General features: G+C 49.7%; 177 protein-coding genes, 1 tRNA gene and 1 pseudogene (2 of these 179 running past the window's edge). 101 read left to right on the top strand and 78 right to left on the bottom strand.

Annotation, left to right across the window (positions count from 1 at the left end; all coding sequences use genetic code 11):
• From LDN30_RS10095 to LDN30_RS10075, 5 genes are all read left to right on the top strand, one after another.
• Positions 1-611, top strand: the end of a protein-coding gene (locus LDN30_RS10095; protein WP_223929381.1) for a MalY/PatB family protein. Its footprint begins 619 nt before the window's first position; the window shows 611 of its 1,230 coding nt (coding positions 620-1,230); the start codon falls outside the window, past its left edge; the stop codon is at positions 609-611.
• Positions 612-1,019: 408 nt separating this feature from the next.
• Positions 1,020-2,702, top strand: coding sequence for a S41 family peptidase (locus tag LDN30_RS10090; RefSeq protein ID WP_223926513.1), 1,683 nt, complete (start codon positions 1,020-1,022; stop codon positions 2,700-2,702).
• Between the two features lie 686 nt (positions 2,703-3,388).
• Positions 3,389-4,435, top strand: coding sequence for a pyridoxal phosphate-dependent aminotransferase (locus LDN30_RS10085; protein WP_223926512.1), 1,047 nt, complete (start codon positions 3,389-3,391; stop codon positions 4,433-4,435).
• The gene (locus LDN30_RS10080) at positions 4,432-5,160 is read left to right on the top strand and encodes a phosphocholine cytidylyltransferase family protein (RefSeq protein WP_223929380.1); all 729 of its coding nucleotides are present in this window, start codon (positions 4,432-4,434) and stop codon (positions 5,158-5,160) included. Before LDN30_RS10085 ends, LDN30_RS10080 begins: the two co-directional genes overlap by 4 nt.
• Before the next feature lie 13 nt (positions 5,161-5,173).
• Complete coding sequence (locus LDN30_RS10075) at positions 5,174-6,100, top strand: LicD family protein (RefSeq protein ID WP_223929379.1); 927 nt, start codon at positions 5,174-5,176, stop codon at positions 6,098-6,100.
• Between the two features lie 81 nt (positions 6,101-6,181).
• Here the strand turns inward: LDN30_RS10075 and LDN30_RS10070 are convergent, their stop codons facing one another.
• A complete protein-coding gene (locus LDN30_RS10070) occupies positions 6,182-7,222 on the bottom strand; it encodes a glycosyltransferase (protein ID WP_223929378.1) in 1,041 nt (346 codons plus the stop codon).
• A gap of 881 nt (positions 7,223-8,103) precedes the next feature.
• Here LDN30_RS10070 and rpsL point away from each other — a divergent pair.
• From rpsL to LDN30_RS09900, 34 genes and pseudogenes are all read left to right on the top strand, one after another.
• Positions 8,104-8,531 (top strand): annotated as a pseudogene (gene rpsL / locus LDN30_RS10065) (30S ribosomal protein S12).
• Between the two features lie 144 nt (positions 8,532-8,675).
• Entirely contained in the window at positions 8,676-9,152 is a 477-nt protein-coding gene (gene rpsG / locus LDN30_RS10060; RefSeq protein ID WP_223926507.1) for a 30S ribosomal protein S7, read from the top strand.
• A 33-nt stretch (positions 9,153-9,185) separates the two neighbouring features.
• Positions 9,186-11,303, top strand: a complete 2,118-nt coding sequence (fusA, locus tag LDN30_RS10055; protein ID WP_223929377.1) for an elongation factor G — start codon at positions 9,186-9,188, stop codon at positions 11,301-11,303.
• 111 nt (positions 11,304-11,414) lie between these two features.
• Positions 11,415-11,720 (top strand): 30S ribosomal protein S10, encoded by a 306-nt coding sequence (gene rpsJ / locus LDN30_RS10050; RefSeq protein ID WP_223926505.1) that lies wholly within the window; start codon positions 11,415-11,417, stop codon positions 11,718-11,720.
• Between the two features lie 65 nt (positions 11,721-11,785).
• Positions 11,786-12,400 carry a 50S ribosomal protein L3 gene (gene rplC / locus LDN30_RS10045; RefSeq protein ID WP_223926504.1) on the top strand — a complete coding sequence of 205 codons (615 nt, stop codon included), beginning with the start codon at positions 11,786-11,788 and terminating at the stop codon, positions 12,398-12,400.
• A complete protein-coding gene (rplD, locus tag LDN30_RS10040) occupies positions 12,400-13,029 on the top strand; it encodes a 50S ribosomal protein L4 (protein WP_223926503.1) in 630 nt (209 codons plus the stop codon). Before rplC ends, rplD begins: the two co-directional genes overlap by 1 nt.
• Positions 13,030-13,046: 17 nt before the next feature.
• Complete coding sequence (gene rplW / locus LDN30_RS10035) at positions 13,047-13,391, top strand: 50S ribosomal protein L23 (protein WP_223926502.1); 345 nt, start codon at positions 13,047-13,049, stop codon at positions 13,389-13,391.
• A gap of 7 nt (positions 13,392-13,398) precedes the next feature.
• On the top strand, positions 13,399-14,226 hold the full coding sequence (gene rplB / locus LDN30_RS10030; protein ID WP_223926501.1) for a 50S ribosomal protein L2: 828 nt from the start codon (positions 13,399-13,401) through the stop codon (positions 14,224-14,226).
• A gap of 24 nt (positions 14,227-14,250) precedes the next feature.
• The gene (rpsS, locus tag LDN30_RS10025; RefSeq protein ID WP_223926500.1) at positions 14,251-14,520 is read left to right on the top strand and encodes a 30S ribosomal protein S19; all 270 of its coding nucleotides are present in this window, start codon (positions 14,251-14,253) and stop codon (positions 14,518-14,520) included.
• A gap of 39 nt (positions 14,521-14,559) precedes the next feature.
• Positions 14,560-14,991 carry a 50S ribosomal protein L22 gene (gene rplV / locus LDN30_RS10020; protein ID WP_223926499.1) on the top strand — a complete coding sequence of 144 codons (432 nt, stop codon included), beginning with the start codon at positions 14,560-14,562 and terminating at the stop codon, positions 14,989-14,991.
• 4 nt (positions 14,992-14,995) lie between these two features.
• The gene (gene rpsC / locus LDN30_RS10015) at positions 14,996-15,724 is read left to right on the top strand and encodes a 30S ribosomal protein S3 (protein ID WP_223926498.1); all 729 of its coding nucleotides are present in this window, start codon (positions 14,996-14,998) and stop codon (positions 15,722-15,724) included.
• A gap of 14 nt (positions 15,725-15,738) precedes the next feature.
• Positions 15,739-16,167 carry a 50S ribosomal protein L16 gene (gene rplP / locus LDN30_RS10010; RefSeq protein WP_223926497.1) on the top strand — a complete coding sequence of 143 codons (429 nt, stop codon included), beginning with the start codon at positions 15,739-15,741 and terminating at the stop codon, positions 16,165-16,167.
• A gap of 5 nt (positions 16,168-16,172) precedes the next feature.
• The gene (gene rpmC, locus LDN30_RS10005; RefSeq protein ID WP_223926496.1) at positions 16,173-16,367 is read left to right on the top strand and encodes a 50S ribosomal protein L29; all 195 of its coding nucleotides are present in this window, start codon (positions 16,173-16,175) and stop codon (positions 16,365-16,367) included.
• A gap of 11 nt (positions 16,368-16,378) precedes the next feature.
• On the top strand, positions 16,379-16,636 hold the full coding sequence (rpsQ, locus tag LDN30_RS10000) for a 30S ribosomal protein S17 (RefSeq protein WP_223926495.1): 258 nt from the start codon (positions 16,379-16,381) through the stop codon (positions 16,634-16,636).
• Positions 16,637-16,638: 2 nt separating this feature from the next.
• Positions 16,639-17,004: a 50S ribosomal protein L14 gene (gene rplN / locus LDN30_RS09995; RefSeq protein ID WP_223926494.1), complete on the top strand. Its 366-nt coding sequence runs from the start codon at positions 16,639-16,641 to the stop codon at positions 17,002-17,004.
• Between the two features lie 20 nt (positions 17,005-17,024).
• Entirely contained in the window at positions 17,025-17,342 is a 318-nt protein-coding gene (gene rplX / locus LDN30_RS09990; protein WP_223926493.1) for a 50S ribosomal protein L24, read from the top strand.
• A 1-nt stretch (position 17,343) separates the two neighbouring features.
• Positions 17,344-17,898: a 50S ribosomal protein L5 gene (rplE, locus tag LDN30_RS09985; protein ID WP_223926492.1), complete on the top strand. Its 555-nt coding sequence runs from the start codon at positions 17,344-17,346 to the stop codon at positions 17,896-17,898.
• Between the two features lie 5 nt (positions 17,899-17,903).
• The gene (gene rpsN / locus LDN30_RS09980; RefSeq protein ID WP_223926491.1) at positions 17,904-18,206 is read left to right on the top strand and encodes a 30S ribosomal protein S14; all 303 of its coding nucleotides are present in this window, start codon (positions 17,904-17,906) and stop codon (positions 18,204-18,206) included.
• 156 nt (positions 18,207-18,362) lie between these two features.
• A complete protein-coding gene (gene rpsH / locus LDN30_RS09975; protein ID WP_223926490.1) occupies positions 18,363-18,758 on the top strand; it encodes a 30S ribosomal protein S8 in 396 nt (131 codons plus the stop codon).
• Positions 18,759-18,772: 14 nt separating this feature from the next.
• Complete coding sequence (rplF, locus tag LDN30_RS09970; protein ID WP_223926489.1) at positions 18,773-19,339, top strand: 50S ribosomal protein L6; 567 nt, start codon at positions 18,773-18,775, stop codon at positions 19,337-19,339.
• Positions 19,340-19,360: 21 nt separating this feature from the next.
• Positions 19,361-19,705 (top strand): 50S ribosomal protein L18, encoded by a 345-nt coding sequence (rplR, locus tag LDN30_RS09965; protein ID WP_223926488.1) that lies wholly within the window; start codon positions 19,361-19,363, stop codon positions 19,703-19,705.
• A 6-nt stretch (positions 19,706-19,711) separates the two neighbouring features.
• Positions 19,712-20,224 (top strand): 30S ribosomal protein S5, encoded by a 513-nt coding sequence (rpsE, locus tag LDN30_RS09960; RefSeq protein WP_223926487.1) that lies wholly within the window; start codon positions 19,712-19,714, stop codon positions 20,222-20,224.
• A gap of 17 nt (positions 20,225-20,241) precedes the next feature.
• Positions 20,242-20,418, top strand: a complete 177-nt coding sequence (gene rpmD / locus LDN30_RS09955) for a 50S ribosomal protein L30 (protein ID WP_223926486.1) — start codon at positions 20,242-20,244, stop codon at positions 20,416-20,418.
• Between the two features lie 25 nt (positions 20,419-20,443).
• The gene (gene rplO / locus LDN30_RS09950) at positions 20,444-20,890 is read left to right on the top strand and encodes a 50S ribosomal protein L15 (RefSeq protein WP_223926485.1); all 447 of its coding nucleotides are present in this window, start codon (positions 20,444-20,446) and stop codon (positions 20,888-20,890) included.
• 4 nt (positions 20,891-20,894) lie between these two features.
• Positions 20,895-22,235, top strand: a complete 1,341-nt coding sequence (secY, locus tag LDN30_RS09945; RefSeq protein WP_223926484.1) for a preprotein translocase subunit SecY — start codon at positions 20,895-20,897, stop codon at positions 22,233-22,235.
• Between the two features lie 14 nt (positions 22,236-22,249).
• On the top strand, positions 22,250-23,053 hold the full coding sequence (map, locus tag LDN30_RS09940) for a type I methionyl aminopeptidase (protein WP_223926483.1): 804 nt from the start codon (positions 22,250-22,252) through the stop codon (positions 23,051-23,053).
• 17 nt (positions 23,054-23,070) lie between these two features.
• Complete coding sequence (gene infA, locus LDN30_RS09935; RefSeq protein ID WP_223926482.1) at positions 23,071-23,289, top strand: translation initiation factor IF-1; 219 nt, start codon at positions 23,071-23,073, stop codon at positions 23,287-23,289.
• A 16-nt stretch (positions 23,290-23,305) separates the two neighbouring features.
• The gene (rpmJ, locus tag LDN30_RS09930; RefSeq protein WP_009160995.1) at positions 23,306-23,422 is read left to right on the top strand and encodes a 50S ribosomal protein L36; all 117 of its coding nucleotides are present in this window, start codon (positions 23,306-23,308) and stop codon (positions 23,420-23,422) included.
• A 123-nt stretch (positions 23,423-23,545) separates the two neighbouring features.
• Complete coding sequence (gene rpsM / locus LDN30_RS09925) at positions 23,546-23,926, top strand: 30S ribosomal protein S13 (RefSeq protein ID WP_223926481.1); 381 nt, start codon at positions 23,546-23,548, stop codon at positions 23,924-23,926.
• An 18-nt stretch (positions 23,927-23,944) separates the two neighbouring features.
• Complete coding sequence (gene rpsK, locus LDN30_RS09920) at positions 23,945-24,337, top strand: 30S ribosomal protein S11 (protein ID WP_223926480.1); 393 nt, start codon at positions 23,945-23,947, stop codon at positions 24,335-24,337.
• A gap of 37 nt (positions 24,338-24,374) precedes the next feature.
• Complete coding sequence (rpsD, locus tag LDN30_RS09915; RefSeq protein ID WP_223926479.1) at positions 24,375-24,983, top strand: 30S ribosomal protein S4; 609 nt, start codon at positions 24,375-24,377, stop codon at positions 24,981-24,983.
• A 14-nt stretch (positions 24,984-24,997) separates the two neighbouring features.
• Positions 24,998-25,990: a DNA-directed RNA polymerase subunit alpha gene (locus LDN30_RS09910; protein ID WP_223926478.1), complete on the top strand. Its 993-nt coding sequence runs from the start codon at positions 24,998-25,000 to the stop codon at positions 25,988-25,990.
• A 27-nt stretch (positions 25,991-26,017) separates the two neighbouring features.
• Positions 26,018-26,539, top strand: coding sequence for a 50S ribosomal protein L17 (gene rplQ / locus LDN30_RS09905; protein ID WP_223926477.1), 522 nt, complete (start codon positions 26,018-26,020; stop codon positions 26,537-26,539).
• A gap of 365 nt (positions 26,540-26,904) precedes the next feature.
• A complete protein-coding gene (locus LDN30_RS09900; protein ID WP_223926476.1) occupies positions 26,905-29,484 on the top strand; it encodes a choice-of-anchor J domain-containing protein in 2,580 nt (859 codons plus the stop codon).
• A gap of 180 nt (positions 29,485-29,664) precedes the next feature.
• Here the strand turns inward: LDN30_RS09900 and recA are convergent, their stop codons facing one another.
• The 3 genes from recA to LDN30_RS09885 all read right to left on the bottom strand — a co-directional run bounded on the left by recA (position 29,665) and on the right by LDN30_RS09885 (position 32,692).
• Positions 29,665-30,696, bottom strand: coding sequence for a recombinase RecA (gene recA, locus LDN30_RS09895; protein ID WP_223926475.1), 1,032 nt, complete (start codon positions 30,694-30,696; stop codon positions 29,665-29,667).
• Positions 30,697-30,824: 128 nt separating this feature from the next.
• On the bottom strand, positions 30,825-32,063 hold the full coding sequence (locus LDN30_RS09890) for a saccharopine dehydrogenase family protein (protein ID WP_223926474.1): 1,239 nt from the start codon (positions 32,061-32,063) through the stop codon (positions 30,825-30,827).
• A gap of 8 nt (positions 32,064-32,071) precedes the next feature.
• Positions 32,072-32,692, bottom strand: a complete 621-nt coding sequence (locus tag LDN30_RS09885; protein ID WP_373316526.1) for a DUF6621 family protein — start codon at positions 32,690-32,692, stop codon at positions 32,072-32,074.
• Positions 32,693-32,793: 101 nt separating this feature from the next.
• Here LDN30_RS09885 and LDN30_RS09880 point away from each other — a divergent pair, with 101 nt between their 5' ends.
• Complete coding sequence (locus tag LDN30_RS09880; RefSeq protein ID WP_223926472.1) at positions 32,794-34,284, top strand: oligosaccharide flippase family protein; 1,491 nt, start codon at positions 32,794-32,796, stop codon at positions 34,282-34,284.
• Entirely contained in the window at positions 34,281-35,273 is a 993-nt protein-coding gene (locus LDN30_RS09875) for a glycosyltransferase family 2 protein (RefSeq protein WP_223926471.1), read from the top strand. The genes LDN30_RS09880 and LDN30_RS09875 overlap by 4 nt, the downstream gene beginning before the upstream one ends.
• A gap of 422 nt (positions 35,274-35,695) precedes the next feature.
• On the opposite strand, the gene LDN30_RS09870 is transcribed toward LDN30_RS09875, so the two are convergent.
• The 4 genes from LDN30_RS09870 to ruvA all read right to left on the bottom strand — a co-directional run bounded on the left by LDN30_RS09870 (position 35,696) and on the right by ruvA (position 45,580).
• The gene (locus LDN30_RS09870) at positions 35,696-36,748 is read right to left on the bottom strand and encodes a transposase (protein WP_223925205.1); all 1,053 of its coding nucleotides are present in this window, start codon (positions 36,746-36,748) and stop codon (positions 35,696-35,698) included.
• Positions 36,726-37,166, bottom strand: coding sequence for an ISAon1 family transposase N-terminal region protein (locus LDN30_RS09865; protein WP_223925203.1), 441 nt, complete (start codon positions 37,164-37,166; stop codon positions 36,726-36,728). Before LDN30_RS09865 ends, LDN30_RS09870 begins: the two co-directional genes overlap by 23 nt.
• 178 nt (positions 37,167-37,344) lie before the next feature.
• The gene (sov, locus tag LDN30_RS09860) at positions 37,345-44,904 is read right to left on the bottom strand and encodes a T9SS outer membrane translocon Sov/SprA (protein ID WP_373316487.1); all 7,560 of its coding nucleotides are present in this window, start codon (positions 44,902-44,904) and stop codon (positions 37,345-37,347) included.
• A gap of 55 nt (positions 44,905-44,959) precedes the next feature.
• Positions 44,960-45,580, bottom strand: a complete 621-nt coding sequence (gene ruvA / locus LDN30_RS09855) for a Holliday junction branch migration protein RuvA (protein ID WP_223926470.1) — start codon at positions 45,578-45,580, stop codon at positions 44,960-44,962.
• A gap of 1,292 nt (positions 45,581-46,872) precedes the next feature.
• Between ruvA and LDN30_RS09850 the strand changes: the two genes are divergently transcribed.
• Complete coding sequence (locus LDN30_RS09850) at positions 46,873-47,772, top strand: diaminopimelate dehydrogenase (RefSeq protein ID WP_223926468.1); 900 nt, start codon at positions 46,873-46,875, stop codon at positions 47,770-47,772.
• Between the two features lie 94 nt (positions 47,773-47,866).
• Here the strand turns inward: LDN30_RS09850 and dacB are convergent, their stop codons facing one another.
• Positions 47,867-49,234 (bottom strand): D-alanyl-D-alanine carboxypeptidase/D-alanyl-D-alanine endopeptidase, encoded by a 1,368-nt coding sequence (gene dacB / locus LDN30_RS09845; RefSeq protein WP_223926467.1) that lies wholly within the window; start codon positions 49,232-49,234, stop codon positions 47,867-47,869.
• A gap of 131 nt (positions 49,235-49,365) precedes the next feature.
• Here dacB and nadB point away from each other — a divergent pair, with 131 nt between their 5' ends.
• The 6 genes from nadB to LDN30_RS09815 all read left to right on the top strand — a co-directional run bounded on the left by nadB (position 49,366) and on the right by LDN30_RS09815 (position 57,201).
• Positions 49,366-50,961 carry an L-aspartate oxidase gene (gene nadB, locus LDN30_RS09840; RefSeq protein ID WP_223926466.1) on the top strand — a complete coding sequence of 532 codons (1,596 nt, stop codon included), beginning with the start codon at positions 49,366-49,368 and terminating at the stop codon, positions 50,959-50,961.
• Between the two features lie 228 nt (positions 50,962-51,189).
• Positions 51,190-52,971, top strand: a complete 1,782-nt coding sequence (locus LDN30_RS09835; protein WP_223926465.1) for a hypothetical protein — start codon at positions 51,190-51,192, stop codon at positions 52,969-52,971.
• A 171-nt stretch (positions 52,972-53,142) separates the two neighbouring features.
• Positions 53,143-53,502, top strand: a complete 360-nt coding sequence (locus tag LDN30_RS09830; RefSeq protein ID WP_223926464.1) for a DUF3244 domain-containing protein — start codon at positions 53,143-53,145, stop codon at positions 53,500-53,502.
• 68 nt (positions 53,503-53,570) lie between these two features.
• Entirely contained in the window at positions 53,571-53,789 is a 219-nt protein-coding gene (locus tag LDN30_RS09825) for a hypothetical protein (RefSeq protein WP_223926463.1), read from the top strand.
• Positions 53,790-53,869: 80 nt separating this feature from the next.
• Positions 53,870-54,661: a GLPGLI family protein gene (locus LDN30_RS09820; RefSeq protein ID WP_223926462.1), complete on the top strand. Its 792-nt coding sequence runs from the start codon at positions 53,870-53,872 to the stop codon at positions 54,659-54,661.
• A complete protein-coding gene (locus tag LDN30_RS09815; RefSeq protein WP_223926461.1) occupies positions 54,658-57,201 on the top strand; it encodes a TonB-dependent receptor in 2,544 nt (847 codons plus the stop codon). Before LDN30_RS09820 ends, LDN30_RS09815 begins: the two co-directional genes overlap by 4 nt.
• Before the next feature lie 293 nt (positions 57,202-57,494).
• Here the strand turns inward: LDN30_RS09815 and LDN30_RS09810 are convergent, their stop codons facing one another.
• The 23 genes from LDN30_RS09810 to LDN30_RS09700 all read right to left on the bottom strand — a co-directional run bounded on the left by LDN30_RS09810 (position 57,495) and on the right by LDN30_RS09700 (position 83,446).
• Positions 57,495-57,752: a hypothetical protein gene (locus LDN30_RS09810; RefSeq protein WP_223926460.1), complete on the bottom strand. Its 258-nt coding sequence runs from the start codon at positions 57,750-57,752 to the stop codon at positions 57,495-57,497.
• A 34-nt stretch (positions 57,753-57,786) separates the two neighbouring features.
• The gene (locus tag LDN30_RS09805) at positions 57,787-58,833 is read right to left on the bottom strand and encodes a PDDEXK nuclease domain-containing protein (protein ID WP_223926459.1); all 1,047 of its coding nucleotides are present in this window, start codon (positions 58,831-58,833) and stop codon (positions 57,787-57,789) included.
• A gap of 95 nt (positions 58,834-58,928) precedes the next feature.
• A complete protein-coding gene (dinD, locus tag LDN30_RS09800; protein ID WP_028910806.1) occupies positions 58,929-59,771 on the bottom strand; it encodes a DNA damage-inducible protein D in 843 nt (280 codons plus the stop codon).
• A 75-nt stretch (positions 59,772-59,846) separates the two neighbouring features.
• Positions 59,847-60,128, bottom strand: a complete 282-nt coding sequence (locus tag LDN30_RS09795) for a hypothetical protein (protein ID WP_223926458.1) — start codon at positions 60,126-60,128, stop codon at positions 59,847-59,849.
• Positions 60,129-61,017: 889 nt separating this feature from the next.
• Positions 61,018-61,833 (bottom strand): nucleoside triphosphate pyrophosphohydrolase family protein, encoded by an 816-nt coding sequence (locus tag LDN30_RS09790; protein WP_223926457.1) that lies wholly within the window; start codon positions 61,831-61,833, stop codon positions 61,018-61,020.
• A gap of 19 nt (positions 61,834-61,852) precedes the next feature.
• Positions 61,853-62,428 (bottom strand): hypothetical protein, encoded by a 576-nt coding sequence (locus LDN30_RS09785; RefSeq protein WP_223926456.1) that lies wholly within the window; start codon positions 62,426-62,428, stop codon positions 61,853-61,855.
• Between the two features lie 45 nt (positions 62,429-62,473).
• Positions 62,474-63,331, bottom strand: a complete 858-nt coding sequence (locus tag LDN30_RS09780; RefSeq protein ID WP_223926455.1) for a hypothetical protein — start codon at positions 63,329-63,331, stop codon at positions 62,474-62,476.
• Between the two features lie 20 nt (positions 63,332-63,351).
• The gene (locus LDN30_RS09775) at positions 63,352-64,431 is read right to left on the bottom strand and encodes a hypothetical protein (protein ID WP_223926454.1); all 1,080 of its coding nucleotides are present in this window, start codon (positions 64,429-64,431) and stop codon (positions 63,352-63,354) included.
• A 59-nt stretch (positions 64,432-64,490) separates the two neighbouring features.
• On the bottom strand, positions 64,491-65,072 hold the full coding sequence (locus LDN30_RS09770) for a restriction endonuclease subunit S (protein WP_223926453.1): 582 nt from the start codon (positions 65,070-65,072) through the stop codon (positions 64,491-64,493).
• Positions 65,008-65,535: a restriction endonuclease subunit S gene (locus tag LDN30_RS09765; RefSeq protein WP_223926452.1), complete on the bottom strand. Its 528-nt coding sequence runs from the start codon at positions 65,533-65,535 to the stop codon at positions 65,008-65,010. The genes LDN30_RS09770 and LDN30_RS09765 overlap by 65 nt, the downstream gene beginning before the upstream one ends.
• On the bottom strand, positions 65,528-67,378 hold the full coding sequence (locus LDN30_RS09760) for an HsdM family class I SAM-dependent methyltransferase (RefSeq protein ID WP_223926451.1): 1,851 nt from the start codon (positions 67,376-67,378) through the stop codon (positions 65,528-65,530). The genes LDN30_RS09765 and LDN30_RS09760 overlap by 8 nt, the downstream gene beginning before the upstream one ends.
• An 11-nt stretch (positions 67,379-67,389) precedes the next feature.
• The gene (locus LDN30_RS09755; RefSeq protein ID WP_223926450.1) at positions 67,390-67,701 is read right to left on the bottom strand and encodes a HigA family addiction module antitoxin; all 312 of its coding nucleotides are present in this window, start codon (positions 67,699-67,701) and stop codon (positions 67,390-67,392) included.
• Between the two features lie 7 nt (positions 67,702-67,708).
• Positions 67,709-68,026, bottom strand: a complete 318-nt coding sequence (locus LDN30_RS09750) for a type II toxin-antitoxin system RelE/ParE family toxin (protein WP_223926449.1) — start codon at positions 68,024-68,026, stop codon at positions 67,709-67,711.
• 85 nt (positions 68,027-68,111) lie between these two features.
• Positions 68,112-69,890, bottom strand: coding sequence for a hypothetical protein (locus LDN30_RS09745; protein ID WP_223929376.1), 1,779 nt, complete (start codon positions 69,888-69,890; stop codon positions 68,112-68,114).
• Positions 69,891-70,425: 535 nt separating this feature from the next.
• Positions 70,426-71,475: a tyrosine-type recombinase/integrase gene (locus tag LDN30_RS09740; RefSeq protein ID WP_223925625.1), complete on the bottom strand. Its 1,050-nt coding sequence runs from the start codon at positions 71,473-71,475 to the stop codon at positions 70,426-70,428.
• On the bottom strand, positions 71,456-72,322 hold the full coding sequence (locus tag LDN30_RS09735; RefSeq protein ID WP_223926447.1) for a tyrosine-type recombinase/integrase: 867 nt from the start codon (positions 72,320-72,322) through the stop codon (positions 71,456-71,458). The genes LDN30_RS09740 and LDN30_RS09735 overlap by 20 nt, the downstream gene beginning before the upstream one ends.
• Before the next feature lie 89 nt (positions 72,323-72,411).
• Complete coding sequence (locus LDN30_RS09730; protein WP_223926446.1) at positions 72,412-73,596, bottom strand: tyrosine-type recombinase/integrase; 1,185 nt, start codon at positions 73,594-73,596, stop codon at positions 72,412-72,414.
• Positions 73,597-73,958: 362 nt separating this feature from the next.
• Positions 73,959-76,328 (bottom strand): restriction endonuclease, encoded by a 2,370-nt coding sequence (locus LDN30_RS09725; RefSeq protein ID WP_223926445.1) that lies wholly within the window; start codon positions 76,326-76,328, stop codon positions 73,959-73,961.
• A 6-nt stretch (positions 76,329-76,334) separates the two neighbouring features.
• Entirely contained in the window at positions 76,335-78,386 is a 2,052-nt protein-coding gene (locus LDN30_RS09720) for a 5-methylcytosine-specific restriction endonuclease subunit McrB (RefSeq protein WP_223929375.1), read from the bottom strand.
• A 6-nt stretch (positions 78,387-78,392) separates the two neighbouring features.
• On the bottom strand, positions 78,393-79,511 hold the full coding sequence (locus LDN30_RS09715; RefSeq protein ID WP_223926441.1) for a DNA cytosine methyltransferase: 1,119 nt from the start codon (positions 79,509-79,511) through the stop codon (positions 78,393-78,395).
• Positions 79,501-81,159 (bottom strand): Eco57I restriction-modification methylase domain-containing protein, encoded by a 1,659-nt coding sequence (locus tag LDN30_RS09710; RefSeq protein ID WP_223926440.1) that lies wholly within the window; start codon positions 81,157-81,159, stop codon positions 79,501-79,503. Before LDN30_RS09710 ends, LDN30_RS09715 begins: the two co-directional genes overlap by 11 nt.
• Before the next feature lie 5 nt (positions 81,160-81,164).
• Positions 81,165-81,383, bottom strand: a complete 219-nt coding sequence (locus tag LDN30_RS09705) for a helix-turn-helix transcriptional regulator (RefSeq protein WP_223926439.1) — start codon at positions 81,381-81,383, stop codon at positions 81,165-81,167.
• Positions 81,384-82,480: 1,097 nt separating this feature from the next.
• Complete coding sequence (locus tag LDN30_RS09700) at positions 82,481-83,446, bottom strand: bile acid:sodium symporter (protein ID WP_223926438.1); 966 nt, start codon at positions 83,444-83,446, stop codon at positions 82,481-82,483.
• Between the two features lie 259 nt (positions 83,447-83,705).
• Here LDN30_RS09700 and dxs point away from each other — a divergent pair, with 259 nt between their 5' ends.
• Genes dxs through LDN30_RS09685 form a run of 3 tightly spaced genes read left to right on the top strand, consistent with a single transcriptional unit; the run spans position 83,706 to position 88,512 of the window.
• The gene (gene dxs / locus LDN30_RS09695; RefSeq protein ID WP_223926437.1) at positions 83,706-85,718 is read left to right on the top strand and encodes a 1-deoxy-D-xylulose-5-phosphate synthase; all 2,013 of its coding nucleotides are present in this window, start codon (positions 83,706-83,708) and stop codon (positions 85,716-85,718) included.
• On the top strand, positions 85,715-87,055 hold the full coding sequence (trkA, locus tag LDN30_RS09690; protein ID WP_223926436.1) for a Trk system potassium transporter TrkA: 1,341 nt from the start codon (positions 85,715-85,717) through the stop codon (positions 87,053-87,055). The genes dxs and trkA overlap by 4 nt, the downstream gene beginning before the upstream one ends.
• Complete coding sequence (locus tag LDN30_RS09685; protein WP_223929374.1) at positions 87,055-88,512, top strand: TrkH family potassium uptake protein; 1,458 nt, start codon at positions 87,055-87,057, stop codon at positions 88,510-88,512. The genes trkA and LDN30_RS09685 overlap by 1 nt, the downstream gene beginning before the upstream one ends.
• On the opposite strand, the gene LDN30_RS09680 is transcribed toward LDN30_RS09685, so the two are convergent.
• Together LDN30_RS09680 and LDN30_RS09675 are read right to left on the bottom strand one after the other, a co-directional pair.
• Positions 88,484-89,500 carry a DUF4435 domain-containing protein gene (locus tag LDN30_RS09680; protein WP_223929373.1) on the bottom strand — a complete coding sequence of 339 codons (1,017 nt, stop codon included), beginning with the start codon at positions 89,498-89,500 and terminating at the stop codon, positions 88,484-88,486. The genes LDN30_RS09685 and LDN30_RS09680 overlap by 29 nt on opposite strands.
• Before the next feature lie 4 nt (positions 89,501-89,504).
• Entirely contained in the window at positions 89,505-90,323 is an 819-nt protein-coding gene (locus LDN30_RS09675) for an AAA family ATPase (RefSeq protein ID WP_223929372.1), read from the bottom strand.
• A gap of 275 nt (positions 90,324-90,598) precedes the next feature.
• On the opposite strand from LDN30_RS09675, the gene LDN30_RS09670 reads away from it, so the two are divergent.
• The 5 genes from LDN30_RS09670 to LDN30_RS09650 all read left to right on the top strand — a co-directional run bounded on the left by LDN30_RS09670 (position 90,599) and on the right by LDN30_RS09650 (position 95,346).
• Entirely contained in the window at positions 90,599-91,021 is a 423-nt protein-coding gene (locus tag LDN30_RS09670) for a DoxX family protein (RefSeq protein WP_223929371.1), read from the top strand.
• Positions 91,022-91,376: 355 nt separating this feature from the next.
• Positions 91,377-92,678 (top strand): O-acetylhomoserine aminocarboxypropyltransferase/cysteine synthase family protein, encoded by a 1,302-nt coding sequence (locus LDN30_RS09665; RefSeq protein ID WP_223926431.1) that lies wholly within the window; start codon positions 91,377-91,379, stop codon positions 92,676-92,678.
• Between the two features lie 118 nt (positions 92,679-92,796).
• Positions 92,797-93,744: a cysteine synthase A gene (gene cysK, locus LDN30_RS09660; protein ID WP_223929370.1), complete on the top strand. Its 948-nt coding sequence runs from the start codon at positions 92,797-92,799 to the stop codon at positions 93,742-93,744.
• Between the two features lie 281 nt (positions 93,745-94,025).
• Positions 94,026-94,331: a hypothetical protein gene (locus LDN30_RS09655; RefSeq protein ID WP_223929369.1), complete on the top strand. Its 306-nt coding sequence runs from the start codon at positions 94,026-94,028 to the stop codon at positions 94,329-94,331.
• A 91-nt stretch (positions 94,332-94,422) separates the two neighbouring features.
• Positions 94,423-95,346: a hypothetical protein gene (locus LDN30_RS09650; RefSeq protein ID WP_223929368.1), complete on the top strand. Its 924-nt coding sequence runs from the start codon at positions 94,423-94,425 to the stop codon at positions 95,344-95,346.
• A gap of 1,194 nt (positions 95,347-96,540) precedes the next feature.
• Here the strand turns inward: LDN30_RS09650 and LDN30_RS09645 are convergent.
• Positions 96,541-97,674 (bottom strand): metallophosphoesterase, encoded by a 1,134-nt coding sequence (locus tag LDN30_RS09645; RefSeq protein WP_223929367.1) that lies wholly within the window; start codon positions 97,672-97,674, stop codon positions 96,541-96,543.
• A 137-nt stretch (positions 97,675-97,811) separates the two neighbouring features.
• On the opposite strand from LDN30_RS09645, the gene LDN30_RS09640 reads away from it, so the two are divergent.
• Complete coding sequence (locus LDN30_RS09640; protein ID WP_223929366.1) at positions 97,812-100,520, top strand: SusC/RagA family TonB-linked outer membrane protein; 2,709 nt, start codon at positions 97,812-97,814, stop codon at positions 100,518-100,520.
• A gap of 86 nt (positions 100,521-100,606) precedes the next feature.
• Positions 100,607-102,259 (top strand): RagB/SusD family nutrient uptake outer membrane protein, encoded by a 1,653-nt coding sequence (locus tag LDN30_RS09635; RefSeq protein WP_223929365.1) that lies wholly within the window; start codon positions 100,607-100,609, stop codon positions 102,257-102,259.
• A gap of 521 nt (positions 102,260-102,780) precedes the next feature.
• Here LDN30_RS09635 and LDN30_RS09630 read toward each other — a convergent pair.
• From LDN30_RS09630 to LDN30_RS09605, 6 genes are all read right to left on the bottom strand, one after another.
• Complete coding sequence (locus LDN30_RS09630) at positions 102,781-104,199, bottom strand: transposase (RefSeq protein WP_223929004.1); 1,419 nt, start codon at positions 104,197-104,199, stop codon at positions 102,781-102,783.
• Between the two features lie 412 nt (positions 104,200-104,611).
• Positions 104,612-106,033, bottom strand: coding sequence for a C1 family peptidase (locus tag LDN30_RS09625; protein ID WP_223929364.1), 1,422 nt, complete (start codon positions 106,031-106,033; stop codon positions 104,612-104,614).
• Between the two features lie 474 nt (positions 106,034-106,507).
• Complete coding sequence (locus tag LDN30_RS09620; RefSeq protein ID WP_223929363.1) at positions 106,508-106,930, bottom strand: lipocalin family protein; 423 nt, start codon at positions 106,928-106,930, stop codon at positions 106,508-106,510.
• A gap of 342 nt (positions 106,931-107,272) precedes the next feature.
• Entirely contained in the window at positions 107,273-108,997 is a 1,725-nt protein-coding gene (locus LDN30_RS09615; RefSeq protein WP_223929362.1) for an acyl-CoA dehydrogenase family protein, read from the bottom strand.
• 3 nt (positions 108,998-109,000) lie between these two features.
• The gene (locus LDN30_RS09610) at positions 109,001-110,023 is read right to left on the bottom strand and encodes an electron transfer flavoprotein subunit alpha/FixB family protein (protein WP_223926421.1); all 1,023 of its coding nucleotides are present in this window, start codon (positions 110,021-110,023) and stop codon (positions 109,001-109,003) included.
• A 3-nt stretch (positions 110,024-110,026) separates the two neighbouring features.
• Positions 110,027-110,908: an electron transfer flavoprotein subunit beta/FixA family protein gene (locus tag LDN30_RS09605; protein ID WP_223926420.1), complete on the bottom strand. Its 882-nt coding sequence runs from the start codon at positions 110,906-110,908 to the stop codon at positions 110,027-110,029.
• Positions 110,909-111,114: 206 nt separating this feature from the next.
• Here LDN30_RS09605 and dnaG point away from each other — a divergent pair, with 206 nt between their 5' ends.
• Together dnaG and cls are read left to right on the top strand one after the other, a co-directional pair.
• Positions 111,115-113,079: a DNA primase gene (gene dnaG / locus LDN30_RS09600; RefSeq protein WP_223929361.1), complete on the top strand. Its 1,965-nt coding sequence runs from the start codon at positions 111,115-111,117 to the stop codon at positions 113,077-113,079.
• 44 nt (positions 113,080-113,123) lie between these two features.
• Positions 113,124-114,557, top strand: a complete 1,434-nt coding sequence (gene cls / locus LDN30_RS09595; protein ID WP_223929360.1) for a cardiolipin synthase — start codon at positions 113,124-113,126, stop codon at positions 114,555-114,557.
• Between the two features lie 1,504 nt (positions 114,558-116,061).
• Here the strand turns inward: cls and LDN30_RS09590 are convergent.
• From LDN30_RS09590 to LDN30_RS09580, 3 genes are all read right to left on the bottom strand, one after another.
• Positions 116,062-117,357, bottom strand: coding sequence for an ATP-binding protein (locus LDN30_RS09590; protein ID WP_223929359.1), 1,296 nt, complete (start codon positions 117,355-117,357; stop codon positions 116,062-116,064).
• Between the two features lie 1,189 nt (positions 117,358-118,546).
• The gene (gene rsmD, locus LDN30_RS09585; protein WP_223926416.1) at positions 118,547-119,086 is read right to left on the bottom strand and encodes a 16S rRNA (guanine(966)-N(2))-methyltransferase RsmD; all 540 of its coding nucleotides are present in this window, start codon (positions 119,084-119,086) and stop codon (positions 118,547-118,549) included.
• Positions 119,087-119,104: 18 nt separating this feature from the next.
• Positions 119,105-119,908: a DUF3822 family protein gene (locus LDN30_RS09580; RefSeq protein WP_223929358.1), complete on the bottom strand. Its 804-nt coding sequence runs from the start codon at positions 119,906-119,908 to the stop codon at positions 119,105-119,107.
• 162 nt (positions 119,909-120,070) lie between these two features.
• Between LDN30_RS09580 and LDN30_RS09575 the strand changes: the two genes are divergently transcribed.
• A complete protein-coding gene (locus LDN30_RS09575; RefSeq protein ID WP_223929357.1) occupies positions 120,071-121,501 on the top strand; it encodes an ATP-dependent DNA helicase in 1,431 nt (476 codons plus the stop codon).
• A 56-nt stretch (positions 121,502-121,557) separates the two neighbouring features.
• Complete coding sequence (locus tag LDN30_RS09570) at positions 121,558-122,244, top strand: SprT-like domain-containing protein (RefSeq protein WP_223929356.1); 687 nt, start codon at positions 121,558-121,560, stop codon at positions 122,242-122,244.
• A 1,155-nt stretch (positions 122,245-123,399) separates the two neighbouring features.
• Here LDN30_RS09570 and LDN30_RS09565 read toward each other — a convergent pair.
• The 5 genes from LDN30_RS09565 to LDN30_RS09545 form a co-directional block, all read right to left on the bottom strand.
• On the bottom strand, positions 123,400-124,017 hold the full coding sequence (locus LDN30_RS09565) for a DKNYY domain-containing protein (protein ID WP_223929355.1): 618 nt from the start codon (positions 124,015-124,017) through the stop codon (positions 123,400-123,402).
• An 83-nt stretch (positions 124,018-124,100) separates the two neighbouring features.
• Complete coding sequence (locus LDN30_RS09560; protein WP_223929354.1) at positions 124,101-124,778, bottom strand: septal ring lytic transglycosylase RlpA family protein; 678 nt, start codon at positions 124,776-124,778, stop codon at positions 124,101-124,103.
• Positions 124,779-124,783: 5 nt separating this feature from the next.
• Positions 124,784-126,124 (bottom strand): NADP-specific glutamate dehydrogenase, encoded by a 1,341-nt coding sequence (gene gdhA / locus LDN30_RS09555; RefSeq protein ID WP_223929353.1) that lies wholly within the window; start codon positions 126,122-126,124, stop codon positions 124,784-124,786.
• A 1,817-nt stretch (positions 126,125-127,941) separates the two neighbouring features.
• Positions 127,942-130,605, bottom strand: a complete 2,664-nt coding sequence (gene alaS / locus LDN30_RS09550) for an alanine--tRNA ligase (protein WP_223929352.1) — start codon at positions 130,603-130,605, stop codon at positions 127,942-127,944.
• Positions 130,606-130,675: 70 nt separating this feature from the next.
• A complete protein-coding gene (locus LDN30_RS09545) occupies positions 130,676-131,125 on the bottom strand; it encodes a hypothetical protein (RefSeq protein ID WP_223929351.1) in 450 nt (149 codons plus the stop codon).
• A 581-nt stretch (positions 131,126-131,706) separates the two neighbouring features.
• Here LDN30_RS09545 and LDN30_RS09540 point away from each other — a divergent pair.
• The 3 genes from LDN30_RS09540 to LDN30_RS09530 all read left to right on the top strand — a co-directional run bounded on the left by LDN30_RS09540 (position 131,707) and on the right by LDN30_RS09530 (position 138,870).
• A complete protein-coding gene (locus LDN30_RS09540) occupies positions 131,707-137,424 on the top strand; it encodes a hypothetical protein (RefSeq protein WP_223929350.1) in 5,718 nt (1,905 codons plus the stop codon).
• A gap of 13 nt (positions 137,425-137,437) precedes the next feature.
• Positions 137,438-137,683 carry a hypothetical protein gene (locus tag LDN30_RS09535; RefSeq protein WP_223929349.1) on the top strand — a complete coding sequence of 82 codons (246 nt, stop codon included), beginning with the start codon at positions 137,438-137,440 and terminating at the stop codon, positions 137,681-137,683.
• 878 nt (positions 137,684-138,561) lie between these two features.
• Positions 138,562-138,870 (top strand): hypothetical protein, encoded by a 309-nt coding sequence (locus LDN30_RS09530; protein WP_223929348.1) that lies wholly within the window; start codon positions 138,562-138,564, stop codon positions 138,868-138,870.
• A 162-nt stretch (positions 138,871-139,032) separates the two neighbouring features.
• Here LDN30_RS09530 and LDN30_RS09525 read toward each other — a convergent pair whose 3' ends face one another.
• The gene (locus tag LDN30_RS09525; RefSeq protein WP_223929347.1) at positions 139,033-140,778 is read right to left on the bottom strand and encodes a tetratricopeptide repeat protein; all 1,746 of its coding nucleotides are present in this window, start codon (positions 140,776-140,778) and stop codon (positions 139,033-139,035) included.
• A 281-nt stretch (positions 140,779-141,059) separates the two neighbouring features.
• Here LDN30_RS09525 and LDN30_RS09520 point away from each other — a divergent pair, with 281 nt between their 5' ends.
• Positions 141,060-141,476, top strand: a complete 417-nt coding sequence (locus LDN30_RS09520) for a hypothetical protein (protein WP_223929346.1) — start codon at positions 141,060-141,062, stop codon at positions 141,474-141,476.
• 217 nt (positions 141,477-141,693) lie between these two features.
• Here the strand turns inward: LDN30_RS09520 and LDN30_RS09515 are convergent, their stop codons facing one another.
• On the bottom strand, positions 141,694-142,839 hold the full coding sequence (locus LDN30_RS09515) for an ISAs1 family transposase (RefSeq protein ID WP_223927195.1): 1,146 nt from the start codon (positions 142,837-142,839) through the stop codon (positions 141,694-141,696).
• A gap of 52 nt (positions 142,840-142,891) precedes the next feature.
• Here LDN30_RS09515 and LDN30_RS09510 point away from each other — a divergent pair, with 52 nt between their 5' ends.
• From LDN30_RS09510 to LDN30_RS09490, 5 genes are all read left to right on the top strand, one after another.
• The gene (locus tag LDN30_RS09510; RefSeq protein ID WP_223929345.1) at positions 142,892-143,041 is read left to right on the top strand and encodes a hypothetical protein; all 150 of its coding nucleotides are present in this window, start codon (positions 142,892-142,894) and stop codon (positions 143,039-143,041) included.
• 346 nt (positions 143,042-143,387) lie between these two features.
• Positions 143,388-144,224: a hypothetical protein gene (locus tag LDN30_RS09505; protein WP_223929344.1), complete on the top strand. Its 837-nt coding sequence runs from the start codon at positions 143,388-143,390 to the stop codon at positions 144,222-144,224.
• Positions 144,221-151,147, top strand: coding sequence for an RHS repeat domain-containing protein (locus LDN30_RS09500; RefSeq protein WP_223929343.1), 6,927 nt, complete (start codon positions 144,221-144,223; stop codon positions 151,145-151,147). The genes LDN30_RS09505 and LDN30_RS09500 overlap by 4 nt, the downstream gene beginning before the upstream one ends.
• The gene (locus LDN30_RS09495) at positions 151,134-151,712 is read left to right on the top strand and encodes a hypothetical protein (RefSeq protein ID WP_223929342.1); all 579 of its coding nucleotides are present in this window, start codon (positions 151,134-151,136) and stop codon (positions 151,710-151,712) included. The genes LDN30_RS09500 and LDN30_RS09495 overlap by 14 nt, the downstream gene beginning before the upstream one ends.
• Positions 151,713-151,732: 20 nt before the next feature.
• Positions 151,733-152,425 (top strand): hypothetical protein, encoded by a 693-nt coding sequence (locus LDN30_RS09490; protein ID WP_223929341.1) that lies wholly within the window; start codon positions 151,733-151,735, stop codon positions 152,423-152,425.
• A gap of 81 nt (positions 152,426-152,506) precedes the next feature.
• Here LDN30_RS09490 and LDN30_RS09485 read toward each other — a convergent pair.
• Positions 152,507-152,577 (bottom strand) — tRNA-Gln (locus LDN30_RS09485).
• A gap of 220 nt (positions 152,578-152,797) precedes the next feature.
• On the opposite strand from LDN30_RS09485, the gene rsfS reads away from it, so the two are divergent.
• From rsfS to LDN30_RS09470, 3 genes are read left to right on the top strand one after another with little or no spacing between them, the layout of a single operon-like run.
• Positions 152,798-153,157, top strand: coding sequence for a ribosome silencing factor (gene rsfS / locus LDN30_RS09480; protein WP_223926405.1), 360 nt, complete (start codon positions 152,798-152,800; stop codon positions 153,155-153,157).
• Positions 153,158-153,168: 11 nt separating this feature from the next.
• Positions 153,169-155,187 (top strand): ATP-dependent zinc metalloprotease FtsH, encoded by a 2,019-nt coding sequence (gene ftsH, locus LDN30_RS09475; RefSeq protein WP_223929340.1) that lies wholly within the window; start codon positions 153,169-153,171, stop codon positions 155,185-155,187.
• A complete protein-coding gene (locus tag LDN30_RS09470) occupies positions 155,184-156,035 on the top strand; it encodes a phosphatidate cytidylyltransferase (RefSeq protein ID WP_223926403.1) in 852 nt (283 codons plus the stop codon). Before ftsH ends, LDN30_RS09470 begins: the two co-directional genes overlap by 4 nt.
• A gap of 21 nt (positions 156,036-156,056) precedes the next feature.
• On the opposite strand, the gene lpxB is transcribed toward LDN30_RS09470, so the two are convergent.
• Together lpxB and surE are read right to left on the bottom strand one after the other, a co-directional pair.
• Positions 156,057-157,193: a lipid-A-disaccharide synthase gene (gene lpxB / locus LDN30_RS09465; protein ID WP_223926402.1), complete on the bottom strand. Its 1,137-nt coding sequence runs from the start codon at positions 157,191-157,193 to the stop codon at positions 156,057-156,059.
• A 44-nt stretch (positions 157,194-157,237) separates the two neighbouring features.
• On the bottom strand, positions 157,238-158,011 hold the full coding sequence (gene surE, locus LDN30_RS09460) for a 5'/3'-nucleotidase SurE (protein ID WP_223926401.1): 774 nt from the start codon (positions 158,009-158,011) through the stop codon (positions 157,238-157,240).
• Between the two features lie 160 nt (positions 158,012-158,171).
• On the opposite strand from surE, the gene LDN30_RS09455 reads away from it, so the two are divergent.
• The 13 genes from LDN30_RS09455 to LDN30_RS09395 all read left to right on the top strand — a co-directional run bounded on the left by LDN30_RS09455 (position 158,172) and on the right by LDN30_RS09395 (position 180,389).
• Positions 158,172-158,936 (top strand): ParA family protein, encoded by a 765-nt coding sequence (locus LDN30_RS09455; protein ID WP_223926400.1) that lies wholly within the window; start codon positions 158,172-158,174, stop codon positions 158,934-158,936.
• Positions 158,937-158,938: 2 nt separating this feature from the next.
• Entirely contained in the window at positions 158,939-159,844 is a 906-nt protein-coding gene (locus LDN30_RS09450; protein WP_223926399.1) for a ParB/RepB/Spo0J family partition protein, read from the top strand.
• 19 nt (positions 159,845-159,863) lie between these two features.
• On the top strand, positions 159,864-160,670 hold the full coding sequence (locus LDN30_RS09445) for a DUF5683 domain-containing protein (RefSeq protein ID WP_223926398.1): 807 nt from the start codon (positions 159,864-159,866) through the stop codon (positions 160,668-160,670).
• A gap of 14 nt (positions 160,671-160,684) precedes the next feature.
• On the top strand, positions 160,685-162,964 hold the full coding sequence (locus tag LDN30_RS09440; protein ID WP_223929339.1) for a RelA/SpoT family protein: 2,280 nt from the start codon (positions 160,685-160,687) through the stop codon (positions 162,962-162,964).
• A gap of 240 nt (positions 162,965-163,204) precedes the next feature.
• Complete coding sequence (locus LDN30_RS09435; protein WP_223929338.1) at positions 163,205-164,185, top strand: pectinesterase family protein; 981 nt, start codon at positions 163,205-163,207, stop codon at positions 164,183-164,185.
• 294 nt (positions 164,186-164,479) lie between these two features.
• Positions 164,480-167,689 carry a SusC/RagA family TonB-linked outer membrane protein gene (locus LDN30_RS09430; RefSeq protein ID WP_223929337.1) on the top strand — a complete coding sequence of 1,070 codons (3,210 nt, stop codon included), beginning with the start codon at positions 164,480-164,482 and terminating at the stop codon, positions 167,687-167,689.
• An 18-nt stretch (positions 167,690-167,707) separates the two neighbouring features.
• Complete coding sequence (locus LDN30_RS09425; RefSeq protein ID WP_223929336.1) at positions 167,708-169,537, top strand: RagB/SusD family nutrient uptake outer membrane protein; 1,830 nt, start codon at positions 167,708-167,710, stop codon at positions 169,535-169,537.
• Positions 169,538-169,561: 24 nt separating this feature from the next.
• The gene (locus LDN30_RS09420; protein WP_223929335.1) at positions 169,562-170,014 is read left to right on the top strand and encodes a hypothetical protein; all 453 of its coding nucleotides are present in this window, start codon (positions 169,562-169,564) and stop codon (positions 170,012-170,014) included.
• A gap of 72 nt (positions 170,015-170,086) precedes the next feature.
• A complete protein-coding gene (locus LDN30_RS09415) occupies positions 170,087-171,124 on the top strand; it encodes a hypothetical protein (protein ID WP_223926392.1) in 1,038 nt (345 codons plus the stop codon).
• A 1,104-nt stretch (positions 171,125-172,228) separates the two neighbouring features.
• A complete protein-coding gene (locus tag LDN30_RS09410; protein WP_223926391.1) occupies positions 172,229-174,082 on the top strand; it encodes a pectate lyase in 1,854 nt (617 codons plus the stop codon).
• Between the two features lie 133 nt (positions 174,083-174,215).
• Positions 174,216-177,437, top strand: a complete 3,222-nt coding sequence (locus LDN30_RS09405) for a pectinesterase (protein WP_223929334.1) — start codon at positions 174,216-174,218, stop codon at positions 177,435-177,437.
• A gap of 1,012 nt (positions 177,438-178,449) precedes the next feature.
• Positions 178,450-179,178, top strand: coding sequence for a type II restriction enzyme NmeDI-related protein (locus LDN30_RS09400; protein ID WP_223926389.1), 729 nt, complete (start codon positions 178,450-178,452; stop codon positions 179,176-179,178).
• A gap of 164 nt (positions 179,179-179,342) precedes the next feature.
• A complete protein-coding gene (locus LDN30_RS09395; RefSeq protein WP_223929333.1) occupies positions 179,343-180,389 on the top strand; it encodes a DNA methyltransferase in 1,047 nt (348 codons plus the stop codon).
• A 288-nt stretch (positions 180,390-180,677) separates the two neighbouring features.
• Here LDN30_RS09395 and LDN30_RS09390 read toward each other — a convergent pair whose 3' ends face one another.
• From LDN30_RS09390 to bglX, 7 genes are all read right to left on the bottom strand, one after another.
• Positions 180,678-181,892: an ISL3 family transposase gene (locus LDN30_RS09390; protein WP_223926253.1), complete on the bottom strand. Its 1,215-nt coding sequence runs from the start codon at positions 181,890-181,892 to the stop codon at positions 180,678-180,680.
• A 983-nt stretch (positions 181,893-182,875) separates the two neighbouring features.
• Positions 182,876-183,223, bottom strand: coding sequence for a MerR family transcriptional regulator (locus LDN30_RS09385; RefSeq protein ID WP_223926385.1), 348 nt, complete (start codon positions 183,221-183,223; stop codon positions 182,876-182,878).
• 132 nt (positions 183,224-183,355) lie between these two features.
• Positions 183,356-184,492 carry a UDP-galactopyranose mutase gene (glf, locus tag LDN30_RS09380; protein WP_223929332.1) on the bottom strand — a complete coding sequence of 379 codons (1,137 nt, stop codon included), beginning with the start codon at positions 184,490-184,492 and terminating at the stop codon, positions 183,356-183,358.
• A gap of 182 nt (positions 184,493-184,674) precedes the next feature.
• Complete coding sequence (locus LDN30_RS09375) at positions 184,675-184,968, bottom strand: hypothetical protein (RefSeq protein ID WP_223929331.1); 294 nt, start codon at positions 184,966-184,968, stop codon at positions 184,675-184,677.
• A 662-nt stretch (positions 184,969-185,630) separates the two neighbouring features.
• Positions 185,631-186,302 (bottom strand): HAD family hydrolase, encoded by a 672-nt coding sequence (locus tag LDN30_RS09370; RefSeq protein WP_223926382.1) that lies wholly within the window; start codon positions 186,300-186,302, stop codon positions 185,631-185,633.
• 70 nt (positions 186,303-186,372) lie between these two features.
• Complete coding sequence (gene rnhB / locus LDN30_RS09365) at positions 186,373-186,987, bottom strand: ribonuclease HII (protein WP_223929330.1); 615 nt, start codon at positions 186,985-186,987, stop codon at positions 186,373-186,375.
• A gap of 9 nt (positions 186,988-186,996) precedes the next feature.
• On the bottom strand, positions 186,997-189,267 hold the full coding sequence (gene bglX / locus LDN30_RS09360; protein ID WP_223929329.1) for a beta-glucosidase BglX: 2,271 nt from the start codon (positions 189,265-189,267) through the stop codon (positions 186,997-186,999).
• 835 nt (positions 189,268-190,102) lie between these two features.
• Here bglX and LDN30_RS09355 point away from each other — a divergent pair.
• Positions 190,103-191,521 carry a transposase gene (locus tag LDN30_RS09355; RefSeq protein ID WP_223929004.1) on the top strand — a complete coding sequence of 473 codons (1,419 nt, stop codon included), beginning with the start codon at positions 190,103-190,105 and terminating at the stop codon, positions 191,519-191,521.
• A 189-nt stretch (positions 191,522-191,710) separates the two neighbouring features.
• On the opposite strand, the gene LDN30_RS09350 is transcribed toward LDN30_RS09355, so the two are convergent.
• The 8 genes from LDN30_RS09350 to rimP all read right to left on the bottom strand — a co-directional run bounded on the left by LDN30_RS09350 (position 191,711) and on the right by rimP (position 202,532).
• Positions 191,711-193,012, bottom strand: a complete 1,302-nt coding sequence (locus LDN30_RS09350) for an aminotransferase class V-fold PLP-dependent enzyme (protein ID WP_223929448.1) — start codon at positions 193,010-193,012, stop codon at positions 191,711-191,713.
• A 113-nt stretch (positions 193,013-193,125) separates the two neighbouring features.
• Entirely contained in the window at positions 193,126-194,469 is a 1,344-nt protein-coding gene (sufD, locus tag LDN30_RS09345; protein ID WP_223929447.1) for a Fe-S cluster assembly protein SufD, read from the bottom strand.
• A 234-nt stretch (positions 194,470-194,703) separates the two neighbouring features.
• Positions 194,704-195,468 carry a Fe-S cluster assembly ATPase SufC gene (gene sufC, locus LDN30_RS09340; RefSeq protein ID WP_223926379.1) on the bottom strand — a complete coding sequence of 255 codons (765 nt, stop codon included), beginning with the start codon at positions 195,466-195,468 and terminating at the stop codon, positions 194,704-194,706.
• Positions 195,469-195,484: 16 nt separating this feature from the next.
• A complete protein-coding gene (locus tag LDN30_RS09335; protein WP_223929328.1) occupies positions 195,485-195,838 on the bottom strand; it encodes a hypothetical protein in 354 nt (117 codons plus the stop codon).
• A 186-nt stretch (positions 195,839-196,024) separates the two neighbouring features.
• Entirely contained in the window at positions 196,025-197,476 is a 1,452-nt protein-coding gene (gene sufB, locus LDN30_RS09330; RefSeq protein WP_223929327.1) for a Fe-S cluster assembly protein SufB, read from the bottom strand.
• A 126-nt stretch (positions 197,477-197,602) separates the two neighbouring features.
• Positions 197,603-200,632, bottom strand: a complete 3,030-nt coding sequence (gene infB / locus LDN30_RS09325; protein ID WP_223929326.1) for a translation initiation factor IF-2 — start codon at positions 200,630-200,632, stop codon at positions 197,603-197,605.
• Between the two features lie 151 nt (positions 200,633-200,783).
• On the bottom strand, positions 200,784-202,052 hold the full coding sequence (gene nusA, locus LDN30_RS09320; protein WP_223929325.1) for a transcription termination factor NusA: 1,269 nt from the start codon (positions 202,050-202,052) through the stop codon (positions 200,784-200,786).
• 3 nt (positions 202,053-202,055) lie between these two features.
• A complete protein-coding gene (gene rimP / locus LDN30_RS09315; RefSeq protein ID WP_223929324.1) occupies positions 202,056-202,532 on the bottom strand; it encodes a ribosome assembly cofactor RimP in 477 nt (158 codons plus the stop codon).
• A gap of 743 nt (positions 202,533-203,275) precedes the next feature.
• Here rimP and LDN30_RS09310 point away from each other — a divergent pair.
• Positions 203,276-203,758, top strand: a complete 483-nt coding sequence (locus LDN30_RS09310) for an HU family DNA-binding protein (protein ID WP_223926373.1) — start codon at positions 203,276-203,278, stop codon at positions 203,756-203,758.
• Positions 203,759-203,771: 13 nt separating this feature from the next.
• On the opposite strand, the gene LDN30_RS09305 is transcribed toward LDN30_RS09310, so the two are convergent.
• The 5 genes from LDN30_RS09305 to LDN30_RS09285 form a co-directional block, all read right to left on the bottom strand.
• A complete protein-coding gene (locus LDN30_RS09305) occupies positions 203,772-205,715 on the bottom strand; it encodes a DUF349 domain-containing protein (protein ID WP_223926960.1) in 1,944 nt (647 codons plus the stop codon).
• Positions 205,716-205,869: 154 nt separating this feature from the next.
• Complete coding sequence (locus LDN30_RS09300) at positions 205,870-206,796, bottom strand: magnesium transporter CorA family protein (protein WP_223926372.1); 927 nt, start codon at positions 206,794-206,796, stop codon at positions 205,870-205,872.
• Between the two features lie 189 nt (positions 206,797-206,985).
• Positions 206,986-207,159, bottom strand: a complete 174-nt coding sequence (locus LDN30_RS09295) for a hypothetical protein (protein WP_223926371.1) — start codon at positions 207,157-207,159, stop codon at positions 206,986-206,988.
• A 3-nt stretch (positions 207,160-207,162) separates the two neighbouring features.
• Positions 207,163-208,617 (bottom strand): aminoacyl-histidine dipeptidase, encoded by a 1,455-nt coding sequence (locus LDN30_RS09290; protein ID WP_223926370.1) that lies wholly within the window; start codon positions 208,615-208,617, stop codon positions 207,163-207,165.
• Positions 208,618-208,643: 26 nt separating this feature from the next.
• On the bottom strand, positions 208,644-209,696 hold the full coding sequence (locus tag LDN30_RS09285; protein ID WP_223926369.1) for a lysylphosphatidylglycerol synthase transmembrane domain-containing protein: 1,053 nt from the start codon (positions 209,694-209,696) through the stop codon (positions 208,644-208,646).
• 144 nt (positions 209,697-209,840) lie between these two features.
• On the opposite strand from LDN30_RS09285, the gene rsmA reads away from it, so the two are divergent.
• The 10 genes from rsmA (at position 209,841) to LDN30_RS09235 (ending at position 223,394) form a co-directional block, all read left to right on the top strand.
• Positions 209,841-210,638 carry a 16S rRNA (adenine(1518)-N(6)/adenine(1519)-N(6))-dimethyltransferase RsmA gene (rsmA, locus tag LDN30_RS09280; protein WP_223926368.1) on the top strand — a complete coding sequence of 266 codons (798 nt, stop codon included), beginning with the start codon at positions 209,841-209,843 and terminating at the stop codon, positions 210,636-210,638.
• Positions 210,639-211,002: 364 nt separating this feature from the next.
• A complete protein-coding gene (aroB, locus tag LDN30_RS09275) occupies positions 211,003-212,052 on the top strand; it encodes a 3-dehydroquinate synthase (protein WP_223926367.1) in 1,050 nt (349 codons plus the stop codon).
• A 686-nt stretch (positions 212,053-212,738) separates the two neighbouring features.
• Positions 212,739-213,770: a PDDEXK nuclease domain-containing protein gene (locus LDN30_RS09270; RefSeq protein WP_223926366.1), complete on the top strand. Its 1,032-nt coding sequence runs from the start codon at positions 212,739-212,741 to the stop codon at positions 213,768-213,770.
• 133 nt (positions 213,771-213,903) lie between these two features.
• On the top strand, positions 213,904-214,047 hold the full coding sequence (locus LDN30_RS09265; RefSeq protein ID WP_223926365.1) for a DUF1016 N-terminal domain-containing protein: 144 nt from the start codon (positions 213,904-213,906) through the stop codon (positions 214,045-214,047).
• Positions 214,048-214,066: 19 nt separating this feature from the next.
• Positions 214,067-215,404, top strand: a complete 1,338-nt coding sequence (locus tag LDN30_RS09260; RefSeq protein WP_223926364.1) for a DUF2130 domain-containing protein — start codon at positions 214,067-214,069, stop codon at positions 215,402-215,404.
• A 333-nt stretch (positions 215,405-215,737) separates the two neighbouring features.
• Positions 215,738-217,483 (top strand): lysine--tRNA ligase, encoded by a 1,746-nt coding sequence (gene lysS / locus LDN30_RS09255; protein ID WP_223929323.1) that lies wholly within the window; start codon positions 215,738-215,740, stop codon positions 217,481-217,483.
• Between the two features lie 15 nt (positions 217,484-217,498).
• On the top strand, positions 217,499-218,494 hold the full coding sequence (locus tag LDN30_RS09250) for an NAD(P)H-dependent glycerol-3-phosphate dehydrogenase (protein WP_223926362.1): 996 nt from the start codon (positions 217,499-217,501) through the stop codon (positions 218,492-218,494).
• Positions 218,495-218,498: 4 nt separating this feature from the next.
• On the top strand, positions 218,499-219,857 hold the full coding sequence (locus LDN30_RS09245; protein WP_223926361.1) for a glucose-6-phosphate isomerase: 1,359 nt from the start codon (positions 218,499-218,501) through the stop codon (positions 219,855-219,857).
• A 157-nt stretch (positions 219,858-220,014) separates the two neighbouring features.
• Complete coding sequence (locus tag LDN30_RS09240; protein WP_223926360.1) at positions 220,015-220,743, top strand: inorganic diphosphatase; 729 nt, start codon at positions 220,015-220,017, stop codon at positions 220,741-220,743.
• Between the two features lie 851 nt (positions 220,744-221,594).
• On the top strand, positions 221,595-223,394 hold the full coding sequence (locus LDN30_RS09235) for a GH25 family lysozyme (RefSeq protein WP_223926359.1): 1,800 nt from the start codon (positions 221,595-221,597) through the stop codon (positions 223,392-223,394).
• Between the two features lie 36 nt (positions 223,395-223,430).
• On the opposite strand, the gene mnmA is transcribed toward LDN30_RS09235, so the two are convergent.
• Together mnmA and LDN30_RS09225 are read right to left on the bottom strand one after the other, a co-directional pair.
• Positions 223,431-224,564 carry a tRNA 2-thiouridine(34) synthase MnmA gene (mnmA, locus tag LDN30_RS09230; RefSeq protein ID WP_373316528.1) on the bottom strand — a complete coding sequence of 378 codons (1,134 nt, stop codon included), beginning with the start codon at positions 224,562-224,564 and terminating at the stop codon, positions 223,431-223,433.
• Between the two features lie 118 nt (positions 224,565-224,682).
• Positions 224,683-225,591, bottom strand: coding sequence for a YitT family protein (locus LDN30_RS09225; RefSeq protein ID WP_223926959.1), 909 nt, complete (start codon positions 225,589-225,591; stop codon positions 224,683-224,685).
• A gap of 155 nt (positions 225,592-225,746) precedes the next feature.
• Here LDN30_RS09225 and LDN30_RS09220 point away from each other — a divergent pair, with 155 nt between their 5' ends.
• Both LDN30_RS09220 and purN read left to right on the top strand, forming a co-directional pair.
• Positions 225,747-226,613 (top strand): aldose 1-epimerase family protein, encoded by an 867-nt coding sequence (locus tag LDN30_RS09220; RefSeq protein WP_223926357.1) that lies wholly within the window; start codon positions 225,747-225,749, stop codon positions 226,611-226,613.
• A 616-nt stretch (positions 226,614-227,229) separates the two neighbouring features.
• Positions 227,230-227,808 carry a phosphoribosylglycinamide formyltransferase gene (purN, locus tag LDN30_RS09215; RefSeq protein ID WP_223926356.1) on the top strand — a complete coding sequence of 193 codons (579 nt, stop codon included), beginning with the start codon at positions 227,230-227,232 and terminating at the stop codon, positions 227,806-227,808.
• 186 nt (positions 227,809-227,994) lie between these two features.
• Here the strand turns inward: purN and LDN30_RS09210 are convergent, their stop codons facing one another.
• Complete coding sequence (locus LDN30_RS09210) at positions 227,995-229,140, bottom strand: ISAs1 family transposase (protein WP_223925317.1); 1,146 nt, start codon at positions 229,138-229,140, stop codon at positions 227,995-227,997.
• Between the two features lie 419 nt (positions 229,141-229,559).
• Positions 229,560-230,686, bottom strand: partial view of a TonB-dependent receptor gene (locus tag LDN30_RS09205; RefSeq protein ID WP_223926354.1) — the end only. The gene runs 1,861 nt beyond the window's last position; 1,127 of the gene's 2,988 nt are visible here — the last part of the coding sequence; its start codon lies beyond the right edge, outside the window; the stop codon is at positions 229,560-229,562.

Genomic DNA, 230,686 nt, shown 5'->3' with positions numbered 1-230,686 from the left:
GCGAAAGGAATATTATCGTCATCAGCGACGAGATTCATTGCGATATGGCTATATTCGGACATAAGCACATCCCATTCGCTTCGGTCTCGGAAGCTGCACGCGAAAACAGTATAACTTTCCAGGCTCCGACGAAGACTTTCAACATCGCCGGACTCATAAGTAGCTATGCCATAGTGCCTAACAATCAGATTCGCGCTAAATTCTACCGCTGGCTGCAGGCCAACGAGATGGATGAGGCTACGCTGTTTGCACCGATAGCCACCATCGCCGCATTCGAAAACGGTGAGGAATGGCGCCGTCACATGCTCGAATATGTCGAGGACAACGTGCGGTTCGTTGAGGACTACTGTCGCGAAAATATCAAGGGAATCCGTCCCTGGCGCCCTCAGGCCTCGTTCCTCGTATGGCTCGACTGCCGCGAACTGAACCTTTCGCACGACGAACTCCTCGATCTGTTCATCGATAAGGCCCATCTCGCACTCAACGATGGCGAAATGTTCGGCAAAAAGGAGGGTCATGGCTTTATGCGACTGAACGTTGCGACGCCGAGAGTCATCCTCAAGAGGGGCCTCGACCAGCTCGCTGCGGCCGTAAGAGCCAATGTCCGCTAACGCCGGCAGCACACAGGCTGCGGCCGCCAAAGCCAATATCTGATTTTTTCAGTGTCTAAACGATTTTGGAAAAGGTTGCCGCGGCTTGTGAAATGAAGCTATATTGCATGTCCAACGAAGCTATGTTAATAGCCCCACGAAGATATATTAGTTGCCCCACGAAGCTATGTTAATAGCTCCACGAAGATATATTAGTTGCCTCACGAAGCTATATTAGTTGCTCCACGCAGATATATTGGATTGGCAGCGTATATATATAATATGTGGAACGGAGGCATATTAAGATGTAGAAGGAATGTAAAAATCTTAAAAAACGAGGCATTTATTTTGCATTGTATGCAGTTTGCACTACCTTTGCAAATCAATGTCTTAGCAAGATTATAATATTTCAACAGAACAATAACAACTATGAGGAAACTCCTTCTTTCGTTCGTCGTGGCCTTGGTCGGTTTTGCAACCACGGCCAAAGCGCAGACCGATGCGAGCACGAGCGAGCATAACTTTGAGGTTTCGAAGAATATCGAGACATTCAACGCTATCTACAAAACCCTCGACATGATGTATGTCGACACTCTCAACGCCAGCGACGTTATCGGCAACGGCATCAATTCGATGCTCCGGTCGCTCGATCCCTATACGGTGTACTATCCCGAAGAGAAATCGAAGGATTTCGACCTGATGCTCTCCGGCAAGTATGCTGGCATCGGAGCCCTTATCCGCTATAATTTCGTCTTGGGCAATACCGTCATCGACGAGCCCTACGAGGGAATGCCGGCCGATGAAGCCGGACTGCGCAAGGGCGACATAATCTTGGCCATCGACGACTCCACAATGGTGGGCAAGAATACGGCTTACGTCAGCAGTCACCTGCGTGGAGAGGCCGGAACGACTTTCGTCCTGACCTTCAAGCGCCCTGCCACGGGCAAGACAATGAAGCGGAAGATTACCCGCAGGGCCATTCAGATGCCGGATATTCCGTATTATGGCTTGCAGCCCAACGGCATTGGCTACCTCAACCTCAACTCGTTCACTAACGAGAACTGCGCCCGCGACCTCCGTCGCGACTTCCTCGAGATGCGCCAGAAAGGTATGAAAGCATTCGTCCTCGACCTCCGCAACAACGGTGGCGGACTGCTCAACCAGGCTGTGGCCATAGTGAATATGTTCGTGCCGAAAGGAATTTCCATCGTCAAGACAAAGGGAAAGATTAAGCAGACGAACCAGGACTACCGCACAACCGTGGAACCCATCGATACCGTCATGCCCATCGTGGTGCTCGTCAACGGCGAGTCGGCATCGGCAAGTGAGATTACCAGCGGCAGTCTGCAGGACCTCGACCGCGCCGTTATCCTCGGTACCCGCACCTACGGAAAGGGACTCGTGCAGGCCACTCTTGACATGCCGTACAACGGACAGCTCAAACTGACAACGTCGAAATATTACATTCCCAGCGGACGATGCATCCAGGCTATCAACTACAAGCATGCCAACGGCGGCTACACCGAGCATGTGGCCGACTCGCTGACCCACGTCTTCCATACTCTTGGAGGCCGGGAGGTGCGCGACGGTGGTGGCATCAAGCCCGATGTGGAGGTGAAACCCGACTCCCTGCCGAACATTGCCTTCTATCTTGCGGGTACCGGCCGCGACTCGTCGGAGGTCCTTCTCAACTGGGAACTGAAATATATCAAGGCTCATCCGACCATTGCTCCAGCCGGAGAATTCCACATCACCGATGCCGATTATGCTGATTTCAAGAAGGATGTGCTCGCAAGTAAGTTCAAATATGACGGTGAGACGGAGAAATACCTACAGCAGCTCGTCAAGCTCGCAAAGTTTGAGGGCTACTACGACGATGCAAAACCGGAGTTCGATGCCATCGAGAAGAAGCTGAAACACAACGTCGCGAAGGACCTCGACTACAATTCGAAGGTCATCCGCCAGCTTATCGAGGCCGACCTCGTGACCGTCTACTATTATCAGCGGGGTGCTATAGAGAACAGTCTCGGCAGTGATAAGCAGTATAAAGCCGCCGTCGACCTGCTCCTCAACCCAGAAAAATACAACAATATCCTTCATCCTAAGAAATAGGATGGGGTAGGGAAGTCTTCCGTACAACAGGAAATGCCCTCTGCCGTAGGCTGTTAAAGTACTCGACCGACGGCGGGAAGTGTCTCTGTCACAGCCGGTTGGAGATGCGCCCTGTACAATAAATGGCCACCACGAAGCAATAACAAGATTGCCTCGTGGTGGCCATTCGCTGTCTATTATGCCCCTTGCCCACACCTAATAAGACCACTGACGATAGCCATCTGCTATCGGCTGCCATTCCTTCTCGTTGCCCCCATAATGCGGTCAAATAAAAGTCTTGCGTAGATAATTCGCTGAAAAATAGCAGTTTTCTGTCGGTTCGTTGTCATAATTAGCTGAAAAGTATTACCTTTGCAACCTTAATGAAACATTAAAGTCGGTGTCGGATAATCTAAATCTGTTTGAACGAACCTGGGTTGTCAACTGTTTGTTCATTCGTTAGAGGGCAGGAGCAACTGCTGACAGACCCTGCTTTTTTGCGCCAATGCCGTTCTGACGAGCTCCAGACGACACCGTTAGCCACGGCTCTATCGTCAATGGGGCGACAACAGCATGTCCGAAAAATCGAACAGAGAAGTGTGCTCACGGTCCCAACGCGTGTGTCCGCACTTTCCGACAAGTAGCGTAACAGTAACAAAACCAGAGAAATAGATAACTGAGAAAAATTAATAAACAATATAAAAGAGATGAATTACCTCGACAGAAATGAGTTCAACTTTGAGCCGTCACAGCTCGTTGTTGACACGATAAAGAATTTCGACATTCGTAAATTTGCTTTCTACACACGCATCTACGACCAGGGAAAGAAGAGCATCTTCTCCGTTTACCTGTCAGAGCAGTTCCATATCGACGAGCAGCAGGTGCTGTTGGGATATGGTGCTGAGGACCTGCTGAAGAAGGCCGTTCACTACTTCCTCACCGTTAAGGGCAGCAACGGCATCATGATGATCCCGAAATTCTCCTGGTGGTACTATTCTAATATCGCCGACGAGGTTGAAGGACAGACCATCCAGTACAATGTCATTGAGACCGACGACACTTTTAAGTACGATTTCGAGGCCCTCGAGCGTCAGGTCAACGAGGTGCGGCCGAAGATTCTGCTCGTTGCTACGCCGAACAACCCTACCGGCAACGGCCTTACCCCTGCCGAACTGGAGCATCTGTGCGACATCGTGCCCGCAGAGACTGTTATCCTCGTCGATGAGGCTTACGCTTCCTACGTCACCAGCGACACCACATACATCAAGCATCTCGTCGAGACCCGCGGCAACATCATCTTCTGCCGCACGATGAGCAAGTTCTACGGACTGCCCGGTCTGCGCCTCGGCTTCGGCTTCATAGGCAAAGGCGAGGAGATGGAGCGTTTCGCCAAATACGCCAATATGTACCTCGGTTACGACCGGCTGTCGGAGGAAGTGGGCATCGCGGCCCTGAAGAGCGGCGACCACTACCGCGAGATAGCAAGGGTGATGCAGGAGGCCCGCGACATGTACAAGGCGGAGGTAGGAGCCCTCGATGGCTTCAAGGTCTACCGCAGTGTGGCCAATTTCATCCTCATCAAGTATCCTATTGCCCTCAAGGAGAAACTCCAGCAAGCCTTTGCCGATGAGGATTACAAGGTGAAATTCATGAATGAGCCCGACCTCAACACCCACATGCGCATAACCTTAGGCCGCCGCGAGCAGAACCGCACTATCTGCGACACCATCCTCAGAATAGCCAAAGAACAATGATAGCCGTCATCCTTGCCGCGGGCATGGCCAAGCGCCTGCGCCCGCTCACCGACAACAAGCCTAAGTGCCTGCTCAAGGTCGGTGAACGCACCCTCCTGCAGCGGTCAGTCGACAGTCTCGTCGCTGCCGGCATCAGCGAGTTTGTTGTCGTCACCGGCTATCTGTCGGCGATGATTACGGGCTTCCTCGAGGAGCATTATCCGCAACTGACGTTCCATTTTATTGACAATCCCGACTACGCCACTACGAATAATATCTACTCGCTGTGGCTGGCCCGCACCGTCGTCGAGGGCCGTCAGTTCATCCTTCTCGACAGCGATCTCATCTACGACGGGCGCATCATCAGTAAGGTTATGGACGAGGAGGCCTCCGTGCTCACCGTCAGCCGTCATCCCCTCGGCGAGGAGGAAATGAAGGTCGTCGTCGACAGCGAGTGCCGCATAACCGAAATCAGCAAGACTTGCGACCCCGCGGCAGCCATGGGAGAATCGGTGGGAATAGAGAAGATTAACGCCGACTACTCCACAGCGCTCTACCGCGAGCTCCGAACGATGATGACTGACGAGGGACTGACCGATGTCTTCTACGAGTTAGCGTTCCAACGGCTTATAGCCCAGGGTTTTAGCTTCAAGGTTATGGACGTCACCGACTTCTTCACTATAGAGCTTGACACTCCGGAGGACTTCGACAATGCCCGCCATCTGATACCCAAAGAACTTTATTAAGGACTCAACACTTATGGACATAGTAAACTTAAACGAGGAGACCCGCGACGGCTACACCATTGATGCCGGCATGAAAGCCGTGTGGAGCGTGCAGCTGACGATGTTCCAGCGGCTCATCGATGTCTGCAAGGCCCACGGACTCAGGGTATGGTGCGATGGTGGAACGCTTTTAGGTGCTATCCGCCATCACGGCTATATACCCTGGGACGACGACATCGACGTGTCGATGCCGCGTCCCGACTACGACCGGCTGCTCGATTATGCCGATGAACTCGGACCGCAGTTCTTCCTCCAGACCGTATACACCGACCCCTATTATATCCGCGGCCACGCCCAGCTGCGCTGCAACGGAACCACCTGCGTGCGGCCCAGTGAGTCGTACCGGAAGTTCCATCAGGGCATATTCATCGACATCTTCCCCCTCGACGGCGTACCCGAGAATGCTGACGACTACCGTGCACTGTTCAAAATCACACGCCACGAGATTCGTTGCATGAAGGCTGCCGAGCTCAATATCCTGTATTCGGGACGGTGGTTGCAGATTTTCAGGAAGATTCGTATGCGCCACCTCCTCTCGCGTATGGGCCGCGAGGCTTACATGCGCCGTATCGAGGACCGCCTTCGGGCCTATAGTACGGTCACCAGCAAGCGCTGGGCCGAGATGACTTTCGACGGCAACAAGTTCACCTTCGACCGCCACATCTTCGACGAGACACTGTGGGTGCCCTTCGAGAATACCACCGTTCCGGTGCCGGCAGGCTACGACGAGTTCCTCCGCACGCAGTACGGTCCGTCGTATATGACCCCCGTTCACCAGGCCACGAACCACGGTACGGTCGTAATCAGCACCGTCGACGACTATCGTGTGATGGCTCCGAAGATATTTGAAGAGTACAAACAATCGGCCTTGAAGCGGCTGATGAAGAAACTACATCTTTAATATAGCCGCGACGAGGCTTCGAAAGAAACTATATACGAAAAAGTGCCTGCTCCCGTTCATCCGGTGGCAGGCACTTTTTTCTTATTCTATCCGGTCGACAGCTTCCTTCAGCGCGTCCTTGAAGAAGGCTCCTGTGCTCAGACGCTGTGCCACAGAGAGCGCGTTGGCCGCCATCGTCGCGCGCTCATCGGGCGTTATGGCCGACAGTCGTGGTCCTATGTCCTCGATGCGGTCGATGAGGATTCCTACGCCCAACTCCTTCACTATCGAAGCCAGTGCCGAACAGCGCCAGACTATCAGCGGCAGTCCGGCGCGCAGATAGAACGATGCTTTGTGCGGTGAATTCCAGCGGAGGTACTCGCCGAAATGGCCCGAGCAGGTGGTGAGGCTGTCGCCGTCCCACACTAATCCGTAGTCGCCCGGTGCGTTCGCGATGAAGTCGTCGGCGGCCATGAAGTCGTGGAGGTGTACATGCTCCGAGGCTTTCAGTCCCGGCAGTCCGTCCTCGTTGCCGAAAATCTCGAGGTCATAGCCCTTTGCCACCTTCGCCATGTCGAGGAGGAAGGTGTTCTTACGTGGGCTCAGCGCACCGGCATAGACAACGCGTGGTACGGCCTCTGAGTTCCTTGCCGCTCTCTCCCTGCACGGCGATGCCGATCGGTAGTCGAAGAGCTGCAGGGCTCCGAGCCCGTTCGTGAAGCCATTCTTCGAGAGCCAGTCCTTCATCGTGGCGTTCGACGCGATGACATAGTCGGCATGCATCAGCCGCCTGATCTCCTTGGCTACCGTGAGCTTGCGCCGCCGCATCGACCCCAAGTCGTGGATGATGGCCACAACCTTTGCTCCGTGGGCGTGAGCCATATTGCAGACGAAGGCGAAATACTTCTTCACGGGATATTGCAGCACCACGATGTCGCCGCGGCTGACGGTCATCGACAGTTTCACGACACCTGCCAAGTCGAGGAAGAACGATGCCACCTTGCTGTCGTAGTATGTCGTCGGCACACCGAGGTTCACCGCGCCAATCTCGCGCAGCGTCACTTCATTGTCGTGTTTAGCCTTATTGCCCGAGCTGTTCAGCCCGCGGTAGTTGTGCGTAAGAAAACAAATCCTGTGATTCATTGAATGTAATGCAGTTCCGGTTTTTATCTTTTTGCGTTGGTCTGCGGCACCGTCATGCTCTTCGGGTGACCTCCTTGTGGCCAACGATACAAAGTTACCACATTTTTCCTGCCCCTCCAAATTTGCCCGTTCTTACCCTTGTTAAAGTCTGTTAAGCATCGCGCCAAATCGTCGTTTGCTTGTTTTCTGTGTGCTGTAAATATGCAATGACGCACTATTATCGCCGTGAATTTCCATCTGTCAGCCCATTCTGGATGTAAATATTATTCATATTCCGTTCTCGATTTATCCTGTTATGTAACCCGCTGGTATTCAATGAGTTTACAATAAGGGTCATTTGGCGTTGCGAAACGGCCTGTTTTGCAATGCGAAACGGTCCGTTTGAGCTTGCAAAACGGCCTGTTTTGCAACGCCAAATGATATGTATTGTTTTGCTGTCAAGATTTTTCGGATTTTCGTTCATGTTTCGTCTGTTATCGTATAGTGTTAAGGACGGAGTGGTATTGTCGGCCTGCGTCGGTCGGAATCGCCGCCTATACATATTATATATATAGCATAACGGCACTCCGGCCGATGCCTATACATATTATATATATAGGGCTGTGGTCCCTTTGATCGCTCTTTTTCGCCCATTGTCCGTTGGTCTCCCACTGCTTCTGACAACCCGTTTGCGACCGCTTTTGCAGTTAAAAAGCATTTAAACAGTTATATTTTGTTAATTGAAAGAGTGGCTGAGTATTTTTGTTTTCTGTATATTAGGTGAATTGCCGAAATGTTTGTACCTTTGCACCCCGAAACGCCCCAGGCATTGTGTACTTGTTCTGAAGTGGCGTAACAAGTTGAAAATAAACAAAATAATATATACATAAAAAATAAGAATCATGCCTACTATTTCACAGTTAGTAAGAAAAGGCAGAAAGGCTGTTGCCAGCAAGAGCGCCAGCCCCGCACTGGAGAATTGCCCCCAGCGTCGTGGAGTGTGCGTTCGTGTGTACACGACAACCCCTAAGAAGCCTAACTCAGCAATGCGTAAAGTCGCACGTGTACGTCTGACCAACCAGAAGGAGGTCAACTCCTACATCCCTGGTGAGGGTCACAACCTTCAGGAGCACAGCATCGTCCTCGTTCGTGGCGGTCGTGTGAAGGACCTTCCGGGTGTACGCTATCACATCGTCCGCGGTACTCTCGATACCGCCGGCGTGACAAACCGCACACAGCGCCGTTCAAAGTACGGTGCAAAGCGTCCTAAGAAGAAGTAAGGCGCAACACCCCAACAAAAGGCCGAGGGTCAACAGTCGGAGATGGCTGATGGCCCGAGGCGTAAACAGAAATACAACTAAAAACAAGTTTTGCTGGAGAATTGTTAAAAGACAAGGTTGAGTAAATGTCCGGGTGAGGACGTTGAAGTGACGAAATCAGACGACAGCCTCCGCAAAAATTTATTTTTATAAAAATGAGAAAAGCAAAACCAAAGAAGCGTGTGATCCTCCCGGATCCAAAGTTCAACGACCAGAAGGTCTCAAAGTTTGTTAATCATCTGATGTACGATGGCAAGAAGAGCATCTCTTACGAGATCTTCTACAACGCCCTCGATCTCGTAGGCCAGCGCATGAAGGATAACGAGAAGTCTCCGTTAGAGATTTGGAAGCAGGCCCTCGACAACATCACTCCGCAGGTGGAGGTTAAGAGCCGCCGTATCGGTGGTGCTACATTCCAGGTGCCTACCGAGATACGTCCTGAGCGTAAGGTCAGCGTGGCAATGAAGAACATGATTGCTTTCGCTCGCAAGCGCGGCGGAAAGAGCATGGCTGAGAAACTCGCTGCTGAGATTCAGGATGCATTCAACAATCAGGGTGGTGCTTTCAAGCGTAAGGAGGACATGCACCGTATGGCTGAGGCTAACCGCGCTTTCGCACACTTCAGATTCTAATAAGACACAACATCATAATAAGGTAAAAAGACAATGGCAAACCGCGATTTACATTTGACTCGCAACATCGGTATCATGGCGCATATCGATGCAGGTAAGACTACCACATCGGAGCGTATCCTGTTCTACACAGGTAAGACCCACAAGATTGGTGAGGTACACGATGGTGCAGCCACAATGGACTGGATGGCCCAGGAGCAGGAGCGTGGTATCACTATCACATCTGCTGCTACAACATGTAACTGGACCTACAAAGGCAAGACATACAAGATCAATCTGATCGACACTCCGGGACACGTCGACTTCACCGCTGAGGTTGAGCGTTCGCTCCGCGTCCTCGATGGTGCTATCGCAACATACTCTGCCGCTGATGGTGTGCAGCCACAGTCGGAGACCGTTTGGCGTCAGGCCGACAAGTACAACGTGCCGCGTATCGGTTACGTCAACAAGATGGACCGCTCCGGTGCTGACTTCTTCGAGACTGTTCAGCAGATGAAGGACATCCTTGGCGCACACCCAGTGCCCGTACAGATTCCTATCGGTGCTGAGGAGAACTTCAAGGGCGTTGTCGACCTTATCAAGATGAAGGCTATCCTCTGGCACGACGAGACCATGGGTGCCGAGTATGAGGTTGACGATATTCCTGCCGACCTCGTTGACGAGGCTCAGGAGTGGCACGACAAGATGGTCGAGGCTGCTGCCGACTTCGACGACGATATCATGGAGAAGTATCTCGACGGTCAGGAGATTCCTGAGGACCAGCTCATCGCTGCCCTCCGCAAGGGTACCTGCGCTATGGAGATCACCCCGATGACTCTCGGTTCTTCATATAAGAATAAGGGCGTGCAGCCGCTCCTCGACTACACCTGCGCTTTCCTGCCATCGCCTGAGGACACTGCCGCTATCCGCGGTACAAACCCTGAGACCGGCGAGGAAGAGGACCGCAAGCCTCTCGAGAGCGAGCCAACAGCCGCTCTGGCTTTCAAGATCGCTACCGACCCGTTCATGGGACGCCTCGTGTTCTTCCGCGTTTACTCCGGTAAGGTCACTGCAGGTTCTTACGTCTACAACCCACGTTCGGGCAAGCGCGAGCGCATCAGCCGTCTGTTCCAGATGAACTCTAATAAGGAGATTCCTATGGAGTCAATCGACGCTGGTGATATCGGCGCAGGAGTAGGCTTCAAGGATATCCGTACCGGTGATACACTCTGCGACGAGGATCATCCGATCGTACTGGAGTCGATGACATTCCCTGACACCGTGATCTCCGTTGCCGTTGAGCCTAAGAGCCAGGCCGATGTCGCTAAGATGGATACCGGTCTTGCAAAACTCGCCGAGGAGGACCCGACATTCAAGGTACACACCGACGAGCAGAGCGGACAGACAATTATCTCGGGTATGGGTGAGCTTCACCTCGACATCATTATCGACCGTCTGAAGCGTGAGTTCAAGGTAGAGTGCACACAGGGTAAGCCTCAGGTGAACTACAAGGAGGCTATCATGGGCACTGCTCAGAGCCGCGAGACTTATAAGAAGCAGACTGGTGGTCGTGGTAAGTTCGCTTGCATCGATGTCACTATCGGCCCGAAAGACGAGGACTACAAGGAGGGCGATCTGCAGTTCATCAACAACGTCAAGGGTGGTAACATTCCTAAGGAGTTCATCCCGTCGGTACAGAAGGGATTCCAGGACTGCCTCTCTAACGGTGTTCTCGGCGGTTACCCAATGACTGGTCTGAAGGTTACATTGAATGATGGTAGCTTCCACCCCGTCGACTCTGACCAGCTTTCGTTCGAGCTCGTCGCTCACCAGGCTTTCAAGACCCTCTGCCCGAAGGCACAGCCAGTGCTCATGGAGCCTATCATGAAGGTAGAGGTTGTTACTCCTGAGGAGAGCATGGGTGACGTCATCGGCGACCTGAACAAGCGTCGTGGTCTCGTGCAGGGTATGGACGAGGCTCGCAGCGGTGCCCGTATCGTCAAGGCAATGGTGCCGCTGGCCGAGATGTTCGGTTATGTGACCGCTCTGCGTACCATCACTTCCGGCCGTGCTACTTCTTCTATGGAGTATGACCACCACGCACCGGTAAGCAGCAACCTCGCTAAGGAAATCCTTACAGAGGTCGGAGGTCATCCGGAGCTGATCAAGTAATAATACAGACAAAAAAACAGCAGGGAGGCGTCCTTATAGCGAATGACTCTTATAAGGGCGTACCTCTCTTGCTCTGAAAATATTATTCATCAATACAACAAAACAAAAGAAATGAGTCAGAAGATTCGTATCAAGCTGAAGAGTTTCGACCATCAGCTGGTCGACAAGTCAGCCGAAAAGATCGTTAAGGCCGTTAAGGCTACAGGCGCTATCGTCAGCGGTCCTATTCCACTGCCGACACACAAGCGCATCTACACCGTAAACCGTTCGACATTCGTCAACAAGAAGAGCCGTGAGCAGTTCCAGCTCTCCGACTTCAAGCGCATCATCGACATCTACAGCGCATCGCCAAAGACTGTCGACGCACTCATGAAGCTCGAGTTGCCTTCAGGTGTCGATGTAGAAATCAAGGTCTAATAACAGATCTTCATTACGGTATTAAAAAAAATAGTTTACTATTCATATTAAAAAGTTTAATTGAAATGCCAGGATTATTAGGAAAGAAAATCGGAATGACATCCGTATTCAGCGCCGACGGTAAGAACGTACCGTGCACTGTTATCGAAGCTGGTCCTTGTGTTGTAACCCAGGTAAAGACTGTTGAGAAAGATGGTTACAAGGCTGTTCAGTTAGGTTTCGGCGAGGCTAAGGAGAAGAGAACTTCAAAGCCTATGCAGGGACACTTCAAGAAAGCCGGCACAACACCAAAGAAGCACTTGGCCGAGTTCAAGTTTGACGAGGATCACAACCTCGGTGACACTATTACTGTTGATATCTTCAGCGATGCACAGTTTGTCGACGTCGTCGGCACATCGAAGGGTAAAGGATTCCAGGGTGTCGTGAAACGTCACGGATTCGGTGGTGTAGGCCAGTCTACTCACGGTCAGGACGACCGCGCACGCAAACCGGGATCTATCGGTGCCTGCTCATACCCAGCTAAAGTGTTCAAGGGAATGAGAATGGGTGGCCAAATGGGAGGCGACAGAGTCACTACTCAGAACCTTCAGGTGTTAAAGGTTATTCCAGAGCAGAACCTTCTCGTCGTGAAAGGCTCAGTTGCTGGATGCAATGGTTCAACCGTAATAATTAATAAGTAATGGATATTAACGTATTAGATATCAAAGGTCAGGAGACCGGACGCAAGGTAACTCTTAACGAGAATATCTTCGGGATTGAGCCAAACGACCACGTCGTTTATCTTGATGTGAAACAGTATCTCGCTGACCAGCGTCAGGGAACTGCTAAGTCGAAGGAGAGAAGTGAGCACGCTGGTTCTACACGCAAGCTCGGACGCCAGAAAGGTGGCGGCGGCGCTCGTCGTGGTGACATCAACTCACCGGTGCTCGTCGGTGGTGGTCGCGTCTTCGGTCCTAAGCCACGCGATTATCGCTTCAAACTCAACAAAAAAGTAAAACTTCTTGCTCGTAAATCGGCTCTCACATACAAGGCTCAGGAGAATGCTATCGTTGTCGTCGAAGACTTCAACTTTGATGCTCCAAAGACTAAAGAGTTCGTAAACTTTGCTAAAAATCTTAAAGTTGACGGCAAGAAAGTGCTCCTTCTTTTGCCAGAAGCAAATAATAATGTATATTTGTCGGCTCGAAACCTGCAGGAGGCTGAAGTTCTGCCCGCAGCACAGCTCAATACGTATAAAGTTTTGAACGCTGATGTTGTTGTCGTGACTGAGAATTCTCTGAAGGTTATTGACTCGATCTTGAACAAATAATTTAGGAGACAAAAGTTATGACATTCATTATAAAACCTCTGGTCACTGAGAAGATGACCAAGATGACAGACAAGTCTTCTGTCGACAAGACCGTTAAGCACAAGGGCGAGGTGAGAACCATCCCGGCACAGCCGAAGTATGGTTTCATCGTAAAGCCCGAGGCTAACAAGCTCCAGATTCAGCAGGAGGTTGAAAAGCGGTACAACGTGAAGGTTGTAGACGTCAACACTATGCGCTACTCTGGCAAGCGTCAGGCTCGCTACACAAAGAAAGGCCTTGTGAAAGGTCAGCGCAACGCCTACAAGAAAGCATATGTCACCCTGAAGAATGGTGACTCAATTGATTTTTACAGCAATCTTTAAATAAAAAATGGCAGTACGTAAATTCAACCCGACTACTCCGGGTCAAAGACACAAAGTTATTGGCACACGCGAGGATATTACTGCATCCGTGCCAGAGAAGTCTCTCGTTTACGGTAAACGTTCTACCGGCGGTCGCAACAACACCGGAAAAATGACCATGCGCTACATCGGCGGCGGTCATAAGAAGAAGTATCGTCTGATCGACTTCAAGCGAGAGAAAGATGGTGTTCCAGCTGTAGTGAAGACAATCGAGTACGATCCTAACCGTTCGGCTCGTATTGCACTTCTTTTCTACGCTGATGGTGAAAAACGTTACATTATTGCTCCTAACGGTTTGAAAGTAGGCGCTACTGTAATGTCGGGTGCTGAGGCAGCACCTGAGGTTGGTAACGCTCTTCCACTTGCAAACATCCCTGTAGGTACCGTGATCCACAACATTGAGTTGCGTCCGGGACAGGGTGCTCTGCTCGTCCGTTCGGCTGGTAACTTTGCTCAGCTTACTTCTCGTGAAGGCAGTTACTGTGTGATTAAGCTCCCTTCTGGCGAAACACGCCAGATCCTCTCAGCTTGTAAAGCTACTGTCGGTAGCGTAGGCAACTCCGACCACGCTCTTGAGCAGTCTGGTAAGGCTGGTCGCTCACGCTGGCTCGGCCGTCGTCCTCACAACCGCGGTGTCGTCATGAACCCTGTTGATCACCCGATGGGTGGTGGTGAAGGCCGTCAGTCTGGTGGACATCCACGTTCACGTAAGGGTCTGTACGCTAAGGGTCTCAAGACTCGCGCACCGAAGAAGCAGTCAAACAAGTACATAATTGACCGCGCTAACAAGAAGTAAACAAGTTAACAAGAAGAGTAAATTATGAGTCGTTCATTAAAAAAAGGTCCGTACATTAACGTAAAGCTCGAGAAGAAGATTCTCGCCATGAACGAGAGCGGCAAGAAGAGTGTCGTTAAGACATGGGCCAGGGCATCAATGATTTCCCCTGATTTCGTGGGTCATACTGTTGCTGTCCACAACGGAAACAAATTTATCCCTGTTTACATCACTGAGAACATGGTAGGCCATAAGCTCGGAGAGTTCAGCCCTACACGCCGCTTCGGTGGCCACTCAGGCAACAACAAGAAGTAATCAGGCAATAATCCATTAAGAATAAAGAACAATAATATAATGGGAGCAAGAAAACATATAAAGGCTGAAGCTCGTAAGGAAGCTAAGAAAAGCCTGTATTTCGCAAAGCTCAATGATTGTCCTTCATCTCCACGCAAAATGCGCTATGTCGTCGACATGGTACGCGGTATGGAGGTCAACCGCGCACTGGGTGTGCTCAGGTTCTCGAAGAAGGCCGCTGCCCAGAACGTAGAGAAGCTCTTGCGTTCGGCCATCGCTAACTGGGAGGTTAAGAATGACCGCAAAGCCGAGGACGGAGAACTATACATCACAAAGATCTTCGTCGATGGAGGCGTAACAATGAAGCGCATGCGCCCTGCACCTCAGGGCCGCGGTTACAGAATTCGTAAACGTTCTAACCACGTCACTCTCTTCGTCGATACCAAGCCGGCTGCTGTCGAGAATGACGCTAACAATGATGTAAAAGAATAATAGAATGGGACAGAAAGTTAATCCAATCAGCAACCGTCTGGGAATCATCCGCGGTTGGGACTCAAATTGGTTCGGTGGAAAGGATTTCGGCGATAACCTCGTCGAGGACCAGAAGATCCGCGCATACCTGATGAAGCGCCTCGAGAAGGCTCAGGTTTCGCGCATCGTCATCGAGCGCACACTGAAGCTCGTCACCATCACTATTTGCACAGCCCGTCCGGGTCTCGTCATTGGTAAAGGTGGTCAGGACGTCGACAAACTCAAGGAAGAGCTGAAGAATCTGTTCAAGAAGGATATTCAGATTAACATCTCTGAAATCAAGAGACCTGAGCTCGACGCTGCTATCGTCGGTGAGAACATCGCTCGCCAGGTGGAAGGTAAGGTTGCTTACCGCCGTGCCATCAAGATGGCTGTCGCCAACACTATGCGCGCCGGTGCTGAGGGCATCAAGGTTCAGATTTCGGGTCGTCTCAATGGTGCTGAAATCGCACGTAAGGAAATGTTCAAGGAAGGACGTACTCCTCTCCACACTTTCCGCGCTGATATCGACTATTGCCAGACAGAGGCTCTCACAAAGGTTGGTCTCCTTGGTATCAAGGTATGGATCTGCCGTGGTGAAATCTACCACAAGGTAGAACTGACACCAAATTTCGCCGAGCAGAAGAATACCGGCCGTCCTAACGGTGGTGGCCGTCAGGGCAGAGGCAACCGCAGAAGAAACAATAACCGTTAAAAGTAGAAGCTATCATGTTACAGCCAAAAAGAGTAAAATATAGAAGGCCTCAGGACGGACGTGGCAACAAAGGCAACGCCCACAGAGGCACACAGCTGGCTTTCGGCTCATTCGGCATCAAGACACTTGAGGCTAAATGGCTCGACAGCCGTCAGATCGAGGCTGCTCGTGTGGCAGTGAACCGCTACATGAATCGTCAAGGTCAGGTCTGGATCCGTATCTTCCCGGACAAACCTATCACTCGCAAACCTGCCGATGTCCGAATGGGTAAAGGTAAGGGTGATCCAGCAGGATGGGTTGCACCTGTCACTCCGGGTCGTATCCTCTTTGAAGTAGAAGGCGTTTCGTTCGACATCGCAAAGGAGGCTCTCCGCCTCGCTGCGCAGAAACTGCCGGTTAAGACAAAGTTTGTTGTTCGTCGTGATTACGACAAAAACGCTTAAGAAAGATGAAAATTAAGGAAGTAAAAGAACTCGAGACCAAGGAATTGGTCGAGAAGATTGAAAACGCTGAGGAGGCTCTGGCAAAGATGAAGCTCAACCATCAGATTACTCCGCTTGAGAATCCATCTCAGATTAAGGCTGCGCGTCGTGACATCGCACGTATGAAAACGGTGCTTCGTCAGAGAGAACTTAACAAATAATAGTGGTCCAGATGGAAACAAGAAATTTAAGAAAAGTAAGACAGGGTGTTGTTATCAGCGACAAGATGGATAAGACCATCGTCATCGCATCCAAGTTCAAGGAGAAGCACCCTATATATGGTAAGTTCGTGCAGCACACGAAAAAGTACCATGCCCATGACGAGAACAACGAGGCTCACGTAGGCGACACTGTTCAGATCATGGAAACCCGTCCTCTGTCAAAAACAAAGAGATGGAGATTAGTTCAAATCGTAGAAAAAGCTAAGTAATTATGATACAGGTAGAATCAAGACTTACAGTCGCAGACAACAGCGGCGCACGCGAGGCTAAGTGCATTCGTGTACTCGGTGGAACAGGCCGCCGCTATGCAAGCGTAGGTGACGTTATCGTAGTTGCTGTACAGAACGTCATCCCATCAAGTGAATTGAAAAAGGGTGCAGTTTCGAAAGCTTTAATCGTTCGCACTAAAAAGGAAATCAGACGCGCTGATGGCTCGTACATCCGTTTCGACGACAATGCATGCGTATTGCTCAACAACGCTGGCGAGCTCCGCGGTAGCCGTATCTTCGGCCCAGTGGCTCGTGAGCTCCGCGCCGTCAATATGAAAGTCGTTTCCTTGGCACCAGAGGTTCTTTAATCTATAAAAGTAAAACAGAAATGGCAAAATTTCATATAAAGAAGGATGACCAGGTAATTGTCCTCGCCGGTGCTGACAAGGGCAAGACTGGAAAGGTGCTCAAGGTGCTGCGTGACGAAGAGCGTGTCATCGTCGAGGGCATTCACATGGTCTCGAAGAGCACAAAGCCATCTGCTGCCAATCCTCAGGGTGGCATCGTTAAGCAGGAGGCTCCTATACATATCTCTAACGTAAGTCTCATCGATCCGAAGAGCGGAAAGGCAACACGTATCCGTATCGAGCGTGACGGCAAGACCGTAAAGCGTATCGCTAAAAAGTCAGGGGAGGAAATCAAGTAATATGGATACAGCAGAGTTAAAGAAACAGTATACTGATCAGATTGCTCCGGCTCTGAAGAAGCAGTTCAACTACTCTTCTTCAATGCAGATCCCTGCCCTGGAGAAGATCGTCATCAACCAGGGTCTTGGTGATGCCACTCAGGATAAGAAGATTATCGATGTGGCTATCAACGAGCTTACTGCTATCACAGGTCAGAAGGCAGTTCCTACTTATTCTAAGAAGGATATCGCTAACTTCAAGCTCCGTAAGAAGATGCCTATCGGTGTCATGGTAACACTGCGCCGCGAGCGTATGTATGAGTTCCTTGAGAAGCTCGTGCGTATCGCCCTGCCGCGTATCCGTGACTTCAAGGGTATCAACACTAAGTTCGATGGCCGTGGTAACTACACCCTCGGTATCACTGAGCAGATCATCTTCCCGGAGATAAACATCGATCAGGTAGACCGGATTCAGGGTATGAACATCACTTTCGTTACATCTGCAAAGACTGACGAAGAGGGATTTGCTCTCCTGAAGGCTTTCGGCCTCCCATTCAAGAACGCTAATAACGATTAAGTGATATGGCAAAAGAATCAATGAAAGCCCGTGAGGTCAAGCGTGCTAAACTCGTTGCCCGTTATGCTGAGAAGCGTGCGGCTCTGAAGAAGATTATCGCTACAACTAACGACCCCGCAGAGGCTTATGAGGCTGCAAGAAAGCTGCAGGCTATCCCAAAGAATGCTAATCCTATCCGTCTGCACAACCGTTGCAAGATAACCGGACGTCCAAAGGGTTATATCCGTCAGTTCGGTCTGTCGCGTATACAGTTCCGTGAGATGGCATCACAGGGTCTCATTCCGGGTGTTAAGAAGGCAAGCTGGTAATTATCGATTCGACAATTCACGTTCTTAGGTTTTTAAGTTTGAGCAGTGGGAGCTTTGACTTAAAAACTTTTCGGACTGAAAAGCCGTGAGATTCGCATCAGAAACATTTTTTTAATATTGTCGGGGCAGTCCCGATTAATTAAACATTTATATTTTATGACAGATCCAATAGCAGATTATCTGACAAGACTTCGGAATGCTATCATGGCTCACCACCGCGTGGTTGAGATTCCGGCGTCTAACTTGAAGAAGTCTATCACTAAGATTCTCTTCGAGAAGGGTTACATCCTGAACTACAAGTTCGTAGAGGATGGACCTCAGGGTACTATCAAGGTCGCTCTCAAGTACGACCCAGTAACAAAGCAGAACGCAATTAAGAAACTTAAGCGCGTTTCTACCCCAGGTCTTCGCCAGTACACTGGCTACAAAGACATGCCGAGAGTTATTAACGGATTAGGTATTGCTATCATATCTACATCCAAAGGTGTAATGACAAACAAAGAGGCTGCTGCTGAGAAAGTCGGTGGTGAGGTTCTTTGCTACGTTTATTAATTGGAGGATTTTGTATGTCAAGAATAGGAAAATTGCCAATTAGTATCCCTGCAGGCGTTACAGTTAGCCTCAAGGACAATGTTGTTACAGTTAAAGGTCCTAAGGGCGAACTCTCGCAGAAAGTCGACCCTTCAATCATCGTCAAGGTTGAGGATAATCAGGTTACATTCGCTATCGATGAGAAGAGCCTCGTAGATGTTAAGCAGAAGCAGGCTTTCCACGGTCTGTACCGCGCTCTCGTCAACAATATGGTTGTTGGTGTCAGCGAAGGCTACAAGAAGACTATGGAGCTCGTCGGTGTCGGTTACCGTGTAAGCAACCAGGGTAACATCGTTGAGCTTTCGCTCGGTTACACACACCCAATCTACATCCAGCTCCCTGCTGAGGTTAAGGTTGAGACAAAGAGTGAGCGTAACCAGAACCCTATCATCACTCTCGAGTCGGCTGACAAGCAATTGCTCGGTCAGATCTGTGCAAAGATTCGTTCTTTCCGTATGCCTGAGCCTTATAAGGGTAAGGGTATCCTGTTCCAGGGCGAGGTTATCCGCAGAAAGTCTGGTAAGACAGCTGCAGCTAAGTAACTTTAATAATTAATTACGATTATGTCTACAAAGAAAGAACAAAGAAGACTTAAGATAAAGTTCCGCATTCGTAAGAATGTGAACGGTACTGCTGAGCGCCCTCGTCTGAGCGTTTTCCGCAGTAACAAGCAGATTTATGCACAGGTCATCAATGACTTGACAGGCACAACACTTGCTTCTGCTTCTTCTGTCGGTCTCGAGAAGATGCCGAAGATAGAGCAGGCTAAGAAGGTCGGCGCTCTCGTTGCAGAGAAGGCCAAGGCTGCCGGTGTAGAGAAGGTTGTTTTCGACCGTAACGGATACCTTTATCACGGACGTGTACAGGCTCTTGCTGACGCTGCACGTGAGGGAGGTCTTAATTTCTAAACGATTATGGCAATGAATAAAGTAAAAGTAAATAGTGACGTTGAACTGAAAGACCGTCTGGTAGCTATCAACCGCGTAACAAAGGTTACAAAGGGTGGCCGTACTTTCACATTCGCAGCCATCGTCGTTGTAGGTGACGGCAAGGGTGTTATCGGCTACGGCCTCGGCAAGGCTGGTGAGGTTACTGCCGCTATCCAGAAAGCTACTGACTCAGCAAAGAAGAATCTTGTTAAGGTGCCGGTACTCAACGGTACTGTTCCTCACGAGATGGAAGTACGCTTCGGCGGTGCTGTCGTTCTTATCAAGCCGGCTGCTGCCGGTACTGGTCTGAAGGCCGGTGGTGCTATGCGTGCCGTTCTTGAGAGCGTTGGTATTAAAGACGTGATTGCAAAGTCAAAGGGCTCTTCCAACCCTCACAACCTGGTAAAGGCTACTATCGCAGCACTGAGCCAGATGCGCGACGCTTACAGCGTTGCCGGTGAGCGTGGAATCAGCATGGACAAAGTATTTAACGGGTAATAAAGGAGAAACAAAGAATGGCAACATTTAAAGTAAAGCAGGTCAAGAGCCGTATCAACGCTCCTAAGGATCAGAAAGCAACTCTTCTCGCCCTCGGCCTCCGCAAGATTGGTCAGGTTGTCGAGATTGAGGACACTCCAAGTAACCGCGGAATGGTTCGCAAGGTGTTTCACCTCGTCGAAGAAGTAAAGTAATTAATCTTTTAAGCAACGAACAATTATGAAATTAAATAATTTGAAACCAGCTGAGGGCTCTACCCATTCACGTCGTCGTATCGGCCGTGGTCCAGGCTCTGGACTCGGCGGAACCTCTACTCGTGGTCACAAGGGTGCTAAGTCTCGTTCTGGTTACAAGAAGAAGATTGGTTTCGAGGGTGGTCAGATGCCACTGCAGCGTCGTGTTCCTAAGGCTGGATTCAAGAATATCAACCATAAGGAGTATTATCCTGTGAACCTCTCTACTCTTCAAAAGCTTGCTGAAGAGAAGAACCTTACAAAGATCGGACTCGCTGAGCTCAAGGCTAACGGTGTCGTGAAGGGCACTAAGCTTGTCAAGATTCTTGGTAATGGTGAACTCAAGGCTAAACTTGAAGTAGAGGCTAATGCCTTCTCAAAGACTGCCAAAGAGGCTATCGAGGCAGTTGGTGGTAACACAACTATAATCTAAGTTAATGGAAAAGTTTATTGAGACACTGAAGAACATATGGAAGATTGAGGATCTGCGTCAGCGGATTCTCATCACCATTCTGTTTACGGCTATTTATCGTTTCGGCTCGTTCGTCGTACTTCCGGGTATCGAACCGAGCATGTTGGACAAATTGCAGTCACAGACCGCAGGCGGACTTATGTCACTGTTGGATATGTTCTCCGGTGGTGCATTCTCCCACGCGTCTATCTTTGCGCTTGGAATAATGCCATACATCTCAGCATCCATCGTCATGCAGCTCCTCGCCGTCGCTGTGCCTTACTTCCAGAAGATGCAGCGCGAGGGCGAGAGCGGCAGGAAGAAGATAAACTGGTACACTCGTATTCTCACAGTAGCAATACTTCTGTTCCAGGCTCCGTCTTATCTCATCAACCTGAAGATGCAGGCCTCACAGGCCCTGGCTTCAGGTATCAGCTGGACGGTATTCATGATTCCTGCTACTATTATCCTTGCCGCAGGCTCAATGTTTATTCTGTGGCTCGGTGAGCGTATCACTGACAAGGGTGTTGGCAATGGTATCTCTCTCATCATTATGATCGGTATTATCGCGCGGCTGCCTCAGGCTTTCATTCAGGAGGTCTCCAGCCGTTTCACCGCCATCACCGGTGGTGGACTGGTCATGTTCATTGTCGAGATTGTCATACTTTATGCCGTTGTATGTGCATCTATACTTCTTGTGCAGGGTACCCGCAAAGTCCCCGTTCAGTATGCAAAGCGTATTGTAGGTAATAAGCAGTACGGTGGTGCTCGTCAGTATATTCCTTTGAAACTCTTCGCAGCTAATGTGATGCCTATCATCTTCGCTCAGGCCCTGATGTTCATCCCGTTGGCTATCGTCCAGTATTCAACTGATAATGCGAGCCCTGTGCTTCAGAGTCTTATGAATACCAAGAGCCTGTTGTACAATTTCGTTTACGTCGTCCTCGTGATTGCGTTTACGTATTTCTACACTGCCATTACTATCAATCCTACACAGATGGCTGAGGATATGAAACGTAACAACGGATTCATTCCTGGTGTTAAACCAGGTAAGGATACTGCCGATTATATCGACACCGTTATGTCGCGTATCACCTTCCCGGGCTCTCTGTTCATCGCTTTCATCGCAATTATGCCTGCATTGGCCGGTCTCCTGAATGTTCAGGATGCTTTCAGTCAGTTCTTCGGTGGTACTTCACTGCTCATTCTTGTTGGTGTAGTTATCGATACACTCCAGCAGATTGAGTCGCACTTGATGATGCGCCACTATGACGGACTTCTGAATTCTGGTCACACCCGTGGCGGTGGCGAAGTGGCAGCATACTAATCTTCTTCAATGAAATGCATGTATTTCTGAAGACAGAGGATGAGATTGAATTGATGCGTAAGGCCAATCTCCTCGTGGGTAAAACCCTCGCCGAGGTTGGCCGTCATATAAAGCCAGGTGTCTCTACCTTGGACCTTGACAAAATTGCTGAGGAGTTCATCCGTGACAATGGTGGCGTGCCGTCATTTAAGGGTTGTCCTAATCCTATCGGTGGTCCGTTCCCCGGGAGCATTTGTACCTCAGTCAATGCGATGGTCGTCCATGGTATTCCAAACCCAAAGTGCGTTTTAAAGGATGGTGACATTATCTCTGTCGATTGTGGCGCTGTCCTTGACGGCTTTAACGGTGACTCTTGCTACACTTTCTGTGTTGGCGAGGTTAAGCCTGAAGTTCGGGCCCTTCTTCGTACCACAAAGGAAGCTCTTTATCGGGCTATCAACGTAGCACAGGCTGGGCATCACTTAGGAGATATCGGTGAGGCGGTACAAACTTATTGTGAGGCCAAAGGATATGGCATTGTCAGGGAACTGGCAGGCCATGGCATTGGCCGGGAGATGCACGAGGACCCACCAGTGTTCAACTATGGTAAACACGGTGAAGGTCTGATGTTGAAATCCGGCATGTGCATAGCCATCGAACCGATGGTAACTCTTGGCGATCCAAAAGTTTGGATGCTCCATGACCACTGGCAGATAATTACGCGTGATATGAAGCCTGCTGCGCATTTTGAGCATACGATTGCCATTCGTGACGGCAAGGCAGATATCTTATCATCGTTTGACGAAATAGAAGAATTCGAAGAAACATCATTAAATTAATAGAAGATAAAGCAATTATGGCAAAGCAAGCTGCTATTGAGCAGGATGGAACAATAATGGAGGCTCTCTCTAACGCAATGTTCAGAGTAGAGCTTGAGAATGGAGTCGATATTACGGCCCATATCTCTGGAAAGATGAGAATGCACTACATCAAGATTCTCCCCGGTGATAAGGTGAAGGTCGAGATGAGTCCCTATGACTTGACTAAAGGCAGAATAGTTTTCAGATACAAATAATAATATTGGTTTCACAATGAAGACAAGAGCATCATTAAAGAAGCGTACACCGGATTGCAAGATCGTTCGTCGCAAAGGCCGTCTGTTCGTTATCAACAAGAAGAACCCTAAGTATAAGATGCGTCAGGGTTAACAATGATTAATCCGATAAAAAATATGCAAAAGTTTAGCGTAGTTCAAAAATTATGCTTAACTTTGCATGCTTTTTAGCGAATTTAAACGTTTAAGTGTATTATAATTTTTACAAATTCAAACAATGGCAATAAGAATTGTTGGAGTAGACTTGCCCCAGAATAAGCGTGGCGAGATCGCATTGACCTATATCTATGGTATAGGCCGAAGTAGTTCAGCAAAGATATTGGACAAGGCCGGCGTGAGCCGCGACTTGAAGGTCAGCGAGTGGTCAGATGACCAGGCTGCCAAGATCCGTGAAATTATCGGCGCTGAGTACAAAGTAGAAGGTGACCTCCGTTCAGAGGTACAGATGAACATCAAGCGTCTCATGGATATCGGTTGCTACCGTGGAATCCGTCATCGTAATGGTCTTCCTGTTCGCGGTCAGAGTACTAAGAACAATGCTCGTACCCGTAAGGGAAAGAAGAAGACTGTTGCTAACAAGAAGAAGGCTACTAAGTAATCTCGGAGGAAATTAATTATGGCAAAGAAAACAACAGCATCTAATAAGAAACGTAATGTAAGAGTTGACGCTGTAGGTCAGCTGCACGTTCACAGCTCTTTCAATAATATTATTGTATCTTTGGCTAACAGCGAGGGGCAGGTTATCTCTTGGTCGTCAGCTGGTAAGATGGGATTCCGCGGATCTAAGAAGAACACTCCGTACGCTGCCCAGATGGCAGCTGAGGATTGCGCTAAGACAGCTTTCGAGCTGGGTCTGCGTAAGGTAAAGGCTTATGTTAAGGGTCCGGGTAATGGTCGTGAGAGCGCTATCCGTGCCGTCAACGCTGCCGGCATTCAGGTTACTGAAATCGTTGACGTTACACCGCTGCCGCACAACGGTTGCCGTCCACCGAAGCGTCGTCGCGTTTAATTTCATCTTATAACAATTTAAAGGATTACATTAGATTATGGCAAGATACATAGGTCCAAAATCAAGAATTTCCCGCCGTTTCGGCGAGCCAATCTTCGGCCCTGATAAGGTTCTCTCTAAGCGTAATTTCCCTCCAGGGCAGCAGGGCAACAACCGTCGCCGCAAGCAGTCGGAGTATGGTGCTCAGCTCGCAGAGAAGCAGAAGGCAAAGTACACTTATGGTGTACTGGAGCGTCAGTTCCGCAACATGTTCGATGCAGCCGCTAAGGCCGACGGTATTACCGGTGAGGTTCTTCTCCAGAACTTGGAGAGCCGTCTCGATAACGTTGTTTATCGTCTCGGTATCGCTCCCACTCGTGCTGCTGCACGTCAGCTCGTTGGTCACAAGCACATCGTTGTCAATGGCAACGTAGTGAACATTCCTTCTTATCAGGTTAAGCCTGGTGATGTAGTAGGTGTTCGCGAGAAGGCTAAGTCTCTCGAGGTTATCGAGGCTGCTTTGGCTGGTTTCAACCACAGCAAGTACCCATGGCTGGAATGGGATGAGAACAGCAAGAGCGGTAAGTTCCTGCACAAGCCAGACCGTGCCGACATCCCTGAGAACATTAAGGAGCAGTTAATCGTTGAGTTGTACTCAAAACAATAAAAATCATTAAATTAATGGCGATATTAGCATTTCAAAAACCTGATAAAGTTGTGATGGTGGAGGCTAACGACCACTACGGAAAGTTTGAATTCCGTCCTCTCGAGCCTGGCTTCGGTGTTACCATTGGTAATGCCCTCCGTCGCATCCTTCTTTCATCGCTTGAGGGTTTCGCAATCAACACCATCCGTATAGCTGGTGTGGAGCACGAGTTCTCTTCAGTTCCCGGTGTTAAGGAAGATGTTACCAACATCATCTTGAATCTCAAACAAGTGCGGTTCAAGCAAGTAGTAGAAGAATTCGAGAATGAGAAAGTTAGTATCACCGTAGAGAACACTACTGAGTTCAAAGCAGGTGATCTTAACAAGTATTTGACTGGATTTGAAGTGTTAAACCCTGATTTGGTGATTTGTCATTTAGATTCGAAGGCAACGATGCAGATTGACCTTACTATCAATAAGGGTCGTGGTTACGTCCCTGCTGATGAGAATCGCCAGTTCTGCACCGATGTCAACGTACTTCCAATCGATTCTATCTATACCCCAATCCGTAACGTTCGTTACGCTGTTGAGCCGTATCGTGTCGAACAGAAGACCGACTACGACAAACTCGTTATAGAAGTTACAACAGATGGTTCCATCCACCCGAAGGACGCACTGAAAGAGGCTGCTAAGATACTTATCTATCACTTCATGCTGTTCTCTGATGAGAAGATTACTCTCGAGAATCCTGATCAGGATACTAATCAGGAGTTTGATGAGGAGGTTCTTCACATGCGTCAGCTTCTCAAGACAAAGCTTACCGACCTCAACCTGAGTGTCCGTGCGCTTAACTGTCTGAAAGCTGCTGATGTCGAGACACTTGGTGATCTGGTACAGTATAATAAGACTGACCTCCTGAAGTTCCGTAACTTCGGTAAGAAATCGCTTTCTGAGCTTGATGATTTGCTCGAGAGTCTGAATCTGTCGTTTGGAACCGACATTTCAAAGTATAAACTGGACGAGAAGTGATTCTCTTCCTAACTGTAAACAAAACAAATGAGACACAACAAGAAATTCAACCATCTGGGCCGTACTGCTGATCATCGTGCTGCCTTGCTTTCAAACCTGGCAAGTTCGCTGATCGAGCACAAAAGAATCACTACGACCCTCGCAAAGGCTAAGGCACTTAAGAAGTATGTCGAGCCGCTGATTACAAAGGCTAAGAACGATACGACCAATTCTCGTCGTGTTGTCTTCCGGTATCTGCAGAACAAAGAGGCCGTTAAGGAACTCTTTGGTGCTGTTATCACCAAGGTCGGTGACCGTCCCGGTGGTTACACCCGCATCATCAAGCTTGGCGTTCGTCAGGGCGATGCTGCACCTATAGCTTTCATCGAGCTCGTTGACTTCGATGAGAACATGGCTAAGGCACCGAAGGCAGAGAAGAAGACTCGTCGTAGCCGCCGTGGTGGTAAGAAGGCTGCTGCTGAAACAGCTGCTGCTCCTGCTACTGAGGCACCGGCTGCTGAGACTGCTGACGCTGATAAGCCAGCTGAGGAAGCTCCTAAGGCTGAATAATTATCTTTCTAATATAAAGGTCCCGTGCTATGTCATGGGGCCTTTTATTTTTCTCTGAACTTTTTGATTGGTTGTAAGTTCTTTTTTTTTTATCGTCTTTTGAGATTCTATTATTCGTTACTTTAGTTGTTATTTTCTCAGTTTGAGTTTTCTATTTTTTTTGAATAGTCTTATATAGTATAGTTTTTTAGCCCTTTGTCAGGGTTTATTCATTTTTTTGATTGTATCATAAGGGTTACTCAGATCTTCTCATTATTCTTATTATCTCAGCAGTTTTATTCTAATCCCTTTTTAGAAATATTTATATGAGGAATTTTACTTATTTATTGAATCTTTTGGTCTTGCTGCTTCTTCCGCAGGCGGTTATGGCTCAGGTCTCGTTGCCGTACTCTCAGGCGTTCGACAATGAGCAGGCTTTCAAAACCTTTACCGTCATTGATGGCAATGGCGACGGTACAACATGGGCCTATGACGACTTGAACTATCAGGCCGCATGCAACCGTAACTCGTCAGCTTCGGCCGATGACTGGTTGGTATCTCCCAAGTTCCACTTCGTCAAGGGCGTGAAGTATGAACTGAAATTCTCGGCAAAGACAGTCCAAGACGGTACTACCGAGCATTTTCTCGTGAAGTTGGGTACCTCTGCAACCGATACAACATCGTTCTCACAGACCCTAATTGGCGACGGCAGTGCCGACAATTCCTACTCCGCCAAGAACTATTCGGCCTCTTTCACGGTAGCTGAGGACGGCGATTACTACCTTGGTTTCCATTATCTTACCCCAAGACAGACATATTCAAGTGGTCTGGGCATCGACGATATTAACCTTACGGGTAGTGTCGAAGAGACCAAAAGTTCGCCCAAGGCTGTCAGTGGAGTTACCTTGAAGTATGATTATAGCGGTGGTCTTACAACGTTGAAGTGGAAAGCACCTACGCAGTTTGAGGACGGCACGGACATTTCTTCGCCGCTCACCTATGCCGTTCGCCGTGTCGGAAGTACCGATTACCTTGTTAACGGGTATCAGGGAACGACATTCCACGAGCAAGTCACCCTGCGCGATATGCCCGCGTCGAGCGTCAAGTTCGGGCAGGCCTTGCTGCGCTATGCCATCACGGCTACTTGCGACAGCATGACCAGTGCTGTGGCTTATTCACCTTTTAAGGTCGTTGGCACTCCTGATGAACTGCCTTATAGCGAAACTTTCAGCGATGGAACGATTCATCACTTCTGGGGCGAAAGCCACACCGGCCATGGCCGTTGGGGCGAGATGGCAGTCAGCAACAAGTACACCCACGATTCCGATGGCGGCGTTTTCAACTTCACTGCTGCCGCGAATGATGAGAGCAGCCTTGGTTTTTCCGGCCTTATCAGTCTGAAAGGGGCTTCTAATCCCGTCCTGTCATTCTGGTATGAGTATATGAACAGCAATGAAGACGAGGCTGATACACTCGAGGTTCAGGTCTCGAAAAATGGAGGCGAGTTCACTACCTTGACCCAAGTCGACGTAAACAGCGAGGATAATCTCCGCAGCTGGCAGCACGCCGAGGTTTCGCTTGCCGATTATGTCGGCAGCGATTTCATCCAGGTAGGATTCCTCATAAAGTCCCACACGGGTACGACATGCATCTATTTGGACGATGTCGACATCTATAATCAGGTGGGCAAGGACCTTGCCGTCACCGATGTCAGCCATCCCGGCCGTCTGCGTACCGACGAGAGCCGCAAATCGGTTGTCAAGGTCGAGAACGTCGGTGCAGATGCTGTAGCAGGCTCAAGTTATACTGTTGCGGTCAAAGCTAATGGCCGTACAATCGGTCAGGCTGAAGGCCGTGATCTTGCCGGTGGCTCATCGGTGGAGATAGAGATTCCGGTCACGGCTCCGGTGGTGCTGAATAGCGACAGCGTAGATTATTATGCTGAGGTTGATTTCGACGGCGATGAGAACCTGACAAACAACTCTTCGGATACTATCCGCATGGCTGTAGCCCTGCCAAGTCTGCCCCGTCCTAACAATTTCGTCGCAGTGGCGGCTACTGACGGCATCCAGCTCAACTGGCAACAGCCTGATGCTCCACGTGCTACGAGCACCGCAGTTACCGACAGCTTTGAGTCGGCTCCCGACTTTACCATCAGCGATTGGGGCGACTGGACACTCTTCGACGGTTCCAAGGTTGGTGTGTATGGAGTTAGCAGCTGCGACTTCCCGAACAACGGAGCTCCTCAGGCGTTCACCGTGTTCAATCCTACTGCCGCCGGAGCCAGCGACTCTTGGAAGGCACACACGGGCAATAAGGAGCTGGTGTCATTCAGTGCTGTAGGATTACGTTCCGACCACTGGCTCATTTCTCCGACTCTCTCAGGCGAGGCACAGACATTGAAATTCTACGCTCGTGCTTACTCGAAGAGCTACGAGGAGGATTTTGAAGTCCTGACCTCAACGTCGTCTGTCGATACCTCTGACTTCCAGTCGTTGGCATCGGCTCAGATAAAGAAGGACAACGCATGGAAAGAGTATAGCTACGACCTTCCTGCCGGAACCCGTTACTTTGCTGTACGTGTGACATCCGAGGATGCTTTTGCTCTGCTTTTCGACGATTTTACATTCGTTCCTGATTCCACTGGTGCTCAGAATGTGGTGCTTACGGGATATAATGTCTACCGTGACGGCGAGAATATTGCTGCTCTCCCGTCCACAACAGTCAACTTCACCGATGCTTCAGCAGGTGCAGGCAAGCATATATATAATGTGAGCGCGGTCTATGACAAGGGCGAATCGGTGCTGTCGGATTCCCAGACAGCCGATATAGCTGACGGAATAACCGTTGTGAATACCGAAAAAGCCGATAACGGACAGATATACGACCTGCAGGGACGCTGTGTTAGAAACGTAAATGTTCCCGGCGTGTACATTCGCAATGGAAAGAAATTCGTAGTGAAATAAACTCACGAACGTGAAATAAAAAAGGGAGAGGCATGCAGTCATGTCTCTCCCTTTTATATTATGGTGGGCGCGGAGTTGTAACTCCGCGAACTAAACAAAAGACGTCAGCGCATCCAGCCCGTCCGCCCGGAAGGACGATATTATGGAATGAAATCCTTTGAAGGCGGGGGCACAGAGCCCTTACTCCTTCTGGTCGGCTATGGCCTGCTTGATGAGACCCTCGAGTTCGTCGGCGAGCTCAGGATTATCCTTGAGCATTGTCTTTGTGGCCTCACGTCCCTGAGCCAGCTTGGTGCCGTTATAGGAGAACCAGCTGCCACTCTTCTGGATGATATTGTATTCCACTCCGAGGTCGATAATCTCACCAATCCTGTTGATTCCCTCGCCGAACGTAATCTCGAATTCGGCCTTGCGGAAAGGAGGAGCGACCTTGTTTTTCACGACTTTCACCCTTACGTTGTTGCCGAGCACCTGGTCGCCGTTCTTTATCTGCGTTGTTTTACGTATGTCGAGGCGCACGGAAGAGTAGAATTTCAGTGCGTTACCACCGGTTGTTGTCTCCGGATTACCGAACATAATGCCGATTTTCTCACGCAGCTGGTTGATGAATATGCAGCACGTGTTCGTCTTCGATATTGTCGATGTGAGCTTTCTGAGAGCCTGCGACATCAGCCGGGCCTGCAATCCCACAGCCGAGTCGCCCATCTCGCCTTCTATTTCCTTCTTTGGTGTGAGTGCGGCTACCGAGTCGACGACGAGAATGTCGATGGCACTGGAGCGGATAAGCTGGTCGGCAATCTCCAGAGCCTGCTCACCATTGTCGGGCTGCGATATCCACAGATTATCGACATCAACGCCAAGTTTCTGGGCGTAGAAGCGGTCGAAGGCATGCTCAGCATCGATGAATGCAGCTATTCCGCCCATCTTCTGTGCCTCGGCGATGGCGTGGATGGCGAGGGTCGTCTTACCCGAACTTTCCGGTCCGTAAATCTCTATTATCCTTCCACGCGGGTATCCTCCCACGCCGAGGGCGGCGTCGAGGCCGATGCTGCCTGTCGGGATGACATCAACATCCTCTACCTGCTCATCGCCCATGCGCATGATGCTTCCTTTTCCGAAGTCCTTTTCTATCTTTGACATGGCAGCCTCGAGGGCTTTCAACTTTCCCTCCTGCTGCTTTTTCATTTCTTCAGTTTCTTCTTTCTTTGCCATTGTTGCTTGTTTTTGGCCTCAATGAAGAGGCGTGTTGGTTGTGGTTGTTTATCGAAGGGGTGGGAGGGGAACGCCGCAGTGCGACGTTGTGCTCGACGAGGAGCGCGCAAAGGAGCTCCCCGACGTGTTTAGAGCTCCAGGTCGATGTCGCGCAGCTCGTGCCATGGCAGTCCCTGCTTGTTGAGCACGTCGAGGAATGGATCCGGGTCGAAGTCCTCAACATTCCATACTCCCGGCTTGCGCCACAGCCCCTTGAAGAACATCATTGCTCCTGCCATTGCCGGAACGCCGGTGGTGTAGCTCACTCCCTGCATGCCCGTCTCCTCGTATGCATCCTGATGGCGGCAGTTGTTGAAGATGTAGTATGTGTGCTCTTTGCCGTCCTTGATGCCTCTTATGCGGCATCCTATCGATGTCTCGCCGTCGTAGTTTGCACCGAGGTCCTGCGGGTTTGGCAGTACGGCTTTCAGGAACTGGAGCGGAACGATGTCCACCTTCACCGTCTTTGTCGGGTCGTCGTGGAGCGGAGCCTCGTAGGTGACGGGGTCGATGCGGCTCATTCCGAGATTCTGTATGCAGTCGAGGTAAGTCAGATACTGCTGTCCGAAAGTCATCCAGAACCGTGCCCGTTTGATGGTAGGGTAGTTCTTTACGAGCGACTCCAGCTCCTCGTGATGCATAAGGTAGCTCTCGCGCGGTCCGATGTTTGGATATGTCAGACTCTTGTGAATCTCGAGCGGTGCGGTCTCAATCCATTTCCCATTCTCATAGTACAGTCCCTTCTGCGTTATCTCCCTGATATTTATCTCTGGGTTGAAGTTTGTGGCGAAGGCGTGATGATGGTTTCCGGCGTTGCAGTCGACGATGTCGAGGTCGTGAATCTCGTCGAACTCGTGCTTGGCAGCATAGGCCGTGTAAGCCTGCGACACTCCCGGGTCGAATCCGCATCCGAGGATTGCTGTCAGACCTGCTTTCTCAAACTTGTCCTTATATGCCCACTGCCATGAATATTCGAAGTGGGCCTCGTCCTTAGGCTCATAGTTTGCCGTGTCCTCATAGTTGCATCCGCAGGCGAGACAAGCGTCCATTATCGTCAGGTCCTGATAGGGCAGGGCAAGGTTGAGCACGAGGTCGGGTTTGAACTCGTTGAAGAGCTTCTTCAGCTGTTCCACGTCGTCGGCGTCGACCTCAGCCGTCTTGATGTCCATCTTGTATCCCTTGGCGTGGATAGCGTCGACGAGCTTGTCGCATTTAGCCTTGTGGTGGCTTGCAATCATGAAGTCGGTGAAGACATCCTGGTTCTGAACTATTTTGAAAGCGGCAACGGTGGCGACGCCACCGGCACCAATCATAAGTATTCTTCCCATTTTCTTTTTTATTTAATTTTACTGTCTATTTCCTGTTGTGTTATGCCCATGGCGTTCATCAGCGAGTATCCGAGAATCTGCTGTCTGAAGTTTCCGCCTTCCATCGGCTGCATGGCGAAGAGCGTGATGTGCTTTTCGTCGTCGTCCATCCTGTTGAGAGCCGCGGCGAGTGTGTGCCAAATGTCGGTATGTTCGGCATCGGGCACGACCATTATCCTCTTCACCTCCTTGTGGTTGAGCAGCATCGTCATGATGTCGGTGATGATACTCTCCTTGTCGGCGTTGCTGTCGCCGGCATCGATGGAGTTGATGATGAACTCGCCGAGCTTCCCGTCGTTGAACGCTTTGCCGTTGAGATCAGTGGCGTACGTTGCCGGACGGAAATTCTCCAGTGCCGTCTTCCCCTTTTCGTGGATGAGGACTACCTGCGTTTCGTGCTTCCCCTCGCGCAGTCCGCCGTCGAGAGCTATGTCCATAGCCCATCGGCTGAGGTCGGCCGGTGGTATTCTTCGGCCGAGCATCCGTTCGAAGTTCACGATGAGGTTGAACGCTACGTAGTCGATGTAGTCGGCATCAGCGATGATAATATTCTCCGACCAGTGTATGTTGTCCGGATTTGGTGATTTTATTGTATTCATTGCACAAAGATAGTGTTTTTTAGTCCGACAACCAAAAAATAGATATTAAAATGTAAAATAAAAAAGTTTAATGTGCGTTTATAATTTTAACTATGTCAAAAGAAGAACGCACCGACAGCTATTCCCATATCCTTAAGTACACCGGTCTTTTCGGCGGTGTGCAGGGCCTCGGCATACTTGTAGGCATTATCCGCAACAAGCTTGTTGCCGTCCTCCTCGGTCCTCAGGGCATGGGCCTTGTCTCGCTGTTCAATTCCACCATAAAGCTTGTCAGCGACTCGACCAATTTCGGTCTGTCCATGAGTGCCGTGAAGCGCATTTCGGAGGATTTCGATTCCGGCGATGAAGAGCGTGTGTCGCATGCCGTCGACATTGTGCGCTACTGGAGTTTCGTCACCGCTCTTCTCGGCACTATCCTCTGCGTGGCCCTCAGTCCGCTTCTGAGTCGTCTCACTTTCTCGTGGAACGGCCACACCTTCCATTTCATCTGTCTTGCGCCTGTCGTCGGACTGACAGCCATCACCGGTGGCGAGTTGGCAATACTCAAAGGTGTGCGCCAGCTCCGTCATCTTGCCGCCATCAGCGTCTACAATATGCTTGCGGCCCTGTTCATCTCGGTGCCCATCTACTACTTCTTCGGCTCCAAGGGCATCGTCCCGTCGCTCGTCCTCATGGCCTTGGCGCAGACCCTCCTGACGATAGCATGCTCATATAAGCTTTATCCCCTCCGACTGAAATTCGGTCGCGGACTCTTCGCCGACGGCATCAGCATGATAAAACTCGGAACAGCCTTCGTCGTGGCAGGACTCTTCGGGTCGGGTGCCGACTTCGTCATCCGCAGTTATATCAATAATGTTGCGGGCATCGAGACCGTCGGCCTGTACAATGCCGCATTCATGATGACGATGACATACGTGGGCATGGTCTTCTCGGCTATGGAGACCGACTACTTCCCCCGTCTCTCCGGAGTGAGCCATTTCGGTGTGACGTTCACCACCACCGTGAACCGCCAGATTGAGGTTATGGTCCTCTTGGCTGCCCCGCTGCTCGTGGCTTTCATGGTGGGGTTGCCCGTTCTGCTCCCCCTTCTCTACAGCGGACGCTTTCTTCCGGCCATCGGCATGATGCAGGTGGTCGTCTTCGCAATGTATTTCCGTGTGCTGAAACTGCCCATCGAGTATATCCCGCTCGCCAAGGGCGACTCCAAGTCGTATATGCTTCTTGAGGTTGTCGACGATGTGGCCATCGTTCTTCTCGTCGTGGCCTTCTTTCATGAGGGTGGACTTGTGGGTGCCGGTTTCGGAATCCTCGCCGCGGCCTTCTTCGATTTCGTCCTCGTCGTCGGCTATGCCAAGTGGAAGTATAAGTTTGTCCTCTCCCGCAGCGTGGTCAGCTATGCGCTTGTCCAACTGCCAATAGGTTTCCTGGCTCTCCTCGCCACCCAACTTCGCGACCGGGGCTTCGTCTATTGGGGTGTGGGTGTCGTACTCTTCGTTGTCAGCAGCGCGGCAAGCATCATAATCCTTCACTCCAAGTCGAATCTGTGGCGAGCCTTGGAGAAAAAACTCTTCCGACGCAAATGACCAGGGTTACCGTTCTCGTAGCAGTCTATAATACGGAGAATTATCTCCGCCGTTGCCTCGACTCATTGCTGTCGCAGACCATGGCCGGCTGGCAGGCCGAGTGCGTCGACGATGGCTCAACCGACGGATCGGCGGCCATCCTCGACGATTATGCCGCTAAGGACAGCCGCATCCATGTCACCCACCTTACAAAAAATAGTGGTCAGGCCCACGCCCGCAACGTCGGACTAAAGCGTGCCGAGGGTGATGTGGTAGCCTTTCTCGACAGCGACGACTGGCTGTCGGACGATGCATTGGAAAGTGTTGTCGACGTGTTCGATGCCCATCCGCTAACGGGGTGCGTCCTCTTCCACTGCGTGAACCACTATCCCGACCACGACGAGCCCTATCCCATGAGCGACTTCTCGGTTATGAGCGGTAAGGAAGCCTTTCTAAAGAGCCTGACGTGGAGCATCCACGGCGTCTATGCCGTGCGCCGTTCCATCCATCAGCGCTATCCCTACGACGAGACGCTCCGTGCATATGGCGACGACAATGTGACGCGCCTTCATTATCTCTCGTCGGCAGAGGTGCGCCTCGCCACCGGTGTCTACTTCTATCGTCAGCACGCCTCGTCGGTGACACACCGTATAAGCGTCCGCCGGTTCGACTATCTCGAGGCCAATATTATCATGAAGCGCGAACTCGAAAGGATTGGGGCCGACCGCGATGTCATTGCCGTCTATGAGAATTGCCGTTGGCGGAATGTCATCGGACTGTGCATGTTCTACTATCTCCACCACCGTGAGCTCCCGAAAGACGATGCCCGCTACGGGCTCCTCGCCATTCGCCGCGCCTGGCAGTCGATAGATGTCGCGATGCTCGACGGCCGCAGTGCCTGCCACCGGTTTGGCTTCTGGCCCCTGCGTTTTTCGTGGCCGTTGTTCCGTCTTCAAGAGAGAATCTATTTCTTCCTCCGTGGTCTGGTGGGGAAGAATAAGGAGTCATAACCATTCAGGCATCCATTGGCATGTGCTGACGGAGGGTTCCCATTTGCTCATTCAACGGTCTTGAAAGTGCGAAATATCTTTACAGCATTTCCATACCTGTCGTTTTAGCTTGCGAAACGGCCTGTTTCATCGCCCGAAACGGCCCGTTTGGCAATCCCAAACGGCCTGTTTCGCAATACGAAATGGCATGAATTGCAAATCGTTGATAATCAGATAGTAACGTTGTAGCTGTCAGAATGTAATCAATCTGAAATACTTTTACATTCCGACAGTTGTCTTGTTCATTGCTTTTGCCGTTGCATTGCTCCAAATTCCCGGTATGAGTAGTAACGTGCTTTGGCGGCCGTTGTTGTTCAGTAGGAATCGCGGGAACACAAAAAAGGGCGCAGGGGGATTTTTCCGTGGATGCCCCCTGCACTCGCCTAACCAAATATCGTGAAACAGCGGAACATGAAGAAGGGAAGGTCACTGACCCCATGCACCTGAGCACGCAGTCCCTTAATCTTTGAGTTGAGCGACTCGGCTGGCGCATTCGTTGACCTGTTGTTGAAGAAGTTTAGCACATACTCCTCTTTGGCCTTGATGGTGTCACGTACTGATATGATTTCCCGAATGCGGGTTCTTCCGACATTCTTGTACCACTTATGGAGCGCTTTCTTTGCACTCTTCCTGTCCTTTTTCTTGCTGAAGATGTTGCGCAGGGCGCAGAGCAGACCGTATGCAGCCTTCATCTTTGGCTCAATCTCAAAGAGCAGGCGCATTTCCTCCTTCTGGAAGTCAGTCCAGTCATTGTGGTTTTTCGTCAGCGGGTATCTTACGTGCGTCAGCAAGTCGGCTTTGGTCTCTCCATTGCTGAGTTTCTTCGGCTCAAACTTTTCATTCTTCCGCTTGCGCGGCCTGCCGAGGCGTTTGCCGTTCTTGCTCTTCTTGACCTCATGGGTCTCGGCGTACCTGTCCCTTGCCTTGGCCCGCTTCTCTTGCTGCTTTCTGAACTCCCGCTCCTCTCTCTTGACCTCGGTCGTGTTGGTGCGCTTGAGCTTCATGCGCATCGCATCAAGTCCCCTGGTCGTATAAAGCTGGATGACATGGAAATGGTCTATAACTATCTCTGCCTGTGGGAAGGACTTCTTGACAATGCCCATCATGCTGTCGGAGAAGTCCATCGACACCTCCTTGACTTTATTTCGGCTCTCTTCTTGTATCTCGTCAAAATGCTTCGTCACGTCAGCAACGGTCGTGCCCTTGACTGCAGCTATGAGTGTTCCCTTCTTGCAGTGTCCGTCCCTGTTGGAGAGGAACGTGATCAGGTCATGGTGAAGCATCGTCTCGTCTATGCACAGTCGCTCGCCCATGTTCTTCTCTTGAAGCACCCACTCACCGGCATGCTCCTTCTGGTCCCAGTCCGTAAAGCCACTCAGATGCTCCTTGTAGGCACGCCCGAGGTACTTCCCGTCAGTCCGGAAGAAGCGCCCCACGCATTGGGCCGTCACTGGGAAGGCATCCAACCATTTTTTTTAAGAAATCCGCAAACTCTACAGAGTAGCAGGTTCCCTCTGCCACAAGAGGCAGGGTTTCAAGGACGACGTTGTGACCGTCTCCGTCCAACCAACGACGGCGACGGACATGCAGCAGAACTTTATGCTCGCGTTGTGGGAAGTCATTGAACAAGCGAGGCTCCGTGAAACCGTTGGGCTGAAGGTCATGCCAGACCTTGTCACGCAGGTCGCGCTCGTCAAGGTAGATGTGAAGAATACGGATGACGGTGCCTGTTTCGTCCTTCTCGTTAGTAACTTCTTCGTCGATCTTAGTGATCTCGAAGTAATCAAGGATGCCATCGGGCAGCATGTAACGGACTAATGTTGAGTAGTCGAATGTCGATAGTTTCTTTGCCATGCTGCAAAGGTAACATAGTTTCCCGACATCAGCAACGCTGTTTCACTATATTTTAGTTAGGCGAGTGCAGGGACATCCACGGAAAAATCCCCCTGCGCCCAAAAAAGCCTCCGTTAGCGTGTGCCAACGGAGGCTTGTTATGTCCTGACGGTGCTGTCAGTTGTGGTTATTATGTATCTTATCTTGTCAGACTTAGCTTGAAATTGAATCCAAAGTCGTGCGTCGTTGTCGGATAACTGTTGGCCGAGAGCAGCGGCGTATTGGTCTGCAAGTCGTAGAACAGGCTCATCGTGATGAGTCGGCTGAGTGTGTAGTCGGCGGTGAACGAGAGCTTGAAGGCTGAGTTTCCGCTCGATGCTGCACTCGTCATCGTGGCAATGTCGCGCGTGATGGCAGCCTGCTTGCGGTAGCTGAGGTCGAGCCTCAGGTTGAGGTCGCGGTTCAGTCCGTTGCGGTTGTTGCGGTTGTTGCTGTTGTTCTGCTGCTGGTTCTTGTTGTTCGACTTCACGTGCCGGTGGCTGGTGGGACCGAAGAGGTTGAAGTTGTTAATCTTGTATCCCATGCCGACAACCCAGTCCTTGCTTATGGCCTCATTGATTTGCACACTCGTCATGCTGAGGTTGATGACTCTTGTCTGCCGGTATTCCAGTTTCGCCGTGAGGTTGTTCTTGAATGTCATGTCGACACCGAGCAGCGGCGAGAATGCCTCGTTGATGCTCACCTGACTGATGTTGTACATAGAACTTGGTATCGGAGCTCCCGTCGACACGTCCTGGATGAATCCGAGACCGTTCATATACTCCTGCCATGTGGAGTAGCTCTGGTATGAACCGATGGCGAAGATGCTCTTGTAGGCATGGTTGATGTTGAAACTCTGGAACACATCCTGGAACCACGGCAGCTTTGCCAGTCCGCTGTAGCGCAGGGTCCAGTTGGGAAGGATACGCCTCAGGGTGGGGAAGAGCTCCAGTTTGTCGCCGGGCATGCTCGTATATGCGTTTATGAAAGCCGGAATCATCACGTCGCCACTGTACTTGTCGACTGTTCCGTTGGCGGGATTGAATACCACACCGTCGTTGCCGACCATCGACCGGGGATAGATGGCTCCGGCATACTGGTTCTCGACGCGCTGGCGATAGCCCTCGAGCGAGTTGACAAACTTATTGAACGTCTTTGAGTTGTAGCCGTTTTTGGCGTTGCCCATCGACTCGAAGGCTGTTCCGATTGATATCGTTGTCATGTTGAACATTCCCGTCTGTGTCGTAGGTGTTCCCTCGTACATATACTGAATGCTCTTCGCCTTAGTCTCCGTGCGGCTCATGCTGAGGTCTATCTTCAGGTCCTTCACCGGCTCGAGAGTAGCCCTTATCTGTATGTCCTCCGTCTTATTGGTGACGGCAGGGGTGGCTACACTGTTGTTGCTTAGGAGCCATCCGCGCTCACGCGCCTTGTCGATGTAGTCGTCGCCGGTGAGTCCGAAGGCGAAACCGAGGCCCGGTGCCATCGCACCGAGGTTACGTTTCTGTCCGAAGGCCTTGCCGATGGTGGGCATGTATCCCGGCAGCGACATCGAGTACTGGTTGCGGTAGCTGACACTGACGTTGCGGACCATCATCAGTGCACGGGCCACGACCTGTGCGGTCTTGTACCATTTCTTGTCCTCGAGAGGCTCCTTGGGCGTGACGGTGAGCTTCATCCGTATGGCACTGTCGGTCTTGTTGAAGATCTTTATCCTGTTGTCGTCGACCTTACGCCATTTGAATTTTATGGCATGACCGTCCTTGTCCTTACCCGAGACGATGATACGCTTGGTCTTCTTGTTGTGGCTGATGGTCATCGTCGTGTCGGCCTTGATGGTTATTTCGCGCTCAAAGCTTTTCTTGTTCTTGGGCAGGTCCTTCTTGTTCTTGTCGTTCTTTTTGTCCTTGCTGTCCTTCTGCTCAGCGTCATTAGGTTTCTTTCCGCCGAATCTTGCCCTCGGAATATCGTTGCGCATCGTCGGCCGGAAACTCTTGTTGAACCTGTCGTTCGTCTTTTTCAGGAACGGTACGTGGTTGTAGAGCTTCTCCAGGTTGAACGTTCCGTTGATGTTCAGATTGCGGTTCGTCGTGATGGTGTTGCCCAATGAGGTGCCGTCCTCGAGGTCGGTGCCCCTCACCCACGTGTAGGCCGAGGTGTAGTTGGCGTTGGCTGTGGCCCAGTCGAAGATTGGGATGAGGTTCAGCGGCAGCTGATACGAAGCGTTGAAGTTCTGCTGGTAGTCGAGTGGCGTACCGAAGTGGCGTATGCTGTTCTTCACCGAGTCTTTCCAGGCCTGATACTCATCGGGGTAGAGGTCCTTATTGATGACCGTATAAGGTTCCTCAATCTGTGCGTGGGTGGCACTCTGGAAGTTCATGTGCAGATTCTTCGTGAAGTCCCATCTGAGGGTGAAGTTCCTGTTCCATAGGAATTGCTCGTTGAATGTCACCGGCAGATCGGCGTTCTCCGTCGATTCCATGTCGCGTTCCTGCAGCTCATAGTAGTTGCGCGTCATCTCGGTATTGAAAGCCACGTTCTGCGGCAAGTAGTTGATGCCGAACCTCTTGAAGATGTCGAACCACTTCGACCGACCCTTAATAACCTTCTTGAACGGCTCCCATGTTTTGTACACCGGTGACCAGCTGTAGTCCAGGGCACCGCGCCAGTTGTCCTCGTTCTCGTAAACCGTCGTCTCGCCCTGCGTGTGGCTGTGGCTGTGACTGTAGGAGAACGACAGGTTGGCTGGGTCGTAGGGCATCGGATGTCCCTTTGTCTGGATTCCCACGCGGACGTTCGACAATGCGAAATTGGTTGTCGTCTTCTTCGTCACGGCAATATTTTCTATCGAGTCGCGGGCCTGCTTGTTGGCTGCGGCATCGAGGGCATCGTCGAGTTCCATGTCGGTGTCGAGGGGATTGTACTTCGGCCGGCTCTCCTCTTTCTGCACACTGTAGTAGAGCGGGGCACTCACCTTGGCCTTGTCGGGGAAGAACTTTCCGAGCTCAATATTCGTGGTGACACTGTATCGGCCTACATTATCTGTCGACCGGCTGTTGACGCCGTCCTCCAGTCCGCCGAATCCTTCGCTGCTGTACTGTCCCTGCACGTTCACCGTTCCGAGGTCAGAGAGCTGCAGGTTAAGGTTTCCCTGTGCAGCCCAGCCACCTTTGTTGTTGTAGTCGAGCAGTCGCAGTTCGTTGACCCACACCTCACCGCTCTTGGTGTCGTTGGCAAGGTTGCGCACACCGATAATCATTGTCTTCACCTCACCGATTGTAGGGTTACCCATGATGGTCACCTTGTTGTTCGGGTGGTTGCTGTCGTAGATGCTGAACTCACGGTTGTAGCTGCCGGCACCCTGCGCCACAGCTATGTTGCGCTGCTTCTTCAGCTGGGTGAAAATATTGAGCGGGATGTCGAGCATATTGTCCTCCGGCCACACCATCCGGCTTGCGTCGAGGCTGTAGCGGTCGTAGTGGCCTGGGGCGGTGAGCTTCAACGGAATCTCATACTCATAGTAGTTGTTCTTATAATCGGATCCGAGACGTACAAATACGGCTAACTGGTTGTCCTGCAGGTTCGTGGTGTTCTGCTCGAAGGCATTGGCGTGAACGAACATCTGCATGCGCTTGTACTGCCGCAGGTCGACAGTCGTATTCTTGTAGACGCATTTCGACTCCTCGTTGCCGAGGTTCGTGACGGTCATCTGCATTGCCTGCTCGTTGGCCTGGACAAGCTGAGGCTGCGTGGGGTCCTGCTCACGCGATATTCCCGGCGGAAGCACGTAGTTGACCGGCTTCTTGTCGCTGTGTTCCTCGATGCTTACGGCACTGACAACCATCTGCCCGGAGTTGTTTGCCGAGTTTGTAAGGTTCTGCTCGTAGGTGCGCCACTCACCGCGCACAAGGTCGAGGTTTCCGAAACGGAGCACTATTGGCTTTGAGAATCCGGTGAGGAACATTCTCATGAACCGGATACTTGAGAAGTCGCTGATGGAGCCAACCTTCTTCTCGAATTCCGACAATGGTATGCGGAACTCGTACCAGTCGACGCTCTCCGAGCTCTTGTTCCGGAGCTGTGGCGACGTAGTGCGCTTGTCGACGATGAAGTTCTGGCCTACGACGAGGTCCTCGGGCCGTATCGACACGTGGTACTGGTAGTACCGCTCGTACTCGTTGAGGGTGTAGTCCTGGTTGATGTCCTCCACGTCAGGCGTTGTCTTGTACGACGAGTCGAGGTTTCCGGAGCCTCCGGCATCGGGCGAGTTGCCTTGTGGCATGTTTATCCTCTTGTATCGCTCAAGGATATTGGCGCGCCGCTGGTCGAGGTCGGCCCCACGGAAGTAGTGATAGTCGTCGTTGGCGGGGTCGGCGAGGATGGAGTCGAGGGCCTCCTTGTTGGTGACGATTGACGGTATCTGCTCCACATAATTGGCGTAGAACTGCCGCTCCTCGTCGTCGTTGAGTCCGTTGAAACCCACATCCTGCAGCTCACGGCTGCCTTTCGTCGTGGCGAAAGCGTAGGTGACGACGCTCTGTGTGGGAATGCGGCCCCATTGAGTTGTCGTCCATGCCTGCGTTCCGTCGACGGGCATACCGCTCTCGTAGAACTTTTTGCCGTCGTGGAGAATATCCTCGCTGACTTCTCCGAGGTCTATATAGAAGTCGCCGCCATACTGGTCGGCAACCCCTTCGCGGCGTGTGTATATGAACGGGTCGAGCATCCAGAACTCGATGTATTCGATGTTTGCCTGCTCAAAGTCGTTGGTGTCGAGTTTTCGCATCATTCCTCCCCACGACTTCTCCGGATGGTTGAGATGTCCGTTGGCGTCGAGGTCGGTAGTGAAGTTGTACGGACCGCGCTCCTGGGGGTAGAAAGCGAGGTTGAGAATCGGTAGCGTACTCGTTACGCCGCTGTAGCTGCTCTGGTCGCGGTTAGGATAGAGTTCGTTGACATAAACCTCACGCATGTAGTGGTTTGACAGCATGTCGAGGTCGCTTTTGATGTGGGCAGGTGTCAGCGAACTGCTTCGGCGCGTGAACAGCGGGTCGATATTATACCATGCCAGCAGCGAACGGTTGAAGCCGCTCGTTAGTCCTGTCTTGTCTTTCTGCTCGGGGAAATCGGATGGCACCGACGATATGACCCAGCTTGTCGGCTCGCTGACGTCGATTGGATTCTTCGAGTTTTCGAAGTCGTCGAGATAGCTGGCGTTGTCCTGCGTGCCATGAGCCTTGCCCGCGATGAGCTGTGCGAACTCAGCATTGAACGAGATGTTCGATGGCTGAGTGAGATGCAGGAACGGCAGTTTGTCGAGCATGTTCGTCAGCCACTGGCTTTCCTGCTTCCAGTTTATGTTCAGTCCCCAGATGGTGTTGTTGAGAGGCTCCGAGCCCATGGACACCTTCGTTGTCAGCGACTGCTCGCTGAGGTGCTGGAAGGTACCGCCAATCTGGAAGTCCTTGGAAAAGTCGTATTCCCAGTTCAATCCGACCATCGTCTTTCGTTGCTGTGAATAGTCGGTATTACTCTCGAGTGAGACGTTCACCGGAGTCCCGGCGTCGATGATGCTCTGGTTGAGTATCGTCACCTCTCCGGCACTGTAGTCGACGCTGTAGTCGGAACCCTCGTTCAGGGTCACGCCTCCTGCAGTGACGACGACGGAGCCCTGTGGCACATTGTATGCCCCGAGACTGATGACGTTGGCTGATGTGCCACGGAATTGTCCTACAAATTCAAATTTGTCTTTCTCCGCAATCTGCTTTGCTACGGTCTTTGTGGAGTCGTAAAGCTCGGTGAAAGCATATTTGTTGGCTACGCTCTCCGACACGCCGTTGGCTATGAGTTTCTGGCGCAGACCCTCGCCGAAAGGTTCTGCCATAGGGAAGAACACACGGCCGTTGGCCACGGTGTAGCCCTCGACATAGTCGAAGTATCCGTTCGAGTTCGTGCGGTTGTTATTGTCGAGTCGGTCGGCACCAATGAGCTTTATTATTGGCTGACTCTTCACCTGAGGCTCAGGGATATACGAGAGGTAAACGCCGTTGGAGTCGCTCTGGTATTTGACATCGAGGCGGAACTTGTCTTTCTCGACTGATGATGCAAGATAGTAAACGTTTCTCATCATCAAATCCCAGTTGCTCTGCTTCGGGTTGTTGCTCGTGTTCTTCAGTGCTTTGACGAAGAGAACGTCGTCGGCGCCGGTGTGGTCGGTCGAGAACTCACCCACCTGGTATGTCTGTCCGCCGTAGGTATACTCGTAAGCCACGGCAAGCACTTGGTCGGTTTGCAGTCCGGACCGCAGACTTATCGTTCCGAGAGCCTGGTTGACAGTATATTCTGAGGAGTTGAGGAGCCTTGCTGACTGCACTTTCTCAAAGTCGGTACCTCCGACATATCCTTTTGCCTCGAGCGCAGCAGTCACCTGGTCGATGTCGCGTGTGCCGCCCGACACATCAGAATATACCTCGTTGGCATTGTTGCTTGGCACCACGTTGTTGCCACCCTCACCGAGGTCGGCAAGTGCGATGACGTTTCGCGTGTTGCTTGTTGTTCCCGTCTTGTTTGTTGTCCAAATCTCTACGCGGTTGATGGTCACTCCGCTGAGGATATTCGGCAGCGTACGCATGTACTGGTCGTAGTGACTGCGGAAGTATTTCGACAGGAAATAGTGACGGTTCTCCTCGTAGTCGGCAACGTCAATCTCGAACGGAGTGAGCTGAACACCACCCTTGGAGCTTACACTTTTCGACGCACTCTTCTTCTGCGAGAACACCGTCTGCAACTTCAACTTGCCGAACTGGAAGTCGGTTCGCAGACCGAAGAGGCTGGAGGCACCCCTTACAAGTGAGTTGTTTGATGGGAACGACACGTTTCCTGCCTCCACGAGTTTGATAATCTCGTCCTCCTTTCCCTCGTATTTCAGTTTCAGGTTCTGCTGGTCGAAGTCGAATGTAGCGTCGGTATTATAGTTAAGGTTCATGTTGACCTTATCTCCGACCTTACCGTTGACGTTGAGATTTATCTTCTCGTCGAAGTCCATCGTCGTTGTCTTTCTGTTGCGTATCGGCAGTGCCGGGTTGTCAATATTCTTCAGAGTGGCTCCGAATTTCAGCTCCGCCGTTCCCTGAGTGCGTATGCGCACACCGCCGGGACCGAAGATTTTCTCCGCCGGACCGAGCGAGAAATGCATATTGGTGAAATCGAATTTCTCCTTTCCCTGCGTCTTGAGAATCTCCTGATTCTTAGAGCGGTAGTAGTCGGCGAAACTCTTCTTCTCGCTCCATTTGCGGTATTCGTCGGGCGTCATCATTATCGGTGCGTTGACGTAAGTGCCGCCAATCTTGTAGCCTACGATGTACCGGTCAATGGTGTCGTTGTATTCCACCGTCTGCTTCAAGTCCTCCGGCCGTTTCAGGTCGTAGGAACCTTGGCTGAGGTCGTCGAAGGTTATCGGCGTCGTTCTCTGTACCGGCCACCGCGGATGCAGCAGCGAGTCGGGAATCTCCTCCTCGTCGATAATCACCTCCGGCATCTCGTTCTTCACCGTGTCGGCTTTCACCCCCCTGTTGGTCATCGGTCCTGGACGCTTGCCGGGCCTTGCTGCCGTCGTGGGTGCGTTGCCGCGGTTACCGGGTGTGCGCGACTGTCCCGTTGAAGGCATGGCAATGGCCGTCAGCAGGACGAGAAGTATGAATATGTATTTTGAAATTCTCAATATATCTCTTATTGAAACGGTCCTCTCCACGACTCCAGGAGGGACCTCTTTTCTATTATTTTATCTGCTTGAGAGCCAGTTTAACCACCTGTTCTACAGGTAGTTCCGGTTGCTCACTCATAATCTTCACAACAATCTTTGCACTTGGTGCCGGCGAGAAACCAAGCATCGTCAGAGCGCTGACGGCCTCGTCCTTGATGGCCGCGTCGACGGTGGGAGCACTGCCTGCGGCTGCCGAGACGTGCAGTTCGTCGGCAATACCGCTTGCCATAATCTTATCCTTGAGATCGACGATAATCCTCTGGGCCGTGCGCAGGCCTATGCCCTTAACGCTCTTGAGCATCTTCTCGTCGCCGTTGGCGATGACGTTGCACAGTTCGGCCGGTGACAGCGACGAGAGAATCATCCGCGCCGTGTTGGCACCGACACCGCTGACGCTGATGAGCATGCGGTAGAGCTCGCGCTCCTGTTTCGTGGCAAAGCCATAGAGCGTCCACGAGTCGTCGCGACCGCCCGTGACGATGGCCTCGTGAACATAAAGTTTGACGTTTTCTTTGCCTTGAATGGCGGTATATGTGTTGAGCGAGATGCTCAGAGCATAGCCTACTCCCGATGCCTCGACAACGGCCTGGGCCGGCTGGAGCTCTGTGAGCGCACCCTTGATATAATCTATCATAACGTGTTGATGATGTTTCCGAAATTCTAATTAAAGATGTATATACAATAATTAAAACGAAGACTTCCGGCTATTATTGCATTAGTGTGATGAAATTCTGAATAGTCGGCAGGATAATTAAGGTCCCGTCAGAATTAAGTCAGTTCACGTTGTTTTTTATTTCGATGCAAAGTTACAACATTTTTTCGCCAAATCCAAATTTTCACAGGGTAGAAAGGGGGGTGGAGTGGGGTATAGAAAGGGGTATAGGAAACTTGCCACCTTGAACGAAAAACGGTTGAATAGACAATCATAAATTAAGACCAAAACCAATAAAAAAAACTTTGTGGGGGTACGCATTGTCAGTGTAACCCCCTTGTACGAAGAACGGTTGAATAGACAATTATTAATTATGACCAAAACCATAAAAACCCTTTGTGGTGACGCATTGGCAATGTAACCACCTTGAACGAAGAACATTTGAATAGACAATCATAAATTAAGACCAAAACCATAAAAACCTTTGTGTCAGCGCCAAGGGCTTTCGCCCTTTGCCATTTGGGCTTTGAGGGCTTGTGAGAGGCTGGGCTCTCACCGCCCCCAAAGCCCAAATGGCAGATCCTCCTCCGTCGGATCTTGGTGCTGACACAAAGGAAAACCTTCAAAACATGCTAACGCGACAGAGATTCGGTGTGACGACCGAGCGGAGGCCCCTAACCCTGCCTAACCGCCCCTGCAAACAACCATCGTTCATGTCAGAAGATTGTGGACTGCCATAAAGGCCGTCTTTGCATGGGTATTATATCGTCAATCTGTTGATAGCCAATGTGTTGCACGCATCAGCAGTAGGGATGGGGTTTATCCCCGTCCTACCAGCAGCGGACAAGATACAAAACAAATATAACGCAGCTGCGAGGATGGGGATAAACCCCGCCCCTACGGTGGATGCGTGCTGCAAGTATCTTATAATCAGTGGCTTGCACTGGTCATTAGGCTGGGCTATGAATCTTCTGAAGAAAATGCAGAGGTTCGGTCGTCTGACCGAATCCTTGATTTCTTAGACGGCAACAAACCCTGCTGCCCGCCCTTGTGAACGACCATCATTTATTCGTTGGTTCGGTTACTTATGAATATCAATCGTATCAGCAATGCACTATAATTTTGGGTGAAGCATTTACGAAGTCAGAAGCCGAATGACTGGCATGACCGAACAATATTTCTTGCTTAAAAAAGCATAATTGCGGAGGATTCTCAACCTTTTGCTGTACTTTTGCATTCAGAATTGTATTATTGAACAACTAATAAAAGAAACTATGAAGAAAATCAGAGCAGCCGTAGTCGGTTACGGCAACATTGGAAAGTTCTCGGTTGAGGCCCTTGAGGCAGCTCCCGACTTCGAGATTGCGGGTGTGGTCCGCCGTCAGGGCGACAAGGATAAACCCTTAGAGCTCACCACTTATGCCGTTGTCGACGACATAAAGAAACTGAAGGATGTCGATGTGGCTATCCTCGCCCTTCCGACCCGTCTCTGTCCTGAGGCCGCAGCCGACATTGTGGCCCTCGGCATCAATACCGTCGACTCGTTCGATATCCATACGAGCATCCTCGACTACCGCACCAAGCAGATGGAGAACTGCAAGAAAGCCGGCCGCGTGAGTGTCATCTCAGCCGGTTGGGACCCGGGTTCCGACTCTATCGTCCGTGTTCTCCTTCAAGGTCTTGCTCCTGAGGGACTTACATACACTAACTTTGGCCCTGGCCGCTCTATGGGTCACAGCGTTGTGGCACGCTCGAAGAAGGGCGTTAAGGACGCGCTGTCGATGACCATCCCTCTCGGTGAGGGCATTCATCGCCGCATGGTCTATGTGGAATTGGAGCCCGGAGCCAGCCTCGAGGAGGTCACCAAGGAGATTAAGGCCGACGACTATTTCGCCCACGACGAGCTGCACGTCTTCGCCGTTAACAGCGTTGCCGAGATCAACGACCTCGGCCATGGCGTCCACATGACCCGCAAGGGTGTCAGCGGCAAGACCCACAACCAGCGTTTCTCCTTCGACATGAGCATTAACAACCCGGCTCTCACGGCTCAGGTCCTTGTCAATGTGGCCCGTGCCTCGATGCGTCTTGCTCCCGGATGCTATACGATGCCGGAGATTCCGGTTATCGACATGCTGCCGGGAACACGCGAGGAAATCGTCGGAACACTGGTATAGTAATCCCTCTGATAATCAGGGTTTTACTCCTGAAACGGAAGAATCGATATACATGATTATACAAATGAAGGGCGGGGACATCCCCGCCCTTTTCTTACTTCGAGCTCAGCAGCTCGCAAATTTCATCCTGAAGATGCTTGGCACTGTTGGCCGTTCCGTCACTGCCGTTAACTCCCTGATTGATAATCGAGAACGCAAGGTGATGGCCGTTGGGTGCCGTGACATATCCACACAGCGACCGCACTCCCGTCACCGTTCCCGTCTTGGCGTGGACGTTGAGTGCAGCCTTTGTGCCATGCATGCGCTTGCGCAGTGTGCCGTCGCTGGCAGCAACCGGCAGGAGAGGGTAGAGGGTCTTATATATGTTGTGATTTTTCCACGCATAACGGAGCATCATCACCTCGGCGTGTGGCGAAACATAATCGTAGAGCGACAGTCCGCTGCCGTCGACGATGTCGTAGCTTGCCGCGTTGTCGATACCGGCATCAGCCATCGTGGAGCGGATGATTCTTTCACCCAGGCGGGCTGAGGCTCCATTGCCGTATCGGTTGTGTGTCATAGCGTAGAATACGGCCTCGGCGCAGTTGTTGTTGCTGTTCTTGAGCATCGGCAGCATAATCGATTTCAGCGACCGCCGGTTCTCTGCAATCATCTTTCCGCCACCGGGATACGGCTTCGTGCCCTGACCGCCACTGACATATATTCCGGCCTGGCGGAGCTTGCTGATAAAGATGTCGGTGAACTTATCTTTGTTATTATATTTCAATGGCAGGAGCAGTGGATTGTCATCGTCGTCCCAACACCATCCGGCACCCCACTTCTTGTCGTCCTTGAAGCTCTGGTCGGCATAAATCGTTCCCGTGATACTGTCGACACCGAGCTGCCGTATGGCCTTTGCCATGCCTGCGATGTCGGACTGTCGCATTCGCGGATTCATCCCACCTATTATATATATGTCGCCGTGCCATGTGCGCACGCTGTCGGGTTCGCTGCCAGTGTAGGCTACGCGGGTCGTGAAATTGTAGTCGGCACCGAGTTCCTTCAGTGCCGTCACGGCCGTGATGACCTTCAGCGTCGATGCCGGTCGCAAGCGCTGCAGCTCATTGTGGCGGTAGAGACACTCGTCGTCGTCGAGGTCCCAGACCTCCATTGCGCACACCGACGTGGTGAGCAGCGGACTGTCGAGGAGGTCGTCGATGCCGTTACGGATGTCGCGTTTCCACGACTGTGTGGCCCTTACGAGGCGTATGCTGTCGGTGATGGTGGTATCGTTGAGGGCGCTGTCGGCGATAGTCGTCTCCGCGGTGTCGGCATCCTCGTCGGTGGCAGGCATGCTGACAACAGTATCGGCCACCAACGGCTTTGAGTCGACAACTACTGTGGGCTTCACAACGCTGCTGCGCGATGATCCGCAGGCTGCCATCACGATGGCCGTTGTGATGATAAATATTTTTCTCGTCATTTTCATAATCGGGTGCAAAGGTACGAAGAATGTGGCAAATAATGAGATAAACGTCATCTTTTACCCTTTCTCTTTTCACATTTCTACCTTTTTTAGTACTTTTGCACCGTTATATTGTAACAATAATACCAATGGTATATAAATATGATTTCCTCATCATCGGTTCGGGAATTGCCGGTATGAGTTATGCCCTTAAAGTGGCAAGAGCCCACAAGGGCAAGATTTGCATGATATGCAAGAGTAGTCTTGATGAGGCCAACACGCGCTTTGCCCAGGGCGGTGTGGCATCAGTGACAAACTTGGCTGTTGACGATTTCGACAAGCACATCCACGATACTATCGTTGCCGGCGACTATATCTCCGACCGCGCGGCAGTGGAGCAGGTGGTGCGCAACGCTCCGGCACAGATCAAGGAGCTCGTCAGCTGGGGTACAAACTTCGACAAGAAGGGCGACGGCAGCTACGACCTGCACCGTGAGGGCGGTCACTCCGAGTTCCGCATCCTCCACCATGCCGACGACACCGGTGCCGAGATCCAGCGTGCACTGATGGCTGCCGTGCGTGCCAACCCCGACATCATCGTCAAGGAGAACCACTTCGCTGTGGAGATTATCACCCAGCACCACCTCGGCGTGGAGGTCACACGGCGCACACCCGACATCGAATGTTACGGTGCTTACGTGCTGAACCCCGACGGGAAGGTCGACACCTATCTGAGCAAGGTCACGTTGATGTGTACCGGCGGCTGCGGTGCCGTCTACCAGACAACCACAAACCCGATTATCGCCACCGGCGACGGCGAGGCAATGGTCTACCGCGCCAAGGGAACGGTGAAGGACATGGAGTTCGTACAGTTCCACCCCACGAGCCTCTATCATCCCGGCGAGACCCATCCCGCCTACCTCATCACTGAGGCTATGCGCGGCTACGGTGGCGTACTGAAACTGCCTACCGGTGAGACGTTTATGGAGAACTACGACCCTCGGCTGTCGTTGGCACCACGCGATATCGTTGCCCGCGCCATCGACAAGGAGATGAAGAAGCACGGACTGACCCATGTCTGCCTCGACGTAACTCATAAGGACCCAGAGGAAACGAAGCACCACTTCCCGAATATCTACCATAAGTGCCTCTCGATAGGTATCGACATCACCAAGGAGATGATTCCCGTGCGGCCGGCAGCCCACTATATGTGTGGCGGAATAAAGGTCGACCTCAACGGCCAGTCGTCCATCCACCGGCTCTATGCCGTCGGCGAGTGCTCGTGCACCGGGCTTCATGGCGGTAACCGTCTGGCCAGCAACTCGCTCATCGAGGCTGTCGTCTATGCCGACGCTGCAGCCCGCCATTCGCTCGAGGCTGTCGACTCTTACTCGTTCAACACCGATGTGCCGGAATGGAACGACGAGGGAACTATGACCAACGAGGAGAAAGTGCTCATCACCCAGAGCGTCAAGGAGGTGGGCGAGGTAATGTCGAACTACGTCGGAATAGTGCGCAGCGACCTCCGCCTGAAGCGCGCCTGGGACCGTCTCGACCTGCTCTACGAGGAGACCGAGGCCCTCTTCAAACGTGTGAAGGCCACCCGCGACATCTGTGAGCTCCGAAACATGATTAACGTGGGATACCTCATCACGCGCCAGGCCATAGAGCGGAAGGAGAGCCGTGGACTCCATTACACCATCGACTATCCCGTTCACGCCTACGACAAGATGAAACAGAAGTAACCGTCGGCGGCTGTCGGCCGATGCCCTCGCACCGGCAGGCAATGTGATACCGTCGCTACACGAAAACAAAAAAAGTGGTAAGCCAGCGCTGATGTGCTGACTTGCCACTTTTTGTTTGCTAATCTCTTCTGCCATGCAAAGTCGTTTATGGGGGCTTCTCGCCCCTGGTCCCTTGGTGTTTTCAGGTATAGATTATTGAGGTTACACCTGTCAACCGATTGCACTTCTATGTTGAACTTGCCAATCGGTGACTTAGCAATGTCAAGCGAGCTTGCCATTGCTTTCGCCACTTGCTTACTGGCAATGAAACACAAGCAATGTGTAATCAAAATTAACAATGGTAGAATAATTTATAGAAAAATCGTAATTTTAACGCATATATTGAGTAATTGTTGTATTTTTGTAAATCAAATGAATGTAAATATGAGAATTGCTATAAAAGTATTGTGTGTAGTATTCTTTCTACCACTTATAGTTTCTTGCGGAAACAAAGTCCAGTATAAAACTTTGTCGTCCTTTATACCTATGGCCGAGAAACATCCTGATAGCGCATTGACTATTCTAAACAAGATTAATCAGGCAAAGCTTTCCAACAAAGAACTTGCAATCTACTCATTAGTTTATACTATTGCACAAGATAAATCAGGGCTTGATGTTGATAACGACTCGTTGCTACGCATTGCATACAATTGGTACAATGCCAAGCCGGATGATAGTTTATATGCAATATGTGAGTATTATATGGGAAAATACTATGCACTTAATGATAGCAGTGAAAAAGCACTAAAATGTTTTTCTAATTCCATGAAATCGGCAAAACAACAGTGTGATAGTATCACATTGAGTCTTGCTCTTCAGCGATCCTCTGCAATAATACGTACATACGATCCTAATTTAGCTATAAAATATGCCAAAGAATGTGTGTCCCTTTACAACAATGCTAAAGGAGCTACAAACGTTAATAAAGTTTATTCGATTTTAAATTTGGCAGAATGTCTTTCCTATAAAAATGGAACATTAAACGTTTGTATATCGCTTGCGAAGAAAGCTATTCATATATCAATTAATGAAAAAGACTCATCTGCAATTGCTGACTCATATCAAGACTTATGTGAATTTTACAGTTTGGAAAATTATAGTGACTCTTCCATATTAGCAGCTAAACTGGCATACCGTTATAGAAATAAATACGATGTTCCAGCCATATTATCTTACGCACAGGCTTTGTACATGACAGATTCTTTGAAACAAGCAAGTATTTTATTAAACACCATAAAGGCTGATGACTACCAACAATATGGAGATTACATATATTCGTTGAAGCGTCTAATTGCCATGAACGAACAGAAATATGATGAGGCAAATACATTTGCGGATTCATCGGAAATATACCTTACTCGCAAAAACAATACCAACTTAGCAGCAAAGGACAGATACTATAAGCTCTTAATCAATAAGGAGACAGCTAGACTTATAGCCCAAGAGAAAAGCAAGCGAATAACTATACTATCCATAGCAGCATTTGTTATAGCAATAGTTGTAGTTATCTTTATTATATTTCTATCAAAACAAAAGAGACAAGAACTGGAAGAAAAAAATAAGCAGAGTCAGAATTTACTCCGAACTGAAATAACTCACAAAAACACACAACTGACAACTATACGTAACTTTTTAGAACACAAAATTGATATAATGGGCAAACTGGAAAAAATTAAAACCAGCTCCAAGAGAAATGTAGATTTCAAAAAAGAAGATTGGGATGAAATGGAGATATTTCTCAATAACACTGACGATGAATTTGTTGAGAGGATAAAAAATCAATATCCAGCACTTACATCAAAGGATGTGCATTTTATTATGTTGGTAAGACTGAAAGTTCCAATCTCAGTCATTGCCACAATATATCATATAGAAGGAAAGTCTGTAAGACAAAAACTCTTTCTCATAAAATCTAAAATAGGCCTGAAAAATAGTAAGATTTCGGCAAAAGAGTTCATAGAAAACTTTTAGAGAATGACTAATTTCTTCATTTTTAGATATTCTAACTTAGTAATATTGATTCTAAATTATTGATTTTTAATAACTTACAAAAAATTCATTAATAACCATTTTTAGATATGTTTTGTTTGCAAAGAAACTAATAAAGGACTAACTTTGCATCGATGAACAACGAAATAGCTTATGAAAAAGTTTTTTGTGCTTATAATATTAACAACGATTATATGTACTGCTCAGGTTGCAGCTAAACCAATAGTATTGCGTAAGGAGGGATTCTTCCAACACAAAGGAATGAGAATGCCATCTTCGACATTGTTGTATGCCGATATTGAAGAAGATGTATTAACTTTGAATGTTTCTAACTACTATGGTATAGTAAATGTGATTGTCAATAATACGCAAGGGGCTAATATCTTTTCGGCAAATTCTTTTGTAGAAGGTAAGAGTACAATAGTTTTTAATCTACCAGAACTATCTAATGGAGAATATATTATTACAATAGAATTAGATAACACTGTATACAGCGGAAGATTCGTGATGTAATAAATTAATTGACGAATAACGATGTGCACAATCGCTATAACATTTATTAATTTTAAAAAGAAAAGAACATGAAGAAATTTTTGATGACACTTGGCTTAGTTCTGAGCCTTAGTCTGTTCCCTTTCGGTTCTGCGTTTGCTAATAATGGGAACATACAACAAGTTTATACTGTTGTGTTGTTTGAGGATGGAACTTATCAGCGTTTTGATGGCTGCCTTACAGACGCTCAAGTAATTGAGGTATACAGAAATTGGTATGCTGCTCATCCAGAATATGGTCCATTCTAGATACGCCAATAAAAAGAATCTTCTTGTGTCTTTAAGGATGCAAAAAGATTCTTTTACTAATTAGTGATATTTCTGAAACATTGAAAAGGTTATTATTATTTCTATCATTATTATATGCTTGTTCTGTATATAGTATCACTGTTACGTATAGGACCACCTATAAGTTGACAGAGGACGGACAGCGGCAGACGTGTGACAATATCCTTGATATTGGCGACAGTAGCTCGTGCTTCTACAATTTTAAAGGCTATCGTTCCGATGTTGTCACCGACAGCCTTTTGGCCTGTGGCTATAACCCATATGAGGCTATTGGGTTGTTGGGGAAAATGAAGCTCGTTGGACCAGGGACAAGATATGCAGTGTTCAAGAACTATCCAAAAGTGGGTGAGTTAACATATGCCGAAAATCTTATAGACGATTATGTCTATGAGGAAAATATCCCACAGTTTGACTGGAATTTGCTCGATGCTGATACGGTCATCCTCGGATATACTGCTTATAAGGCAACTACTAAGTACCGTGGACGTACTTGGACAGTCTATTATGCTCCCGATATAACGGTCAGCGACGGCCCATGGAAACTATGCGGATTGCCGGGACTTATCCTCTATGCCAGGGAATCGGAAGGAATATTCAAATTCGAAGCTGTCGTAATCGCCAACGGACTATCACGAGAGTCGCTGGTACCATGGAAGAAGAAAATGAAGCACTGCTCTGCCAAGGAACTTGCGTCACTGAAGAAACTACATGCATGGGACAGCAACCAATTCTCACAGCAGACATGGGGATTTAAATCACAGATGTATGACGCTCAAGGCAGACTGATGCCGCCGGAACATAAAAAAGCTTGCTTACTGGAGGAGACAGAATGAAGAGACTTGCAACATTACTCCTATTGCTTGTCATAGTTGTCCGTTGTCTCGGGCAGACATATCATGGCAAGATTTCCAATGCTGACGGTAAGGCATTGGAAGGTGCTACTGTGATGTTGCTCAATGACAAAGGTAATCCGGCAGGTTTCAGCCGCAGCCTTACAAATGGAGAATTCTCAATAAGTCCGCAGAGAGGCAAATCAGCACAAGCCATACAATTCTCTAAGATGGGATTTGGGACTAAGAAGATTCCATTAGAAGAGTTTAAAAATGGTGCAACATATATCTTGGAAAATAAGACCTTTGAACTCAAGGAGGTAAAGGTGACCCCCGACAAGGCTTTTCAGCGCGGCGACACTACAACATATCTTGTTTCGGCATATATGCAGAAGCAGGATCGCAGCATAGCCGATGTGCTGAAGAAAATTCCCGGTATTGAAGTACGGCAGGACGGGCAGATAAGTGTTGATGGAAAGGCTATAAACAAATTTTATATAGAAGGTATGGATTTGCTTGGCGGAAAGTATTCCTTGGCAAGTGAGAATATCGATGTCCAAAAGGTTAGCCGCGTGCAAGTGCTTCATAATCATCAGCCTGTGCGTGTGCTCCGCGATGTCAACTTCAGTGAGCAGGCTGCATTAAACATCGTTTTGAAGGATGACGCACGGAATGTTTGGCAGGGTGTTGTAGAAGCTTCTGGTGGTCACACCCTTCAAGGCGATGGTTCGTGGATTCGGGACGGTAGGTCGCTCGCCATGTTTTTTGCAAGGAAGATGCAGAGCATAAGCATGCTCAAGACTAACAATAATGGTAAGGATATTTCACGCGAAGTTTCAGACCTTGCCAATGAAAACACCGAATTTGACGATGGTGCACAGCTGTTTAATATAAGTCTTACAGATCCATTGCTTGACCAGCAACGCTACACATTTAACAACACCAATCTCTTAGCTACCAACTGGCTCTTCAAGCCTAACAAGGATACAGACCTCCGGTTCCAAGCCGATGCCCTCTTCGACAAGACCAATCAGAATATGAGCCGCTCGACGACATTCATTGATGCCGTTCCCGATGGCATCACTATTACAGAGGAGCAGAGCGCATTCAGCAAACGGAATGAATGGAAGGGTGAATTATTGTACAAGCTCAATTCCGACAAGGCCTTTGTAAGCAATTCATTTCGCGGGTATGTCGACTTTAATTATTCGCGGGGTTTATCAATACTAAACGAAAAGGAGGTCCAGCAGAATGTGGAACCACGGAAAAGGTATATCGACGATAATTTGAGGGTAATAAAGAAATTGCCGAACAACCATAGTATTTCTTTTACAACACGTCTCCATTATGGTTATCTGCCAGGGAAACTCCTTCTTCAGGACGGGAACAGTGAACGGCTTGGCATCCACAATCTGCTTTGGAATGCATCATCTTACTTCCGGCACAAGCTTGCGGGAATATACCTGACATGGCGAATCGGGGCTGAATATAATGACCAACGGCAGAACATTGACAATCCAATGACAAAAGCCACGGATCAATATCAGCGGTTCGACGTGTGGCTGGCTCCGTCGGTGTCATACAAGTCGCAGTCGTTCAGTATTATGGCTACAGGCAGGACAAGTCTTGTAAATAGAAGATTGCACGGTATGAAGCGATGGCAAACTGTGTTTCAGCCTACATTGATGATGGAGTATAAGCTTAATGGCTATGTAAGCACTAATCTCAATTACGTCAATGCATGGAGTCCGTTTGCTCTTTCTCAATCATCTGATTTACCATTGTACACTGATTATATGTCACTGACTCAAGGAGTTGGAGCGTTGATGAATTCCCGCAATCAGATGGTCATGCATTCATGGCGGTACAGCAATCCCGTGCGTGGTCTTACAGGTTCTGTTGACTTTACATATAACCACACTATCGGTATTCCTCTTTACAACAGTTCATACGCGAACGGGTTCTATGTGCGCAAGGCGAGTGGCGAAGAAAGCGATGCCGACAATTATATAATAAATGGCCGAATAAGTAGAGCTCTTGGTTGGGGACGACTTTCTATTGCCCTTTCTGGCTCGATTAATTGGTACGACTATGACCTTATGCTCAGCGATATCCGCACTCCCATTAAGCAGCGCCATTCCACTATTGGTCTGGAACTCTCATGGCATCCATTGCCATGGCTGTCTGCCGAGGAGAAAAGCGGTGTCAACTTCAACCGCCAGAGTTCGTCTTCATCGGCTATAGAAAACATATCACTGCGATATTTCCGGCACCAGCTAAATATTTTCCTAATGCCGGGTAAATGGCAGATAGAGTGCATGAATGAATATTACCATAGCAACGACAATACTATTTCAAACAACTACTTCTGCGATATTAAAGCGAGCTATAGGACAAAGACTTATGAGGTAGGGGTAACTTGCACAAATATATTCGGCACGACGGATTATGAACGCCATATAGTCAACTCATTCACTCGTGCTTTTACCATGAATATTCTTCGCCCGCGCTCGGTACTCTGCTTCTTTAGCTTCTCTATCTGATATTCCATTGTAGGCTTTCAAACTGATTAGATCTAATTGGATACAAAAAAATAATTGAGGAGGTTTTTCCCAAAGCCGTGGTTGTGCCAGTGCAGGGAAGGGCTTCATGCCCTTCCACAAACTATGTTCGACCTGTTTTCCCAAATCGGCGGTGGTGTTTCAAATCGGTGGTGTTTTTGTTTGACTGGCATGTATATCGGCTAACGGGTGTAAGTCCCTAACAGGCCCCAGTAATGGGAACTGTCCAGCCAGAGAGACAAGGGTGTCCATCGTGAGTTGGAATCTGAAAGAAGTCAGCGGCATCCATCTGCTTTGCATTGGTATGCTTTAGCAAGATAGGGCCTCAATTTTCCAAAGAGAATGTCACCTGCCTGAAAATGGTTAGCCAGACCTTCTGCCTTGATATCACTTTGCACATATTTTCCAGTAAATGACTCGATATTTTCCATCCCTACATATTGTAAGCCGTTTGGGACAATCTTTTCATTTATAAGTTGCAATTTGTATTTTAGTTTTATAGCATTCCAGTGGCTCGGTATCTCTCCGATCACTTCACTCCGCTGTCTTTGTATGAATCGTATCGTTTCATTTCTTCTCTTTCTTTTCTTCGATGTTGCTTGCCAATCTCCTCACCTGATTGATCTGTTCGATGAGCTGGTCAGAGGTAGGGAGATAGAGCTGGTACTTGCTTGCAAGGATTGTCTTGTTGTCTTCAGGCAGTGTCAGCCGCACCGCCGTATCGTTCTTGTCCGTACACAACAGTATGCCTATGGTAGGATTCTCCTCAGGCTGCTTCTCATACCGGTCGTAATAGTTGACGTAGAGTTGCAGCTGACCTAAGTCCTGATGGGTCAGCTTGTGCGTTTTCAACTCTATGACGACAAAGCACCGCAACAGCCGATTGTAGAACACAAGGTCTGCGAAATATTCGTCATCCTCTATAAGCAGCCGTTTCTGTCGGGCTACAAAGGAGAATCCTTTGCCCAGTTCAAGAAGGAAGTCGGCTATATGGGAGATCAAAGCGCTCTCCAAGTCCTTCTCATAATAGGCAGGCTTCCGCTCCAGGCCGAGAAACTCCAGAACCATGGGGCCCTTGATAATCTCCAACGGTGATTCGGGCGTGCGCTCTTTCCGTGCCACAGCCAGCACCTTTTCCTTGTCATTGCTCATCAGCAGCCGCTCATACAACATGGAGTTGATCTGCCGTTCCAGCTGACGCTTAGACCATCCCTCATTAACTGCTTCCAGTTGATAATACTCCCGCTTATCTTTATCAGGAATAGCAATTAGCAGCTTGTATTGCGACCAGTTCAATTGCGAACACAGTGTATTCGCAATTGGATAGGTACGATAAAATTTGCGGCACATCTCTAATTGTCTTACCGAAAACCCACTGCCATATACAGGTGTGAGATTCTTTGACAATGTATCTAAAAGATACGATCCGTAATCGGCACGTTCCTTTCCCTGCTGCTCCTTCTCGAATATCCGCTTACCGATGTTCCAGTACATGAGCACGCGGGTGTGGTCGATGCTTCGGGCTGCATGATGACGGGCCTGATCGATGATTGCCCGTATTTCATCCACAAACCCCTTGATGTTGCTGTTGGCTATGCTGCGATGGTCTTCCATGCTTACAATTAATTTTGATTCAACTCATCTTCCAGATTCTCTTCACTCCGCTGTCCTTGTATGTCGAGTATCTCTTCATTGGTTAAAATTTTCGATTACTTTTTCTTCTTGTCGCCTTTGTTCTCTAAAGCCTTTTTGTTCTCACTCGCAAGTCTACGCTCAACCTTCTTGACATCTTCGGCGGGCGGAAGATTCTCAGGAACAATGCCTCGTTGAATCATCATGTTTCTAACTGCGCGATTGTTGTCAATGTGCTCTTGGGATATCTGTGACTCCCCATATAAGTCTTTCTGCTGCACATTGACATTGGTCATCTCAGCAGCAAAGTCCTTAGCCTTAATGCTGATTGTAGGCAGAAAATCAGCTACTGCACGCGAAACGGGAACACCCATTTTGCGTTTCATCTGTAATGTGGACAGGCGAAAGAGTGCTTGGTCGCCTTTGGAACGAATTCTAGCGAAACTCTGCCCGTTAATTCCCCTCTCATACAAAACACCAGACAGCCGCTTCTCTGTATCCTGGAGCTTTGTGCGCGCCTTGACACGTTCTATCTCTGCGAGTCTTTTCTCAATGATTTCAGCCTTACGCGTTTGGATGGCGAAATAGGTCTGGGCAAAGGCAATCTGCTCTTTACGCGGGTCTCCATTTTGTGCAACAAGATAACAAGCATAGCGAGTAAGCATGATGTCATCAACTTCTCTTTCGGATCCACTTCCCAGCTTGACCATTTTCCTGACGTCAGGAAAATGGTCGGCAACTACATGACCAGCGTTTTCGCAAGACACCTTCGCCTTGTCAATAACTTTAGAGAAATTCTCCCACTTGCTGTAGCCTAAGAGTTGTTGGAGATCTCTTGCACTCCAACATTCAACTCCATCAATATCCATGGCAGCCGACTCAAAGTCGTTGTAGTATTGTATTATAACTTCCTTCTTCATTGATATAATGCTTATGGATTTGTAAATCAATCATTCTATCGTTTTCCTGACGTCAGGAAAACGATAGTCGATTTATTATTTCGTGACGCTGAGAATCTCCTCCAACAGTCCATCGGTCTCCTGCTCGATGCCGGTGATGTCTGCCACGATGTCAGGAGCACTGCGGAGCTGCACGGGCTTGTAGAAATACTTGGTGAACCGTGAGGTGTTGCAGAAGGGATAGCCCGTGATGGAATACAGCTGTACATCCTGTGCACTTTCGAGTATTCCGAGCTTCGACAGCACTTCCTTTCGCTTGAGCACCTGGTCGTGTGTAGGCTCAAGGAGAATATCAAGACGGCGGCAAGCCTGCCCCAAATTTTCTGAAAAATCTGTCGAAAACCGGAGGCCTGTCCTTGCAGGATGCCGCTTGCGCTAACTTTGCAAAGGAAAAATCAGAGGCGTAAGGTGTGGCGGAGTAAGGAAACCAGTAGGACAAGTGAAAATTCTGACCTCATGAGGTACACGCCAAGTATTCCACATCTGGAAGTTCGTGCGTCCTGCCGCATGGAAGCTCAGAAACCGAGATACGAATGACATCACCACGGGAGTGAGGAGTTCGCAAAAAGAGATGGCCATACATCTGTCAGGTAGTGGCCGGCGGCTGTGACGAGTGAGCGGTAGAGAGCTATCCGAAATGGCAGTGTCCGGTGAGAAGCGAGCGCCTGGCGCGCACGTCCTTGTGGGGGAGCCAACCGCAGTCCCCCGGTGGATTGCATGGAAGGTCTGACAGGAGGATGCCTCACCCCTGGTCCCGTTCAACAATATAAATTCAGAGATGGCCATGGAAGCGAATACCTATGAGTCCCATGACAGCGTGCAGGCATTGGCAGATGTCGGCCTCACCCTGGCCCTCTCCAAAGGGAGAGGGAACGCCAATACCAAGAAGGATGGACTGGAGATAGCTCGGGCTGCAGCAAGAGCACCTTCCACAAGGCGCGCTGCGCCTCCTGCCGAAGATGCCCATCGGGCATACCGCATAAGATCAATGGGCGGCTTGCCTCTGGATGGAGGTAGTCAAAAGGAGTGGTGAAGTTCGGTAAGGTGCCGGTGGCGGCTCAGCTGATGCCGAGGATGGTCGGTGATGCCCTCGCCGCCCAAGCCGAAGGTGCGTAGCACCGCTGGCAAGGTGCAGCCAGCCCACAGGGCGGCGCACGAAAAGGGGCCGGACACCGAAGCGCCCAGCCCCAACAGAAGCCAGCCTGTTTTAGCGGTTGTCGCCTTCGCCATGGATGACATCACGACGTTGGCGCGATTTAATCTTTTCGATGTTCATCTTGGCAATGTCCTCGAGCGAATAGCCTAGGTCATTGGCAATGGAAGTGAGATACCAAAGCACATCGCCGAGTTCCTTGGCGATCTCCTTGCGGTTGCTTTCATCGAAGTTGCCGCAGTGGTCGCGAATAACTTTCTTCACCTTGTCGGCGACTTCGCCGGTTTCACCGGCAAGGCCAATGGTTGGGTAGATCACTTTGATGCCCTCGTTATAGATGCGAGTGGAACTCGCTTCGGTTTCATATTGATCAAAAGTCATACTGAGTTCCTCCTCTTCAATTTCTGGTTCTATTGACTTTGGCTCGGGCTTTCGCTCCACGCGCTTCATATTGAGGAACGGACGGATGTCGTTGAAGAGCTGGGCCAGGTTGACAACTTTGTTGTCAGCCAAAGCCCTCACGTGTTGGATCAATCCGTTAGGACTGCGTCCCATCTTATCGGCCATCTCCTCGATGCTGTTTGATTGGTGGAACATGCTAAGCAGAAGTTTGTCGTCAGCTGGCGAATAAGGACGGCCGAAGTTGACATAGACGCCAGTCACTGGCAGCGTCTGGTTCTGCTGCCGTTCCTTAAAGCCCTCGGGCACTACGCCGGTATTGAGCGCAGACAGCTTGCGTGCTTGGATGAGTACGGCAACGTTCGTGCGCCTCTCAAGAGCCTTGGTGATTTCGCCGAGGCTCGCGCCAGCCTTGGCCATCGTCTTGATGGTCTCGTTCTCCTTGGTTGTCCAGAATAGTTTATAGGGCATCTTCTATCTTTATAACTTATTATAAATCGTCAGCCACTTTATCTTGGTGATCGAAGTAATTTTTTAGATCAATGTAATCTATATGTAAACTATAATAGTTAGGGTATATTAAATTGACAGCATCGCGTTGTTGATACAAATCGATTTCTCCATATTTTGTGCCAAAGTCATCAGAAGGATAAACTCTGAAGACAGGTCTATCTATACCTTCTTCGTTTGAAATTTCGCTATCCGTTTCTTCTCCGTCATACTTTTGAGACAGAGAATTTTTTATTTCATCATATAACTGATTACAATATTCTTCAGAAGTCTCTGTATAGACAGCCTTAGCTCGATAAACTATTTTTGACTTGTTGTCATAGTAGACTATAATTTCGGCTTTATGTCCGGCAAAAATACCATCAAAAGCCCTACAGCCAACTGGGAAAATCTTACTTAATTTTGGATTATAACTAACACCCTTATCAGCAATTTTTTTTTGGAAAGTAGATATAGTACCATCTAATGGAACACCCATAAATGTAAGATGTTTTTGAGCTACAGATGATAATGAAGATAGCATCATTATCATTATTGTCATTATAACCTTTTTCATGTCCTTGTCTATTTGAGCGTTATCAAATAATTGGAGTATACGTAATTAATTCTTGAAGTCGTTTAGTTTCTTGTCATCATCAGACATTTCAACAGTTTTAGACTGCGAATTGACCGACGTTTCGCTGACAAAGATGATTTGTCCTCGCATGTGTGTGTAGAACTCTGAAGTAAGTCGCTTGAAATAGCCTTTTCTGAAATGAGGTCTCTTCGTGCCCTTAGCTGTTTCCTTCACCTTGTCCGAGGTCACCAGAATGACACTATCATCTTTAACTCTATATGATGTGGCATTGTTGGTATCAGGAACACCATCTTTAACACATTCTGGGAAGCATGCCATGTAGGCCAATAGGTTTACAGCTAATCTAAAGTTTCTGACAACCCCAATAGATGACTCGTCTGTTCCTTTCTTAGCCTCTTCGTATTGAAGCTCATGAATTTGACCTACCCCATCATCGCTTACAAAGAATAGGGCTACCGTTTCATCAGGCATTAATGCGAACGAGTAAGCTAATCCAATTTCCTCAAAAGGAATATGTAGAGCTATGCTGTATTTGATGTACGGTATTTGATCGAGATCTTGAGTATGTTCCTTGTCCCCATTCTCTCTCAAATATTGCTTAATATTTGCAAGGTCTTTGAGTGGTATTTCGCCAAGGAAATCATATAGCTCTTTTTGCTCGAACCAAATATGTCGGAACTTATGTTTGAAGTCCGCATACCAGAAATTCAACGATAGAATCTCTGCTTGACGAATTAATCTGTTTGGTCGTGACAAAGCGAAGCGACGTGATTCTGTATAGAAAACGTCGCCACTCTTATCTTTGCGAGTAGCTCCCCACTTACGGTACATATCCCACATCTGTCGGAGAGGAATGCTGTATGTTACTTTATTTTTGGTCACAGGATTAAGAGTTGATTAGGTTACTTCGTAAAGCCTTCTGGCACCAATTCCAGCTTGTTGATAGATTCAAAAGCGGAACTGAGTTGGTCGTAGACATTCAGTACATCACGATAGTCCCAGTATTTAATGGCATCTTTGATCTGAGGAAGCGAAGTCACCTCCTTCTTGATTTTCTCTATCTGCTCAATATCGCTAACGGCGATAATTCCCTGGACAGCCTTGTTACTCTTAGCCTTCATGAGGTTGAGAATAAGACTGTCAATGGAGCCTGAGGTCTGAACCTCGAAAACATAGATTACTCTACCCATGTTGCCGATTGAAGCCTCCCAAACGGCATCGACGACTGCACCATCTGCTACCTTCTCTTCAGTTGATGCTTTGAAGCCGAGGAAAGTGCCGATGTCCATTATACGGTCTCTTACATCGTTGTGGATGAATTTCGACTGCTTTTTCGTCGTTTTCGGCTCTTCCTGTACTGTATTGTCTTCTGCTGGGATATCATCTTGAAGTTCCTGCCAGATGAAGTAATCGAACGAAAGGAGGTCGGTTATTTCTTCTGACTTCAGATCCTTTGCTTTATCTATCAGCTTGCGTCCTGTGTCGGAGAGATAAGCATACATCTTACCATCGAGGCTTGCATAGTATTTGGGAGTCTTGGGTATTTCTAACTTTAAGAACGATGTCTTAGCTTTGTTGTTCCACAGGATGTACTTCTCCGGATACATTTTATTCAACAACTCGCTCATGACAGCTGGGCCAATTCCTTTGACCTTACTACGGAATTCATCCCATCGCGTTTCAATAGACGCATCACCATAGAGAAGATTGGTAAACTGTTTTTGCAGAGTTTCCAATCCGTTTGAGGCAATGATGCTTTCTATGTGGTTCTGTTTATTGCCCCACATGCCCATTGCCCAGAGTGATGATAGAAGATCAATCAGACCTGCGGCATCAATCTCGGAAAGTTTCTTCTTGTCGTATGCTTGGATATGCTCCGACATCTCTTTCCGTTCCTGTATATCTTTGGCTACTTGCTCTTGGTTGCCCTTAGCCCATTTGATATATCGGCTTATAGCAGATTTGTATACTTGTTCATTCATATTATAGATTTTCTGTAATAATTCATATAACGCACATTGCGTGCTAATATTGATTGTTTCTAGCTGTTGTATTCTATATTGTCAAGATTTGAAATAGCTTTGTTATGGATGGTTTCCATATATGCCTCCATGTAATCCCAGTTGGGCTGTTTAGAGTCGTCGCATGGTAGTAAAATTTCATCTGCCATAATTTTGTCTTTAGTTACTGCATCTCCCCAAAAATACCGGTTTCCAAGCGTTGCTCTAAGGACGGCTATCAAGTAGAGATAAATGTAGCAATTGCCTTCGATATTCTTTAAGTGCATCTCAAAGTTATGACTGTCATTTGAAACGAAATCTTCCTTTTGATATGTTAGGGTGAAAGTTTTCCCACCCACTAAAATACAGTTGCCTTTAATTAGCTCGTAACGGCTTGCATTAATCATTGCTGCGACTCCATTGTTTACGCCGCTGGCAGTAACGTATGGAGTTGATCCACTTCCATCTTCTATGTCTCTGATAAGAATATTACCTGTATTGTTGGCTTCAAACATATCTTTTATTGCGAACTTTTTCCAACCGTTTACTTTTATTTTGTTAGAGATTCTGGGGGGTAATAACAGATTGTAAGCAGTCGAGGTTTTTCTTTGCCCGATTGTCAACTTTGCGCATATAGGCGTCCATATATGACCAGTCCGGTTTACCTTCCTTATCAATCGGCAGAAGTATTGTTTCTTTCTTCAGAAGGTCTGGAAATAAACCAAAACTATAAGTATATTTCTCTGCAATAACATCCAAGCAAGTTGCTAAGAATCGACATGTCCAAGAGCTCAATGAACGCGTATCTATATAGTAAATGTCGCGACCTGAGCACCATTCTTCTTCTTGATAAAAGAAAGATGCATTTTCAGATCCAAATGAAATAACTCCACTCGGGCTCGTTTCAAGACTATTAGTTTTGAGAACTCGGTATTTCATACCATTATTGAACTTGCTTCGAACAATGTATGGGATACCATCAGTCGACTCTTTAACCTCCCTCGTATGATATACATTAGGTTTATATATATCAAACAATTGGCCTATCATGAACTTTCCCCATAATGTAGTATCAACCTTACTCATGTTCTTTCTCCTTGATTTTAATGATGGTTGTTCCTTTGTCAGATGCCACGGCGCTATCATAGAGTACTCTCTGCATGACCTTGTCATTAAAGTCTTTTGCATCAATACCTCTTATGTACATCTCATAGTCCATTACCGTCTTCATGAAATCTTCTTCATAAATTTCAAAAGGCTTTTCGGGCATTTGATATGATAAATGCTCTTTAGGATTTATTATCTGTCTCGTCTTATATTTCCAGTCATTACCATCCCGTATGGCTTCTGCCCAATAGTCCTCTTTCTCCTGCCATACGTTGTGAATGTCTTGTCTGCCTTGATTCTTAACTGTTTGCAAGCCATCATCTTCAATATAGTAGCCTATTATATTTCGATGCCCTTGTGGTGTGCCTGTGACAAATATAAAAATGGATGTGGTTACACCAACACCAAAGAATAAATTCTCTGGTAATTTGACAATTGTTAGGAGCGTATGTTTCTTTAAAACTTTATTTCCATAGCGCTTGTCAGTGAGATCTTTTTCAAGTTTTTTATCTGGGAGAATAAAAGCGCACTTGGTGCCCTGTGGGACATAGTCCAGAACATTTTGAACAATCTTCATGCATCCGTACTTACGTTCATAAGGCGGGTTCATCAAAACTTTGGTGATTCCTTTCTCTGTTATCCATCGACATGCTTCATCGCTTCGAGTGTCCATCTGCTCCAGATTAGTTTTGCCATCTTTGTGTATCAACATGTTTGCGCAGGCCAAGGCAAAAATCTCTCGGTCGAATTCGATTCCAAAAAGATGGCATTTCTTAATTTCAGCAGCCTCTTTTGTGTTGACACCGCCTGCCTCCTTCATCATGTTCGACATTGCTTTTACAAGGAAGGCACCAGATCCACAAGTTGCATCGAGGACATAGTCTGATTTGTGTACATCTATCAGTCGATACATGAGAGATGTGATATGGTCGGGTGTAAAGACCTGTCCAGCCTCTGACTTTTTCTTGTATCTATTGAACTCGTTGAAGAAGATGCCCATCACATCCTCTCCGTTCCAATAATCAGAATTTACACATTCTGAAATGCGCGATACCCAAACAATGAAATTGTCTATAGCTTCTTGGTTTGATGTATAGTTCATCTTAATTTCAGAATAAACCTCAAGTAGCAAATCCAACTTCAAGTTCTGCTTCCGGTCATCTTCGATTGACTTAGCAAGCGTGCTAAGGATAGAATTCTTCAAAGTAGAGAATTCCATTCCTTTTACCAACAAGGCATCATACCGCTTGGCAACTAAAGTGCAAGCGGTGAATATCATCCTATGATATAAATTCTTGATTCCGAAATCGACATGCAATGTGTCATTGATGCGCTTGGTCAATGAATAGATTAAGGACTTGTCGATAGTATTGGTGTTGAAGAGTTTCTTGTAATACTCTTTGCCTTGGAGAGTAGGAGCGCAACCTTTGACTTCCTCAAAATCAGGGTCGTTTGATACTGTGATTAGTGACTGCTCTAATTGAACGCCGGCATGTTTGAATGTGCGCACCTCCTTTCCGTTGTACAATATGCCTACGGCATGGTTGTACTTGCGAGCAACTATGCGAACATTCTTATAGATTTCTTCAACCCATTTGGTGTTGGCGAGATCTTCTTTTTCTGATTTCGTTTCAAGAACTATAGCGACATCCTTCAAGTCGTTAGGCAGATACCATCCATCAGGCTTATCACTAACCCCTTTAAACCCTAATTGGTTAAAGGTGGTAATCTGTCCAGTCCCTTGTTGTATGCCTGGTTCTTTCTTGTCAAAGCCAAGAATGATCTTTGCTTCATCTCTGACTTCGTCCTCTGTTCTTTCCATTTACGCTTTAGTTAAAGCACAGCTGCAGTCTGTGCGATTTTCTTTAATCTGTCAGCCAATGTTGTGTTCTTGCGCGCTGTCTGCATGTCATATTTGAGTTGCAGGCGCATGAGCGCATCAGCCGGGACATTCAAAGCAGCCTCGAATATCAACGCGGATGTCGTAGTCATCGAGCGACGGCCATTGAGTATTTCGTTTAGTACGGAATAGCCCATGCCTATGCTATCAGCAAACTTACGCTGCGAGATGCCGCGTGCTTCGAGTTCATCCTTCAGCACTTCGCCGGGATGAGTTGGATAATATCCATAACCTAAACTTGCCATATCTCTATTACTTATAATGGTTCGACAATTCCAAAATATTGCAGATGGTCAATGTTCGTTCACCATGGACGACCTCAGATCTGAACTCTATGCGATATTGATCGTTCACCTTTACTGACTCTCGGTCTTTCTTGTCGCCAACGAGAGCTTCATATCCCAGAGCCTTGAAACGAAATAAATCTTCTATCCTTTCGAGAGATTCCATTAGGTTAAGTACCCTGATGTACTTGCGTACAATCTGGGGTTGGAAGCGATGTTTCTTATCGCTTGCTTTACCATCATAGTAAAGTTCCCGAAGGTAATCTTGTTCAAACCTTATTTCCATCTTGCATTACTTTGGTGCAAAGATAATAATAAGTTTTGAATCATTCGCAGTATTTGCGAACAAAATAATTAAATGAATTGATTTTTTACATCACCCCACCTGCTCCGACGGGATAAATGTCGTGCTGTGGGAACTTCTCGCAGCCGATGTAGAGGGTGTCGAAGGCGTCGGTGCCATCGGTACGGTGCTCGAGCAGGTCCTCCTCTGACTCCGGGTCTTTCTCCTTTGACTTGTTCTTGCGGAAGCCGTTGCGGCCACGCTCCACGCCTGCCGACTGGATGGCGAGGATGAGGTCGTCGTTGTTCTGCCGGTTGAAGAACGGCATGAGGCGCTGCTTGCCGGCGAAGCCCTGGTTGATGAGCAGGTACTTCTCGTCGTGGCGCATGGGGTTGCCGAGGTAGACGTCGATGACCTGCCACCCGTGTCGCTCGAACTCATGCTTCACCACCCAGTGGAAGTCCTGGTCGTTGACGGCGTAGTTGCTGCCCAGTGCGGTAGCGTCGTAGTAGAACACGACGGTGTGGTTGCCATGGGCAGCATAGTAACGGCAGAAGTCGCCGACGAGTGCTGGCAGCTTCCGCTCGTACTTCACGTAGAACGACTTCAGGACGTTCAGCCGGTTGCCGATGGGCTGGCCACAGACTATCCAGTTGATGTTGGCGTTGTAGTCCATGCCGATGCAGAGAGGGGCATCCTTTATCAAGTCGGCGTCTGCAAGGCAGCTGTCGACTGCCCCGTCGGCAATGGAATTGCCGACCACGGTGGCCTGCGAGTGGTTCGGCTGGAAGGTCTTCGGTGTGATGCCGTCGTCCTCGAAGATGGAGGCGTAGCCGAGGGAGTCGAGGTAGTTGAAATCGGACGCGTCGTACTTGTGGCGCTCCTGCATGGAGGAGTAGAAGCCGTCACGGGCGATGCCGAGTCGCTGGCAGAGGATGGACGTCTGGAACGTCTTCGGCGTGAGGTCGCGCTTCATCTCGCGGATGTATTCCTCCCCGAGGAGCTGGAGGTTCTCGAGGGTGGAATACTCCTTGTAGTAGACGGCGACCGAGCGCATCTTGTTCAGCGAGCGGTCGAGCCATTTCAGATAGTCCTTCAGATAGGGCGGTATGGGCTGGCGCTTCTGGCGGAGCTCGCTGATGCGCTGCTTCGTCTGCCAGATCTTGTAGATGGTGCCCTTAATGGTCTCGATGAGTTTCGGGTCCATCTTCTCACGGTAGTGCAGGAACCATGAGCCCTTCGTGGTCTGCGGCATATCGGAGAGGATCATCATCGAGTGGTTGAACGAGTGATGGCCGAAGAACGAGCGTATGCCGCCGTTTGCCGGCAGCGTCTCGTCCTTCAGTTTGTTGTAGTCGATGAACTTTGCCTCGTCGATGAGGAGCCAGGAGAGCGTGAGCGAGTTGCTGGAGCCCGGGCGGTCCTGCGAGATGATGATGGCGCAGGAGCCGTTGTAGAACGTGATGACGTGCTCATAGTCCGATGGCTCGGTGATGGGTTTCTTGAACGACTTCGGCGGCTTGCGGCCGATGACATAGTGGATGCCATTGATGTAGCCCCACCGCTTCCACGCGGCGAATAGCCCGGGGAGCGTGTTCGTCAAGCCGTGCTTGAACGTCGGCACGACGATGCCGCCTGTGGAGCCAGGCATGCGCTGCATGTTGCGGAGCACGAAGGGCGAGGCGATGGAGTCGGTCTTGCCGGTGCGTGTTTGACTGGCATGTATATCGGCTAACGGGTGTAAGTCCCTAACAGACCCAGTAGTGGGAACTGTCCAGCCAGAGAGACAAGGGTGTCCATCGCGAGATGGAATCTGAAAGAAGTCAGCGGCAAACATCTGCCCCGACGTACAGAAACCTAATACCAAGGCTTGCTTGCGAGGGTGAGGCGGCCGAAAGCGTCAAAGCCCTATAACTACTCGGAATCGCAAGGAGTAAATTAGGCGGGGATAAGGTGGAAAGTCGGTATACTTAACCAGTGAGGTCTCACGGACGCATGGGTGAAGATGAGTTATTCGATGCACCATGACGGAGTAAAGCTTGCCGTGAGAAGTCAGCAGAGGTCATAGTACCCAAGGCACGTGTGCCTATAGGGAAGGACTGAATCGTGCAGTGCAACAGTAAATGACTGCTACCTTGAGAGTCTTTTGTAGTCAGATGTCCGAAAAGGAACTCTCTATTCACAAGATAGGACGGAATCCGACAATAGAATAGAAGTGACGTAACTCGAAGGGATGGCTGAAAACAACTTGCCACACACCATAAGGTGTATAAGCGCGAAACCGCCGTATGCGGAACCGCACGTACGGTGGTGTGTTATGCGAACTTTTATTTAATGCGAACTTTTTGCTGTTGATGCTAATGGATATTGGCTAATGGGACGGCAAAAGTTCGCATTAAATTTTAGAAGTTGAACAGCTGCTCTATCTCATCATCGGTCCATTCCTGCTGGATATTCTTTGCCTCAGGAGTCTTCGACTGCGATGCAGCTTCGACCATCATCTCCATGGTGATGTCCAGATAGTGCATAGTCGTCTCGATGTTCTCATGACCAAGCAACTTTGATACAACAGGAAGCTGGTGGCCTTCCTTGATCCAGTTTGTTGCCCGGGTATGCCTGAGTTGATGGGAGTGAAAATCGAGTGGCACATCCGGGTTCAGCTTATGCGCCTCGGCTGCATAGGCTTTCAGTCTCTTCGAGATGGCTCTTTCCGACAACTTGGCCTTGATGCCTTTGTAAGTGGAGAAGAACAGATAGTCCTTCGGGTTGGGTGATGGCCCATGGACACGGGATATGTACAATCGGAGCTGCTCCACAACAGACTTGTCCAAGGGCATTGACCTGTATTTGTTGCCCTTGCCAAGCAGAGTAACATAGGATTCGCCTTCACCGTTCTTACATAGGCAAAGGTCTTCTATGTGTATTGACAGTGCCTCGTTGAGTCTGCCGGCAGTCGCATACAAAAGACCCATCAACACGGTGTCGCGAAGGCCTGTCTTCGTATGCACATCCGGCATGTTGATTATCAGTTCAAGAACCTGGTCAGTAAGGCTGCACGTCTTGACAGGGACCGTTTTCAGGCAATGGATATTCTTAGCCGCAGCATAATACTGCACATAGATGATGTCCTTGGTACTGATATATTCAAGGAAGGCGACAAGGTTGCTTCGCCGGATGTTGATGCTCTGTGGCTTGTTTCCACGTTCATCAGCAAGCCATTTCTCCCATTCCATAATCTGGTTTCGTGACAGCGCATTATCAAGAGTAAAAGACTCAGAGACAATGTGCTTGGCTTTTGCAAGATACTCTATGAAGAAGAGTTTCAGGCTTGCCTTATAAGATGCGATGGTGTTGGCTCCAACAATCGAGCGACACTGCTGGATCCACTCTTTGTACAGTGAAGACAGCTTTGCATAGGTCTCCCTGTTAGCTTTAGAATCGGTTTTCTTCATGGGGCAGTTGGTGTATGATGTTGTTTATATTCTCGGAACTAAGTCTGATTAGCACTTCAGAGTACTGTGCCGTAAGGGAGTAATAGTACAAGGTCTGCTTGATAGAAGCATGCCCCATACTGTTGCTCAGCGCGACGACGTACTTATACGCTTCGTCGATGTTCATGCCACTCATGGCATTGAAGTTGGCGATGGCATAGTTGTGTCTGAGGTGGTAAGCAACTGCTGGTGTAGTATTGTACTTATGCCAGAAACGAGAGAACCAAGTGTCGATATAGCCACGTCCCAACTTCCTTCCGGCACCGTTCAGGAAGAAGTTGTATCTGTGTTGCACAAGCCGGTTTACCTGCTCATCATATCTTTTGAGCAGCATCAACATGTCATCATTAACCACTACTTGGTGCTGGCGATAGCCCTTAGTTCGGCGGATGTTGATAACGCCGCTAACCAAGTCAACATCTTCTGTCTCCAATTCTCTGACCTCAACAGGACGCAAGCCATTGCTATACATCAGTTTGAAGATAACCTTGCAGGTGAGCTCATTGATTTCGTTTGGGAACACTGCTTTGTAGAAGTGATACTGGTTTATGGCCATGAAGAAGTTCTTGAGTTCCTCTTCCTTTAAGCGGACTAGTTTATGTGTTGGCTTGCTCCATTTTACTTGGACATGGACCGCGACATCAGTATAGCCACGTTCGTTGGCATAATCCAGGACACGGCGGGCATCCTGAACCCTGTTGTAAAACGAGTTGTTTGCCTCCGCATCCCGGCGTTTGCACCACTCGTCAACAACATTCTGCAGGAAGTACGGGCCATGTCTTTGACAGAAGTAGACAAACGTATACACGTTCGTCCAAAGCGGCTTTCGACCGGAGAATTTCCTATATTCTTCACACTGGGAAACGATTTCTTTGATGGTAAGCATGATAGAAGGTTTTATGCAAACTCGCTGATAGACAGCGAACATCGTTTTAATAGTTCAAGATCGGAGTTGAGATACCTAAGGGCGGAAGAAGGATCCCGATGACCCAACATGGCAGACACTATCGCTGGGTTCGCACCGGTCTCTATCAGAGATGTTGCCATGTGATGCCTAAACAAATGCAGCCCCTTCCGCTCTCCTTTGTTGGCATGAACGCCTGCTACTGACAGCACATCAAGGCTGGCCTCATACATATCTTGTCTTGCCAGGCGGCCTTTTGTCTTCTTTCTGATGAAGATATATGGTGACTGGCTTGGCGGGCGCTCCAATCTTACATAATTGACTATAAGGTTGCTGCATATAACGTCCAATGGAATAGTCAACTCCATACCCGTCTTCTGCTGCTTGATATGTATGACCTTCTTCTTGAAGTTTACGTTATTGCAGGTCAAACTGGATATGTCCGATTCTCTCAAACCAGCATAAAAGGCAAGGCTACAGATAGCTTTTGAACGATAAGAAACGGAGGCATCATCACTGATCAAGATCTTTTCCACGACTGCACTTTCATCCTTGGAAAGTCCGGGGTATATAGTGGTGCCAGAAGGACAATCGGGAAGCATGGCTACAACTCTGTCACCTATACCTTCCTCCCACAGGTCCAGACACTTCAGGATGGCATTCCGTATCCTGCGGGAGATGGTACGGCCGCGCGTCTTGCCGTCTGAGCCATTGAAGTAAGCGACAACCAGTTGTTCTGTTACATTCTTGAGAGATTGCACATTGTGCTCGCTCAGGTAAGCACAAAAAGACCAGACTGCATCCACATAGTTTTCGATTGTTCTTGGTGATAAAGTTGTACTGGCCAGACGTTTCCGCAACGTAGATATTAAAGAGGTGTATTCCGATGGCAGACTCTTCCGCTTGTGCTGAACCATGGGCAAGGAGCCTTTGCTGATATAATCGCATATCTTATCAACGAGGCTTATACGTCTGTGCGTCTGAGACCATCCACTCTTGGCCGAGGTTATCAACATCTTCTTGTATTCTTCAATGCTGAGAGTTGGATGACTTGCCGCAGTCTCTACGATGTGTTTGAACTCATAACAGTAAAGATCAGCATTGTCTTTACTGGATTGCTCCTCAATATACTCAAGCAATGGCTTGATGTCAGAGCCTGCTATGTCTTTTATCTCCATAGGCGTAGTTATGTTACGCCTGCAAAAATAAAAATTTAATGCGAACTTTTTCCGTCCGGTTAGCCAATATCCATTAGCATCAGCGGCAAAAAGTTCGCATTAAATAAAAGTTCGCATAACACACCTAATGCGAACGTTCGCATTAGGTGTGAGAGGGTGGTGAACACGAAAATAGGAGATAAGCACCTATGATTAGTGTTTACCTCCTACTCGATTTCGGTGTATCTGATGTCTTTCTCGCAGTGGTTTTATTTTTGACACCGACAGACTCGGAGATTCTGAATCATCCGTTACCTCAGAATATACGAGCGGTAGCGAGCGCAGTCTTTGAGTTGGGACGATGCGGATGGCATCGGACGTGATTATTTCCTAAACTTGATAAGGTCACGCCCCAATATATATATAGGTCTGCCATCTGCATATTCCTTTGGGAGTTTCATATTTTTCACTACTTCAGCTACGTAATTTTTTTTATCAAAATCTATTATTTCATTAACGTCAAATTCGCCGAGTGAGATTTCCTCATCAAAGAAATAGCAGAAGTACCTCTCATGATGTGGATTGGTATAGCCTGTATCTATCATCTGTTGCTTACGCAGTTCACCAGTATTTCTTACTCTGAATGCATAGCGAATTCCTTCACTTTCTTTGCCATACTCATAAAGTAAGACAAATTTAGCATGCCTGATATAATCTCGACTCTTTACAACACCACCACGCTCTTCCTTTCCTAACCGAACATTATATGCATCATTACGTTTCTTACCTCGCCTACTGAAAATCCAATTAAGTTGTTCAACACCATTAAATCCGCCAACCAAGAAGTAAGTATCTGGATAGTTCTCCAAATGATGCATGGTTAGTAACCCCTTTGGAATCTCAATATGAGGACGAGGTTCTACAATGGGCATCACATTCTTTGGCAATAATTTCGGATCCACGCCAAGAGGGCATTTTGCGACATAGAAATCCTCTTTTAGTTTATGTAAAACTGCATCATTCTCATCAGATATGCGTTGTCTAATAATAGCATCATGCTCTTTTTCAGGCTTGCGTAAGGCAAGTGAGAAGTATTGTTGACTGCTACCTTTTCGATCTTCAAACGGATGATAGACCTTGCCTAAGATGGATTGGAAGTTTTGTCGGATATAAGTTTCTGGCTCAATGTCTGAATGAGCTGTCATAGCGTAAAATTCAAAGTTGGCCTTAAGCATTTCTTGAATCTCATTTCGGAACATTTTTCGCACCTTATTTCTCCATTCTATCTTTGTAGCTTTATTTTCTCTGCCATATAATGCGATAACAAACAAGAAATTGACATCGTAGTGAGCCAGTAAAAACGTGTCTCTATCAAATAAGCGATTTTCAAACTGTCTGCTAATATGAAATGGTTTCTTATCTGTTGCAAGATGAATATCATCTTTTGGTTGAAGTTCCTCTTGGCTTGCACTTATAAAAAAGTTAGGAATCACATTATATCCTTCTGTTAGGTCATCTCTCAATTTGACATGCCCCACCTGTTCTTCCGGTTTGCCATCGTTGAAAAGATCCAAATTCCATTGTATCACGTTCCTTGCATAAGTAAATTGCTTATACACACTTTCTCTACCTAACTGATAACCTCGCTTATAGTATTTGGAATCACCGATATAATAGATATTTTCATCTCTGTCATTATTGGTGAGCTCTTGATACTGGTACATATGATCCACTCTCTTTCCATCTTCTTGATCAAGAAGTTCTTTAGGTAGTACTTGATCTCCAGCTATCAGTTCATCTATTATAGCCTCAAATACAACATGGAAACTTTTTACCAAAAGATATTCCTTAGATTCAATATTCAAATTGATCTGATAAGGATGCTCAAAAAATGCATAACACAATTCCCATAGTTCCAAAGACTTATCAGAAAAATACTTATATTTTATCTGTTTCAGCCTCGTTTTTCCGTAGCCTTTTATGTACCACTCAAATTTCTTTCCTCTTATTAGTTCGAAGTTAATATTAATATTTACAGGAAATCCATACGAATCCTTCAAATACTGAAGGATACTAAAGAATATTATGAGCAGTTCTTCATCAAAGTTAATCTGTTTTTTCTTATTAATAGGATTCAAGTAAGCAACATCTTGGTGACCTAATGACATATTAGAAGATGCCACCAAAGCCTGCGACTTTGATATTGTGCGAGTCCAATTTATTTTATTGAAACCAGAGTGAATGTTCTTTAAAGTGAACATTACAAAACTTTCATTATCCTTATTCCACTGTTGCAGAGCAAGTAAGACATCAAGGAATGTATTTGCTTTCCTTCGTTTTGAATGCCCCATTACTGGTGCTTGCATGTAGAGTACTAAAGAAGGCTCTGTCTTCTTCTTGCCCCTTCGTTCGTCATATTCATGCTCTTTAAAAACGTAGATAGCGCGATAGATCCAGACAGACAAATTATATATAAATTTGTATTCTTCAGACTTCAAATCTTTGCAGTCCTCAATATTTATTATATCGAGAGGGGATATGTGTCCAAATATTAATTCCTTACCATCGACCTTCTCCAACAGAACTTTGGGCAGTATGAACACACAATCTCGTACCTCAGGATCTGGGTTAAAGTAGTAGCCTACATAACTGAGACTTACCTTACCATTTGCATCCCGAAGTACGTCTAATCCCTTGAGTATTTTTTTTATTTTCTCATAGGGATATTGGTATTCTTCAATTAGAATATGCATCTACGTTTATTCAGCTGAAGGTGTTATCGTTTCTGGTTTTACAGCAGCTTGTCCAGCCTGACTTCCTTTCTCAGTTCGTGAAACTGACAAGGTGATGTTTTCTTCACCCATAACGTTTATGAGGAATTTTTTCACAGAATCAGAGTTAGGAATAATATCACCGGACTCAGTTTCTTTATAGAAGTCATCATATGAAGGTTCTCCACCCTGACTGGTTACATTAAATATAGAATTGTCATTATCTTTGAACACGTCATTCCACAAGTAGAAAATCACCTTTGCCACAAAGGTACTTTCATCAATATAGTTGGTGTCCTTCTTTGGTCTACAGAAGAAATAACCAAGTTTCTTATCATCAGAATTTGTTGCTGTCGCAATTTTCTTGTTTATTTCCTCAATAAATGTCCACCAATCACATGAGTAATCTGGTCCTTTTATTGTCCATCCTTTCTTTGCGTTTGTAATTTTAACGTATTTCCAAGACCATCTACGTTTGAATGCAGAATCAATAGGAAAGAGGCTTTGATCGCTTGTATTCATAGTTGCCAAGATATAAAGGTTAGGAGGCAACAGCAGAATCCTACCCTTTTGAACATCTGTTGACAATGTTGAACCATAGTTGCTTGTATAGTCATCCACGGCACCCTCTATTTCAATGTCTTTCGACAATTTGTATGGGTTTGGATAATCGCCATCTTTCTCAGAGGCAAAAGCAAGTTCTATCTCTCTCTGAAGATCAGTGTCCGCATCAATAGGATACGATGAAAAGTTATTTTCATCATTACGGTCTAACAACTGGAATAGATCGCCAAATATTTGGGCACAATTTCCACGGTTAATTTCTTCAATAATTAAGAACTGTGGTTTAATTACGCCTTCAGAATCTGCGAATTTCTTCCATGCACCAAGATAAGCCTTCAGAAATGCTTGTTTGACAAATTTATAGCTGATTCTCTTCTCCTTAAAGGTTCCTTCATTCTGTTCGAAACTGGCACCATTATTGAGTACAACAGGCACGACATGCATTTCCGATTCCTCCATTACAGGCTTATATGCACCAACGAAAGTTGAGTAATCACTATCTGGATGGAATGTTGTTCTGATAACGGATTCTCCCACTGTCAAATCTTTTATGCCGTGAGATTTTCCTGTACCAGGTGCACCATAAGTTATCTGTTGTATAGGTAACTCTTTCAAGTCTTCTTTCACACTTCGTCTGTCTATATATTCCTTTGGTGATTCATCGGTGAGGTCGATATTCAAGCCTTGCACAGTTGTCAAGACAGCCTTGTATGCATCATGATATTCGAGTATTGAACTTAACACCGCATCAATTACATTTTTCTTATTCATATAAAAATGATTATAAAAGAATTCAAGATAATTAGGATTTATGGAAACTCTTCCCTCTGACACACAAAACAGTTTGGAGTTATTGGTTATCAGAGTCCACATTCTGCATTTGCTTGCAAAAGTTTTAGTTAAAGGACTTTCTGGGGGATTGTGTAACAAGCATTCAACACAATTCTCTGCTTCTTCCTTACGAGAACATGTCATTACATACGTATACAACTGATCCAATGAAATGTCCTCAATACCACATTCATGTAGCTTATATAGCACATCAAATATAAAGAAAACTGGAAGTATTTGATGATTATTTGTGTTGTCTGCTTTATTGATTATTGCCCAAATTTTTATCTTGAGCAGTTGCTCTGACTTAATGACGTTGAACTCCCTACTTCCAATTGGATAGTTCTGTAATTCGCGAAATACCGGCGTAACAGACTCGTTAGAATATGAGCTTGAGTTCTTTGTCAACAATCCGAACAATTGCGCAGACGACAACATCCTGTGGTTGCATCTAAAGCCATCAGGTAATGAGTGTGATGCAAAGTATTGCTCCACATTCACTTCGCTTAAATCCGTAATAGAATCAAATATACAGACCGCTTTGAAAATGTTTTCAAAGTTTGTGTCTTGTTTAGCAAATGTCCAAATACTTGAATCGTTAAGTGAATCAAGTTTTGCCTTTATAATATCTTTACTTTCTTCCATACTAAACTAAATCTTGTATCGTCCGCATAATATAACATTAACTACGTGTGCCAGAAAAAAAGACAATTTTGGTGGAACCGCGTTGCCTATTTGCTTGCATACTGAGGTTTTATTACCAATAAACTCAAAACTATCAGGAAATGATTGCACACGTGCAGCCTCTCTTGGGGTTAGAGTTCTATTCTCAACAGGATGTATAAAACGTCCTCCTGCAGGAGTGTCAAACCTGGTTGTAATTGTCATTGTCGGCAAGTCCCAATCTAAACGGCCATATGCGCCGCTGTGGACTGAGTGAATTTCTTCATTTAAAGCCTGCCAATTCTGGCCTACTGCGACATGCATCATACGCTCTATCGCCAATGCATTATGTTTCGATGCTATGTGATTAGTTATCATGCCATCTGACTTGCGTAGTGTTGACTGATATGCACTATTGCATTCAAGCAGTTGTGCTTTACCATCGATAGTGGGGCTTGGGATATCGGAGATAGCATCTCTAAGAGTAACAGCGTCGAAGAAGTGCGGCTCTGACGCAAGGATTTCTTCTTTCGCCATAGAAAATACATCGTCAATGTTGTAATCATTATTCAACACGCCTATCATAACGACCCTTTCTCGTCTTTGAGGTATACCAAACTCTACAGCTTTGCAAACCTTATAATGAAGATAATATTTATCTCCGTCGAAATTGTCAGGATCTCCGAAAGCGTCTACAATTTCCCTAAATATAGCACCGCCATCTTTAGACAATATACCCTTGACATTTTCCAACATAAACACTTTAGGACGAACTATCTTGACTATCTCAACGTAATGACGGAATAGATAATTTCGTGGATCATTTATAAATGCTTTTTTTTCTCTTATTCGAGCTCCAGCCATAGAGAATCCTTGGCAAGGGGGACCTCCAATTATTATGTCTGCCTCACCATTCGTAAAATGTTCATTATCGGCAATGTTTCTTATGTCTTCCGCTAACATTTTTGTTCGCTTGTGATTATGAGAATAAGATGCAGCAATGCTCTTGTCGAATTCTACTGCTTTGGTTATTTTGTAACCTGCACGTTCGAATCCGACAGAAAATCCACCGCAACCAGCGAACAAATCTATTACATTATGCTCCATCGCCTAATCTATATTTAAGTCCGAAGTTCTTTATATAGTTAAGTTGTTTTTCTGAGAGTTTATAAACTTCGGCAAGTTGGTCATCAATTTCATCTATAATGTATTTGCACTCTTTGTGCTTATATTCATAATCAACCTGCTTAGTGCCAACATAAACTTTTGTATTCTCAAGTTCTTCTTCCAATCTATTCATCAAGTTCTGCCATGTGTGTGGCTCGCCTATATTCGTTGGAATCCTTATAAAGGACAGTTCCTTCCTGGTTATATGCCATCCATCTGAAATTATAACCCATAGTAAGAAAAACAGACTTGAGTTCACAAGGCAAAAAACAAATGGTAGAATATCTGAGGGTACAGAATATTTTGTGTAACTATCTGAATGCATGTCGTGGGTAAAAGCCTTCATCCAGAAACATGCTCTTTGATTTATGTATAAATTTGCCATTGTATTATCATCTTCAAATGACAACATATCTATGCCTCTTAATCTTTGAAATTTTTTATAAATACTCTTTTCTACATTGTTGCCAATCTTCGGCCAATAATCTGTATTATCAGTTATAGTAGGAGAGAGATGAATATTCTCAAATAAAGTTCTTCTTTCACTCTTGTACCAATAATTATAAGAAGATGAAAGTACACCTCCATGATCCGATACCTTTTGCGCAATGACGATAGAAAGTTTTTGATGGACACATGAAAACAGACTGTCAGGTCTATCTGCAAAATTCATTATAATCTGCATTCTTGACCTTTCAGCTATGTAATTTCTTATTTTTGACATTCTAATTGTAGAAATGTATGATAATGGTATGACGAATGCCATTATTCCATCTTCCGTCATAGAATTTACAGAATTATGCAATACATCGGCATAGACATTACCATATGCATATTCTGGTTTACCGTCAAATTTTCTATACTCAATATAAGGAGGGTTGCCAATAATCACATCCTTACTGCCAAACGTAATTCCGTCATAAACAATAGCATCTACATTAGAGAAGTTAGCATTCAGCCTTTGTGCGATCTCACCTACAGGCAATTCAACATCAAAAGAATCAATCAAAAAGAAAAACATTCTAATTTTAGTAATTTCAGTTGATTGAAGTTCAATGTCATTACCATAGACCGACTGAGTAAGTTCTTTGTAATTCTTTCCTCCCACTTGTTTGAACAGACGTATCTTTATAGAAAGAGCACTTAGCAAGAACTCTCCAGTTCCACATGTAGGATCTAATGTACTTGCGTTAATAATCCGAATCTTTTGATCCGAGCTTAACAAGTCTAACTTTCGCAATGCTTTTTTTAAACCATATACATTTCTTTCAGATGGCTTGGCATAATGCAAGAAGGTGTTCGCTGCTAAAAAATCTGTAACATCGCAATCCGTATAATAAACACCTTCTTTCTTACGACGAGCTTCTTTTTCATTAATCTTAGAAAGAGCATCTTGATAATCACCTTTTTCTGTCACAGGAAACAGATCGTTGATAAAGATTTTCTGAGGTAACACATATTCATCTACACTCGAGGACAAAATTATCCTAACAGAATCCAATATTTTATTTGCATAGTCCATGCTGTCACCGTAACGATTCAAAATGTGATTTACGATAACAGTTGATATATTTTCCCTAAGAGACATTATGTTTATTCTTTTATTTGTGATTCTCGATTGTCTACCAATAAGTCTTTAATACTCACATTTAATAATTTTGAAATTTTATCTAAAGTGATCAAGTCTGGTTGTACAGTGTTTTTGCACCACTTGCTTACAGTACAAGTTGACTTTCCTAATTGGTCGGCAAGCCACTTCCCTGTCTTCTCTCGCTCAACAAGGACAACTTTTAGTCGATTTAAATGTGTCATATGGGTTGAATTTATTTAATTTTGGGGTAAAGATATAAAATCTTCCCGAAATCCATCTCTATATTTTGAATTAAATGCTCAGAAAACTTGCATTTTAACTTAAAGTAAGATGTTTTATATTATATAACCCTACAATTGGGATTAAGAGGCAACCATAACTGCAGCCCATGCCATCGCCTATTCTGCTAAAAAACGAGCCCCGGTATCAGCTGTTTTCCTAGTTTGTTTTGCAGTGATGTAAGCTTGAGGAACGAAGGTTGTTTCTTTCTGGTGTCGCGGGCCGAAACTTACTTCGAAACACGACGGTACCTGGAAGATGCAGAGGGCGCAGTCCTTGAATCACGAAATGGTTTTTCGGTGTACTTGATATTTACTGTGGGTTGATATTTGTAATCTTTTCTGTTCGGATCTATAATTGGTTAGAGATGTCCATAACTCAAGGAAAATATTCATAGGCAGGCTTTAGCTCCAATGGGATCTAAAGCCAGCCAATGACGAAAAATGCGTTGGCATAAAATTGCGCCTAAGCGCATAAAATAGATTGCTCCAAGGTTCATAAATATTGTACCGCCCAACAGAACACACGCAGTATAGCAGACTCTCTATACGCTATGAACTAACTTTTCGGCTGCATGATTTTATGCCCAAGGGGCAATTTTACGCTTTAGCGATTTTCGTCATGGGCAGGCTTGACACCAAAGGTATGGGTCTAAAGCTATGGAGTAGGCGGCGAGCTTGCTCGTAAGACTACTCCATAGCTTTAGACCCATTGCTCCATGTGGGAGCATGACCATGATTTTCTTTTCCTTTTTCCGTTTGAAAGTGTCAAAGCGATAATGACAGTATAAAAGTTTATCTATTGATTTTCTTTATTGCCTCTCCGAAAATGTAATAATAATTCAAATTCAAGACTATCTCTCCCCGCCTTTGCAACGGCCTGATACTTAATGAGTTACAATAAGGGCCATTTTGCGTTCTAAAACGGACCTTTTCAGGACGCAAAACGGTCCTTTTCGCAATGCAAAACGGCCTGTTTCGCAAGCCCAAATGGCATGTATGGAAATGCTGTAATGATTTTTCGTATATCCGGTGCGGTTCTACCACTTCAGATATCCGTGCTTGTTCTTATACCACAACTGTACGGCATTGATGATATTCTGCCATACGACATAGGCGCAAGGAGCAATGACGGCGACGGGATTGAGGAAGGAGTTCATGAGCCAGATGCCCACAACATTGTTCTTCTGACCCAGAGCCTGACCGCCATTGATATTCTCGCCCCAGATGCCGCCGACGGCCTTGCCGATGCTGAAGAGGATGATGCACACCACGAGCGGAAGGAAGAGCAGCAGGAAGAGGGCCTCGCCGGTGAGCGGGGTGGAGGAGACCATGCGAACGGCCAGTCCCATGATGATCGACAGATTGAACGACCAGAGGTAGAAGGCGAGGTTGTGGCGCCGCTTGACCCACTCGACGATACGCGGCGCGAACCTCTGCGACAGCAATGCTAAGACGAGGGGAACGGCGAGGACGAGCAGCACGCGCTTCAGGACGAGCAGGAACGCGAAGCCGAAGGTGATGTGGGCACTGCGCTCCACCATAGGGAAGAACGTGGGAATGATGATTATGGAGAAGATGTTGGCAATAATCATGTAGACCGTCATCGTGGCTATGCCGCCGCCGAGTTTCTCGGTGAGCACGGGAGCGGCGGCCGCCGTGGGACAGATAACGCAGATGAACACGCCCTCGAGGATGATTTTCGTCTCGTGGTCGGCGGCGGGCACAAGGTTGATGGCTATGACGACAAGGGCCGTGAGGAGCACACGGATGCCCTGAAGGGCAAAGTGCCACTTGCGCGGACGGAAGTTATGCATGTCGATCTTGCAGAAGGTGAGGTATAGCATCGTGAAGATGACATAAGGCATGAGGTCGACAAGGCGCGGACCGACGGCGTCGCCGATGGGCTCGAGCAGCGGTATGCGCGAAAAGGTGAGATAAACGGCGCTGCCCACAATGAGCGAGCACAAGAGCGTCCAGTTCTTAATAAATTTTATTAACCACATATCTTGTTCCTGAATAGCTAAGATGCGAACGACAGAAACAGTCTGCCGCTATTGACGGTTTGCACGCAAATGGCTTGCTGCGGCTGAACCGGGAGGGTGCAAATGGGCACCGCGGCTGCCATAATGCTGCTGAATCCGCTGCAAAAGTACGGAATATTTTCGTAGCATACAAGTTTTTGAATTAAAGAAAAATAAAGTTTTTCTTTGTTATCTATCTATTTTAGAGTACCTTTGCAAAGTTAATGCGTTTTTATATCTAATGACAGACGAGAAAGAATTTAGCCTTATTGATAAAATTGATTCTCCCGCCGACTTGCGAAAACTGAGAGTCGATCAGTTGCCGGAGGTGTGCGCCGAACTGCGTCGATTCGTTGTCGACCAACTGAGTGTCAATCCGGGTCACCTTGCGTCGAGTCTCGGGGCAATGGAGATAGCGGTGGCCTGTCATTATGTTTTCAATACTCCCGAAGACCGCCTCGTGTGGGATGTGGGCCATCAGGCTTACGGCCACAAGATTCTCACCGGCCGCCGCGACCGTTTCCCGGAGAACCGGAAACTCGGCGGACTGTGCCCGTTCCCCACACCGTTGGAGAGCGAGTACGACACCTTTACGTGCGGTCACGCCAGCAACTCCATATCGGCTGCTCTCGGCATGGCCATGGCTGCAAAGCTACAGCATAAGCACCGTCACGTGGTGGCCATCATCGGCGATGGTGCCATGAGCGGCGGACTGGCCTACGAGGGACTGAACAACGTGTCGAGCAAGCCCAACGACCTCCTTATTATCCTCAACGACAACGACATGTCGATAGACAGGGCCGTCGGAGGAATGGAACAGTATCTGCTCAATCTCGACACCAACGAGACTTACAACCGGCTGCGCTTCAAGGCCGGCAGGTGGCTCCACTCACGGGGAATGCTCTCCGACGAGCGCCGGAAGGGTATCATCCGCCTCAATAATGCGCTGAAGAGTGCCATCAGCCATCAGCAGAATATCTTCGAGGGAATGAACATCCGGTACTTCGGACCCTTCGACGGCAATGATGTCGTCGACCTCGTGCGCATCCTGCGCCAGCTGATGGACATGCGCGGACCGAAACTCCTGCATCTGCATACCGTTAAGGGCAAAGGCTACAAGCCTGCCGAGCAGAGTGCCACAATATGGCACGCGCCGGGAAAATTCGACCCAAAGACGGGCGAGCGCATCACCGACGACAACGGCGAACAGCCGCCGAAGTATCAGACGGTGTTCGGTGAGACGCTCCTCGAACTGGCAAAGCAGAATCCGAAAATAGTAGGCGTGACACCAGCTATGCCCACAGGCAGCTCGATGTGCATCATGATGAAGGCCATGCCCGACCGCACCTTCGATGTGGGAATAGCCGAAGGCCACGCTGTGACCTTCTCGGCGGGAATGGCCAAGGACGGGCTGATGCCGTTCTGCAATATCTACAGCTCCTTCGCCCAGAGGGCTTACGACAATATTATCCACGATGCGGCAATACTAAACCTCCCGGTGGTGCTCTGTCTCGACAGGGCCGGACTCGTCGGTGAGGACGGAGCTACGCACCACGGAGCTTTCGACATGGCGGCCCTGCGCCCGATTCCTAATCTCACCATTGCCTCGCCGATGGATGAGCACGAGTTGCGGAGGCTGATGTACACGGCACAGCTGCCCGGAAAGGGAACTTTCGTCATACGCTATCCGCGCGGTCGGGGAGTGCTCGTCGACTGGCGGTGCCCGTTGGAGGAGATAAAGGTGGGTACCGGAAGGTGCCTTAGCCGACTGGCGCTGAAGGCCGACGGCGGGAAGATTCTGTCACGGCGGGAACAGCTTACAGCTGATGCTGATGGTGCACAGGGTGCTGATAATCAGCCGAAAACGACGGCAGTGATTACCATCGGGCCCATCGGCAATGATGTCGAGGAGGTTATGAAGGAGATGGCAGCCGACGATGCCGTGACGGTGGGGCACGATGCCGTGGTGCAGCACTACGACCTGCGGTTCCTCAAGCCGTTGGATGAGAAGATATTAAGATATGTAGGCGAAACAGCTTCGGCGGTCGTCACCGTCGAAGATGGTATAAAAGAAGGTGGAATGGGGTCGGCAGTGCTCGAATGGCTCGACGACCATGGATACAAACCGGACGTTATCCGCCTCGGACTGCCCGATAAATTTGTCGAACAAGGATCCGTGGCGCAGTTGCGCCAGCTCTGTGGTATCGACAATGAGAATATAAAACAAACGATTCTGAATACTCTTGACAGATGAAAGTGATTATAGCCGGAGCATCGGCAATAGGTAGTTATCTCGCTAAGTTGCTGTCGCGCAACGATTACGACATCACCATCCTCGACGAGGATGAGGCTGCCTTGGAGCAACTCAACCGCGACTACGACCTCCTTACGCTCGACAGGAAGTGCACAAGTCCTCGGGCCCTACGGGATGCCGGAGCCGCCAAGGCCGACTTGTTCATCGCCGTGACGGCCGACCAGACGGCTAACCTGACGGCGTGCACCATGGCCCACGCCCTCGGAGCAAAGAAAACGGTGGCTAAGGTCGACGACCCGGAATATACGGAACAGATAGACAAGGCCTTCTTCAAGGAGATGGGCATCGACAGTGTCATCTACCCCGAAATGCTGGCAGCCAAGGATATCATCAACGGACTGAAGATGTCGTGGGTGCGACAGAGGTGGGACGTGCACAACGGCGAGCTTGTCATGCTCGGCATAAAGTTGCGCGAAGGATGCGAAATTCTCAACCAGCCGCTCAAGGACATTAGCGGTCCCGACGACCCTTACCATATCGTGGCCATCAAGCGGGGTGCCGATACGATCATCCCGGGCGGTAACGACTCGCTGAAACTATACGATTTGGCCTACTTCATGACTACGCGCAACTACATACCCTATATCCGTAAGATTGTGGGAAAAGAGCATTACGCCGACGTAAAGAACGTAATGATAATGGGCGGAGGCAATACTGCCGTCAGAGCGGTGAAGATGATGCCGGAATATATGAACGTCAAGGTGCTGGAAAAAAACAAGAACCGCTGCGAGGAACTTAACGAGATTCTTGACGAGGACACGCTCGTCATCAACGGTGACGGACGCGATATGTCGCTGCTCGTGGAGGAGGGCATACGCAATACGCAGGCTTTCGTGGCCCTGACACCCAACGCCGAGACAAACATCCTGGCCTGTCTGACGGCCAAGCGCATGGGGGTGAGAAAGACTGTGGCTATGGTTGAGAATGTCGACTACGTCAGTATGGCCGAGAGTCTCGACATCGGAACGGTTATCAACAAGAAGATAACCACGGCAAGCTATATCTATCAGATGCTCCTCGACACCAATGTCTATAACATCCGTTTCCTGCCTACAGCCGATGCCGATGTTGCCGAGTTCATTCCGGCCGAGGGATCGAAGATCACCCGCAAGCCCGTCAAGGACCTCGGACTGCCTACGGGCATCACCATCGGTGGCCTTGTCCGCGATGAGAAGGGAATGCTCGTGTCGGGAAATACGCAGATCCAGGCTGGCGACTCTGTCGTCATCTTTGCGCATAAGATGGACTTAAAGAATTTGGAGAGGCTTTTTAAGTGATGCTTAACTATAAGATTATAAGCAAGATAATCGGTTCGCTGCTCTGGTTGGAGGCTACGCTGATGTTCTATTGCCTGCTCGTGGCTGTCTTCAACCACGGCCATGATGTCATGCCCTTTATCTGGAGCATACTCATCATCGTCGGTGCGGGAGGTTTGTTCCGGCTCTTCGGCCGCAAGGCCAGCACCTCTCTCGGGCGCCGCGAGGCCTATTTCGTCGTGACGGTGACATGGGTTCTCTACTCGGCTTTCGGCACACTGCCGTTCATCTTCGACAATCCGTCGATGACATTCACCGATGCTTTCTTCGAGACAATGTCGGGATTCACCACCACGGGGGCCTCGATAATCGACTATCCGGAGAAGTTGCCGCACGGAATCCTCCTTTGGCGGTCGCTGACACAATGGATTGGCGGCCTGGGCATAGTCTTCTTCACCATCGCCGTGCTGCCTTCGATGGTCGGAGGGTCGGTGAAGATCTTCGCGGCTGAGTCGACGGGACCGCTGAAATCGAAGTTGCAGCCGCGTCTGAGCACCAGTGCCAAGTGGATATGGACGGTGTATCTCATCCTCACGGTGCTCTGCGCTTTCTGTTACTGGCTCTGTGGAATGAGTGTCTTCGATGCTGTCAACTATTCCATGACATCGACGGCAACGGGAGGATTCTCCACTACGTCGGGCAGTATAGCCGCCTTCAAGAGTCCGGCAGAGGACTATGTGTGTATCATTTTCTGCTTCCTCTCGGGCGTAAACTTCACCTTATTATATATGTCGGCGGCGAAGTTGAAAATCAGGCAGATGTTCCGCAACTCGGAATTCCGGTTCTATACTTTGGTAATTCTGTTCTTCACGGCTCTCATCATGCTTGAGCTCATAGCGCGAAATCATTACACCGTGGAGCATGCTTTCCGCTCATCGGCTTTCCAGGTGGTCAGTTTCATAACGACGACGGGTCTGTTCAACGACGACGCGGCTAAGTGGCCGCATGTCACGTGGGTCATTCTTGCGGTGTGTATGTTTCTTGGAGGTTGCTCGGGAAGTACGAGCGGAGGAATAAAAAGCATCCGTGGCGTGATGATATTGAAGGTCGTCCGCAACGAGTTTAAGCAGATTCTGCATCCCAACGCGGTGCTGCCGATGAAGATTGACGGTTTCAATGTTCCTACTGCAAAGCGGGTGACGCTCCTTGCCTTCATCGGGCTCTATCTTTGTCTGGCTCTTATCTGCGCGTTCATAATGATTGCCGCGGGCATCGACAATACCAATGCTATAACGATAACTCTGAGTAGTCTGGGCAATGTTGGCCCTACCTTGGGATTGGAGATAGGTCCTACGATGTCGTGGTCGATACTGCCGGAATGGATAAAATGGATTTGTTCGTTCCTTATGCTTGTCGGTCGTCTGGAGCTGTTTACGGTGCTTGTGCTCTTCACTCCGGCCTTCTGGAAGGAGAACTAAGGGAGTCCAGCATTTTCCTGACGTCGTCCTGGAGCCTTATAAAGAACTCCGAACGGCGGTAGCCGGTGTTCCGGCGGAGCATCGGGACGATGTCCTCGACGCTGTGACTGTAGCTGGCAAGCTCGTTATAGCGTTGGGTGTTGTGGACGGCCTTGCGGTTAATTTCGCGCTCGCGGTCCCTGATGAGGGCATCGCAGACCTTCTCGAGCATCGGCACGACGACATTGTCGAAGAGATGATGGCCCTGGACGAAGAGATAAGTGGTCTGGGGCGTCACCCCGAGATCTCTCATCTCGTCCTTCAACTGTTGCCAGCTCTCCTTGGCCTCGGGATTGGCTTTCTGCAGCTGTTGCACCTTGCGGCCTACCTTGTGGCGCAGATTCCTTATCCCTCTGTACGGATCGGCGAGATTGAAGTTCCCCGTTTCGATTACCTTATTGAAGTCGCTGATGGTGAACTCGCCATAGTGGTTGCGGCGGTAGTACCATATATTCCACACGAAGAGCGGATATATGGCCTCACTATACTCCCTGAGATATTCCTCGAAGTCGAATAACGACTTGTCGTTAAGTGCCACAGCCACAGATACATCGTGCAGACTTGGCGCATAGCACTGGTAGTTCTCGATGGCATAAACATAGGTGTGGAAGACGTAGGGATTCTCGTTGATCTCTTTCGACACCGCCGTGACACCCTGGAGAAGATAGTCGTAGTCGGCATCTACGCACGCAATCATCGAGTCGCCGACCTTTGCCTTTAGCAGACTCATGAGCGCGCTCTTCTTGCCTTTGGTGAGATTGCCGCGCGAGGGGAGCATAACCTCGAAATAAACGCGGTCGTTCTCAAGGTCGCTGAGCACGGTGCGCCAGAAGAAGATGTCGTCGTAGGCCTCCACATAGGCCACAATCCGCTTCCGCGCCTTGCGTCCGTTGAGGCGGTTCGCGGCGTTGATGTAGTCCGAACTGATGTTGTCTTTGAGGTGTCGCATAGCTTTATTTATCCGTTATCTCGCTAACTTCAGTCACTTTGTCCATCCATCCGTTCATGATTACGGCCGGACTGTGAGTCGTGAGGATTATCTGTACATTGGGATTCAGTTCGAGGATGAGGTCGATGAGCTGCTTCTGCCAGTCGACATGCAGGCTCACCTCGGGCTCATCCATAAAGAGTACGTAGTTCTGCTGGTCCTCGACGAGCACCGTAAGGAGTATGGCGAGAATCTGTTTCTCACCGCTCGACAGCTGATAGGGCACGAGGGTTTCGCCAATCTGTGAGAAACGGATTTCGTTCTCCGTCCGGATAATCTTCTTGCCGGTGTAGGAGAAGAGCTTGTCCATGATATCCTGAAACTTCTTTTTAGGCTCCGAAATCTCCTGGGCTTTCTTCGCCGCGTCGGGCGAGCCGCTCTGCAGGGCCTCAATCATGCGGTTCCCGATGTTCACCTGGTAGTCGAGGTACTTCCTTTGCAGCTTATACAGTTGCCAGTCGAGCTCCGTGGCGAGCGAGATGTCGAGCTTGTTGATGGCGTCGGTGTCGAGAAGCGGACGGTCGAAAGAACGGATCATGTCGAAACGGATGCGCGTGGCATCCTCAGGAAACACCTTCAGATGAACCCCGCGCAGACCGTGGCTCGAGATGTTGTCGCTCTTTCCCAAGCTTTTCACCACCTTATTTAATATAGTGCTCTTGCCCTCGCCGTTGATGCCACTGAGGATATTAACCTTTCTGTCGAGGTCCCACTTGATGTGCTTCCTTCCGCTCCACAGCGAGTCAATCTCTATTTGTACGATGTAGTCAGCGTATTCTTGCATAGTAAGTCGTTGTTTAGATGTATGATGCAAATATACAAAATATTCAGTAAAGTCCAAATCTTTTGCCGTTTTTTCTTTTCTGCCATCATCGGGATAATCTTATAGCGGGTGATTATATGTGGAATAATTCCAAAATAATGACCTGTTCGTAAAATAAATCGTCCCCAATGTCGTTATCTTACCATTATCTTCATTCGTCGGTAAAGTCGGACTGCTGTTGGATGGAGTAGAGAATCACATTATTTTATTGTCCGGTGCAACGAAAACAAGTTATTATGACATTCGATAAAGACTTCCTTCGCGACAACGATTTAGGACTGTTGCTGCTCCGCCTTATGACCGGCGGCCTCATGCTTTTCCATGGTATCCACAAACTTCTCTATGGTGTTTCGGCCATCGAGGGTATGCTTGCAGGCATCGGCTTGCCCGGTTTCATCGCTTACTTCTCGTTGGCTGCCGAGCTCGCGGCATCGCTGCTGATTGTTGTCGGGGCCTGGACGCGTGTGGCTGCGGCGGTGATGGTCGGCAATATGGCCGTAGCCATCCTCATGGCTCACCTCGGTGACATTTTCTCCGTCGACCCGATGACGGGCGGATGGGCTATTGAGCTGCCGATGCTCTATCTCCTTGGTGCTGCAGTACTGTGCCTCACGGGAGGCGGAAAGTATGCCCTGACAAAGGGACATATCACCGATTAGACTGCAACAGGCATTCTCTCGCGGTTCGTAACGTAGCTGCCCGCGCTGAGAAAAATCCACATCTACACTTCGGCATGTGGCTTGCAATTGACCCACGGTGGCCGATTGTACATATATATAGGTCGGGCTGAGCCCGGCCTTTTTCCATTTTATGGTATCATGATTGCCGCCGTAGATGTTAGAAATCATGATAAATTAGGCCCTAAATACTGCTGAAATGGCTGATTTTGGGCCGAAAAAGCGATGAATACCACATTTGTGGTATGCGAAATGACTATAGTGTGGTATTTCGGGAATGCCGAAATCGCCGTACCTTTGCACACAGATAAACAATAACAATTAAAGGAGATTGATTATGGCAAAAGAGAATCAGAAAAAGTATCACTTCGAGACACTTCAACTTCATGTAGGACAGGAGACTGCCGACCCGGCTACCGACTCACGCGCAGTGCCTATCTATCAGACCACATCATACGTTTTTCACAATGCACAGCATGCCAGTGACCGTTTCCATCTGAAAGATGCCGGAAACATCTACGGTCGTCTGACCAATTCGACACAGGGAGTCTTCGAGGACCGTGTCGCCGCCCTGGAAGGAGGAGTGGGTGGTCTCGCCCTGGCATCAGGTGCCGCTGCTGTCACCTATGCTATAACCAATCTCGCCTATGCCGGCGACCATGTCGTAGCGACGGAGACCATCTATGGTGGTACGTACAACCTGCTGAAGCACACCCTTAGCAGATATGGCATCGACACAACGTTCGTCAACCCTGACGACTACGATGCTCTCGAGGCTGCCATCCGTCCGAATACGAAGCTCGTTTACATCGAGACCCTTGGCAACCCGAACTCGAACATCAGTGATATTGAGCGCTCTGCGGCCATAGCTCATAAGCACGGAATACCATTGGTCATCGACAACACCTTCGGAACTCCTTATCTTATCCGCCCGATAGAGCATGGAGCCGACATCGTTGTACACTCGGCAACAAAGTTCATCGGTGGTCATGGCAGCTCCTTGGGAGGCGTAATCGTCGACGGAGGCACCTTCGACTACTTCCAGAACGATAAGTTCCCCGGATTCACACAGCCCGACCCATCCTACCACGGACTCGTCTTCGGTAAGGTGCCGGCACCCTTCGCCACCCGCGTCCGGGCTCTTCTCCTTCGCGATGAGGGCGCATGTATCTCGCCGTTCAATGCATGGGTGCTCCTTCAGGGCCTTGAGACCCTCTCGCTGCGGGTAGAACGCCACGTGTTCAACACCTTGAAGGTCATCGAATATCTCAAGACACAGCCGCAGGTGAAGAAGATCAACCATCCGTCGCTGCCCGACCATCCTAACCACGAGCTCTACGAACGCTACTTCCCCAATGGCGCCGGCAGCATCTTCACCTTTGAAATCGACGGCTCGCAGCAGAAGGCATGGGACTTCATCGACCATCTGAAGATCTTCTCCGACCTCGCCAATGTCGCCGACGTGAAGTCGCTCGTCGTCCATCCTAAGAGTACCACACACTCAGAGCTCAGCGACGAGGAAGCCTCAGAGCAGGGAATCTTCGACGGCACCATCCGCCTGAGCATCGGCACGGAGCACTATCAGGACCTCATCGACGACCTCGACCAGGCTTTTGAGGCTGTGAAGAACGAAAAATAAGCCCCATCCCCGCGCCCGAGACCGAATCCTCGCGATGCGACCTCGGGCTGTAAATAACGAAAAGTAAAGTTCAACATTCATCAGTGATTCAATCACAATATAAAGAAAGGAAAGAAAAATGACAAAGATAGCAAAGAAGATTACCGATCTCATCGGTCACACTCCATTAGTAGAACTCGCGAATTATTCAGCCTCACGCGGCCTCGACACCCCTGTCATTGCCAAGGTGGAGTCGTTCAACCCCGGCGGCAGCGTCAAGGACCGTATTGCTTTAGCCATGATTGAGGCTGCCGAGAAGGCCGGAACCCTCAAGCCCGGAGCAACCATTATCGAGCCTACCAGCGGCAACACCGGTGTCGGTCTGGCCCTCGTCTCAGCGGTCAAAGGCTATAAACTCATCCTCACCATGCCTGAGACGATGAGCGTGGAGCGCCGGAACCTCGTGAAGGCCTATGGCGCACAGGTGAAACTCACCAGCGGCAAGGACGGTATGCCGGGAGCCATCAAGGCTGCCGAGGAGCTTCGCGACTCCATCCCGGGCTCGGTAATCCTCGAACAGTTTGAGAATCCGGCTAACCCGCAGAAACACTACGAGACCACCGGCCGTGAGATCTGGGAGGACACCGACGGCAAGGTCGACATCTTCGTCGCTGGCGTAGGTACCGGCGGTACCGTCAGCGGTGTGGCCAAATACCTCAAGGAGAAGAATCCTTACGTGAAGATTGTTGCCGTAGAGCCAAAGGCATCACCGGTGCTGAAGGGCGGTGCCAGCGGTCCACACAAGATTCAGGGTATCGGTGCCGGTTTCGTGCCAAAGACCTACGACCCGAAAGTCATCGATGAGGTGTTCGATGTCGAGAACGACCAGGCCATCCTCGCAGGCCGTCAGATTGCCCAGAAGGACGGTGTCCTCGTGGGAATTTCCTCCGGTGCTGCTGCCTTCGCGGCTACCGAAATTGCCAAGCGGCCTGAGAACAAGGGCAAGACCATCGTAGCCCTGCTCCCGGACACCGGTGAGCGCTACCTGTCGACAGTGCTCTACGCCTTCGACGAGTATCCTCTATAAGCGAATTTAGCCATTCAATCATAATTGTACAAAATCTTATCCTAAGGCACTGTCCTCGTGGCAGTGCCTTTTTCGTTATTGTCCGGGGGCGTCATTCCGTCTGCCGCCGCCACTTCCCGATGAGAATCCGAATCCCATAAAGGCTCTTACTTAGGAATCAAAGTGCTGATTATGGAATATATATAGGTATGCGTACCATATTATGGAGGTGAAAAGTGCGTGCCGTATTATTATCCTTGAATCAGTGGCTGAATTTCTTTTGATTATACGCTGATGCCAAAATGACTGAACAGGGATGTACAACCGTCGTAATTGTCTTGATTAAGGCTGATTGTAATTTCGGTGCAAAGGTGCAATATAATTCTCCCGAATACAAATCTCAGCAGTTTAGAAAGGAGGGTAGGGCGGGGTATAGAAAGGAGTATAGGACGATTATTATGAGTTTTGCCGGGTTCTCGCCATTCATAAACGATGGTGTTCATTCCCATCACGATCTTCTTGTGGAGCCTGAGTGTTTGTTTTGGAACATATTCTTTTCGTTATCGGCATCCGTCGGTGTTCCGTCCTGTCTTGCGGGGGTGAAATAGGGAATCCCCCACCGATTAATAGGGATTTGTCGTTGCATGTTTCACAATAATTGTATATCTTTGCAATCTTGAAAAGAATACACATGTAACTATGAAAAAGGGAATCGTTTATCTGGCAGCCGGCGCAATACTCTTGAGCGGCTGTGATACCTACACCGGAGCCGGTGCATATGCCGGCGCCACATTTGGCAGCATTATAGGGTCGGCCATTGGCGGTATCTCCAACGGACCGCGTGGCTCCGATCTCGGCTCTATCGTCGGAATGGCCGGCGGTGCGGCCGTGGGCGCTGTCATCGGGTCGGTGGCCGACAAAGCCGACCAGCAGCGTGTACACGACCACTACGACCAGGTGCAGCGCAATAAGCAGCGCGGCTACAACCCCTATGACAACGGCAGCCAGCGGCAAGCACCCTCGGGCAACTTCGCCGACAACGGTAATGACGATATCTACAGCTATAGTGGCTCCAATACCGGGGCTCCCGACGAGAGCGGCTTCGACGCCACCAACTCGGGTGACGACCGCATAACGTTCTCACCATCAGATACTACCAATCTTGTACCGTCGGCCCCGGCATCCGGCAACCCTGGCTATTCGGCATCAGAGCCAACAACGGTGGTGCCTAACGGGACGTCGCATTTCCAGATTATCCCTCAGGGCGTTACTTATACTCCGAACATCGAGATTGCCAATGCACGCTTCGTCGATGCCAACGAGGACGGTACTCTCAGCCGTAATGAGGACGCTAAGGTGACGTTCGAGATCTACAACCGCGGTCAGCAGACCCTCTTCAATGTCGTGCCGTCGGTTGTCGAGACCACCGGCAACCGCCACATATCCATCACCCCGAGCATCATTGTCGAGAGTCTCGCTCCCGGTCAGGGCATCGTCTATACCGCTTTTGTCAGAGCCGACAAGCGTCTTGCCAACGGCAATGCAAAGTTTGCCCTCGCCGTCCTGCAAGGAAAGAAGAGCATAAGCAAGGTCACCGAGTTCAATATCCCCACCCGGAAGTAACTCCTCAGCCACTGATTTCTATCCGTGACACCGCTCGCGCAACCGTTGCTCGGCCCCCTTGATTTTGGACGGCTTCTAACTCTGTCTTTCCGCACCCTGCAATGGAATCATGTTGACAATGTGTTTACGATGAAATGGTCACGTTGACAACACATTGATAATTAATGTGTTGCACGCATTCGCCGTAGGGACGGGGTTTATCCCCGTCCTTGCAACAACGGACAAGAATTGAAGTAAATATACCGCAGCAGCGAGGGCGGGGATAAACCCCACCCCTACGGAGGCCAAGTGCTGCAATCTCTTTGATAATTCATTGATGGCCAAAGTGTTGCATGCATCCGCCGTAGGGACGGGGTTTATCCCCGTCCTACCAACAGCGGACAAGATACAAAACAAATGCCCCGCAGCAGCGAGAGTGGGGATAAACCCCACCCCTACGGAGGCCAAGTGCTGCAATCACCTTGATAATCCATTGGTAGCCAAAGTGTTGCACGCATCCGCCGTAGGAACGGGGTTTATCCCCGACCTACAAACGGCGGACAAGATACAAAGCAAATGCCCCGCAGCAGCGGATAAGAATTAGGGTTGCTACCCCGCAGCTGGTAGGACAGGGATAAACCCTGTCCCTACGGCGGTTAAGTGCTGCAAATGTTTAATTATCAGTGTCTTGGATAGGATATCGGACAGAGTAGGGGCTGTCATCAATCCACGGGTGTGCGTTTATGGATTCTTTGCGGGGGCGGCTCTCATGGCCCTCCGCCGACGAATAAACCTTATTGCTGTCTGCCGTTGGTTGTCGACTGCAATTATGGGGTGTTGTATGCGTGTAGGTTGTGTGGAAATGTAAAAGTATTTCAGAAGGACTGCACTTTTGATATGCCTTTGCTATTATCTGATTATCATCATTCCGAAACATATCATTTCGGCTCGCAAAACGGTCCATTTCTGCTCACGAAATGGGCCGTTTTGCGTTCTAAACGAACCGTTTCGCAACGCTAAATGGTATGTAACCGATTAAAAACAACACAATACAAAGGCAGAGCGAGACACAGTATAATACGAATTACTTTTACATTCCATAGTCAACATTCTATTTCTGTCCCATTCTCTCTTATGTTGAAATTTAGCGCGCACAACCTGATATTGCCCACACCATCTCAATGCATACTCAATACATGAGGTGGTCTGCAGGCATCAGCCCTTGCGCTTCAGGGTTATGATATTTATCTCAGGCCAGGCCCCGAAACGGAACGGCACCGTACCGCCCACGCCCGTCGACACATACAGCATGGAATTGCCCTCGGTGTACTTGCCTCCCCACTCGTTGTAGGCCCACTTCGACGGCGAGAACTTTCCAATCTTCAACTGTCCGGCATGAGTATGACCGCTGAGCGTAAGCGCAATATCGGTCTTATGGAGCACACCACGCCGCCAGTGCGAAGGGTCATGGCTTAGGAGCACCTTGAACATTCCCTTAGGCAGCTCACCCATAGCCACGGCAAGGTTACCGTAGTCGGGGAACGGCGGCTTGGAGATATTCTCCACACCGATAATGGCTATCGACTCACTGATATTCTCACCATTGGCCTGGCGCAGACGGCCTATCGTAACATGCTCATTGTCGAGCAGCCGCCATCCCATCTTGCGCTCAAAATAGTGAAGGACATTCTGGTTGCGCTTCTTATATTCTTCGGAGTGGTCCTGACCGTATTCGCAGTAGTCGTGATTGCCCATGACACTGAGCACGCCGTCCTTCGACACCATTTTCGACAGATCACTGACGAACGGTCTCACCTCGTCGGCCCGCACGTTAACGAGATCGCCGGTGAAGACGATTAGGTCGGCATGCTGCTCGTTTACGACATTGACGAGTTTGCGTATGAACGACTTATTCTTCAGGAATGTTCCGATGTGCAGGTCGCTGAGCTGAAGGATGCGGTAACCGTCGAAGGACTGTGGCAACAGTTCCGACTCGCAGACGGCTTTCCTCACGACAATCCGCCGCCACCCGAAGAAGAACCCGTAGGCAAAAAGTGCCACGGGAACCAGTGCCGTCACGAGTGCAACTACGGGGCTGAAAACGAACTGAAGGATGACGAACAGCAGTTTCGGCAGGGCAACACAGAGCACAAGGGCGAAGAACAGGCGCATCGATGTGTTGTGCATTATCTCGCGGTTGGCAAGGACAAAGCACGTCAGCGTGAGAACCGTAGGCAGCCACCATAGCACCTTCACGATTCCTGATGCCGACGGATTGATGTACTCCGTAGCTATATAAACGTCGGGAGCGACGAGCAGTACAACGAACAATACTGCGAAAAATATCATATTCCTTGCCATAGCTGTCGTGATTTAAGATTACTACACGCAAAATTACAAAAAAAATCTTCAATTGTTAACACCGAAAGGTTTTTTTTATTATCTTCGCACCGTTATCAACAACAATTCCACAAGCCCGACCCGATATGAACAAAAACGCTATCATCACACTGACCCTTGCAGCCCTGCCGCTCTGCGCCACAGCCCAACATATTAAATATACCCCGGCAACGTCGGTACTTGCCGACACCATCGCTGGCCGCAACGGCTCCGTCGACGTCATCGGTGAGGGCCGGATGAACAAAGGACTTGTCATCAACTCGCTCGATGCCATCGCCGGTCAGGCCGCAGGTGTCGTCACCACCGGCGACAACCGCATGGCGATGATCAACAGTGTGCGTGTCCGCGGTACCACCTCACTCACCGGTGGCAACGACCCGCTCGTGATTATCGATGGTGTATACAGCGATATCGCCACCCTGTCGACCATCTATCCCGCTGATATCGAGAGCTTTGCCATACTGAAGAACGCTGCCGAGACAGCACCTTACGGCAGCCGCGGTGCATCAGGTGTCATCCAGGTCACGACAAAACGGGGCCGCGCCGGGAAGTTCAGCATCTCATACGATGGTAACATCGGCTTCGAGACTGTGTACAAAAAGATTGACATGCTCGACCGAAACGCCTATCTCGCCACGGCCGAGGCTCTCGGCCGCTACGCCACCGACGGAGGCTACAACACCGACTTCCAGGATGCCATCACGCGCACCGGATTCGTCACCAACCACCATGTGGCCTTCAGTGGAGGCACCGACGAGCAGAACTACCGTGCGTCAATAGGTGTGATGAACCACAATGCGCCACTTAGGAACGACTCCTACAACAACTTTGCCGCGAAAGTCGACCTCATGCAGATGGCCTTCGACAACCACCTGACCATCGACTTCGGAGTCTTCGGCTCGTCGCAGAGCAACAATAACGTCTTCAACCTCCAAGAACTGCTTTACTCGGCGGCAACGCTAAATCCTACCTTCCCCAACCACATGAACGCCGCCGGCGGATGGGACAAGAACGCCACCGCCTCACAGATAAACCCGCCGGGAGCCCTCCTTGGAAAGAAAAACCACAACCGGAACCAGAATTTCGGCTCCCACATACGCTTGAAAGCCGACCTCGGCCACGGCCTTACAGCACAGGCCTTCGGGGCCTATACCTACAACAGCAACGAGAACGCCAAGTCGGCACCGACATGGGTGTGGGCTCAGGGACAGGCCTGGCGAGGCGAGATGAAACAGGAGACATGGCTCGGCAACCTATCGCTCAACTACCACAAACGGTGGGCTGCGCGACACGACATCAACGTCACGGCACTCACGGAGTATGAGGCCACCAAGCAACGCGGGTTCTGGACATCAGTTAAAGGATTCACTACCAACGCCTTAGGCTACGACAACCTCACAGGCGCGGCCACTGTTCCCTACGGGCTCACGGGCTCGGGCTACGACAATCCGAAACTGCTGTCGTTCATGCTAGGTGCCGAATATTCACTGCTCAACCGCTACACCCTCAACGTCAACGCACGTGCCGACGGTTCGTCGATGGTCGGCAAGGACAACCGGTGGGGGTTCTTCCCGTCGGTGTCACTGTCGTGGGATGTGATGAAAGAGCCATTCATGAAGCGGCAGACCGTCTTCTCGCGACTCATCCTCCGCACCGGCTACGGTCTCACGGGAAACCTCGGAGCCATCTCTTCCTACAACTCCCTGAACATGCTGCTCCCCGACGGTGCCATACCATGGAACGGCTCAACGGCCGTCACCTACTCGACGAAACACAATGTCAACCCCGACCTGAAATGGGAGACGCGCGGAACATTCAATATCGGTGCCGACATGGGATTCTGGCACGACCGACTTATCGTCACAGCCGAGTACTACTACTCCCGCACCTGGGACATGCTCTACGAGTATGACGTGCCCGTACCGCCGTTCACCTACGACAAACTCCTGGCCAATCTCGGCAAGATGTCGAACAAAGGACTGGAAATCGGCGCAAGTGTCACACCCGTTCAGCAGCGCGATATGGAGCTGAATGTCAGTATGAATATGTCGTTCCAGAAGAATAAACTCATCTCGCTCAGCGGCAACTACAACGGCGAGAATCTCACCGCAGCCGACATCACGTCGATAGGCAGCCTAAACGGCGCAGGATTCCACGGCGGTAACAACAACATCGTCTACCAGATTGTAGGACAGCCCCTTGGCGTTTTCTACCTGCCCCACTGCACCGGACTGACGAAGAATGCCGACGGCACATACAGCTATGCCATTGCCGACCTCGACAATAACGGCCGTGTGAATATCGAGGACGGAGGCGACCGGTACATCGCCGGACAGGCTATGCCGAAGATGTTTCTCGGTACAAACATCAGTTTCAGGTACAAAGATTTCGATATCACCCTGCAGGTCAACGGAGCTTTCGGCCACAAGATATACAACGGGACGGCCCTAACATACATGAATATGGGTGCTTTTCCCGACTACAACGTCATGAAGGACGCACCGAAGGCACGTATCTACGACCAGACAGCCACCGACTACTGGCTCGAGAAAGGCGACTACCTCAATTTCGACTATCTCACCATCGGATGGAATGTGCCTATAAGTAAGACAGCACGATACATCTCGTCACTGCGCCTGAGTGCGTCGGTCAACAACCTCGCCACCATAACATCCTACGATGGACTCACGCCGATCATCAACAGTAGCGTCGTCGACAATACACTCGGCATCGACGACAAGCGCAGCTATCCGCCCTACCGTACCTTCAGTATCGGTGTAAGTATCGGATTCTAAGCCTCTTGGCATCTGTGACGGCACCATCAGAAATCTCTATCAGTATAGCTACCACGCCCTACAAAACCAAATAAACGAAAAAAGCGATGATAATGACAACCCACATAAAAAGAACTATCTCCCGTCTGGTTCTAATCGCCGTAACGATCTCAGCCTCAACGGTTCTCGTCGGATGCCTCAACGAGGACCCACGCGACAGAATCAGTGCAGACGAAGCCTACGGCACCGCCGACAAACTCCTCCTCAACACAGTCGGAACGCTGTACAACTACATCGGCGGAAATGCCGACAGCCAAGGGCTTCAGGGCACCGTCCGCGGTGTCTACGACTTCAACACGTTCACCACCGACGAGGCGATGATTCCCACCCGTGGCGGCGACTGGTACGACGGCGGCTTCTGGCAGTCGCTCTACAAGCACAGTTGGACAGCCAGCGACAACGCCCTCTATAATACGTGGAACTATCTCTATAAGGTGGTGATGATGTGCGACCAGTCGGAGAAGATTCTTAACGAGCGACGCGCGCTCCTCACCGATGCTCAGCTGAATGAGGCCTTGGCCGAAGTCAGGGGGCTGAGGGCGATGTACTTCTTCTATCTCATGGACATGTACGGTCGAATTCCGCTCGTGACCGATGCCACAACACCCGTCGACAGCATCCGCCAGAGCGAACGCAGCGAGACGTTCCGATACATATATAACGAGCTCGAGAGCGTGGCACCATCCCTGCCCGATGTCCACAGCAACCTCCAGAACGACTACTATGGACGCTTCACACGACCGGTAGCCTACTTCCTGCTCGCCAAACTCGCCCTGAACGCCGAAGTATATGCCGATGACGACTGGACCGACGGTGTGCGCCCCGACGGCCGGACGATAATGCTCGATGTCGACGGACAGACGATGAACGCATGGAAAGCATGCCAGGCCTGGTGCGACAAGATTACGGCTGAGGGCTATGAGCTCGAAAGCAACTACGCCGCCAACTTTGCCGTCCACAACGAGACGAGCCGTGAGAATATCTTCATCATCCCGATGGATAAGTATCTCTATGCCAACCAGTTCCTCTACCTCTTCCGCAGCCGGCACTACAACCACGGTGCAGCAATAGGCCAGGATTCCGAAAATGGCAGCTGTGCCACCATCTCCACCGTCCGCACCTACGGTTACGGCACCGACAGCGTCGACAAACGTTATGCCATCAACTTCTACAGCGATACCCTGCGCGTTGACGGAAAGATTGTGAAACTCGACGACGGCACCCCACTCGTCTACATGCCGTTGGCCGTAAAGCTCGACCTGTCGGGAGATGCCTATGAGAAGACGGCCGGAGCACGCATGTCGAAGTACGAGATTGACCGTAAGGCATATTCCGACGGCAAGCTGCAGAGCAACGATATCGTCCTCTTCAGATATGCCGACGTACTGCTGATGAAAGCCGAGGCAAAGGTCCGCAACGGCGAGGACGGCTCGGCGGAGCTCAACGCCGTGCGCTCGCGTGTCGGTATGAGCCCGCGCCCGGCCACACTGAAGACGATTCTCGACGAACGTCTACTCGAACTGATGTGGGAGGGATGGCGCCGTAACGACCTCGTACGATTCGGACTCTTCAACAAAGCCTACGACCAGCGCACGCCACTCGACAACGAGCAGACCGGCTACACGACGGTGTTCCCCATTCCCGAGGATGCCATCTACCACAACGCCAATCTTAAACAGAACAAGGGCTATTCCGACTGACCGTATGGATTCATTGGTGTCTGCAAACAACGGTGTCTTCGTCAAAATCTTTCCGTAATGCCTCATTATCAGCATTGCGGAAAGATTTCACTCTCGGCAAGCCTCTTTAGACTACCCTTACCCAACAAATTCACATCGTATTTTGCACTGAGAGCAGCGCATTAGACAATTTCTGTGAGCAAGATGAGACAAATCCAATCTCATCCGTTGTTCTTTTATATTGATTTAAGCTGATTGTTTTCCGTTGCAAAGGTACACAATATTTTTCCCGATTCCAAATTTCAGGGGGATAGAAAGGGGGATAGAAAGAGGGATAGAAAGAGGGATAGCAATGGTTGATGATGCAAAGAGAGCAACTTTCCACCCCTACTTTCCATAATAAGCAGTGCACTTAGGATAGGCTTTCTGACTTAGTCAATGCGTCACCAAAAAATATAGCACATAGCTGATGCGATTGATAATCATTAGTAAGTACGAGGGCTGGGAAACGCATTCTATTAAAGAAACCTCCATTTGAGACACTATACACCAAGCATAGCAACTAGCTCTTCTATATATTTAAGCATGGTTGCCGTACCCCATTTACCACCATCTTTGGTTCTCACCTTCTTGTATTTTGAAAGGTATCTGAATATAGCCTTGTAAGAATATTTCTTGCTTAGCCCCAGCTTGACAAACTCATTTTTAACCCTTGTCGTTATGACGACGGAGAGAAAATTAATCAGTTCGGTGGCATATACGCTGTAGTCGGAATGCACGTTTACCGTGTCACGGTCAACGATATTCTTGTATAGCCAGAACAGAGTCTCCACAGACCATCGCTGGGAATAGGCTAAATAGACGGTTAATGGGTCAAGGTCAGCTTTTGACTTGAAGACAATCAGACCGAATAAACCTTTCCTCTCGACATAGCTTTCTGCCTTGAAGTTATCTTTCTTGTTGGCATTCTGCACATATCCAATCTCCTGTTCGGAGGCTGCCTTCGGGTCGCGGAAAGAGTAGAGGAACTTGCCGTTTGACATTTTTTGCTTTTTGTATAGAATCGTTCCGTCCTTATAGTCTTTCAATGGCATTGTCGGCTCATCCATCTTGTAATTCTTTATGAACGCCGAATTCTGCTTCAACGGTATCAGGTATGCCAGTCCTTCCATCTTGTCGACTTTCTCAAAAAGCTTGTCGTTGTAGAAACCCTTGTCGAATACCATCAGACCATTCTTAATCTCATACTCCGCTACAAAGTCGTCTATCGCCGTCTGATCCAGCATGTTGCCTGCGTAAGGCTTTGCCGCTATGGGCTCACGCGTCAATGGGTTGAAAGCATACAGCAAGCTGATATCTTTGGAGCCTTTCTTCGCTCCCTTGCGCGAGAACTCCGACAGACTCCCCGTCTTGGCATTGTAGTCCTTGAGCATGCCATCGATAACCATGTCACCGCCGGTAAAGGTGTTCACCCTATTGCGCATGAACTCACAGATAAGGGAGTACGCCTTGCCTATCTTCACAAGAAACCCGGACACTGCCGTCTCAGACAAATGCACTCCCGGATACATCTCTGATGCAAATGAGCAGAGGTACTGTATCTGCAAGTCACGGTTCATGATGCCTCCATATGAAGCACGGAGCAAGGCAATGACATAGAGGCGCTTTGCATCGTCGAGATTCCAAACCTTGGCGAGTTCTTGAAGAAGTCCACTGCCGTACTTGTCACAGAGAGCCACCTCTCCATAATCTTTAATATCCACTTGATTTTTCTTGCGCATATATGAGCCCTCGACAAACTTGCCGTTTACAATTTCTCCTACCGTTCCTTGGTCTACGGGGATAGGTTTCCCGTTAATTCTTTTGCTCGTCCTTTTTATGACGACAAAACGACTGCCTCTCTGTCGGACTATCGTACTTTTGGGGCGGGCGACTGACTTTATCTCTTCTGGAATAGCCATAAATATGTATAGTATCTATATAATTAAAAGAACTATACAAAGGTACAAATAAATGGCCATATCTGCAAGAAATTACCAATAATATTGGCAAAAATAATTATGCAGAGACTAAAACAAGGGGAAGTTTAAACGGGCTTTCTACGAAAGAAAGCCCTTGCTAAGCCAGAAACGGCAAAGCAAGGGCCAAATTGTATAGTGTCTCAAATGGAGGTTTCTTTATTCTATTCTAAAAAAAACGAATAAAACCTCTTGCGCTTGCAAAATATCCGATGCTCCGCTGATACCGCAGATTTTCGCAAATTCATTAATGTTATCTGCGGAATCAGCGATATCAGCATGAGGTTAATTGTACGTAAGTCTTGCGGGCTTCACGAACCCGGTTTGACCGGGAATCATATCTTCCGCAGGAAACTTACTCGTCCTCGGCGAAGAGAGGATCCTCCGGCATCACCATGACAGGCTTTTGCTCCGAGGCCTTGAGGATATTGACCGGGACATACTTCTTGTCCACAACCAGTCTGAACATATAGTCGTTGAACCAGCGGTTAGTCATGATAAGACAGCCGCCTACACCATAGGACGGACCCCAAGAGTTTTCGACCTTCCACTTCGTAGGATTGCCGTTGTCGTCGAGGTCGACGGCGGTGAGCGTCATGGCATGAGTGGACCCGCTGTCGAAGGTGCGAATTCTGTCGGCCTTGTCCATAGGGAACGTAGTGCCGAAGAGCGATGCATAGTCGTAGTTGTCGCTGTCGAGATAGCCTCGCTTGCGGTCGAACTGCTTGCCGACATCATAGCTCGAATACATCTTCGCACTGTCCTTGAGCGATGCTATGGCCATGCGTGCGATGTCTGTCATTGGCAGATTGACATATTTCCAGTTATGACCGTCGTAGGTGTGGCGGTCATATTCCACCTCGTAAGTCTTGTAGTACTCCCGGCGCGGGTCGTTCATAGCCATGATGAACGTCCCGTTGAGCGGGTGACCGACCGTGGCATTGTAGAATTCCTTCGGTGTATAAGTGTGCGGACGGCCTATCGCCTTCCCGTTCTTGTCCTTGAAAGCATACTCGAACGACTTCACCGGCTCACCGATAGTCATGGCCAACATCTTGTATATCGTCCCGAGCATCTCCGTCTTGCGCTGCCGCAGTTTCGATGCCGATGCTTTATGGGCCACCATCGTCCTCAGTTCCAGACCATATTCGCGCAGCTTCGACGACACTAAACGTGCCATCCGCGATGTGTTCTCGGCCGAATATGTCTCGGGCATCACCTCCATCGGCACAAGCCCGTACTTCTCGCTGAGGTCGGCAACACCACAGAACGTACCACCGTCATTGATAGGATTCTTGAAGAAGAACATCACCCTCTCGTCGTCCATGGGCTTACCGGCACAGTCGATGACACCCTGGAGGAAGAGGTTCGCCTTCTCCAACTGGTCGTAGAAGAACACATAAGCCTGCGAGAACTCCACCCTCATCGAGTCCTTATGCTCACGTGCGAAATTGGCACGAAGCACGTTCAGCCCCGAGAACAGCCAGCAGCGGCCGCTCGACTTCTGGTCGTGGATGCTCTGTTTGGGAGTCTCCACGCTGAAATAAGTGTCCACCTGACCGGCATTCTTGAAGTTCTTAGCCAGGTCGTCGATGGAGTTTGAGGCAATGGCATTGGCTAAGGCACGATCGCCGGCGGCAGGAGTCCCCGCCTTCTCTATGGCACCAAGCATCTGCATATCGATGCCCCCGCCTTTCGTCTGAGCCTGCATGAAGGATGGCGCGCACAGCATCAGCCCGAGCGCGGCACCAAGTGTGATAGTCTTTCTGTAGTTCATAGTTTATCCTGTATTGTTGTTGATTCGCCAACAAAGGTAGTAAAAAACAACCTTTCCGCCACATAATTCCACAAAAATAACGCTTTTCCACCTTCCGAGCATTGTTTCTATGACTACGAAATATCTTTACACCATTCCCAAACATGCCGTTTTGCGTTGCGAAACGGTTCGTTTTAGAACGCAAAACGGCCTATTTCGTGAGCAGAAATGGACCGTTTTGCGAGCCGAAATGATATGTTTCGGAATGATGTAAATAGATTTCGATGTTTGTCTATAGCTGTGTTGTCGCTCCTTGAGACGTAGGGATAGTTGAATTTTTCTGCACCCAAGGGATTCAGCAAGCTATCTTCCTCGCCACATGAAGTTATCTTCTATGCCACATGAAGTTACCTTCTATGCCACATGAAGCTATCTTCTTTGCCACATGAAACTATCTTCTTTGGGGCTCGAAGATATGTTCCTTGCCGCAGGGAGTTATTTCCCTGCGTTGTTACTTTCGGCCTGCCGGCGTTTGTAGACAATGTCGCCACCGAGAAGGGTGATGGTGTTAGCTTTGAAATCGACGATGCCGGTGTCGTTGACAGCGGTGTCGGCGGGCATGCCCTCGGCGGTGCTGACGGCATTCATGATTATGGTGTCGTTCTTCAGGGTCCACTTCCGGTATTGATATGTCGGCATATTTATCGACTGTGCCGACCCGTCTTTTTTCAGGGTGACACCCATTGTGTCGCTCATCTCGTTGGTGGCCTCGTCGCCGGTGACAATCCAGTCGCCGGCAATGGAGTCGGCCATGTTCACTTTCTTTGGCTGGTCGTCGTCCATGGGCTTGTTGGCGTTGCTGTTTCCGCAGGCTGTTATGGCCAGGACCGAAAGAGCTAAGAGTATGTTCTTGTTCATATCAGAGAGAATAATTATTGTCTATAGTTAAAACCTCTATTCGTGATAATTATTACTTGCGTCGCGAACTTTTATTAGTGTTGCCGGCTTTTTACACGTGATTCCAGTGCTCGTCCGGATCCGTTCCTCGTGTAATAACGTTCCGCAGTGGCTGATGCCGGGCGCTCGTAATAACGTTTCCCGTCTCGGAAGGATAATCCTTGTACGAGATAAAGGGTTTGTCGGATAAAAAAAAGAACCCCAGACACAGGTAGCTCTGCTCCCTTAGTCTGAGGTTTCAATTATCGAATCCTTTTCAGGATCATTGTTTTGTAGGAAAGGGCTGTTTCCCTTATCATCAATTTATGCTTCGGTCTCCTCGGTTTCCTCGGCGCGGAAAGCATCTAAATCGCTGGCATTGAAAGCCTTGACGTAAGCTGCATGGCCTGTAACCTCTTCCTCGGCTGCACGCACATAGACGTTTGCCGACTTGGCGAAGAGCTCAGGAGCCTCGTTGGCATCCCTGATGATGAGCAGCGACATGATGATATCGGCGGTCATATCGTAGAGACGACGCGCCAGGAAGTCGTGTTCGTCCTGATTGCCGTCCTCCTTGACCTTGTTGACAGCCTCCTCGTAGAGCGGGATGAGCTTCTCGACGCGGGTCTTCAGAGCCTTCATGTCGTCGCCAACCTCCTCCTGTGCCATTTCCTTAATAATATTAAGGTATGTGCCGTTGGTGATATAGCGTACGGCAGCGACAACCTGCAGCTGTGTCGTTCCCTCATAGATAGAGAAGATGCGGGCATCGCGGTACAGGCGCTGACTCTTGTATTCCATGATGAAACCAGAGCCTCCGTGAACGGAGATGGCATCGTAGGCATTCTGATTGGCATACTCTGAGTTCATACCCTTGGCCATAGGAGTGAAGGCATCGGCCAGACGGCTGTACTTCTTCATTTCCTTACGCTCGTCGGGGGTGAGCTTACGGTCGCGTGAGATGTCCTCCAAAGCCTTGTAGATATCGACGTAACGGGCTGTCTGATAGAGCAGACTGCGACCGGCATCGAGCTTAGCCTTCATGCGCGAGAGCATATCGTAGACAGCCGGGAAAGTGATAATCTTCTTTCCGAACTGCTCACGCTCCTTGGCATAGGCCAGGGCTTCGTTGTAAGCTTCCTGCTCCACACCAACGCTCTGGGCAGCGATACCGAGGCGGGCACCGTTCATCAGGCTCATGACATACTTGATAAGTCCGAGGCGACGCTCACCGCAGAGCTCTGCCTTTGCGTTCTTGAATACGAGCTCGCAGGTTGGTGATCCGTGGATACCGAGCTTATTCTCGATGTGGCGAACCGTTACGCCGCCGTCGTTCTTGTCGTAGATGAACATCGACAGACCGCGGCCGTCGCGTGTGCCTTCCTCTGAGCGGGCAAGGACGAGATGGATGTCGGAGTCGCCGTTGGTAATAAATCTCTTCACGCCGTTCAGTCGCCATGTGCCGTCGGCATCCTGTGTGGCCTTGAGCATGACGCGCTGAAGGTCGGAACCGGCGTCGGGCTCGGTGAGGTCCATTGACATTGTCTCTCCCTTGCTGATGCGGGGAATGTACTTCTCCTGCTGTTCCTTAGAACCAAACTCATACAGTGTGTCGATACAACTCTGCAATGACCATACGTTCTGGAATCCTGCGTCGGCAGCACTGATAACCTCGGAGAGCATTGAGAATACGGTGTTTGGGACGTTCAGACCGCCGAAACGACGGGGCATCGATATTCCCCAGAGACCGGCCTTGCGCGTAGCGTCAAGGTTTTCGTATGTCTTGCTGGCGTATTGCATACGGCCGTCGACGAGGTGCGGACCCTCAAGGTCGACAGCCTCCGAGTTCGGCTCAATGATATTTGCGGCCACATCGCCGGTGATGTCGAGCAGACGCTTGTAGTTCTCGATGGCATCCTCAAAGTTGACAGGTGCATCGGCATAAGTATCCTTATCGGCGTAGTCGCGCTCCTTGAGGTCGACGATACGCTTCATCAGAGGGTTGTTCAGGTGGAACGCAATCTCTGGATGGTCTGTATAGTAATTCATGTTTTATTTGCTGTTCTGTTTGTAGTACTTGATTAACTTCGGAACGACTTCCTCAACGGTGCCGTTGATGACATAGTCGGCAATCTTGTTGATTGGCGCGTCGGGATCGCTGTTGACAGAGATGATGATTCCGGCGTCCTGCATTCCGGCGATGTGCTGTATCTGGCCTGAGATGCCGCAAGCGATATACACCTTAGGATGCACGGTGACACCTGTCTGACCAATCTGACGGTCGTGGTCGACCCATCCGGCGTCAACAGCTGCGCGGCTTGCGCCTACCTCAGCATGAAGCTCCTTGGCAAGCTGGAACAGCATGTCGAATCCTTCTTTCGAGCCCATGCCGTAGCCGCCGGCGACGACGATGGCCGCACCCTTGAGGTTGTTCTTGGCTGCCTCGACGTGACGGTCTATGACCTGGACGGCATACGATGCCGGGTCGACATATTTCTTTGGGTCGGGATATACCACCTCGCCCTTTGCTTTTCCCTCGTAGAGGGCCTTCTGCATGACGCCACTGCGAACTGTAGCCATCTGTGGACGGTGGTCGGGGTTTACGATTGTGGCCACGATGTTGCCGCCGAAGGCCGGACGAATCTGATAGAGCAGCTTGTCGTAGTGCTTGCCGCTCTTCTTATCGTCGTAGTCGCCAATCTCCAACTGTGTGCAGTCGGCGGTCAGACCACTTGTCAGCGACGACGAAACGCGCGGTCCGAGGTCACGTCCTATGACGGTAGCCCCAAGGAGTGCTATCTGCGGCTGCTCCTCCTTGAAGAGGTTCACGAGGATATCGGTGTGCGGTGCCGATGTGTAAGGGAAGAGTCCCTCACCGTCGAAGACAAACAGCTTGTCGACACCATAAGGAAGTATCTGGTCCTCAACTTTGCCCTTAATGCCTGTGCCGGCGACGACAGCATTGAGGTCGACACCTAATTCATTGGCCAGTTTGCGGCCTTTGGTCAGAAGCTCCTGTGAGACCTCTGCTACAGTGGTCTTCTCTATTTCGCAATATACAAATACGTTGTTCATATCTTAGCCAATGATTTTTTCGTCCAACAATTCTTTTACGAGACCTTCGATATCAGCATCGCTGCTTGTGAGGGTCTTGCTTTCCTTGGCCTGGAAGACAATGTTCTTCACGGCCTTCACCTTTGTAGGCGATCCTGCCAGTCCGCACTGGTCGTAGTCGGCACCGCAGTCGGCAATGCTCCACTGTCCGAGGGTGAGATAAGGTCTCGTCTCATAGAGCTCTGTCCAGGGCTCATCGCCCTTGCGCTCCATAGGACATGTGGCATACTTGTATTTCATGACGAGCTTGGCGTTGCACGGACGAGCCGGAGCGGCAGTGCCGTTAACGGTGACGAGCACCGGCAGCGGAGCCACAACAGTCTCCACACCACCGTCGATATGTCGGCGGATGGTTGCTTTTCCGTCCTCGATGTTCATCACTTCCTCAGCGTAAGTCACCTGGTTAAGGCCGAGCTTCTGGGCTACCTGCGGACCCACCTGGGCTGTATCGCCGTCGATGGCCTGCCGTCCGCCTACCACAAGGTCGATGTGACCGGTCACCTCTGCGATTTTCTCTATACCCTTCGAAAGGAAATATGATGTGGCGAGGGTGTCGGCACCGGCACTCTTGCGGTCGGTGAGCAGATAACCATAGTCAGCACCACGGTAGAGACCCTGGCGGATAATCTCTCCGGCACGGGGAGGACCCATCGTGAGCATTGTTACTGTCGAGCCTGGATTCTGGTCTTTGATGCGCAGAGCCTGCTCTAAGGCGTTTAAGTCTTCAGGATTAAAAATGGCGGGCAGGGCGGCACGGTTGACGGTGCCTTCTGCGGTCATCGCGTCCTTACCCACATTTCGTGTGTCTGGTACCTGCTTGGCAAGTACTACAATGTTTAATTTCATACGAAATATTGAATGTTGTTTTGCTATTTTCTAATTATCGGCCGCAAAGTTACAAAGTTTTTACACCTTTTCAAAATAAATGCCATTAAAAATGCACATATTCGCCAATGATGTGCACAGAGTGCCGTTTTTGTGCAATAAACTGTTGCGAAGAAAATATCGTTCCTTTTTTGCTCATGTCGTGTTTCTTTGCTATCTTTGCATCAATGATTGACAGAGCTACTATAGACCGCATTATGGACGCCACCAACATCGTTGATGTGGTGTCCGACTTCGTCACGCTTAAAAAGCGCGGAATAAACTATATAGGTCTGTGTCCGTTCCATAACGACACCCATCCTTCGTTCTCCGTGTCGCCTTCGCGCGGCATCTGTCATTGTTTCACCTGCGGAAAGGGCGGCAATGCTGTCAACTTCCTCATGGAACTGGAGAATCTTTCTTATCCTGATGCCCTCCGTTGGTTGGCCCGCAAGTATAATATCGAGATTCGTGAGCGGGAACTTTCCGACGAGGAAAAACGCCAGGAAGGCGACCGCGAGGCGATGTTCCTTGTCAATGAATGGGCATTGAAATACTTTGAAGACATCCTCCATCACGATGTCGACGGTATAGCCATCGGCCTGCAGTATTTTCGCAGCCGTGGTTTTCGCGACGATACCATTGCCAAGTTTCATCTCGGCTACGCCCCACAGAGCCGGCATGCGCTCTCCGACGCGGCCCTGAAGGCTGGCTTCAAGCGCGAATATCTCATCAAGACGGGCCTGTGCTATGAGCGCGACAACGGTGAACTCGTTGACCGTTTCTCCGGCCGTGTCATATTTCCGTGGTTCAGTCTGAGCGGCAAGGTCGTGGGATTCAACGGTCGTGTGCTCGACTCTCGCACCCATGGTGTTATGCAGAAGTATGTCAACTCGCCCGACTCCGAGATTTACCATAAGGGTAATGAGCTCTTCGGACTCAATCAGGCCAAGCAAGCCATACGAAAGGCCGACCGCGTAATCCTCGTTGAGGGTCAGGCCGACGTTATAAGCATGTCGCAGGCCTCTGCCGAGAATGTCGTGGCCGGTTCGGGCACCGCGCTCACTCTTCAGCAGATACGCAAGTTGCACCGTTTCACTGAGAATATCACTCTTATGTATGACGGCGATGATGCCGGTGTCAATGCGGCACTGCGCAACAGCGATCTCATCCATGGTGAGGGCATGAATGTCAGCGTGCTCTTCCTCCCCGACGGTCAGGACCCCGACGATTTTGCCAAGAGTCACTCTGCCGAACAGCTTCAGAAGTTCATCGCCGACAACTCCACTGACTCTGTCATCTTCCGCATCAACCGCACCTTGGCCGGTGTCACCGACCCCATAAAGCGGTCGCAGGCCATTAACGACATTGTCAACAGCGTCGCTATCATCAAGGATCCTATCCTCCGCGATACCTATATCAGGGAGTGTGCCCAGCGCACGGGAATCCCTGAGACAACCCTTATAGGCCAGATGAACCGCGTGATAAGGAAAAGCCTTGAGTCGGCGGGCTCCCGTCCTGTTGCGGCCCCGGCTCCTTCGCCGGTCCCGGCAGCCACTGCGGCTCCTCAGCCGGCAACCTCTCCTTCGGCCCCGTCACCCTCGAAGGTGATGACCACGGCCCCGAAGGTCGAGTCGATTCTTATTGAGACCGTCATACGTCATGGTAACGAAATCATCTTTCGCGACGTCACCAACGATGCCACGGGAGAGAAAATCAACCTCACTGTAGCCCAGTATGTGGCCTACGACCTCGGTCTCGACGGTCTGTCCTTCACCGTCCCCATCTACAATACTATCCTTGATGAGGCTGTGGAGCACAGTGGCGACCCCTCGTTCGTCGCCCTGACATATTTCACTCATCACCCCGACATCAACATCAGTACGATAGCCTCGCGCATGGGAGCCGACAAGTTCCAACTCTCCGAGAGTCTGCAAGTTAAGACCAGTGAGGATACGCTGCGGGCCAGCGTCACACATATTGTCCTCGACTTCCGCCTGCAGTATGTCAAGCGCCACCTTAAGGAACTAAGTCAGGAACTCCTTCATACCACCGATACCGACCGAATGATGCAGCTTATGGCTGAGATAAAGAAGATGCAGGAGGTGAGAAACATCCTCGCACAGAAGTTGGGGTCCGACATCGTCGTCTGACCACGCCAGCCGTCAGCCGCCTGACTAATAATGAAAGGAAATATATGATTTATGTTCATTGGTTGTTCCTCGTCGCTTATGCAGTCGTCGTGATTGGCACGATGATAGCTGTCATCATGGACAACCGCCAGCCTGCCAAGACGATGGCGTGGATTCTCGTCCTTTGGTTTATCCCTCTTCTTGGCATTGTACTGTATTTCTTCTTCGGACAGAATGTCCGCCGTGACCATATTGTGTCAAGCAAGAGCCTCGACCAGCTGACGAAACGGTCCATGTTGGAGTTCGTCGAACAGCGTAACCTCTCTATTCCTACTGTCTACCGCACCCTCATCGACCTCTTTGCCAACCAGCAGTTAGCCCTGCCTTTCAAGGGTAATGCGGTGGAAATCTACACCAACGGCTACGAGTTTTTCCCCGCTCTGCTCCGTGCCATCAGCCAGGCCCGTCATCATATCCACGTTGATGTGTTCATCTTTGCCGACGATGCCCTTGGTCGCCTTGTCGCCGATGCCCTTATCGCCAAGGCTCGCGAGGGTGTCGAGGTGCGCCTTATCTACGACGATGTGGCCAACTGGCAGGTGAAGAACAGCTTCTATGAGCGTATGCGTGAGGAGGGTATCGAGGTCCATCCGTTCATGCCGGTGAAGTTCCCTGTCTTCACCAGCAAGGCCAACTACCGCAACCACCGCAAGGTTATCGTCATCGACGGTCGTGTAGGCTTTATTGGCGGCATGAACATTGCCTTGCGCTACGTCCAGGGTTTCGGCAAGGGCGATAAGCACACTGCCTGGCGCGACACCCACATGAAGATTGAGGGCACTGCCGTCTACGGCCTTCAGCGCACGTTCCTTATCGACTGGTACTTCGTCGACCAGACGCTGATATCTAACCGCGTCTACTATCCTTCCGACATCTCCAAATCCGCCGACTGTCTCACGCAGATTGTCAACAGCAATCCCACCGACTCCTGGCCGACGATAGAGCAAGGATATGTCAGCATAATTCTCAACGCAAAGAAATACGTATATATCGAAACGCCATATTTCCTGCCCACCGAGCCTGTGCTCTTCGCCATGCGTACGGCGGCTCTCTCTGGCGTCGACGTTCGGCTGATGCTGCCTCTCCACAACGACTCACAGATAGTGCAGTGGGCCACAATGTCGTATGTCATGGAGACCGTCGAGGCCGGAGTGAAGGTAATATTGTATAAATCGGGATTCAACCACAGCAAGATTCTCGTCAGCGACGACAGTCTTGCGTCCTGCGGATCGCTGAATGTCGATATTCGTAGCTTTGAGCACGACTTCGAGTGTAATGCCTTTTTCTACGATAAGGACATGGCTCTGCGCCTGAAGAAAGTTTTCACCGACGATGAGCGCGACTGTGTTCCTCTTGAGGATGTCAAGGATTTGGCTAACCGCACCTTCCTGCAACGTCTGTGGGAAAGTCTCGTCCGTCTTCTCTCGCCGCTGATGTAGTCGTGGCTTTTGTCCTTTCTTCCGCTTATTACGCTAATATTTCTTGTCGGGATTTGCGTGCGGCCTTTCCTCACGCTGAATTGGTATGACGTTTTATCGAATCGCCGTCAATGTTGAATTTCGGTGCAAAGTTACTAAATATTTTTCCCGAATCCAAATTTCAGGGGTATAGAAAGGAGGGTAGAAAGGAGGGTAGAGCGTAGATTCTATAATCAATCGGATTCTACACATATTATTATAGGACGCTGTGAGTGCCGGTGATCAGCCCTTGGCGCTATCGCCGTTCCTGCATCTCGATATATGTCCAATGCGATTGATATTTATAATAAGAGGGCTGGGATGCGGACTCTCCTCTGACAAAAACCAAATAAAACCACTTGCGTTTGCAAGGGCTTCGCCCATTGTTTCTTCTCCGTCGCCGTCTTGCTCCGAAGCAAGCTTCGGCAAGCCGGCGACGGAGAAGAAACAGCTTTCGTGCCTCAGGCTTGCAACCGCAAGAAAAACCTGCAAAACCGCTGATGCCGCAAAATACAACCATGCGATTATGTTAAGTTTATGGCCGTCCCTACAAGTGATTCACGTTAGCAACATGTTGATTATCAATGTGCTGCACCTATCCACAGTAGGGGCTGGGCTTATCCCAGCCCTACCAGCGTCGGGCAAGAATTAAGGTAGCTACCCCGCAGCTGGTAGGATAGGGATAAACCCCACCCCTACGGCGGCAGAGTGCTGCAAGCGTCTTAGTATCAGTGGTTTACACAGAATATCAGGTCTGGTTGTGCGTCGGAAATAAATGCAGAGATTCGGTCGTCAGACCGAATAAACGGATTTATTATCTTATTCGAGGTAAGCGGACGACCACAAGGGCCGCCCCTGCAAAGGAATCATTAACGCACGCCCGATATGCAGAATAACGTTCAAGCAGCACAGACGGTTTAGGCGGTGGCAATACGTTTGAACTTGAAGTGAAGAAGTTAATCGCATCTCAATATTTACACATGTTCCATCTTGTCTGCCTACATCCCCAGAAGTGAAGGGTGGAAGTTAATTGCATCGCGATAGCCTGTTTTGAAGGTTTTTCTTTGTGTCAGCGCCAAGATCCGACGGAGGAGGATCTGCCATTTGGGGGTTGAGGGCGGTGAGAGGCCCAGCCTCTCACAAGCTCTCAACCCTCAAATGGCAAAGGGCAAAGCCCTTGGCGCTGACAACAGGGTTTTATTGGTTTTGATCTCAAATTCTCAATCGCAAGTTTTATTTGTTTGGCCTCAAGTCAATCGCAAGTTTTATTTTTCCTGATTCCAAATTCCAGAGGTATAGAACGGGGTATAGAGAGGACGTAGATTTTATCCTTTATCGTATTCTATACATATTATAATAGGTAGCGGTGAGTACTGGGGCTTAGCCTTTGGCGCGATAGCTGCTCCTGACTTCATCACATCTTCGGTTGGATGAATTGTCAGTATTGATTATCAATTAGTTATAAGTTTATTTCAGCAATTGATGGTTACGCATTGTTGAAGTCTGGGGTCAGCAACCACTTCCATACTGGGACAACGCCGATATGCAGACCTTCGGCCTCAATGGTCTCTTCCTCGTCGAAAGTGACGATTTGTGCTTTACGAAGAGGACGAAGTTTGTTGAGGGCCACAAGGGCGTTGACCTCACGTTTCTTCGTACTCTGATTAGCGAGCGAATACGACACCTGCACGGCATACGCCTCATCGGGCACGTAAAAGTCCACCTCCACATTATTATAATAATAGAAGAATCGCGGCTCCACCGAGTTGTCATCGATTGCGCCATACTGCCGGAATAGCTGAATGGCACAGATATTCTCCAATAACGACGTCTCCGGGTCGGTGAGAAAGATATTCAGCAAACCATTATCCGTGAAATAATGCTTTTTGTTGACAGCCCTCTCGACGAACTTCGAATCGTAATTCTCGACGGTGAACATCAGACAGGCCTCCCGCACATACCGCATATAATCAATCATCGAGGCCGTATTTGCCGATAGTCCCGTGCTCTTTACCATATTCACCAACCGGTTGTAAGCCATCGGCTGCTTCACGCTTTCGGCCATTTTCTTCACGGCGAGCCGCAGGACCTGCTCGTTTTTTATGCCGTTGCGCTGCACTACATCACCCAAGATAATCTTTTCGTAAAGATTATTCAGCCATTTTCTCTTGTTGTGATATAACAGCAGTTCGGGAAAACCACCCCAATAAAAATAATCGTTGAAGGCCTGTTGCACCTCGTTTTTCTGCCGTCCATATTCCCAGCCGTCGTCTAAGACGATGCCCTTGGCTCTGAGGTACTCGCTGAACGAATACGGCATAACTTTCTCGTCAAGATAGCGGCCGCCAAGTGTCGTGGAAATATCACGGCTGAGCATCTTCGCATTGCTGCCCGTGATATACACCTGGTATTTCTGATTGGCAAGTCGCCGTGCAAAATGCTCCCAGCCCGAAACATTCTGTATCTCATCGAAGAAGAGTATGGGCTTTTCTGACCGCACCGAATAATAAGCCTGCAAGATGCTGTCGAGATCGGAGACCCCGATTCCCAACAACCGCTCGTCGTCGAAATCGATATACACGATGTCGCGAAGGTCGGTGCCTCCCTTGAGCATCTGCCGCGCACGCTGATAGAGGAGGTATGACTTGCCCGCCTGACGGATGCCGACAAGCACGTACCTGCCATTCTCCTCGAACCGGAATGGCCGCTCGTTCAGCTCCACCTCTCCGATGAGTTCCTGCCCTTCTCTTATGAGTGTTTTAAAAACTTCCTTGCTAATCATAACTTTTCTGCAAAGATAATAATTAATTCGCTGACTGCAAAACAATTATGCCGATTTTTGAATTTCATAAAAAAAGTTTGTAGAGGATTTGTTTATTGGCAGCAAATAAAAATAGGCGGATTTATTTATTGGCAATAAATAAAAATAGGCAGATTTGTTTATTGCCAGCAAATAAAATAGGATGGATTTGTTTATCGTCAGCAAATAAGAGTGACAACAATGGCCATTTGCATTGTGCATGATTATTAGGGCGGCACAACGGACATGTGGCACGGCGCAGTTGCAAGGGTGGCATGGTGCTACGCCAATCCAATGTAGGAGTGGGTTCTATCCCCATCCTACTGCCACGTGTGCAGATTCTCCTGACTTCATCACATCTTTGGTTGAATGAATTGACAACATTGGTTATCAATTAGTTATACGCTTTTTTCAGCAATTTAGGGTTACGTATTGACGAAGTCAGGAAATGTAGCTTAGGGCATTTTATATCTCACTAAGATTAAAAATCTCTTGGTGAATACTATGGATGCAGAGATTAATCAACATCATAGTGCTTTCTCTATTATACTTGTAGCTCGGAAAGGACAACGCAACAACAAACTAATATCGAAATATCTTTACACCATTCCCAAACATATCATTTCGGCTTCCCAAACGGTCCGTTTCAGCTTGCGAAACGGTCCGTTTTGCATCCCCAAACGGACCGTTTTAGAACGCAAAATGGCATGTATTAGTAACACGTTGATAATCAGCACTGTACAAAGACGATGCAAAAGATGAAATAATATGAATTATCTTGACAACTTGTTATTGGTAATCTTTCGTTGCTCCATGACCCTACTAAATAATACAGACTAATGAGAAGAGTCATAGCATATACACCATGGTATGTAGTAAGCATCTGTCGGAGGCTATCAAGGCTACATTCATGCCATGTTGGTCAAAATTTAAATGAAAGATCCGTAATCCCACACATATTATAATTAGCCCTTGTTAGTGCCGGTGCTCAGTCCTTAGTGCGATTGTCTCTCAAGAATCTCAATATATGTCCAATGCCCGGATATGTGCGTACATATCCGGATATCACCCAAACATCTTAGTATCAGCCCGATATATGGGGTGTTACCACTATGCGTTTTCCGCCATTTTGATCTGTTCTGGTCACCAACGTGAAATGTCCGCTGCACCGTTATTCTTCTAAAGTGAAGATGGAGAAGTTGACGGAACCGTATTCGCGGTGCTCCCTGAAGTGCGGCAGGGTGGAAAATTCGTTGTGCTTGCCATGCTCGAAAACCAGTACGCCACCGGGCTTCAGCACCCCACAGTCGAAGATCAGCGATGGTATCGTCGGCAGCTCTGGCAGCGCGTAGGGCGGGTCGGCGAAGATAAAGTCGAACTGCCTGTGGCATCCTTTCAGGAATTTGAATACGTCGCCACGTACGAGGACATCGTTCTTTGCCCCTATTTTCTGCATACACTGGCTGATAAACCGTGCGTGATCGCGGTCTTTCTCCACGCTCACGACCTCCTTGCAGCCCCTCGACAGCAGTTCGAGCGAGATGCTCCCCGTTCCTGCGAAGAGGTCTAAGGCCTCGGCACCGTCGAAGTCGATGTATCCCATCAGCACATTGAAGATATTCTCCTTGGCAAAATCCGTTGTCGGTCTGGCCTTGAACGTCTTGGGAATATCGAATCTTCTTCCCTTGTATATTCCTGTAATAACCCTCATTTTTTTCTTTTTATTGGTTCAAAGATACAGCGTCTTTATGTCGTAAGGTATGTCGTCGCGCTTTGCCATGGCGTTGAGATCGAAGTCGGCAGCCTGGTTGATGATGTATGTCCGTTTGATATATTTCGCCATACTCTCCTTCAGCCAGTCGACATGAGGAATATCGCCCACGAGGTGCAATTCGTCGTTGCTGTTGTCCATGCCGAGCATTTTCCATACATATAATATAAAGTACAGCGCATCGTGGGCATGCTCACAGTCGAAAATGTTGGCATAAGCGAAGCGGGCGTGCTCAAAGCGGAAGATATTCAGCCGTTTATCGTGGAAATAGGCGAAGAGTTTCGCTCTTGCGCCGGTAAACGCCTTTCGGTACAGATGGCGCCAGACGGGCAGAATGACGGGCAGGATGTTCAGACGGCTGAAATGATCCTGCAATACCACCCTCACGTCGTGGTTCACCGCAAATACCGCCGTTACACCGAGTTCCGGTATCGCCGCCCTCGCGATATCGTCGTTGTCATGGCCTCCTACGGTATATCGGTACAGCTTCGGGGCCTGTGCCTCGTCGTATTCCTCCTGCGGTACGAGCATCACCGTACAGTCGGTGAGCAGCAGGGCGCTCTGGCTGCCTTTCCTGAGCAGTTCCGACTCGCCGAAGGCCGCACGCAGATTTGCCGACAGCGATATGCTGCCGTTGGTAGGGTAGGGCTCATAGACCAGTTTCCCGTCAATCTTCGGGTTACCGGCGGCGAAAGCCATCGTCGTTCGGCTCAGGCGCAGGGTCAGCCGCTGTCTCACGTTTTTAGTGTTCTCGGCGTCCATCAGCTGTTGGGATATATTATGCTCAGGGCGCACAGCAGCAGCAATACCACTACGCAGACGATGAGAATATAGTTAACGTTGAATTTCATTATGCCAATCGTTTTGTATTTTCTTCGATTTACATTACCTTTGCAAAGGTACAAATATTTTTCCGAAAGAATAATGATTGAAGACGAAATAACATTCCGTGTCCTCGGTGAGTTCCATTTTACTCCCACCGCCGAGCAGCGTGATGCCGTGTCGGTGTTTGCCTCGTTCCTCACCGACCGCGACCCGCACAGTGTGATGGTCCTCCGCGGTTCCGCCGGTACGGGTAAGACCGTCCTTGCCGGTGCCATCGTCAAGGCCATGACCGGCCTCGGCCGTAAGGTCATGCTCCTGGCTCCCACCGGCCGCGCCGCTAAGGTTTTTGCACTTAACAGCGGTCATGAGGCATTCACCATCCACCGTAGAATATACCGTGAGCGGACATTTTCGGGTCCCGGCGGGTCGTTCAATCTCAACGATAATCTATATGCCGACACCCTTTTTATCGTCGATGAGGCCTCGATGATTTCAAATATGGGCCACGAGAGTGCCTTTGGCAGCGGCCGGCTCCTCGACGACCTTATAAGCTATGTCTACAGCGGCCGCAACTGTCGTATGCTCCTCGTCGGCGATATGGCGCAGCTGCCGCCCATCGGCGAGACCGCAAGTCCGGCCCTCAGCGCCGATGTCCTCCGTGCCTACGGCCTTCACGTCCATGAGTGCGACCTGCGCACCGTCGTCCGACAGGGCAGCCGGTCGGGCATCCTCCATAATGCCACGGCCCTGCGCACGCTCATCGACAGCGGCGATACGGCGGTGGCGGTCGATACGTCGTTTCCCGATGTGAGGGTCGTCCCCGGCAATGAGCTTATCGAACAGATAAGTACGAGCTACGGCACCGCGGGAATGGACGACACCATCATCATCACCCGAAGCAACAAGCGTGCCAACGTCTACAACCAGGGAATCCGGAATACCATCCTCGACCGTGAGGAACCGCTGTCCACTGGCGATATCCTTATGGTGGTGCGGAACAAATATCTCGACCCAAAACTGAAGGCCCCCGTGGCCTTCATCGCCAATGGTGACCGCGGTATCGTCCGCAGGGTTAGCAACTTCCGCGATCTCTACGGCTTTCATTTTGCCGATGTGTCATTGGAATTTCCCGACTACGACAACTTTGAACTCGATACGACGGTAATCCTCGACGCGCTGACGTCGGAGTCGCCGGCCCTCACCCGTGAGCAGAACGAAAAGCTGTTTAATGCCGTCATGGACGACTATGCCGATATTCCGTTGAAGGCCGACAGGATGAAAGGGCTACGCGAGGATGCCTATTATAACGCCCTACAGGTGAAATTCGGCTATGCCGTCACCTGCCATAAGGCGCAGGGCGGACAGTGGACCGATGTGTTCGTCGACCAGGGCTACCTCACTGACGATATGATTGGCCCCGATTATATCCACTGGCTCTACACCGCCTTCACGCGGGCCACGGGTCATCTCTATCTCGTCAATTGGCCTGAGCGTCAGACACTTCACCGGTCGGAGCCTGCCGATGAATAACAATGACACCCCCTCCCGACGGGCAACTGCGCCGCTGGGAAATCAGAGTAAATCTTATGGAAATAAACAAGGAAAACTTAATAAACCTCTTCCGCGACTGTAATGTGAAGTATTTCGACGGGAAACTTCCCGAACCCGATATCCGTGTGTCGCATTCGCGCACGCGTCTCGGCTATTTCACCTGCCGTTTCTCGCGTCATGGACTTTCCGGAATCCAAGCCCTGAAAGTCCTCAGTGGCCAAATTCATATCCCAGGTAAGGTCAGGGACCAGCGCATAGGCATTACCGACTATTACCTTATGACCGACGACCAGGTGGAGGATGTGATGGTTCACGAGATGATCCACTACAGCATTGCCTACACCGGCCTAAAGGATTCAGCTCCCCATGGCATCGTTTTTCGTGGGATGATGGATGCCTTCAACCGTAAATTCGGGCGCCATATCTCCGTCATAACGCAAACCAAGAACTGGCAGCCGCGTGCCGCGCAGCGTCCATCTTCCTATCTCGTGCTCGGTCTGCGCATGAAAAACGGCACCTTCTTCCTCTCGTCGGTGAACCCGAGTTATGCCGCCGACCTCGAACGTCGCCTCAGTAGTCTGCGTAATGTCGATGCCCATTGGTGGGTGCGGACCACCGACGACTACTTCCGTTCATTCCCACGTGTGCGCTCCCTCCGTGGCCGTCTCGTCAGCGAGGCCGTTTTCAACAGCAAGATGGTCTGTCCTAACAAAAATCAATAACCCTTGCATCGCGGTGTTATATCTGTTTTCAATTTCATTTGTGGTAGTAGAATGGGGAAATTCCACGGCCGCGTGCAATACATTAATTATCAGTGGATTACCAACGTGATTGTAGCACTCGGCCAACGTAGGGGTGGGGTTTATCCCCACCCTCGCCGCTGCGGGGCATTTACTTCAATTCTTGTCCGTTGCAGTAGGACGGGGATAAACCCCGCCCCTACGGTGGATGTGTGCAACATATTGGTTATCAATGGATTATCAACGAGGTTGTAGCGCTCGTTCACAGTAGGACGGCCTTGGAATTTTTCCCATCCTACACCGCAATTGTGTTTTTCCTCTGCCATGCAAAGCCCCGACGGGGCTTAATTCTCAGTAACCCCGGACTAAGGGAGCGCAGCGACCGCAGTCTGGGGTAAAACGCGGCCGCAAGATATCCACGACCAGCCTCGAAGAGGTTGAATAGCGGTACGCGCATAATGACCGTTGCATCATGACTTTGCGCACTACGTGCTATTGTGCGTCTTCGAGGCACTGAATGTTTAGCTGTCTGCATCCTTCTTCCCCGGACTGCGCTCGCTATCGCTCGCTTAGTCCGGGGTTATTGACGATTCAGCCCCGTTGGGGCTGGTAGTGGCAGGGGAAATCCCTCGCAAAGCCGCAAAGACCGCAAAGGATACGCCAAGGAGCCTAAAAATCCTTCGCGGAATCATTGCGGGCTGGCGGCTTAGCGAGAGAGAGATTACGAACTGCACCTAACCACTTGATGGGGCGGTAGGTAGGGTTAGGTGCGGCTGCCGATAACAGATAAGTATAATGTCGTCGTAGGTAAAATTGCAGAGATTCGGTCTGACGACCGACCGGACGGCCACGAGGGTCGCCCCTGCAACCGCCCTGTACCGTTTGTCCGTTGATGGTCCCCTAAATCTGCCGAATATCTGCGCTAACCTCTGATACAAAGATGATTGCAGCACTCGGCCATCAGTTGGGGTGGGATTTATCACCACCCTCGCAGCTACGGGGTATTTACTTCAATTCTTGTCCGTTGCAGTAGGACGGGGATAAACCCCGCCCCTACAGCGGATGCGTGCAACTTATTAATTATCAATGTGTTGCCAATGTAACTAACACCTGCAAACGTACATTGCTGCATGTTTGTTAGTCGCGGTCGACGGGGAGGCCGTTGCTGTAGTAGTGGACACCGTCGTAGGCAGTTCCGTTGCCCTTATACCTGAGATAGCCCGTTCCCCAGGCATCCTTCAGTATGCGCCCTTTGTAGTAGCCGTGATGCTTGTCGGCGGCATAATCGCCGCCCACATATTTAAATGTGGCGGCATCGGCACCTTTAACCGTCTTTCCGTTGTAGGTAACCGTCTGTCCGTCAATGACATATCTGTTACCGGGTTCGTCGGTACCAAGGATATGGTCGAGAAGAGTATTGCCGTCGTTGCTGTCGGATGAAACAGCTTTCTGCTGCTTGTCAGCAGTAGCCGCTTTATCTTTCTTGGGCTTCTCTGCTGCTACCGCACCGTCCTTTACGGCGAATGTGGCGGGGTCGACAAACGACAAGATGCCACCGTCCTTGTAGACGTGGCTCTTGTCTTTGGCATAGCCGTGTCCGAGGTCGACGAACGTCGCCGCGTCGGCACCGTTCATCAGCGAGTCGCAGTAAGATACGTAATTTTTCCCGACGAAATATCCGCCGTGGGTCTGCGCACCTGCCGCTATGGTCATAGCGAGAGCCGCCATCCCGGTCATTATCCTTTTCTTCTTCATTTCGGTTTTTATCTTTTTTGTCCTGTCTTGGCGAAGAAAAGCACCTTCGTTATAGACTACGGGACTCTTTGATTATAAATGTATTAGTCGAAGAGTCCGGCCACACCGTTCTTCACCTTGTCGAAGAAACTCCTCCATGCACTTCCGCTTTGCTTCTTTGCCGGCTGCTGGTTCTGCTGCTGGCGGCTGCCCTGCTGTCGCTGTTGGGCTACTGCCTTTGACTTTGTGTGTCCCTGCCGGTGCCTTGGCTGTGTGCTGACCTTCCGCGGCAACCGTTTCGGATTAGGGTTGGTATTCACCTTCTCCCATTCGGGAATGAACTCATAGCAAACTCCCGCACCACCATATTCAACCTTCGGAAGTTCCTGAACGTCAGGACTATCGTAGGGTACGGGCTTGTCGTCAGGCAGAATTTCTATCTGCACCATCGCCACCCCCGACCGCAAGGTGCCCAATCGGCGTGCGGCGGCATACGACAGGTCGATGACACGGCCACGGACATACGGTCCGCGGTCGGTGACCTTCACTATCACCTGCTCGCCGTTCATGGGGTTTGTCACTCTCAGCCGCGTGCCGAAAGGCAGCGAGCGGTGGGCACACGTCATGCTGTCGCGGTTGTAGCGCTGGCCGTTGGCCATCTTCCTACCGTGAAGACTGTTGTGATAATACGATGCCCTACCGTCCATGTAAGTATTTTGTGCACAGACGGTAAGGCTGATAATTGTCAGTATCGCTACTGTCAGGAATAATAATTTTCTCATTTATGTTACACTATGCCCTGGGCGAGCATAGCCTTTGCCACCTTCATGAATCCGGCGACATTGGCACCGCGGACGTAGTCGATGTATCCGTCGGGCTGTTTGCCGTATTTGACACACTGCTCGTGTATCGATTTCATGATGTAGTGCAGGCGCTCGTCGACCTCGTCGGCGCTCCAGTGCAGTCGCATGATATTCTGCGACATCTCCAGACCGCTCGTTGCCACGCCACCGGCGTTGACGGCCTTGCCCGGAGCGAAGAGCTGATGGGCTTTGATAAATTTCTCCACAGCCTCTGCCGTGCATCCCATATTGCTGACCTCAGCCACGCACACTGGGTGGTAGGCGAGAATCTTCTCGGCATCGTCGCCGTTGAGCTCGTTCTGGGTAGCACAGGTGAGGTAGATGTCTGCCTTCTGCTCCCACGGTTTCTTACCCTCGTAGAAGGTTGCTCCGGGGAATTCGTCGGCATACGGCTGGCAGACGTCGTTGCCGCTGGCGCGCAACTCAAGCAGATAGTCGATCTTCTCGCCCGACACGCCGTCGGGATCGTAGATGTATCCGTCTGGGCCACTGATCGTTATGACCTTTGCACCGAGTTGTGTGGCTTTCTTTATAGCACCCCACGCCACGTTGCCGAAACCGCTGACAGCGATGGTCTTACCGCTGATGTCGATGCCGCGGGTGTCGAGCATGTGGTGAACGAAGTAGAGGGCACCATAGCCGGTAGCCTCCGGACGGAGGATGCTGCCGCCATATTCGAGACCCTTTCCGGTGATGGTAGCGCCCTGGAACATGCTCGTCAGCCGCTTGTACTCACCGAAGAGATAGCCTATCTCACGGCCGCCAACACCGATGTCGCCGGCGGGGATATCCATCTCCGGTCCCACATATTTATATAGTTCCTGCATGAAACTCTGGCAGAACCGCATGATCTCGGCGTCGCTCTTGCCGCGAGGCGAGAAGTCGGAACCGCCCTTGCCGCCGCCCATAGGCAGTGTAGTGAGGGCATTCTTGAAGGTCTGCTCGAATCCGAGGAACTTCAGTATCGACAGGTTGACCGACGCGTGGAAGCGCAGGCCGCCTTTATACGGGCCAATGGCCGAGTTGAACTGTACACGGTAACCGAGGTTCACCTGCACTTCGCCTTTATCGTCGACCCATGGCACACGGAAGGTTATGATTCTCTCCGGCTCTACGAGGCGCTCCATAATCTTCGCCTTCTCGAACTCCGGATGCTGGTTGTAAACGTCTTGAACAGAGAGCAGTACTTCCTTCACGGCCTGGAGATATTCCGACTCGCCAGGATGTTTCCGCTCCAAATTGGTCATAAGTTTCTCGACTTCCATAGTAATGTTGGTTTAAAGTTTATTTGGTTCTTGTTCTGCAAATTTATTTCCTTTTCCTGAGACATCCAAAAAAACATAGTTGAAATTTGTTAAATCTCGGTTCCGGAAAGGGTGATGGCGCGTGTTTGAGGGGCATAGACGGTAAGTATCAATGGATTGACTGTCGTAGATATATGTTGACGCTTCATAAACATCTTCCTGACTTCATCACTTTTTAATAAGAATCGGATTTCTATTCTGATTATCAGCATACTCTGATTTATCCACGATGATTATGGGTGACGCAATGGCAGTTCCAAGCCCTCCTTAAACGCAGATTCCATTCTACGGATAATCAACGTCTAAATAAACAATCATAACTTGAGACCAAAACCAATAAAACCCTGTTGCCAGTGCCAAGGGTCTTGCCCTTTGCCATTTGGGTTTCGAGGGCTTGTGAGAGGTCGGACCTCTCACCGCCCTCGAAACCCAAATGGCAGATCCTCCTCCGTCGGATCTTGGCTCTGACACAAAGGAAAACCTTCAAAACAGGCTAACGCGATTAGAGTCTTTTCCAGATCTTGTTTGTCGTGATTTTGCTTGTTCTTTCATCTTCCATGCCTGAAAAAGTTGTCATTAGACACCGAACTCTTCACTTCAGAGCCAAACGCATTGCCACCGTGATCCCTTTCCAGGAGCGGGTAGGCAAGGGTTAGGGGCCGTCCGGTCGGTCTGAAAGACCGAATAAACGTATCTATTTGCCTCTACGAGGCAAGCGGACGGCCCCTAACCCTGCCTACCCGCCCCTGTAAAGGGATCATTAACTCACATCCGTAGCCCTATAAATCTGTGGTTCTTCTCTGCCACGCAAAGCCCCGTCGGGGCTTAATTCTCAGTAACCCCAGACTAAGGGAGCCCAGCGACCGCAGTCTGGGGTATAACGTGGCCGCAAGAAATCCACTACCAGCCTCGAAGAGGTTGAAAAGCGGTACGCGCGTAATGACCACTGCATCATGACTTTGCGCACTACGTGCTATTGTGCGTCTTCGAGGCACTGAATTTAAATCCTGCTTTATCCATTATCCCCGGACTGCGCTCGTTATCACTCGCTTAGTCCGGGGTTATTGACGATTCAGCCCCATCGGGGCTGGTATTGGCAGGGAGAAGAACACCCTCGCAAAGCCGCAAAGACCGCAAAGGATAGGCCAAGGAACATAAAAAATCCTTCGTGGAATCTTTGCGGCCTTTGCGGCTTAGAGAGAGATTACGAACTGCACTTAACCACTTGCAGGGGCGGCTTTATGGCCGTCCGGTCGTTCGTTAGACCGAAAATGTTATCATTTGCCTCTTCGAGGCAAGCGGACGGCCACGAGGGCCGTCCCTGCAACCGCACTGTGCCGCTTGTCCGTTGTTCGCCTATGGTCCCCTAAATCTGCTGAATATCGGTGCTAACCTCTGATACAAAGATGATTGCAACAGTCGGCCATCAGTTGGGGTGGGGCTTATCCCCACCCTCGTAGCTGCTGGGTATTTACTTCAATTCTTGCCCGTCGCAGGTAGGACGGGATAAGCCCCTCCCCTGCGGCGGATGTGTGCAACGTATTGGCTATCAGTGTATTACTAACGTGATTGTAGCACTCGGCCCACTCCTGTCGATGGGTTCGTGCAACGCATTAGCTATCAACGAATTGCTAACCTCATTCTCTGGCGTCTCTCCTACATCTTATATATACAACCAACGGGAACAACTGAATTCTGCGTAGCATACCTATGGGTATGTCTACCGCGGAATTCTGTTGTTCCCGTTGCGTTATGATATTCTGACTGTGGTCAGAGAATTACTTACAGAGTTCGATGACCTTGTCGACAGCGGCGGCAATGCCGTCCTTGTCCTTACCACCGGCCTGGGCGTAGTGGGGCTGACCGCCACCGCCACCCTTGATGAGCTTGGCGGCCTCGCGGACAATCTTTCCGGCGTTCAGACCATGGTCCTTAACCATATCCTCCGACAGCATCACGCTGAGCAACGGCTTGTCGTTGGCGATGGATCCGATGACGCAGACGAGATTCTCGGGGATAGCCTCACGAACCTTGAATACAAGGTCCTTAGCCGAGTTGGCGGCGATGGGGAGGATGGCGCTGACAACCTTTATGCCGTTGACATCGCGGGCCTCGTTGACGAGGCGTGTCTTCAGCTCCTCGACACGCTGCTGGCGGAAACTCTCCACCTCTTTCTTCAAGTTGCTGTTCTCGTTGATCGACTTTTCGATGGTTGCACGCAGGTCCTTAGCGTTGTTGAAGAGCGCACGGATGTCGTTGAACGTATCCTCGATGGTGTAGACAGCCTCCTCAGCGGCCTTGCCGGTGAGGGCCTCCACACGGCGGATGCCGGCGGCGACGCTGCTCTCAGAGATAATCTTGAAGAATCCAATGTGGCCTGTGCTCTTGACGTGGATACCGCCGCAGAACTCTACCGACGGTCCGAAGCGAACCACGCGCACCTTGTCGCCGTATTTCTCGCCGAAGAGGGCGATAGCACCGAGCTTGCGGGCCTCGTCGATAGGAGTGTCGCGGTGCTCGTCGAGGGGCAGGTCCTCACGGATCATCTTATTGACGATGCGCTCCACCTGACGGATTTTCTCGTCGTCGACCTTCTCGAAGTAGTTGAAGTCGAAACGCAGGATATTCTCGTCGACATACGATCCCTTCTGCTCCACCTGCTCGCCGAGGACCTGTTTCAGGGCGTAGTCGAGGAGGTGGGTGGCGGTGTGGTTGCATGCGCTGCCCTCACGCTTGTCGGTGTCGACACATGCCATGAAGTCGGCCTGCGGGTTCTCGGGGAGCTTCTTTATAATATGTATGCTCTGGTTGTTCTCGCGCTTGGTGTCGACGACGTGTACGGTTTCTGTCTCCGATACGAGATCGCCCCTGTCGCCGACCTGTCCTCCCATCTCGCCGTAGAACGGTGTGTGGTCGAGGACCACCTCGTAGAAGGTGTTCTTCTTCTGCACCACCTTACGGTAGCGGAGGATATGGCACTCATATTCGGTGTAGTCGTAGCCGACAAACTCCTGCTCACCGTCGCGGAGCACCACCCAGTCGCCGTTCTCCACGGCAGCGGCGTTGCGGGCGCGGGCCTTCTGCTGGGCCATCTCGGCGTCGAACTGCTTCTCGTCGACGGTAAAGCCGTTCTCGCCGAGGATAAGCTCGGTGAGGTCGAGAGGGAATCCGTAGGTATCGAAAAGGCGGAAGGCCTTGCTGCCGTCGAGCTCCTTCTTGCCGGCAGCTCTCATCTCATCCATATCCTCGGTGAGCAGCTGGATACCGTTCTCCAAGGTGCGCAGGAAGCTCTCCTCCTCCTGCTTCATCACACGGCCGATGAGCTCCTGCTGTGCTTTCAGCTCAGGATAGGCCTCGCCCATCTCACGTACGAGAACGGGCAGGAGCTTGTACATGAATGCCTGCTTCTGGCCGAGGAACGTGTAGGAATAGCGGACGGCACGGCGGAGGATACGCCGTATGACGTAACCGGCCTTGGCGTTCGACGGCAGCTGGCCATCGGCGATGGCGAAGGCTACGGCACGCAGGTGGTCGGCGACGACACGGATGGCGATGTCGACCTTCTCCTCCTCGTTGACACCCTCACCATTGGGACCCTCGGGGAATGTGTGGTTGTATTTCTTGCCCGACAGCCGCTCGATCTCAGCGATAATCGGTGTGAAGATGTCGGTGTCGTAGTTAGAGTTCTTGCCCTGGAGCAGACGCACGAGACGCTCGAAGCCTAAACCGGTATCGATAACGTGCATCTTCAGAGGCTCGAGGCTGCCGTCGGCCTTGCGGTTGAACTGCATGAAGACAATGTTCCATATCTCGATGACCTGCGGGTGGTCCTTGTTGACAAGCTGCTCGCCGGGCACCTTCGCTTTCTCCTCGTCAGAGCGGAAGTCGATATGTATCTCCGAGCAGGGACCGCAAGGTCCTGTGTCGCCCATCTCCCAGAAGTTGTCGTGCTTGTTGCCGTTGACGATATGGTTCTCGGGGAAGTGCTTTGCCCAGTAGCCGGCAGCCTCGTCGTCGCGGGTGATACCCTCAGCGGGGTCGCCCTCGAAGACCGTGACGTAGAGGTCCTTAGGGTCGAGGTGCAGGACGTCGACGAGATACTCGTAGGCGTAGTCGATGGCTCCCTCCTTGAAATAGTCGCCGAAACTCCAGTTGCCGAGCATCTCGAACATCGTGTGGTGGCTCAGCGCCGAGTCGCGGCCCACCTCTTCGAGATCGTTGTGCTTGCCGCTGACACGGAGACATTTCTGCGAGTCGGTGCGGCGGCGTGGCTCCGGCTCCTTGGTGCCGAGGATAATGTCCTTCCACTGGTTCATGCCGGCGTTGGTGAACATCAGCGTGGGGTCGTCCTTGACGACGATCGGCGCCGATGGTACTATGACGTGTCCTTTCGACTCGAAGAATTTAAGGTACGAGTCGCGGATTTCGTTTGCTGTCATCATCTTATACATTATTTAATTAGCTAATTTTCGTGCAAAGGTACTGCAAACGAGTGGAATAGCAAAAGAAAGATCAAACTTTCTTTTCTACGGCGGCTGAGTGCTGCAATGCGGCATACATCCAAGTAGGGGTGGGGTTTATCCCCACCCTCAAGAAATGACACAACCGCTGAAAAATATCAAGAATTAGAGAATTATTACTCATGTAAGTTGGTAGGACGGGGATAAACCCCGTCCTGGCGGATGTGTGCAACACTTTGGTTATCAATGGATTATCAAAGTGGTTGCAGCACTCGGCCACCGTAGGGGTGGGGTTTATCCCCACCCTCGCTGCTGCGGTGTATTTGCTTCGTATCTTGCTCGTTGTCGGTAGGACGGGGATAAACCCCATCCCTACGGCGGATGTGTGCAACACTTTGGCTATAAATGGATTATCAAAGTGATCCCTTATTCTACCCTCCTTTCTACCCTGTGAAAATTTGGAATCGGAAAAATTATGTTGTACCTTTGCATCAAAATTCATCTTAGACTACGTTTCACTAAAATATAATTTAAATTTGTGCGAGGATGATCTCATGCGGGATTCGCAGAATTCGCAGATTTAACAACGGACATATACTATAGTCGTTTACAGGGGTGGTAGGCTGGGGTATGGACTGTCTGAAGACAACGGCGTATATAATGATGTGCCCGTGGCTTGATAAGAGCACGTGAAGATTACTTGTAAAATTATGGGTATTAATGTTAAAATATTTGACTTATATCCCGATTTTTGGAAGAAAATTCTTAATTGTTCGTTCTCGTTGTTGTTCACATGATTTATTTTTTGTGGCATAACGAATTATACGGTGATTCAGAACGCATTGTACATCGATATTAATAAAATGTGCCCAAAAACACTTTTTCTCCCAAAATATTTCAGTTTCTCCACCATTTTTTCTAAAAAATATCTATATTTGCACAAACAAACGACTGAGTATGTTAACAATACTGTCTCGGATATAAAGTTTTTTCATCGTGCAAGAGTGACGCGATGCTTTCGAACCTGTTCAGCTACACAAAAACGAATCAATTAAATAACATAAATATAAGCATTTTGTGCCTATGAGCCAATATTCTATTAAGAAATGTTGGGTGCTGCTTTTGCTTCAGCTCTTCGTGTTCGTACAAGGAGTCATGGCTGAGGACACCAAGCAGACCCCAACAATTACGTTTACGCCTTCTGCTCCTACTGCCACGGTGGGGCAGGAGACCTTTGTCACACCTACGGTACAGATAACCGTGGGGGGGGCACGTGCCCGCAAGTTCTTCCGCGTTAGTTATAAGATTGAAGGCGGTTCCTATCTCAAAGCCGAGGATGGGAAAACCGATGTCGTCGACAACCTGAATCATAAGTATTGGGTTGACGATAAGACCGGTACGACCGTAAACGAATTTACCGGTATCGTAAAGATTGGCAGTAAGGGAACCGGTAACGTGAAAGTTACTGCCACTGCAACACCTTCTGACCTTTATAAAGATAAGTATAACATCGGTACGGGCTTTTATACCCTTACTGTTAATGCTCCTACCAACTTCGTCGTCCATGCTTCGGCTGAGGGCGATGCACTGACGGATGGAGGGCTGCTGAAGGTCATCGTTGCCAAAGTAATACAAAATCAATGGGCTCCACAGAATACTAAAGTTGTCTGCGATCCTATCGACATTGACCCTCTGACGGTCACCTATGCCATTGGCGATAAGACTATTGATGCAACATCATACTTCGACATCAATAATCCGACTTTCTCCATTACTGGCGACAATGCCGGTAAGATAAAAATAACACCGGTGTGGGTTGACAAGGATGGTAAAGAGACGACGGATAAAGACGAAAATAAGGTCAAGGTCGCCAGATTTTCTATATCCTCGGAAAGTACGGATAACATCGACGAAATACCCGTCACCATGACGGTAAAGACGAACAATGCCGGAAACACGGTCTTTGGCGGAGAGAAGAGTGTAACCTTGTCGTTTAAGGTCATGGTGAAATACTATGATACGACCAATAACAAAGAGAAGATTAAGACATATCTCGTGTTCCCTACGAGGATGATTGAAAAATATAAATTCCCGTATCATACCGATCCTCTGCCACAACAGCCTAAAGTCTATGATGCTGATGGCAATGATGTGACGAAATACTATACATTCTCCGCTTGGCAGACTTTCGAGGCCAAGAAGTCTTATAGATACAGTAATAATCCTTTGGATAAGGGTAATAACCTCAAAAATGCTGACGGTTATACACTTCCAGGTGATGGCTTCCCTGATTATACGAAAGATTATATCGGCGATGTCAAGTATGGTATGAATTTGTATGATGGAAATCCTACGAATAAGGCAAATGAGGCATCCTGGCCTGATGATTATGTTGTTACGGTTACAGCAGCGAAGAAGCGGTCTTATGACGACTATAATATTGCCAATATCTATGAAGATAAACCGGAGATAACCGCTCGCCCTGGTGGCATGGAAGCTGAGGACGTGCATGGAGTGTTCTATGATGTTAACCCTAAAGACTGTTATACTGTTCAGCCCGGCGAGTATGTTGTCAGGGTTCATAAGCGTGCTCCGCAGATAAAGATTATACCAGACCCGTCTACGGTGAAGGTCGCTCAGAATTATGTCATGACGAACCTGAATCGCTTTGAAGTTAAAGCACCTTTCGTTCCACAAGACGGCATTGCAGGTGAGGAGGACTCCCTCAGTTATGAGGGTAATGGCGCTGATACATACTGGTATGGGTTCTTCGTACCGGATAAATATAAATATACTAAAGGCGAGACCCTTAAAGATAAACAGGTAAAGATTGATGTACAGGAAGTCGGTTCGATGAAGGATAAAATATTGTCAAACCTTAAGATTCAGATTCCTGTCTATGATGAAAATGGCAAACAGAAGGTAACCGATGGCCGTCCGGAGTATGAGCTTGCTAATGGAACTATGTATATTAGTACAAAAGGCTATGGTAACGATTATTGGAAAGTCGTTTTCCGGGGTACTGGTCACATTCCTGTGTTCTACTATGTTTTCCCATGGAATCATGTGAAGTGGGACCGCAGCTCGTACAGCGTCAGCATGTTCAATTTAGTAGAAAGTGAGCCTGTAACGCTGAAGGTCGACCCTGCATCGTATACCATCCGCAAAGGCGATACCTCGCCAAAACCGCATGTGTGGGTTGAGGATCAGTTCGGTAAGGACATCAGCCGGTTCTATGATTTTAAGTGGGACGTCACAAAAAATGGTGACAGCGGCAATCCTATTATCAAGTTTAATGAAGATACTCACACCAGCTTAGGAGAAAATCTCGGAACGGCAACAATCTCGATATCTGCAAAGAGAAAGGCAGAGGACGATGATGTGTGGAAGAATGATACTATCTCCTATGGCGTGTTCGAGGATCCTTCTGAATCGGTTACGCATCAGGTTGTTGTCACCGACGGCAGAAAGCTCTATGAAGTTATCTACGACGACAGCTACTATCTGAAGAAGGATGGCAATATCGTCTACGATAATGCTGTTAACGATGACGGCAGCGACGACAAGCATCCTATCCCGTACCGTAAACATGCTTGGACAAGTAAGATGGGTAAGTTGCACTTTATCAACGATGGTGATGACTATGCTACGAAGGAGGTCGAGTTCGCTACTGGACAGTTTGAGGATGAGCAGACCCCTGGTCTTAATATCACCTTTGGTAATGGCGCAGATACCCCTTGGAAGATAATGCTTTCACCGTATGCGAAGGATCAGGCAGCCGCCTATGACGGCATTTTCGACCCTCACGGTGGTATTGTGGTGAAAGCCAATGCGGCAATGTTCGGCAAATCGGAAACCGAAACCAAAACCGAAAATCTCGTTGAGATGCCGGATGTAGACCATAGAGTGCTCGTCAGCGGCGGATGCCTGCAACTCAATCCTACCACCAACGGATTCCTGCAGATTGACGGTAATTATGGAACCAAGGAAGACCCTGTAACCTACTATCTTGCTGATGTTACCGACGGTGTGACATCGGAAGATGGAGGCCTTCTTATCGACCAGGTTACGCGCCCGAGCGACGTCGGCACAGACCCCGTGGCTGATGGAACGTATTCCTCGACAGATGCGGCGATAGACAAACCGAAGCTCATGGAGTCGGACGGTATCATGTACGGCGATCTGAGGTTCCGTTATGCCCTTATGCAGGGACATACCTACTATCTTTTCTCCAGTGCAAACACGTTTATTCTCCACGGACTGACATTCCAACCGGCTTATGTCGTTATGCGTGAGGATAATAACTCCGCGCACAAGGCATCACTTTTTGCCGATAACGGGTTCTCTGGCGACCTGCCGATGGTGACCAAGAAAAAAGAGGATAAGGTAACCTTCTCTCGCACGTGGGATGACGATGAATGGAAGAATTCTTATACACCTGAAGGCGGTTCGGCTGCTAAGGCCAATAATGCGCTGATAGTCAAGAACGGTTATCAGTTTATCGGTAAGACATATACAACGTCGAAACGTGTACGTGTGCGTGCTTCAGTGAAGGGTATCAACCGCACAAATGAGACTGAAACAGACGGTACGCCGAAGCAACTCGGTCAGGTGGAGCGCGCTCCATATATTGATGTGGCTATCGTCGGAATACCAGTGTTCAAGGTTGGTGCCGACTTTACCGGTGAGGATCCTGGTACAAGGGTCTCGACGACGAACTTCGTTACCCGGATGTGGATGACGTTCGGCGGATGGGAACCCACCGACCAGACTACGTATCCATACTATAACAAGATGGACCCGACCAAAGAAAAGCTTAGTGACGCTTGGCGAGCCGTTGGCGAAATCGACTCGGTGGGTATGAACAACGCCACTATCGACGGATTCAAATATAACACCAACGCCACCAACAACCCTGTTGATGAAAACGGATATGCATGGAAGTATAACCTTGCAAGTGGCAATACTCCAAACACTTTCAACCTGCCTGTCCGCGGTGGATATGTGAAGTTTGAGCCTGAGGAGAGCGGAACGCTGATGGTGTATGTCCTGCAGAACGGACTGACCGATATCGTGCAGAACTCGGGAAGAAAAATGGAAAACCAGCCTAACGAGTTGCGTCGACGCGCAATGTATATCGTTGATGAGACCGGTAAACCTGTAGACTTCGTTTCTGGAAAGGGTGAGAACACTATCTGGGGTAGCAGCGCCGGCAAGGATATGTCGGATGCATTCTCGGATAATGAAAACGCCAGTTCGCCGGACTGGGACTATATGACTGAAGGACTCCTACGCTGCAATTACGAAAATAATCCGTCAGGCAAGGACTTCAACTTCGATAAGCGTTGGAAGGGCAGTTATGCCAAGGGCGTTGATGACCCAGATTTCATAGCCGATAAGAAAACTGTGGAAGATGCATGGAAAAAGATAAAGGTTGGTGATGTAGAGCCTGTCATTCGCCTGAAAGACGGTTCGTTCGTTGTTCCGACAAAGGCATTTGTCAGATACACCTTCAAGGTTAAAGCCGGAAAGACCTATTACGTGTGGGCATCGGGCTCGAAGCTGAATTTCTGCGGTTATGCCTTTGAGCCGGTAGGATTCATGAAGAGGACGGCCGACAACCACTGGCCTGCCATCGATCAGGAGAATCAAACGGCTAATAGTAAGTCGCTTGAGGCGGCTCGAGCCGAGTTGCCAAAGCCTAATGATGATATCTATAACCATGGCGGCAGCGGCAATGGTGCCGGTTTTGCCGACCAAACCATCTATGAGGGTGGAAAAGGCAAGGATACAGAGAACACGAATATGATTTCGGACAGTAATGCTGATAATTATAAAAAAGCAGTAGCTGATGCCGAGGTTAACTTCGTCGATGTCACCCTCAACCGTTCTTTCAAGAATGATGAGTGGACAAGTATCTGTCTGCCGTTCTCGGTGAGCCAGACACAGGTGAAGAAAGTCTTTGGTGAAAATGCGCAAGTGATAACATTCGACTCGGTGATGACGAAACATACGGAAGTCACCAACTTCGATGGCACTGAAACGGCTGAGGTTGAGGCACGCACGGCCCATTTCACCCGTCATGTCAATCAACTCATTGAGGCCGGTCGACCATATTTTATCAGACCGGAGTTCAGTGACAACAATGAGCATGAATCTGTCACATTTAATAATGTATCGTTTGAGGCTGTGCAACCTATGGATATCGTCTGTACAAACGAGCAGGCCGTCAAGGACTCGCTTGCCGCAGCAGCCAAGCTCAATAGCAGTACTCTGACGGAGTCGGATAAGGCATACTATGAGAATCTGAAGAAGGAGAAGGCTATCTTCACCTTTGCGTTCAAGGGTATCTATGACCGTACACAGATTCCATGGTTCAGCTATGTGATGGGAACGAAGAAAGATGCGAATACGCCGGAGGATAATGGCAATGGCCTATGGAGAGTGGTGCCGGAATCGCTTACCGGTGGTGACATCAGTAAGACGGAAAAGCCTTATCTCAAAGGCTTCCGCGCTTATCTCTATCCCTATTCCGACTACAACGGTACGCTGCTGCAAACCACATCGGCAAAGGAGGACCTCTCGTCCTATTGGCTGACAGGAGCAGAGGTGTGCGGCGACTCCTATGGCGGCGGTACGACCGGCATAGAACAGCTTGTGGAGGCTGTGAACACCATGATGACTGCTGGACATAAGGGCGTTTACAACCTTCAGGGGCAGATGGTCAGAAGCAGTAATGACCTTAGCGGTCTGCCTGCCGGAACGTATATTATGAATGGTGAAAAGTATCTGATAAAATAAGGAGGAAAGTGATATGAAAAAGAAATATGTAAAACCGACCTCAGAGTTGATTCAGGTACACCATGAGGGTAACCTTCTCAATTTTACACTCCAAGGGAAAGCGAACAACTGGCTGAAAAACGAGGATATGAAGACACAAAGGCCCAGTAGTGACTGGAATTATGGTGCTCCGGCCACAAAAGGTGAAATCTTTGTTAAGCCTGGGGATGATATCGATATCGGCTCAAAGGTTAATCCTTGGGCTTCATGGGATGAATGACCGTTCGTTGAGAATCGTTCTTGTTTTAGCTTAGTCCGAAGAACGACCAAATAAACCTTTCCGTCCCTGCCTTGGCGAAAATCCAAGACAGGGACGGTGTTATTGAATGGCTGTACCATCACCCGGTGCTCACGAGCACCTAAGTTTATGCCCGATAAGGTTAAACTGCGGTTCTACACCCCTTTCTATCCCTCTTTCTACCCTCCTTTCTACCCTGTGAAAATTTGGAATCGGGTGGAATATGTTGTACCTTTGCAGACAGCGATTCAGTAAATCATCATACTAACCAGAGGAAGGATAATCCACGCAGAAATTGTAGATTTTAGAGGGCTGGGATGCGAACTCTCTTCTGACAAAAACTAAATAAAACCACTTGCGCTTGCAAGGGCTGTGCCCATTGTTTCTTCTCCGTTGCCGGCTTGTTCCGAAGCAAGCTTCGGCAAGCCGGCAACGGAGAAGAAACAGCCTTCGTGCCTCAGGCTTGCAACCGCAAGAAAAACCTGCAAAACCGCTGATGCCGCAAAATATAACCATGAGATTAGGTTAAGTTTGTGGCCGTCCGAACCTACGAATAAACGATAGTCGGTCGTGGCGGATAGCAGGGTAAATTGCCGTCCAAGAAATAAGGAATTCGGTCTGGCGACCGACCGGACGGTCATAAAGCCGCCCCTGCAAAGGGATCATTAACGCACATCCACGGCCCAACGAATCTGTGTGATCTGTAAGCGATGTAATGCACGAATAAATCAGCGGGAGGGTAATCTCTCGCAGATAGTGCAGACTCCGCCGATAAATTGGTTCAATGGATAGAGGCAAATGGACGCCTGCGTGGATGCGGATTGGTGGGGTGGGGTGCTAAAGAATATGGCACAACGAATATGTGCACAAAAGTAAAGCCCCAGCCTGTCAATTCTGTTCCCAAAGTATCATCTGATGGCAGAAACAAGGCAGTCAAATCTTATGACGGAAATAGAGCACTAAAGCAGAATACGGTAAAGACAGTCTTGCCTAACGATGCATTCATGACTGCTGCAGACATTTTATGGCGGACTGCCGCTGCTTCCAAGGCAAAGAAGCCAAAGGAGACTCAGGTCTGGCTTGATAACGACCTCTACCGTAAGATAGAGATGCTCAACATCAAGCATGGCAAGCCAGTGCCGACAAGCACGTTATCAATGCAATCTTGAAATTATTCATTGAAAGCAATAAGGTATAGACTAAATCAGTGCTTACGGCGTAAATCTAATTGAAAGACCAGTCCCAATTATGCGACTGGTCTTTCCATGCGCCTTAAAAACAAATTAACTCTTCTTTTTTGGGGAAAGTTCAAGGGATATGACGGCTGTCCATTATTGTTCACTCGCCCAGCTGAACTTCTTGCTCCATCGCCAAACCGTAACGTGAGGGATATTGGTTATGTTCTGAATCTGCGGTTTGGTGAGTCCTATGCGCATGAGATAGCACAATTGTATTTGCTGCTCGGTAAAATTACCAAGTTTCTGCACTATTAATTTCTTGAAGTCCGGATACAGTTCGTCTACAGCATGGTAAAGTTGCCGCCATTCCGATGCGGACAGTTTCTTTGAGCCGTCGGCAGATTGGCGTACGGCATAGATTACATCATCGGCATTTACCTCGAACTCCGTCTTATGAAGCAGTCTGATAATAGCCTCATGCTGGTCGAGCTTTTCTGAAAGTGCTACCTCGCTTTCCTTTAATCTGACTTTGGATTCTGCCAACTCTTCATTTACTTCTGCAAGCTTTTCTTTTACGCTGTCTAGCTCCGAGCTTGCATCATGAAGAGACAGCCGTGAATGTTCCAATTCACGAACCTTTATGTCAATCTCGCTTTGCAATGAGTTCCTGTCATTTTTTAAAGAATCCAGTTCCCTAGTTAGTGCCATCGTCTTTTTGAGATTCTTGTTTCTCAAGAAGATATGTATAGCTATTGCAGTTACGACTATTAGTAAGATTGCAATAAGCAAGATTACAAGCAGGTAATGATACTTTGTCACCTTTTCCCTGGCAAGTTCTTCCTTGTGCTTATCATAGTGGTACATGAACTGGTTGTTGACAGTTGCCGCCATTTCCTGGCGCTTGCCCAAATCTAGGGAATCGCTTGCGTTTACATACACCCTCGCGTATTTAATAGCCTCTTGTGTGTTTTTCAGGCTGTCATAAATTTCGAAAAGAAACTTTGAAGCATCGTAAATATTATCTTCCTTCATCGGCATTGATATGACATGCCTATAGCAGGAGATAGCAGAATCCTCTTCTCCCTTCATTTGAAAATATTCACCAAGGGAAAGATAGTCTGATGCATTCAATTCGGATGGTTTTACATGTTCTTTCATGAGATTATAACAAGATGTAGCACCCGCCTTCTCTCCAAGATGTGAGAGACATAACAAAAGGGAAGGCATCCAGTCCTTGTCATAATCATTATGAAGACGTATGAATTTTTCTGCTTCTACAAATTCATATATGGCCTGACTAGTACTGTCCATGTATGAATACGACAGTCCCAGGTGCATAATCGCATCAAGGCTCATATTATTTATCTTATGGGACAACTCGTATTCCTTTTTTGCATATGCCAGTCCGTTTGTGTAATCTTGAACGGAGAAGAACAGAGAATGAAGGTTAGAGTATGCATTCCTCAACATAAGCGAGTCGCATTTGTCAGAGAATGTCGCAATTTCTACCGACTTAAGGAAGTTCTCTATTGCGCGCGGGGCATCCCGAAGGTCTCTATACACGCTGCCATTGTAGTAGTACGCCTCCTGCTTCTCTGCTTCTGACCCATGTTTTGCGAAGTATGCAGTTACCTGTCTTGACATTATATCTGAAGTCGGGACAACGTATGCCTTGTCATTTATCCGTAGTAGTAGGAGGTCATATTTCATCCTTGTGTGTTCATCTGCTTTTTCTACTTCTACCCTTATTGAATCCATCATGGCAAATGCCAGCGTTTGGTTTGTATCGCCGACTTTCTTTATCTGTTCCATCTTATAGGTGAGGTGATTATCCATATTACAGGAGAAGAAGGCTTGCATGACAAGTGCTATAATAATTATGGCTAGGATTTTCTTCATATTTATAGATTAATATTCGTGGCAAAGATACAATATTTTATTCTATTATTTCATAGTTAATCGTTCCAACTCGTTTCACTCACAAAAAAAATCACAAAATAGACTATAATCTTTTACGATTTCTCTATCACTCTGATTATCAATTGTTAATATACTATTTACAAAACATAAATTGAATAAAACGCATAAGTGGAACGACTTGGAACGACTTTTACTTGGATTTTCATATTGAAAGATTTAACTTTGCGGCAGTCAATACTAACTTTAATTGATTTTCTCCAATGACAAAGAACTTAAAACTTATCGCACTTTTAATGCTGATGTTATTGCCGTTATCCTTACATGCCGGTATATCAGAGAAACCTTCTTTTGATAATTTAGTCAAGATTCAATTGACTTGTATTTCTTCCCCAGGTCCAAGTCTTCCCATCAGCATCACCAATAAACCGTCAAGGATGCCCTCACTAAACAGTTGTCCTGTCAATCTATACTGTAATCTGTCGGGGAACACTCTTGTCTTTTCAAGTGAAGGGGTTGCGTTTACGTATACTCTGTTAAATGATGACGAAGTTATTTCAAGCGGACAGTCTTTTGGACAGGAAAACTTTACAGTATCCGTTCCGACCATAGCAGAGGGAAGCCTGACCATAAGGATTGAAGTCGGATCGTTGATTTATGAGGGGAATATTGATATGTAATTCTTATAAAGGAAGATGAATCGGATTAAAAGTCTCTTAATCGCTTACGGTTCTTTCATTTAAATTTAGACTGACATGGCATGATTGTTGCTCAGTCTCCGCTTTACCGCAGAAATGCTATTTGTAGTAAAGGTCTGATGACCAATGGATAAAGTATCCCCTACCCAAGCTGGATGTAGCTTAGGGCTTATTATATATCCCTCAAAATTAACGACCTCTACAGACTGAGAAGAGAAATAGCATAGGCCAAGCTGTTCTTGGCGTAAGATGCAATGGCTGAGAACTTGACTTTAAAGAGTTCTTTCCTCTTTCTGATGGTCTCTGGCAGGTGCTTTTTGGAGGCTATGGTGTAGATGATATAAACAAGCTTCTGGATCGAGTCCAAGTTTCTGGCCGACTTTGTTTCTTTTCTCTTTGTGCGGTCCTGGCGCATTCTTGCATCCAGCGTCCAATGGAGATTGTTCTCGATTCCCCAGTGCATGCGGCTGATTCGATCCAAAGTCTGTGCCCTTTCTTCCAAACTGGTTATATAGTACCTCGTCTGTTTTTGTTCCGTTCCGCTTTTCTTTTCAATCGTATGCGTGTCTATGGCAATCACAGCCTTGACATTGAGGAATTTTTCAAGCGCCTTGATACCGGATATGTCTGAATATACACGGCATCGGCGTTGGTACAGCCTCCCGTGGGCAAGTTCCCACTCCGTCTTCCATTCGTCGTTAGGATGCAGCGTAGGCACAGCGTCCTCTACCGACCATCTTGCTGCTTTCTGGTTGGCTTTCAGCGCAATAAGATAGTCAGCTCCCTTCCCGACGATGCCTTTGATGATAGAACTTTGGCACGACATGGCATCCGCAGTTATAACGCATCCATTCATGTAGTCAGCCCGCTCTATGATTTTGGGCACAGCCTTTATCTCATTGCTTTTCACCTCACACATTTCAGTGTCAAGCGGCAACCGGTCGGTCACGCTGAAAGCAGTCACAACATCAGGAGAGCGTCCGTCGCCAATTTCCGTACCCCGCATGAACTTGCCGTCAATTGCGATATGCCGTCTGTTTGTTCCATCATGCTCCGACATGTATTTTCGTGACAATGCCGAAACCAAAGAAGCCAAAGTAACGTCGTCAATCCCATCTTCCATCCTGCAAAGTGTGGGTTCTGACGGACATCCCTTAGCAAGAATGCCAAGGCGGTCTTGCAAGTAGCTCAAATGGACCGTTCCAAAGGTCACAATGTCTTTGCGGGTCTCGCAGCCGCATACCCTGGCCAAAATAACCAGTAGAAGCATGTCGGACAACTTGTGCTTACAGTTGCCTTTGTTCATCCTCCGATAATCTGGTACTGAGTTGATAAAATTTAACAAATCTCGGATCAGCAAATGCGGTTTTTCAACCGCCAGACTCTTAATCCCTTCTATGGAAGAAAAAGTTCCATACGAGATGATAAAAGTGCGTAATTATTTGGTTATTAGTGAATTATTTTGTACCTTTGTAGCGCAAAAAGAAGAGGGGGCATATAGTGCATTAATCTCACAAATACACCAAACCCCCTCTTCAAAAGTATAAAAATTATGACAGAAGGTATTAAGAGCTTGGCGGTTGAAAAACCGCCTTCGGGCGTTTATGCCTGCCGCCACATTCATTTAAATGGATTACATTGTGACATATTGTCTTCTATGCCGAGTTAAATGAAAGAGCCCTTTTAATCGCTTTATTCGCTATAACGCTGTCATCAAATGCACAGGGATGCTTTCTAAGTAAGGCGGAGAATCTCTTGTGTGATTCAGATGTATTGTCCGTTATGCCAATGCCATATTTCTATACCGAGAAAAGTAGCAGTAATTCGACTTGGGATTTTTCCGATTTGATGACAACAGGGCAAAACCTTAATATCTGGTTGCAAAAGGATTCTTTGGACAGACATTTGGTACTTACCAGTAACGATATAACATACTATGATTTAAGCGGTGATACGTTATTCATCGTACACGTAGAAAATCCACTTAGCAAGATAACTTATGACCATCCGATATTGTCCATAAAGTATCCATTCGCCTACGGCGATTCTATATCTGTTCCTTTTAGTGGATATGGTGTCTATTGCGGCGACCATCCATTCCGCGAGCAGGGTATGTCGATGGTCATGGCGGATGCCGCAGGAAGCATTGTCCTTGGCGAGGACACGATTCAGAACGTCCTCCGCGTTTACACCCGGATGTCTTATTCGGTTTGTATGGACATAGACAGTGCCGCACTAGACTCGGCACGGCTCAAGCAAATCATCGAGGAACGTTACGACTGGTATGCACGCGGCTACCGCTATCCCCTTTTCACCACCGTTACAAGCACGAGCTATGACGATGCGGCTCCCATCGGCACGACACGGTCGGCATGGGGCATGCCGCCGGACAGCCAGAGGTTTCAGGCGGACTCCTGCAATGAGGACATCCGCCGAAAAGATTCCATAGCCATTGCAGAGAAGGCCAAGGCAAATGATGACATAATCCATTACACCGTGTCGCAGAACGGCAATCAGATAACGGTTAATTACTCCCTCGACGGGAGCGCCGATGTTTCGGCACTTGTCTCAGACGTTATGGGCGTGGTCTACAGGCAATGTCGGCAGAACAACGATAAAGGCGACGGTTATTCGCTCTGCATAGACTGCAACGGCCTTCGCCGTGGCAAGTACATCCTATATGTTAATGTCAACGGCAAAGTTTATAACGAGAAAATAACGGTACTATGAAGAACATATTACTCCTGATCATATTGCTAACCTCATTCTGCAATGTCAGCCTTGCTGATAATGCGGGAGCCGTCATAAATACTGACAGCCTCTCACAGGATTCTCTGCCTGTGGCGGCAAGGCGTGCCGCAAGTGCCGATGACCCGTACGGCGTACAGATGCCGAAGTTCCCGTACCGTTCGCCTGAAGCGGCTGCATTCCTCAGATACGGGCAATACCAGACGGACGAATACACGGGCGTACCCGACATCAGCATCCCGCTTTACGAGCTTAAGGACGGAGACATAGACATTCCGATTGCCGTTACATATGATGCGTCCGGCATAAAGGTCGCCCAGGAGGCGACATGGGTCGGACTGGGTTGGAATCTCAATGCCGGTGGCTGCATAACGCTCATCCCTTCGGGGCAGGTCGATTACAACAATGGTAATGGAAGCTGGGAAGACTATTCAAAGTTGTTCAATTCAAAAATCAACATTCACGGCGATTCCACCTGCTTTGACTTCACAAATGGCTATATACCTGACGGCTACACCTACAGCTATACTAATTATTATACGGAGGTGTTGGAAGACTTGAAGGGTGGTCTTGGCGAGCGCGACATCTTTTCCGCCAGCGTGATGGGCAAGCATTTCATGTTCTTCTACAACCCGTTTACGTCAAGTTTCGAGCCTATCGGAAAAGTTCCTGAGAGATTCACCATAAGGGCAGAGAATATCAAGAACGGTACCGTCCACGGCAGGAGCCACGACATCAACATCAACGAGCTGACTGCATTCACCATCAAGGATTTGGAAGGCTTTACATATTATTTCTCCAATAAAGAAATCACCCATGAGCCTGGAAAGGATTATCCTTCTGCGTGGAACCTTACAGAGCTTACATCCCCCAAGGGCAACAAGGCGTATTTTGAATACACAGACTTTCTGCGTATCCCACTTATCGGACACCTCAGCGAGCAGTATATGTTCATTACACATCCAAATAACGCCTCGGAAGAAGGTCTTGAATATGGCACTTCCTCACTACAAACGGGTTATTTGCGTGATTATATTGCAGGCGCCTTCTCCATAGACAAGTCATACCTCAAGCGTATATCTACCAACAACATAACTGTAGACTTCAAATGCAGCCGGGACAAAAGGCAGGACATGCCCGGCGCGGCAAGGCTGGACTCGTTCACCGCAAAGGACAACATCACTGGACGACAGCTGGCATCGTGGGATTTCGCCTATTCCTATTTCATCGGCAGCAACATCGGCGGCGACTATACCCAGACAGGTACAATAGGCATGGCGCAGAGCGAGAACCTTTATTCTGTCAGCGACAGCAAGAGGCTGCGCCTGCGCCTTGACGAGATAAGGAACACGCTCGCCCCGGATAACGTACAAACCACGTCGTTTGCTTACAACGGCACATACCTTCCGTTGAAGACATCCTTCGCCACGGATTTCTGGGGATACTACAACGGCAGTGAGAACAGGAACAAGAACGAGCACATCACCGGATACCGCACTTCCATTCCAGACGGCCCTATGATGTACATGTGCGGCAACATAACACAGCGCAACGACAATGTCAGCGGTTTCAAAGGTGCCAACCGCTTTGCCGACGGGCGGCTCATGCAGGCCGCAACCCTTTCATCCATCAATTACCCCACAGGCGGCAGGACGACATTCAATTACGAGCCGAACACCTTCGGCCTGGTATCGGGACAGATATTCCCCGAATCTCATGAGATAGAAAAGACCGGACTTTCCGGTTCCATCTACGCATATACGGTAACCGACTCGGCGGACAACCCGGGCGGAGCATTTGTCATAGACCGTAATTCGACGGAACCGCATTTTCCTCCGTGTGTAATTCTGGTGCGGCTGGACTACACGGGACATTACAGGTTCAACATATCATTCAGCGGCGACACAAAGCACGACCTGTGGTCGCTACAGGATAACGGCGCCTCGGTTAGCATTCACTCGCATGTGGACGGTACATCGTACACCTACACCCCGGACAATGCTGTTGGTATGAACGAAAGCCTGGACAAGGCATCGTCTGTTAGTAAGGATATAATTCTGTTCCTGAGGAAGGGATGGTACACTATGACCGCCGCCCTTCCCGACTCATGCGGGGAAAACAGCTCGTGTTCCGCATCTGCAAGTCTGACAGCTGCATTTTCACGTGATGACATAGTCGACAAGGACAATCAGGGATTAACCTGGGACTGTTCTACAGGCGGCGGACTGAGGATTGCATCCATATCGAGCTATGCGTCAGCAAATGACAGTGTCCCGGCATCGAAAACTACATTTGATTACAAAGGCGGGCGGCTTCTCATCCCAGAATGTTTTGGGGAGTTCTGGCAGAAGGCTACATTCTTGCATGGCGGTTTTACACGTGAGGACAGGGACGACCTGTACGGAGGGTATACGCTTTCCAATTCGTCCCTTGCCTTCGTAGGAGGCTTTTCAAGCGGCATTACACCGGGACTGGTAGGTTATGACCGTGTAGCAAGGAAAGAATATGACGGTAATGGCAGATTACTGAAGACGACCGTCAGCACGTTCGGCAACAAACCGGCGGAAAGGGTATTGGTAGGACTATATCAATTTAAAGACTACGGCAACGGCGAGTTGCTTACGCAGACTGTCATTAACGGCAACGACACCCTGCAGGCGACGGTGAATACGTATATGCATGAGAAGAAGCCGTTTACATGCAACATACACCTTGTGGACCGCTCCATAAACGACCACTGTCTCATGCAGCATCGGACAAGTGACGGATTCGCCAGATATTACTCGGTTGTTTATTCCTACTATCGCATATGGAACCGCCTGGCGAAGAGTGTAACGACAAGCTACGAGAATAACGGCAAGGTATCAGTAACGCACGAGTATGCCTATAACGAAAGGAACTACAAGGTCTGCACTGACAAATACGACTCAAGCGAGAATGGAAAGTCCTTTGCGACGACATACAAATATCCGTGCGACTTTGATGACGACGATGTCTTCAAGAATATGACCGCCGACAATGTCGTATCTCCCGTTGTGGAACAGGCACTTAGCTGCAACGGAAGCGAGCTCAGGCGGATAAGGACAACCTATGGATTCACCAATGTTAGGAATGACGGAAGACTCTACTTTCCGTCAGAAGTATATACGGCATTGAATGGAGGAACACTTTCGAAAAGGCTCGTATACAGTGATTACGACAGCAGGCTCAATCCGCGCAGCTTCGTCAAGGACGGAACGGAAAAGGCGGCATGGTTATGGTCATACGATCACAGCTACCCTGTAGCGGAGATACATGGCATGACCTATGCTGAGGTTGCAGGTGTCGTCGGCAGTAGCGTGCTGGAAGTCCTGTCGCAGAAGACCCCGAATGCCTCAGACCTCCTGTCAGTGAGTGACAAACTGCAATCGTCTGGCAGGCAGGTGGTAATGACATGCTACCTCTATCAGCCTGGCGTAGGAATCAGCTGGACAATGGCCCCAAACGGCTGCAAGGCCACGTTTCAGTATGACGGGCAGAACCGCCTGTCAGCAGCTTACGATAACGATGGCAAACTGACGGCGGACTATAAGTACAAATACGGCAACGGCGACAATCACATACAGACCGGTAACATCCTGGATGCTGACGCCAGTTTGAGAATCAACTCGTTGCAATATTTCGACGGACTGGGCAGACCCATACAAACGTCTTCCAACGGCATTGGCGGCAATGGACTGTATGTCTCAACTGTACAAGGCTATCAAGGATTTGAGCGGACAGGAAGGCAATGGCTGCCGGTCGTTGATAAGGCGACGCCACATCAAGTGTGGAACAGCGATAATGATTTGGCGAGCCTTTCCGAAAACACCTACAAAGAAGAGAGCTACACCTATTCCGACAACTCTTACGACGCACTCGACAGGGTAACAAATACCACAACTCCGGGCGAGGCTTGGCATGCCGCAGGCAAGGCCGTAACGAAGGAATATGTCACCAACGGCATGAATGATGTCCGGCTCTATACCGCACCGATGGACGGTCAGAACCATCTTGTCAAGTCCGGTTATTATGAGCCATGCCAGCTGCTCGGAGAAACGACCACCGACGAGGACGGGCATTCGCTTACTGTATATACTGACAAACTTGGCAGGAAAGTCCTCGAACGCAGAGGCAGTGATGATGGCAACAACGATACATACTTTGTCTACAATGACCTCGGGCAATTGCGCTTCGTCCTCTCGCCCGAATATCAAAATGACCAGCATAAGGCAATATATGGCTATGAATATCGTTATGATAACAGGGGCAATGTAGCGAAGAAGATTCTGCCCCAGTGCGAGTACATCCAGTACTGGTACGACACTGCCGACAGGCTCATCTTTATGCAGGACGGACGAATGAGAATGAAAGGCCTATACCGATTCTACCTTTACGACAACCTCTCAAGGGTTGTCGTGGAGGGAACATGCTCGTCATGCAATCGTGGCGGTGCTGTAGCACATACCACCTTCAACGCCTCGAATGAGGGATTCCTTGGAACGGGTTATACGTTTGACCATAACCTTAACTTGGAGAATCCTAAGTTGGAGATTGTCAATTACTATGACAATTACGAATTCCTTAACCTGTCGGTTTTCAAGGACAATGTGGCATTGAAGAGATCCTCTTGCCCGACAAGTGCCACTAATGCATCCGGTCTTTCTACGGGAAGTATCACATCGACAAACAGGGATGACTTACTCCTAAGTGCCTTATATTACGATATAAAGGGGCATGTGACGGAATCTCACCGCACTTTGCCCGGCGATGCCTTGCTCGTAACGAAGAACTCATATACATTTACTGGCAACACCGACAGCACTACGCAAGTGCTTTACAAGGGGGACAGGAGTTACAAGTCACTCACGCACAACTCTTACAATCCACACAACAACAAGCTGTCGGCAGTCGCATTGTCTCTAGATGGCAGTCCTTCCCAGAACATCAGGTCGATAATCTACGACGATCTCGGCAGAATCAATTCCGTCAATCATAGTAGTCATGGCAATTCAAACTCCCTCCCCTTCGGAGAAAACCAGGGAGAGGTTTACACTTACAACCTCCACGGCTGGATAACCGACATCATTGGCAAGAACTTCGAGGAACACCTGACATATAATGCCGGCAATCAGGGAACACCATATTATAATGGCAACATCAGCACGCAGCAATGGAAGAATGGTGACGAGACGAAACTCCGTGGCTACAAGTTTACATACGACAAGCTGAACCGCATTACGAATGCACTTTACGGTGAAGGTTCTGCATTCAGCACTAATGCGAACCGCTATAACGAGCGCATCACCGGCTATACAGCGAACGGAGCGATAACGGGAATTATCCGAAATGGATTAAAGCAGGATGGACATTACGGAGCTATTGACAGCCTTAACATTACTTTAAATGGCAACCAACTGGCATCAATCGAAGAGAAAGCCGCTCCGGTCCTCCGTGCAGGCAGCTTTGACTTCCGCAAGGTCACCCCTCCTTCGGAGGGGCAGGGGGAGGTCGAGTATCTTTATGACCAGAACGGCGCGCTCATAAAGGACAGTAACCGTGGAATAACCAACATTGAATACGACCTTCGCAACAATCCTGTGTGCATAACTTTCTCTGACAACAGTAAGACAGAATACGTCTATACAGCCACTGGCGAGAAGTTGCGCACAATCCACATAAAATCACTTTACAATACAACTGTTTCGCCATTGAAGCCAATGCCGAAAGTGCAATCGGTAGCTGTAAACTCCGGTACAGGATTCTCCAATCCGACAATCATACCGAAGGACGTGCTGTCCAAGGATTCCACCGACTATATTGAGAATTTCGTTTTCGAGAACGGCAAGCCGTCGAAATATCTTTTCGCAGGCGGCTTCTATTCCTATCCTGTCTACGCTGGCAACGGACATTCATTCTTAGGAGGAACTGGTGAAGGTCTTTACTTCTATCTTACCGACCACCTTGGCAACAACCGTGTAGTTGTAGACTCGAACGACTCCATTGTTCAGTCTGTCCACTATTATCCATTCGGTGCCGTTTATGCCGATGCTGGCAAGAACCCCGACTTCCAGAAGTACAAGTACACAGGTAAAGAGCTCGACCTTACCCACGGCCTCAACACCTACGACCATGGCGCCCGTCAGAACTACTCCTTCCTCGGCGTGTGGGATAGAGTCGACCCGTTGGCTGAGAAATATTATAACATCAGTACTTATGCAGTATGTGCAAATAATCCTACATGTTTTTATGATTTAAATGGCGAAGTAATAGACACTACTGGTTTGTTTGGCAATGATTTATTATCGTATAATACCATGATAGAAGGATTAAGAAATAGTAGTAAGTTATTCGATAAATTATATCAAACCCTTCAAAGCAGTGAAAAAGTAATAAAAGTAGAATACGTTGATAATCTATCCAATGAAGGAAATGATATTGATGGCTGCTTCTATCCAGATTCTTGGACTATTAATTTTAATCGTAATAGTTCTGATATGCCTTCATCTGTACCTACTGAAGAATTTTTCCACGCATTTCAACAAATTAACATTAATTATTACCAAAACAAAGATTTTAACAGAGAATTTGAGGCCAAAGTCTTTGATATTTGTGTTGGATTGGAAGGAGTGGGATTCGGCAATATCAACGGCATGGATGAATTTAAAACCAGATTAGAAAAGTTTACCTATGGTAATGGGGATATTCCTATTACCCCCGAAAACTCGCAATCACCGGCTTTTATTAAAGATTATAATAGTTCATGTATAAAATGGGCAAATTACAATATTAGAAATAGCTATGGTAACGAGTATTACAGAAGCCTGATAACTTCTATTCCATATTCATTACAGACCATATTAAAATATGCTTATGAAAAGAATTAACATATTCCTTCTTGTGCTTTTTATGGCATTGTTTGCCTCTGCTCAGAATTCTGTCTTAGGTATAGGAGACACCTGTAATATTTATAATAGTAAAAAATTAACCAAAGGTCTCTTTGAGAGTTTAGGGGATTCTGTGGTCTTTAAGTTATTAGATATTTATCAATATCATGATAGCCCATATTATTTTAATATACCTTTTACCTGCGAAATAAATTCAAGGGGAAGAATTCATTCCATATCACTAATTAATCGAGGAAAAATTGCTAATAAGGTCATATCACAAAAAGAATTATTAAAACTAAAAAAATATTTGAATCAAAAAAAAACGTGTTTTAAAGTATGCTATATATATGATCCATATGACAAAGAAAACATTTTATCTTTAGAAGATTTGAATAATAAATTTAAACGAAATAAATATATAAACATAATTGTTTATTTTCCTTCATTATTATTACGTGATTACAAAGGAGATTCAAGATCTTTAAATGAGAAGTTTCTTTATTTAAAATCCCTTATTATAAAAGGAAATAACGATTTCCTTGATTCAATGACAACAGACTGATTTATATGAAGGACGGACGCATGAGAGAAAAAGGTCTATACCGCTTCTACCTTTACGACAAGCTGTCACGGGTTGCCGTCGAGGGCACATGCACGTCATGCAACCGCGGAAGGAATGTGACACGCACGACTCTTGACACAAGACAGAGCGGATTCTTCGGAACGGGATACATCATCGGGCATGACCTCCGATTGGAGAATCCGAAGCTCGAAGTTGTCAACTACTATGACAATTACGATTACCTTAGTCTCCTCTTGGCAAAAACAAACCATGGGCTTGATTGGCAACAGCAGATAGCCAGTGGTACGAATACGACGGGACTTGTTACCGGTACATACTCTGTTGCAAGCGATGACTCTCCACTCCTTGATGTCTTCTTCTATAATGCAAAGGGACAAGTCATTCAAAGCTATCGTGTCTTGTCAGAGAACTCCTTTCTAAAGCAGAACACCAGATACACATTTACCGGCAAACAGGAGAATGTGTCGCAGCTTCTGTTCAAGAATGGACGGGGCTATACTACAGAAACGGTCAATAGCTACAACAAGCATAACGACCAGTTGGAGTCAACATCTCTGTCCGTCAATGGCACGCAAAAGAAGGGCCTATGCTATGAGAACTTTTCAAATAGCCGATTAGGGCGTAATTCTCCATTTCAAAAATTTATTTTTTCATGGTCGTTGAAATATAGGAAAATTCTGATTATAGAATGATTATCACGCCAAAAATACGCCAAAAATGTATAAAGTAAAAAGCCAAGCATCTGATAATCAGATGTTTGGCTTTTAAATCAGTTGGGATACCCGGATTCGAACCAGGAATGACAGGACCAGAATCTGTAGTGTTACCATTACACCATATCCCAATGTTTTTGCAATCGGAATTTGTATTTCCTTGTTTGCGAGTGCAAAGGTACTGCTTTTTCCTGAACTACCAAAGAAAAATCCAAGTTTTTTTATAAAAAAAGCAAATTATTCATTGTGGATTGCTTTTTTCTCGCTTTTTACACTACCTTTGCAATGTAAATAACAGTGTAAACTCCGTGATTGCCATTCCGTTGGATTGGCGGTTATCAAAATGTTTTTATGAACACAACAGAAAGATTAGTAGATAGTATAATTAAAGGAATACAGGACAAGAAAGGTAGTGGAATAGTCGTCGCCGATGTTTCGGGCATTGACGGTACGATATGTAAGGACTTTATCATCTGCCAGGGCAACTCGCCGCAGCAGGTAGAGGCCATAGCCGGTTCGGTGAGCGACTACGTCAGGGAGACGATGGGTGAGAAGCCCGTGAACTGCGTCGGTCTCGACAATGCCGTATGGGTGGCAATGGATTATGTCGACGTGCTCGTGCATGTCTTCGTGCCAGAGACGCGGGCATACTACGACCTGGAGCATCTCTGGGAGGACGCGAAACTGAAACAGATTCCTGACATTAATTAGACAATATATTTATGCCAAATACAAACAACGAGAACCAGCCGAAGATGCCAAAGTTCAATATGAACTGGATTTATCTCTTCGTCATCATCGGCTTGGGATTGATTTTCTTCGCCGGCGGTAAGAACGGGATTATGAGTTCGTCGGTGAATGTGGAGAGAGATTATACCACCTTTATTAATTATGTGAACAAGGGGTATGCCTCCAACGTAGAGATAAACAAGGATGAGAGTACCCTGAAGATGTATGTGCGTCCGGAGCACCAGCGTGAGGTCTTCGGTGGCGGCAACCTCGGTCAGAATCCTTACGTGAAGGTGGACATCGGATCTATCGACAACCTTGAGAACTTCCTCAACCAGGCTGTGCAGCAGAAGAAGATTGCCGGTTTCAGCTACGACAACAACGACTCGAGTCTGCTCACGCAGATCCTCGTCAACGTGTTGCCCTGGGTGATTATCATCTTTGTGTGGATATGGATTATGCGCCGTTTCAGTGGCGGTGGCAGTGGCAGCGGCGGCATCTTCAGTGTCGGCAAGTCGAAGGCCAAGCTCTACGAGAAGTCGCAGGCCGTCGGCGTGACATTCAAGGATGTGGCCGGTCAGGAAGGGGCTAAGCAGGAGGTGCAGGAGATTGTCGACTTCCTGAAGAATCCTAAGAAATATACCGCACTTGGAGGAAAGATTCCAAAGGGAGCACTCCTCATTGGTCCTCCTGGAACGGGTAAGACCCTGTTGGCCAAGGCTGTGGCCGGTGAGGCCGGTGTGCCGTTCTTCTCGATGAGCGGTTCCGACTTCGTAGAGATGTTCGTTGGCGTGGGAGCCAGCCGGGTGCGTGACGTGTTCCGTCAGGCTAAGGAAAAGGCTCCGTGCATAATCTTCATCGACGAGATTGACGCCGTGGGACGTGCCCGCTCAAAGAATCCCGCCATGGGCGGCAATGACGAGCGTGAGAACACCCTCAACGCCCTGCTCACCGAGATGGACGGCTTCGGTACAAACTCCGGAGTCATCGTTTTAGCAGCCACCAACCGTGCCGACATGCTCGACAAGGCCCTGCTGCGCGCAGGACGTTTCGACCGCCAGATACATGTCGACCTGCCCGACCTCGCCGAGCGCAAGGCTATCCTGCAGGTGCACCTGCGTCCGCTGAAGTACGACAAGAACCTCGACGTGGACTTCCTGGCACGGCAGACACCGGGATTCTCGGGTGCCGATATAGCTAATATGTGTAACGAGGCTGCCCTCATTGCGGCCCGTCATAATAAGAAAGAGGTGTCGTCGCAGGACTTCCTCGATGCCGTCGACCGTATCATCGGTGGTCTGGAGAAGAAGACTAAGGTGATGACGGAGGCAGAGAAGCGCGCCATAGCCATCCACGAGGCCGGTCATGCCACGGTGAGCTGGTTCTGCAAACATGCCAACCCGTTAGTGAAGGTGACGATAGTGCCGCGTGGTCAAGCCCTCGGTGCTGCCTGGTACCTGCCGGAGGAACGAGTCATCACGACAAAGGAGGAGATGCTCGACGAGATGTGCTCACTGCTCGGAGGACGCGCAGCGGAGGATCTGTTCGTGGGACAGATATCGACGGGAGCGATGAACGACCTCGAGCGTGCCACGAAGAGTGCTTACGGTATGATTGCATACGCCGGTATGAGCGACAAGCTGCCGAATATATGCTACTATAACAACCAGGACTACTCGTTCCAGAAACCCTATTCGGAGTCGACGGCAAAGGTCATGGACAGCGAGGTGCTGAAGATGATAAACGAAGAGTATGACCGTGCGAAGGAGATTCTCTCAGAGCACAAGGAAGGTCATAATGCCCTGGCGAAACTGCTCTTCGAGAAGGAGGTGATATACACTAAGGACGTTGAGGACATTCTCGGCAAGCGTCCTTACAAGAGCCGCTCGGAGGAGATATTGGAAGAAAACGAGAAAGCCAGTGAGGCTCCGAAACTCGAGGACCAGAGTGACGAGGTGAAGAAGGCCCAGGCTGAGTTTGACAAGAAACAACAAGAACAAGAGGAGAAATGAAGAATCTTATTACACGCACTATAACGGGCGTGCTGTATGTGGCTATAATGGTCGCCGGCATGATGCGCCCTGACACCATCATCCTGCTGTTTGCCCTGATAACGGCCTTGACGATGTGGGAATATTGTGGACTCGTAAATAATATCGAGGGTGTGCGTGTGAACCAGCTTATCTCCACCATCGCCGCAACCTACTTCGTGGCAGCGGTGGCCTTGTGGCGTGTGGGGATGATCGACTTCAGGGTGTTTATCCCGTATATTCTCACGATAGTCTATCTGTTTGTGGAGGAACTGTATCTGAAACAGCAGAATCCTGTCAACGACTGGGCTTACACGATGCTCGGGCAGATGTATGTGGCGTTGCCCATGGCGCTTGTGTTCTTCCTGGCTTTTCAGGTCGATGCTATGAGTCAGCCGTCGTTCGAGATGCTTATCCCGCTGTGTCTGTTCGTATTCCTGTGGGTCAACGACAGCGGTGCCTACTGTGTGGGGTCGCTGTTGGGAAAGCATAAGCTCTTCCCGCGTATCAGCCCCGGAAAGTCGTGGGAAGGCAGTATCGGCGGTGGCATCCTCGTGCTCATCGTGGCCGGTATCATCGGCTGGCTGGCCAACAGAAATCCGTCGAGTCCGCATCTGCTGAGTATAGGGCAGTGGATAGGTTTCGGACTCGTCGTTGTGATCTTCGGTACCCTCGGCGACCTTGTGGAGAGTCTTTTCAAGCGTACGCTCGGCATCAAGGACAGTGGCAATCTGCTGCCCGGCCACGGTGGTATGCTCGACCGCTTTGACTCGTCGCTGATGGCTATCCCCGCCGCCGTCATATACCTCTACACGCTGACGATGGTGTAGGGATATGTGACGGACGAAAGCCTATTTCCAAAGAAGTCCGTAGATGGTCTGGGCGGCGTTGTCGGGTGCTACGGCATCGCCGAGGCGGTCGCTTACGGTCTTGTAGCCATCGAGCTGGGCATCGCGGTTGGTGTGGCCGGGAAGAATATTGTACAGTGCGTTTGCGATGTTGTAAACGCTGAAGCGGTCGGCAAAGAGCTCCGGCACAATCTCGCGGCCTCCGATAAGGTTTACAAGCGAGATATAATCGACCTTTATTATATGATTGAATCCGAAGCGGATGAGTCGCGGGACGGGCGTCTCGTAGCATACCACCTGCGGTACGCCGAGGAGGGCTGTCTCTAAGGTTGCCGTACCACTCGTCACGAGGGCGGCAGTGGAGTGGGATAGGAGCTGGTAGGTCTCGTCGTCGACGGTTTTCACCCGTGTGCCCTCGATGAAATTAGTGTAGTAGGCACTTTCCACCGACGGGGCGCAGGCCAGGACGAGCTCATAGTCGGCAAAACGGTCCGCTGCCGCAATCATCGCCGGCAGATTGTCCTTAATCTCCTGTTTGCGACTTCCGGCCAACAGTGCTATTATAGGCCGGCCGTCGAGACCATGACGGGCGCAGAAGGCCTCTTTGGTCTCGTTGTACGACGTACGGAAATTGCGCACCTCCTCAGCTGTCGGGTTGCCGACATAGTGGATGGGGTAGTGGTGGCGTTTCTCGTAGAAGTCGACCTCGAAAGGCAGGATGGAGAACATCTCGTCGACATCGCGCTTGATGGCCTTGATGCGCCATTCCTTCCATGCCCATATCTTCGGCGATATGTAATAATAGACACGGATATTCGTCTTGGCATGGAGGAACTTGGCTATGCTCAGGTTGAAACCGGCATAGTCGACAAGGATAACGACATCGGGCTTCCACTCGACGATGTCCTGCTTGCAGAATTTCATGTTCCCCATAATCTTGCGCAGGTGGAGGAGAACGGGCACGAAGCCCATATAGGCCAGATCGCGGATGTGGCGCACGCATACACCGCCGACAGCCTTCATTCTGTCGCCGCCGAAGAAGCGGAACTCGGCTATGGGGTCCACTTTCTTCAGCGACTCCATGAGGCGGGAGGCGTGGAGGTCGCCGCTGGCCTCGCCAGCTATCAGATAATATCTCATAGACGTTTCAAACTTTAAAATAGGTACGGAACCCGTGTGGGGCGCTATTCGTTCCAGTCGCTCATAGCGCTTATCTGGTCGTAATCGGTGACGTCAACACGTGTGGGCGTGACGGCAATATATTTGTGGGCTAAGGCCCAGCGGTCGTTGTCAGTGGCTCCGGGTTCATCGTCGCGGTACTCGCCCACCATCCAATAGTAGTCGTAGCCCCGTGGATGATGGCATTTCACCACCTCGTTAATCCAACTGCCGAAGCCCATGCGGCATACGCGGACACCGGCAAATTGCTCTGTCGAGGGGTCTATCTTTGGAAAGTTGACATTGAGGCACACACCCTTGGGCAGACCGTCGGTGAGAACGCGGCGGACCATATCGCGGACGTGGTCGCGGAGATAGCTCAGGTCGGCATTCTCGTTGTAGTCGCAACTCGAGAAGGCTATTGAGGGTATATACTTCATACAGCCCTCGAGGGCCACGCCCATAGTGCCGCTATAGTGATTGTTGACCGAGGAATTGTCGCCGTGGTTGATGCCGCCAAGAATGAGGTCGGGGCGACGACCGCCGCAAAGCCGGTCGAGGGCTATCTTCACACAGTCGACAGGTGTGCCGTTGCACGACCATACATCGGCACCGGGGATGTTATGCCGCTGTTTCAGACGGAGATAGTCGACAGCCGAGAAGGCACATGAAAATCCTGAGCGTGCTGACTCGGGAGCGCAGACAAGGATGTCGGCAAAATCGGATAGAAACGACACAAGAGTGCGGATACCATTGGAATGATAGCCGTCGTCGTTGGATATAAGGATAAATGGTCTCATATTAAAAGCCTGTTTTTTTTCGATGCAAAAGTACGAAAAAAGGTTCATAAATAACGCAATCTCGAATAAAATATGTACCTTTGCGCATTGAACCCTTATATGTTACAGACGTAAAAACTGAGTTCATCAGGATAAGGCAGAAGATTAGAGAAAATAAAATATGGGAAAAATCATTGCATTAGCTAATCAGAAGGGTGGAGTCGGCAAGACAACCACAACCATCAACCTCGCAGCGTCGCTGGCAACGCTGGAGAAATCGGTACTTGTCGTTGACGCTGACCCACAGGCGAACGCCAGCAGTGGTCTCGGTGTGGACATCAAGGAGGTGGACTGCTCCATCTACGAGTGCATCATCGACCATGCCGACATTCACGACGCCATCTATGAGACCGACATCGAAGGACTGGACATCGTCCCGAGCCATATCGACCTCGTCGGTGCTGAGATAGAAATGCTTAACCTCGACAACCGCGAGAAAGTGCTCAGCAGAATCCTCGAGCCTATACGCGACGACTACGATTTCATACTCATCGACTGTAGTCCGTCGCTCGGACTTATCACTGTCAATGCTCTGACGGCAGCCGACTCGGTGATTATCCCTGTGCAGTGTGAGTATTTCGCACTCGAGGGTATCAGCAAGCTTCTCAACACGATAAAGATTATCAAGAGCAAGCTGAATCCGAAACTGGAGATTGAGGGCTTCCTGCTGACGATGTACGACCAGCGTCTGCGCCTTGCCCGACAGATATACGACGAGGTGAAGCGCCACTTCCAGGAGCTCGTCTTCAAGACGGTCATCCAGCGCAATGTCAAGCTCTCGGAGAGCCCCAGCCATGGTCTGCCGGTAATCTTATATGATGCCGACTCGACGGGCGCAAAGAACCACCTGGCTCTGGCCAAGGAAATAATAGAGAAGAATAAGTAACAATGGCAGTACACAAGAAATATAACCGAAACGCCAAGACCAACGCCTTAGGCCGCGGTCTCGACGCCCTCATCTCCACCGGTGATGTGAACACCGAGGGCAGCAGCACCATCAACGAGATAGCCATCGACCAGATAGAGGCTAACCCTAACCAACCGCGCCGGGAGTTTGACCCGGAGTCGCTTCAGGAACTTGCCAACTCGATAAAGCAGCTCGGTCTTGTGCAGCCAATAACGCTGAGGCAGATATCGGAGAATAAGTTCCAGATTATCGCCGGTGAGCGCCGCTGGCGGGCATCACAGTTGGCGGGGCTGAAGGCCATACCGGCTTATATCCGTACGATAAAGGACGAGAACGTTATGGAGATGGCCCTCGTGGAGAATATCCAGCGCGAGGACCTCAACGCCATAGAGATTGCCCTTGCCTATGAGCATCTGTTGGAGAAAAGCGGAATGACGCAGGAACGCGTTGCCGTAGAGGTGGGCAAGAGTCGTGCTGCCGTGGCCAACTACCTGCGACTGCTCAAACTGCCGGCACAGGTGCAGATGGCTCTGCAGAAAAAGGAAATCGACATGGGACACGCTCGTGCCCTGCTGTCGCTCGACTCGCCTTCGCTGCAACTCAAGCTGTTCAAGGAAATACAGAAAAACGGCTACTCGGTGAGAAAGGTGGAGGAACTGTGCCAGCAGCTGAAGAATGGCGATGACATTCAGACAGCCAAGAAGAAGGTTAAGGCACGGGCACAACTGCCACAGGAATTCGAGGACCTGAAGAAACGGTTGTCGACATTCTTCGATACGAAGGTGCAGATGACATGCTCGCCGGCGGGAAAAGGAAAAATCAGCATTCCTTTCGCCAACGAGGAGGACCTTGAGCATATAATGAATGTTCTGGACAAGATAAAGTAATACTTCTATGCTTCAGGCAATGAACGCATATCTGACAAGGATGGTGCTGCTCGTCGTAGCAGTATTCTTCTCTCTGACTGTAGCCGCACAGGTGAACAGCAGCGACTCTATGAAGGTGATGTATCCCGAAGGAGGCACTGTCACACTCACCCCGAGCGCAAGGCACAACCGTCCGGCACCCGCGGACAGCAGAATGGACAGTGCGGCGGTGGCTCGGGAGAAGTACTGGAACGACGACTCCCTCGACAACGCCGCTCAGCTGCTCGATACGTCAACACCCCTGACGATGAAGCGCAAGGACAATAAGCGCGACTGGACAACATGGCGGCCAAACGCTAAAAGGGCGTTATGGCTCGCGCTCGTCATCCCGGGCGGTGGACAGATATATAATAGGAAATACTGGAAGCTGCCGATATTCTATGGCGGCTTCGTAGGATGTATATATGCCATAACGTGGAACAATCAGATGTACCACGATTATGCGCAGGCCTATATGGACATTATGGACAACAACCCGGAGACAAAGAGCTACGAGCAGTTCCTGCACTTCGGCAATCAGGTCACCGACGAAAACAAATCGCGCTATCAGGAACTCTTCAGAAAACGGAAGAACAGATTCCGGCGCTGGCGCGACTTGGCATCGTTTGTCACTATAGCCGTTTATGCGGTGTCGGTCATCGATGCGTATGTCGACGCGTCGTTGTCCGATTTTGATATCTCTCCCGACCTGTCGCTTCACATTGCGCCGCGAGTGATGAACGACGGGATGTCGGCTAATCCATTGCAATCTTCAGCCATCGGTCTTGGTGTGGGACTGAGGTTTTGATAACTTTTTAGCTTATGAACGACAACATTACTCCAACCGAAAGAACTCTCGCCGATAAGAAGATGGTCGACGACGCGTTTCAGCATCTGCTTGACACTTACCTCGCTTCAAGGCACAGGAAGAAAGTGGACATTATTACGAAGGCGTTCAATTTCGCAAGGCAGGCCCATAAAGGTGTGCGCAGACTGTCGGGCGAACCATATATCATGCATCCTATAGCCGTGGCGCAGATAGCGTGCGAGGAGATGGGACTGGGCTCGACAAGCATCTGTTCGGCACTGCTCCACGATGTTGTTGAGGATACCGACTACACGGTTGAGGATATCGACAATATCTTCGGTCATAAGATAGCTCAGATCGTTGATGGACTGACGAAGATAAGCGGTGGAATCTTCGGTGAGCAGGCCTCGGCACAGGCTGAGAACTTCAAAAAGCTACTGCTTACGATGAGTGATGACATTCGTGTCATACTGATAAAGATTTGTGACCGTCTTCACAATATGCGCACACTGGCATCGCAGCCTGCCAATAAACAATATAAGATTGCCGGCGAAACGCTGTATATCTACGCCCCGCTTGCCAACCGCCTGGGATTGAACAAGATAAAGACTGAACTTGAGAATCTCAGCTTTAAGTTTGAACATCCCGATACCTATGCGGCCATAGAGAAGAAATTGTCGATGACGCAGGCTCAGCGTGATGATCTGTTCAAGAAGTTTACCGACCCTATCCGTGAGTCGCTCGATAAGATGGGATTCAAATATCACATCAAGGCGCGGGTGAAGAGTCCGTACTCCATTTGGAGTAAGATGCAGAAAAAGCATGTCACGTTTGAGGAGATATATGATATCCTCGCCGTGAGAATTGTCTTTGAGCCAAAGAACAGGGAGGACGAGATTAACGAGTGTTTCCAGATTTATGTTGCCATAAGTAAGATATACAAGAGTCATCCCGACCGTCTGCGCGACTGGCTCAACCACCCGAAGGCCAACGGCTATCAGGCTCTGCATGTTACGCTGATGTCGAAGCAGGGACAGTGGATAGAGGTGCAGATACGTTCCGACCGCATGGACGAGGTGGCTGAGCAGGGCTTTGCCGCTCACTGGAAATACAAGGAGGGCGGTGAGTACACCGAGGATGAGGGTGAACTCAACGACTGGCTGAGGACGATAAAGGAAATACTCGACGATCCGCAGCCCGATGCCATGGACTTCCTCGATGCCATAAAGCTGAATCTCTTCGCATCTGAGATATTCGTATTTACGCCGAAAGGTGAGATAAAGACGATGCCGGCAGGGTGTACGGCCCTCGACTTCGCATTCCAGATACATACATTCCTTGGAAGCCACTGCATAGGAGCAAAAGTCAACCATAAGCTGGTGCCGTTGAGCCACAAGCTGAAAAGTGGCGACCAGGTGGAAATCCTTACGTCGCAGGCTCAACATGTGCAACCGTCATGGATAAATTTCGTCACCACGGCTAAAGCCAAGAGCAAGATTCAGGCTATACTGAATAAGGAACACCGTGAGATTCAGCGTCAGGGCGACGAGACTCTGAGACTGTGGCTGGAGAAGAACGGACTGGAATACAATCACTCCGTACTCGACAAGATTTGTGAACTTCATGACTTGCAGAAGCATGAGAGCCTGTTGTTCGCTCTCGGCGACAAGAGCATCATCCTCGGCTCGATGGAGCTGGAGGAGCTAAAGAAGAAGGCAAAGAACAAGAAACAAACGTCGGGATGGCGGCGGATAGTGCCTTTCATTGGTAAGGACAAGACAAAGGAAACAAAGGAAGAGGAGAAAAAGGAGACTGAGAAATTCGTTGTCGGTGAGAAGTTCGACAAGAAGAAAGCCTTGATAATCAGTGAGGATACAATAGGTAAGTTCTATTTCCCACACTGCTGCCATCCTATTCCCGGTGATGATATCCTCGGTTATATCGACAATAAGGGTCATATAGAGGTGCACAAGCGCACGTGTCCTGTGGCCTCAAAGTTGAAAGCAAGTTTCGGAAACCGCCTTGTTGACGCTAAATGGAGTATGCACAAGCAGCTCTTCTTCGACGCGGTAATCGAGATTAGAGGCATCGACCGCAAGGGACTGCTGAGAGATGTGGCCAATGTGGTGTCGGATCAGCTCGGGGTGAATATCCACAAACTGACCATCGGCAGCGACAACGGAATTTTCGACGGAAGCGTCGAACTGCGTGTCCACGACCGTGATGAGGTGCGGGTGATTATGGAGAACCTGAAAAAGGTTAAGGATCTGCAGGAGGTACAGCAGATACTATAGCTCTCTCCATTTCCTTAGCTTTCAGCCGTCATCCTGTCGGCGTATTACCGTTGGCAGGGTACAAATGATAGCTTTCAACTTTCGGCAGATTTAATTCTACCGTTAGCGTGTGCTATTTGCGTGGTAGGACTAAGCGGTAAGCACCCGGTTGGAACGGCATTGAGAAAATGGCTGCGCCTTGAGACCGTCGAAAGACTATGATGAACAAACATTCAAACTACACTAAATATTAAAACGATCATGAAAAAAATTATTCTTCTGCTGTTGCTTGTATGCTCGTTGAGCGTTCAGGCACGTGGAAAATTTGACAACACCGATACTATCACAGTGGCAAAGGATGGCAGCGGACAGTTTACGCGCATCAATGATGCCATTGAGGTGTGCAGGGCTTTCATGGAATACAAGAAAGTGATATTCGTAAAGAACGGCATCTATAAAGAGAAAGTCGTTGTGCCGTCGTGGCTTACGAATATCGAAATTGTCGGTGAGGACCGCGATAAGACGGTCATCACCTTCGACGATTATGCCAATATCACCTCGCCGGTGACGGGTCTGCCTATGGGCACCTTCCGCACATACACTGTAAAAGTGGAGGGAACGGACATCACATTCCGAAATATTACGATAGAGAACAACGCCCCGAAACTCGGACAGGCTGTGGCTCTGCATACCGAGGGTGACAGGCTGGCGTTCGTCAACTGTCGGATTCTTGGTAATCAGGACACTATCTACACCGGTACGCCTGGTACCAGACTTTATTTCCTTAACTGCTTTATCAGCGGAACGACCGATTTCATCTTCGGACCGTCGGTGGCTTGGTTTGAGAAATGTGAACTCAGAAGCCGTGCCGACTCGTATGTCACTGCGGCGTCGACACCAAAGAACCAGAAGTACGGTTACATATTCTCGCATTGCCGTCTCACCGCTGAGCCTGGAGTAACAAAGGTCTATCTCGGACGGCCATGGCGACCTTATGCCTATACATTATTTATATATAGCGAACTCGGCAGCCATATCGTAGCTGCTGGATGGCACAACTGGAAAGACTATCACGACCCGGCGGGCGAGGGTATCGTTCGCTATGCCGAATATGGCAACAGCGGACCGGGAGCTGATGTTGCCGGAAGAGTTTCTTGGATGCATCAGCTGACAAAGAAAGAGGCTGCTGCGATAACGACGGCCAATGTTTTTTCTGAAACTGACTGGATTCCAGCGAAATAGGAACGTAAACGTTTACTTAACAAATGTGAACGTAAATGATGTAGTGTTAATATTACGAAAATATTATGCCAATACGATTGTAGTATAAATATATTTTGTAATTTCGCAATGAAATTTAATCATGAAAAAGGGAGTAGTACGCCCTGAAGCGAACGGATGCAGAAGTGTCTACTAAAACAACGGCTTGGAGCGCGTTAACAGCGCGTCAGAGCGCACCAACTGAGAAGATAATATCTATCTAATAATGTATAACTAAAACAAACGTTTATGTATCTTCAAATCAAAAAGGCCGCAATGGCTCTATTTTTGAGTCTGTTCTGTTTTGTTGCTTACGCGCAGCAGACAGTAACGGGTACTGTAAAGGATGCAACGGGAGAGCCGATGATCGGCGTAACAGTCCTGGCTGATGGTAAGCCGGTGGCTGTCACCGACCTTGACGGTAATTTCTCTATTCCCGACTGCAAGCCTTCTACGGTAGTCAAACTCTCGTATGTCGGTTATAAGGACCAGCAAGTCACCGTGGGCAACAAGAGCACTCTTAATTTTACCATGCAGGAGGACAACAAAGCTCTCGATGAGGTTGTCGTCGTCGGTTATGGTACTATGAAGAAGTCTGACCTTACAGGTTCTATTTCTTCTGTTAACAGTGAGGATATCGTTGCCAAAGGTGCAAGCAATGTGCTTAGTGCTATGCAGGGTTCTGTTCCAGGTGTGAACATCACCCAGACAACAGGTCGTGCTGACGGTGGCATGAACATTGAGATTCGTGGTAAATCGTCTATCCAGTCTTCTACAAAGCCTCTGTATATCGTTGATGGTGTGATGACTTCGGATATCGACTTCCTTAACGAGCAGGATATCGAGAAAATCGATATTCTCAAGGATGCATCTTCAACAGCTATCTATGGTTCACGTGCCACAGCCGGTGTCGTGATGATTACCACTAAGGGTGGTCTTGGCATTAAGAAAGGTTCTAAGCCAAGCATTTCTTATGATGGTTATTACGGTGTGGCTGTTGTCAGCCGTATGCCGGACTTCCAGAACGCAGATGAGTTCTACAAATATCGTTTCCTGAAGTTCCAGGGCTACGCTGGTGCTACACCATCTCCTATGAACAGTCATCCTCTTTACGAGATGACTCAGGCTTACTATAACCAGGGCATGCTTCAGGCTGTTCAGGGTGATTATTCTTCTCCTTCTGTGCTCAAGCAGATGCTGGCAGCAGGTGAGGACTACGACTGGCCTTCACAGGTAACTCAGAATGGCCGTCAGCAGAACCACTACATTTCTGTCAATGGTTCTTCTCAGGACATCAGCTATAATATGGGCCTCGGTTACAATGATGTAGAAGGTGTATATAAAGGTGATGAGCAGAGCAAGATAACCTTCAAGGGCGGACTTGATGCCAACATCAACAAGTGGCTCAATGCCGGTTTCGACTTCAATATGGCTCGTATCAAGCACGACTACGCCAACGACGAGGGTGTGCAGGAGGCTTTCCGTATGAATCCTTTCATGCGTCCTTTCGATGAGGATGGCAATATCATTACCAATCCTGGTAATAAGACTGCCCTCGGAACCAATGGAAACCAGTTCACCGACTCTTACAGCCCATTGGTTATCATGCAGAACGGTAAGCGCAACCGCACTACATACCGTGTTCTTGGTAATGTTTACTTGAACTTCAAGCCTTTCGATGGACTGACTTTCAAGACAACATTCTCGCCTAACTATTCTAACTATATTGATGGTCAGTGGACCGGTGATGCTACCGGTGATACTCCTCAGGCTACCCGCACTACATATCGTAGTTTCGGTTGGACATGGGATAATGTGCTGACTTATAATAAGATATTCAACAAGATTCATCGTTTGAACGTGATGGGTCTGTACTCTATGGAAGGTGGTAACTCGGAGTCGGGTACAAACACCTTCAATAATCCTTGGGCAGGAACCTACTGGTACAATCTTGGTAAGGTCGGTCTGACAAAGGAAGATGGTTCTCTGAACGTCATCAAGGCTGATAACAGCTATTCGGAGAGTGAGATGGTTTCTTATGCTTTCCGTCTTAACTACACACTGCTGGATCGTTATATGTTCACAGGTACTGTCCGTTGGGATGGTTCTTCTAAGTTCCGTCGTGGTCATCGTTGGGGTTCTTTCCCATCATTGGCTCTCGCTTGGCGTATGTCAGAGGAAAAGTTCATCAAGGATAACCTCAAGTGGGTCAGCAACTTGAAGCTCCGTCTCTCTTATGGTGTTACTGGTAACAACACGGGTATCTCTAACTACGAATGGTATCAGGGCATCGTATCGGGTTACTACTATCCATTCGGTGCAAGTTATGTAAACGGAAGCTATCCTGACGGAATCAAGGATGCCGATATCACATGGGAGAAGTCTAATGAGTGGAACCTCGGTCTCGACTTCGGTTTCCTCCGCAACCGTATCTTTGGTTCTGTTGATGTATACCGCAAGACATCTAAGGACCTTCTCTTCGGTGTAACCCTGCCTCTCGAGGTTGGTGGCATCCAGATGACTACAAATATAGGTTCTGTACGCAATACCGGTGTTGAGGCAAGTGTTACTGGTGTCATTATCCAGAATAAGGATTGGAACTGGACCGTTACAGCTAACTACTCTCACAACTCTAACCACATCAAGGAAATCGACGGAACCGGCAACGACTTCGTATCGAGTAAGCTCTTCCTTGGCCGTGGATTCAATGTTCAGTACGGCTATCAGTATGGTGGTGTAGTTTCTGACCGCGAGATGACTGTTCCTGACAACCAGGCTGCTGTCAGCCATGGTTTCACACCAGGTTCTAAGGTTCTCGAGCGCGACTATTATTATAATGTATATGGCTGGACCGAGGGTAATCCTATCGTAAAGGATATCAACGGTGATGGTTCTATCAACGAAAATGATAAGCGCGTCATGCGTGGCGACCCTGCATGGATTGGCAACCTTTCGACAACACTGTCGTACAAGGGATGGGATTTCAGTGCTACTCTTTATACAAAGCAGCACTACTGGATTTCTTCAGCCTTCCTCAACAGATACTGTGATATGGGTGACCGTGGTCGTGGCCGTCTTAACATGGACTACTACATCCCGGCTGGAACACTTATCGACTGCGATGGTGTAAACGCTGACGGTACATACATTAATCCTAAGTATCAGCAGACCACCCACTACGGCAACTATCCTTTCCCGAATAATGGTGGATCTAATGGTGGTACGAACAACTCTTACTATACCGATGCCATTCGTTATCAGAACATCTCCTTCACGAAGATCAAGAATATCACTCTTGGCTACACCTTCCCGAAGAACTGGACCTCTAAGTTCGGATGTTCTACCCTTCGTCTTTACATGACGGTCACCAACCCATTCGTCATCACTGGTTTCAAGGGCTTTGACCCAGAGTGGGCTGACGCTTCTCTGAAGAACGATGGTCCAAGCACAACAACATGGCAGTTTGGTGCTAACATTAAGTTCTAATCACAAACAGCAAACAAAATGAAAAAGTCAATTATATATTCCGTAGCCATTATGATGAGTGCCGCTTCGCTTGTCAGTTGTAATGACTTCCTGGATGCGCAAAATAAATCGGCTGGTGAGAGTGTCAACGAGCACTTCTCCAATGCTCAGGGCGTTAAGGAGGCCCGCGCTTATGCCTTCAATGCTTTGAAGAGCATAACGGCTAACTACGAACTCAATTGCGCAGGTACCGACCTTTACATAAAGGTTCGTGGCGGTGACCCTGGCGATTGCCATCGTTACGCTCTCAATGCCGAGAATTCAAGTGTTACGAGTTTCTACAAGAACTCTATGGCTGCTGTGCAGGCTGCCCAGTTCTATAAGTCGATAGCTGCCGATGGCTCTCAGGACAATGCAGAGTCGCGTTTCCTTGTCGACTATATCTACTATGGAATGACACAGCAGTTCGGCGGTGTTCCTTACATTGACCATTATGTGCAGGATGCCAGCCGTAACTATCCTCGTGCTTCCGTCGATTCAATCTACGATGTGTCGATTAAGGACCTGCAGGATATCTACAACGCTAATGTCCTTCCTGAGACTGCCCATGATGGTAGCGTTAGCAAGCAGGCTGTTGCCACGCTTATTGCAAAGTATTATCTTGCAAAGGCTTGGGATGTTGATACCCGTCTTAACGACGCAAGTAAGGGAACTTATACCGTCACCTCTACCGAGAATTTCCAGAATGCTGCTCAGTGGGCTGTCAAGGCTATCAATGGTCAGGCTCTTAGCGAGACTTTCGAGCAGAAGTGGGCTCCTTCAAACGAGGGCAACTTTGAACAAATTTGGTCAGTTCAGTACGAGAAGACTGGTTATCCTGGCGATGCCTCTAAGGGCGGTCACGGCCTCCAGTCGATGTTCGGTGACTACTATGGCCCAAGTACACAGTCAGGCTATAAGCGTGTTGGTTCTAACGGTGCACAGAGCGAGAAGGCTCTTTATCTCTGGGATCGCGGTGACGACCGTTATGAGGGCACTTTCATGACCAAGTTCTACAACGCCAAGAAGACAGAGGACGGCTCTTCGTTCGTTTGGCCTAAGACTGGCTATTATGCTTATTACAACTGTACAAGTGCTGAGCTCGCAAGTCTGCCTTATGGTCTCCGTTACTTCCCGGCTTACACTACCACAAGTGAGGCTGAGGCTGAGTTCAAGGCTAACAAGGATAAGTACAAGAAGGGTGATTACGCCAATCAGATTATTGCTTACATTCTCTCTGTTCCGGCTTATCGCTATACTTTCGATGCTAATGGTAACTATAAGCGCGAGAAAGTATCGTTCACTGAGCTTTGCAATGCCGTCAATGGTGGCACAACTGTCAAGAAGTGGGATGATCCTAACACCGACCTTCTTGAGGATATCTCAAAGAACGACTATCGCGATATCGTTGTCTTCGACCTCAGCGATGTTTATCTGATGGCTTCAGAGGCTTATCTGATGGCCGGCAACACAGCAGAGTCGCTCCGTTATCTCAACGCTGTCCGTACTCGTGCCAACGCCAAAGCTCTGAACTCGTTCGCCGAGTATGAGCCAAGCTACACAGTGCCTGCATCATTTGGTGAGGTTACTCCGCTTGACGTTATCCTTGATGAGCGTGCCCGTGAACTTTACGGTCAGTTCTATCGTTGGGAGGAACTCCGTCGTACAAAGCAGCTTGTCCGCTACAACATCGCTTTCAACGACTATATCAGCAGTGCTGCTGACATGAGCAACAACAAGGGCGAGATTAAGTGGCTCCGTCCAATACCTGCCGACGCTATCAACGGTAACTATGGTCTTACTCTTGAGGATCAGAATCCTGGATACTAAACCATAATTTAAAAATTAATAAAAATGAAGAAAATCATATATTCACTTTTTGTCATTCTGGCATTAAGTTGTATCTTTGTATCATGCAGCGATGATGATGGCGATGCACCTGCTCCAGCAGGCAATCCTGCTGAGGCTGCTGCAGGAACGTATACAGGTACGTGGTGTCGTGTTCTCAACAACGATACCGTAAGAGGCGAGGGAACCCTCACCATTGCCCCGACCGACTCAATGTACTGCGCTGACTTCACGTTCGAAGCACCCACACTGGACTTGAAGGCTTCGTCCGTGGCCAACATCGCTTTTGCTGGTGCTGATGGCAAGTCGTTCAGTTTCAACAACACGCTCGGTGCTGATGGTCTTGGCGATTTCTACGGTCAGATAACAAACGGGGTTGCAACTGTTAAGTTCTCAAAGGAAGTCCGTGTAGGACGTAAGAGAAACATTTACAACTTCTCGTTCGAAGGAACTAAGTAATTAAACCTAACGGGAGCTCGGACTTCACCGTCCGGGCTCCTTATAAAAACAATTAACTAAAACATTTTCATCATGAAGAAAACTTTACTTTTCGCTGCCGCTCTGGCAGCAAGTCTGGGTGCTTATGCACAGGACCTGGTGGTATTCAACACCGATAACTCATCTCTCTCTGATATTGAGAGTAAGTACACAGAACATACCGACAGTAAGGGTAAGGCTTACAATGCCGCTGATTTCGCTGAGGAGACAGTTATCGGTGATTGTGATGCTTTCACTGTTTATGCTTCTCCATCGGCTTGGTCGCTTAAGAGCAATAACGCTTTCGTTATCAACGGCTCTATGGATGTCGCCAAGGGCGGTATTCAGGGCGACACCAACCCTAATGTTTCAATGACACCGGGTGAAGGCCAGGAATTCGTAGAGCCGACAACGGGTTCTTACCTCATTGTCAAGGCTAAGAAGGATGGTTATGTATATGTATTCCATAAGGCATCTTCTAACAAGAACTATGGTGTCTTCGAAGAGGGCGTAGCTATTCCTTATAACTTCATCGCTCTGAGTAACAAGGAAACCCTCAAGAGCCCGTACTACTTTGAGGTAGCTGCTAAGCAGGTTACTGCTGACGGCGATACATACTATGTTGTTGACCGCGACAACGCTACTTATGCTAAGGGTATCGACTGGCCTGAGAATATCTGCACATCATTCCGTTCTGATGCTCAGAATGCTGACGGTACATGGAATAAGATTGGTGCCGGTGGTTCTGGTGTCATCTCTTTCCCAGTAGCTACAGGTCTCACTTACAAGATCACCGCTCAGGGTTCAAAGATCACCGCTTCTGCTGTTTGCTTCAACGCTACCAATGACTTGGCTGTTGCTGAGAAGGACGGCGATGGTGTTGTTACAAACCTCACCGATAAGGACCGTACCGATGGTAAGCCAAGCGTATGGCCTGAGGCTGGCACATCTGGCATCAAGGCTGTTGTCTCTGCTGACGGTAGTGTTGAGCTTGACACTAAAGCACCTGTTTACAACCTCGCTGGCCAGCGTGTCTCTAACGCTTACAAGGGCGTAGTTCTGCAGAACGGTCATAAGTTCATCAACAAGTAATCTTATCTGTTCTTTATGCATATAGAGCCGTACCTATCTTAGGTGCGGCTTTTTTAGGTTTGGTTGGCATGTATATCCCAGCATGAGCGGCTACCACTGCGTCCAGTGCTGCTCATTATCCTGCGACAATAACTGAATCGTGGAGTTCGTGTTATTCGTGCAAAATCTCCCTTGGCTGAATCTTTGCGGTCTTCGCGGCTTGGCGAGATAAAATTACCCCAATGGCAATAGGATGTGGATAAACCCCACCCCTACATTGGATTGGCGTGGCACCATGCCATCACCATGTTGCATCATGCCAACATAATACTGCATAGTGCGGTCGCAGTCTGCGTCTAACTTCATCACTTTCCCCCAAAAAGCATAAATCTCTATTCTGATTATCAGCTCATTATGGTTTATCAATGATGGTTTGGGGTGACGCATTGACAGTAGCCCCTTGAACGAAGAACGGTTAAATAGACAATCATAAATTAGAACCAAAACCGATAAAACCCTGTTGTCAGCGCCAAGGGCTTTCGCCCTTTGCCATTTGTGGTTTGATGGCTTGTGAGAGGCAGGGCCTCTCACCGCCCTCAACCCCAAATGACAGATTCTCCTCCGTCGGATCTTGGCGCTGACACAAAGGAAAACCTTCAAAACAGACCAACGCAACAGAGATATCGCTCTTCGGCAGTGTACGGATCTTTCATTTAAATTTTGACTGACGTAGCATAAATGTTGGTTTGATTGCCTTCTGACTTCATCTCTTCTATATCCATCCTTAACATCCCGACAGAAGGTTAACTTCTTCGTCCATTGCTCATATAGCATTACATTTATAATTTTGGGGTGACGCATTGACGAAGTAAGTACTCTCGCTTTTCATGCCTACTCCGTTCTGACCTACCCATTTTAATGCGCTTTCTACACCTGTCCTCGGTGTTGATTCCTACGGGCTAATCGTTTTTTGTGTCTGTCCGTAAACCTTTTCGTTCTTTTTAATACTTTTTTCTTGTTAGTTTTTCGATATTAGCGTAACTTTGCACGATAGAGTGTGTATAGTGCTAAGAGCACTGTTGTCACCAACCAATCTACTGAAAACAAAACAAACTAAATACATTCATGAAAGTAAAGTACATTATAACCGCTGTTGCCGCAGCTGTCAGTTGTGTAGCAATGGCTCAGGCTCCTGCCTTCCCCGGTGCCGAGGGTCACGGCCGTTACGTTACCGGTGGTCGTGGCGGTAAGGTTGTCCATGTCACTAATCTCAACGATTCCGGCGACGGCTCTCTGCGTGCTGCCGTCAGTGGCAGTGAGAAGAAGATTGTCGTCTTCGATGTAGCCGGTGTCATTCCTCTCAAGTCCGACCTGAAGATTGGTGCCAACACTACTATCGAGGGTCAGACAGCTCCGAGTCCGGGCATCACCGTCCGTTATTATACCGTCCGTCCCGACGCTAATAATGTCATCATCCGTTTCATCCGTTTCCGTCGTGGTCAGGAGAAGGATGTCAACGACGGTGCCGATGCCATCTGGACCCGCCATCAGAAAGGCATGATTCTCGACCACTGCTCCATCAGCTGGAGTATCGACGAGCTGGCCTCTTTCTACGATAATAACAACTTCACAATGCAGTGGTGCATGCTCGGCGAGGCTCTCGCCAATGCCGGTCACGGCAAGGGTGCCCACTCCTATGGCGGCATCTGGGGCGGCAAGCTCGCTTCCTTCCATCATAACTACCTCGGTTTCATGCAGAACCGCGTTCCCCGTTTCTGTGGTGCCCGCTACAACTGGACCGGTTATAAGCAGAATGACGATTTCAGCAAGTACAATTGGCAGAATGCCGTTCAGGCCGAGAATGTCGACTTCCGCAACTGCGTGATGTACAACTGGGGCAACGGCAACGGCTGCTACGGTGGTCCTGGCGGTGGTTTCATCAACATCGTCAACAACTACTATAAGGCAGGCCCCGGCACAACCAACAAGACCCGCGTCACCGAGGTTACAGTCGCCAACAGCAGCAACTCCAGCGGCAATAGCTGGTGCTTCGGCCTTGCCAGCCGTTACTACATCAACGGCAACTACGTCACAGCAGCCGAAGAGGGCAAACGCGCGAATTTCGACTGGAAAGGTGTCTATGTCAATGGCGACAAGTACACCGTCGACGGTGAAGTCTGCTTCCAGGATTCCGACCACTACTACGGTCCCAATGCACCATATAAGACATATACTAAGATGGTCCTCACGAAGGTTGGTCAGAATGGCCGCACCCCAATCTACGATACCACCTATGTGTCGTTCGATGTCCTTCCTGTGAAATCGGATACCGAGCTTGCTCCTCAGGGCGAGGTGACCACCCAGAGTGCTGAGACCGCCTACAGTAAGGTGCTCGCCTATTCGGGAGCCAGCCTCTACCGCGATGCCGTCGATGCCCGTTTCGTCAGCAATACCGAGGCTGGAACCACCTCATACACAGGCAGCAACGGCACAAAGACAGCCGGAATCATCGATTTCGTTGCCGACGATGCCGACAGCTACACCGAGAACACTCCCGGATGGGGACTCACCAAGTCGACCCTCGTCGATACCGACGGCGACGGCATGCCCGACGACTTCGAGACTGCCAACGGCCTCGACCCTAACGACCCTTCCGATGCCACCGCTTACACTATCGACGATCCCGCGAAGGGCGGCAAGGGCTGGTACACCAATATCGAGGTCTACTGCAACAGCCTTGTCGAGAGTATCATGAAGGCCGGCAACGCCGATGCCGTCAGTGCTGTCGACGAGTACTATCCTAAGGTCAACGTCACCAACGGCATTCAGCAGTCGTTCACCGACGATGCCCCCGTTTCGGTGCGCTACTACCTCCTCGACGGTACCGAGGTTCGCAATATCGATGCCGTCCACGGTGTCCTCCTACGCGTAGAAACCCTTAAAAACGGAAAACACGTGGCCCGCAAGGTCATGCGATAACCCTGAAGATGCGTTGAGCCCCCGGCGATGGGGGCGCAGCGCATCACCTTTGTATATATCTGACATCTATATTCAATTCTTTCGTTATCAACACTAATCTATTATTAATACAGTAAACTCTAATTTTTCAGCGATGAGAAAAACTTTATCCCGTTTAGGCACATTGTGTCTCATGCTCCTTGCGGCTGTTGTCGCCAAGGGACAAGATGTCATTGCGACGTGGGACTTCCAGCACATGGCTGCCGGCGCTGTCAGCATTGAGCACGGCTCCGGTACTGTGAATTCCGATGTCGAGGGCGTCGTCATGGAAGTCGATGCCACCAATGGCAAGTTGAAATCGCGTGGCGGCGATGCCCAGTTCAACGCCAACACCATCCTCAAGGTCCCGGTGAAGAGCTCGCGCGACCTTGTCACCGTCGTTTCCTACCCCGGCTACCACAACTACACCATCAGCGGTACCGCCGCTGCCGACGATTCCGTCACCGTGAAGGCCAAGACCGCCGATGTCCGTCAGGGCTATGTCGAGGTTGTGGGCACCGGTTCGAGCTACCTCTACCGGGTACGTGTCAACCAGGTGTCGGCCATCCAGGAGAAGAACCTCTACGACACCTCTTTCCCCGATGCCGAGTGGGGCACCTTCAGCCGTAAGGAGAATAACGACAATCCTACGGTGAAGACCTTCAGCACCAAATACAGCCACGAGAAGATAACCTTCACCCTCTGTGGCGTCGGTGTCGAGGATGTCAACAACTCTAAGTTCCCCGATGTCACCCGTGCCATGATCAGCGCCAAGTACACCAACGAGGTGAAAACCACTGAGCCTTACGCCGTTACGAGTGCTCTGGCCAATGTGACGAAAGTTGTCTTCCATCAGACAGCCACCGGCGGCAACCGCGGATGGGCCGTCGCTGCCCGCACTGCCGGTACTGAGAAGTGGGATACCCTCTACTATAAGGGTATCGGCAAGGCCAATGGCGAGGATATCACCATCGATGTCAACCGCGAGAATGTAGAGCTGAAATTCTTCAACTTCAACATCTCGCAGAACGCTTATATGAGCGAGCTTCATATCTACGGCAAGGTTGATATGAGCAAGACTCCGTCGTTAGCTACCTTCACCGCCAACGGTGTCACCTATCAGGCTGCCGACGTCTTCGACGAAGATGCCGACGGCAATAATGTCACGACCATCGAGATTTCGAAGAAGGACAAGATGATCGACGCTTCTAACCCTGTCACCGCCACCGCCGACAACGGCGAGCTCGGTACGATAACCTATGAGAGCGTTGCCAGCACCCTCAACGGCGACAAGCCCGAGTCGAAGGTCATCATCCCTGTCATCATCCCTGCCGGCGATGCTGCCGACACCGCCCTGTACGTCATCAACGCTGTGTGGAAACCCGACTATACCGTCAACTACTACGATGTCGACAATGCCACCGTCGTAGCCACCCAGACTGTCGAGAAGGATGCCGTCATCGCCGACCTCAACGACGGCAGCAATGTCACCGTCGCCAAGGGCAGCAAGTTCCGCGGCTGGCTCCTCGACCCGTTCAAGGACGAGAAGGCCGGTGCTGACTATGTCGTAACGGCCAATCCTACATCACTCTACGCTCTTGTCACCGACATCGAGGGCGATGAGGCCAACGAGCGCCACGAGTACAACTTCAAGAACCGCTACTTCTATCCCGAGGACCACGAGGCCCTCAACCTCAGCGGTGCCAACTACTACTACAACGGCAACCGCCACGGCTACGGCATGAACGGCGCAGGATCGTTCAGCGTCGATGTCAACGGCAATGCCACCGTCATCTATGAGGGCTGTGCCTACGATAACGCCGACAGCATCGTTGTCAGCGACAGCAAGGGCCGTGTTGTTGCGAATATCAAGAAGAACTCTGTCGATGGCACAAAGACCACATTCAAGTATGTCGGCGATGCCACCACACTCACATTCACTTTCGGCAACACCATCTACGTCCACTCGCTCACCGTCATCAACACCGGTACCGGCGATATCGCCAAGAATGCCGAGGGCTACTATGTCGCTACTGCCGGCGATGCCAACAGCGTGCTGAGCATCCTCGACATCATCCAGGCCAATGAGGACGGCAACAGCCGTGTGAAGGTGTTCCTGCCGAACGGCACATATCATTTTGGCCGCATGACCGAGAAGGAGTTCCCCGTGAACAATATCTCTATCATCGGTCAGAGCATGGACAGCACCATCCTCGTCACTGCACCCGATAAGTCGGTTGAAGGCCTGGGCTCCGCCGATATGTTCTTCAACACCAAGACGGGCATCTACTTCCAGGACCTCACCCTGCAGAATGCCCTTGCCTACTACGATGCTGGCTCAGCAGGCCGTGCAGCTGTCATCCAGGACCGTGGTAACCGCACTATATATAAGAATGTGCGTATGCTCTCTTATCAGGACACCTACTACAGTCAGAACAGTGCCATGCAGAGCTACTTCAGCGGCTGTGACCTCCACGGAACAGTCGACTTCCTCTGCGGTGGCGGTGATGTGCGCTTCGACAGCACAACCATCTCGCTCGAACCGCGTAACAAGGCTACCGGTGCCGGTGGCCGTACCATCACTGCTCCTACCACGACGACACGCTTCGGCTATGTCTTCGACGGATGTAAGGTCGTCGACCTCGCCACGAACGGTGCCGGCGACTGGAACTACGGCCGTACATGGCAGAACAGTCCTATCTGCGTGTGGCTGAATACCACCCTCGACGATGTGGCCGCAAAGACCATTGTGTCGTCGCGCTGGACACAGAAAGGTATGAACAACCGCGACCCGAAGGTCTTCGGTGAGTATAACACCATGGACGAGACGGGTAAGAATATCACCCCGGAGAGCAATATCATCACCTCCTACGGCGGCCAGTTCGAGACCATCCTCAACGCTGAGCAGGCTGCCGTCTATGCTTACGACAGTATGTTCACCAATTGGGATCCGCGTGCTCTGTCGTCGCAGCTGGCGGTGAAGAACGCCAAGAGCTCTGACGGTAGCCTCTCGTGGGATGCCACCGAGGGTGCCGAGGCCTATGCTGTCTTCGTCGACGGCAAGTTCGATGGCATCACTGCTCAGACTTCATACGCTCCCACCACTACCGGCAAGCGCTACGAGGTGCGTGCAGCAAATGCTATGGGCGGTTTCGGTCCGGCAGCAGTAGTGGCTACAGCTGACGCCATCGACAGCGTGACCAACAACAATGTCGTTGCCTACGACTACTACACCGTCGACGGCATGCGCCTGGCCAAGGCTCAGCGTGGTCTGAACATCCGTGTCAGCCATCTCGCCAACGGCTCAACAGTCACCGAGAAGATCATCGTGAAGTAAAAAACTATCAGTAGCGAATGCACCTCAGTGTGCGTTCATATCAACCGGAAAGTGCGGTCCTCATCGTAGGGTCGCACTTTCTTTGTCTTTGGCCACGATGTGCATGGTGCTGCACAATTGCGGCATGGTGTCACGCCAATCCAATGAGGGTGGGTTTTATCCCCATCTTACGGCCACGAAAGATTTGCCCTTTGCCACTACCAGCCCCAACGGGGCTGAATCATCAATAACCCCAGACTAAGCGAGTGATAACGAGCGCAGTCTGGGGAACATGCCGATAGCCATACATTCAGTGCCTCGAATACGCACAATAGCATGGAGTGCGCAAAAGCGCATATGTTCCTGCGCGTTCCGCTATTCAACCTCTCCGAGGCTGGTCGTGGATATCTTGCGCCTGTGTCCTACCCCAGACTGCGGTCGCTGCGCTCCCTTAGTCTGGGGTTATTGAGAATTAAGCCCCGTCGGGGCTTTCAGTGGCAGAGAATAACCAAAGATATGACCTCGCTAAGCCGCAAAGACCGCGAAGATTCCGCCAAGGCATTGTTTCTGCACGAATAGCACGAATTTCACGATTTATTTACGTTGTGTTCAGATTATGTGCGGCACAGTGCTGTTGCAGGGGCGGCATGGTGCCACGCCAATCCAATGTAGGGGTGGGGTTTATCCCCATCCTATTGCCACGGACGAAACCCATGGCAAATGCAGGGGGGGGTAAACCCTGCCGGCGGATGCGTACCACAAGTGTCTGTGTATCAGGTCAAAATACCTTGTGATGACGTTTGATTTATGGGTGCTGAGGACTCATCAGATTGAACTAATGGATATTTTTCTAAGATTGGTAGTGCTTGTAACGTAAAAAATATGTATTTTTGCAGTACCGGAAACGAGAACTTGTTATCGCATGGAGTGAGCTGCCGGGACTGCGGTCATCGAAAGGTGTGATGCTCAAAAGATTATCCTGCTCCGATAACCGGGGAAACGGATTATTAACTTAAAGGATTCGTAAATCATTATGACTCAGAAATATACACAGACGATGCAAGTCATTGATACCCTTCGAAAACACGGAGGGTACGCTACACTTGGTGAACTTTATCATCTTGTTGATACTTCATCGTGGAAAACGAAGACTCCGAACGAGTCAATAAGACGTATAGTTCAGAATTCTGCTGACATCTTCAGAATCCAACCGGGTCTGTGGGCTTTGGAGGAATGCCGTAACGAAGTATTGGATAAGTTCGATATCGTATCAAAGGATAATACCGATGACTCGATTTTCACCCATGGTTACTACCAGGGGCTTATCATCCAGATTGGCAATATGAAGCATTACTCCACCTATGTGCCAGCGCAGGACCAGCATCGAAAGTTTCTTGACAAACCATTGGCAGATATCTGTTCTTCTGTCATTCTACCGAACTTTTCATACGATGAGCTCACCAATCGCGCACGAACGGTTGATGTGATATGGTTTAATGAACGTAAGATGCCAAACAGCTTCTTCGAGGTTGAGCATACTACAGACATACAAAATTCGGTGGCCAAATTCTGTGACCTGAGCGATTTCTACAGCCGATTCTATATCGTCGCGCCTCAGAACCGTAAGGAGCAATTCCTCAAAGTGATGAATCGGTCGGCCTTCAAGGATATGAAAGACAGAATAAAATTCAGTAGCTACGAGACTATTTGTGAGGAATATGAGATGATGTGTCGCTTACAGACTAAGACGGATATGATTTAAAATAAAGATCATTTTTTAACTTATTCGTAGTGAGCTAAATTAGGTCAGAGTCTAATATAGAGATAGTTATGCGTCTTTGTGATTGATCATTTTTGATCAATAAAGTTAACTAATGATCTTATTGACCGTAGCAAATAAATTGATCGTAACTTTGTACAAGCCGAATGAAGTACAATGTTACGATCAACGAAACGCTTGCAAGGACCTTGCAGGTAGAGGCCGATTCACCGAAGGATGCTGAATCGGCCGTCAATCGGTTGTATCTTAACAGCGGTATAATTCTCTCGGCTGACGATTATGTTTCGACGGAGATAGCTGTTGACAGGAGTCAGCCTTACTATAAATCCCCCTCCAACGACTTCACCCTCATTCAGGGCGACTGCAATGCCACGTTGTCGAAGTTCTCTTTTGGGTTCGACATGGTGTTTGCCGACCCACCGTATTTTCTGTCCTCCGGTGGCATCAGCTGTCAGAGCGGTAGGGTGGTGTGCGTCAACAAGGGTGAGTGGGACAAGCCTAAGACACCGCAGGAGATGGACGCTTTCAACCTGCGGTGGCTGACATCGGTGCGGAGTCACATGAAGGACAATGCGACGATATGGATTTCGGGTACGTATCATAATATCTTCAGTGTCCAGCAGCAGCTTGTCCGTCTCGGGTTTAAGATTCTGAATGTGGTGACGTGGGCGAAGACGAATCCGCCGCCAAATATCTCGTGCCGTTATTTCACCTACAGTACGGAGTTTATTATCTGGGCTCGGAAGTCGGCAAAGGTGCCGCACTACTTCAACTATGATCTGATGAAGCGGCTCAACGGCGACAAGCAGATGACGGATGTGTGGCATCTGCCAGCCATCGCGCGATGGGAGAAATCGTGCGGTAAGCACCCAACACAGAAACCGTTAGGGCTGTTGGCGCGCATCATTGAGGCGAGCACGAAGCCCGGTGCATGGGTCCTCGACCCCTTCAGCGGCAGCAGTACCACAGGGATAGCTGCGAACCTGTTGGGACGGAAGTTCCTCGGCCTCGAGATCGAGGAGGAGTATTTAGCTATGAGTAGGGCGAGACGTGAGGAGATAGAGAACGCTGATGTCCGCACCGATTACCTCCGTCGGCTGGCGAAGAGTGGCAGTATCCTTCCCCCCGATGACCTCTTCGCCGCTGAGCCACAGCAGGATTATGGCAAGATACCGTGGCTGGAAGAGAGGTGAGACCCGCCCGAGCAAAGGAATCACGTTGGCAATCCGCTGATAGCTAACGAGTTGCACGCATCCACAGTAGGGGTGGGGTTTATCCCCATCCTCCCAGCGACGGACGAGAATTAAGGTGATTTCCCCGTAGCGACGGCCGAGAATTAAGGTAAATACCCCGCAGCTGTTAGGGTGGGGATAAACCCCACCCCTACTGTGGCTGAATGCAGCAACATGTTGAACATCAAGGTGTTGTATGCGTTCGTTTACGTTGTGAGGGTAGGTTGGGGTCTGTCTGAAAATAAAGGTTCATCCGACAAATCGTGTGATTTTGTCATTATGCAAATTGAAAAGTCTTAACTTAAAATAGTCAATGTCCCGGTAGCCATAGGCGTTTCTCTTCAAGACTTTTATTTTATTGTTGATCCCTTCTACTTTTGCATTGCTTGTCCTACATTTGTAATAAGCCAGGATTCCAGTTCTGTAAGCGGCGATGGAATTACCCAGCTTTTCAAGGGTGGGAACTTTTGATTCCCGAGCCTGTTTTATCCAGTCATCCAGCACAGCTTCTCCTTCTTTATATGAGTCCTGCTTCCATACTTCTTGCAAGTATTCATTGAGAATGTAGGCTTTGCTCAGAGGTTCGTTCATCTTGATTACGTTATCCAATCTCTTCTTTTCATCCTCTGTAAAAATATCCTTATCATGGCGCAACAACAGCCAGCGCGTTCCCTTTATGACTTTTCTTTTTTCTAAGTCCTTCTCTTGATTATAGACCTCTCTTCTGACTTTGTCCAAGGCTTCGCCTGCCAGTTTCTGCACATGGAAGTGATCGAAAACGTGAATGGCATCAGGTAGGTTTTTCTTAATCGCAGAGATGAACGCAGCGGACATGTCTGAAGACACGGACTCTATCTTCGCGCCGCTTCTCTTCAATTTGGGCCAGAACTTCTTCAAAGAATCGATTCCTTTGCCATCTCCGACATGTATAATGGCACCACTCAACATGTCGACCACAATAGTCAGATAGACGTGTCCCTTCCTCAAAGCGAACTCATCAATACCAATGTGCTTGACATCCTTGATATCTATATGAGAAAACTTATGATTGAGATAGTTCTTGTGGATATCCTTCACCGTATCCCAACTCAGACCGAGATAGTGGGCTACATCTTTTATCGTCATTCTATGAAGCAGTTCTATCACGAGCCTTGCCAAACGATGTGTATAGCGCTGCTTGCCGGTAACGAAATGAAGATCCTCATAGACATCAGCACCACATGTCTTACACTTTAGACGACGCACCTTTACATGTAAGATTGATTGCTTGGTACCAATGTTGACACTGCGGATTTTACGAATCTTGAACCCGTTGCGTACGACAACGTGACTATGGCAACATTCACATCGAGTTTTTACATCTCTTTTTTGGATATGATGAATAATAGTATTACCTTTGTACTCAGTCTTAGTGCATTCGAAGTCCCTGATTCCGTATGCATAATAGATATAGCTGGTGTCCATTTGTCTTGTTTTTTTTAATCACTTACAAAGGTAATGGATTTCCAGCTATTTTCTTTACATCATCCACACTTTATCACACGATTTGTCGGATGAACCAAAATAAAGAGATTCGGTCTGAAAGACCGAATTTTTGTATTTATTTGCCTCTTCGAGGCAAGCGGACGGCCACTAACCCTGCCTATCCGCCCCTGCAACCGCACTATGCAGCATAATTAAGGCACGGAGCTACACAATTGCGGCATGGTGCCACGCCAATCCAATGTAGGGGGAGCCATCCTACGGCCACGAAAGATTTGCCCTTTGCCACTACCAGCCCCAACGGGGCTGAATCATCAATAATCCCAGACTAAGCGAGTGATAACGAGCGCAGTCTGGGGAACATGCCGATAGCCATACATTCAGTGCCTCGAAGACGCACAATAGCACGGAGTGCGCAAAAGCGCATGTGTTCCTGCGCGTTCCGCTATTCAACCTCTCCGAGGCTGGTCGTGGATATCTTGCGCCTGTGTCCTACCCCAGACTGTGGTCGCTGCGCTCCCTTAGTCTGGGGTTATTGAGAATTAAGCCCCCTCGGGGCTTTCAGTGGCAGAGAATAACCAAAGGTATGTCCTCGCCAAGCCGCAAAGACCGCGAAGATTCCGCCAAGGCATTGTTTCTGCACGAATAGTACGAATTTCACGATTTGTTTGCGGTCGTAGTCGCAGTATAATGTGCAACCGCACGGTGCTGCACAATGATGAAACTGTGCAGCATAATGGTGGTACGGAATCTTTTGAATTATCTTTACACTATTCCTATATGGGCCAAATGGCAATGCAAAAGGGTAGGTTTCGCGCGCTGAAACCTACCCTTTTGCGTTGTGAAATGGACCGTTTTGCAACGCCAAACAGACCGAATTGTAAACTGCCTGAATGTCAATGCGTTACGAAGATGATTTTCGTTTTGTTGCGATTTGAAATTATTTTACGTTTCCGTACATCCGACTACACCAGTCCGTCGAGGTGCTTCTTGAGTTCCTTGAGCTCGTCGCGCACTTCGGTGAGGCTGTCGATGACCTGCTGGCTCTTGTCGGCACCGGCACGGTTGACCTGGAGCATCTTGCGGGCAGCGGCAATCTTGAAACCGCGAACCTTTACGAGGTTGTAGATGACCTTTATCTGGTCGATGTCCTTCTGGGTGTACTGACGTACGCGGTTGCCGGTGGTCTTCGGGCGCAGGTGCGGAAACTCCGACTCCCAGTAGCGCAGGAGACTCTCCGAGACATTCATCATCTGTGCTACCTCCTTGATGGTGTAGTACAGTTTCGTGGGTTTATTTGAGTTCAATGCCATAACTGTTGCTTCTTTTTGTTGACTTTTGCCGCAAGAGGCGACCTCTGCCTTATTTGGTTTTCCGGCAGAGGTGTCGTAAGTTTCTGCAAAGATAGTAATAATTATTTATATTGCAAATCTTTGGGATTTTTTTTATTTCTCAGCGTTGAAGGCCCGTATGGCACTCTCTATCGTCGGTGCCATATCGTAATACTTGTATTCGGCGAGGCGTCCGCCGAAGATGACGTTACGCTCGACGGCCGCGAGGGCGCGGTATTCGTCGGCGAGGCGGTTGTTGCGGTCGTCGTTGACAGGGTAGTAGGGCTCCATACCCTCCTTCCATTCGGTGCTGTACTCGCGGCTGATGACCGTCTTGGGATTGTCGTAGACGGCCTGCCCGAACATCTCGAAGTGCTTATGCTCGATGATACGCGTGTAGGGCACCTCGCGCTCGGTGTAGTTGACGACGGCGTTGCCCTGGTAGTTCGGCGTGTCGAGGGCTTCGGTCTCGAAGCGTACCGTCCTGAAGTTCAGATGTCCGAGACGGTAATCGAAGTATTCGTCAATCTGTCCGCAGTAGACGACCTTTCCGGCGATGGCCTCCAACTGTTCGCGGTCGCTGAAGAAGTCGATGCCGGTACGTGTGGGTATACCCTCCAACAGTTTGCTGATGAGGACGTTATATCCTCCGATGGGTATTCCTTGGTACTTGTCGTTGAAGTAGTTGTTGTCGAAGACGAGGCGCACTGGCAGCCGTTTGATGATGAACGGCGGGAGGTCGGTGCAGCTGCGTCCCCACTGTTTCTCGGTGTAGCCCTTGATGAGCCGCTCGTAGATGTCGCGGCCGATGAGTGTCAGGGCCTGTTCCTCGAGGTTGCGGGGCTCGCTGATGCCTTCGGCCTTCATCTTCGCCACTGCCTCACGGCGCTGCTCGTCGATGGTGGCGCGGGCCTCGGCGGGAGTCTTCACGCCCCACATCTGATAGAAGGTGTTCATATTGAACGGGAGGTTGTAGAGCTGTCCGCGGTAGTTGGCTACCGGTGAATTGGTGTAGCGGTTGAACTCGACGAGCGAGTTGACGAAGTCCCATGTAGCCTTGTTTGAGGTGTGGAAGATGTGGGCACCATATTTATGGACGTTTATGCCGTCGATATTCTCGCAGTAGACATTGCCGCCGAGATGTTCGCGCTTGTCGATGACAAGGCATTTCTTTCCGGCTCTCCGTGCCATGTAGGCGAAGGTCGCTCCGAAGAGTCCCGATCCGACGATGAGATAGTCGTATTCTTTCATTGTGTATTCTGTTTGATGGTTATTCGTTGTAATGTCTTGACTGTCAGTGATGTCAAGCTTTGTTTGTTTCTGTCCGCTGTTATATGGCTACTTTGTCCTTGCTCATTGTAATGCTGTGACTGTCAGGGGCGTTTGCTTACTCATAGCTTCTGATTGTCATAGTGCTTTGATTGACAGGGATGTTATGTCCAGAAGTCGCTGTCGCCGGTGAACTCCATCTGTCCCCCGCATTTAGGGCATGTGTGGTGGTCCCATGGCCGTATGCGGTCGCTACCGCAGTTGAGGCAGAGTCGCCCGGCGAGTGAGCTGAACGATGGTGCCGAGTCGCCGATGATTCCTCCCACGACGAGTGGTTGGATGGTCTTGCAGTCGGGACAGCTCACGCTTTCGATGCGCTGTCCCATGAACCCGCGGCCCTCATAGTCGTAGGCCTCGTATCCGCATTGTGCGCAGCGGTATTTCTTTCTTTGGGCCATAATTATCTGGTTTTGTGAGTTTTACGTTAGTGGGGTGGCATAATCGTGGCATCGTGCCACGTTCAATACCATGTAGAGGTGGGGTTTATCCCCATCCTACGATCACGATGGAAATATCTCGCCAAGCCGCAGAGAACGCAAAGATTCCGCCAATGGCATTGTTTCTGCACGAAGAGCACGACGTGCGCGGAAGTGCAGATTTTATGCGCGTACCGCTATTCAACCTCTTCGAGGCTGGTAGTGTATATCTTGCGCTTTTCTTCTACCCCAGACTGCGGTCGCTGCGCTCCCTTAGTCTGGGGTTTTTAAGAATTAAGCCCCGTCGGGGCTTTTCTGCGGCAGCGGGAAATCACCACCTTGGCTGAAGGACGGGGATAAACCCCGCCCGTCGGTTGTGTGCCGCATTAGTTGCTTGTGCCGACGGATGTGTGCCGTAAAGGTCTCTGTATCAGTGGTTAGCGCCCATGTGTCCCACCTGTATGCAGATTGAAATCGACACCTTGGCAGTAGGACGGGGATAAACCCCGCCCCTACGGCGGATGTGTGCAGCACCATTTTTTTGTGCCCGCGGATATATGCCGCATCAGTTTTTTGTGCCGTCGGAAGCGTGCCGCAACGGTCTCTGTATCATTCCCTTGCTGCCTTTGCAATTGGCGATGGGCTTATTCCCTCAGTACCTCCCACAGCCTCTTTTCGAACTCGGCGAGGGGGGTGGGGGCTGTAGCATCGCTATACTCCTTGCTAACACCGTCGAGAATCTGGCGGCGGGTGAAGGGGATATCGGGGAAGACCATCGCACGGATGCCCACGGCCTCGGCGGCATCGGTGTTTACCTTACGGTCGTCGATGAACAGACATTCGTCGGCCTTCAAATCGTAACGGTCCAGCAAGTGCTTGTAGATGAGGCTGCTGGGCTTTGTGATATGAACGTCGGACGATATTACCTGACCCTCGATTAACCTGAAGATGGACGCTGTGGCCTGGATGTCGTAAATCTTATGGCTGTAGTTGGAGAGACCGTAGAGGTGGTAGCCCTCGGCACGCAACTGCGACAGCAACCGGTACATGCCCGGCATCTCACCGACGAGGAAATCGGTGAAGCGGCTGTCGTAGAGGGCGATAGCCCCGGCATAGTCGGGATATTTGGCCTGCTGCGCCGCTATGCACTCGCCGTAGTCGTCGCCGCGGTCGAGACGCTCTATCCATTCCGGCTCAACGATGTTCGTGCGGAACCAGTCGGCTTTCTCCCAGGAACCGAAGAGCGGTGCGTAGACGCGGCGGCAGTCGGTCCTGATGAGTACGCTGCCATAGTCGAATATTATATTTCGAATCATAGTCGTTATTGTTAAGTATTTTCAGCAGTCCTGCCTCCCCGCCGATGTCGTTGCGCCAGGCTCTCGGCCACTATTCCTTGAAGTCGAGATTGAGCTCGCCGGTGCCCCCGAGGAGGTTGAAGCTCATACGGTGGTAAGGCGTTGTGCCGTAGCGGCTTATGGCCTCGCGGTGCTTGCGTGTGGGGTAGCCCTTGTTCGACTTCCAGTCGTACTGCGGATACTTCTGGTCGAGTTCGTCCATATAGTCGTCGCGGAAAGTCTTGGCGAGTATCGACGCGGCGGCGATGGACAGATATTTGCCGTCGCCTTTGACGATGGTGGTGTAGGGCAGGGTGCCGTAGGGTTTGAACCTGTTTCCGTCGACGATGACGGCCTGCGGTCGCACGGCGAGCTTGTCGAGGGCCCTGTGCATGGCGAGGATGGAGGCGTTGAGGATGTTTATGTGGTCTATCTCCTCGGGGGTGACGATGCCCACGGCCCATGCGGTGGCATCGCGCTCGATGACCTCGCGGAGGGCGTAGCGCCGCCTTGCCGACAGCTGCTTGGAGTCGTTGAGATCGGCGTTGTGGTAGTCGGCGGGGAAGATGACGGCGGCGGCAAAGACGCTGCCGGCAAGGCAGCCCCGGCCGGCCTCGTCGCAGCCGGCCTCGATGGCGTAGTCGTTATAATAGTGGCTTGAGAGCATTCTTTTTGCTTATTTTACGTTCAGTACGGCTTTCTTCACGTCGCGGCTGTTGGGACCGATCATTATCTCGAAGTCGCCGGGCTCGAGGAACGGACGGCCCTCGGCGTCGAGATAGCTCAGTGTCGTGGCGTCGATGTCGAAGGTCACCGTGGCGGTAGCACCCTTGGCGAGATGGATGCGGCGGAAGCCTTTTAACTCCTTGACAGGGCGGACGATAGACGAGAAGCGGTCGTGGATGTACATCTCCACAATCTCGTCGCCGTCGCGGTCGCCGGTGTTCGTGACGGTAACGGAGGCCGTTATCTTGCCGTCCTTGGTCATCGACGGTGCCGACAGGACCACATCGCCGTATTTATAGGTAGTGTAGCTCAGTCCGTAGCCGAAGGGGTAAAGAGGACCGGTGGTCTCGTCAATGTAGTTGCTCTGGTATTTCCGGAATACCTTGTTGCCGTCGGCGACGGGCCGACTGGAACTGATATGATTGTAGAATATCGGTAGCTGGCCCATGGATCGCGGCATGGTATTGACGAGTTTTCCCGTCGGGACCTTATCGCCGAAGAGCACGTCGCAGAGTGCATCGCCGGTCTCGCTGCCCGCAAACCATACGTTCATGATGGCAGGAACGTGGCTGCTCTCCCATGTGAGCACTGTCGGACGACCGGCGAAGTTGAGCAGTACCACGGGTTTGCCGGTATTGAGGAGGGCTTTGAGGAGGTTCTTCTGCACGTCGGGGAGGGTGAGGTCAGTGCGGGTGGAACTCTCGCCCGACATCTCGGCCATCTCACCGAGACAGGCCACGACGACATCGGCACCCTTGGCGGCGTCGACGGCCTCACGGAGCATCTTCGCGGTGTCGCCCCATGGGAGTGGACGGCCGAACTCGACGGCACGCTGGCGGAGGGAGTCGGAATAGATATTGCAGCCCTGGGCGTAGACGACCTTGGCACTGCTGCCGAGGTATTTCTGCATGGCCTCCTTGATGGTAGTGTATTTAGCGGGCTTATCGCCTGTCGACCAGCAGCCTACGAGGTTGCTGCGGTCGTCGGCGAGAGGGCCGATGAGGGCGATGGTGCCTTGTTTTTTCAGCGGCAGGACGTTGTTGTCGTTCTTCAGGAGGACAAAGGTCTCAGCGGCAATGTCGCGTGCGAGCTTTCTGTTTGTCGGGGTGTAGATGCTCTTTTCTGTCTGCTTGGGGTTGCAATAGTGATAGGGGTCGTCGAAGAGCCCAAGTTTATATTTGGCCTCGAGGACGCGTCGAACGGCCTTGTCGACATCGGCCATCGTCAGGGACCCATCGTCGAGGGCACTCTTGATGTAGCGGTCGAAGGCCAGGGCGCACATATCCATATCGGTACCGGCCTTCAGGGCACGGACGGCGGAGGTGGCACCCTTGCTGTAGCCCAACGGGGTCATCTCGTTGATAGATGCATAATCGGTGACGGTGAATCCATCGAAATGCCACTGGTTGCGCAGAACGTCGGTCATAAGCCATTTATTGGCTGTGGCGGGAATGCCGTCGACGATGTTGAACGACGACATCACACTGCCCACGCCGGCTTCGACCACGGTTTTATATGAGGGAAAATACTGGTTGTACATGCGCAGTCGGCTCATGTCAACACAGCTGTAGTCCTTGCCGGCCTCGGTGGCACTGTACAGGGCATAGTGCTTCAGACAGGCCATGACGTGGTCCTTGCCATATTCGTTGTGGCGACCCTGATAGCCGCGGACGGCGGCAGCACCCATCAGCCCGGAGAGGAAAGGGTCCTCGCCGTAGCCTTCGGCGATACGTCCCCAGCGGGGCTCGTGGGCAACATCGACCATTGGACTATAAACCCAGTTGATACCGTCGGCAGAGGCCTCACGGGCAGCTAAGGCGGCACCGGCCTCCACGGCGGCGGTGTCCCACGAGCAAGCCTGAGCAAGGGGTATGGGGAGGACGGTCTCGTAGCCGTGGATGACATCAAGGCCGATGAGGAGAGGAATGCCAAGACGGCTCTTCTTGACGGCAATCTGCTGTAAGGCCTTGATCTTGTCGGCTCCCTTGAAGTTGAGGACGGCTCCGAGACGACCCTGCTGGGCCCGTTCTGCGAGAGGGGAGTTCATGAGCTGTCCGGTGGTGACGTCGCCACCGGGAAGGAGGGTGAGCTGTCCTATTTTTTCGTCGAGGGTCATTCGTGACATAAGGTTGTCGATGAACTGGTTCATATCGGTCTTCTGGGCCGACAATGATACCGTCATCGTCAATAGGGCAAGGGTAAAAAATAGTTTTTTAATCATTCTGGTAAAGTAATGTTGATAATAAGTTGGGTTGCTGTGGACTTCGCGTCTCACTTTATTTTGCAAAGGTACAAAAAATTATTTTACTCCGTGTTCAATGTTGCTTTAAAACTAATGTAAAATATGGCCTTGCGCTTGCCTTGGCTGTCGTAGCCGGAGGTTAATCTTGTCGTAACACTGATTCAATTCCGTCCATCGCTCGCGAGAGTCTCATTTAATACGCAAAAAAAACTATTTTCTCTGTCCTATACCCCTTTCTACCCCTCGAACTATACCCCTTTCTACCCTATGAAAATTTGGAATCGGGAAAAATATGTTGTACCTTTGCACCCGAAATAACATTCAACCTAAATGGCGAGTCATTGAACAAAGGTGGGATAATCTCACGCAGATTCATTAGAATATCAGCGAGAGAGGCCTTTTGTCCCGCAGGTTGCGCAGATTTATTGGGCAACGGACGTGCGTTAATGATCCCTTTGCGGGGCGGTCTTTGTGGCCGTCCGGTCGGTCGCCAGACCGAATATCTTTATCTGCCTTTTGGCAAGCGAATGGCCACATTATTATATATTCGCGGTGGTGCGGATAACCTGGGTTAGAGGCTGTCTCCAAAATGAATTAAAGAAACCTCCATTTGAGACACTATACAATTTGGCCCTTGCTTTGCCGTTTCTGGCTTAGCAAGGGCTTTCTTTCGTAGAAAGCCCGTTTAAACTTCCCCTTGTTTTAGTCTCTGCATAATTATTTTTGCCAATATTATTGGTAATTTCTTGCAGATATGGCCATTTATTTGTACCTTTGTATAGTTCTTTTAATTATATAGATACTATACATATTTATGGCTATTCCAGAAGAGATAAAGTCAGTCGCCCGCCCCAAAAGTACGATAGTCCGACAGAGAGGCAGTCGTTTTGTCGTCATAAAAAGGACGAGCAAAAGAATTAACGGGAAGCCTATCCCCGTAGACCAAGGAACGGTAGGAGAAATTGTAAACGGCAAGTTTGTCGAGGGCTCATATATGCGCAAGAAAAATCAAGTGGATATTAAAGATTATGGAGAGGTGGCTCTCTGTGACAAGTACGGCAGTGGACTTCTTCAAGAACTCGCCAAGGTTTGGAATCTCGACGATGCAAAGCGCCTCTATGTCATTGCCTTGCTCCGTGCTTCATATGGAGGCATCATGAACCGTGACTTGCAGATACAGTACCTCTGCTCATTTGCATCAGAGATGTATCCGGGAGTGCATTTGTCTGAGACGGCAGTGTCCGGGTTTCTTGTGAAGATAGGCAAGGCGTACTCCCTTATCTGTGAGTTCATGCGCAATAGGGTGAACACCTTTACCGGCGGTGACATGGTTATCGATGGCATGCTCAAGGACTACAATGCCAAGACGGGGAGTCTGTCGGAGTTCTCGCGCAAGGGAGCGAAGAAAGGCTCCAAAGATATCAGCTTGCTGTATGCTTTCAACCCATTGACGCGTGAGCCCATAGCGGCAAAGCCTTACGCAGGCAACATGCTGGATCAGACGGCGATAGACGACTTTGTAGCGGAGTATGAGATTAAGAATGGTCTGATGGTATTCGACAAGGGTTTCTACAACGACAAGCTTTTTGAGAAAGTCGACAAGATGGAAGGACTGGCATACCTGATACCGTTGAAGCAGAATTCGGCGTTCATAAAGAATTACAAGATGGATGAGCCGACAATGCCATTGAAAGACTATAAGGACGGAACGATTCTATACAAAAAGCAAAAAATGTCAAACGGCAAGTTCCTCTACTCTTTCCGCGACCCGAAGGCAGCCTCCGAACAGGAGATTGGATATGTGCAGAATGCCAACAAGAAAGATAACTTCAAGGCAGAAAGCTATGTCGAGAGGAAAGGTTTATTCGGTCTGATTGTCTTCAAGTCAAAAGCTGACCTTGACCCATTAACCGTCTATTTAGCCTATTCCCAGCGATGGTCTGTGGAGACTCTGTTCTGGCTATACAAGAATATCGTTGACCGTGACACGGTAAACGTGCATTCCGACTACAGCGTATATGCCACCGAACTGATTAATTTTCTCTCCGTCGTCATAACGACAAGGGTTAAAAATGAGTTTGTCAAGCTGGGGCTAAGCAAGAAATATTCTTACAAGGCTATATTCAGATACCTTTCAAAATACAAGAAGGTGAGAACCAAAGATGGTGGTAAATGGGGTACGGCAACCATGCTTAAATATATAGAAGAGCTAGTTGCTATGCTTGGTGTATAGTGTCTCAAATGGAGGTTTCTTTAATGAATAGATTCGGTCTTGTGACCGGACGAACGACCATAAAGGCCGCGTAAACGCAAAAAGGCATGTCCCGGATATTGGAACATGCCCTCTCGCTTGGAGTTGATTATCGATTGCACCAGTGCATCGTAGTCATCGGCGATGGCTGCGATGAGGCACCGGCGACGACTAAAACATCTTGGCTACCCGGCGGATGCCTTCGACGAGGGCATCGATTTCTTCCTTTGTATTATACATGGCAAAGGAAGCACGCACGGTGCCGAGCACGCCGAGGCGGTCCATGAGCGGCTGCGCACAGTGGTGACCCGTGCGGACGGCAATGCCGAGACGGTCGAGGAGTGTGCCGAGGTCGGCATGATGGATATTGCCGACATTGAACGAGATGACAGCCTCACCGCATCCTGCCGTGGCGGCGTCGATGGCTGACGTGGCATCGGCAACGGGGCCGTGACCATAGATTTTTATGCCGTCGATGGTACGCAACTGCTGCAAGGCGTAGCGGGTTAGATTCTGCTCGTGGGCAAAAATCTTCGCCATGCCAATGCTGCTGACGTAGTCGATGGCTGTAGCCAGACCGTGGGTGGCAATATAATCGGGTGTGCCGGCCTCAAACTTCAAAGGCGGTTTCTCGAAAGTTGTCTTGTCGAAGCTTACATGCTCAATCATCTCGCCACCACCTTGATAGGGCGGGAGACGGTCGAGCCATTCCTCCTTGCCATAGAGGATGCCGACTCCTGTGGGGCCGTACATCTTATGACCGGAGAAAGCGAGGAAGTCGCAATCGAGGTCCTGGACATCGACGGGGAAGTGGGGAACGCTCTGGGCACCGTCGATCATCACCGGAACCCCATGCTCATGGGCGATGCGGATGATGTCCTTAACGGGATTGATGGTTCCGAGAACATTGCTCACATGGGTGCAGCTGACAATTTTCGTCTTGTCGGTGAAGAGCTTCTCGTATTCGTCGAGACAGAGCTTTCCGTCGTCGGTCATAGGTATGACTTTCAGTACGATGCCTTTCTTCCGTGCCTGCAACTGCCATGGAACAATATTGGAGTGGTGCTCCATCGTCGATACAATCACTTCGTCGCCGGTCTTCATGAACTCGTCGCTGAAAGTTGAGGCCACAAGATTGAGGCCTTCAGTAGTGCCGCGGGTGAAGACTATCTCGCTGGTGCTCTTGGCATTGATGAACTTGCGCACCGTCTCGCGGGCAGCCTCATGGAGGTCGGTGGCCTGCTGACTGAGCCAGTGGACACCGCGATGGACATTGGCGTTGGCGTTGAGATATTCGTTGCGCATGGCGTCGAGCACGCACAGAGGCTTCTGCGTTGTGGCGGCATTGTCGAGATAGACTAACGGCTTGTCGTAGACGGTGTGGGTGAGGATGGGGAAGTCGGCGCGGATGCTCGCTACATCGTAGGCCTCCTGACCGTTATTGAGGGCTCCCGACGATGCCGCACCCCCCATGCCGTTATCATTTATGTTGTTGTTCTCCTTCATTTCCTGATATTGTTTATTGTCAGTTATGTGGACTGATGGTCCTCCTTTCATTATTATGGGCTGTCCTTAATGTGGTCTTGCTACTTGCAGAGCTTGCATCCCTCGCATTTGTTCAGCTTTCCGCGGAAACGCATCTCTACAAGATGGTGCAACCGGTCCCTGAGAGGCTCGAGTTCCATCTTGTCGATAACCTCATTGACAAAGGCAAACTCAAGGAGCAGTTTTGCTTCCTCGGCACTTACGCCGCGCTGCTGCATGTAGAAGAGGGCAGCATCGTTGAGCTGTCCGACGGTGGAGCCGTGGTTGCACTGTACATCGTCGGCGTAAATCTCCAACATCGGCTGAGTGAACATCCTGGCTTGCTTGGTGGCGCAGAGATTCTGATTGGTCTCTTGCGACAGCGTCTTCTCGGCACCGTGGCGGACGAGAATCTTTCCGGCGAAGGCACCGACAGAAGCATCGTTAAGGACATACTTGTAGAGCTCATTGCTCGTGCAGTGGCCCACCTGATGGTCGATGAGGGTGTTGTTGTCGACGTGCTGCTGCTTGTCGGCGATAACACAGCCGTTGCATGAGCACTCGGCACCCTCGCCTTTGAACACGAGGTCGAGCTGATTGCGCGTTGTTCCGTTGTGCAGGGTGATGACATTGTGGTTGACACGGCTGTCGCGCTGCTGGTCGATATATACGTTCGATACCCTCACATTCTTGTAATGGGTCTCCTCAAGGCAGTTGAGCTCGAGGTTAGCGTTGTCGCCAACGAAGGCCTCGATGACCTGAGTAGCGAGGAAGTTGCGGTCGTCGGCACTGTGGTCGCAGAAGAGGAATTTTGCCTCGGCACCCTCCTCAAGGACTATCAGCACGCGGCGGTTGACCATCATGTCGACATCAGAGCGGAGAATGTTTATCACCTGAATGGTACGGTCGCAGCGGGTGTTCTTGGGAACGTAGACGAAGAGACCGTCCTGAGCCAGCATTGTGTTAAGGGCCGTGATGGCATCGTCCTTCATCTTTGCGGCTTTGGCATAGTATTTCGCTACGATGTCGTGATGTTCGACAGCCGCATGGGCTAACGAGTCGACGATGATTCCGTCGCCGGGAGTGACCTTCGGCAGAGCCTTAGTGTAGAACTGGTCGTTGACAACGAAGTAGAGCGATGTGCTGAGATTGGGAACATCGCAGCGGAAAGCCTCGTAGGGGTCGACAGGAATGTCCAACCGGTTGAGGTTGAGACCATAGTCGGGGGCAAAGAGAGCGGCCATATCGGTGTACTTATAGCGCTCGACTTTCTTACTTGGGAATCCCATCCGCCGGAAATTCTCAAAGGCCTCGTCGCGAACGGCGTTCAGCACGTCAGCCGAGTGGCTCTTGATGAGCTCCGCGTTGTCGTTGTATAGGGTTATATATTGTTGTTCACTGTTCATCATATTCTTTTCTTCTACGCCTCTTGGGCATAACAAGTTTAGATATAACGGGAAGTTTGTCGTGACCGACATGTTACCCGCCGTGAATTGTGGAAAGCTTTGTCATTGATTCTGTGGCCTGTAAACAATATCTTTGGTGATCGTAAACGATAGCTTTGCGGCCCTTGGATAATAGTTTTACGGCTTGTAACCAATGACGCTGTGGCTCGTAATCAATGACTTGTCAGTTGTCGACTACTTGCCATATTTCTTGTCGGCTTCCTCCTTAATCCAGTCGTAGCCACGCTTTTCAATCTCTTTGGCCAGCTCGGGACCGTCGGTGCGGACGATGCGGCCGTTGTAGAGGACGTGTACGATGCTTGGTTTGATCATATCGAGCAGGCGCTCGTAGTGGGTGATGACGATGATTGACTTCTTAGGAGTGAACAGCTTGTTGACTCCCTCACCCACAATGCGCATGGCATCGACATCGAGGCCGGAGTCGGTCTCGTCGAGGATGGAGAGCTGCGGGTCGAGCATTGCCATCTGGAAGATCTCGTTGCGCTTCTTCTCACCGCCTGAGAATCCCTCGTTGACGGAGCGGTGGGTCAGCTTGGAGTCGAGTTCGACCAACTGCCGCTTCTCCTTCATAAGTTTCATAAACTCTGGAGCTTTCAGCGGTTCCAGTCCCTGGTATTTGCGTTTGGCATTGACGGCGGCCTTCATGAAGTTTGTCATGCTGACTCCCGGAATCTCAACAGGATACTGGAAGCTGAGGAAGATACCCTCGCAGGCGCGCTCGTCGGGTTTCATGGCGAGCAGGTCCTTGCCGTTGAATGTTGCCGTTCCCTCGGTGACGGTGTACAGGGGATTGCCGGTGATGACGGCACTGAGGGTTGACTTACCAGAACCATTCGGTCCCATGATGGCATGAATCTCGCCGTCGTTCACCGTGAGGTCAATGCCTTTAAGTATTTCTTTGCCTGCGATGGATGCGTGCAGGTTCTTTATCTCTAACATATCTTTTCTTTTGAAGTTATTTAGTTGTAAAAATATCTATAACATCGGTAATCAAGTCGGAGATGAAATCCGCGGTTGAGTACTCTCCTCTCATGACCTTCATGCGTTCGCGTTGCTCGTCCTCAGCATCGAAGATACCCGGCTGGTAGACGTAGTACGGACCGCACTGGAAATGCCGTTTGTCGATTTTGGGTTCTCTGTCGGGGAATATTCTCATGATGGAATGATGCGGGATGGTGTCCTTTTCGACTTCCGTCTTAATGAGATATTTCCTCCAAGGCTGTGGCTCCCAACCGCAGGCGTTGACGCTCGATGCTGTCAATCCTGCGATTACAAAACATAATTTGATAATTTTCGTCCGGTATTCCATATCTTTTGTCTTGTGATTTGATTCCGACTTTAAGAATATATCCGTGAAACGGCGTTCAAACAGTGTCCTTCCGGATTGTCCTTCCGTCGTCAAACGGCACCTTGCAGTGTAAGCCTCAGACGATTTGTCCGGGCCGAAACCCTGTCTCGGTTCCTCTTTTAGAGAAAGCCCTTTCGTGCGGAACGCTTATCCGACGGTTCCCTCCAACGATACCGACAGCAGCTTCTGAGCCTCCACGGCGAACTCCATTGGCAGCTTGTTCAGCACGTCCTTGGCATAGCCGTTGACAATCAGGCCTACGGCATCCTCCGACGGGATGCCCCGCTGGTTGCAATAGAAGAGCTGATCCTCCGATATCTTCGATGTTGTAGCCTCGTGCTCTACGACAGCTGTGTCGTTGTGGATGTTGAGATATGGGAATGTGTGAGCACCGCAATCAGAGCCGAGGAGCAGAGAGTCGCACGAGCTGTAGTTTCGGGCGTTGTCGGCTTTCTCCGTTGCACGTACGAGTCCGCGGTATGAATTCTGCGAGTGGCCTGCCGAGATACCCTTGGATATTATCGTCGACTTGGTGTTCTTGCCCATGTGAATCATCTTCGTGCCGGTGTCGGCCTCCTGATAGTGATTTGTCACGGCAACGGAATAGAACTCCGCCTGGGAGTTGTCGCCACGCAGAACGCATGACGGATATTTCCATGTTATTGCCGAACCGGTCTCTACCTGTGTCCACGACAACTTAGAGTTGACTCCGCGCAGGTCACCACGTTTGGTGACAAGGTTCAGCACTCCGCCTTTTCCGTGCTCGTCGCCGGGATACCAGTTCTGTACCGTGGAGTATTTTACCTCAGCGTTATTCATGACGACAATCTCGACGACAGCGGCATGGAGCTGGTTCTCGTCGCGCATAGGAGCCGTACATCCCTCTAAGTAGCTGACATAAGAGTCGTCGTCGGCGACAATCAGCGTGCGCTCGAACTGTCCGGTATTGACGGCGTTGATGCGGAAATAGGAACTGAGTTCCATCGGACAGCGAACGCCCTTGGGTATGTAGACAAACGAACCGTCGGAGAAAACTGCCGAGTTCAGAGCTGCCGAGAAGTTGTCGCGGTAGGGCACTACCGATCCGAGGTACTTGCGGACAAGGTCGGGGTGGTTCTTAACGGCCTCACCGATGGAGGAGAAGATAATGCCTTTCTCAGCCAACTGCTTCTTGAACGTCGTCTTCACCGATACCGAGTCCATGACCGCATCGACAGCCGTGCCGCTGAGAGCGAGCCGCTCCTCGAGTGGAATGCCGAGCTTATCGAAAGTCTTCTCCAGCTCCGGGTCGATCTCTTTGTTCTTCGGTTTCTTAGCCAAAGGGTCGGCATAGTAGGATATTGCCTGGAAATCGATGTGCGGAACGTGGACGTGTCCCCATGTGGGAACGGGGAGAGTCTTCCAGTAGCGGTAAGCTTTCAGACGGAAGTCGAGGAGCCAGTCGGGCTCTCCCTTCTTCTTGGAGATAAGCCTCACGACATCCTCGTTGAGTCCTTTCGGGATGATCTCGGTCTGTACGTTGGTGGTGAAACCATACTCATACTTCTGGTCTACCACCTCCTTTACAAACTTATTATCCTTGTTGTTGTTATCTTGCATATTACTATATTTGTTTTTTAAAAAAAGTCACAAATATTATGCCAAAGCAGTTTTCTGACTCAGAAACATTCTTGGGCGTAACATTTGTGACTAATATTATCCTCTGTCATGAGGACTGTAGGGGAACTAAAGTTTCTGTTCTACCTCAATCTCGGTGAAGGTCTCGATAACATCGCCGACCTGTATGTCGTTGTTGTTGACGAGGGAGATACCGCACTCGAGTCCTGTAGCAACCTCTTTGACATCGTCTTTGTAGCGCTTCAGGGCACCGATAGGAGCGGTCTTCAGTACGATACCGTCGCGAACGACACGTGCCTTGTCCTTGTTGTGCACCTTTCCTTCGGTGACAAGTCCACCGGCAACGGTGCCGACCTTCGAGATTTTGAATACCTGCTTGACCTCGATCTCGCCGGTAACGACCTCTTTCTTCACCTTGTCAAGCATACCGACCATTGCCGACTTGATATCGTCGATGGCATCGTAAATGACTGAGTAGGTGTTGATTTCGACACCCTCGCGGTCAGCGAGCTTGCGTGCATCAGCCGACGGGCGGACCTGGAATCCAACGATGATGGCGTCGGAAGCCGATGCCAACATGACATCGTTCTCCGAAATCTGTCCTACAGCCTTGCTGATGACGTTCACCTGTACCTTCTCTGTCGACAGCTTCAGGAATGAGTCGGAGAGTGCCTCCACCGATCCGTCGGTGTCGCCCTTGACGATGATGTTCAGCTCGTGGAACTCGCCGCGTGCTATACGGTGCGAGATGTCGGAGAGGGTCAGACGAGTCTGCGTTCTGAGTCCCTGCTCACGCTGTAGCTGCTCACGCTTGTTGGCAATGTCGCGGGCCTCCTGCTCGGTGTCCATGACGTGGAACTGGTCGCCGGCTGTCGGTGCTCCGTTGAGTCCGAGGATTACTGCCGGCTCGGCGGGCTGTACGTTGTCGATATTCTGGTTACGCTCGTTGAACAGTGCCTTCACGCGTCCGAAACATGTGCCGGCAAGCACGATGTCGCCGACGTGCAGCGTTCCGTTGGAAACGAGGACCGTAGACACATATCCGCGTCCCTTGTCAAGACTCGACTCGATGACTGTTCCTGTAGCCTTGCGGTTAGGATTGGCCTTTAAATCCATCATGTCGGCCTCAAGGAGGACCTTGTCAAGGAGCTCGTCGACGCCGAGACCTTTCTTGGCGCTAATCTCCTGACACTGATATTTACCACCCCATTCCTCAACGAGGAGGTTCATATTGGCGAGGTCCTCACGTATTCTGTCAGGGTTGGCTCCCGGCTTATCAATCTTGTTGATGGCGAAGATCATTGGCACTCCGGCGGCCTGACAGTGCGCGATAGCCTCCTTTGTCGTTGGCATGACGGAGTCGTCGGCAGCAATGATGATTATGGCGATATCGGTGACCTGGGCTCCGCGGGCACGCATGGCGGTGAAAGCCTCATGACCCGGGGTGTCGAGGAATGTGATTTCCCGTCCGTTCTTCAGTTTCACACTGTAGGCACCAATGTGCTGGGTGATACCTCCGGCCTCACCGGCGATGACATTCGTGTTGCGGATGTGGTCGAGGAGCGATGTCTTACCGTGGTCGACATGACCCATGACGGTCACGATAGGTGCACGTGGCACAAGGTCGTTCTCGTCGTCCTGCTCCTCGCTGACGGCCTCCTGAACCTCGGCACTGACATATTCGGTCTTGAATCCGAACTCATCGGCAACGAGATTGATGGTCTCAGCATCGAGACGCTGGTTGATCGACACCATGATACCGACGCTCATCAGCGTGGAGATGAGTTTCGTTACTGGGATGTTCATCATCGTTGCGAGCTCGGATACGGTAACGAACTCGGTGAGCTTCAGTGTCTTGCTCTCCTTCTTCTCCGCCTTCTGCTCAGCGTTGATCTTCTCCTGGACGGCCTCACGCTTCTCCTTACGGTACTTTGCACCTTTCTTGTTCTGGCTCTTCGATGTCAGACGGGCCAGAGTCTCCTTTACCTGGCGTGCTACTGCCTCGTCGTCGACCTCTAATGACTTCTGTCCGCGGCCGCGGTTTTTCTTATTCTTTTTGCCGCCGCCGTTACCGTTGTTGTTATTGTTGTTCTTTCCGGCCTGCTTTGCTGCGGCGTTGATGTCGACACGCTCGTTCTTTATGCGCACACGCTTCTTGCGGTTGCCGTTGTTCTGCGCTTTCTCCTCGCGCTCACGGCGGCGCTCCTCCTTAGTTTTTTTCTTTGGTCGTGTGCTTTGGTTTATCGAGTTCAGGTCGATTTTTCCGAGGACCTGCATCTTCGGCTGATTGAGCATCTGCCGCTCGTTCTTTGTCATGAAGATGTTGCTGTCCTTCTTTGTGGCGTTCTGCTGTGTCTGGTCCTCAGACTTGGCACTGCTGTCTGTCGGGGCAGCAGTCTTCTCGGCAGCCTTTCCACTGGCAGCAGCCTGTGCTGTCTTTTCAGCGGCATTATCTTTCGGTGCCTTTACATTTGCCTCAGCTTTAGGCTGTTCAGCAGTCTTAGGCTGCTCGGGCTTGTCAGCCTTTACTTCAGCCTTGGCAGGCTCGGCCTTTGCAGGGGCCTCTGTCTTAGCCTCCTGTTGCTTCGGCTTTGCAGTTTCCTGCTGCTTTACTTCGGTAGCCTTTGGAGCCTCTGCGGTCACTTCCTGCTTTTTCTCGCTTTCGGCAGTCACCTGCTTTGCGTCATTATGGGCGTTCTCAGCATTCTGAGCCTTCTGCGCCTGTGTCTTTTCCGGTGCAGAGCTAACGGCAGCTTGCTCTGTCTCCTTCTTCTCCGAATTAGCTGAAGTAACAGTAACGGGACCTTTTCCCAAGTTGTTGAGGTCCAGTTTGCCTAACGGCTTGTACTTCTGGCGAATGCCTCCGGGCACAGTGCCCTGAGCTTTCTCGGTCGATTTCTTCTGCGGTTTCTTCTCTTCCTTCTCCCGCTGTTTCTGCTGGAGAAAGTTTGCCGCACGGTCCTTAACGTCCTTGTCGCTCTTGAAAGCCTTGACGAGGGCGTTGTATTGTGCGTCGCTGAGCTTGAAGTTCTGGTCGTCCTTCACCTCGCCCAGTTCCTTTCTCTTCTCTAAGAACTCCACTGCCGTTTGGAGTCCGATGTTTAATTCACGGATTGCTTTATTTAATCTGATACTCATATATCTTACTTTAAAGGTAAAAAAGTGAAAAGGTAGGGATGCCCTCAACTCATTTACCGTCTTTTCTTATGTTTATTGTTCTTTCTTATCTTTCTTCTTGTTGTCAGGTTTTTACCTATATCTATATCCTTTTTTACCTTTTCTTCATTCTTTAGCCGTTGGCAAATTCAGCCTTCAGCACTTTCAGAACGTGGTCGACGGTTTCTTCCTCAAGGTCGGCTTTCTCGATAAGCATCTCCCTCGGTGCGTTGAGCACCTGCTTTGCTGTGTCGAGTCCGATACCTTTTATAGCGTCGATGACCCACTGGTCTATTTCGTCGGAGAACTCATCGAGGTAGATGTCCTCCTCCTGCTCAGCGTTGTCGACCTCGCGGAAGACATCGATGGTATAGCCGGTGAGCATGGAAGCCAGTTTGATGTTCAGTCCGCCTTTACCTATGGCCAGGCTGACCTCCTCCGGCTGCAGATAAACTTCGGCCTTCTTTGCTTCCTCGTCGATATTCAGACTGCTGACCTTTGCCGGCGACAATGCTCTTTGGATGAAGAGCTTAGTGTTCGTCGTGTAGCTGATGACATCGATATTCTCGTTGTTCAGCTCTCTGACGATACCGTGTACGCGGCTGCCGCGCACGCCTACGCAGGCTCCTACCGGGTCGATGCGGTCGTCGAAGCTCTCTACTGCAATCTTTGCTCTCTCTCCCGGCATACGTGCAATCTTCTTTATTGCTATGAGGCCATCCTGAATTTCCGGAACCTCAGCCTCGAGAAGTCGCTCGAGGAACGAATTGTCGGTGCGCGAGAGGATAATCTTCGGGTTGTTGTTCTCGTTGTCCACTCTGAGGATGACGGCGCGGACGGTCTCACCTTTCCGGTAGACGTCGTGTGGAATCTGCTCGCTCTTTGGCAGTATGAGCTCATTGTTCTCATCGTCGACGAGCAGTACCTCGCGTTTCCAAACCTGATAAACCTCAGCCGAGATTACCTCGCCCACGCGCTCCTTATATTTGTTGTAGAGGGCGTCGTGCTCGAGTTCGAGAATCTTGCTGGCCAGAGTCTGCCGCAGGTTCAGTATTGCTCTGCGTCCGAACTTGGCGAAATCGACTTTCTCCGACACGTCCTCGCCGACCTCATAGTCGGCCTGGAGTTTCTGTGCGTCCTTGAGTGCTATCTGTTTGTTCTTGTCCTCCACTTCTCCGTCGGGGACGACAGTGCGGTTGCGGTATATCTCGAAGTCACCCTTGTCAGGGTTTACGATAACGTCGAAATTCTCATCCGAGCCAAAAATGCGTGAGAGTACGGTGCGGAAACTTTCCTCGAGGACACTGACGAGTGTCGTACGGTCGATTTTCTTTGTTTCCTTGAACTCGCGGAACACGTCAATCATGTTCGGCATCTGCTCTTCATCTTTTTTTGCTGCCATAGCTTATTTGAATCTTATTATGTATTTTGTATATTTCACTTCGTTCATGTCGTAGGTGTGGTCGACGTCCATCTTCACTGGACGCTTCTTTCCCTCGACTTTAACCTTTTCGTTGACGGTAACGGTGAAGTTGCTTCCGTCGACGGCTTTGAGAATGCCCTTGACCTTTTTCCCGTCTTTGTCGAGCACCTCTACCTCTTCTCCGATGTTTATGACGTACTGCTGCGGAACCTTGAACGGCTGCCCGAGTCCTGTTGAGCCAACCTCCAGCTCGTAGTCTTCCTTGTCGCGGTCGAGGTTGTCGTTGATGAATTCGCTAAGACTTACGCAGTCGTCGATGACTACTCCGTCCTTGTGGTCGATCTCGACGACAATCTTATTATCGTCATCGACCTGAATGTCTACGAGGAAATAGCCCTTTTCGCTGTTGTCCTCGAGCCACTTGTCAACTAATGTCTTTACAACGTTTTTGTCAATCATAAATGGTGTTATAAATAAAAATGAGGAACTTTTTCAAGTCCCTCATTCCTCTGAACGCTGCAAAGTTACTAATTTTTTTGCGTCAAGCCAAATATTTCGCCGCTTTTCTCGTTATGTACTGTTATTTTCATTTGTCTTTCATCACTTTTTCACGAGCGGCTCTTTCATTATGCTTTGACTGACATGGCATAATAATTGCAAAATCTCCGTTCTTACGGGGAATGATATTTGCAGTATAACTTTGATGACCAATGCCCCTAATCACTGCTTATACTTTCATGCACCCTGATGCCTTGGAAATGGCAGCACAAGAACAATCCAATGTTGAAATATGTTTACACCATTCCCGAACCTATCATTTGGGCTTCCCAAACGGACCGTTTCAGCTTGCGAAACGGCCCGTTTCGCGTCCTAAAACGGGCTGTTTTGCAACGCCAAATGGTATGTATTGGTAATTCTCTGATTATCAATATTATACAAAGACAGTATGAAGGGTTGTACGATGTGAATTATTTTTACATCCCATTGCCGGTTTTGTGTCGTCCATGCCATAGCCTCAACGAAGCATCTGTTAGAGGCAATCAAAGCATAAGCCATGCCATGTCAGACCGAAACTAAATGGAAGAGCAGTACGTTTTCACGTCTAATAGGTTGTTTTTCTTTTGGTTTTTAGGTTATTTTTTGCTACCTTTGTTACCAAATCAAGGTCTAAAATATTAAAACCATCTAACAATCAGATAGTTATGGCTATAAAGATACGTTTACAGCAGAGTAAGTTCAAGGATGCCAACAACGGCGGCAAGTGGCACGCCCGCACCGTCAATACCGGCGACGTGCTGACTTCCGACCTTGCCAATGAGATTCAGGCCACCACAACGTTCACCCGTGGTGAGGTGGAAGGATTCATCACCGAGCTTGTCGACGTGATAGCGCGCAACCTCCGCGACGGCCATACGGTAGTCGTCGACGGTCTTGGCCGCTTTCATCTTGCCGTTGAGAGCAAGCCTGTCGATAATCCTATGGATTTCGATATTAAGAAGAATATTTCGGATATAAAATTGAAATTCGTTCCTGCCGGTAAGCGCAGTGCGCGCACCAACCGTAAGGTTGACGACTTCGGCTACGGCGTTCAGATTCAGTGGGCCGAGGAACCGAGGGAAGAGGAAGACAGCAGGCTGGTAGGCTCACCTATCCACCCTGTTGTCAAACTCCCTTCGAAGAAGTGATGATTCGCAGAACTTACTCCTTGTTCTGCGAGTCGATGGTCTTAATTTTCTGACGTGTCTCCTCGAGCTCGTCCTTCAGCCGCTGTATGCGCCGCTTCATCTCGTCGATGAGGCTGTTGCCTTTCTTGCTGCTGACGTTGAGGAATCCGAGGTTGTTCTCATAGGTGGTGATGTCGCCTTTGAGCCTCTCATACTGTCGCATGAGCCTTGCGCGCTCGTTGTCGAGAGCATCGTTGCCGCGTTCCGCCACGTTCTTGAGGTTGTTGCGGAAGTTTTCGACGCGCTTGCGGGCCGCAGAGACGTGCAGTTCCTTATAAATCTTGTCGAGGACGGCATGATAACTCTCGTACACCTTGTCCTTTTCCTTGTACGGCACGTGCCCAATCTTGTTGAACTCCTCCGAGAGTTCCTGCACCTTCTGCTGTACGTCGTCGCCGGCGTTGTCGAGGAGAGCCTTCAGCTTTTCTATTACCTCCTGCTTCTTGGCCAGATTGTCGCGCTCGGCATTGCGTGTTCCGGCTGTGGCAGCCTTCCTTGCGTCGAAAAAGTGGTTGCAAGCTGTCTGGAAGTCAGCCCAGAGCTTATCGCCAAGTTTATGGGGTACCATGCCGATAGTTTTCCATTCCTTCTGCAGAGCAATGAGCTTGTCGGCTGTAGAGTGCCAGTCGGTAGAGTCGGTGAGAGCCTGAGCCTGCTCTACGAGGGCGCGCTTCTTCTCGGCGTTCTCGGCAAACTGAGCCTTCATCTTCTTGAAGAATTCGGCCTTACGGGTGAAGAAGTCGTCGCATGCAGCGCGGAACCGCTCAAATATCTTCACGTTCATCTTCTGCGGTGCGAATCCTATCGTCTTCCATTCTTTCTGTATGGCGATAATCTCCTGGGTCCGCTTGTCCCATTCCGATGAGCTCTTGTTTTTCTGTTTTGCTATATCCTCAACCTTCTCGCAGAGCTCAGTCTTCCTCTTGAGGTTATCTTCCTCCTTGGCCCTGAGCTCATCGAAGTGCTGTTGGTGCTTCTTGTTGATGACGGTGCTGGCAGCCTTGAAGCGGGCCCAAATCTGCTCTCTGAGCTCCTTGGCTACCGGTCCTATCTCGCGATACTGCTGATGGAGGTCCTGAAGCTGGTGGAAGGCGCTGATGACATCGGGCTCGTCGGCAAGTTTCTCCGCAGCCTCGCAGAGTTTTTCCTTTGCCTCGAGGTTCTTCTTGAAGTCATATTCGCGCGCCTCACGGTTCAGGTTCAGCATGTCGTAGAACTGCTCGACGTGCAGCTGATAGTTGTGCCACAGCTCGTTAGCCTTCTCGGCGGGAACGTTTTTAATCGTTTTCCACTCCTGCTGCAGGGCCTTGAAGTCGTTGTACGACTTGTTGGCCTCTTCCGGCGTAGCCGACATCTGCTTTATTTTCTCTAATATCTCTTCCTTTCTCTTGAGGTTTTTCTGTTTTTCCTCCTCAAGGGCGAGGAACGCTTTCTGTCGTTTCTCCTTGATAACACTCATCTCGGCCTTGAACACTTCCTCGTCCTCGTCGGGTGTGATCTGATATTTCTCCGGGTCACCACCGGCCTCGAGGTATTCTTTCTGCTTCTTGTCGCGTTCGGTGAAGTGCAGTTTGTAGAAAGTCGTTTTCAGGTGGTCAACCTCAGCCTTGTCGGGTGTCTCGTCGCTGGCGACGATGTCCTTCAGTCTTTCGATGACCTCTTTCTTCGAGTTGTAAACCTTCTTTGCAGGGTCGTCAGCATCAGCCGTCGGAGCCTCCTTGGGCTTTTCCGGTGCAGTCTCGCTGCTCCCGGCGGTCTCAGCGGTCGCCGTTGCGGGAGTCTCCTCTTTGGCAGTGGCGTCTGCGGCCTCTGCCTTCACCTCAGCATTTGCTGTCTCCTCGGTTTGGTTTTCAACTTGTTCTGTCTGCTTCACTTCTTCAGTGCCCTTGTCCAGGGTGTTGTCTTGAGAGTCCATAATTTACTGTTTAGTTTATGGGAATAGTATTCACTTGTCCGCTTCAGCACTTACGGGCATGAGGCGAAACAAAATTCACGAATTAAATAATTCGGTGCAAACTTAGTGAAAAAGTTTCTTAAATCCTAATTTTTTTGTGATTTTTTTAATATTATTGTCAAATCAAGCGTTTATGCCGCAGTATCATCCACGTAGCAATGGACACTACAATACTTATAATCATCGCTATCGGGAATCCCCACGGACTGTTTTCGAGTCCGTTGATGAGGTTCATGCCGAACGCAGACGTTATGAGTGTTGGCAGCATCATGATTATCGACACCGACGTGAGGGTACGCATCACCGTGTTCATGTTGTTGTTGATGATGCTCGAATAGGTGTCCATCGTCGATTCCAGAATGTCGGAGTAGATATTTGTCGTCTCCCTGGCCTGGTTCATCTCGATGTTCACATCTTCTATAAGGTCAGTGTCGAGCTCGTCGACCTGCAACTTGAATTTCAGCTTTTGCAGCAGATTCTCGTTGCCACGGATTGATGTGATGAAATATGTTAGCGAGTCCTGCAGCCTCGACAGTCCTATAAGACTTTCGTTGTTGACCTCCTTGTCGAGATTCCGCTTGGCTTTCTCGATGAGGGTGTTTATCTGTTTGAGTCGTTTCAGGTACCATACGGCCGACGAGAGGAAAAGCCGGAAAATCATGTCGACATAGTCGGTGAATCCCACATTCCTCTTCTGCTGGTAGCTTACGAAGTCGATCATCATGTTGGTCTCGAAATTGCACACCGTGATAGTGACGTCGCGCTTGTGTATGATACCCAACGGCACGGTAGTATATGGAGTCCGCGAGCGAATTTCCTTGACGTAGGGGATACGCAGGATGATGAGCATCCATCCGTCGTCGTATTCGTATCGGGCCCGCTCGTCGGTATCGGCGATATCGCCGAGGAAGTAGTCGGGAATGTGATAAGTGTCCTCAAGTTCCTGCTGTTCCTGCTCCGTAGGGCATGTAACCTGTATCCAGCAGTTAGGTTGCCATTCGTTGATGGCATTTAAGCTTCCGCTTATATTCCAAAAAGTCTTCATTGCGCTAATCTCCAATGTTTTGGCAAACAATTATTTCAGTGGGGATCAGCCTTTCAGGGGGTAATCCTCACGCTAAAAATTCAAGTCTGCCGCGTGATAATCGTCCATTTTCTAAATAATTTTTTGGTTTACGGGTGCAAAGGTAATATTTTAAGTTTGAACTGCAAAACAATAGATTTAAAATATTTATTACAATGTCAGGCTGTCTCCCGTCAGCCGTTGCCGTTTGGCTCCCGGTCGTTGTGCGGGTAGGGTGGGGCTGTTCCGGGTTCCGACAGCCAGCCGCCGGTAGGCCGGCTCACCCTCCACGGCTCTTAAAGTTGGTGTGGAGATGGTTGTGCGCCGGCCGGCCTTTGACGGCATGTCTTACTTTTCGGGTACCTGTTCGAGTACGGCCGTGAGCAGATTCCAGAAAGGCTCTGCCGTGGCAATCTCGAAACGCTCGTTCGTCGTGTGCGGGCTGCGCAGCGTCGGACCTAACGACACAACGTCGAGGTTAGGATACTTGCCGAGGATTACGGAGCATTCGAGTCCGGCGTGGTCGACAACGACCGTCGCGTCCTTGCCGTTCTGCTCCTTGTATACCTTGCGCAGCAGGGCTAAGAGCTCACTGTCGGGATTCGGGTCCCAGCCGCCGTAGCTGCCGCTGAAGACGGTCTTCATTCCCGCCATGTTGAAACAGCTCTCGAGCTGCTCGGCAACATACATCTTCATGTCCTCGCGGCTGGAGCGTGCGAGAATCTTTATCGATGCCTCGCCGCCTCCGATGTGGATTATGGCCAGATTCGACGAAGTCTCGACGACGTTCGGTTTGACCGGTATCATGCGCACAACGCCGTTGTGGCAGGCGTAGATAGCGTCGATGAGATTGTCCTGAATCTCCTGTGGCACGAGCGTTGCGGGTTTCTCGATGTCCTCGACGAAGAACTCCACATCGTGCTCGATGGTCTTGAATTCGTCCTCGATGGCGGCTTTCTGGTCAGCGACCATCTTCTTCAGAGGCTCCACCTGTGCTGCTGGCAGGGCGAGCACGACCTCAGCCTTGAACGGAATGGCATTGCGCATGTTGCCGCCTTCCCATCCTGCGAGACGCGCACCGAGACCGGCCACGGCCTTGCGCACGAGCCTTACCATCTCCTTGTTGGCGTTGGCGCGCCCCTCATTGATTTCGAGTCCGGAGTGTCCGCCGCGCAAACCTTTCAGCGTTACGCGGACGGCAGCCTCCTGATCGTTTTCCACCTCTTTATATTGTAGTGTGGCAGTGATGTCGATACCTCCTGCCGAACCGATGGTGAAGTTGCCCCATGTCTCGGAGTCGAGGTTCAGATACATGTCGGCCTGCAGCTCACCCTCGGGCAGTTCGTTGGCACCGAACATGCCTGTCTCCTCGTCGCGGGTGATGAGAGCCTCCACGGGACCGTGCTTGAGGTCGTTGTCCTCCATGATTCCCATGATGGCTGCCACACCGATACCGTCGTCGGAACCGAGCGTAGTGCCCTTGGCGTGCACCCATCCGTCCTCGATGTAGGTTTCTATCGGGTCGGTCTCGAAGTTATGACTGCTGTCGGGAGCCTTCTGCGGCACCATGTCCATGTGGGCCTGGAGCAGCATGGTCTTGCGGTTCTCATAGCCTGGCGTGGCTTTTTTGCGCATGACGATGTTGCCACCGGCATCCTTGAAAGCCTCCACGCCGACGCGCATAGCGAAGTCGAGGAGGAACTGCTGTACTTTCTCCAAATGTCCTGAAGGACGAGGCACTTGTGTCAGTGCGTCAAAGTTGCGCCAAATCTGCGCGGGTTTAAGATTTGCAATTTCACTCATAATAGATTCGTTGATAATATTCTTGATTAATTTTTCTTTCTCTCTGTGGCCGTCGCCGCTGCTGTCGCGTCTGTCGTTCCGGCTGCGGTCTTGTCGGCAGGGCTAATGAACGCTAACCTTATCCAAGCGTAAATGCCCATGACGATGATAAGCAGGGTCTGCACCGTGTGGACGATGAGCACGAAATACAGGGCGTTGGTGGCCGCCACACCGTAGAGGGCGAGCATCGTCTTTACGGAGAAATGCCACGGACCGGCCCCGTTTGGCGTCGGCACGATGACGGCTATCGTTCCCACGACGAAGCAGACCGTGGCGCAGGTTATTCCCAAGTGCGACGTGAAGTCGAAACAGAAGAATGTCAGATAGAAGTGCAGAAAGTAGCACACCCATATCCCGATGCTATAGAACAGGAACAGCGGCACGCTGTCGACATCCTTTATCGATATTATTCCGAGCCATATATTGTGTACGGCCTCCTTAATGCGGTTGTAGAACGACAGCTGACGGAGCAGGATATATATCAGTGCCACGGCCGCGATACCGCAGACGATGGTCACTATCCATCCCGTTGTCGAGAACGTATTGAGAATATCGTCGAGGCGCGTTCCCGTTTTTGAGAAGAACGAGCCGAACACTTTCACCTGCAGGAGCAGTGCCGCGGCGGTCATTATGAGCATCAGCACCATGTCGACGGCCCTCTCGGTGACTACCGTGCCGAGGGCTTTGGCAAAGTCGGTATGCTCGTGCTTGGTGAGCACCCCGCAGCGCGCAAACTCGCCTACGCGCGGTATAATGAGGCTCACGGCGTATGACAGAAAAATGGAGTTGACGCACACCGATGCCCTGGCGTCCTCGCCGACGGGGCGGAGCGTCTGCCGCCACCGCAGGCCACGGAAAACCATGGCCAGGATTCCGAAGGGGAAGGACAGTATCATCCATGTCCAGTCCATATCGTGGAGCAGTACATCGGAAATGCTCGAGAAATCGAAGTCGCGGTACATCCAATAGAGGATAGCGCCGCCGAGAATCAGGGGCAGCGCAATCTTCAGGCTGTTGCGTACTGTTTTCTTTGTATTCATTGTCGTTATAATTATGCAAAAGTAATGGAATTAAAAGAAAAAACAAAATATTTTCCGCTTTTTCCTCACCTTGTCAGTCAATATTGTACTTTTTTCTTTGCCGTCTCGCTCCTTTGAACTATCTTTGCAAAAAATAAGACTGATATGGTAAAACGAGTACGACCGAAAAAGAATCTTGGACAACATTTCCTCACCGACCTCGACATTGCGCGCCGCATAGCCGACACCGTTGATGCCTGCCCCTCCATTCCCGTCCTGGAGATTGGCCCCGGCATGGGTGTGCTGACGCAGTATCTTGTGGAGAAGCCGCGCGAAGTGAAGGCTGTGGAGATCGACCGCGAGAGTGTGGCCTACCTCCAGGAGCACTTTCCCAAGCTCCGCGACAATATCCTTGGCGAGGATTTCCTCCAGATGGACCTCACGCAGGTCTTTGGCGGTCGTCAGTTTGTTCTCACGGGCAACTACCCTTACGACATATCGAGTCAGATTTTCTTCAAGATGCTCGACAATAAGGACCTCATTCCCTGCTGCACGGGAATGATTCAGCGTGAGGTGGCCCAGCGTATCGCCGCCGAGCCCGGCAGCAAGACTTATGGCATCCTGTCGATTCTCATTCAGGCCTGGTATGATGTGGAGTATCTCTTCACCGTCGACGAGAATGTCTTCAATCCGCCCCCAAAGGTTAAGAGTGCCGTCATCCGCATGACGCGCAATGCCACCACCGACCTCGGCTGCGACTGGCCGCTGTTCCGTCGGCTCGTCAAGACGGTCTTCAACCAGCGGCGGAAGATGCTGCGCGTGAGCATCCGCCAGATGTTCTCGGCCGACCATCAGCCCTCAGCCGGATTCTACGAGCAGGAAATTATGACGCGGCGCCCTGAGCAGCTGACCATTGCGCAGTTCGTAGAACTTACCAACCAGATTGCGGCAGTAATCCTTTGAGGACTGCGGCTCGATGGGGCCGCAACGGCCTTGATAGAGGGCTATAGGGTGGAATAGGCTTTGATAGGGGCTGAGGAAGATAGGATGCCTGAGGCTTTGATAGGAATCTACAGTGCGGGATAGGCTATTATAGGCCTTGATTGCGAGATATAGGATTTGTGGGCGGGGAGGCTCCAGAATGGGGGAATGATTCGGGTGCTTACAATCTGATACCTTTCGTTTACGTTATGAACATTGCACACAGCCAATGTGTTGTGCGCAATAATCGGAAATTCTTAGTAAAAGGTTGTTAAAAAACGACTTGCACATGTTGCTCCGCTAATATAAAATGGTTATATTTGCATGTGTATAAAGATTAGATGTTATGGAGCAGAGAATTATTATTTCACGGAATTTTGAGACAGAACTGGCTACGGCGCTCACCGAGTGTGAGCACGACCGCATATTCGTCATTGCCGACACGACCACAACGGAGAAGTGCTGGCCCAAGGTGAAGGATTTCTTCTGCCTTCACGGTGCCCGACTGATAACCATCGGTGCCACCGACATCAACAAGAATCTCGACTCGCTCGTCAGCGTGTGGAAGCTGTTGCAGGAGGGTGGTGCCACGCGTCATTCCTGCATCATCAACCTCGGTGGCGGCATGGTCACCGACCTCGGCGGTTTCGCTGCGTCGACATTCAAGCGCGGACTGAACTTTATCAATGTGCCGACGACCCTCCTGGCGATGGTCGATGCCAGTGTCGGCGGAAAGACCGGCATCAACTTCGGCGGACTGAAGAACGAGATTGGCGTTTTCAACGATGCCAACTGCGTCATTCTGAACACACAGTTCCTCAAGACCCTCGACGATAAGAACATCCGGTCGGGTTATGCCGAGATGCTCAAGCATGGTCTTATCTCCGACGAGAAGCACTGGGCCGAGCTCGTCAACTTCGATATCAGTCGTCCCGACCTCCACAAACTCGCCGTCATGCTCGGCCAGAGCGTGAAGGTGAAGGAGCGTATCGTCGACGAGGACCCCCGTGAGAAAGGCATCCGCAAGGCCCTTAACCTCGGTCACACCTTCGGACATGCCTTCGAGAGTTTCTCTCTTGCTACGCCGGAACCGTTGCTCCATGGCTATGCCGTGGCCTTCGGACTCATCCCGGAGCTCTACCTCAGTGCCGTCAGGGAGGGATTCCCGCAGGACAAACTCCGCCAGACGGTGACGTATATCCGCGAGAACTACGGACAGTTTGCCATTACCTGCGACGACTATCCGCGGCTCATCGAGCTCATGCACCACGACAAGAAGAACACGGGCAACGAAATTAATGTCACTCTCCTTGCCGGTGTCGGCGATATACACATCGACCAGACTATCAGCGAGGAGGAGGTCAAGGAGGCTCTCGACTTCTTTCGCGAGGGCTGATTTATCATGACAAAAGGTCGGCTGAGAATCGCGCACAATTCTTCGGGTGGCTACCGGGAGTGAAATACGCGATTTTCAGCCGATTTGCTAAGTTGTTGTTGCTCAGCGACTTGTCGCTTTTCTTATTTTCGTCGGCCCCAAAAACCATCCCGAAAGGCCGTTTTGGGGCTTGCAAAAGAGGCCGTTTTGCATTATGAAACGGTAGGTTTCGCATCCTGAAACGGACTGAATCATCTTCCGAAACGGACCGTTTCGCATTTCGTTCTCGTTTTTACCCCTGTCTGATACCATTTCCGTCGCTTTTTGCAATCTAAAAGACCGTGTTTGAAAGACATAAAAATACATGAAAGATTATTACATATTTGGCTATGCTCTTTCCCCCTCGCTATGGCCAACAATTAGTGATAGAAATGTGGAATGTGTTATATTGATATGTACATCATTGCAGCCATGAAATGAATTCGGTTTGCATCCGCCGGTTTTCGCATCGTCCGCCCTTCATTCCCGCGGTTCCAATGCCCTGATAGGCAATGCCTTCCACGCGGAATTCTGAATTGTCCTATAATCTCCGACCGGTCCAAAGAAAAACTGCTTCCTGAAGAATATTTTCTTCGATTGATGCTCATTTCATCGAAAAAAAGTCGTACCTTTGGGACATGTAAGTTCAATCAAACATAATTGTGAGGATGGAAGATAATCGCAGCTTATCGAATGGCAACATAAAGGAGTTTGTCGATGAAATACGGGGGATTATTGATCAGGCCCGTAATCATGCAGCCCGAAGTATCGATAATACCCGTGTGCTCATGTACTGGAATATCGGAAAGCGAATATTCGAGAAGGAACAGCAGGGAAAAGACCGTGCCGATTATGGCTCGTTCCTTTTGCGGACATTGTCAAAGAATCTCGCACCAGCTTATGGAAGTGGGTTCTCGGTGAGACAATTGGAAATGTGCCGCCAATTTTATCGTACTTACCCAATTGCGAATACACTGTGTTCGCAATTGAACTGGTCTCAGTATAAACTGCTTATCGCTATTCTGGATAAGGATAAAAGGGAATATTATCAGCTTGAAGCTGTCAATGAGGGTTGGTCTAAACGCCAGCTGGAGCGGCAAATCAACTCGATGCTGTATGAGCGGCTGCTGATGAGTAATGACAAGGAGAGCGTCTTGGCTGTGGCGCGGAAGGAGCGCACGCCAGAGTCTCCACTGGAGATAATCAAGGACCCGATGGTCTTGGAGTTTCTCGGACTGGAGAAGAATCCGGCTTATTATGAGAAGGACCTGGAGGGCGCGCTCATCTCACATATAGCTGATTTCCTCCTTGAGTTGGGTAAAGGATTTTCATTTGTCGCACGACAGAAAAGACTGCTTATCGAGGATGATGAGTATTTCGCGGACCTCGTGTTTTATAACCGGCTGTTGCGATCCTTCGTCGTTGTAGAATTGAAGACTCACAAGCTGACACATCAGGACTTGGGGCAGTTGCAACTATATGTCAATTATTACGACCGCTACGAGAAGCAACCCGACGAGAATCCTACCATCGGAATACTGTTGTGCACAGACAAGAACGATACGGCTGTGCGGCTTTCGCTACCCGAAAATAATAAGACAATCCTTGCAAGTAAGTACCAGTTGTATCTTCCTACGTCCGACCAGCTCATCGAGCAGATTAATAAGGTCAAGAGATTGGCCGACAATCAGGAAAAATAGCTTCCGGCTGTCGTCCGTGAGCGAAGCGCTGTCGTGATGTGAACCGAAACGGAGATAGCGGAACATTGTTTCTGATGCTGTGGAGGCGAAAACGAGGAACTTATGAGGAAGGAATTAACCAATAAAAGACCCTATGGTCAGTTGCTGTCCGATATGGTCGCATTACCGCATCCTTTTGCAGGTGTCAGACGATGATGCCAGTGAGTGGTATGCCAAGGAAGCCGTCGGGCAGACATGGAGCGTGAGGACATTGTTGAATTGTAATTTTGCATCGTAAATAAAAAGGAGACAGGAATATGAGAGAACTGAAATGCCCTAATTGTGGCAAGACTTTTACCGTTGATGAGGCTGGATATGCTGCTATCCTCAGCCAAGTGAAGAACAAGGAGTTTGACCGTGAACTCGAGAAAAGGCTCCACGATATGGCCGAGAAACAGAAAGCCCAGCAGGAGGCCGAAGGACTGAAAGCTGAGCAGACTTTCCAGAGTAAGCTTGCGGCAAAGGATGTCAGCCTCGGCAAGAAGGACGCTGAGATAGCCCGGCTGACGGAGCAGCTGAACGGTATGAGCCAGAAGGCTGCCGTGGAATATGGTAAGCAACTGAACTCGAAGGACCAGATTATTGCTGAGCTCAGGGCACAGATAGACAGGAACGACAGCGACAGGAAGGTTGCCATCCTCCAGGAACAGAATCGTGCCAAGGACGAACTGCAACAGAAGGATAACGATATTGCACGGCTCAAGGCTAAGATTGAATCCGACAAGACGGAGGCTCTTATGCGGGCTAACAGTCTGAAGGATAGCTACGAACTGAGATTGAAGCAGGCTCAGGAGCAGGTGGAATATTATAAGGATATGAAGGTCCGCATGACAACAAAGATGATTGGCGAGTCGCTGGAGCAGCATTGCTGGACACTCTACAACACCAATCTGAGGAGTGCTTACCCATCGGCGTCGTTCGAGAAGGACAATGATGCCTCGGAAGGTTCAAAGGGCGACTTTATCTTCCGCGATACGGCGGATGGAATAGAGTACATCTCAATCATGTTCGAGATGAAAAACGAACTTGAAAATGGCGGCAAGAAACACAAGAACGAGGACTTCTTCAAGAAACTTGATGACGACCGCAACAAGAAACACTGTGAGTATGCCGTGCTCGTGTCAATGCTCGAACCGGATAATGAACTCTATAACAACGGAATAGTCGACGTGAGCTACCGCTATCCGAAGATGTATGTCATCCGTCCTCAGTTCTTCATACCCATCATTACGCTGTTGGTCAGTACGTCAAAGAAAAGCGTCGAATATCAGCGTCAACTCCAGATAGCACGCAGCCAAAGTGTAGATGTGACCAATTTCGAGGCAAAATTAGAAACTTTCAAAGGTAAGTTCCTCGGTCATTACCAGATGGCTGCGAAGAAATATCAGGCTGCCATCGACGATATCGATGCCACAATCAAGAAGTTACAGAAGGTGCGCGACGAGCTCGTCAGTTCAGAGAACAACCTGCGCCTCGCCAATAAGGACACCGATGAGCTTACCATCCGCAAGCTCACCTACAAGAATCCGACTATGAAAGCGAAGTTTGAGGAGGCAAGAAAGTCGTCTGGCAATACCGATAATGACGAAGAATAAAACTTACGAATAATTCGTGTTCAATTCGTGATGATTCGTGTTTAAGGAGCAACGATTAATAATGGTTTCGCCTCTTTTTACGCGAATTTCCACGAATTGTGCACGAATTATTTATGAATTGATTCGTGAATTAGGATGGCTCGGGAAAAGGAGTGGAATCCAGTTGTCTATTATTCCTGTATGCTGTCGTAGATTTCCAAACTTTCTTTTAATATTTTATGGTAATCGTTTGCACATATTAAGATTGGGTTGCTATATTAAATAAAGTGAAACATAGACACTTTTCATTTCTTTTTGTTACCTTTGCATGGTAAAACAAGTTGGTAAAAAGAAATGAATATTTTAGAGCTTAGTGAGCAAGAGATTGGCCGCCGCCAAAGTTTACAGGCACTGCGTGATATGGGCATCAACCCGTATCCAGCCGATGAATTCCCCGTCAACGCATGGAGCGATGACATTAAAGCCAAATTCAATGAGGACGAGAAGCGCGAGGTAGTCGTCGCCGGTCGTCTTATGGGCAAGCGAATCATGGGCAAGGCCTCATTTGCCGAGCTTCAGGACAGCAAAGGACGTATTCAACTATATATCAGCCGTGACGATCTGTGCCCCGGCGAGGATAAGGACCTGTACAACAAGGTGTTCAAGAAACTCCTCGACATCGGTGACATTGTCGGTGTGAAGGGCTATGTCTTCCGCACTCAGATGGGCGAAATATCTGTCCACGTCGAGGATATCAAGCTTCTCTCCAAGAGCTTAAAGCCGCTGCCTATCGTCAAATACAAGGACGGAGTGGCCTACGATAAGTTCGACGACCCCGAGCAGCGGGCCCGTCAGCGCTACGTCGACCTCATCGTCAACGATGGCGTGAAGGATACCTTCCTCAAGCGTGCCGTCGTTCTTCGCACTATGCGTAAGTTCTTCGACGACCGCGGCTATACCGAGGTAGAGACTCCTATACTGCAGAATATCCCTGGCGGAGCAAGTGCAAAGCCGTTCATCACGCACTTCAACGCGCTGAACATCGACATGTACATGCGTATCGCCACTGAGCTCTACCTCAAACGCCTTATCGTAGGCGGTTTTGAGGGCGTTTATGAGATTGGCAAGAACTTCCGCAACGAGGGAATGGACCGTTTCCACAACCCGGAATTTACTTGCCTCGAGCTGTATGTGTCGTACAAGGACTACAACTGGATGATGACGTTCACCGAGCAGCTCCTTGAGACTATCTGCACGGCCGTAAACGGAAAACCGGAGGTGGAATATCCTGACGGAAAGGTCATTAGCTTTAAGGCCCCGTTCCGCCGTCTGCCGATTCTCGATGCTATCAAGGAGAAAACCGGTTTCGACCTCGACGGAAAGAGTGAGGACGAGATTCGCGATATCGCCGTGAACAAACTGAAGATGGAAGGCATCGACGAGACCTTCGGTAAGGGTAAGCTCATTGACGAAATCTTCGGCGAATTCTGTGAGGGCACATTCATTCAGCCTACATTCATCACCGACTATCCTGTCGAGATGAGCCCGCTGACAAAAATGCACCGCTCGAAACCGGGACTCACCGAGCGTTTCGAGCTGATGGTCAACGGTAAGGAGCTTGCCAACGCTTACTCGGAGCTCAACGACCCGATAGACCAGGAGCAGCGCTTCGTCGACCAGATGAAGCTCGCCGACAAGGGCGACGACGAGGCAATGATCATCGACCACGACTTCCTGCGCGCCCTTCAGTATGGCATGCCCCCGACATCGGGCATCGGCATTGGCATCGACCGTCTTGTCATGCTCATGACCGCCAAGGAGAATATCCAGGAGATAATGCTCTTCCCGCAGCTCAAGCCGGAGGTGAAGATTCCGCAGAGCAGCATCAAGGAATGGGCTGCCATCGGCGTACCTGAGAACTGGGCTTACGTTCTGCGCAAGGCTGGTTTCAACCTCGTTGCCGACATTCGGGACCAGAAAGCCCAGGGCCTGCAGCAGAAGATTGGCGAGATAAACAAGAAGTACAAGCTCGGCTACGATAAGCCGTCGCTCGACGAGATTGACAGCTGGATAAAGGCTTCGGCCGCTACAGTGGAATAAGCAATACGTAGAAGAATGTTTGACGTTGGTAAGATAGCAGTAATTGGCGGAGGCAGTTGGGCCACGGCGATAGCCAAGATTATCGTCAGCCACACGCATCACATCGGGTGGTACATCCGCCGCGACGACCGAATCGACGATTTCCGTCGCCTCGGCCATAATCCGGCATATCTTACCTCCGTCAGGTTCAATATCGACGAGATAAATTTCTCATCCGATATCAACCGCATCGTTGAGGGTTACGACACGCTCGTCTTCGTGACGCCGTCGCCATACCTGAAGAATCATCTCCGCCGTCTGCGCACCCGCATAAAGGATAAGTTCATCGTTACGGCCATCAAAGGTATCGTTCCTGACGAAAATCTCTGCTGCTCAGAGTATTTCCATCAGGTTTATGACGTGCCGTTGGAAAATCTCGCGTGCATCGGCGGACCGAGTCATGCCGAGGAGGTGGCCATGGAGCGGCTGAGCTATCTCACTGTGGGCTGTTCCGACCACGACAAGGCGAAGGCGTTCACCGAGGTGCTGGCCAATACGTTCATCAAGACCAAGACCTCAACCGATGTCCTTGGCATCGAGTATGCGTCGGTGCTGAAGAATGTCTATGCCATCGCTGCCGGTATATGCTACGGGCTGAACTATGGCGATAACTTCCAGGCCGTACTGATGTCGAACGCGGTGCAGGAGATGGCACGGTTCCTGAAGACCATCCATCCCATTGACCGCAATATCATCGACTCGGTGTACCTCGGCGACCTGCTCGTCACCGGATACTCCAACTTCAGCCGTAACCGTACTTTCGGTACGATGATAGGAAAAGGATACTCCGTGAAATCGGCCCAGATAGAGATGGAGATGATAGCCGAAGGATATTTCGGAACAAAGTGCATGAAGGAGATTAACCGCCGTCTGCACGTCAATATGCCGATACTCGACGCTGTTTACAACATCCTCTACGAACGCATCTCACCTCAGATAGAGATAAAATTACTAACTGATAGTTTTAGATAAAAAAATGAAGAACATTTCATTAGACATTACAAAAGCTGAGCAGTTTCTCAATCCGGGAACTCTCGCAGCGTATGAACCAAAAGTAGTGGCAGCAAGTGCAAGCCTCGAAAACGGCACTTGCCCTGGCAATGACTTCCTCGGATGGCTCCATCTGCCGTCGAGCATCACCCCTGAGTTCCTCGATGAGGTCCAGACCACTGCCAATACCCTGCGCGAGAAGTGCGAGGTTGTGGTCGTCGCCGGTATCGGCGGCTCCTATCTCGGTGCGCGCGCTGTCATCGAGGCCCTCGGCAACAGCTTTGCTTGGCTCATTCAGGATAAGAAGAATCCGATAATCACTTTCGCCGGAAATAATATCGGTGAGGATTATCTGGCTGAGCTCACCGAATATCTGAAAACTAAGAAGTTCGGTGTTATCAATATCTCAAAGTCGGGAACGACCACCGAGACCGCTCTTACATTCCGTCTGCTGAAGAAGCAGTGCGAGGCTCAGCGCGGAAAGGCTGAGGCTAAGGATGTTATCGTAGCTGTCACCGACGCTCATAAGGGTGCCGCACGCGCTGCTGCCGATAAGGAAGGCTACAAGACTTTCGTCATTCCAGACAATGTCGGTGGCCGTTTCTCAGTGCTCACCCCGGTGGGCTTGCTGCCTATCGCTGTAGCCGGATTCGACATCAAGCAGCTCGTCAAGGGTGCTGCCGACATGGAGAAGGCTACCGCAAGCGACGTTCCTTTCAGTGAGAATATCTCAGCACGCTATGCTGCTGTGCGTCAGGCTCTTTACGCTCAGGCCGGAAAGAAGATTGAGATTATCGCCAACTTCCAGCCTAAGCTCCACTACATCGCAGAGTGGTGGAAGCAGCTCTACGGCGAGAGTGAGGGTAAGGACCACAAGGGAATCTTCCCTGCCGGCTGCGATTTCACTACCGACCTGCACTCTATGGGTCAGTGGATTCAGGATGGCGAACGCTCTATCTTTGAGACAGTTATCTCGGTGGAGAAACCTAACCGTGAGCTCGATTTCCCGTACGACGAGGAGAATCTCGACGGACTGAACTTCCTCGCCGGCAAGCGCGTCGATGAGGTGAACAAGATGGCTGAGCTCGGCACCCGTCTGGCACATGTCGACGGTGGCGTTCCAAACATCCGTGTGAGCATGCCGGAGCTCAATGAGTACTATCTCGGACAGCTCATCTACTTCTTCGAGAAGGCTTGCGGCATCTCCGGTAATATCGAGGGCGTCAATGCCTTCAACCAGCCGGGTGTTGAGGCTTACAAGAAGAATATGTTCGCACTGCTCAACAAACCTGGTTATGAGGCTGAGAGCAAGGCTATTCAGGAGCGTCTGGCCAAGGAAAAATAATATTACAACCCGTGTGACGGTGACGTGATGGCACGATGGCTGAAATGACGGCCACCGGCTGTCATGTTGCGTCGACGGAAATACGAATAACTGAAATATCCACAATCGTCCTTCTGCTGACTACATGGGGAGGATTGTGGATATTTGTTTTGATGTTATGGAAAAGAAGAAAACCAATAATTCGCCGTGCAGCAGTGCTTACGGCATAAGTAATATTGCTGACAGGATACCCACCTTTAAGGCCGTTCTCTTCGATATGGACGGAGTGCTATACAACAGCATGCCCAATCATGCCGTGGCATGGGTGCGGGCCATGAAGGATTTTGGCATGCATTTCACTCCTGAGGACAGCTATGCCACAGAGGGCGCGCGCGGTGTTGACACCATCCGCGTGTTCGCAAAAAAACAGCTCGGCAAAGACCTCACGGAGGAGGAAGCACAGAAAATCTACGACGTTAAAACCCGCTACTTCCATGAGCTGCCGGTGGCCCCAATCTTCGATGGTGTCGTCGACCTGATGCGGAAGATAAAGTCAGCAGGCCTACAGATATGTATCGTCACTGGCAGTGGACAGCGTCCTCTCTTCAAGCGCCTTGTCGATGACTTCGGTGAGTTTATCGACGAGGAGCATATTGTGACAGCCTACGACGTGAAACGTGGCAAGCCAAATCCTGATCCTTATCTCATGGGACTGAAAAAGTGTGGCGGTATAAAGCCTGCCGAGGGTGTCGTTGTCGAGAATGCACCATTGGGAGTGCGTGCTGGTGTGGCTGCCGGCTGCTGTACCTTGGCTGTCAACTCTGGACCACTGCCCGACGAGGTCCTGCTTGTCGAGCATCCCGACGCTCTTTTCTCTTCGATTAGGGAGTTGAACGACAGCCTGTAGGCGAAACCAAGAATAAGGTTCTTCCATCAGCCGACATTGTATCGGATAAAACATGGAACGATAAGAGAGTAACGGGATGTAAAAATAATTCACATTGTCTTGTGTTTTTCACTGTCTCTGTACTACGCTGATAATCAACGGGTTGCTAATACATGCCATTTTGCGTTCTAAAACGACCCGTTTTAGGACGCAAAACGGTCCGTTTCGCGAGCTGAAACGGCCTGTTTTGCAAGCCGAAATGGACCGTTTGGGGATGATGTAAATATATTTCAGTGTTGACCAATTGTTGCATTGTCTTTTCCGGGCTGTAAGGATGATACCGAAAGCAGCATACTATTGATTCGTCGCTGCACTCATTGAATCCGCTAAGAGACCTTTAATTTGAGGGATAAATAGAAGGCTATAGGATGCATCCGTCATGGGATTGGGTAGTAAGTTGGCTGTTGGCTATCAGTGTTTTACTGTGAGTAGATCTTCTGCTGAAAAGCTGCGGTCTCGCCGTTGTTATGCCATGTCAGCCCAAACCAAACTGAAGGAGGCATAAACCAAGAAGAAAAAATAGGGCAAAAAATTTGGAGTCGTTTTCAAAACTTATTATCTTTGTAAGCGAGTTCCAGATAAAGAGAGAAACGGGAATAGTTTTGGACGTTCTCGATTTAGTGAAATTTAGAGGTGGAAATCAGTAATCTGTCCTTATCGGTAAGCTTTATGCACGGCAGAGACGATTCGTTGTCGGCTCGTTTGGGCATGTCTGGCATTTACCGTTGGTAGGGAACGATGGAATTTTATGGATTGTAACCAGCTTTATTCTTCGATGTAAGATGAACGCGCGCAGGAAAGTTAAATTTTGGATGTGGAGGCTCTTTCGACGTGCCATGCGCCATAAGCGACCGGCAATCATTGTCGGCGATGTTATGCTCGTGCTCCTGCTTGCCTGGCAGCTGATGCCGGTATCGCAGCGGGAGGTCGACCGCGACAGACTCGACATGAAGATAGAGACTTACTACGAGGTTACCGCCGACGGTCATCCGGTATTCTTCTTTGCCGACATCAACGACACTATGGAGGCCTCGGGAGGGTCGGTGTGTGCCGATACTATCACCACTCATAATATTGATGCTCCCGGTTTCTGGGTCAATAAGATTCCTCTTGTCCCCTCGTGTATGGGACATATCGTTACCTTTGCGCCTCCAAAGCCGAAGAGTATCGTAAAGATGGACAGTGCGCAGCTGCGCCATTTTGTCATTATGCAGATGATTCGCTCCGACAATCGGCTGGCCGGACTGCAGCGAATGCGTAACGAACTGCATTACTATGTGCGCAAACACGATATCGCCGACTATGGCTACGGACAGATAGCCAAGTTCTCGAGCGTCATCGACAAGCAAGTCGACTCGCTTGAGAGAATCGTCGACACCCTGCAGAACATCAGCCCGAAGGCAAGGATAGGCATCCGTTTTGTTACGCGCTATGCGGCACTTAAAACTGCCGACGGCCACGATACCATCAACCGGCGATGCCGTATCGTGGAGGACTATCACGGACAGTTCTGTCTCGTTCGCACGCTGAGCGGTACCACTCCGCTGTTTGTCGCTCCTCGGATGAGCATCACCCGCGGTATGGAGGAACTGCTGAAACTTCCGGCTCCTGACGAAAGGCGGCCGACGAAAACGTCGCACAAGGGCACCGTCGACAAGATGGTCATCGATTCCGTGGGTACGTACGTCGGACAGGTAGCCGCTGATACCGCGCAAAGCGTGAGAAAAAGGGGTAGCGGGGGACTCGTGCCGTCGGGACTCGGAAAGATGTTCTACGACGACGGATCATACTACGAAGGCTACTGGGAACGGGGCTTGCGCAACGGATTCGGCTTTTACGTCTCGCCATCCGACTACTTGCAGGCCGGAACGTGGAAGAATAATGTCTTTAAAGGTGAGCGGCTGACATACAATGCCAACCGTATCTATGGCATAGATTTGTCGAGGCACCAGCATGAGCACGACGGAAAGAAATACGACATCGACTGGAGCCGACTGCGGATAACAAGCCTCGGCAGTGCGGCGAAGGACAATGTCCGTGGAAAAGTCGACTACCCGGTGTCGTTCATTTATATAAAGTCGACTGAAGGGTGCACGGTGCTGAACAGCTATTACTATGCCGATTATGCCATGGCGCGGAGCAAGGGTGTGCGCGTGGGGTCGTACCATTTCTTCTCGACCACCTCGTCGGGCTACGACCAGGCCATGGCCTTCCTGAGGAAGAGCCGTTTCAGCGATGGCGACCTGACCCCGGTCCTCGACGTCGAGCCCACCGATGCCCAAGTGGAGAAGATGGGCGGCAGTGGGGTGCTGCTCAGCAATGTCGCGAGATGGCTCGAAACGGTATATAAACACACCGGACAACGGCCTATATTATATGTAGGACAGACGTTTGCCCATAAGTATCTGCATGATGCCACGGCCATTACGGGCAATTATCTCGTGTGGGTGGCGCGCTACAGCGAGTATATGCCGACACTGAAACTGGCCATGTGGCAACTTGCTCCCGACGGCCGTGTCGACGGCATTCATGGCAATGTCGACATCAATGTGTTCAGCGGCTACCGCCAGGAGTATGACGACTTCCTGCGGAGTCATACAATAAGGAAATAAAACGAATAAGGGCAAGGAGAAATCCCTGCCCTTTTCTTACATCGTTATTTCACCGCTACCGTAGCATTTGTGGTGGTCCTCGTCGTAAACGACGCAGAACTGGCCGGGAGCGACGCCGTGGATATTCTCGTCGGAGTGGATGATGAACTCCGCCGGACGCCCTTCGGCGTTGACGGCCTCTACCGTCGCGCGATGGTATTCGGGTGTGTGGCGAATCTTGAATGTCACGCGGTGGGGCAGACTATTGATGCCCTCGGTGAGGAAATCGAAACCGTGGATGCGGAAGTCTTTCTTGTATGCCGTGGCCGGATCGTAGCCGTGGCTGACATAGAGGATATTGTTCTCGACATCCTTCTTGACGACGAACCACGGGCCTCCGCCGAGACCGAGTCCCTTGCGCTGTCCGATGGTGTGGAACCACAGCCCTTTGTGCTCGCCAATCTTACGGCCAGTCTCAAGTTCAATGATGTCGCCGGGGTTCTCGCCGAGATAACGGCGCACGTACTCGTTGTAGTCGATATTGCCGAGAAAGCATATTCCCTGCGAGTCCTTGCGGCGGGCGTTGATGAGATGCTCGCGGAGGGCAATCTCGCGAACTTCCTCTTTCATGTAGTGGCCAATGGGGAATATGGCCTTCTTCAGCTGCCACTGGTATATCTGGGCGAGAAAGTCGGTCTGGTCCTTCACCGGGTCGGGACTCGTCGTGAGCCATTTCCGTCCGTCAATCCATTCTGTCTGGGCGTAATGACCTGTGGCTATGAGGTCGTAGTCGTGACCGCATTTGGCATCGAAAGCACCGAACTTGATCAGCCGGTTGCACATGACATCGGGATTGGGAGTGAATCCCGCCCGTACCTTTTCCATAGTGTACTTCGTCACCTGGTTCCAGTATTCCTTATGACAGTCGACGACTTCGAGGTGGCAACCGTATTTCCGGGCTACCGATGTGGCCATCTCGAGATCCTCCTCAGAGTTGCAGTCCCATTCCTCCTTTTCCTCGGGACCAATCTTTATGTAGAAACAGTCGGGATGAAGACCACGCTGCGCCAGTTCGTGAACGACGACGGAGCTGTCGACACCACCCGAAAGGAGTACGGCGATACGGGCTTTCGTGAGGTCGTCGCCCTCGGTGACGGGGGCTGGCGATGTGGCGGGAGCATTGCTGCTCATATCCTTATGATTGTATGTATCAGGCATTTATGTTCCTTCCTTTACTTTTGGTTCATTCTCGTTTATTCTTGTCGGCTGCCGAAAAACGGCGATGCGCAGTCTTCAACGGACAGAAACGTCATTTCTTTTCCTCCATTTTCACGCGTCGCGGCAGGTGTTTCAGCTTGTCGAAGCCCATTCCGTAGACACCGCTGACGGCACTCTGGCTGACGAAAGCCTTTGGGTCGATGTCGTTGACAACCTCGAAGATGCCCCTCGATTCCGACCTTCGGGCTATGACGAAGAGCATGCCGACGGGCTTACCGGTATAGAATCCGCGTGCATCGATGACGGTACAGCCGCGGTCGACGTCGGTGTTGATGGCCTGACCAATCTCCTCCCATTTCTCCGAGATGATGAAAAACTGCACCGACGAGCGCACACCGTTGGCCACATAGTCGACGAGATAGCTCATGACGAAGAGCACGATATATCCGTAGATGACCTTCTCCCAGGACCCGAGGACGAGATAGCTCGACGTGATGACGCACAGGTCGCAGGCTAAGATGACGTGTCCTAAGGAGTAGTCGCGGTACTTATGCACCATGGCGGCAATGACGTCGGAGCCGCCGGAGCTCGCTCCAAGCTGCAGGGCTACTCCCATGCCGCCACCCATGAGCACTCCACCCATGACACAGGCTAAGAATGGCTGGTCGGCAAAGATTACATTGCCACCGAACACGTCCTGAAAGAACGATGTGCTGAGGGTGAAAACGATGACGGCCCAGATGGTCCTGATGCAGAAATTCCAGCCAAGGACAACAAGGGCGGCTGAAAGAAGCAGGAAGTTCAGGGCGAAATAAGTGTACTGGACGGGTATGCCCATACCCCACAGAACGACGGAGGCGATACCTGCTACGCCACCGATGGTGATGTGGTGGGGCAGGAGAAAGGCACACCAGCCAAGGGAACCCGCAATCATTGCGAAACTAATGATAATGTAGTCGCGGACAACGCGAAACTTGTTTTTCTTTCTTCGGTTTGACATCATGGTGCAAAGGTAATAAAAGTTTTGGGTTCTTCAGTCGTCATGTTCATAAGATTTTTATTACCTTTGCATTTCAGAACAAAGAGCTAATCATAATAATCCCCAAACCTACTGATTGATATAATCTCGGGGCGAATAACTTATAACATAATATTATGGAACAGATCAAAAACGACAAGCTCGTGCTGACAGTGTCGGAACACGGAGCTGAACTCCAGTCCATTAAGGATGAGAACGGAAAAGAGTACCTTTGGGATGGTGATGAGAAGTATTGGAACCGTCATTCTCCTATTCTCTTCCCGTTAGTATGCGGACTGTGGAAAGACACTTACCGCTGCGAGGGTCACACCTATCATCTTAGCCGTCACGGCTTTGCGCGCGACACCGACTTCCAGCTCATAGCCAAGGGTGCCGACCGCGTTACCTTTGCCCTCACCGAATCGGAGGAGACGCTGAAGGTTTATCCTTATCACTTCAATCTTGCTGTGACCTACCGTCTCGACGGAAATAAGATTCACGTCGTATGGCATGTCGAGAACACCGATGTGCGCCCAATCTATTTCCAGATTGGCGGACACCCCGCATTCCTCGTTCCGGGCGCAAAGAAAGGCGAACATTTGCAGGGCCGTCTGCGCTTCGACAACCCGGCACCGCAGCGTCTCTACGGTAATACGGGCGGATGCATAACGAACGGTCACTTCCCGGTGAAGACCGACAACGGCGTGTGGGCTTTCACAGAGGAGAGCTTCAACGACGATGCCGTTATCTTTGACAAGAGTCAGCTGCACCATGTGGAGATTCTCGGTAACGACGACAAGCCTGTTGTCACCCTCGACTTCAAGACTCCGGCTGTAGGAATATGGAGTCCGGCCGGAAAGCACGCTCCTTTCGTTTGTGTAGAGCCTTGGTACGGTATTCACGACTGGGCCGAATACGACGGCGAGTTTAAGGATAAGTATCTGATGAACAAGCTCCTGCCGGGTGCAAGCTTTATGAGTGAGTATACCATTACGATAAAGTAACGGCTCTGAAATATACTGTTGGCAACGGGGACAGCCCCTGCCTGTCAATCCAAAACCTCCGACCGCGGAATCATTATGTCCGTAGTCGGAGGTTTTCTGTTATTACACATTAATTTAGTAGGGTCATGGAGCAACAAGAGAATACCGGCAACAAGTTGTTAAGATAATTCATATTATTTCATCTTTTGTATCGTCTTTGTATGCCGTTGATTATCAGTGGGTTGCTAATACATGCCTTTTTGCGTTCTAAAACGGTCCGTTTTAGGACGTGAAACGGTCCGTTTCGCAAGCTGAAACGGCCCGTTTGGGAAGCCGAAATGATATGTTTGGGAATGGTGTAAAGATATTTCGAAATTGATTTATTGTTGCGTTGTCCTTTCAGGGCTGTAAGTATGATAGGGAAAGCACTCTGCTATTGATTAATCTCCGCACCCCATAGAATTCACAGCTTTAATGAAAGAGCCGTAATTATAGACCCGGTAAATATATTATATGGATGGAGTATCATTATATTATGGCCTCTATAAACGTATGATAAGCCATTTGTTTTCAATCTTTAAGATTCTTCCGCTTTTCGTGGATAAAGAGAATTAAATTTGTTATCTTTGCATTCGATATGGAAGAAAGGAAAAGAATAGCAATATTTGCCAGCGGAAACGGAACGAACTGTGAGAATATTATACGGTATTTCCAGGCAAAGGGCGATGCCGAAATAGCCTTTGTGCTCAGTAACAAGGCTGATGCTTATGCACTTGTGAGGGCCCGTCGGCTGGGCGTCAAGACCGTTGTCATGGCGCGAAACGTATTCAATGACGAGTTGGCGGTGATGGAGCTGATGAGGCGCGAGCATGTCGGCTTCATCGTCCTTGCAGGATTCCTGTTGCTCGTTCCGCCGTTTCTCATCGATGCCTTCGACCACCGCATGGTGAACATCCATCCTGCTCTCCTGCCCAAATACGGTGGAAAGGGAATGTACGGGCGCCACGTCCATGAGGCTGTGAAGGCCGCAGGAGAGAGCGAGACGGGAATGACCGTCCACTGGGTCACCCGCGAGTATGACTCCGGGGCGATTATTGCGCAATATAAAACGGCAATATCGCCCACTGATACCGTTGACGATATTGCCGCTAAGGAGCATGATCTCGAGATGAAATATTTCCCTGAGGTTATCGACCGTATCATTTCGGGTCTATAATCTCATCTTCACGTTACGGTTCTTTCATTTAAATTTAGACTGACATGGCATGATTGTTGCTCAGTCTCCGCTTTACCGCAGAAATGCTATTTGTAGTAAAGGTCTGATGACCAATGGATAAAGTATCCCCTACCCAAGCTGGATGTAGCTTAGGGCTTATTATATATCCCTCAAAATTAACGACCTCTACAGACTGAGAAGAGAAATAGCATAGGCCAAGCTGTTCTTGGCGTAAGATGCAATGGCTGAGAACTTGACTTTAAAGAGTTCTTTCCTCTTTCTGATGGTCTCTGGCAGGTGCTTTTTGGAGGCTATGGTGTAGATGATATAAACAAGCTTCTGGATCGAGTCCAAGTTTCTGGCCGACTTTGTTTCTTTTCTCTTTGTGCGGTCCTGGCGCATTCTTGCATCCAGCGTCCAATGGAGATTGTTCTCGATTCCCCAGTGCATGCGGCTGATTCGATCCAAAGTCTGTGCCCTTTCTTCCAAACTGGTTATATAGTACCTCGTCTGTTTTTGTTCCGTTCCGCTTTTCTTTTCAATCGTATGCGTGTCTATGGCAATCACAGCCTTGACATTGAGGAATTTTTCAAGCGCCTTGATACCGGATATGTCTGAATATACACGGCATCGGCGTTGGTACAGCCTCCCGTGGGCAAGTTCCCACTCCGTCTTCCATTCGTCGTTAGGATGCAGCGTAGGCACAGCGTCCTCTACCGACCATCTTGCTGCTTTCTGGTTGGCTTTCAGCGCAATAAGATAGTCAGCTCCCTTCCCGACGATGCCTTTGATGATAGAACTTTGGCACGACATGGCATCCGCAGTTATAACGCATCCATTCATGTAGTCAGCCCGCTCTATGATTTTGGGCACAGCCTTTATCTCATTGCTTTTCACCTCACACATTTCAGTGTCAAGCGGCAACCGGTCGGTCACGCTGAAAGCAGTCACAACATCAGGAGAGCGTCCGTCGCCAATTTTCGTACCCAGCATGAACTTGCCGTCAATTGCAATGTGCCGTCTGTTTGCTCCATCATGCTCCGACACGTATTTTCGTGATAATGTCGAAACCAAAGAGGCCAAAGTAATGTCGTCGATTCCACCTTCCATCCTGCAAAGTGTGGGCTCGGACGGACATCCCTTAGCAAGAATGCCGAGGTGGTCTTGCAAGTAGCTCAAATGGATCGTTCCAAAGGCCACAATGTCCTTGCGAGTCTCGCAGCCGCATGCCCTGGCCAAAATAACCAGCAGAAGCATGTCGGACAACTTGTGTTTACAGTTGCCTTTGTTCATCCTACGATAATCTGGTACTGAGTGGATAAAATTTAACAAATCTCGGCTCAGCAAATGCGGTTTTTCAACCGCCAAACTCTTAATCCCTTATAGGGAAGAAAAAGTTGCATCCGAGATGATAAAAGTGCGTAATTGTTTGGTTATTAGCTAATTATTTTGTATCTTTGCAGTGTAAAAAGAAGAGGGGGCACAAAGTGCACTAATCGCACAAATACCATAAACCCCCTCTTCAAAAATAAAAATATATGACAAAAGGTATTAAGAGCCTGGCGGTTGAGAAACCGCCTTCGGGCGTTTGTGCCTATCGTCACATTCATTTAAACGGATTACATTGTGACATATTGTCTTCTATGTCGGCTTAAATGAAAGAGCCCTTTCTTCACGTTATTTTTGTTTGGCCATTTTGCAAGCCCTGGCTGAGGGCTTGCATGATTTGGCGTGGTCGGGATGATGGTGGATTAGAATCCTCCGAATCCTCCCATCGGCCCTCCGTGGCCTCCTCCTGGTGGCGGTCCCATCGGTCTGTCGCCACGTCCTCCCGGTGGTGGTCCCATAGTTCCGAATCTCCGGTCGCGCTCCTGGCGCATTTTGTCGCGTGCTTGCTTGCCGCCGAAGAGGTTCAGCCGGTAGCTGGCATGGAACATAATGTAGCTGTTGATGGAGTTATACTCTGTATCAGTGCGGCTCATGGCACTTATGGACCGTGTCAGGTTGCTCTGCTGGTGGAGGATATCGTAGAACTGAACGCTGAGTGTCAGCGCATTACCGCGGAGCATCGACTGCGATATCTGGGCATTCCACAGCAGCTCGTTGGTGTTGAGCGAGGCATCGCTGTAGCCACGGCGGCTCTGCTCGTGGAGGTCGGTTGAGATGCTCATGTTCCACGGCAGCGTCACATTTACGTTCGCACCGTAAGCAAACTGCCACGTATTGAGGTTGTTGGCAGCCTGGAGGTTGTTCTTCGTATGGGTGTAGTTGGCCGATCCGTCGAGCTCCACCTCAAGCCAGTTGTTGCGGTAGCTTGCCGAGAGCCGCTCTCCGATGGTCGAGCTGTTGGTGATATTCTTCTCCATAGCTTCCATATTCTTTAGCTGTAGGTAGCTGGCATAGCGGTTGTAGCTGCCGGTAGTGAAGGTGTTGATATTCCATACCCCGGCTGAGTCGAGACTTGTATTGAACATCAGGGCGGCGTTGGCATTCCAGTTTCCGTTGACATTGACGGGTTTGACGGTACGCGCTCCGGTCACCGAATTGTAATAGACACTGTTGCCTATGCCATTGCGCGTGGTCGAAAAGTTGACGAACGTCATGAGACTCTGGTAGTATTTCTGCCTGAAAGTGTTGTAGAAGAACCTGAAGTTATTGGTGAACGACGGTTTCAAACCCGGGTTACCGACCGACACATTCTGCGGATCGGTGTTATCGGTGATATCGAGCAGCTGGCTCATTGAGGGCTGTGAGGCCGTTCCACGGTAATTGATGCGGAGGTTGCTTCTGTTGTTGAACTTATACCGGAAGTCGAAAGTCGGACTCCAGTTCACCACGTTGCGTGTTGTGTCGACGTGTATTCCGAGGTAGTCCTGCA

This window comes from Prevotella lacticifex (assembly GCF_019973375.1).
In the GTDB taxonomy this organism is placed as follows: domain Bacteria; phylum Bacteroidota; class Bacteroidia; order Bacteroidales; family Bacteroidaceae; genus Prevotella; species Prevotella lacticifex.
Note: the sequence above shows the minus strand (reverse complement) of the source record. Positions and strands in the feature narration are given on the sequence as shown.

What these genes read in the sequence shown, in the direction of transcription:
- LDN30_RS10090 (WP_223926513.1), top strand. Translation starts at nt 1,020, where the DNA reads ATGAGGAAACTCCTTCTTTCGTTCGTCGTGGCCTTGGTCGGTTTTGCA.
- LDN30_RS10085 (WP_223926512.1), top strand. Translation starts at nt 3,389, where the DNA reads ATGAATTACCTCGACAGAAATGAGTTCAACTTTGAGCCGTCACAGCTC.
- LDN30_RS10080 (WP_223929380.1), top strand. Translation starts at nt 4,432, where the DNA reads ATGATAGCCGTCATCCTTGCCGCGGGCATGGCCAAGCGCCTGCGCCCG.
- LDN30_RS10075 (WP_223929379.1), top strand. Translation starts at nt 5,174, where the DNA reads ATGGACATAGTAAACTTAAACGAGGAGACCCGCGACGGCTACACCATT.
- LDN30_RS10070 (WP_223929378.1), bottom strand. Translation starts at nt 7,222, where the DNA reads ATGAATCACAGGATTTGTTTTCTTACGCACAACTACCGCGGGCTGAAC.
- rpsG (WP_223926507.1), top strand. Translation starts at nt 8,676, where the DNA reads ATGAGAAAAGCAAAACCAAAGAAGCGTGTGATCCTCCCGGATCCAAAG.
- fusA (WP_223929377.1), top strand. Translation starts at nt 9,186, where the DNA reads ATGGCAAACCGCGATTTACATTTGACTCGCAACATCGGTATCATGGCG.
- rpsJ (WP_223926505.1), top strand. Translation starts at nt 11,415, where the DNA reads ATGAGTCAGAAGATTCGTATCAAGCTGAAGAGTTTCGACCATCAGCTG.
- rplC (WP_223926504.1), top strand. Translation starts at nt 11,786, where the DNA reads ATGCCAGGATTATTAGGAAAGAAAATCGGAATGACATCCGTATTCAGC.
- rplD (WP_223926503.1), top strand. Translation starts at nt 12,400, where the DNA reads ATGGATATTAACGTATTAGATATCAAAGGTCAGGAGACCGGACGCAAG.
- rplW (WP_223926502.1), top strand. Translation starts at nt 13,047, where the DNA reads ATGACATTCATTATAAAACCTCTGGTCACTGAGAAGATGACCAAGATG.
- rplB (WP_223926501.1), top strand. Translation starts at nt 13,399, where the DNA reads ATGGCAGTACGTAAATTCAACCCGACTACTCCGGGTCAAAGACACAAA.
- rpsS (WP_223926500.1), top strand. Translation starts at nt 14,251, where the DNA reads ATGAGTCGTTCATTAAAAAAAGGTCCGTACATTAACGTAAAGCTCGAG.
- rplV (WP_223926499.1), top strand. Translation starts at nt 14,560, where the DNA reads ATGGGAGCAAGAAAACATATAAAGGCTGAAGCTCGTAAGGAAGCTAAG.
- rpsC (WP_223926498.1), top strand. Translation starts at nt 14,996, where the DNA reads ATGGGACAGAAAGTTAATCCAATCAGCAACCGTCTGGGAATCATCCGC.
- rplP (WP_223926497.1), top strand. Translation starts at nt 15,739, where the DNA reads ATGTTACAGCCAAAAAGAGTAAAATATAGAAGGCCTCAGGACGGACGT.
- rpmC (WP_223926496.1), top strand. Translation starts at nt 16,173, where the DNA reads ATGAAAATTAAGGAAGTAAAAGAACTCGAGACCAAGGAATTGGTCGAG.
- rpsQ (WP_223926495.1), top strand. Translation starts at nt 16,379, where the DNA reads ATGGAAACAAGAAATTTAAGAAAAGTAAGACAGGGTGTTGTTATCAGC.
- rplN (WP_223926494.1), top strand. Translation starts at nt 16,639, where the DNA reads ATGATACAGGTAGAATCAAGACTTACAGTCGCAGACAACAGCGGCGCA.
- rplX (WP_223926493.1), top strand. Translation starts at nt 17,025, where the DNA reads ATGGCAAAATTTCATATAAAGAAGGATGACCAGGTAATTGTCCTCGCC.
- rplE (WP_223926492.1), top strand. Translation starts at nt 17,344, where the DNA reads ATGGATACAGCAGAGTTAAAGAAACAGTATACTGATCAGATTGCTCCG.
- rpsN (WP_223926491.1), top strand. Translation starts at nt 17,904, where the DNA reads ATGGCAAAAGAATCAATGAAAGCCCGTGAGGTCAAGCGTGCTAAACTC.
- rpsH (WP_223926490.1), top strand. Translation starts at nt 18,363, where the DNA reads ATGACAGATCCAATAGCAGATTATCTGACAAGACTTCGGAATGCTATC.
- rplF (WP_223926489.1), top strand. Translation starts at nt 18,773, where the DNA reads ATGTCAAGAATAGGAAAATTGCCAATTAGTATCCCTGCAGGCGTTACA.
- rplR (WP_223926488.1), top strand. Translation starts at nt 19,361, where the DNA reads ATGTCTACAAAGAAAGAACAAAGAAGACTTAAGATAAAGTTCCGCATT.
- rpsE (WP_223926487.1), top strand. Translation starts at nt 19,712, where the DNA reads ATGGCAATGAATAAAGTAAAAGTAAATAGTGACGTTGAACTGAAAGAC.
- rpmD (WP_223926486.1), top strand. Translation starts at nt 20,242, where the DNA reads ATGGCAACATTTAAAGTAAAGCAGGTCAAGAGCCGTATCAACGCTCCT.
- rplO (WP_223926485.1), top strand. Translation starts at nt 20,444, where the DNA reads ATGAAATTAAATAATTTGAAACCAGCTGAGGGCTCTACCCATTCACGT.
- secY (WP_223926484.1), top strand. Translation starts at nt 20,895, where the DNA reads ATGGAAAAGTTTATTGAGACACTGAAGAACATATGGAAGATTGAGGAT.
- map (WP_223926483.1), top strand. Translation starts at nt 22,250, where the DNA reads ATGCATGTATTTCTGAAGACAGAGGATGAGATTGAATTGATGCGTAAG.
- infA (WP_223926482.1), top strand. Translation starts at nt 23,071, where the DNA reads ATGGCAAAGCAAGCTGCTATTGAGCAGGATGGAACAATAATGGAGGCT.
- rpmJ (WP_009160995.1), top strand. Translation starts at nt 23,306, where the DNA reads ATGAAGACAAGAGCATCATTAAAGAAGCGTACACCGGATTGCAAGATC.
- rpsM (WP_223926481.1), top strand. Translation starts at nt 23,546, where the DNA reads ATGGCAATAAGAATTGTTGGAGTAGACTTGCCCCAGAATAAGCGTGGC.
- rpsK (WP_223926480.1), top strand. Translation starts at nt 23,945, where the DNA reads ATGGCAAAGAAAACAACAGCATCTAATAAGAAACGTAATGTAAGAGTT.
- rpsD (WP_223926479.1), top strand. Translation starts at nt 24,375, where the DNA reads ATGGCAAGATACATAGGTCCAAAATCAAGAATTTCCCGCCGTTTCGGC.
- LDN30_RS09910 (WP_223926478.1), top strand. Translation starts at nt 24,998, where the DNA reads ATGGCGATATTAGCATTTCAAAAACCTGATAAAGTTGTGATGGTGGAG.
- rplQ (WP_223926477.1), top strand. Translation starts at nt 26,018, where the DNA reads ATGAGACACAACAAGAAATTCAACCATCTGGGCCGTACTGCTGATCAT.
- LDN30_RS09900 (WP_223926476.1), top strand. Translation starts at nt 26,905, where the DNA reads ATGGCTCAGGTCTCGTTGCCGTACTCTCAGGCGTTCGACAATGAGCAG.
- recA (WP_223926475.1), bottom strand. Translation starts at nt 30,696, where the DNA reads ATGGCAAAGAAAGAAGAAACTGAAGAAATGAAAAAGCAGCAGGAGGGA.
- LDN30_RS09890 (WP_223926474.1), bottom strand. Translation starts at nt 32,063, where the DNA reads ATGGGAAGAATACTTATGATTGGTGCCGGTGGCGTCGCCACCGTTGCC.
- LDN30_RS09880 (WP_223926472.1), top strand. Translation starts at nt 32,794, where the DNA reads ATGTCAAAAGAAGAACGCACCGACAGCTATTCCCATATCCTTAAGTAC.
- LDN30_RS09875 (WP_223926471.1), top strand. Translation starts at nt 34,281, where the DNA reads ATGACCAGGGTTACCGTTCTCGTAGCAGTCTATAATACGGAGAATTAT.
- LDN30_RS09865 (WP_223925203.1), bottom strand. Translation starts at nt 37,166, where the DNA reads ATGGCAAAGAAACTATCGACATTCGACTACTCAACATTAGTCCGTTAC.
- ruvA (WP_223926470.1), bottom strand. Translation starts at nt 45,580, where the DNA reads ATGATAGATTATATCAAGGGTGCGCTCACAGAGCTCCAGCCGGCCCAG.
- LDN30_RS09850 (WP_223926468.1), top strand. Translation starts at nt 46,873, where the DNA reads ATGAAGAAAATCAGAGCAGCCGTAGTCGGTTACGGCAACATTGGAAAG.
- dacB (WP_223926467.1), bottom strand. Translation starts at nt 49,234, where the DNA reads ATGACGAGAAAAATATTTATCATCACAACGGCCATCGTGATGGCAGCC.
- nadB (WP_223926466.1), top strand. Translation starts at nt 49,366, where the DNA reads ATGGTATATAAATATGATTTCCTCATCATCGGTTCGGGAATTGCCGGT.
- LDN30_RS09835 (WP_223926465.1), top strand. Translation starts at nt 51,190, where the DNA reads ATGTTGAACTTGCCAATCGGTGACTTAGCAATGTCAAGCGAGCTTGCC.
- LDN30_RS09830 (WP_223926464.1), top strand. Translation starts at nt 53,143, where the DNA reads ATGAAAAAGTTTTTTGTGCTTATAATATTAACAACGATTATATGTACT.
- LDN30_RS09825 (WP_223926463.1), top strand. Translation starts at nt 53,571, where the DNA reads ATGAAGAAATTTTTGATGACACTTGGCTTAGTTCTGAGCCTTAGTCTG.
- LDN30_RS09815 (WP_223926461.1), top strand. Translation starts at nt 54,658, where the DNA reads ATGAAGAGACTTGCAACATTACTCCTATTGCTTGTCATAGTTGTCCGT.
- LDN30_RS09805 (WP_223926459.1), bottom strand. Translation starts at nt 58,833, where the DNA reads ATGGAAGACCATCGCAGCATAGCCAACAGCAACATCAAGGGGTTTGTG.
- dinD (WP_028910806.1), bottom strand. Translation starts at nt 59,771, where the DNA reads ATGAAGAAGGAAGTTATAATACAATACTACAACGACTTTGAGTCGGCT.
- LDN30_RS09790 (WP_223926457.1), bottom strand. Translation starts at nt 61,833, where the DNA reads ATGCCCTATAAACTATTCTGGACAACCAAGGAGAACGAGACCATCAAG.
- LDN30_RS09785 (WP_223926456.1), bottom strand. Translation starts at nt 62,428, where the DNA reads ATGAAAAAGGTTATAATGACAATAATGATAATGATGCTATCTTCATTA.
- LDN30_RS09775 (WP_223926454.1), bottom strand. Translation starts at nt 64,431, where the DNA reads ATGAATGAACAAGTATACAAATCTGCTATAAGCCGATATATCAAATGG.
- LDN30_RS09765 (WP_223926452.1), bottom strand. Translation starts at nt 65,535, where the DNA reads ATGAGTAAGGTTGATACTACATTATGGGGAAAGTTCATGATAGGCCAA.
- LDN30_RS09760 (WP_223926451.1), bottom strand. Translation starts at nt 67,378, where the DNA reads ATGGAAAGAACAGAGGACGAAGTCAGAGATGAAGCAAAGATCATTCTT.
- LDN30_RS09755 (WP_223926450.1), bottom strand. Translation starts at nt 67,701, where the DNA reads ATGGCAAGTTTAGGTTATGGATATTATCCAACTCATCCCGGCGAAGTG.
- LDN30_RS09750 (WP_223926449.1), bottom strand. Translation starts at nt 68,026, where the DNA reads ATGGAAATAAGGTTTGAACAAGATTACCTTCGGGAACTTTACTATGAT.
- LDN30_RS09740 (WP_223925625.1), bottom strand. Translation starts at nt 71,475, where the DNA reads ATGAAGAAAACCGATTCTAAAGCTAACAGGGAGACCTATGCAAAGCTG.
- LDN30_RS09730 (WP_223926446.1), bottom strand. Translation starts at nt 73,596, where the DNA reads ATGGAGATAAAAGACATAGCAGGCTCTGACATCAAGCCATTGCTTGAG.
- LDN30_RS09725 (WP_223926445.1), bottom strand. Translation starts at nt 76,328, where the DNA reads ATGCATATTCTAATTGAAGAATACCAATATCCCTATGAGAAAATAAAA.
- LDN30_RS09720 (WP_223929375.1), bottom strand. Translation starts at nt 78,386, where the DNA reads ATGGAAGAAAGTAAAGATATTATAAAGGCAAAACTTGATTCACTTAAC.
- LDN30_RS09715 (WP_223926441.1), bottom strand. Translation starts at nt 79,511, where the DNA reads ATGGAGCATAATGTAATAGATTTGTTCGCTGGTTGCGGTGGATTTTCT.
- LDN30_RS09710 (WP_223926440.1), bottom strand. Translation starts at nt 81,159, where the DNA reads ATGTCTCTTAGGGAAAATATATCAACTGTTATCGTAAATCACATTTTG.
- LDN30_RS09705 (WP_223926439.1), bottom strand. Translation starts at nt 81,383, where the DNA reads ATGACACATTTAAATCGACTAAAAGTTGTCCTTGTTGAGCGAGAGAAG.
- LDN30_RS09700 (WP_223926438.1), bottom strand. Translation starts at nt 83,446, where the DNA reads ATGTGGTTAATAAAATTTATTAAGAACTGGACGCTCTTGTGCTCGCTC.
- dxs (WP_223926437.1), top strand. Translation starts at nt 83,706, where the DNA reads ATGACAGACGAGAAAGAATTTAGCCTTATTGATAAAATTGATTCTCCC.
- trkA (WP_223926436.1), top strand. Translation starts at nt 85,715, where the DNA reads ATGAAAGTGATTATAGCCGGAGCATCGGCAATAGGTAGTTATCTCGCT.
- LDN30_RS09685 (WP_223929374.1), top strand. Translation starts at nt 87,055, where the DNA reads ATGCTTAACTATAAGATTATAAGCAAGATAATCGGTTCGCTGCTCTGG.
- LDN30_RS09680 (WP_223929373.1), bottom strand. Translation starts at nt 89,500, where the DNA reads ATGCGACACCTCAAAGACAACATCAGTTCGGACTACATCAACGCCGCG.
- LDN30_RS09675 (WP_223929372.1), bottom strand. Translation starts at nt 90,323, where the DNA reads ATGCAAGAATACGCTGACTACATCGTACAAATAGAGATTGACTCGCTG.
- LDN30_RS09670 (WP_223929371.1), top strand. Translation starts at nt 90,599, where the DNA reads ATGACATTCGATAAAGACTTCCTTCGCGACAACGATTTAGGACTGTTG.
- LDN30_RS09665 (WP_223926431.1), top strand. Translation starts at nt 91,377, where the DNA reads ATGGCAAAAGAGAATCAGAAAAAGTATCACTTCGAGACACTTCAACTT.
- cysK (WP_223929370.1), top strand. Translation starts at nt 92,797, where the DNA reads ATGACAAAGATAGCAAAGAAGATTACCGATCTCATCGGTCACACTCCA.
- LDN30_RS09655 (WP_223929369.1), top strand. Translation starts at nt 94,026, where the DNA reads ATGACTGAACAGGGATGTACAACCGTCGTAATTGTCTTGATTAAGGCT.
- LDN30_RS09650 (WP_223929368.1), top strand. Translation starts at nt 94,423, where the DNA reads ATGAAAAAGGGAATCGTTTATCTGGCAGCCGGCGCAATACTCTTGAGC.
- LDN30_RS09645 (WP_223929367.1), bottom strand. Translation starts at nt 97,674, where the DNA reads ATGATATTTTTCGCAGTATTGTTCGTTGTACTGCTCGTCGCTCCCGAC.
- LDN30_RS09640 (WP_223929366.1), top strand. Translation starts at nt 97,812, where the DNA reads ATGAACAAAAACGCTATCATCACACTGACCCTTGCAGCCCTGCCGCTC.
- LDN30_RS09635 (WP_223929365.1), top strand. Translation starts at nt 100,607, where the DNA reads ATGATAATGACAACCCACATAAAAAGAACTATCTCCCGTCTGGTTCTA.
- LDN30_RS09630 (WP_223929004.1), bottom strand. Translation starts at nt 104,199, where the DNA reads ATGGCTATTCCAGAAGAGATAAAGTCAGTCGCCCGCCCCAAAAGTACG.
- LDN30_RS09625 (WP_223929364.1), bottom strand. Translation starts at nt 106,033, where the DNA reads ATGAACTACAGAAAGACTATCACACTTGGTGCCGCGCTCGGGCTGATG.
- LDN30_RS09620 (WP_223929363.1), bottom strand. Translation starts at nt 106,930, where the DNA reads ATGAACAAGAACATACTCTTAGCTCTTTCGGTCCTGGCCATAACAGCC.
- LDN30_RS09615 (WP_223929362.1), bottom strand. Translation starts at nt 108,997, where the DNA reads ATGAATTACTATACAGACCATCCAGAGATTGCGTTCCACCTGAACAAC.
- LDN30_RS09610 (WP_223926421.1), bottom strand. Translation starts at nt 110,023, where the DNA reads ATGAACAACGTATTTGTATATTGCGAAATAGAGAAGACCACTGTAGCA.
- LDN30_RS09605 (WP_223926420.1), bottom strand. Translation starts at nt 110,908, where the DNA reads ATGAAATTAAACATTGTAGTACTTGCCAAGCAGGTACCAGACACACGA.
- dnaG (WP_223929361.1), top strand. Translation starts at nt 111,115, where the DNA reads ATGATTGACAGAGCTACTATAGACCGCATTATGGACGCCACCAACATC.
- cls (WP_223929360.1), top strand. Translation starts at nt 113,124, where the DNA reads ATGATTTATGTTCATTGGTTGTTCCTCGTCGCTTATGCAGTCGTCGTG.
- LDN30_RS09590 (WP_223929359.1), bottom strand. Translation starts at nt 117,357, where the DNA reads ATGATTAGCAAGGAAGTTTTTAAAACACTCATAAGAGAAGGGCAGGAA.
- rsmD (WP_223926416.1), bottom strand. Translation starts at nt 119,086, where the DNA reads ATGAGGGTTATTACAGGAATATACAAGGGAAGAAGATTCGATATTCCC.
- LDN30_RS09580 (WP_223929358.1), bottom strand. Translation starts at nt 119,908, where the DNA reads ATGGACGCCGAGAACACTAAAAACGTGAGACAGCGGCTGACCCTGCGC.
- LDN30_RS09575 (WP_223929357.1), top strand. Translation starts at nt 120,071, where the DNA reads ATGATTGAAGACGAAATAACATTCCGTGTCCTCGGTGAGTTCCATTTT.
- LDN30_RS09570 (WP_223929356.1), top strand. Translation starts at nt 121,558, where the DNA reads ATGGAAATAAACAAGGAAAACTTAATAAACCTCTTCCGCGACTGTAAT.
- LDN30_RS09565 (WP_223929355.1), bottom strand. Translation starts at nt 124,017, where the DNA reads ATGAAGAAGAAAAGGATAATGACCGGGATGGCGGCTCTCGCTATGACC.
- LDN30_RS09560 (WP_223929354.1), bottom strand. Translation starts at nt 124,778, where the DNA reads ATGAGAAAATTATTATTCCTGACAGTAGCGATACTGACAATTATCAGC.
- gdhA (WP_223929353.1), bottom strand. Translation starts at nt 126,124, where the DNA reads ATGGAAGTCGAGAAACTTATGACCAATTTGGAGCGGAAACATCCTGGC.
- alaS (WP_223929352.1), bottom strand. Translation starts at nt 130,605, where the DNA reads ATGATGACAGCAAACGAAATCCGCGACTCGTACCTTAAATTCTTCGAG.
- LDN30_RS09545 (WP_223929351.1), bottom strand. Translation starts at nt 131,125, where the DNA reads ATGAATTTTGATGCAAAGGTACAACATAATTTTTCCGATTCCAAATTT.
- LDN30_RS09540 (WP_223929350.1), top strand. Translation starts at nt 131,707, where the DNA reads ATGAGCCAATATTCTATTAAGAAATGTTGGGTGCTGCTTTTGCTTCAG.
- LDN30_RS09535 (WP_223929349.1), top strand. Translation starts at nt 137,438, where the DNA reads ATGAAAAAGAAATATGTAAAACCGACCTCAGAGTTGATTCAGGTACAC.
- LDN30_RS09530 (WP_223929348.1), top strand. Translation starts at nt 138,562, where the DNA reads ATGTGCACAAAAGTAAAGCCCCAGCCTGTCAATTCTGTTCCCAAAGTA.
- LDN30_RS09525 (WP_223929347.1), bottom strand. Translation starts at nt 140,778, where the DNA reads ATGAAGAAAATCCTAGCCATAATTATTATAGCACTTGTCATGCAAGCC.
- LDN30_RS09520 (WP_223929346.1), top strand. Translation starts at nt 141,060, where the DNA reads ATGACAAAGAACTTAAAACTTATCGCACTTTTAATGCTGATGTTATTG.
- LDN30_RS09510 (WP_223929345.1), top strand. Translation starts at nt 142,892, where the DNA reads ATGGAAGAAAAAGTTCCATACGAGATGATAAAAGTGCGTAATTATTTG.
- LDN30_RS09500 (WP_223929343.1), top strand. Translation starts at nt 144,221, where the DNA reads ATGAAGAACATATTACTCCTGATCATATTGCTAACCTCATTCTGCAAT.
- LDN30_RS09495 (WP_223929342.1), top strand. Translation starts at nt 151,134, where the DNA reads ATGAAAAGAATTAACATATTCCTTCTTGTGCTTTTTATGGCATTGTTT.
- LDN30_RS09490 (WP_223929341.1), top strand. Translation starts at nt 151,733, where the DNA reads ATGAGAGAAAAAGGTCTATACCGCTTCTACCTTTACGACAAGCTGTCA.
- rsfS (WP_223926405.1), top strand. Translation starts at nt 152,798, where the DNA reads ATGAACACAACAGAAAGATTAGTAGATAGTATAATTAAAGGAATACAG.
- ftsH (WP_223929340.1), top strand. Translation starts at nt 153,169, where the DNA reads ATGCCAAATACAAACAACGAGAACCAGCCGAAGATGCCAAAGTTCAAT.
- LDN30_RS09470 (WP_223926403.1), top strand. Translation starts at nt 155,184, where the DNA reads ATGAAGAATCTTATTACACGCACTATAACGGGCGTGCTGTATGTGGCT.
- lpxB (WP_223926402.1), bottom strand. Translation starts at nt 157,193, where the DNA reads ATGAGATATTATCTGATAGCTGGCGAGGCCAGCGGCGACCTCCACGCC.
- surE (WP_223926401.1), bottom strand. Translation starts at nt 158,011, where the DNA reads ATGAGACCATTTATCCTTATATCCAACGACGACGGCTATCATTCCAAT.
- LDN30_RS09455 (WP_223926400.1), top strand. Translation starts at nt 158,172, where the DNA reads ATGGGAAAAATCATTGCATTAGCTAATCAGAAGGGTGGAGTCGGCAAG.
- LDN30_RS09450 (WP_223926399.1), top strand. Translation starts at nt 158,939, where the DNA reads ATGGCAGTACACAAGAAATATAACCGAAACGCCAAGACCAACGCCTTA.
- LDN30_RS09445 (WP_223926398.1), top strand. Translation starts at nt 159,864, where the DNA reads ATGAACGCATATCTGACAAGGATGGTGCTGCTCGTCGTAGCAGTATTC.
- LDN30_RS09440 (WP_223929339.1), top strand. Translation starts at nt 160,685, where the DNA reads ATGAACGACAACATTACTCCAACCGAAAGAACTCTCGCCGATAAGAAG.
- LDN30_RS09435 (WP_223929338.1), top strand. Translation starts at nt 163,205, where the DNA reads ATGAAAAAAATTATTCTTCTGCTGTTGCTTGTATGCTCGTTGAGCGTT.
- LDN30_RS09430 (WP_223929337.1), top strand. Translation starts at nt 164,480, where the DNA reads ATGGCTCTATTTTTGAGTCTGTTCTGTTTTGTTGCTTACGCGCAGCAG.
- LDN30_RS09425 (WP_223929336.1), top strand. Translation starts at nt 167,708, where the DNA reads ATGAAAAAGTCAATTATATATTCCGTAGCCATTATGATGAGTGCCGCT.
- LDN30_RS09420 (WP_223929335.1), top strand. Translation starts at nt 169,562, where the DNA reads ATGAAGAAAATCATATATTCACTTTTTGTCATTCTGGCATTAAGTTGT.
- LDN30_RS09415 (WP_223926392.1), top strand. Translation starts at nt 170,087, where the DNA reads ATGAAGAAAACTTTACTTTTCGCTGCCGCTCTGGCAGCAAGTCTGGGT.
- LDN30_RS09410 (WP_223926391.1), top strand. Translation starts at nt 172,229, where the DNA reads ATGAAAGTAAAGTACATTATAACCGCTGTTGCCGCAGCTGTCAGTTGT.
- LDN30_RS09405 (WP_223929334.1), top strand. Translation starts at nt 174,216, where the DNA reads ATGAGAAAAACTTTATCCCGTTTAGGCACATTGTGTCTCATGCTCCTT.
- LDN30_RS09400 (WP_223926389.1), top strand. Translation starts at nt 178,450, where the DNA reads ATGACTCAGAAATATACACAGACGATGCAAGTCATTGATACCCTTCGA.
- LDN30_RS09395 (WP_223929333.1), top strand. Translation starts at nt 179,343, where the DNA reads ATGAAGTACAATGTTACGATCAACGAAACGCTTGCAAGGACCTTGCAG.
- LDN30_RS09390 (WP_223926253.1), bottom strand. Translation starts at nt 181,892, where the DNA reads ATGGACACCAGCTATATCTATTATGCATACGGAATCAGGGACTTCGAA.
- LDN30_RS09385 (WP_223926385.1), bottom strand. Translation starts at nt 183,223, where the DNA reads ATGGCATTGAACTCAAATAAACCCACGAAACTGTACTACACCATCAAG.
- glf (WP_223929332.1), bottom strand. Translation starts at nt 184,492, where the DNA reads ATGAAAGAATACGACTATCTCATCGTCGGATCGGGACTCTTCGGAGCG.
- LDN30_RS09375 (WP_223929331.1), bottom strand. Translation starts at nt 184,968, where the DNA reads ATGGCCCAAAGAAAGAAATACCGCTGCGCACAATGCGGATACGAGGCC.
- LDN30_RS09370 (WP_223926382.1), bottom strand. Translation starts at nt 186,302, where the DNA reads ATGATTCGAAATATAATATTCGACTATGGCAGCGTACTCATCAGGACC.
- rnhB (WP_223929330.1), bottom strand. Translation starts at nt 186,987, where the DNA reads ATGCTCTCAAGCCACTATTATAACGACTACGCCATCGAGGCCGGCTGC.
- bglX (WP_223929329.1), bottom strand. Translation starts at nt 189,267, where the DNA reads ATGATTAAAAAACTATTTTTTACCCTTGCCCTATTGACGATGACGGTA.
- LDN30_RS09355 (WP_223929004.1), top strand. Translation starts at nt 190,103, where the DNA reads ATGGCTATTCCAGAAGAGATAAAGTCAGTCGCCCGCCCCAAAAGTACG.
- LDN30_RS09350 (WP_223929448.1), bottom strand. Translation starts at nt 193,012, where the DNA reads ATGGGGGGTGCGGCATCGTCGGGAGCCCTCAATAACGGTCAGGAGGCC.
- sufD (WP_223929447.1), bottom strand. Translation starts at nt 194,469, where the DNA reads ATGAACAGTGAACAACAATATATAACCCTATACAACGACAACGCGGAG.
- sufC (WP_223926379.1), bottom strand. Translation starts at nt 195,468, where the DNA reads ATGTTAGAGATAAAGAACCTGCACGCATCCATCGCAGGCAAAGAAATA.
- LDN30_RS09335 (WP_223929328.1), bottom strand. Translation starts at nt 195,838, where the DNA reads ATGGAATACCGGACGAAAATTATCAAATTATGTTTTGTAATCGCAGGA.
- sufB (WP_223929327.1), bottom strand. Translation starts at nt 197,476, where the DNA reads ATGCAAGATAACAACAACAAGGATAATAAGTTTGTAAAGGAGGTGGTA.
- infB (WP_223929326.1), bottom strand. Translation starts at nt 200,632, where the DNA reads ATGAGTATCAGATTAAATAAAGCAATCCGTGAATTAAACATCGGACTC.
- nusA (WP_223929325.1), bottom strand. Translation starts at nt 202,052, where the DNA reads ATGGCAGCAAAAAAAGATGAAGAGCAGATGCCGAACATGATTGACGTG.
- rimP (WP_223929324.1), bottom strand. Translation starts at nt 202,532, where the DNA reads ATGATTGACAAAAACGTTGTAAAGACATTAGTTGACAAGTGGCTCGAG.
- LDN30_RS09310 (WP_223926373.1), top strand. Translation starts at nt 203,276, where the DNA reads ATGGCTATAAAGATACGTTTACAGCAGAGTAAGTTCAAGGATGCCAAC.
- LDN30_RS09300 (WP_223926372.1), bottom strand. Translation starts at nt 206,796, where the DNA reads ATGAAGACTTTTTGGAATATAAGCGGAAGCTTAAATGCCATCAACGAA.
- LDN30_RS09295 (WP_223926371.1), bottom strand. Translation starts at nt 207,159, where the DNA reads ATGCCGTCAAAGGCCGGCCGGCGCACAACCATCTCCACACCAACTTTA.
- LDN30_RS09290 (WP_223926370.1), bottom strand. Translation starts at nt 208,617, where the DNA reads ATGAGTGAAATTGCAAATCTTAAACCCGCGCAGATTTGGCGCAACTTT.
- LDN30_RS09285 (WP_223926369.1), bottom strand. Translation starts at nt 209,696, where the DNA reads ATGAATACAAAGAAAACAGTACGCAACAGCCTGAAGATTGCGCTGCCC.
- rsmA (WP_223926368.1), top strand. Translation starts at nt 209,841, where the DNA reads ATGGTAAAACGAGTACGACCGAAAAAGAATCTTGGACAACATTTCCTC.
- aroB (WP_223926367.1), top strand. Translation starts at nt 211,003, where the DNA reads ATGGAGCAGAGAATTATTATTTCACGGAATTTTGAGACAGAACTGGCT.
- LDN30_RS09270 (WP_223926366.1), top strand. Translation starts at nt 212,739, where the DNA reads ATGGAAGATAATCGCAGCTTATCGAATGGCAACATAAAGGAGTTTGTC.
- LDN30_RS09265 (WP_223926365.1), top strand. Translation starts at nt 213,904, where the DNA reads ATGGTCAGTTGCTGTCCGATATGGTCGCATTACCGCATCCTTTTGCAG.
- LDN30_RS09260 (WP_223926364.1), top strand. Translation starts at nt 214,067, where the DNA reads ATGAGAGAACTGAAATGCCCTAATTGTGGCAAGACTTTTACCGTTGAT.
- lysS (WP_223929323.1), top strand. Translation starts at nt 215,738, where the DNA reads ATGAATATTTTAGAGCTTAGTGAGCAAGAGATTGGCCGCCGCCAAAGT.
- LDN30_RS09250 (WP_223926362.1), top strand. Translation starts at nt 217,499, where the DNA reads ATGTTTGACGTTGGTAAGATAGCAGTAATTGGCGGAGGCAGTTGGGCC.
- LDN30_RS09245 (WP_223926361.1), top strand. Translation starts at nt 218,499, where the DNA reads ATGAAGAACATTTCATTAGACATTACAAAAGCTGAGCAGTTTCTCAAT.
- LDN30_RS09240 (WP_223926360.1), top strand. Translation starts at nt 220,015, where the DNA reads ATGGAAAAGAAGAAAACCAATAATTCGCCGTGCAGCAGTGCTTACGGC.
- LDN30_RS09235 (WP_223926359.1), top strand. Translation starts at nt 221,595, where the DNA reads ATGTGGAGGCTCTTTCGACGTGCCATGCGCCATAAGCGACCGGCAATC.
- mnmA (WP_373316528.1), bottom strand. Translation starts at nt 224,564, where the DNA reads ATGAGCAGCAATGCTCCCGCCACATCGCCAGCCCCCGTCACCGAGGGC.
- LDN30_RS09225 (WP_223926959.1), bottom strand. Translation starts at nt 225,591, where the DNA reads ATGTCAAACCGAAGAAAGAAAAACAAGTTTCGCGTTGTCCGCGACTAC.
- LDN30_RS09220 (WP_223926357.1), top strand. Translation starts at nt 225,747, where the DNA reads ATGGAACAGATCAAAAACGACAAGCTCGTGCTGACAGTGTCGGAACAC.
- purN (WP_223926356.1), top strand. Translation starts at nt 227,230, where the DNA reads ATGGAAGAAAGGAAAAGAATAGCAATATTTGCCAGCGGAAACGGAACG.